This is a genomic window from Thermoflexus hugenholtzii JAD2 (assembly GCF_900187885.1).
GTDB classification, from domain to species: domain Bacteria; phylum Chloroflexota; class Anaerolineae; order Thermoflexales; family Thermoflexaceae; genus Thermoflexus; species Thermoflexus hugenholtzii.
Map to the genome: position 1 here is coordinate 87,630 of NZ_FYEK01000027.1, position 229,098 is coordinate 316,727.

Below are 229,098 nucleotides of genomic sequence, written 5' to 3' on the forward strand. Positions count from 1 at the left end.
CGGGATGGGCGGCTCGGCCATCGGGGCGTCCCTGGTTGCCGCCCTGACAGCCGGGGAATGCCCGATCCCTGTCACCGTGGTGCGGGATTACGCCCTGCCGGCCTTCGCCCGCGGCCCGCGGGTTCTGGTGATCGCCTCCAGCTATTCCGGGGAGACCGAGGAGACCCTGGAGGCCTTCGAGACCGCCCGGCGGCGAGGATGCGCCCTGGCGGCGGTGGCGACGGGAGGCCGGCTGGCAGAATGGGCCCGGGCGTGGGAGGTCCCGCTCTTCCGGTTCGAGCCGGTCGGGCAGCCTCGGGCGGCCTTAGGCTATTCTTTTTCCATCCTCCTCGGCCTGTTCCACCGGCTGGGCCTGATCCCGGATCAACAACCCGCCATCGATGAGGCAGTTGCCCTGATGCAGGAGGATGTCCAGAGGATGGCTCCCGAGGTCCCGGTCGTCCAGAACCCGGCCAAGCGGATGGCCGGGCAGCTGATCGGCCGCCTCCCTGTGATCTTCGGGGCCGGGCCCCTGGCGGAGGTCGCCCGCCGCTGGAAAACCCAGATCAACGAGAACGCGAAGGCGGCGGCGGTCTTTGAGGCTCTGCCGGAGGCGGATCATAACACCATCGTGGGGACTGAGTTCCCCGCCGAGCTGCTATCCCACGTGATGGCCCTGTTCCTGACCGCGCCTGCGGATCACCCGCGCAACGCCCTGCGGGCTCGCATCACCCGGGAGATTTTCATGAAGAAGGGGGTGAACACGGATCTCTTCGTGGGGCGAGGCTCCAGCCTCCTCGCCCAGGCCTTCTCCCTGATCCTGCTGGGGGATTTCATCAGCGTGTATCTGGCCCTGGCCTACGAGATCGATCCATCGCCGGTGCAGGTGATCGCCGAGCTGAAGGCCCGCCTGGCAGGAGGCTGAGCGCATGCCGCAAGGATGGCAGGAGGTTGTCCCCGGCATACGGATCCATATGGGCCGGCTGCGCCGGGCGGCGCGCGCCCTGGGGCTCCAGGTGATCTTCCTGTTCGGCTCCCGGGCCCAAGGCCGGCCTCACAGGGCCAGCGACGTGGATCTGGCGGTGCGCGCAGCTTCCCCGCGCTGGCGGGACTGGCGGTGGCAGCTCCGGTGCATCCGGGAGCTGGCAGAGGCTGTGGAGGGCGCGGAGGTGGACGTCGCCTTCCTGAACCAGGCTTCCCCGGAGCTGCTCTGGGAGGCGTGTCAGGGCATCCTCCTCTATGAGGACCAGCCCCTGCGGGGGGCTTCCCTTCATTCCTATACGTTGCGCCTCTATGAAGACCACGAGAAGCTGCGCCGCGCAGCCCTCCGCGCGCTGAGGCGAAGCCATGGCCGCGCGAAAGCCTCACGGCGTTCTGCTCGCTAAACTTCAGAACCTCGAGGCCTATCTCCAGGAGCTGGAATCCCTGGTGAGGATTCCGCTTGCTGAGTTCATGGAGCGCCCCTACTACCGACGGGCCGCGGAGCGCTTGATCCAGATCACCGTAGAGGACGCCATCGATTGTGGAGCGATCGTGTCGGATCTGCCGGGAAAGCCCATCCCCGTAGCTTCCCGTGAGGTGTTTGTTCGTCTGCATCAGGCCGGCGTTTTGGGGCGCTCGCCGGCCCATCGCTTCCAGGAATATGTGGGATTGCGCCATCGGATCGTCCACGACTATGACCGGATAGAGGCGCGGCTGGCTCATCGGGTCGGGCAGCGATTGGTGCGAGATGGCCGTTCCGATCTGGTGGCCTTATCGCGTTGGGTCCAGGGGCGGATCCGCTAATCCCTGTCATCGGCGTGAGGCCATCCATAGAGTGGATCGCCAAGACGCTTTCTCAGGAGGATCCCATGCCGCAGTATGATGTGGTGATCATCGGAGGCGGGCCGGGGGGGTATGTGGCGGCCATCCGGGCGGCCCAGCTGGGCCTGAAGACGGCCCTGGTCGAGCGGGAGCATCTGGGCGGCATCTGCCTGAACTGGGGCTGCATCCCCACCAAGGCCCTGCTGCGCAACGCCGAGGTCATCGAGCTCCTGCGCCGGGGGGACGAGTTCGGGTTCTCTTTTGAGAACCTGAAGGTCGACTATGAGGCGGCCTACCGCCGCAGCCGTCAGGTGGCGGACCGCCTGGTGCGGGGCGTCCAGTTCCTGATGCGCAAGAACCGCATCGATGTTTACGAAGGGGAGGGCCGTCTGCGCTCCGCCAACCAAGTGGAGGTCCGCCCCACCCAGGGGGCGGCGGTGGGCGGCCAGCGCTTCGAAGGCGTCCTGGAAGCGAAATACATCGTTCTGGCCACCGGGGCGCGGCCGCGGCTGCTGCCCGGCCTCTCCGTGGATCCGCCCCGAGTGATCACCTATCGCCAGGCCCTGGAGTTGAAGCAGGTCCCCCGTTCCATCGTCATCATCGGCGCGGGCCCGATCGGCCTGGAGTTCGCTTATCTCTTCCGGGTCTACGGGGCGGAGGTCACCCTGATCGAGATGCTGCCGCACCTCGCGCCCCTGGAGGACGAGGAGATCAGCGTCGAGCTGGAGAAGCAGTTCACCCGCATGGGGATCCGCTTCATGACGAACACGCGGGTGGAGGCGGTGCGAGCGGCGGGCGAGGGGGTGGCCGTAGAGGCCGGCGGCCAGACCCTCCAGGCGGAGACCGTGCTGGTGGCCATCGGCGTCCAGCCGAACACGGAGGAACTGGGCCTGGAGGCGGTGGGGGTCCAGGTGGAGCGCGGGGCGGTGGTAGTGAACGATTTCCTGCAGACCTCGGTGCCGAACATCTACGCCATCGGTGACCTCACCGGGAAGCTGGCCCTGGCCCATGTGGCCTCGGCCCAGGGGATCGTGGCCGTCGAGCACATCGCCGCCCGGGAGGGGAAGGGGCCCATGCCGCCGGCCCTGGATTACCTGGCCATGCCCCGCTGCACCTACTGCCGCCCACAGATCGCCTCCATGGGGTTGACGGAGAAGCAAGCCAAAGAACAGGGATACACCGTGAAGGTGGGGAAGTTCCCCTTCCAGGCCAACGGCAAGGCCCTGGCCTTCGGGGAGCACGCGGGGTTCGTCAAGCTGGTCGTGGACGCCAAATACGGGGAGATCCTGGGGGTCCACATGATCGGCCCGGAGGTCACCGAGCTGCTGCCGGAGCTGGTCCTGGCCCGCACCGCGGAGCTCACTCCCGAGGAGATCATCCGTGCCGTCCACGCCCATCCCACCCTCAGCGAGGTCCTGGCCGAGGCGGCCCACGCGGCCCTGGGGGCGGCCCTCCACATTTAGGGGGAGATCCCCTCAAGGGAAAGCGGGGGTGGGCGGCTCGCATCGCCCACCCCCTTTCGATTCAGAGGACGTCCACCACCACCTGCGCGCCCACCATCTCCGCGTAGGCCAGCAGGGCGCGCACCTCCTCATGCGTTTCGGGAAAGGCCATCCCGTCCGGCCCATGGATTCGCCCGCTGCGGCGGGCGATCCGGTCCGGAAGGCCCTGGCCGGCCGCGTGATGAAGCCGGATCTCCAAATCTGCCCAGATGAGCGGATGAGGGGGAGGCGGGAAGGCGAGAGCCCTTCTTCCAGCGTGCAATCCCGGAGCGGGGTTCCCGGCCCGAGCTGCTCTTCCAGGAACTCCAGGGCGGCCGGAGATAGGGGGACGGTCACCGAGCGTTCGCCCCACCCGTTCCAGCGGCGCATTGAAGGCTCCAGCGAAGAAGATCAGGCCCATCTCTCCGTTTCCCCCGCGCCGCTATGCGGCGCGGCTCTTCCCGTCCAGAGGCCAGTCACAGGAAAGCAGCAAAAAATCTCCGCAGCCGCTCGAGATCTTCCAGGCCGGATTGAAGGATTTCGTAAACGATCCGGCGATCCACCTCCATGTATTCATGGACCAGGATGTTGCGAAACCCAATCATGCGTATCCATTTCTCTTTCAGCTCAGGATCCAATCCAGCCCGTTCAGTCAGAATCGCTGGAATGTCGCTATACCATCGAACTTCCCCCAGGCTGAGATCAGCGATGATATGGTTGCCCATGTCCAGGAGGGCCTCGATGGCGAGCTGCAGAAAGCGCTCCGCGCTGCCATAGCGCTCGGGGTCCTGAATAAATTCCTCAAAGCGGTAGCGTCGCAGACGGCGCAGGATCTCCAGGTATTCATCCAGCTTGCGAAGTCGACGTTGAAGAACTTCCGGTCGAACCATGGAGGATCCTCCGTTTGTAAGCCTCCCGCTGCACCCGCAGGTAGGGGACGAAATCCAGATACTGGCGCACAACGCGGGAGAAGAAGGCCCCGGGATCGAAAGCATCGGTCCGGTAGATGATCCGATTGTGGCGGACCGCTTCGAACTTCAGGAGGATATCCTCGGTGTCCAGGAACACCACATCGACCCGGCAGAAGCCGTGGCGGGCGAGGTCGGCCAGCAGCGATAGAAGATCCGGCCGCGGGGACCCCTGGCGCACCAGGACGGCCAGATCCAGGTCGCTCTCCGCATGCAGGCGGCCCTCGGCAGCGGAGCCGAAGAGATAAACCGCTTCGATCTGGGGATATTTCCCGAAGATCTCCGCCAGGCGATCCAGATTTGGAAAGGGGGCGCTCTCCGGACGATCCGGCATGGGTTTTCCCTCCCCGGGATCCGACATGGCCATTATAGCGAATCGCTCCCTCGCCCCAAACGGGCAGGTCTGACCCTGGCCGTTCGAGGGAGGCGCAGGCCCGGAGCTCGCGGGATGCGGAAAGCGGCAGGACCTGCCGGCGGATATCCCAGAGGAGGAGGAAACGATGGGCCGGGAAGAACACGATCTGCTCGTGGCGCTCTTCGAGGCGATGGCGGTGCCGTTGCCTTCCGGGTGGACGGCCTCGGCCTTCGATGGGGTGGTGATCGCGGGGATGGGCAGCTCGGCCATCGGGGCGTCCCTGGTTGCCGCCCTGACGGCCGGGGAATGCCCGATCCCCATCACCGTATTTAGGGGGGATCCCCTTCGCGGGAAAGCGGGGGGTGGGCGCGGCGAACCGCCCACCCCCCTTTCGATTCAGGGGACGTCCACCACCACCCGCACATCGATGTCCACCGGCCCCGCTCCGTTGTTCCGGAGCGTGATGTAGCTGCAGCCGGCGAACACGTTTCCCTGCGGCCCTTTCCACATCCGTTCGACGCCTTGGGTGTTCACGGTCCATACGATCCCCTCGCCGTTCCCGGCGGTGACCTTCCAGGAGAGAGCGAGGCCGAAGCCGGCGCACGCTGGCCGCTCGGTGTAGCCGATCATCGCCGCGATCTCGTAGCCGTCATGGGTCCACTCCTCGCCGGCGTTTAGGTGGAGATGGAAGCATCCCTCGGCCGCCCGGCTCGTGAAGGGGGCGCTGGGCCCCGGGATCGGCGGGGCCGCGCATGAGGTGCCGAGGGCGGCCATCGGGGTCGGCGTCGGGATCAGGGACGGGGTGGGCGATGGAGCCGTCGTCGGCGTGGCCGGGGCCGGCGCCCGCGGGCCCGCCTCCTCTTCGATCCGGGGAGGCGTGGGGATAGGCTGCTGGCATGCCACGGCCAGCGCGGCGCTGAGCAACAGCAACCCGATCCTCCACTTTCCCATCGGCTCCTCCTTTCGCTTGAGGGTCTCAGGCCGGCCGGGGCCGCTCACTCCCACCGGAAGAACCGCGCGGCGAGCAGCCCGCCGGCCACACCGGTCACGATCAGGAAGGCGAGGTCCCCAAGGTGGCTCCCCAACGACCCTCCGGCCCACAGTCCGCGCATCAGGGTGACCACGTGGGTCAGAGGAAGCCATGCCGAGATCCGGCGGATGGACTCGGGCAGGATTTCCAGTGGCATCCAGGCGCCGCCCAGGGCCATCATGGGGAAGGCCAGGATCATCCCCACAGCCTGGGCGACCCGAGCGGTGGGCGCGAGGCTCCCCACAGCCAGCCCCAGCCCCAGGAAAGCGAGGGTGCCCAGGGTGAAGCCGACGAGGACCCCCAGGGGATCCCCCTCGAAGCGCATGCCGAATAACAGCCGCCCCACGAGGACCAGGGCGATCCCTCCGAGGAGGGTCACCACCAAGTAATCGCCAGCTGGGTGGTAAGGTAAACCGCGGGAGGCAACGGCGTCGCCTGGAATCGGCGCAGGACCTTCGCCTCCCGCCTGGCGGCCATGCCGATGGGGACGGAGATCAGCCCGACGCTGTAGATTTTACGCAGCTCCTGAACCTCGATCACCGCGCCCATCGTCATTCACCTCCCGCTGAAGAGAATGGGGACCAGCAGGTCCACCCAGATGTTGTTGAGAAAGTGCATCAGCATAGGCGGATAAATGGAGCGATAACGCAGATACAGCAGGGCGGGGAAGAAGGACCAGAAGAAGATATAGAGGACGAGGCCGGGCCCGATGGCGCCGTGATAAAGGGCGAAGAGAACGTTATGTAGGAGCAGCGCCCCGAGACGGCCGATGCGTCCTTCCAGGGCCGGGAGCACATATCCCCGGAACATGGTCTCCTCCGCCGGGGGGACCAGGATCAGGCCGGCCAGGGCCGCTGTTGCGAATTCCGGGATGGAGGCGGGCTGGATGAAGCCCCGTTGTGCGGGATCCCAGTAAAGGGGGATGCCGAGGGCTTGCCGCAGGACGTCGAAGGGCAGCCAGATCATCGCGGCCGCCCATGCCCCCAGAACGGCCAACCCGATGGCGTCCGGGGAGAGCCTCCCCCGCCATCCCAGATCCGCAAGGCCGATGCCTTCCCGACGGAGGATCCACACAAGGGCCCACGCGGTGGCAGCGGCCCACAACGCGTAGAGCAGCACGCGCAACAGGGCCGGATCGTGGATCCCAAGGGCCAGGGTCGCTCTCTCCGGAGGGAGACCCGCGGCGCGGAGGCCGGCGAGGGTCAAGGAGGTGGCGATGACGCTGAGGAAAGGGAAGAGAAGATAGCGACGCGGAAGATCGGTGCGCATCTTTGCACCTCCCGGTCTCAGGGTCGTTCAGCTCGCCGCAGCGCGGCGGAGCTCGCGAAGCCCCAGGGCGGCCATCGCCAGACCCATCAGGCCTTCCAGGGCGAAGGCGAGATCCGGCCGCCCGGCGAAGAGGGCGAGAAGGGGAACGCCGAAGGCACAGAGGATGCCCAGCGGGAAAAAGAGGGGGACCAGGACGCCGGAGAGGAAAAGGCCGATCCCGATGGCGTAGCCCCAGAGGGCGGTGGCCGCTCCAGCCGGGAGAGAGGCCGGGCTCAGGCCGGCGATCAGCACGGCCATCCCGCCCATGAGGATCCCCCACGCCCAGCCGATCTTGGGGGCGATGGCGACCCGCAGGGGAGGCATCCCCTCCAGCCGTCCCTGACGAGCGGCGACGGAGTAGACCGCCCCAATCCCCCCGGCCGCCGTCAGCAGGACGGTGCCCAGCGTCCAGTAAGGAGAGCGGGTGAGGGTCCAGATCACGGCGGCCAAGATCCCCGCGATGGCCCACACCAGGCCGGCCGGGAGGATCCCGGCGAGGGGCGCGGTAGCCCCCCAAAAAGCCACGTAGAGGGTAGGGGCCCAAAAGGAGCGGCCGAACAGCAGATCCGCGAAGATGTTGAAGGCGGAGTAAAGGCCGAAGGCGATCATGTAGTGGGCGAAGTGTCGGACTTCGGACCGTCCCTTCATCGCGATCAGCCGCAGGATGTCCACCGTGTCCAGCAGCTCCTGAATCGCCTGATCATCCGTTCGCATCCGGACCTCCTTTCCACTCCACAGGGTAGAGCAGTCAGCGCCGGGCGCGTGGGCCGGGCTTTTTCAGGGACCGCAGCAGGGCGGACAGGCGCTCCAGGTATTCCCACAGCCGGCGGCGGCCCTCCGGGGTGAGGGTGTAGGTGGTGCGGGGTCGTCGCCCCACGAAGGCCTTGTGCACCTCGATGAGCCCGTGCTCCTCCAGCACCCGGAGGTGCTGGGCCAGGTTGCCGTCCGTGACGCCCAGCTCCCGCTTCAGGGTCCCGAAGTCCAGCTCCCCCGCCTGAAGGAGCAGTGTCATGATCCCCAGGCGCACCCGCTCGTGGATGATGGGGTCCAGATCCAGGATCTCCATAGGCCGTTATCGCATTCCGGGGCTGTCCGAATATGCCGGCCGGGGAGGGGCTCCCTCCGCCCGCTTTCCGATCGCCTTCAGGCTCAGCAGGGCCACGACGCCGATCTCCTTTGCAGACCAGTTTACTTTGTTAATGAAAAGCACTTTGTGTAGCAAAGTGTAACGGACTTCCCCGATCCTGTCAAGAGGGACGTTTCGGGCCCGCGGCCGGGGATGATTCGCGGACGTGACCCTCCTGACGGGCCTTCTTCCTTCCCGCGCTTTGGCGCATGGGGCGGAGTGTGTTACGATAGCCATGGCATTTGCTTCCATACCCGAGGAACATGGAGGCGGTGCAGCGATGACGCGGTCCGATCCCTTCGGCGCGAAGGCGACGCTGGAAACCGCGGCCGGAACGGTCGTGTATTACCAGCTCAGCCGTCTGGCGGAGCAGGGCGTAAGCGATCCCTCCCGTCTGCCCTTCTCCATCCGGGTCCTTCTCGAGAACCTCCTTCGGCACTGCGACGGCAGCCTGGTGACCGAAGAGGATGTCCTGGCCCTCGCCCGCTGGGCCCCTCGGGATCTTCCGGATCGGGAGATCCCGTTCATGCCCGCCCGGGTGATCCTCCAGGATTTCACCGGCGTCCCTGCGGTGGTGGATCTGGCGGCGATGCGCTCCGCGGTGAAGCGCCTGGGCGGGGATCCCCGACGGATCAACCCCCTGGTCCCGGCGGATCTGGTGATCGATCACTCCGTCCAGGTGGATTTCTTCGGGACGGAGCTCGCTTTTTACCTGAACGTGGAGAAGGAGTTCGAGCGCAACCGGGAGCGCTACGCCCTGCTGCGCTGGGCCCAGAAAGCCTTCCGGAACTTCCGGGTGGTGCCCCCCGGCACCGGCATCGTCCACCAGGTGAACCTGGAATACCTGGCGAAGGTGGTTCAGACCCGAGGGGTGAACGGGGAGGTGGTGGCCTTCCCGGACACCTTGGTGGGCACGGATTCCCACACGACGATGATCAACGCCCTGGGCGTGCTGGGTTGGGGCGTGGGCGGCATCGAGGCCGAGGCGGTGATGCTGGGCCAGCCTTACTATATGCGCATCCCGGAGGTGATCGGCGTCCGCCTCACGGGCCACCTCCCCGAGGGCGCCACGGCCACCGACCTCGTCCTCACCATCACCCAGCTCCTCCGCAAGAAGGGGGTGGTGGATAAGTTCGTGGAGTTCTTCGGGCCCGGGCTCCGCGCCCTCAGCCTGCCGGATCGGGCGACCATCGCCAACATGGCGCCCGAATATGGTGCCACATGCGGGTTCTTCCCCGTGGATGAGGAGACGCTGGCGTATCTGCGGGGGACCGGGCGGGAGCCGGATTTGGTGGACCTGGTGGAGCGCTACACGAAGGCCCAGGGCCTCTTTTACGATGGCCAGGGGCCGGATCCCCTCTATACGGATGTGGTGGAGCTGGATCTGGGGGCCATCGAGCCCACCCTGGCCGGGCCGCGGCGCCCCCATGACCGGGTGCCCCTGCGGGAGGTGAAGCGCCAGTTCTGGGAGAGCATCGCCTCCATGTTGCCGCCCCTGAACCCGGCTCAGGCGCAGGCCGTCGGCCGGCTGGAAGGGGAGGGCGGGGTGGTCGCGCCCGCTCCCGCGGCGACGGCGGCCCCCTCTGCCCCCGCCATCTGGGTGAGCCTGGACGGCCAGACGGTGACCCTGGGGCACGGCGCTGTGGTCATCGCGGCCATCACCTCCTGCACCAACACCTCGAACCCCTCCGTGATGATCGGGGCTGGGTTGCTGGCCCGCAACGCGGTCAAGCGCGGGCTGATGGTGAAGCCCTACGTGAAGACCAGCCTGGCCCCCGGCTCGCCGGTGGTGGTGGATTACCTACGTCGGGCGGGTCTGTTGCCCTACCTGGAGGCCCTGCGCTTCCATCTGGTCGGGTTCGGCTGCACCACATGCATCGGCAACAGCGGCCCGCTGCCCGAGCCCATCGCCAAAGCCATCCGGGAGCACAATCTGGTGGCCGTCGCCGTCCTGAGCGGCAACCGCAATTTCGAGGCCCGCATCCATCCGCTGGTCCGCGCCAACTACCTGGCCTCCCCCATGTTGGTGGTGGCCTACGCCCTGGCCGGCCGCATCGACATCGACTTCGAGCGTGAGCCCATCGGGTTCGACCCCAACGGCCAGCCGGTCTTCCTGCGGGACATCTGGCCCTCCCCGGAGGAGATCCAGGGCGTGATCCGCGAGAGCCTGGACCCGGAGATGTTCCGGGCCCGCTATGCCCGCGTCTTCGAAGGGGATGAGCGGTGGCGGAGCCTCCCGGTCCCGGAGGGGGATCTCTATGAATGGGATCCGGATTCCACCTACATCCAGGAGCCGCCCTTCTTCCGGGAGTTCTCCCTGGAGCCTCCGCCGCTGCAGGACATCCGGGGAGCGCGGGTCTTGGCCGTGCTGGGCGACACCGTCACCACCGATCACATCTCGCCCGCCGGCAGCATCCCGGTCAACAGCCCTGCGGGGCAGTATCTGATCGCCCGGGGGGTTCCGCCGGCCGACTTCAACACCTACGGCGCCCGGCGCGGCAACCACGAGGTGATGATCCGCGGCACCTTCGCCAACATCCGCCTGAAGAACATGCTGGTGCCGGGGACCGAAGGGGGCTACACGGTCTATCATCCCACCGGAGAGCGGATGACCATCTATGAGGCGGCGATGCGCTATCAGGAGGTGGGGATCCCGCTGATCATCCTCGCCGGCAAGGAATACGGCAGCGGCTCCTCCCGGGACTGGGCGGCCAAGGGCACGGCGCTGCTGGGGGTCAAGGCCGTGCTGGCCGAGTCCTTCGAGCGGATCCACCGCAGCAACCTGGTGGGGATGGGCGTGCTCCCGCTGCAGTTCCGCCCCGGCGAGAACCGGGAGTCCCTGGGCCTCACCGGCTTCGAGATCTACGATATCGAGGGGATCGCTCAGGGCCTGCGGCCGCGCCAGGAGGTCATCGTGCGGGCCCGGCGGGCGGACGGGACGGAGATCGCCTTCCCGGCCATCGCCCGTCTGGACACGCCGGTGGAGGTGGAATATTACCGCCACGGTGGGATCCTCCCCGCGGTGCTGCGGCGGATCCTCCAGGAGGCGTCCTGAAGGGAAAGCCGAAGGGGCCAGGCTCCCACATCCTCGGATCTCAGGAGGTTGCCATGGATGAGAAGCTGGCGCAGCTCATCGAAGGTCTGAATCGGGATCTCAACGCCGAGCTCAACACGATCATCCGTTACATCCGCCATGCCAGCGTCCTCAAGGGCCTGGCCGGCCACGAGGTGCGGGAGCTCCTCCAGAAGGAGGTGATGGACGAGGTCAAGCACGCGATGTATCTGGCCGACAAGATCGTGGCCCTGGGCGGAATCCCTCGGGTCCAGCCCCAGGCGCCCACGGAGGTCTCCGACTGGCGGGGCGTGCTGGAGGATTCCCTCAAATTCGAGCTGGAGGCGATCGCCGGCTATCGGGAGCGGGCGGCCCAGGCCGAGGCGGTGGGGGATATCGGCCTGAAGGCCACCCTGGAGATGTTCGCCGAGGACGAAACCCGGCACAAGGAGGAGATCGAGCGGCTCCTGGGCGGGCCAGCCTTTTAGCGGTCGGTGAAAACCAGGCGGGCCCACAGGGACCGGGCTGCGAGCGCGGTCCGAAGGGTTGGTCCATTCCACGATCCCCATCGGGAGCAGCGGCAGGGGCGACCCACCGGGTCGCCCCTCCATCGCCTCAAATCGCGCATGATGATGTGGATCGAGAAAGCTGAAGGCGATTGGAGAACCAGTGCCCGGGAACTCCGGGCCCGCAGGCACCCGAATTACGATGCAGCCTGCTTCCATGCCCAACAAGCTGCGGAGAAATACTTGCAAGAAAACAGAATATTCTTTCCAAAAGCCAGGAACAGGCTGTTGGGGTCCTGGAGCGCCTGAGCGGATCGATTGAGGCGCAAATGGGGTTGGCTCGTTGGGTGGTCGGTCATCGGTCGGTCATCCGCCTGTTGGAGCGCCAGCGGGCGGAAGGGCGGATCGCCCACGCGTATCTGTTCACGGGTCCGCCCCATGTAGGCCGGCGGACCCTGGCCTGGGCGTGGGGGATGGCCCTGTTGTGCGCCGAGTCCGATCCTCCCTGCGGGTCCTGTCGCGCGTGCCGCCGGATGGAGGCCGGACATCATCCTGATGCCCTGTATGTGGCCCCGGAGGGCAACAGCCTGAAGATCGATCAGATCCGCGAGGTCCAGCGGCAGCTCGCCCTCACCCCGGTGGAGGGGCCTTATCGGGTGGTGCTCTTCGATGAGGCGGAGAAGATGACCACGGAGGCCGCGAACGCCCTGCTCAAGACCCTGGAGGAGCCGCCCTCTTACGCGGTGCTCATGCTCATCGCGCCCTCCCCTGAGTCCTTGTTGCCTACCGTAGTCTCCCGCTGTCAGGTCCTCTCTCTCGATCCTGTTCCGATCGCTGAGATCCGTCAGGCCCTGCAGGCTCGCTGGGGTGTCCCCGCCGAGCGGGCGGATCGCCTGGCGCGGCGCTCCGGAGGGCGCCTCGGATGGGCGGTCCAGGCGGCCCATGACCCGGAGGTAGCGGCCCGCTATGAGGAGCGGATCCGCCGGATCCATGAGCTGCTGACCCGGGGACGATGGGAGCGGTTCCGGTTCGCCGAGGCGCTGGCCGGAGAAGAGGAAGAGACCCGCCAGGCCTTTCTGGAGGCCGCCATGGCATGGTGGCGAGATGTCTTATACTGCGCGGCGGGAGCCGCGTTGCCCCTGATTCACGAGGAGGACCGCCAGCGCATCCAGCGGGTGGCGGAGCGGGTGGGCCTGGCGGGCGCCCGGACCGCGCTGGAGGCCACGCGGCGGACGTGGAACGCCCTGCAGCGCAACGCCAACGCCCGCCTCGCCCTGGAGGCGATGCTCCTGGACTGGCCCTTCCTTCCTGAGGAGGATTTTGAATCGGATCCCATGCCGGCTCCTGCGCTCTCGTCGGATGTGCCGGGAGGTCCGCCATGAGCCGTCGCAGAGCGCTCCCCGGCCTCCTCCTGTTGCTCCTGTTCGTTGGGTCCAGCCCCATGCGCCCGGATGGGATCCCTCCTGCGGACGTGGAGAACGCGCTCTGGTATGTATGGAGCCGCTACATCCCTGCCATCCCATTCCATGCCTCCCCTGCTTTCCCTTCGATCGGGGGAGAGGTCCAGGCCGGACCGTATCAGGTTTATCTCCCTCTGGTGATGCGCGCGCCTTCGGCCGCGCCGGAGTTTCGGGCCCTTTGGGTGACGCGGTTTGACTGGACGCGGGCGGATGGGACGTGGGCGCGGCCGGAGATGCTGGTGGCCATTGCGGATCAGGCGGCGGCGGCCCGTTTCAACGTTCTTCTTTTCCAGGTTCGTGGGGTGGGGGATGCGTATTACGCGCCGGGGTATGAGCCGTGGGCGGCTCGTTTGACGGGGACGGTGACGCGCACGCTGGGGGTTTCACCAGGGTTTGATCCGCTTCGGGTGCTTCTGGAGGCGGCCCATGCCCGGGGGCTTCAGGTTCACGCGTATGTCAATGTGTATCCGACCTGGCTCTGCGGGGTGGGGGCGCCTCCGGACGGCCTGAACCCGCCTCATCCTTTCTGGACTTTCTCCCGGACCAACGGGCGCTCGTGGAGCGCGTGGCGAGTGTATGATGCTTCGGGCATGCCAATGAATATGATGACCTGTGGCAGTTACCTCTGGGCCACGCCGGCGTGGTCGGGGGTGCGGGATCACTTGCGGCGGGTGGTGGGGGATCTGATGCGCCGATATGATCTGGACGGGGTGCATCTGGACCTGATCCGCTATCCGGGCCCGGATTATTCCTATGATCCGTTCACGCCCTCCTTCAGCAGCCCGGCGGAGCGGGCGGAGTGGCAGCGGGAGCAGGTGAACGCCATGGTCCGGGAGATCTCGGTGGTGGTGAAGGGGATACGTCCGCAGGCCTGGGTCACTGCGGCGGTGTGGGGGGTTTATCAGAACCGCTGGGGGTGGCCGGGGTTCCGCCAGGGCTATTCGGACTACTATCAGGATTCCAAGCGCTGGCTGCGGGAGGGGTGGGTGGACGCCATTATGCCGATGATTTACCCGGCGGGGCCCTCCGCGAACTGCCCGGACACCACGGTCTGGACCCTGGATCGTTTCCGCATCCTGGTGGCGGATTTCCTGGCGGACGCCGGCGGGCGCTATGTGTTTCCAGGCATCCACGGGGGCTATGCCTGCTTCCAGGACGTCCTGGACCGCATTCAGGCGGCCCGAGCGCTGGGAGCGCGGGGGATGGCGATCTTCGCCTACGGGCCTCTGAGCCAGCGGGGCTACTGGGATGAGCTGGCCACCCAGGCCTTCCCGCAGCCCGCTCCCGTCCCGCCGTTGCCCTAAGGGGGCCGAAAACGAATTTCGGCTTACCACAGGGCTTGCTCGAAGGCCGCCCCGCATCCGCGATTCCCGTTCCCGGTTGTGGACAGCCTCTCATCCGCCCTTCATGAACTCTTCGATGGCCGTGCGACTGATGCGATAAGTGGTCCCGATCTTGCGGGCCTTCAGCTGGCCGGACTCGATGAGCTGCACGATGTCTTCCGGGGAGACCTTCAGGTAGGCGGCGGCTTCTTCCACGGTCATGATCTCCGGGGCGGGGGTAGGGCCGGTCGGAGCGGCCGGGCGGGTCATCCCCTGGAAGAGCTGGGTGAAGAACTGGGCGAGCCCGAAGCCGGCCCCTGCGCCCACGCCGGCCGCGGCCAGCCCGCCCAGCTCCTGCTGGGCCGCCTCCCGCAGGGCGTCCGCCGCCTGCAGCTGGGCATAGGTCTGCACATCGAGCAGCCCCATGGCCCGCAGCTCCTCAACGGTCTTCGAGGAGGGACGCAGGGACTGCACGTAGAAGGCTTTGAGGTCCAGCCCCAAGGCCCCGAAGTCCTCCTGCGCTTTGGCTCGCACCGCCGCGCCGAGCTCTTCGAAGAACCCGGCCAGGTCCACCACCGGGCGGTTGAAGTTCCCCACCACATCGGCCAATTTGCTCACCAGGATGCTGCGCAGGTAGCCCACGATGCGTTCGGTCTCATACAGGCGTTGCACGCCCACGATCTTGTTGACGAAGAGCTGGGGATCCCGCACCTGAAGGGCGAAGGTCCCGTGGCCCTGAAGCAGCACCACCCCCAGGCCCATGCCAGGGTTGCGCACCACGATGGGGTCCGGGGTCCCCCATTTGAGGTCCACAAACTCCCGGGTGGAGACGAAGTAGACTTCGGCGGTGAAGGGGGAGCGGCCGCTGAAGAGCGGGCCCAGCAGGTTGATCAGCAGCGGGATGTTGGCTGTGGTCAGGGTGTGACGGCCCGGCCCGAACACATCCAGGGCCCTCCCGTCCCGGAAGAACACCGCGACCTGGCTCTCCCGCACGATCAGCTGGGAGCCCAATCGAAAATCCCCGGCCCCCTCCTCCGGGAAACGGCGGACGATCTCCCGTCCGGTGTCATCCGCCCACTCGATCACATCGAAGATGCGGGGCATCTTCCCCTCCTCACTGAGGTTTGAAACCGATCCGAAAGGAATTCCAGCTCGTGGATTTCCGCTCGAGGGCTCCGGCCTCATTTTACCGGAGGAAACGGTTTGGGGGAATCCATCAAAGAGGCAATCCTCCCGCAGGAGCCGAGACTATTGTGAGACCGAGGAGACCGAGGTTCAGACTGCAGGAGCGGCTTTCGCTACGACCCTTCGGGATCGAAGAAGGCGGGGATTGCGGGTGGAAGGTTCCTCCTGACCGAAATGCTCGCCGTTGCCATTGAGGCTCGGGTTCGGGGCGAAAGCCCCTCCTAAAAAAGATCGGGGCTCTTCCCCTTCGATGATGGGGATTGGATGTGGGGCAATGGCGGGCAGTGGCCCTGCTTGAACCCATGGCGCAACGAGAGGGGGAAGGTGGCCTCTGTCCCTCTCCGATCATTCCGGGACATGAGCCTCCATCGTTGGGTTTTCGGCTCCATGGCGCTCCGGCATCCGCGTCCTCCGGAGTAGGCAATGAGGGGCGAAAGGGATTACAATCCAGGTGATTTACTTCATTCGGTCCCCGGCCGGCCTCGCGTCAGGGGGGCGGCCGGAAATGAACCTGTTCCGGAGGTGTGCGATGGTCGAGCCGGCCCGGCGGGATGAGGAGCTCACCGTGCAGGTTCCGGTGGTGAGGCTGACGGAGGCGGCAGCCCGACGTCTGCGCGCGCTCATTCGCGAGAAGAACATCCCCGCCCGGTATCTGCGGGTGTTCGTCGCCGGCGGGGGATGCTGCGGGCTTCAGTATGGCATGGGGTTCGAAGACCAGCCCGCGGAGACGGATCACCAGCTGGAGAGCCAGGGGATCTCCCTCCTGGTGGACCCGATCAGCGCCTCGTATCTGTGGGGCTCGACCATCGACTACGTCGAGGATCCGGCCGGGGGATTCTTTCAGATCCACAATCCCAACGTCCTTCCCTCCTGCGGGTGCGATCATTCCTCCGGTTCCAGCTGTGGATGTGGCTCCCATTGAGAAACGAGGGGGCGGACGGTCCTTCCGTCCGCCCCCTCCCCGAGCGGTCACATCCCCTCCTCTTTCTGACGGACGACGGCGCCGAGCCGTTCGGCGGCCGCGCGGATGAGGCGTTCCCGCAACGCGGCCACCTCCCGGTCCGTGAGGGTGCGGTCCTCCGCTTGATAGAACACAGTGAAAGCCAGGCTGCGGTGCCCGGGCGGGATGGGCGGCCCCTGGTAGACGTCGAAGAGGCGCACTTCGCGGACCAGGGGGGCGCCGGCCTCGCGCAGCACGGCGGCCAGGGCGGCAGCCGGCACGCTCTCCGGCACGATGAAGGCTAAGTCCTCCACCACCGGGGGCACCCGAGGCACCGCCTCAAAGACATGCGCGATGGAAGCCAGCGCCTGCAGGGCTTCCAGATCCAGCTCGGCGATCAGGACGGGCTGATCCGGCAGCTCCCAGGCCCGGCGCACCAGCGGGTGCAGCTCCCCCAGGATCCCCAGGGAACGTCCACCGGCCTTCACCTCCGCTCCCCGGCCCGGGTGCAGGCTCGGATGTTCCGCCCGCTCGAAGGCCACCCCCGGGATGTGCAAGCGCTCCAGCAACGCCTCAACGACGCCCTTCAGATCGAAGAAGTCCATCCGCCCCCGATCCACGGGAAGCCACGAGGCGGGATCCCGCGGCCCGGTGAGGGCGATGCCGATCCGCCGCGGCTCCTCCGGAAGGGCCTCTCCGGGACGGGGGAGAAAGACCTTCCCAACTTCGAAGATCGCCACCCGTTCCCGGAACCGGAGGTTGGCGCGAAGGGTGCGCAGCAACCCGGGGAGCAGGGTGTGGCGGAGGACGGTGCGCTCCTCGCTGATGGGGTTGATCAGCCGGACGTAGTCCAGGGCCGTGTAGGGATTGGCGACGCCGGGAGGGGCCAGACGGGCTTCCTCGTCCGGATGGATCAGGGCGTAGGTGATCACTTCCTGGAGCCCGCAGGCCACCAGGATGTCCCGGACCCGCTCCTCGAAGGCCCAGGCGGGGTTGCCCCGCTGCGGGGGCAGGAGATCCCGGAGCCGGGTCTCCGGCATCCGGTCATAGCCCCAGATGCGGGCGACCTCCTCGATGAGATCCTCCGGGCGCTGGCAGTCCAGCCGATGATCGGGGACGGTGACCCGCCAGGCGGCCGGGGCGGAGCGGGAGCGGGCGGGAGGCCGGGCGGGCTCGACCCGGAACTCCAGGGCGCGCAGGATCCGCTCGATCTCGCGGGGCGGGATGGCGAAGCCCAGCACGCGCTCCACATCCTGCGCGGAGAGCGGGAGGGTCACCCGTCGGGCCTTGCGGGCGTAGGCGTCGACGATCCCGCGGGCCACGACCCCATCGGCCAGGCGCTGCATGAAGGCGGCGGCCCGTCGGGCGGCGGGGAGGGTGAGCGCCGGGTGGATCCCTCGTCCGAAGCGGGCGCTGGCCTCGCTGGGCAGCTTATGGCGGGCGGCCGTGCGACGGATGGAGATGAAGTCGAAGTTCGCGGACTCCAGGAGGACGGCGCGGGTGGCCTCCCCGACCTCCGTCTCCGCGCCCCCCATCACCCCGGCGATGGCGATGGGGCCGGCCTCGTCACAGATCAGGAGGTCCTCCGGATCCAGATCTCGCTCCATCCCATCCAGGGTGCGGATCCGCTCGCCGGGGCGGGCGCGGCGGACGATGATCGTGGGGGGGCGGCCGCCGGCCCGCTCCACCAGCCGGTCGTAGTCGAAGGCGTGGAGGGGCTGGCCCCATTCCAGCATCACATAGTTGGTGATATCCACGATGTTGTTGATGGGGCGCATCCCGCACAACCGCAGCCGCCACTGCATCCAGTAGGGGGAAGGACCGACCCGCACGTCCTGGATGACCATCGCAGCGTAGCGAGGGCAACCCTCCGGGTCTTCAATGCGGATCCCCACGAGGCGGCGGGCCGCCGGGCCGAGTGCCTTCACAACGGTGGGAGGGTAGCGCAGACGCTTGCCGGTGAGGGCGGCCACCTCTCGGGCCACCCCGATGATCGAGAAGGCGTGGGCCAGGTTGGGGGTGAGATCAATCTCCAGCACCACGTCCCCCATGTAGTCCGCCAGGGGCATCCCCACCGGCGCCTCCGGGTCCAGCAGGAGGATCCCCTCGTGGTCCTCGGAGATCCCCAGCTCCTTCTCCGAGCAGACCATCGCATCGGAGTAGACGCCGCGGATGGCCCGGCCCTGGAGGGTCATCTTCACCCAGCCCGGCTGGTGGCCGTCGTAGAGGGTGGCCCCTTCCAGGGCGAAGGCCACCTTGAGAGGGCGCTCCGGCGGGCGTTCCAGGAAGGGGAACAGGTTGGGCGCGCCGGTGACCACCACCTTCGGCTCCCCCCGGCCGTAGTCCACCGTGGCCAGGAGCAGGCGGTCGGCGTTGGGATGGCGCTCCACCCGGAGGACCTGCCCAACGACGATCCGCTCCCGGTCCCATTCCAGGGGGGCGCCGGGGACCCCGAACCGCTCGATGGCGGTCACCTCCAAGCCGGCCAGGGTCAGGCGCTCGGCCAGCTCCTCTGGCGACAGATCGATCCTCACGTATTCCTGCAGCCAGCGCAACGGAACCCGCATATCCCTCATCCTCCTCAATGGGATCTGGAAGCCCTGGGGCCCTTCGGCCTACTTTCCGGGGCGAAGCCCTGTCGCGACCCCGATGGCCTGGACGAAGTCCTCGATGTCCCGCATCGCCTGGGGGATTGCTTGGAAGACGAGGCGATCATCTACCTCCCAGTAGCGATGAACCAGCCGATGGCGCATACGAATCAAGTCGGAGAGGCGCTGCGCGAGGGCCTCGCGGATCACCCCATGCTCCCGGAGCACTTGAATCGCCTCACCATAGGTTTCCGGCGAGCGCCAGCGGTTCTGAGCGATCAGATGCTGGGCGATATCCACGATGGCTTCCGCCGACACCACCAGGTGATACCGGGCGCTGCCCCGTCGGTGCGGGTCGGCCAGGAAATCTGCTTCAGGCATCCGGGCAAGGGAGTCGAGAGCGCGCTGGCTTTCGAACAGCGCGGAGAGCAGGTTGCGCATGCGATCGCTTGGATAGCGGATCATCTGGAAGACACCTCGCAGGTAAGCTTCGTGCAGGCGGCGGACATCGAAGTGTTCCGACCAGGTCGAGGCCTCGAAGTCGGCGCGGCGGTCCTCGTCGCGGCAGAGGAGGATGTGGCGGGGCCGGATGGCGGCGAAGCGGAAGGCCGGTGGCGCGGCGTTCAGGGCCCGCACGTCCACCGGGAAGGGGAGGCCGGCCCGGCGCAGCGTCGCCTCCAGGCGAGCGGCCAGCTCCGCTTCCCGGGGCCAAGCCGGCGTGGGAAAAGGATCCAGGAACACCGCGACGTCGATGTCCCGGAAGACTTCCCCCTCGACGAAGGAGCCGTGCAGGTAGGCGAAGACCACATCAGGCTCCCCAGCCAAGGCCTCGGCCAAGCGCTCTTCGACACGGCCCTTTTCTTCCTCATAGACCCGCCAGGTCTTGATCGGCTCCATCTTCGCCCTCTAATCGAACTGCTCTAAGAAGCGTAGGTCGTTGGCCCAGAAATATCGAATATCGTCAATGCGATGTTTGAGCATAGTGATCCGTTGCGGCCCCATGCCGAAGGCGAAGCCGGTGAAGCGGCGGGGGTCGTAGCCGCCGTTCTGCAGGACCACGGGGTGCACCATCCCGGCGCCGGCGATCTCGAGCCAGCCGGTGTGCTTGCAGACCCGGCAGCCTCGCCCCTCGCAGAGGATGCAGTCGATGTCCACCTCCACGCTGGGCTCGGTGAAGGGGAAATACGAGGCGCGGAAGCGGACCTTGCGCTCGGGTCCGAACATCCGGCGGGCGAAGTCCGCCAGGGTGCCCTTGAGGTCGCTCATGGTCACCCCGGGGCCCACGGCCAGCCCCTCCACCTGATGGAACATGATCTCGGAGCGGGCGGTGATCTGCTCGTAACGATAACACATCCCGGGCAGGATCACCCGGATGGGCTCCGGGCAGAAGGCCCGCATGGCATGGATCTGTCCCGGGGAGGTGTGGGTGCGCAGGATCACTCCCTCCCGGTCGGTGTAGAATGTGCTCCACATATCCCGGGCGGGGTGATGGGGTGGGATGTTGAGCAGCTGGAAGTTGTATTCATCGGTCTCCACGTCCCGGCTGGTGAAGACCTGGAAGCCCATCTCGGCGAAGATGGCGACGATCTCCCGGAGAGTGCGCGTGGCCGGGTGAAGCCGGCCGGCGCGAACCGGACGGCCGGGCAAGGTGACGTCCAGGGGCGGGGCCTCCAGCTCGCGGCGCAGGGCGGCTTGGCGCAGGGCCTCCCGCCGCGCGGCGTAGGCTGCCTCGAGGGCCTCTTTGACCTCGTTGGCCTTGCGCCCGATGGCCGGCCGCAGCTCCCGGGGGAGGGTCCCCAGGATCGCAAAGGCTTCCATCAGCCGACTGCGCCGGCCCAGATAACCGGCATACCAGGCCTGGAGGGCCTCCTCGGTGTCCAGCCCCTCCAGCTCCCGCAACGCCTCCTCACGCAATCGTTCCAGCTCGTCCACGGTGACCATGCCGGCGTGCCTCCTGGTAGGGGTCAATGAGGATCCCGGGAAACAACCACGCCCTCATCCCGGTCAGGGACGAGGGCGTGGGGCTCCCCCGCGGTACCACCCTGCTTGGCCTGCGGCGCGCAGGCCCGCTCTTCGCCGGAGGCAAGGGTCTCCGGCGGCCCGGATAACGGTGGGCCCTCCGGGAACGGCTACTGGGGAGAGGGCTTCCGGAGGCCTCTCCGGTTCGCCGTTCCGGCTCCGGGGCGAACTTCAGCCGGCGGTCGCCGAGCGGGGCTCTCAGCCGCGGCCCCGCCGCTCTGGCGGCGCCGTCCCGGCCTACTCCTCCCCTTCTTCGCCGTTCGGAAAAAAGATCGGGCCATTCAAGGATCTTCGGAGTTCCCAGTCGCTTCCAGGGCCCAGGGTTGGGGGGCGACCAGCTCGCCCTGGGCTTGCAGCAGAAGGCCGATGCGGGCCTCTCGCGCGAGCTCCAACGCCCGACGATCCAGGACCACCCCGAAGATCAGGGGCAGCACAGGGCCTCGCACGCCATATGCGCGCAGAGCTTCCTGCACGGCGGCGTTGCGCAGCAGGTCCGCGAAATCGTGAACCGCACGGGGTCCGAGACGGGCCTTTACAGAGATGATGAACCAGGCCTCCTCGCCGTCCGGCCCGCGCACCCGGGCGATCCCATCCAGCTCCCCAATCCGGTCAATGGCCAGGGTGGCGATCGGCTCCAGGAGGACATAACCGCGCTCCGCCAGATAACGCTGCACGGCCTCCACCATCTGGCCTTCCACGGTCACGCCGACGATCTGGCCGAACCGGTCCAGGGTGCGCTGGAACTGTTCCTGACGCAGGAGGACATGCTGCAGGGTCTCCTCGGTGCGGCGCTGGGCTTGGGCGAGTTCGGCGAAGCGGCGGTCGGTTTCGGCTCGGTGGGCGGCCAGGGATTCTTCAGTGCGGCGCTGGGCCTCGGCGAGCTCGGCGAAACGCCGCTCGGTTTCGGCCCGGTGTTCCAGGAACTCCTGGCGGTGGGCGGTGAAGGCTTCGCTCAGGTTGCGGATGGCCTCGGCCATCTCGGCGAAGCGGCGGTCGGTTTCGGCCCCGTGTTCCAGGAACTCCTGGCGATGGGCGGCGAAGGCCTCTGTCAAGCGCTGGAGGTTTTCCTCGGTGCGGCGCTGGGCTTCGGCCAGGCTGTGTATGGTCCCGCTTAAGTCCTGAACCACTTCAGCCAGGTTGCCGACGGTGGCGTTGAGCTCTGCCAGACGGGCCTCCGTCTGGGCCTGGTAGGCCAGGAACTCCTGATGGTGGGTCACAAAGGCCTCGCTCAGGCGCTGGAGGTTTTCCTCGGTGCGGCGCTGGGCTTCGGCCAGGCCGTGCACGGTCTCGGCCAAGTGGCGCACGGTCTCGCCCAGCCGGTGGATGGCCTCGGCCATCTCCGCCAAGCGGGCGTCGGTCTCCCGAGCCTGCCGCCGCTGGGCGCGGTAGAGGGCGAGGATCAGACGGGCGGCTCGCCGGAAGCCCCGCTCCATCCGCTCGGGCATCCGGCGCACTTCTTCGGCGGCCAGCAGGGCCCACAGGGGCTCCCGCCACTCGGGATGCGCCCGCAACAGCTCCGCCAGATCCCGCAGATCCTCCACCGTGAACGCCATCAGGAGCCTCCTCTGAGGGAATATTGTAAAAGCAAAACGCGGGGCGAGCAAGGTCACGCACCCCGCGTTTTTCCAAAACACGCTAACTCCTCGGCAGCATTCCGCCTATGGCTCATCTCTTTCTGGATCGTTTAAAGGAAAGATCCTCCACCGGGCTTCGGCCCGCCTCGGACGTCCCGCACTTCATTCCTAACCTCGTCCGACAAATTTGGGACACACCCTGTGCTTCCAGGGCCCAGGGTTGAGGAGTGACCTGTTCCGCCTGGGCTTGCAGAGGATTTGACAGTCCATCCGTCAGGAGCAAGCGGCACAGCTCCTTCCGCCACTCCTCGTGTTGCTCCAGCAGTCGAACCAGATCGTGGAAAATCCGTGATGGTGAACGCCATCGGGCCCTCGCGGTGAATCCTCAACTGGATTTTATCACACGTGCGCTCCGCCTCAGAGGATCCGTCACCGGGGCCGGGCGGGGGGATTGCCTGGGGGATCCTCCAGCAGCCCGCCCAGGATGGCCTTGCGCACCGCGGCGGCGCGGGTGTGAACGCCCAGCTTGCTCAGGATGCTGTCGACCTGTTTCTTAACCGTGTTGGGGGAGACCACGAGCCGTTCGGCGATCTCCTTGTTGGTCAGCCCGTGGGCCATCCAACGCAGGACCTCCCGCTCCCGGGGGGTGAGGGAGGCCAGGGCGGCCTGGTCCTCCGGCGAGAGCGTCCCGGCGGGGCGGGCAGGGGCCGGCCGGGGGCGCCCGGCTAAGGCCTGCCGGACAAACTGCAGGAAGTTCTGCCGGTTAAAGGCGGCTTTGTCCAGGAAGGCCATGACCCCCAGGCTCTGGTAGGCCATCTCCACCTCATCGGCGGAAGCGGTGGCGCTGACAGCGATGGTGGGCAATCCTCGCCGCCGGGCCACCCGCAGCAGCCGCAACCCGTCCCGATTGCCGAAGGGATCCATAGAGCTGGCCAGCTGGAGGTCGACGATGAGCAGGGCGAAGGATCCCTGCTCCAGCCAAGCCAGGGCCTCGCCGTAGGAGGAGGCCGTCTCCACCGCCAGGCCGATCTCCCCCAGCAACTCCCGGTAAAGATCCTGCCAGCCCGGGTCGTCCTCCACCACCAGGGCCCGGGGGCCTGGGTGCGATGCCGACGGGGCCCCGGCGGGAGCAGACGGGGAAGGCGAAGGCGCGGAGGGGAGGAGCTCCCGATGAAGGAGGCGAGCGGCGACCTCCCGAAAGGCTCGACGTCGGAAGGTCTCCTTCCGCAGGAAATCGGCCGCCCGATGACGGGTCAGAGCCTCCACGGCCATCTCAACGGTGGCGTAGCCGGTCAGGGCGATGGCCGGGACCGACGGGCTTCGCTCGGCCAGGGCGTCCAGGACGCGGAACCCACCCCGATCCCGGTGATCCCCGGGGTCGAGGGAGATGTCCACCACGGCCAGCGCGTAGGGGCGCTCCCGCAACCAGGCCAGGGCGGTGGGGACGTCTGGGGCGGCGTCGACCTGCAGCCCCAGCTCCTCGAGCTCCTCGGCGAGCAGCTGCCGCCAGGCCGGGTCATCTTCTACGATCAGCGCGCGCATCGGCGTGCGCTCCGGGATCATCGGCTCGCTCCCTCCTTTCCCTCAAGGCGTGAAGGCATCCCGCCCGGATCCATCGGGGCGCGGGGCAGACGGATGTGAAAGGCTGTGCCCTGGCCCGGGGCGCTTTCCACCCGGATCTCCCCGCCGAACCGCTGGATGAGCAACTTCACCCACCACAGGCCGAAGCCCAGCTTTTTCGGCGCGCGCTTGGTGGAGAAATCCAGCTCGAAGATCCGCTCCTGGATCTCCGGGGGGATCCCCGGCCCGTTGTCCCGGACGGTGAGGATCACGTCCTGGGGGCCGGCGGCTCCCTCGATGCGGATCCAGCCGCTCTCCCCCAGGGCCTCCACCGCGTTCTCGATCAGGTTGAAGAAGACCAGGGCCAGCTGGGGCTCCCCGGCCATCACCGGTGGCAGATCCTCCAGCCCGACGACCTCCAGCCGGATCCCCTCCGGGATCCGCAGATCTCGCAGGGCCATCTCCAGACAGGGGAGGACCGGGATGGGGCGGGGGGCCATCGGCCGCAGGTAGACCATGGCCTCCCGCACCGCGTCCATCGCCGCCCGGGCCCGGCTTTCGATCTCCTGCAGGATCGCGTGGAGATAAGCGTCTTCGAGGAGGGCCGGCCGCTTCTCCCGCAGCCCCTCCAGGCGCGCCGGGATCAGGCCGATGTAGTTGTTGAGGCGGTGGAGGAGGTTGGCGGCGATGTCGCCGACGGCGGCGAAGGCCTCCATGATCGCCTGACGCTCCCGGGCCTCCTGAAGGGCCCGGACGTGTTCGGCCAGCTGGACAGCCAGGGCGGCGTGGTTGGCCAGGATGATCAGCAGACGCTGGTCGCGCTCGGTGAAGGTGCGCGGGCGGGAGGAATGGACGACGAACACTCCGCGGACGGCGCCGGTGGGGTCCAGCATCGGCACGGCCAGGGCCCATCCGCCGGTCTCGAAGGAGAGGGGGCGGCGGGCCCGGCACACCGCCTCGGCCAGCCCGGCGGTCCCGGCCATGGTGGGGTGGGTGGCGAAGGCGAGGGCCGGCGGGCCCTCGGGGTGGATCAGCCAGATGGCGCCGTCGGAGGCCTGCAGCAGCTCGCAGGCCAGGGCGACGGCGTGGGCGAAGAGGGCCTCGCGGCCGGCATGGAGGAGCTGCCCGGTGATCTCCTGCATACCCCGCAGCAGCCGCATCTCCTGGAGGGCGATCACCGCCCGGGCGGCCAGCATCTCCAGCAGCCGCTGGTCGGCCTCCGTGAAGGCCCCGGGCTCCGGGCTTTCCAGGTTCAGCACGCCCTCCGCCTCCCCGCCGGCTCCGATCAGCGGCACGGCGAGCTCCGCGCGGATCTCGTGACCGGCCAGCCAGGGCCGATAGATCGAGGCCCAGGGCGAGGTGTGCAGGTCATCGATGCGCAGCGAGCGGCCGTGGACGGCCACCCATCCGACGATGCTGGTCTCGTCCAGGTCCAGCTCGGGCGCTACATTGGGGAGCAGAGGGCGGCCGATCACCGCGCCCAGCACCAGGCGCCGGCGCCCGCGGTCCACCAGGCGCAGCGTGCCGAAACGGGCGCCGGTCAGCTCCAGGGCGATCCGCAGGATGGCCTCCAGCACCTCCTGGGGATCGGCCCGGGCGCTGAGGAGGTGATCCATGCGCCGCAGCTCTTCCAGCTCACGGGTGGCCCGGCCCAGCGCCTGCCGGAGGCGCTCCATGGCCCGCGCCCGCTGCAGGGCGAGGGTGGCCAGGCCGGTGAAGGCCTCGATGGCTTCGATCTCCTCTTCGGTGAAGGGGCGCTCCTCCCGGCATGAGAGGTAGAGCACTCCCACCGGCCCCTCGGCGGTCAGCAGAGGCCAGCACCCCACGCTGCGGGCGCCCGCCGCCTGTTTCGCGGGATGGATGGGGATGTCCGGCGCCTCCCAGGAGAGGACGCGCCGTCGATGGAGAAGCGCATGGGCGGCCATCCCGTCCGGCCGGGGCCAGTCCGGCCCGGTGAGCTCCCCGGTCTTCCCCACAGCCACGCGGGAGGCTGGATCCAGGCCGCCCTGTTCCGGATCGTAGCAGAACAGGATGGCGGCGGGCGCCTCCCGGCCCTCCAGCAGGCGGAGGGCCTCCTCCCCGATGCGGCGCATGCATTCGGGGAGCGGCGTTTCAGGGGGGAGGCCGGCCAGGCGCTCCCCCGCCGCCTTCAGGCGCTGGCACAGCTCGCGCATCGCCGGGGTCATCCGAAACCGCCGAGGCCCGGCAGGGCGATGGCGCCCATCCGCCCTGCCGGATTTTGAAGGGGAATTATACAAAGCGGAGCCCTCGCTGCAACTTCTCACCGCTCGCTCAGCCCCGGCGACGGGACTCCGGGCGAGGGAGCGGGGTGCGGTAGGGAGGGATCTCCAGGGTGATCACCGTCACCCGGGTCTCATCGCTTAATCGAGAAGCAATGCGTGGATCCAGCTTCTCCAGCTGATCCAGGGGGATGGCGGTGGTGATCACCGTGGGCAGCTTCGCCAGGTAGCGGAAGTTGAGCAGCTGATACAGCTTCTCCCGGGCCCAGGGGGTGGCGCTCTCCAGCCCCAGGTCGTCCAGGACTAGGAAGGGGACGAGCTTGGCCTCGTCGAAGCGTCGGTCGTAGGGCGCGTCGCTCCGGGGGTGGAAGGCGGCGCGCAGCCAGTCCAGGAGGTCGGGGACCGCCACGAAGAGGACGGGGGTCCCGCGGGCGGCTACGGCGTTGGCGATGGCCGCCGCCAGGTGCGTTTTGCCGGCGCCGTAGCGGCCGAACAGCACCAGCCAGCCGTGGGGGTGCTCCGCGTAGGCCCGGGCCATGCGGATCGCCTCCCGCAGGTTGTCGCGCTCGCGAGGCGAGAGCTCCGGCCGCTCCCGGAAGGTCTCGAAGGTCATCTCCTGGAGCAGGGGGAGGAGGTTCAGATCAGGCCCCGCGGTGGGACCGCCCCGCCGGAAATCGGGAGCCAGGATGTGCACGATCTCCACCAGCCGGGCGTCCTGGAGGCGGGAGCGCAGGCGGGGCTCGAAGGCCTCCAAAGAGAGATTGGTGGTGATCACCGTGGGCAGGCGGGCGTTGTATCGCCAGTCCAGGAGCTGGAACAGCTTCTCCTGAGCCCATGGCGTGCTCTGCTGCGCCCCCAGGTCGTCCAGGATCAGGACGGGAGCTTCCCGCAGCTGCCAGAACCGTTCCTCATAGGAGACCTCGGCCTCCGGATGGAAGGCTGCTCGCAGCTCGTCCAGCAAGTCGGGGACGGGGATGAAGAGGGCGGCGACCCCCCGCTCCAGCAAGCGATGGGCGATGGCGGCGGCCAGATGCGTCTTGCCGCACCCGGTCCCGCCCCGCAGCACCAGCCAGCCCTGCGGGTCCTCGGCGAAGGCCTTTGCCCGTTCGTAAGCGCGCCGCAGGCTCCGGGCATGATCCGGGGGGAGGCCCCGCCCGTCCGGCAGGAAGTTCTCGAAGCGCTTGTCCACAAGGGCCCGCAGGGGGCCGGCTGCCTGGATCCGCTGGCGGAACTCTGCGGCCTGGCGCTCCGTCTGGCAGGCGCAGGGGATCGCCCGGCCGAACAAAGGATGGCCGGGGGGCACGTCGTAAGAGATGTAGCCCAGCCCGCCGCAGATCGGGCAGGCCTCCGAGCCCTCCAGCGATGGAGCGCCCGGGAGCTCATCCCGGGTCTCATCGCCGGCGCTTTTTCCAGGTTTCGGCAGCACGTCGCCAATATGCTTCATCCAGGCCTCCGGTCTCCCGGCCTTCGGTTGCCCAGCGCTCCAGGATGCGGCGGACGTAAGACCAGCGGCGGACGTTGCGGGAGACGGCGATGCGGAGGGCCTCCTCGATCCACTCCGCCGGATAGGTCCGGGCGGCCTCCTCCAGCTCCTGGGCGATCAATGGGGTGAGGGGTCCGATGTTCTGCTCGTAAAGGGCGAAAAGGTTCGGCCGGTCGGCGACCAGGACGGCGGACTCGCCGAGCTCGAGGGAGGCCGGGCGCTCGCCCCGTCGGATGGCCTCGTAGGCCAGACGCCCTCGCGGCGTGTTCAGGAAGTAGAGGTCATCCGTCCGCCCATCCTCCTCGATCCGCACATGCAGCAGGGTGCCCCGGGCGACCGCTCGGTTCAGGCCCTCGCGGATCTCGTGAGCGGGGAGGGCGGCGGTCAGGGCGGGATCGGCCTCCAGCTCCGAGCGCCGGGCGTAGCGCAGGGGGCCGCTGCGGCGGGCCATGTGATAGAAGCAGACCAGGGTCACCCGCAGCTCCCCCGGGTGATCGATGCGAGGGAGCAGCTCGGTGAAGAAAGCCTCCGGGAGGGGCACCGTGCGGGTTTTGCCGCCCGGGAAGCCAGTGAAGGGCCTCGCCTCATTCCCCCTCGTCACAGCCGGATCTCCTGCTTGTGCAGATCGACGAACTGGGCCTGCTGCGGTCGGAAATACAGCTCGACGGTCCCGATCGGCCCGTTGCGGTGCTTGGCCACGATGATCTCCGCGATGTTCTTGCGATCCGTGTCCGGATTGTAGATCTCGTCCCGGTAGATGAAGATCACCACGTCCGAGTCCTGCTCGATGCTGCCGCTCTCGCGGAGATCGGCCAGGATGGGCCGTTTGTCGTGGCGCTGCTCCACAGCCCGGGAGAGCTGGGAGGCGGCGACCACGGGGATGTTGAGCTCCCGGGCCAGGCTCTTGAGGGCGCGGGAGATGTAGGAGATCTCCTGCACCCGGTTCTCCGCCCGGATATCCGCCGTCATCAGCTGGAGGTAATCCACGATCAGGAGATCGAGCCCGTGCTCGGCGTAGAGGCGCCGGGCCTTGGCCCGCAGCTGCAGGGCGGAGATGGCCGGGGTGTCGTCGATCCAGATGGGGAGCTCCGAGAGAGTGCTCACGGCGTGCACGAAGCGCGGCCACTCGTCCTCCCGCAGCTCTCCCAGCCGCAGGCGCTGGCCCTCGATCCCCGTCTCCTGGGTCACCAGCCGGTGCACCACCTGCTCCGCGGACATCTCCAGGGAGAAGATGGCCACCCGCTGGCGGTAGCGCTTGGCGGCGTTGAGGGCGAAGGAGAGCAGCAGCGACGTCTTCCCCACCCCGGGCCGGGCGGCCACGATCACCAGGTCGGAGCGCTGTAGCCCCCCCAGCAGTCGGTCCAGGTCCCGGAAGCCGGTGGGGATGCCCAGGGGCTCCCCCCGGTGCTCATAGAGATACTCGATGTGCTCGTAATAGGCCCGCAGGAGGTCGCGGATCGATTGAACGTCCCGGATCAGACGGCGCTGGGCCACGGCGAAGAGGGCCGCCTCCGCCCGGTCCAGCAGCTCGTCGACCTCGCCGGGTGGCTCCTCGTAGGCCATGCGGGCGATCTGGGTGGCGGCCTCCAGCAGGCGCCGCCGGATGGCGTCCCGCTCCACCAGGCGGGCGTAATCCAGGGCGTGCACCGTGGTGGGGACGCGGGCGGCCAGCCCGATGAGGAAGCCCCGTCCGCCCACTTCCTGGAGGCGTCCCTGGCGTTCCAGCTCGTCGGCCACCGTGACCGGATCGATGGCCTCCCGCCGGTCGTGGAGGGCCAGATAGGCCTCCCAGATCCAGCGGTGCTTCTCCAGGAAGAAGTCCTCCGGCCGCAGCATGGTCGCCAGCGTGTGGATGAGCTCGGGGTCCAGGAGGATCGCTCCCAGGACGGCCTCCTCGGCCTCCAGGTTGTGGGGAGCCAGGGGCACCCGCTCGGCCAGCTCCGGTGTGGTCATCCCTTCCTCCTGCCGGGTGGCAATGGCGCACGGGGGTGATTTTCAGCTCCCCCCAGCACCCTTTCACCGGGCTCGTCGGCGCGGCCCGGGGGGCTCCCGTTGCGGTGCTCCAGGCAGGGAGCCGGGCGCGCGCACGACGCGAGACGCCGGCGGTCAAGACGCAAACCGGCCGCCCGCTCTCCCCCCGGAATCCGGGTGTCTGGGATCCTGAGGGTCTGCGGACGCTCGGGAAAGCCGGGGGTTGCGGTTCCGCGCGGTCCGGCCTTCGGGTGCGGGGAAAGAGGCGGCGGCCTGGTCCCCAGGGGAGCGGCCCGGGCGATCTCCGGCGGGGCCCTCACTCCTCCCCGCCCTCGCCCAGGTCGTCCAGATCGAGGGATTCGATCAGATCGCGGAAGGGGGACTCCTCGAGCTTCGCCTCGGGGCTCTCCAGGCTCTCGCTCTCGATCTCCTCCTCCCGCGGGTTGACCCCCGCCCGCTCCATCACGTCCTCATCCACATAGATGGGCACGCGGGCCCGGACCGCGAGGGCGATGGCGTCGCTGGGACGGGAGTCGATCTCCAAGCGCCGGGAGTCCATCTGGATGATGATGCGAGCGTAGAAGGTGTCGTTGCGGAGATCGTTGACCACCACGTAGAGCACCGTCCCCCCCATCTCGGTGATCACGTTCTTGAGGAGGTCGTGGGTGAGGGGGCGGGCCACCTCGATCTGCTGCAACTCGATGTTGATGGCCTCCGCCTCATAGGGGCCGATCCAGATCGGAAGGTAACGGTCGCTCTCCCGCTCCCGCAGGATGATCACCCGATGCTGGGACATCAGGCTGGCGCGGATGCTGTCGATCACCACCTCAATCATCGCAGCCTCCCCCGGCTCGTTCCGCCGACGCCATCTCGTTCAGGGTTCTTAACTCGATTATACCACCAGGGTCAAGGAGGGAAGGGAACGCCGCGGGGCCGCGCCCCGACGGTCGAGATCCCGTTCCCTCTCTCCGAGGGGAAAGCCGGGCTACCATAGAGGGGCAGGGATCCCCGAAGGACAGGAGGCCGCGTCGATGACGGCGCTGGAGCTGGACGGCGAACATCTCACCCTGGAGGATGTGGTGGCGGTAGCCCGGGGACGGCGCCCGGTGGCCCTGGCCCCCGAGGCCTGGGCTCGGGTCCGACGAAGCCGGGAGGCGGTGGAGCGATTGCTCGCCCGGGGGGCGGTGATCTACGGGGTGACCACCGGGTTCGGACACCTGCGGAACATCCGCATCTCCCCGGAGCAGGCGTCGCTTCTGCAGCACAACCTGTTGCAGAGCCACGCGGTCGGGGTGGGGCCGGAGCTCTCGGAGGAGCAGGTGCGGGCGATGATGGTGGCCCGGCTGAACTCCCTGGCCCGGGGCCACTCCGGGGTCCGCCCGGAGGTCCTCCAGCTGCTCATCGAGATGCTCAACCGGGGGGTCCATCCCGTGGTCCCGGCCCAGGGCTCCCTGGGGGCCAGCGGGGACCTGGCGCCGCTGGCCCATATGGCGTTGCCGATGATCGGCCTGGGGGAGGCCATCGTCGGGGGCCGGCGGCTGCCCGGAGCCGCCGCCCTGGAGGCGGCGGGGCTGCGGCCGCTGCGGCTGGAGGCCAAGGAGGGCCTGGCCCTGATCAACGGGACGGCCTTCATGGCCGGGATCGGCGCCCTGGTCACTTACGACGCCGAGATCCTGGTGCAGACCGCGGATGTGGTGGGGGCGATGACCCTGGAGGCCCTGGAGGGATCCGTCGTCCCCTTCGACGAGCGCCTCCACCGGGTGCGGCCCCATCCCCGGCAGATGGACTGCGCGGCGTTCCTGCGGGCGCTGTTAGAGGGCAGCGAGCTGCTGAGCGATCCCCAGCGTCCCTCCCGGGTGCAGGATGCTTACTCCCTGCGCTGCATGCCCCAGGTGCACGGCGCGGTGCGGGACGTGGTGGCCTACGCCCGCTGGGCCCTGGAGATCGAGCTGAACAGCGCCACAGACAACCCGCTCATCTTCTGGGAAGAGGGGGAAGCGGAGCCCGCGGTGCTGTCGGGGGGGAATTTCCACGGCGAGCTGATCGCCCTGGCCATGGATTACCTGGCCATCGGCCTGGCGGAGCTGGCCAACATCTCGGAGCGCCGCCTCAACCGGCTGCTGGATCCGGCGGAGAACGAAGGGCGGTATCCCCCCTTCTTGGCCCTGGACCCAGGGCTGCATTCCGGCTTCATGCTGGTGCAGTATACGGCGGCGGCCCTGGCCTCGGAGAACAAGGTGCTGGCCCACCCGGCCAGCGTGGACACCATCCCCTCCTCGGCGAACACGGAGGATCACGTGAGCATGGGCGCCACGGCCGTGCGCCACGCGGAGATGGTGTTGCGCAACGCCCAGCGGGTGGTGGCTGCGGAGCTGTTCGCAGCGGGCCAGGCCATCGACCTGCGCCGGCGGCAGGCCGGGCGTCCGCTGCGGATGGGGAAGGGGACGGCGGCGGCCTACGCCCTCCTCCGCCAGCACGTGCCCTTCCTGGAGGCGGACACGGTGATGGCGCCGTGGATGGAACGGGCCTGCCGGCTGGTGGCGGAAGGACACCTCCTGCGCGCCGCCCGAGAGGGGATCGCCGGATTGCGCGCCGAATGAATTCGGCCTGGGGGGCCTGTGGCCAACGGTCGGCCTGCGCCGACCGGAAAGGCGTTCTTTGCGTCGGCGGAGGCCGGCGCTTGGCGCGAAAGCGCCTTTGGAGGCCGATTTCAATCGGCGGGGAGGCCTTTGGCCGGCGGTCGGCCTGCGCGCCGAATCAATTCGGCCTCGAGAGGCCTTCGGCCAACGGTCGGCCTGCGCCGACCGAAAAAAGCGTTGGTGGAGGCCGATGCGGATGTGCAGCGTGGGGAGGAGGTCCGTTTCAATCGGGGTGAAAGTCTTCGGCATGAGGGCCGACGGATCCCCTCGCGCATTTGCCCGGGTTCGTGACCAGGGGGCGTCCCGCCAGAGGCTCCGTGAAAGCCGAGTCCGATCTATGGATCGAGGAGAGATGGTTTGCGTATGAGAATCGCTCGAAAGCGCATCGCCCGGATGACCCGAATCGGGTGGTGGATAGGCTCGCGGGTGATGCTTCTGACCGCGCTGGGGGTCGTCCCTGCCGCAAGCGGCCTGCCCCGGCTCCGCCTGGATCCGCCCCGGGCGCCGGCGCCTTCCCCTTCCGTTGTGGGGATCCACACGCGGGTGACCGATGAGGTGGATCCCGCTCGGATCTACCGAACGTTTCAGATGGCCCGGGCCATGGGCGCGGACTGGGTGGTGGAGTTCTTCCCGTGGCCCTATCTGGAACGGGCCCCCGGCCGCTTCGATTGGTCCCACAGCGACCTGCGGATCTTCCTGGCCCGGCGGGAGGGGTTACGGGTCATCGCCCGGCTGGGGATGGTGCCGACCTGGGCCCGCCCCTGGCGCGCCCCGGCCACTTACCTGGGGCCGGAGGCGGTCCTCCCCTTCGCCCGGTTCGCCGCCGCCTTCGCCGCCCGCTACCGGGATCAGGTGGCCGCCCTGGTGATCTGGAACGAGCCCAATCTCTACATCGAGTGGGGCGATCGGCCGCCGGACCCTGCCTTCTTCGTCGCGGTAATGCGGGCGGTCTATCAGGAGGTGAAGGCGGCCGCGCCGGAGGTGCCGGTGCTGGCCGGCGGGCCGGCGCCCACCCTGGAGGACTCCCCGCGCGCGATGAACGACCTGCGGTTCCTGCGGGAGGTCTACGCCCAGGGCATCGCCGCGTACTTAGATGGCTGGGCGATGCATCCTTATGGGTTCGGGAACCCGCCGGAGGAGCCGCCGGACCCCGGGCGCCTGAACTTCCGACGGGTGGAGCTGATGCGGGCGATCATGCAGGGCTATGGGGACGATCGGCCGATCTACATCACCGAGACCGGCTGGAACGAATCGCCTGAATACGATCACGGCCTCCCGCCGGAGGTGCGGGCGGATTACACGGTGCGCGCCTATGAATACGCGCGGCGGAACTGGCCGTGGTGCCCGGTGGTGGCGATGTGGGCCCTGCGCTACCCATGGCGGGAAGATCCGGTCCTCGAAGGATACGCCTTCCTGGATCTGGATTTCCGGCCCCGCCCCGTCTACGAGGCTGTTCGGCGTTACACCCACGGCGAGCGATCCATCGATACAAATCGATGAATGATTCGAAGGGGATGGCCGGCTGTGGATGTGGTAAACTGGCCTCCACATTGCTCAGCATCGATGACGAGGAGGGGAAGATGACCCGTTCTCTGCAACGCGTAGCCCTCATCGGGTTCGGGGCGGTGGGGCGCGCCTTCGCCCGGCTGCTCCTGCGCAAGCGCGAGGAGATCCTCCAGCGCTACGCGCTGGACCTGCGGGTCACCGGGATCATCACCGCCCGCCGGGGGGCGGCCTGGGATCCCGAGGGGCTGGACCTGACCGCCGCCCTGGAGGCGGTGGAGCGGGGCGGGGATCTGAGCGCCCTCAGCCGGAGCCCGGCGCCCCGGGAGACCCTGGCCTTCATCGAGCGGTGCCCGGCGGATGTGGTCGTGGAGATCACCGTCCTGGATCCGCGCACCGGACAGCCGGCCACGGACCACGTTCGGGCGGCCCTGCGCTCGGGTCGGCATGTGGTGACCGCCAACAAGGGCCCCCTGGCCTTCGCCTACCGGGAGCTGCGGGACCTCGCCCGCTCCCGCGGCCGGGCCTTTCTCTATGAATCCACCGTGATGGACGGCGCCCCGCTCTTCAGCCTGGTCCGCGAGGGGCTGCCGGCCACCCACATCCTGGGCTTCCGGGCTATTCTCAACAGCACCACCAACTTCATCCTCACCCGGATGGAGGAGGGGATCCCCTTTGAGGAGGCCGTGCGGCAGGCCCAGGCCATCGGGATCGCCGAGGCCGATCCATCGAATGACATCGATGGATGGGACGCAGCGGTCAAGACGTGCGTGCTGGCCAATGTGTGGATGGAGGCGGATCTGCGGCCGGATGCGGTGGAGCGGACCGGCATCCGGGGGATCGGGCCGGAGGACCTGGCGGCGGCGCGGCGGGAGGGGCGCCGGATCCGGCTGGTGTGCACGGCGGAGCGCTCGGCGGACGGGACGGTGCGGGCCCGGGTGGCCCCGGAGGCCGTCCCCCTGGAGGACCTGCTGGCCCACGTGCGGGGGACCTCCTCCGTGATCACCCTGCGCACCGACACCCTGAAGCAGCTCACCCTAATCGAGCACGAGCCCGAGCCGGCCCAGACGGCCTTCGGCATCCTGGCGGACCTCATCAACGTCGCGCGGGGCCATTGGGGATAGGGACCGCTGATCGGAATCGGCCCTGGGAGGTGCTTGCGCGCCACGTGCCGGCCTCTTGTGCCGATGGAGATCGGCCTCGCGGGGCGCTTGGTGCCGGGCGTCGGTCTGCGCCGACGGGGAAAGCCTTTTTGGCCGGCGCAGGCCGGTCACTGGCCGAAGGCCCATGAGGTCGAATTCACTTGACGCCCGGAGGCCGGCCATCCGGGCGAGAGCCCGTGGGGTCGAATGCATCCAACCCCTCCCGAGGCCGGAGAGCTGCCTTAGCGGTTGCGTTGCTCGATCTCCTCCAGACACTCCTTCGCCGAGGGGAGGGGATCCTGCCACAGCCATTCCACTCGCAGAGCGAAGCCCCGCACCGCGACGCTGGACACCCATCCGGCGGTCACCCGCTCCGCCTGGTAGGTCTCTCCGGACTGCCGATACACCCAGAGCTCCCGATGCTCGGGATCCACCACCCAGTATTCCGGCACCCCTGCCTGGGCGTAATCCTGGGCCTTCTCCTCCCGATCGAGGGTGCGGGTGGAAGGGCTGGTCACTTCGATGATGAGCACAGGGCGCACCGTAAGCGGGACGCCCCGGGCATGGGGGATGTCTTCCGGGGCCAGCACGAACACATCGGGCTCCCGTACCACGTCCGGCAGGATCTGGAGGGCCGCCGGGCCGGTCAGGGCTTCGCCCCACCGGGTTCGCTCGCAGAACTCCTGGAGCAGCCGATACAGGAAGCCGACCAGGCGCTGGTGTTCGGCAGTAGCTGGCGAATGCACCAGAACCTCCCCGCGGGCGAATTCCCAGATCTGATCCTCCGGGGCCTCCGTTAGATAGCGCTCCAGGGTCCAGCCCCCGATTCGCGCGAGATAGGGAGCCTCGAAAGTGCGCGGCCGATCCGTCCACACCACCATTTTCACGCCCATGGATCCGCCCCCTGGGTTTGACGTCCTCTCGTGACCTCACAGCCGGCGGGTTCTCCCAGGCCCCTTATTCCTTACGTTCCCTTCCATCGTATGGTATGCCCAGGAGAGGGTCAAGGCCTTCCCGTGGGTTTTCCCGCGGGGCCGAATCGGTCTCCGGTGGGCCATCGGCCTTCTGAGGCGTTTACGTGAGAGGCGCGGGTCCTCGCTGATGGCTGGCGCCGGAGGCCTCTTGTGCCGATGGAAATCGGCCTCGCGGGGCGCTTGGCGCCGGGCGTCGGCCTTCGTCAACGCAAAACGCCTTTCGGCCGGCGGAGGCCCATGAGGTCGAATTCATTCGACACCCCCCTCGCCTCCCATTACTGCCTCTTTCGCCACACCTGGGCCCGCATCCCCTCGAACTCCTTCTCCCAGCGGGGATCCTCCTCCAGGGCCCGGGCCAGCTCCTCCTGGAGGACTTTGTCGATCAGCAGGCGGTCGACCCCGTAGCGCGCCAGCCGCTCGTGGTAGCGGGACGCCCGGGAGATCCAGACGTAGTCCAGCCACAGCTCGTAGGGGTAGAGCTCCACCCGGGGGTCCACGAAGACCTTCTGCTCCGGCAGGGCCCAGATCAGGTAGCTGCCGTAGCCCATCTCGTTGAACAGGCGCCCGCCGGGGCGCGCCCGCAGGTATTCCACCGCGTCCACCGGCGTCTCGACCCCGACCAGCGGCCCGACGGGGTGCCCCCGCCACACCTGCCGCCAGTAGGCCTCCGGCAGGGGGATCCGCTCTACCCACCAGGGCTGCACGGCGAGGACGGGCAGGAAGAGCAGGGCGGCGAGGAGGGCGTTGAGCGGGCGGGGCGGCGGGCTGGGCCAGGGCCACGGCGGCAGGGCCCCGGCCAGCAGCCGGGCCAGGATGGGAGCGGCCACCATCCCGAACCAGATCACGTAGCGCTGGCCGTTCCAGGCCAGCCAGAGGAAGGCGACGAGCAGCAGCGCCTCGGTGGGGGAGAGGCGGTGGCGGGAGTAGGCGAGGGCCAGCAGCAACACCAGGATGCTCCCGTAGAACGTGACGTTGGCGATCCCGTGCGGGGTGGGGGAAGCCCACTCCACCACCAGGGTCTGGCTGGGCCGGTCGGTGAGCAGGCGGTGGACGTAGCCCAGGATCCCGATCCCCTGGGGGTTGAGGAGCAGGGCCAGCAAGGTGAGAGCGGCGGTGCCTGCCAGGGGGCGCAGGGTGGAGAGCGGGCGCTGCCCGAGGAGCGCCTCCAGGGCCCCGCCCGTCAGGAAGAGGAGCAGCAACACCGGGCCCAGGATGAAGGCCCCGTGGGCGTTGACCCAGAAGGCCATCAGCGGGGGGAGGAGGAGGAGGGCCCTCGGGCGCAGGGCGCCCTCCCGGAAGCGGGCGAGGAGGAGGTAGAAGATCGCGAAGGGCACCCAGGACCAGATCTGGGGGCGCAGCACCAGGTTGTTGAGGGCCATGCCGGCGGCCAGCGTGAGGGCCAGGGCGGCCAGGCGCCCGGAGCCGCTGCGGCGCTTCGCCTCCCATCCGATCAGGGCGAAGGCCGCGAGGGCCAGGAGGTTGCGGGCGAAGGTGGGAAGCGGAAGCCCCCCGGCGCGGTAGAGCCAGGCGAGGAGGACCTCCCCCAGCCAGGCCCCGTAAGTGAAGGGGGCATCCGGCGGCAGGGTCCAGCCGAACATGTTCGTAGCAGGGATACGCCGCTCATCGAGGATGAGCGCCCCGATCTTCAGGTGCCACCAGAAATCGTTGGGGGGCAGTGGCACCAGCGAGACCAGGACCCCGAAGGCCGCAAGGACCACAGTGAACCAGAGGAGGTCGATGGAGGCCCTTATCCCGTGGGTCCGCATGGCATTTCTTTCTCCGGGAGATGGTTCGGCATCGCCGCGCCGCGCCGGGCCAGGAGGACCCAGCCCAGCAGCACCGAGCCTGCCCAGAAGTAGAAGATCTGAGGCATGGAGGTGAACAGGAGGATCCCGTTCAGGAGCCCATAAGCCAGGATCAGCCCGAGACGTCGGGGCGCAGGGGAATGCGAAATCAGATGGTAGAAGGCAGGGATCAGCCCGACGAGCGCCAGCGGCAGGTCGAAGGTCCAGCCGTATGCCGCTGTCGCCAGGGAGATCAGCGTCCACAAGGGGATCTCCGAGATGGAGGGGCGGTAGCGCAGCCAGAGCCCCAGGCCGATGAGGGGGGGAAGGAACTGGAGGGCTACATACGAGGGGCCGATCAGCAATCTCAGGAAGCCTCCCAGGGTCGCAGTGGCCCAATCGGCGGGCGGGTGGTGTTGCCAGGCGTGGAGATACTGTTCGAAGACCGCGGGTTGCAGAAGCCCGGAGAGGGCGGAGGCTCCGGCCACGGCGGCGAACAGCCCGAGGGCGAAGCCGGGTTTCCGTTGCCGGATGGATTCGGCCAGCAGGGTCAGGAGCACGAGATAGGCCAGGTGGGGCTTCACCAGCAGGAGGGCGGACCAGAGCCCGGCCCGGAAGGGATGGCGCGGGAACGCGCGCATTGCCTCGACCAGGGCGGGCAGCATCAGCGGCGTGATCTGACCGGCTTTGAGGGCGTGGAGCGCCGGCGCGAAGGTGAAGACCAGGGCCCAGACCCCCCACGGCCGCGCCGGCCGGACGTGGAGGGAGCGGCTCAATTGCGTCCCGCTCCAGGCGAGGGCGGCCAGCTGAAGGAGGAACCACAGGCTGCGAGCGAGGGGATAGGGCAGCGCACCGAAGGGGACGAGGAGCGCCAGGACCCATGGGGGGTTCCACAGCATGACGGCTTCCTCCAGTGGGCGCCCCGCTTCCCGTTCGAGGCGGAGCAACTGTTCTGGATCGTAAGGGTTGCCGCCGGTGAGGGTCAGGCGGCCGGCCGCCCAGTATTCAACGAAGTCATCCAGGCGGATGAAGGATGGAGAGGTCAGGATCCGCTCGGAGAGCGCAAAGAGCATGGCGCCCGCAGCGATCAGCAAGGGCCATCGCATGACCCGATAGACCGTCCCCCGCATGGTCCGTGCTCCTTCTCTGATCATGGCCATGATTTCAATTCGACCTTATAGCCCTGGGAGATAAGATGGCGGATGAAATCCTTCCTCCCAAAGGCAATGATCGTAATCCTGTTTCTCTGGATTTCGACGAGCTGATAGAAGTCTTGGAACATTCTGGAGGTCAGCAGGTTATACAAAACTTGTTGGTTGAACTGGAAATCCCTGAGGAACAGTTGCCATCCGTATCCGTCCGTATGATCGTAAGGCAGGAGGAGCTCCGGGGGATCTCGGAAGAGCACCTCCGGGTTGAATGCCACATGACCCGGCACGGAGCCCGGATGCCATCGACGGCTGTGCGCCATCTCGCGATGGTTCAGTCCCATAAGATCCAGCACAGGCCCCTCATAATCGAGGCGGAATCGACCGGCTGTGACGATGCCAACCCGTGGCGGTGCAGGGGCGAAGAGGAGATTCATCCGATGGGCCAGCAGGCTTTTCTCTCTTGGGAGGTAAAACTCGAATCTCATTTGCATCTTATCCCATTCAGGGAAAGAAAGAATGGGTGTAGATGGGGATATATCCCATTGAGAGAGGCACAAATTTAGCCAGTTGTCTGTATTGATGAGGGGGAGAAGCAAGCAGAGGCAAAGTGTGAGCACATGAAGCCTATAAGGGATGGGGAGCAGGTTTGCCCACAGATCCCCAAGGGCGATCAGGAGGAGACCCAGGATCGGCCATATCGGCTGATAGAAGCGTGCCATAGGAAAATAGTCGGCGCCGGTCGTCAGGGGGATGGAAACACCCAGCAGTGCCAACCCGGTCATGTGGAAAAGACGGATCAGGGCTCCGGGTGGCTCCTCTCTATCCGAGCCGCGAAGGGCGCTGATCAGGGTAGAAAGGCGGCGAAGGATGGTATGAACACCCCAGAGCAGGGCAGTGAGACCCATCCAGTAGGTAATCCCGAACTTCAGAAAGTAAATCACGCCGCTTCGCAGTGCCTGTGCGGGTGGAACACGCTTGGCGTAGAACGTGTTGGGCAGGAAATCTCCAAACAGACTAAGCCGCCATACGGTTAGAGCGATCAGGATGGCTCCACCGATCCCCAGCAGGGTGAGGGTCCGGCCCGTATTGATTTTGCGGCCTCGGGCGCGATGGTTGACGATGTCCAGCAGGATGAAGCCCAGCGCCCAGATCATCCCTTCTGGGCGGGACAGGATGAGAAAGGCAACCAATCCGCCTGCGATCCATGTTAGGAAGGCCACGCCACAGGGCGATCGCCACGCTGGTCACCCCCAGCGAGAGGAGCACCGTATCCATCAGGCTGATGGTGTTCCAGATCACAAAGCCGGGGATGCTCAGGATCCATATTCCGATAAAAAGGGTGGCGGGGGAAAGCCACCCCTTCTCGGTCCCTATGGTCCCAATCACCAACCCCAGCAAGATTGCCGTCAGGGTGCAGGCCACAAGGAGCACCCCGCTTTCCATCGGGATCCCGAACAGGTATGTTCCCAGCATGGGAAGCAGCCATAGGGGCGATGTAAATCCCTCCACCGGCTGCTCGCCTGGGTTGTAAACGAGGCCGTAGCCCTCCACCACATGCTTGGCGTAGACGGCGAAAATATAAGCATCGTCAATCCCAGGACCAGGGACATCCAGACATGCGAGGGCTGTCTTTGTCGCAATTCCGACCGCAATAGCGGAGGCGAGGAAAGCGAGGCTCCATGGAAGGATTGGCCCTGGTATGGCTGGCGTTTCTTTTAGCGATTGTGGGTTGCTCGGTGTCGATTGAAGATATGCCCTGTGGAGCATCCGGTGATCTCCTATCGGGATTGAGCGTTCAAGGTGTCTGGCTGGAGCTTCGTTTGATACCCGGCCGCGGTGAGGGCCGGCAGCGTCCATTGTATCCCCCAGCCGACGTGGCGGGCCATCCAGGCGGTGAGGGGTGCTCCGAGGAAGAAGGCGACCCAGACCAGGGCGAAGGCCGCGCGCAGGGCCGGGCGGGCGGCGGGAGCCTGTTCCCAGAGCAAAAGGGCTGGGAGCAGCAGGATGGCCCCGTCGTAGATCATCGCATGCGGGGTCAGATACAGGGTGAGGACCACCGCCGCCGCAAAGCGCAGGGGCTCCTCCCGGTGGCGGCGCCAGAAGCGGAGGACAGCCCCGGTGGCGATGAGCGCGGAAAGGAGCGCGAGGGCGTCGGCCAGGCGGGGCTGCCCCGGCAGCAGCAGCCGCCAAAACCCCCGCGGGCTGTGCAAATGCCACAGCGGGAACTCCTTCCAGGACGGAAGATCCGGGTAAATGTTCAGGGCGAAACGCCCATAGGCGGCTGTCGCTTCCGGCAACAGCGCCCCAGAGAGGGTCAGCAGTGTGGCCCCGGTCAGGCCCAGCCCGAACAGGGCCCGCCATCCGCGAGGGCCTTCCATCCCCCAGAGAAGCAGGAGCCCCAAGAGCAGATGGGGCTTATACAGCAGCAGCCCGGAGAGGGCGCCGGCGGCCATCGCGCGGTTCCGCCGCCACATGATCCAGACCCCGGTGAGGAGGGCTAGGCTGAGGAGCCCGTTCTGCCCGAAGCTCACCGAGGCGAAGACCGGGAGGAAGGTGAGGGCCCAGGCGGTGGTCTCGAGGAAACGGGCGGGTCGGAGGGCCCGCATGCTGAGGACAAGCAGCAGGAGCTGCAGGGCGCTCCAGAGGGCGAAGCTGATCAGATAAGGCGGGAGGGAGAACGGCACGAAGAGGAGGGCGAAGAAGGGTGGGTTGAGGAAGGCGTGGTAGGCTGGGAGGTGGGGCCCGATGATCGCCCGCTCGGCGGCCAGCTGCGCCTCCGGGTCGTAGAGGCGGGCCGCCTGCCCGTGGCGGATCATCCACCCGGCGGCATAAAATTGGAGGTAATCCGTCCCGATCACCTGGCCGGCGAGGTCCAGGTTCCCCGAGCCGCCGAGCAGGCTGAGGAGCCATCCGCTCCACAGGGCGATCCCGGCGATCCATGCGTAGCGGAGGCGGATTGGGGTTAGATAATCGAATTTTCTCATCATCAACGATCTTTTAATGAAAATAAGTAGTCATATATCATCAAGATTAGAGCAATTGGTGGAAAGAAGGCTAGAAGAGCAACTCGCAGTAATGCGCCAGCAAATAGGAGGAAAAAAGATCCTAAATAAACAAAAATTATTAAATACAATAATCGATAAGATGGTTTCCAGGCTGACCAAAATGAAAAAATTGGTATAATTATAACCAAATCATGAATTAGGACATATGGTGCGGCTATTAACGGATATAGAATCGCAAATATCCAAGCAGGGATTTGGTTTGGGAAGGGGAGGTTACGTAGCGAATGAGCGAGCCAGGCAAGCCCGATACCAAACAATAATAATTGTAATGTAGAAAAGATTGTTAAAATTGGCTTGGCGGATACCGGAAAAATGGTAGCCAGTAATCCGTAAGGTGTGATTAATGCGAATGAAGGGAAGCCCTGGATCCACGGCAACTCAAGCAGGAGAGATTGAAGTCTAATATAATCCCAATATATTGCTAAATTTCCGCTCAATATGTCAATGAAGATCCATAGAATTGCAGTAGCGGTGAAAGTTAACAATGCGGCCCATTCCTTCCAGATCATCCATAATATGAGGAAACCAAGTGTAAAATGAGGCTTATACAGGAGAAGGCTACACAAGAGACCAGCTAAACTGGGGTGGCCGGCACGTTGCCACCACAGAATGTTGGTAACCAGCCATAGAGTAAGTCCATGATTTTGACCTACTCGCCAGCCTAATGCAAAAGGAAAGAATGAAAGAACAAGAATAATCATTTGCCAAAATGTTAATCCAGACGATTTTGTTTTATCGTTAATAATCATATAAAGTTGATGTGTTGAATGAAAAACCAAAATCAGGGTAAGTATATTCCAGATGAGAAAAGCAACAGGCAAAGAGAAAACACTAAATATACTATAAAACATAGCTACATAGGGCGGACTAATAAATGGGTTGAGCCCTGGATAAGAGGTGGGTGCAATGAGTGATTCTTGAATATGGGCTTGTGCTTGGAAATCGTATAGATGAGTCGGATTATGACGATAAAGGAGTCCCGCTCCATAGAGTGTAATGAAATCGGTCCCCAAGATGAACCCCCAACCTCCCTGCCAGCCTTGTCGAAAAAGAAAATCAAAGCCTATTGCTGCCCAAAGGACAGCAAAAATTAATCTTGGATAATTGTGAAGTCGCTGAATCATTTTATAGTTCATTGGTTGTTTTCTATTTAACCTTGCTGATCTCAAAGATGTATATCGGTGGATGCAAGAAAGATGGGCTCCCGGATAGCGAACGGGGACCGCATGGCCGATCATCCCGGTAGTAAAGATGGGTCACGCGGTAGCGTTGAAGCAAGGCGCGTTCCTCCTCAGGGGGAAGGTCCCCCTGGAAGAAGGCGGCCACCTCCTCTCGTTTCCGGGCCACCTGGAATGTCGCTCCGGGGTGGCCCAGGACCACCCGGCCCCGGATGTAACCGGCCAGGAAGTTCCCATCCTCCTCGCAGGCGAGCACGACCACCTGCGCCCCCTGCTGGCGCAACCCCATGGCGGCCTCGAAGGCGGCAACCGGCTCGAACACTGCCCGAGGGAAAGGGCCTGTCCCCAGCATGGAGAGCGCATACACCGTGTAGAGAAACGCGTTCTGACTATACAGCGCGATCCCTATCGCGGCGCCCCCGAGAACACGACGACCGGGGGTGGTCCACCACGAGCGAAAGCGGGCGTATAAATCCGCCGCCACGGGAGCCGCGAGCGCGGATAGGAGCGGCCCGATGCCATATGCAAAGCGCCGAGCGTAGGGAAGCGGCAGGTAGGAGAGAAGGAACAGCGCGCCGGCGGATCCGGCGAGGAACCGCCAGCGGGTGACGTCTGGGCCCGCCGACGCGCCCCATCCCCGAAGGACGCCCGGGAGCGCGAGAAGCCCCATCAGGCCGAAGGCGGCCAGGACCAGCGGAGGCGGATAAGGCGGCTGGAGGTTCTGCTGACCATACGCGACGCTCCAGAACGGATCGCGCTGGAAGATGGCGACATGATAGCCCACCAGCGGGACCGTCAGGAGGACCGGGGGGGCGATGTGGCGGAGCCCCGGGATCATCTCCTGACGGTGGACGCTGAGCCACACGCAGAGGAAGGCCAGGAAGGAGATCAGGCTGAAGGGATTCAGCGCGGCCAGGAGGAGCGGCGTTGCGGAGAGGCGCAGCCTGGATCCCATCGAGGCGGAGGAGGGCGGGGCGCTCAGGTCGGAGAGCGCCGTCAGGAGCAGGGCCAGGGCGAGGGTGAGATGAGGCGGCGCCATCAGGGCCAGGAACGTGTTGTGTTCGATCCGCGTGGCCACATCCATGGCCGCCTGCCCCCATGGAGATGCGATGCGGAACAGGGAGAGGCCCAGCGGGATCATCCAGACCGGCCCGGTGGAAAGCGCCAGCCCAAGGGCGATGGGATGGTGTTCCCGGTCTGGAAGGAAAGCGCCGAAGAAGCTCAGCAGGCGATCCCAGAGGATCAGAAGGCCCGCCACGGCCACGACGGCGTAGAGGCTTTCCAGGGGGGCTCCGAGGATCCGAGCGAGATGCCCCAGCGCGACATAAAAGAGATACTGCAGGGCGGGCGGATGGGGCTCCGGGGAGAACCGATTCACGATCCGCCAGGCGCCGGCCATGCCCTGATCCATCGCCGAGAGATACTGGGAGAAATCCCCGCCGTAGACCCAGGGTCGGGCCAGCCGCCAGCCCGCCGGCGGAAACCCGAACGCGATCGCCACCGGCCCTCCCAGGAGCAGGAGAAGGACGAGGGCCCCGATCGGTTTCTGAAGAATCGGGAGACGGGCGTGCTTCTTCTCCATTGGGATCACGCTGTCCGGTTTTAGAAAGAGACAGGATACCGAAGGCCCATTTTCAAGCGCACGTTCTCACTTCGGCGGCCGCTGATAGCGGCGGCGCAGGGCCTCAAGGGGGGCGCCCCGCACCTCGATGCGAACCCCCTGGCCGATCCCGGCCCAGATCCCCCAGTGCAGGTGTTCGATCTCCTCTGGATCGAAGCCCATCAGCCGGGCGCCGATGACGTCGACGGCCAGGGGATCGGCCCCCACGAGCAGCACCCCGTGGGGCACCGGCGTCCCGAACAGCGGCCCATCCCCCTCCATCCCGATGACGCCGTCGATGACGCTGACGACGGGGGGCAGGCTCTGGCGCAGGCCCAGGATGCTGGGCGTGAGGCCGTTGACGTGCAGCATGTTCTTGGGCCACCCGTAACGGATCCCGGGGACCACCCCGAACAGGTTCTTGAGGCTCAGGGTGACGCCAGCCCAGTGATGGGTCTTGAGCTTGGCGGCGGAGACGATGAGATCGGCCTCGACGACGTGGCGGGGGAGCCACAGGCGCGGCTGCCCGGGGAACCAGCCGTCCCGCGCGGGGACCGGCCGGGGATCGTCGTAGTTGAGGTCGATGAAGGGGATCCCCCGGCGGGCCAGGACGGCGGCCAGGCCGCTGTGCTCGACCACCGGCCCGGCGTCCCGGCGGAACCCGGGGCCCTCGCCGACGACGATCTCCGCCGCCCCCCGGGCGCGCAGCACATCGAGGATCGCGCCCACCACCTCGGGGGCGGTGACCAGGGGGCGTCCTTCGATCCACTCGATCAGGTTCGGCTTCACCAGCACCCGCTTGCCGGCCACATCCGGCATGCCGGCCTGATCCCACAGCGCCATCAGGGCGTCCCGCAGCAGGGCCTCATCGTAGGAGAGGGAGGCGCCCAGGGCCACCGTCGCCGGGGGCTCCACCCGCCGCCGCCAGCCCCGCAGCAGCCAGGCCAGGAACCGCCGCACGCCCACCGGCTGCGTTCGGCGCTCGGCGAAGGCCAGCCCGCCCCCGATGCCGGCCAGGAGCAGCAGGCGCAGGAAGGCCCGTCGGGTCAGCCGCGGGGCGGCCATGGCCAGCCTCCGTTCAGGGCCAGCGCCGACAGGGCGGTGACGTAAGGGTTGCTTTCCCAGCTTCCATCCGGCGCTTGTTGCCTTTGCAGCCGCTCTCGGGCCTCCGGGTCCTCGATCCCTATGGCGGCCAGGGCGATCTGCCCCAGGGCCAGGGCCATGGCCCCGCCGTCCCGATGCATCTCCGCGCGCAGCGCCGCGACGTCCTCCGGGCGGATCGCCTGCGGGGAGAGGATCTGGAGGGCGAGGAGCGCCCAGGCGGTGGGGTGGGGGCGGGGGGGCAGGTTCGCCCCCAGCATGAAAGGGTTGCCGAAGTTCCAGCCGCCGCCGACGCACCGCCGGTCCACGAGATAGCCCACCGCCTCCGCGATCCGGTCCCGGTGCGTCTCCACGGCGGCGGCGGCGTGAAGGGCGAGCAGGGCCAGGGCGGTGGGTTCCACCCAGGAGGCCTCCCCGGGCCGCCAGGGCCAGCCCCGGAGGGACGGATCGATCCGCAGGGTCCGGCGCACCTCGGCGGTCAGCTCCGCGGCCTCGATCCGGATGACGGGTATCTCGATCAGCCAGCGCACGCCCCGGGCGACCTCAGGAGCTCGAGGGTCCAGACGGGCCAGCCCGAGGATCCCCCAGGCGGTCATCCAGTGGCTTTCGGGGTCCTCGGGATCCATGCCCCAACCCCCATCCGGCCGCTGCGCCGCTTCCAGCCATCGCCGGGCCCGTTCTACGGCCGGCGCGGCCTCGGGGTCCGGACCCAGGGCCACAAGGGCTGCCCCGGTGGGCTCCGTCGCCGAAGGGGATCCGGGTCGGTAGCCCCATCCCCCGTCCGGGTTCTGGGATCGGGCCAGGAAGGCCCGGGCGTTTCGGGCCGAAGGCTCTCCCGGCGTGCCCATCCGCTCCCCGTGAAGCGAAAGTCCTTCCTAAGGAACGACGTCCATGCTTCGTGAGGTGCCTTTGTCATTCTACCTGGGATCATGGACAGAAAGGCCGGGATCCCGTTCCGTTGGAAGAACAGGATCCCGGCCCTTGGGGAGGAGAAGGGGTGCTTTACGAACCCTGCAGGCCGCTGACGATGGAGGAGAACACGGTGCTGACCTGGGTGCCCAGGATGGTGAGGATGGCGATGACCACGACGGCGATCAGCACCAGGATCAGGGCATACTCCACCAGCCCCTGCCCCTTCTCCCGCAACCACAGCCACGCTTGAAGCAACCGGACCATCACGCACCTCCTTGGGTTTAAGGTTTCTGACCCATAGTGTAAGCCGTTCGCGCCCGGAGGCGAGTAGGACTTTGGTCATGGGGGGTTGAGAGCCTGTTGGCTCGCGGTGTGCCCATTTTTAGAATCCTGGCGATCGCGCCCTCCGTTGCCTGGAAAAGTGGGAGCGCTTCCGGGAGAGCGTCCCCACCCAAGCCGGGATCCCGTTCCGCCATGAGAACAGGATCCCGGCCCTTGGGGAGGAGAAGGGGTGCTTTACGAACCCTGCAGGCCGCTGACGATGGAGGAGAACACGGTGCTGACCTGGGTGCCCAGGATGGTGAGGATGGCGATGACCACGATGGCGATCAGCACCAGGATCAGGGCATACTCCACCAGCGCCTGGCCCCTTTCCCGCAACCCCAGCCACGCTTGAAGCAACCGGACCATCGCACACCTCCTGATTCAGAATTCTCACTTAAATATACGCTCAAAACACGCTCCGGAGAATAGGACTTTGGTCCTAATATGCCAGGTTAAGATGATTTAACCGAATGGAGTTTAAGAGAATCTATGAAGCTCTCTTAAAGGTGAAGGTGAGGCTTGCGGATGGACTCGGGGGAGATCGGAGGGGTGGAGGGGAAGTGGGGGCGAGGCGGGTGAGGGATCCGCCCCGCCCCGGCGGGGTCGCGTTCAGCGGGGGGTGGCGGCGGTGGGGACCCCTCGGTGCTCCAGCTCGGCCAGGAACTTCTCGGCCTCCATGGCGGCCATGGCCCCGAAGCCGGCCGAGGTGATGGCCTGCCGGAACCAGCGGTCGTGCACCTCGCCGGCGGCGAAGACCCCCGGGACGCTGGTGTGCAGCCGCTCGTTCACCCGGATGTAGCCGGCCTCGTCCAGCTCGAGCTGCCCCCGGAACAGGGCGGTGTTGGGCTCGTAGCCGATGAAGATGAAGACGCCATCAGTAGGGAACTCCCGCTCCTCCCCCGTCTTCACGTTCCGCAGGCGCACCGCCCGCACCCGGCCCTCGCCCAGGATGGCGGTGACGATGGTGTCGGTGATGAACCCGATCTTCGGGTTGCGGCGGGCGCGCTCCTGCAGGATGGGCTGCGCGCGGAACTGGTCGCGCCGGTGGATGATGGTCACCCGGCGGGCGTAGCGGGTGAGGAAGAGGCCTTCTTGGAAGGCGCTGTCGCCCCCGCCCACCACGACCACCTCTTTGTCCGTGAAGAAGAAGCCGTCGCAGGTGGCGCACACCGACACGCCGCGCCCCCAGAACTCCTGCTCCCCCGGGACGTTCAGGCGGCGCGGGGTGGCCCCGGTGGCGACGATCACCGCCTTCGCCTGGTATTCCCCTCCGTAGGTTCGGATCTGGAAGGGATGCCCTCGGAAGTCCACCTCGATGGCCTCGTCGAACTCAAAGCGGGCGCCGAAACGCTCGGCCTGTTGCTTCATGCGCTCCGCCAGCTCCGCCCCCCCGATGGGCTCCGGGAAGCCGGGGAAGTTCTCGACGAGGTCGGTGGTGGCGATCTGCCCGCCGACGCTGTTGCCGGTGATCACCAGCGGCGAGAGGTTCGCCCGCGCCGCGTAGAGGGCCGCCGTCAGCCCCGCCGGCCCCGCGCCCAGGATGATCAGGTTCTCCATCGTGACCCTCCGTCCTCATAGATCTCGGAACAAGTCCTCCAGGTCGACCTCCAGGCCCGGGATCAGGCCGCTGCGCACCCGACCCTTCCCCCGGGCGGTATCGGCCAGCACGAACCGCTCCCCCTCCAGCCGGTAGACCTCCACCCGCTGGGTGTCCGGATCGACCACCCAGTACTCCTGCACCCCGGCCTGGGCGTAGTCGTAGCGCTTCTCCAGCAGATCCAGATGGGCCGTCGAGGGGGACAGGATCTCCACGATGAGGTCCGGCGCCCCCTCGATATGGGTCTCCCGCAGGCGGTCCGCGTGCTCTTTCAGGACGACCAGGAGGTCGGGCTGGTAGACGGTGTCCTCCCGCAGCTTCACGTCCAGCGGCGCGTCGTAGACCCATCCGATGCCGGCTCGACGCACCGCCTCGACGAGCAGGAGCTCCAATCGCAGGGAGATTTCCTGATGCCTTCGGGATGGCGATGGGCTCGGCATGGGCACCCCCCGAACGAGGATCCAGTAGCCCGGTTGAGTCTCCGTCCACCGTCGGAAGTCCTCGTAGCGTTCGAACCGCAGGCCCTCGGCGATCGCGCGCGCCATCTTCTCCCCCTTTCGGTTTCAGGAAACCGGCTCCGGGACCGGCTGGGCGCGCCAGATTTTGGTGGGATCCTGGATGCGGTCCGGGAACAGGATGCCGTCCAGGTGGTCGATCTCGTGCTGGAAGACCCGGGCCACCAGCCCCTCGGCCCGGATGCGGACCCGCCGCCCCTCCGGGTTGAGGCCGCGCACGATGACCCACCGGGCGCGGGGGACCCAGCCGTACCATCCGGGGATGGAGAGGCAGCCCTCCACCCCTTCCGCGATCTCCGGGGAGGCCTCGACGATCTCCGGGTTGATCACCGTGTAGAGCACCCCGCTGCCCGGCACCTCCTCGTCCTCCGGGACCTCGACGACGATCACCCGCAGGGGCTCCCCCACCTGCGGGGCGGCCAGCCCGATCCCCTCCGCCGCCCGCATGGTCTCGACCATGTCGGCGATCAGGCGGCGCAGGGCCGGGGTGATCCGCGTCACCGGCTCGGCCTTCCGCCGCAGGATGGGCTGATCCGCCATCACGATCGGCCGCACCGCCATCGGTTCGTTCCCTCCTGGTCCCATGCGGATTAGATGCAGATCCCCGCGGCGCGTGACACCCCGGGAGCCCGGTCGTCCCGCCGCGCGTCTTCTCATTTTAAACGGAGTCCCCTCATTTTTGCGATCCCGCGGGGTCGAATGAATTCGGCCTGGGGAGGCCTTGGGCCGATGGTTGACCTGCGCGCCGAATGAATTCGGCCTTGGAAGGCCTTCGGCCGACGGTCGGCCTGCGCCGACCGGAAGAGTGTTCTTTACGTCGGCGGAGGCCGACGCTGGGCGCGCCAGCGCCTTGGAAGGCCGATTTCAATCGGCGCGAAGGCCTTCGGCCGACGGTCGACCTGCGCCGACCGGGAAGGCGTTCTTTACGTCGGCGGAGGCCGACGCGTGGCGCGCAGCGCCCCTGAAGGCCGATTTCAATCGGCGTGAAAAGGCCAACGCGGGGCGCGGAGCACGCCGAAGGAATTCGCCCTTGGTCGGAGGCATTCGTGTGTTCGTGTCTCTATTTGTGGACGGCCCGCCGCGACCGGTGAGGCCCTGGTAGGCTGCTGGCAGGCCGAAATGAATTTCGGCTTCCGTCTTTGACCGTTCGCCGCCCCCGCGGTATGCTCCTATTTCGAAACCCCTCGGTTCGGGACGCTACCGATGGATGGGGAGCGTGGGTATCCCTGGCATCTGCCGCCCGCCCTGGCCCTGCATCTCGAGATCCTCCGCTACCCGATCCTGGCCCGCCGGATCCGGGAGCGGATGCGCCAGGAGCTGTTCGCCCGCGGCATCATCACCCCCGAGGCCTTCGAAGCCGAGGTCCGGGAGAAGGCCCTGATCTCCCAGCGCCTGGAGGGGCTCACCGATCCCTTCGGCCAGGAGTCGGCGGAGGAATGGGAGGAGCGGCTGGCCCAGATCCGGGACCAGCTGACGGAGTTCTATTTCGCCTACAACCTCCCCCACAGCCTGTTCGTGGAGATCGTCCGCTCGGTGCTGGAGGAGCGGGCGCCGGGGCACCGCCCGGTGCTCACCTTCAACCCGGAGCTGGCCCCGGTGGAGGCCCTCTTCGCCCAGGCCGAGGCCTACGAGGCGGCGCCCCCCGAGCAGCGCAAGGCGGTGCTCCCCCACTTGAAGGAGATCCGCGTGGTGCTCATCAAGAGCATCATCAGCGATCAGCTGGCCTTCGTTGGCATCGCCCGGGAGCATTTCACGTCGGCGGACCTGCGGGCCATCTACGAGCGGCGCATCGGGCAGGGCAAGATCGGGGGCAAGGCGGCGGGGATGATGCTGGCCTGGCGGGTGCTCCAGGCCCCTGACCCGGAGGATCCCTTCCCCCTGGCCGAGCGGGTGGGCATCCCGGATTCCTGGTTCATCGGCGCGGACGTCTTCTACGAGTTCATGGAGCGCAACGGGCTGCTCCCTTACCTGAACCAGAAATACAAGCCCGAGGAGGAGATCCGAGCGGAGTTCCCCGAGGTGCAGCACGCCTTCTTGGCGGGACGCTTTCCGGGCTGGTTCGTCCAGCGGCTGCGGGACCTGCTCCGGGAGGTCGGACCGCATCCCCTGATCGTGCGGTCCTCCAGCCTCCTGGAGGACAACTTCGGCGCCTCCTTCGCCGGCAAATACGAGAGCCACTTCTGCCCCAACCAGGGCTCCCTGGAGGAGAACCTGGAGGCGTTGCTGACGGCCATCAAACGGGTTTACGCCAGCGTCTTCCACCCGGACCCTCTGATCTACCGGCGGCATGTCGGGCTGCTGGATTACGACGAGCGGATGGCCATCCTGCTCCAGAAGGTGGAGGGGACGCGCTACGGGCGCTACTTCTTCCCGCCCGTCGCGGGGGTCGCCTACTCCCGTAACCCCTTCCGCTGGAGCCCGCGCATCCGGCGGGAGGACGGCTTCATGCGGATGGTGGTGGGCCTGGGCACCCGGGCGGTGGAGCGGGTGGCCCACGATTACCCCCGCATGGTCGCCCTCAGCCACCCGGGCCTGCGCCCGGAGAAGGACCCCCAGGCCATCGCCCGCTACGCCCAGCACTTCATCGACGTCATCGACCTGGAGGAGAACGCCTTCCGCACCCTGCGGGTCCACGAGGTGCTGGAGGGGGATTACCCCGGCCTGGCTTACCTCGCCGCAGTCCATAAAGGGGACTACCTCCAGCCTCTCATCGGCCGCCACGTGGACCCCCGCGCCCTGGTCCTCACCTTCGACCGCCTGCTCCAGGAGACGGACTTCGCGCCGCTGATGCGGGCGGTGCTGCGCAAGCTGGAGCGCCACTACGGCCGCCCGGTGGACATCGAGTTCGCGGTCCTCCTGGAGGGCGGGCGGCCGCCCCGCCCGATGCTGCGGCTGCTCCAGTGCCGCCCGCAGACCGATCGGGAGCAAGCGGCCCGTCCCCGCATCCCTCGGGACGTCCCGGAAGAAGACATCCTGTTCGCTTCGTATCAGATGGTGCCCCACGGGGCGGTGTATAACATCCGCTACGTCATCTACGTGGATCCGATGGCCTACACCCGCATCCCGGAGCTGAGCGCCCGCCTGGAGATCGCCCGGGTGATCGGGCGGCTGAACCGCCGGCTGGCAGGGGAGCGGTTCATCCTCATCGGACCCGGGCGCTGGGGAAGCGTGAACCCGTATCTGGGGGTGAAGGTGGGCTACGCGGACATCTACAATGCCCGGGCGCTGGTGGAGATCGGGCTGCGGGGAGCCCAGGGGTCGCCTGAGCCCTCCTACGGCACACATTTCTTCCGCGACCTCATCGAGGCGCAGATCTATCCCCTGGCCCTGAGCCCGGACGACGAACGGGCGGCCTTCCGGGCCGATTTCTTCCTCCGGGCGCCCAACGTTCTCGCCGCGCTGCTGCCGGAGGAGGCCTCCCACGCGGAGGTGGTGAAGGTCATCGACATCCCCGCCGTGGCCGGCGGCCGGTATCTCCACCTGGTGATGGACGGCGATCAGGAGGAGGCCATGGCCTACCTGGGGCCGAAGGTGGAGGATCCGGGTGCTTGAGATCGGCCCAGCCGGAACCCTGGCAGAGCTCGGGGGACGAGACGATGCGCGCGGAGCCCATCCGATTCACCCTCCTCGCCCGGGACGGCCGGGCGCGGGCCGGTTTCCTGGACACCCCCCACGGCCGGATCCCGACGCCGTGCTTCGCCCCGGTGGGCACCCAGGGGGCGGTCAAGACCGTGCCGGCGTGGGACCTGGAGGCTCTGGGGGCGAAGCTCATCCTGGCCAACACCTATCACCTCTATCTGCGGCCCGGGGATGAGCGGATCGCCCGCCTGGGCGGCCTGCACCGCTTCATGGGCTGGGACGGCCCGATCCTCACCGACAGCGGGGGCTTCCAGATCTTCAGCCTCCAGGGGTTGCGGGAGGTGGACGACGACGGGGTGACCTTCCGCTCCCACCTGGACGGCTCCCTCCACCGCTTCACCCCGGAGAAGGCGATCCGCATCCAGGAGAACCTGGGGGCGGATCTGATCATGTGTCTGGACGAGTGCCCGCCTCCCCTGGATTACGATTACAATGTGCGAGCTCTGGAACGGACCCACCGGTGGGCGGAGCGCTGCCGGGCGGCCCACACCCGCCCGGATCAGGCCCTCTTCGGCATCGTGCAGGGCGGGGTCTTTGAGGACCTGCGGACCCGGAGCGCCCGCTTCCTGATCGGCCTGGATTTCCCGGGCTACGCCATCGGCGGGCTCTCGGTGGGCGAGCCCAAGGCCCTCACCTACCGGGTCCTGGAGCTCATGGACGCCCTGCTGCCGGAGGAGAAGCCCCGTTATCTGATGGGCGTGGGGACCCTTCTGGATTTCGTGGAGGCGGTGGCGCGGGGGGTGGATCTCTTCGATTGCGTGATGCCCACCCGGGTGGCCCGCCACGGGACGGCGATCACGCGGACGGGGCGCCTGAACCTGCGCAACGCCCTCTACGCGGAGGACCCCCGGCCCATCGATGAGACGTGCGGCTGCCCCACCTGCGGGCGCTTCTCCCGGGCCTACCTGCGCCACCTGTTCAACGTCGGGGAGCCCCTGGCGATGTATCTCACCACCCTGCACAACCTCTACACAATGTTCCGGTTCATGGAGGACATGCGGCAGGCCATCCTTGAGGGGCGCTTCGCGGAGTTCCGGGCCGCCGTCCTGGAGGCCCACGCCGCCCTGGCCCCGGAGGAGGCTGACCGATGAGCGCCGCGCCGCGGGCCCCGGAGATCGCGGCGGTCCTCCTCGATCTCGACGGCACCCTCTACACCGCAGAGGGACCGATCCCGGGCGCCGCCGAGGCGGTGCGGGCCCTCCGGGCGCATGGGGTGACGGTCCGCTTCGTCACCAACACCACCACCCGCAGCCGCCGGGCCCTGGCCGAGCGGCTGAACCGCATGGGCTTCCCGGCCGTCCCGGAGGAGATCTACAGTCCGCCCTGGGCGGCGGGCTGCTTCCTGCGGGCCCGGGGCGCCCGGGCCTTCCTGCTGGTGCCGGAGGGCGCGCGGGAGGACTTCGCCGGCGTCCCGGAGGATGACCAACGGCCCGATTACGTGGTGGTAGGGGATCTGGGGGAAGATTGGACCTTTGAACGCCTGAACCGGGCCTTCCGGCTGATCCTGGAGGAAGGCGCCGGCCTCATCGGCCTGGGGCGAACCCGTTACTGGCGGGCGGCGGACGGGCTCCGGCTGGATGTCGGTCCTTTCGTCGCCGCCCTGGAGGAGGCCACCGGGCGGAAGGCCCTCATCCTGGGGAAGCCGGATCCCGCCTTCTTCCGGTTGATCCTGGAGGATCTGAAGGTGCCGCCGGAGCGAGTGGCGATGGTGGGGGACGACATCGAGATCGACGTCGGCGGGGCGCAGGGGGTTGGGATGCGGGGCGTCCTGGTGCGGACCGGCAAGTTCCGCCCGGCGGACCTGGAGGGATCGATCCGCCCGGATGCCGTGTTGGGCTCCGTGGCCGAGCTGCCCGTGTGGCGGTTCGGGTAACCGAACCGGCGGGGGCGCCCGGTCAGCGCCCCCGCCGGCGTTTCGCGAGGCTCACTTGCCCTTCCCCTTCTCCTGGCCGGGCGGCGTCTCCGGCCGCTTCTCCTGCCCGGGCGGGGTCTCGGGCCGCTGCTCCTGGTGAGGCTTGTTCTCAGGCCGGTGCTCCAGCCCGGGCGGCATCTCCGGCCGCTTCTCCAGCCCAGGCGGGGTCTCCGGCCGCCCGCCGCCCTGCTTCGGCGGCATAGCCGGCCCGGCCTCCACGTTCTCACAGTGCGGGACGCCCATCCTCCCCTCATTGAAGGCCGCCAGGACCTCCGCCCAATGGATCAGGGTCTGGCCCTCCGGCGACGAGGCCGGGACGCCGGGGCTGTGGCTTCCGAACCAGGCCGTGGCGGCGTCGATCACCGCCGACACCTCCAGCGGCGGCGTCGCCCCGTTCGCCACGTTCAGGACCGCGGCGATGTATTGGTGGGCCAGGATGTAATACGCGTCCCCGCGAGGTGCTGTCCAGAGGACCTGCATCCAGGTCTTCCCGCTGGAGAAGAAGGTGGCGTCCGGGGAATAGCCCTCCGGCCAGGCATCCGGGTGGGTCTTCCAGAAGCCATAGGTGAGGACGCAGCCGACCGGGCACGGTGGGGCCGTCAGGTGCACCACCGCCTCCGCCGTGCGGGTTTCGTGGGTGTCCCCTTCGGTCAGGGTGGCGACGTTGTGGAGCTCCGCCATCACATCGCAGGCCGTCTCGTTGGTGATGGTCTTGTGGAAGGACACGGAGCCGGAATCGTGGAAGGTCCACGGCCCGGTCTCACTGGGCATGCAGGTGAAGCCAGCGGGGCAGTGCTCCTCATCGCTCACCGAGGCGGATTCGTCCACTTCGACCACCGTAGGCGAATCCGGCAGGGAGAAGCCCGCCTTCGGCTCCGGCCCGAAGGGCTCGCCGAGATGACCGGAGTGGTTGGTGATGGTGACGTGGGCGCGGTTGCGATACTGGGTGACGCCCTCAAGCGGCGTGAAGGGGATCTCGTAGTCATAACAATGGGACTCGCCCGGATCAAGGATCGGCTTTTCGGTGATGTCCACCGTCACCGTGAGGAAGGGGGTCCAATCGGTCACATCTGGAGGCTTCTTGTATTCCACGATGTCGGTGATCGCCAGGCCCTCGGTAGCCGCTTCCCCGGTGTTGGTGACGCAGATCGTGCCGCGCACGCCGGCGGATTCGCTCTCCCCGACCTTCTCCCGGGTTACCACGATGGTATACATCACCTCCCCGCTCTCCCCGCGGGCGAGGGTGAGGGCGTCCGGGGAGGCCGACTTGGTGAGGGACCAGTCGTAGGTGATGACGTGGGTCCAGAAGCCCTCCGCGGTTTTGTCTGCAGCAATCGAGGTGCCGGCCTCGCCCTGCTGGGGATCCGCGCGAGGTGGGGCGATCTCCCGGCCTCCGGTCCATCCGGAGACCACGGCGGCGAGGCCGGAGGGGCTTCCGGCCGCTGCCATGGCGGTGCCGAAGGCCACCAGGGCGATGGCCGCGATGGCGATCACGAGCCCCAGCCGCAACCATGTGCTCCGCATAGGTCACCTCCTCTCAACTTTAATGCGCTTTCTACCTGAAATACCGTTATTCGCTGCTCGAAGGATATGGTTATGGATTATATAACCTAAGTTATGAAATTTTTACTTTAGATACTTTAGAGGTGGAGGGATAAAGGATTCACGGCAGCCGCCCCTTTTGTTCTCATCGATTTCAGGGGCAGCGGGCGGCCCTGCAGCGGCGAAAACCAAGCCGCGCAGGCCGGAACTCGAACCCCGGCATGACCGGCTAGCCCCTGGCAAGGTCATGCGTGTGTAGAGGCGACCAGCCGGTCGCCCCTCCAGCTACTGGCATCCCGTCGATAAAGCAGGAAGCAGCCGGTCATGGATTTCATCCCAAGCGGGTGAGATCCAATGATGGGTTGCGGAACGGATCGGTTTCGGGGTTCCGGACGGAGAAGAGGTGAGCGCTTTCGGTTCCCGCCCGGAGGGCGGTCCTGTGGAGGCCGTCCTCCGGGCGGGTGTCGGTGGGGGATGGGGTGGTCTCAGGGATAAATCCCCCGGATGAGGGTGGCCTGGGCGACGCGCCAGATGGCCAGGGCCTGGGCCGCCGTGCGGTAGTCGCCGCGCTTCAGGCCGTAGGGGCGGAGCTCCTCCTCCTTGGCCAGCACCTCGTAGAAGGCGCGCTTCAGGATCCGCTCCATCCGGCTGTTGATCTCCTCCTCCGTCCAGAAGAACGACTGCAGATCCTGCACCCACTCGAAGTAGGAGGCGATCACCCCGCCCGCGTTGCACAGGATGTCCGGGACGATGAAAACCCCCTTCTCGATCAGGATCTCGTCGGCCTCGGGGGTGGTGGGGCCGTTGGCGCCCTCGGCCAGGATGCGGGCCTGGATGGAGGGGGCGTTCTCCGCCGTGATCTGGTTCTCCAGGGCGGCGGGGATGAGCACATCCACCTTCAGCGTCAGGAGCTCCGCGTTGGAGATGGGCTCCCCCTCGGGGAATCCCACTACGGTCCGGTGTCGACGGACGTGTTCGACGAGCTGGGGGATGTTCAGGCCTTTCGGGTGGTAGACGCCGCCGTGGACGTCGCTGACAGCCACCACCTTCGCCCCCATCTGGTGGGCGGTGAGGGCGGCATAGGAGCCCACGTTCCCGAAGCCCTGGATGGCGAGGGTGGCCTGCTCGATGGGGATGCGGTTCACCTTCAGGGCCTCGGCCACCACCATCATCACCCCGCGGCCGGTCGCCTCCACCCGCCCCATCGTCCCTCCGACTTCCAGAGGTTTCCCGGTGACCACGGCGGGCTGGGTGAAGCCGGTGTGCATGGAGTAGGTGTCCATGATCCAGGCCATGATCTGGGGGTTGGTCCCCACATCCGGTGCGGGGACGTCCCCACCCGGGTGCATCAGCAGGCTGATCTCGGTGGCGTAGCGGCGGGTGAGGCGTTCCAGCTCCCGGGGGGAGAGCGCGTTGGGGTCCACAGCCACGCCGCCTTTGGCGCCCCCGTAGGGGATGTTCACCAGGGCGCACTTCCAGGTCATCCACATGGCCAGGGCCCGCACCTCCTCCAGGGTGACATCCGGGTGGTAGCGGATGCCGCCCTTGGTGGGGCCGCGGACGGCGTTGTGGTGCACCCGGTAGCCGGTGAACATGCGGATGGAGCCGTCGTCCATCTGGACGGGGAAGTTGACGATCAGCTCCCGTTTGGGGCGGCGCAGGAACTCGATCAGCCCCCGCTTGAGGGGATGGCCCGAGGCTTCCAGGATATGGGCGGCCTTGTCGAACTGGGCCAGGGCGGCCTGCCAGGCCTGCAACCCTTTCCGGATGGCCTCCGGAGAAGAGTAGGATGGACTGTAGATCGGCGCTTCGATGCGATCGCCCTCCATAGTCCCTCCTTGCGCATGGATCTATCGCCCATAAATTCCGGAGGGCCAGCCGATGCTGGCCCTCCGGGAACCGTCGGGGCCGGGATGGAAGTTTACACCCAGCCCCGCAACCGCATGGCCTCCACCACCCGCTCGATGGCCACGATGTAGGCGCCCAGCCGGTTGTGCACCCGGTAGCGCCGGGCCGTCTCGTGCACGGCGTGGAAGGCCGCGGTCATCTTCTCGTCCAGGCGCTGGTGCACCTCCGCCTCGCTCCAGTAATACCCGTAGGCGTTCTGGACCATCTCGAAGTAGGAGACCGTCACCCCGCCGGCGTTGCAGAGGAAGTCCGGGATGACGTAGATCCCCTTGTCGTGGAGGATGTGGTCGGCCTCTGGGGTGGTCGGCCCGTTGGCCAGCTCGGCCACGATGCGGGCCCGGATGCGCGGCGCGTTCTCGGCGGTGATCTGGTTCTCCAGGGCTGCCGGGAAGAGCACCGTCACCGGCAGCTCCAGCAGCTCCTCGTTGGTGAGGGCCTCCGCCCCAGGGAAGCCCACCACGGTCCCGTGCTCCCGCTTCCAGGCCGACAGGGCGGCGAAGTCCAGCCCCTTCGGGTTGTAGACCCCGCCCTGGGAGTCACTGACCGCCACCACCTTCAGGCCCAGGAGCTCGGTCCCCAGGCGGTGGGCGTGCTGGCCGGCGTTCCCGTAGCCCTGGATGGCAGCGGTGGCCCCGTTCAGGTCCAGGCCCAGGACCTTCGCCGCCTCCCGGGTGGCGTAGATGCCACCGCGGGCGGTGGCGTCCTCCCGGCCCTTGCTCCCGCCCAGGGGCAGGGGCTTGCCGGTGATCACGCCGGGCGCGTTGTAGCCGACGATGGTGCTGTATTCATCCATCATCCAGGCCATGATCTGGGGGTTGGTGTAGACATCCGGCGCGGGCACGTCCCGCTCCGGCCCGATGAAGGGGGCGATGGCCCGGATGTAGGCGCGGCTGATGCGCTCCAGCTCCCCCTGGGAGAGATGCTTGGGATCGCACACCACGCCGCCTTTCCCACCGCCCAGGGGCAGGTCCATCACCGCGGTCTTCCAGGTCATCCACGCCGCCAGGGCCCGGACGGTGTCGAGGGTCTCCTGAGGGTGATAGCGGATGCCGCCCTTGGCCGGACCGCGGGCGTCGTTATACTGCACGCGGAAGCCCCGGAAGATGCGGATCGAGCCGTCGTCCATCCGGACGGGGAAGGTCACCTGGATCTCCAGCTTGGGCCAGCGGAGCATCTCGTGGATGTGGGGCTCCAGGCCGATCACCTGGGCGACCTCATCCAGCTGCTTCTGGACGATCTCGAAGGGGTTCAGGGTCTCCGGCTTGATCTGTTCCACCGCCATGGCGATCGCTCCTTTTGGGAGATAGAAGATGGGGTAGGGTCTCCGGGATCGCAGGGCCCGGAAAATAATACGGGGCCACCCCGGGCGAGGTGGCCCCGTATGCGATCCTCCGGTCCGCTTTCCGAACGATCTTCCCCAACCCCATGGGATCCGTGCGGGAACTCCAATCAGCCTGCTTTCATTCTACCCGGAAGAGGCCGCTCCGTCAACCCGGCGCGCCCGGCGAATCGCCTCGCCCCGGGTCTTCCCGTTCGGGAGACGGGGCGATCGCGGAATGCTTGACAGCCCCATCGGTAAGAATTACTATAACATCAGCGGCTTTGGAAGGGATGTGAGGAAGGGACCCCGATGGAAGGCGTGGCGCCGCGTAGCCGGATCCGCTCCGTTGAAGATCGATGGGCAGGCTTCTCGGATTCCCCGCTTCGGATCGTCCGGAGCGAAGGCCTCGTTCGCGGGATCGGATGTAGATCTATCCCCCCCGGGGGGGTAAATTGCCTTCCCTTCGTGCCCTCCGACGTCCTCGTCAGGTGTGGCGGTCCCCGCTTGCCCGGGCGAGCCCGGTGGGCTTCCCCGCGCTTTCCGAGCCCCTTCGGGAATGCAGCGGGCATCTTCCTTAATCCCCTGGCGGTATCTCAGAGGGAGCGGTGTGCAGCCCCCCGACGTCGGGGATCCGGGTGGAGGAGGGGCACCGAAGGGGCGATCCCGGAAACCTTAAGGGAGGGGGAGTGGTGATACAGGAGCCTTCTCCGGCGAGCGGGGGGGTTCAGCCGATGGAGATCCCTCCGACGATCCGGGATCCCCTGCTGGAGTGGGTGGATTGCCTCCTGCGATCAGCGGATCCCGAGGAGGTGCTCCGGGAGGCCGCGGCAGCGCTGGGATCCCCGGGGCATGCGGTCGCCCTGGGGCTGTGGCTCCCGGATTCGGAGGGGACCTGTCTCCGGTTGGTGATCGGGACGGGGGCGCTGGCGGCCGCCGCCGGGATCCTAGAGCGGCCGCTCTCCGGCGAGCCCTCCTGCGGGGCCGTTTGGTCTTATCATTCCGGTCGGCCCTCGATTGAAACGTTCGACGCGCCGGCTATGCCGGCCGTCCGCCTGAATCTCCCCCTGCGCGCCCGGGAGGACGGGGAGCCCATAGGCGTGCTCACCGCCGAGGGGTCCCCCGCCTTGCGGACGGCAGAGGCGCAGCAACGGTTGCTCCTGCTGGCCCGCTGGCTGGCCGGGCTCCTGTCTGTGGGCGCCTCTGGATCGGCCGGGCCGCTGATGGCCCGACTGAACCGTCTGGCCCTCATGGTCAACGAGGAGATGGCCCTGGAGCCCCTGCTGCATCACATCGTCCGGGAGCTGGTGGAGCTGCTCCGGGGCGATCGGGGGGCGATCGCCCTGATGGCGGAGGGAGGGGATCACCTGGTGGTGGTGGCCGAACACAACCCGGCCGGGACGCCCTCGGGGCTGGGCGTGAGGATCCCCATCGCGGGGAATCCCTCGATGGAATGGATCCTGCGGGAGCGCCGGCCCCTGGCCATCCCGGATGTCCGGGATGCGATCCTGGGGCCCGTTGGGCCGGCTCTGGAGGCCTTGGGGATCCGCTCGCTGTTGATCATCCCCCTGGTGGTGGGGGAGCGGGTCATCGGGACCATCGGGGTGGACAGCGTGGGGCGCCCTCGCGTCTTCACGGAGGCGGAGCAGCATTTGGCCCAGGTCGTCGCGGCCCAGGTGGCGGGCGCGGTGGAGCGCGCGCGGTTGCTCGCGGAGGCGCAGCGTCGGGCGGCCCATTTGGAGGTCCTGCACACGGTGCTTCGGGAGGCGACGGCCGCGCCGGATCTGAACGCGCTGATGGAGCGGGCCCTCACGCAGCTTCGCGCGGCCCTGAAGGCCCCGATGGGGGCGATCTGGCTGCCCGGGCACGCGGTGGTGCATGGGCTTTCGATGGAAACGAGGCGACAGATCACTGAGGCGGTTCGCACGGCGGGCCTGGTGTTTCAGGGGCCGATCGCCGTGAACGACTGGCATGCACTCCCAATGGATCATCCGATGCAGCCGCTGCAGCCAGTGATCGCGGGGGTAGGGATCCGGGCCTCGGTGACCGTGCCGATCGGGCGGGCGGAGGCGCCTCTCGGCGGCTTAAGCCTGGCCGTCCCGGAGCCCCGGGTGTGGGGGCCGGAGGAGATCGCGCTGATGGAGGCGGTGGGGCGGGAGCTCGGCGCCGTGATGGAACGGCTGCAGCTGCTGGAGCGGCTGCGGGCCCAGACGGAGCGGCTCCACATACTGTATCAAACCGCCCGGGCGCTGGCCCACGGGGAGGAGGTGTTCGAGCTGCTGGAACAGGCCCTGGGGGAGATCCGGGCTCATCTGGAGGCCGATGCGGTGAGCGTATATGGAAGGGATGCGGCGGGCTCCGGGCTCCGGCTGATGGTCACCCAGGGTTTCTCCCCGATACCTCGGGTGGAACTGGGGGAGGCAGCCAGGACGATCACCGGTCGTGTCGGGGCGACCGGAGAGGCCCTGTGGGTGGAGGACTGCACGGCGTATCCGTATCCGCCGGAGACCCGGGCCATCATCGAACGAGAGGGGTTCCGCACCCATGCCGCGCTGCCCTTGCGCCATCAGGGGGAGATCCTGGGGGTGCTCCATGTGCTCTGGCGCCGGCCCCGTGCGCTGGATCCGGAGATCCGGGATCTGCTGCAGAGCCTGGCGGACCTGCTGGCCACAGGGATCCATCGGGCCCAGCTGCTGGAGCGGGCGCGTCAGGAGGCGGCGGAGCGGGCGGCCCTCAACCGGGCGCTGGGGGAGGCACTGCGGTTGCGGGAGGAGATGATCCAGAACGTCTCCCACGAGCTGCGCACGCCACTTACGGTGGCCATGGGGTATCTGGAGCTGCTGGCCGAAGGGGTGCTGGGTCCCTTGAACGCGGCCCAGCGGGAGGCCGTGGAGGTCAGCCGCGGGCGCCTGCAGGAGCTGCACCGGTATGTGGAGCTGCTGCTGACCATGCAGATGGCACGGGCGGCGGGGGAAGGGCGTCGGCAGCCCCTGGACCTGGCGGATCTGGTCCGGGAGGCGGCGCGGCGCCTTCAGGCCCGGCTGGATCCGGCTCGCCACTCGCTTCAGGTGGAGGTCCCGAAGGAACCCGTGTGGATGGTGGGGGATCCCGAAGAGCTGGCCTGTGCCATCGGGGAGGTTCTGGATAACGCAGTGAAATTCTCACCCGCAGGGGGGCGGATTGGGATCGCCCTCGCAGTGGGAGAGGGGGAGATCCTCCTGCGGGTGTGGGATGAAGGGATCGGTATCCCGCCGGAGCATCTGCCGCGGGTGGGGGAGCCGTTCTATCAGGTGGAGGGAGGCACCACGCGCCGCTTCAGCGGGATGGGGATCGGCCTGGCGGCTGTCCGGGCGATCCTCGAGGCCCACGGCGGTGCCTTCCACATCCGACCCCGATCCCCTCGCGGCACCGAAGTCCTCCTGCGACTCCCCTTGCACCGGGATCCGGAGCCCCAGACGTCCCCGCCGGATCCCGATCCCCGGGGCTGAGGGGTCGGGCCGCTGTGAGCCGTTGCCTGACCAGCGCGAGGCCCAGGGCGCTTATTGAAGACCGGAAAGTTCCGCGCTCTCCCTCGGGCTCTCCTGCTCTTTCAGGGCGGGGGCCGTATCGGACCCATAGATCCAGAACTCATTCAGCGTCTGGATCCATCCCACGCCTGGCAAGGCCGGAAGGCCCAGCTCCCTCCGCCCCTCTTGACAAGCGATTGATTTTGAATACAATTGAAGCCAAAGAATTCGAAACCATTCGAAACCCCCATGCGGTATCCGTATGAGCGGCGGCAGGCGATCCTGCGGATTTTGGAGGCCGAGGGGCGGGTCTCGGTGGCGGATCTCAGCCGCCGGTTTGCCCTCTCGGAGGTGACGATTCGGAAGGACCTGGCGTGGCTGGAGGCGCAGGGGTTGTTGATTCGCACGCATGGGGGGGCCCTGCCGGCGGATCGCAACCCGGTCGAGCTGGCGTTTGAAGTGCGGGAACGCCTGAACCGGGAGGAGAAGATCCGCATTGGGCAGGCGGCGGCGTCCCTGGTTCAGGATGGAGACAGCATCGCCCTGGATGCCAGCACGACGGCCATGTATCTGGCGCGGTTCCTTCGGGATCGTCGGGAGCTCACCGTGCTCACCAACGGCATCCGGGTGGCGATGGAGTTCGCCGGGCGGCCGGGGATCACCGTGCTGATGCCCGGGGGCATGTTGCGCTGGGAAGCTTTCTCCCTGGTTGGAACATGGGGCGAGGACCTCCTGCGGCGGATGCACATCCACAAGGCCTTCGTCGGCGCCAAAGGCTTGACCCTGGAGGAAGGGCTGACCGATGTGAACCCGGAGGAGGTCCGCCTCAAGCAGGCGATTGTGGAGACGGCCAAGGAAGTGATCGCCATTTTGGACCACACCAAGTGGGGCCGGGTGGCTTTCGCAACGTTCTGTCCTCTGGAGCGGATCCGGCTGGTGATCACGGACGTGCAGGCCCCGCCCGAGCTGGTCGAAGCTGTTCGGCGGAGGGGGGTGGAGGTCTGGCAGGTCTGAGTCCAATGACCCTTGCGTGGGAGGGGCAGCGATGGCGTGGCGGCGCTCTCGTCCGAACCATGGGCGGAGGGTCTGGTATATCCCGGATGGCTATCTCCCCCCGCTGTCCTCCGGGCCATCTGAGCTGGTCAGTCATGAGTCCCTCTGTCTGCTGAACCCCTCCCCGCAAGAAGCCCATGTCACCCTTACGGTTTACTTTGAGGATCGCGATCCCCTTCGCGGGATCTCCCTGAAGGTGCCGCCCGAGCGCACCTGGCATGTCCGGCTGGATCGGCCGGAGCAGCTGGGCGGCCACGTGATCCCCCGGGGTGTTCCCTACGCGTTGAAGGTGGAGAGCGATGTGCCCATCGTGGTGCAGCTCTCGCGCATGGATGTGACACAGCCGAACCTCGCCCTGATGACCACGATGGGCTATCCGGCGGAATGAAGGAGTGGGAGATGGATACGCCTCTCCTCGCGCTTCGGAACATCTATAAGGCTTTCCCGGGGGTTCAGGCGCTGGCCGGGGTTTCCCTGGACCTCCACGCGGGGGAGGTGCACGCCCTGGTGGGGGAGAACGGGGCGGGGAAATCGACGCTGATCAAGATCGCCGCAGGGGTTCATGAGCCGGACGCCGGGGAGATCCTGATCGGGGGGCGGCCGGTGCGGCTTCAGGGGCCCCGCCATGCGACGACCCTGGGCATCGCGGTGATCCATCAGGAGCCCTATCTCTTCCCCACCCTCTCGGTGCTGGAGAACCTGTTCGTGGGTTTTCATCCGCGCAGGGGGCCGCTGGGCCTGGTGGATTGGCGGGCGATGGCCCAGCGAGCAGAGGGCGTGTTCCGGGAGCTGGGGATCTCGTTGCCGCTGGATCGCCCGGCCGGGGAGCTCAGCGCCGCCCAGCAGCAGCTGCTCCAGATCGCCCGTTCCCTCCTTCAGGACGCGCGGGTCCTGATCATGGACGAGCCCACCTCGTCCCTCTCCCAGAAAGAGGTGGAGATCCTTTTCGGGATCATCGGGCGCCTGCGCCAGCGTGGGGTAGGCGTTCTTTATATTTCCCACCGTCTGGAGGAGGTCTTCGCGCTGGCCGACCGGGTGACCGTGCTGCGGGATGGCCAGTGGGTGGGGACCTATCCGATCTCCGCGGTCACGCCGGAGGCCTTGATCGCCCGTATGGTGGGCCGGGAGCTCACCCAGATGTTCCCCCATACGCCCCATCCCCCCGGCGAGGTCCGGTTGCGGGTCCAGGGTTTGGGGCGCCCTGGCCTCTTCGAGGGGATCTCCTTTGAGTTGCGGGCAGGGGAGATCGTGGGGATGGCCGGTCTGGTGGGGGCCGGTCGCTCGGAGGTTGCCCAGGCCATCTTCGGCATCCTCCCGCTGGAGGAGGGCTGGATCGAAGTGGATGGACGCCGGATGGTCCCCCGGGCGCCCTGGGAGGCGATGGCCGCGGGGATTTTCTACATCCCGGAGGACCGTCACCGGCAGGGGATCGTGGCGCCGCTCTCAGTGCGGGCTAACCTGACCCTGGCGATCCTGCGCCGGCTGGCCCGTTTCGGCTGGATCGATCGCCGCGCGGAGGACGCGCTGGTGGACGCCTATCGGGAGCGCCTGCGGATCCGCGTGTCGGATCCGGAGCAGCCCGTGGGCACCCTCTCTGGTGGCAACCAGCAAAAGGTGGTGGTGGCTCGTGGGCTGGCCACCCAGCCTCGCGTTCTGATCCTGGACGAGCCTACCCGGGGCATCGATGTGGGGACCAAGGCGGAGATCCACCGGTTGATGGATGAGCTGGCGGGGCAGGGGATGGCGATCCTGATGATCTCCTCGGAGTTGCCGGAGATCCTGGGGATGTCGGATCGCATCCTGGTGATGCGGGCCGGCCGTCTGATGGGCGAGTTGCGGCGGGAGGAGGCCACGCCGGAGCAGGTGATGGCGCTGGCCATGGGCCTGACCTCCAATGGCGGGGTCCAGGCCCCGGAGGCGCGCTGAGGGGGGAGCCCGATGGGGTGGAAAGGACGGGAGCCGTTTCTGTTGATCGTTAACGCGCTGCTGATCGTGATCTTGGCGGCCACCACGCCCTTTATGATGCGGCCGGACGCGGCGGGCGGCCGCGTGCTGGACCTGAGCGCGTTGCGTCTGCTACTGGACAACTACGCAGCGACGTTCATCGGGGCGGTGGGGATGACGCTGGTCATCCTGGCCGGCCAAATCGACCTATCGGTGGGCTCCGCCCTGGCCTTGTGTGCGGTGGTCGCTGCCCAGGTCTCCCAGATGGGATGGCCGGTTCCCCTGGCTTTCCTGGCTCCGATCCTGGTGGGGACGCTCATCGGACTGATCAACGGCGCTATCGTCGCCTACGGGCGGATCCACGCCATCCTGGTGACGTTGGGGATGATGACTCTCCTGCGCGGCCTGGTGGTTCACCTGGTCCCGGCGGGCTGGGTGGCGACCAGCGATGCCTTCAAGGGGGTGGGCCTGGCCCGGCCGCTGGGGGTTTCCACCTCAATCTGGATCGCTGCAGCCTTCGCCCTGGTGGTGGCCCTGGCCGCCCGTTACACGCGCTGGGGACGGGAGATCTATGCCGTGGGGAGCAACCCGAACGCCGCGGCCATCGTGGGGATCCGCCCCCACCGCATCTGGTTCACCGTCCTTCTTTTCAACGGATTTGCCATCGGGCTGGCCAGCGCCGTCCATGCCTCCCGCTTCGGGGTGATCCAGAACAACATCGGGCAGGGATTTGAGCTGCTGCTCATCACCGCAGTGGTCATCGGAGGGACCAGCATCTTCGGCGGCTATGGGAGCGTGGGAGGGACTCTCCTGGGGGTCCTGTTCCTGGCGCTGGTTCGTTCGGCGCTGATTTACTTCCGTATCCCTGCGCTCTGGGAACAGGCCGTTTACGGCGCCTTTCTGCTCTTCGCGGTAGGTCTGGACATCGCCCGGTCGCGGGCGTGGGCGCGGGCGTGGCGAGGGGGGACGGCATGAGGGAGATCCGGCGGCCGGGAGCGATCGCCCGGGGATGGACCCGGGAAGGGATCCTGTTGGGGATCGTGGCGGGATTGCTGATCGCCATCGCCCTGCTGACGCCCAAGTTCCTGACGGCCACCAACTTGCAGATCACCTCCCGCTATCTGGTGGAGGTGGGCCTGGTGGCCATCCCGATGACGATGATCATCCTGATCCGCGGGATTGACATCTCCGTGGGCTCCATCGTCGCCCTCACCACAATCGTCCTGGGGTTCTCGTGGAGCGTGTATCGGATCCCCATGGTCGCCGCGATCGCCCTGGCCCTGACGGTGGCGACCCTTTGCGGCCTCCTGAACGGGTTGGCCATCACCCGGTTGCGGGTTCCGGATTTGGTGGTGACCCTTTCGACCCTGGCGATCTACCGGGGGATCGCCGAGGGCCTCGGGGGTGGGGGGCGGGTCTATCTGTATGAGGATCCGATCATGCGCTTTCTGGGGGAGGGGCAAATCCTGGGGATCCCGGTGGGGCTGTGGGTGTTCCTGCCAGCGGTGCTCATCGCTGGACTGGTGCTGGACCGGACCGCCTGGGGGAGGTCGCTATACGCCATCGGGCATAACGAGACGGCCGCGCGCTTCGCCGGGATAAGGGTGGACCGGATCCGCCTGCTGGTTTACACCCTTTCCGGGCTGGCCAGCGGGGTGAGTGCCCTCTTTATGGCCGGACGCCTGGGGACGGCGCGGGCGACGGCCGGCCTGGGCCTGGAGTTCGAGGTCATCACGGCGGTGGTCGTGGGGGGGACGGCGATCTCCGGCGGGGAAGGGAGCATCTGGGGCAGCTTCCTGGGCGTGGTGATGGTCACCGCCTTGCGAAACGGCCTCAACCTGATCGGGGTGCCCTCCCCGATTCAGGCCATGATCATCGGCGCGTTGCTGATCCTGACGGTGCTGGTGAACGAGAATCTGCGCGTGCGCATCCGGGGATGGGTGCGCCCGGCAACGCCGGTGCCCGCGCATGAGGCGGAGCCGGCGCCCGCGGCGAACCCGTCTCCCCATGAAAGGAGGTGAGACCGCAGCATCCGGAAGCCCAATTCTTTGTTGCGACGGTAGTTCAGAACCCCAAATCTCAGGAGGAGGGAGGTTGCCATGAAGCGTCGTCCGTTGCCCTTGCTGATCGTCGGTCTGGTCATGGCCCTGATCCTGGCCCAGTGCGCGCCGGCGCCGACGCCGGCGGCCCAGCCGCCCGCTGCGGCGCCTTCCCCCACCGCCGCTCCTTCTCCTACAGCGGCTCCTGCGAAGAAGTTCGTCATCTACCATGTGCCGAAGGCGGTGGGCATCGACTACTTCAAGTCGGCCCATCAGGGCATGGAGGAGGCGGCGAAGGAGTTCGGCGACGTGGAGCTCCACTATGAGGGCTCCATCAACGCCAGCGCCGAGGAGCAGATCAAGGTGCTGGAGGACATCATCACCAAGAAGCCCGATGCCCTCATCGTCTCCGCCAACGACCCCCAGGCCCTGGTGCCGGTGCTCAAGCGGGCCCGCGAGGCCGGCATCACGGTGGTCACGTACGACGCCGATGTGCTGCCCGAGGCCCGCATCTTCTTCATCAACCAGGCCACCTTTGAGGGCATCGGCAAGGCCCTGATCGATGAAGCAGCCAATCAGGTGGGGCCGGAGGCCAAGATCGCCATCATCTCCACCTTCCCCACGGCCCCCAACCAGAGCCGCTGGGTGGAGGAGATGCAAAAGTATATGTCCCAGGCCTACCCCAAGATGCAGCTGGTGGACATCCGCTACGGGGAGGACGATCAGGCCAAGAGCCGTCAGCAGGCCACGGACCTCATCGCCGCCCACCCCGAGGTGCAGTTCCTGATCGTCCCGACCTCGGTGGGCTGCCCCGGCGTGGCTGACGCCCTGGAGGCGGCCGGCAAGGTGGGCCAGATCAAGATGACCTGTCTGGCCACCCCCAACGGGATGCGGGCCTACGTCAAGCGGGGCACCCTGGAGGCCTTCTACCTGTGGAACGTGGTGGACCTGGGTTATCTGGCGATGTATGTGACCCACGGGCTGCTGACCGGCGAGATCAAGCCCACGGATAAGACGGTGAAGGCCGGCCGGCTGGGCGAGCGTGAGGTTGGCCCGGACAACGTGATCCTGCTCGGCCCGCCCTTCCGGTTCGACAAGAACAACATCGATCAATTCAACTTCTAAATGCGCGGGTATGGGGGAGGGCCTCTTCGGCCCTCCCCCGGCTCGACAGGGCTTTCCGTTCGCTCAGACGAGGGGGGAAGCCATGGCGGGGGTGCCTGGCTATGAGGCCCTGGCGGAAACCTTGGCCCGCCGGGGCGTGGATGTAGAGGCGGTGAAGGCTGCCCTGAAGCGGCAGCGGATCGAGACGCCCTCCTGGGGTTATGGCAACTCCGGCACTCGTTTTAAGGTGTTTCCATGGCCGGGGGCAGCCCGGAACATCTACGAGAAGCTGGCGGACGCGGCGGTGGTGCATCGATTCACCGGCGTGTGTCCCACGGTGGCCATCCACATCCCGTGGGATAAAGTGGAAGATTGGGAAGGCCTGCGGCAATACGCCGCCAGCCTGGGGCTTCAGATCGGGGCGGTGAACCCCAACCTGTTCCAGGACGACGATTACCGGCTGGGCAGCGTCTGCCATCCGGATCCCCGGGTGCGGCGTCGGGCGGTGGAGCACATGCTGGAGTGCATCGAGATCGCCGAAAAGGTCGGCTCCTCCATCCTGAGCCTCTGGTTCGCCGACGGCACCAACTACCCCGGTCAGGACGACTTCCGGGCGCGCAAACATCGCATGCTGGAGGCTCTCTCGGAGGTCTACCGCCGGATGCCGCCGGGGATGCGAATGCTGATCGAATATAAGTTCTTCGAGCCGGCCTTCTATCACACCGATCTGGCGGACTGGGGGATGGCCTATGTCATCGCAACCCACCTCGGGCCCCAGGCCCAGGTCCTGGTGGACACCGGTCACCATCCCCAGGGGACCAACATCGAGCACATCGTGGCCTTCTTGTTAGATGAGGGCCGGTTGGGGGGCTTTCATTTCAACAATCGGAAATACGCCGACGACGACCTGATCGTCGGGTCCATCAACCCCTTCGAACTCTTCCTGATCTTCAATGAGCTGGTCGCAGCGGAGCAGGACCCGCGGACGGCGGAGACGGCCCGGGCGGTGGCTTACATGATCGATCAGTCCCACAACATCGAGCCGAAGATCGAAGCGATGATCCAGTCGGTGGTGAACATCCAGACGGCCTACGCGAAGGCGCTTCTGGTGGATCGACAGCGGCTGCGGGAGGCGCAGGAGGCGGGCGACGTCCTGGAGGCCCACCGGGTTCTCCTGGAAGCCTACGAGACCGACGTGCGTCCGCTGCTGGCCCAGGTCCGTCTGGAGATGGGACTGGATCCAGATCCGGTGGCCGCTTTCCGACGGAGCGGATACGCAGAGAAGGTGGCCCGGGAACGGGGGATCGCCGTTGCGGCCAGCGGCTACCCCGGCGCATCTTAACCTTGGAATTCAGGGCCGCTCCCTGAGCTCTCGGTTTCATCCGGATTTGCCTCAGGAGGGATGGAGGATGCCGCGCAACCTCTGGAAGGAAGAGGAAGCGGCGGGCTTGAGCGAGCTGGAGCTTCTGGTCTACCGCTCCCGCCTGCTGGGGGCCGATCGAAGCGTGTGCAACATCTTCGGGGGCAACACATCGGCCAAGACGATAGAGCTGGACTTCCGGGGCCGCCCCGTTCGCACGCTGTGGGTGAAGGGCTCCGGGTCGGATCTGGCAACGATCACGCTGAAGGGCTTCGCGGCGCTGCGGTTGGACGACGTGTTGCCCCTCATGGAGCGGGAGAGCCTCTCCGATGAGGAGATGGTGGAGTATCTTTCCCACTGTTATCTGAAGCCAGGGATGCCTCGCCCCTCCATTGAGACGCTGCTGCACGCCTTTATCCCCGCCCCCCACGTGGATCACACCCACCCGGACGCTATCGTGAGTCTGGCCACGTCGGAGAACGGACCGGAGCATGTGCGGCGTCTCTTCGGCGACCGCGCGGTCTGGGTTCCCTATGTGCGGCCGGGGTTCACCCTGAGCAAATGGATCGCCGAGGCGGTGCGGGCCAACCCGCAGGCGGAGTGCGTGGTGATGGCCAAGCACGGCCTGGTGACCTGGGGGGAGGATGCCCGTTCCTGCTACGAGAACACCATCCGGATCATCCAGGAGGCGGAGGATTACATCGCCGAGCAGGCGATGGGCCGTCGGATCTTCGGCGGGGTGCGCGTCCCCGCGTTGCCGGAGGATCGGCGCCGGGAGATCGCAGCGAAGCTGCTGCCGATCCTGCGGGGCGCGGTAAGCCGGGAGCGCCGACATATCCTGCGCTACGACGACAGCCCGGAGGTTCTGGATTTCGTGGGCAGCGAGGGAGCCCGGGAGGTCGCTCGAGTGGGTTCCGCATGCCCGGATCATCTGGTGCACACCAAGCATTGGCCGTTGTTTGTGGAGTGGGATGGCTCTGACGTGGAGGGGCTAAAGGCCTCCCTGGTCCGGGAAGTTGAGCGCTATCGGGAAGAGTATGTCCGTTACTTTGAAGCGCACCGGGGCCCCCAGGACACGATGATGGATCCCTCCCCGCGCATCATTCTCATCCCAGGCCTCGGGCTGATCGCCACCGGGAAGGACGCGTTTATGGCCGGTGTGGCCCGGGATCTCTATCACCGGGCCATCGCGGTGATGCGTGGAGCCACCGCCCTGGATCGTTTTGTCTCCCTCACGCCGGCGGAAGCCTTCGCGGTGGAATACTGGCCGCTGGAGCTGTACAAGCTGACCCTCCGTCCTCCTGAGCGAGAGCTGGCGGGCCGGGTGGCGGTGATCACCGGAGGGGCTTCCGGCATTGGCCGTGCGACGGCGTATCGCCTGGCCCAGGAAGGGGCCCACGTGGTGATCCTGGACATCAACCGGGAGGGCGCGGAAGCGGTGGCCGCCGACCTCGTCTCCCGCTATGGGGAGGGACGGGGGATGGCCGTGCCCTGTGATGTCACCGATGAGGCTCAGGTCGCCGAAGCCTTCCGCCGCACGGTTCTGGCATATGGAGGGGTGGATATTGTGATCAACAACGCGGGCATCGCCCACTCAGCCCCGGTTACGGAGACCTCGACGGCGGATTGGGATCGCCTGTATCACGTGCTGGTGCGCGGCTATTTCCTTGTGGCCCGCGAGGCGTTCCGGATCTGGAAGGCGCAGGGGATCGGGGGGAGCATGGTCATCGTCGCTTCGAAAAACGCTTTGGTCGCCGGGAAGAACACCGCCGCCTATAGCTCCGCCAAGGCCGCAGAGGTGCATCTGGCCCGCTGTCTGGCCGAGGAGGGAGGCGAGATCGGGGTTCGTGTGAACGTGGTCTGTCCCGATGCCGTGATCCGGGGTTCCAGCATATGGGACACGCGCTGGCGGGAGGAGCGGGCGCGCACGTATGGGATCGCCCCGGAGCAGCTGGAGGAATATTACCGCCAGCGCACGACCCTCAAGGTCAACGTGTATCCGGAGGACGTGGCCGAGGCCATCCTCTTCTTCGCCTCCGATCGCTCGGCGAAGACCACCGGCGGGATCCTGACGGTGGATGGAGGGGTTCCCGCTGCCTACGTTCGCTGAGGGGGACATCTTCCAAACCAGAGATGGCCGGCGCTCAGGTTGCTCAGACCGACGGCACAGGGCACGGAGGGTTGGCGCATGCTTCGTCTGGCGGCCATCGACCTGGGGGCGGAGAGCGGACGGGTGTTCCTGGGGACGTTCGATGGGGAACGCCTGTCCGTCGAGGAGATCCATCGTTTCCCGAACGTCCCGGTTCGGGTTCAGGGCACCCTCTATTGGGACATCCTTCGCCTCTTCGAAGGAGTCCGGGAAGGTTTGCTCCGGGCCGCCCGGGTTTCCGGAGGGCGCATCGCTTCGGTGGGGGTCGACACCTGGGGGGTGGATTTCGCCCTGCTGGACCGCCAGGGCCGGCTGATCGGGAACCCGGTGCATTATCGGGATCGCCGCACCGAGGGGATGATGGAGCGGGTTTTCCAGCGCATCCCCCGCGAGGAGATCTACCGCCGCACCGGGATCCAGTTCATGCCGATCAACACCCTCTATCAGTTGTTCGCCATGGTGGCGCGGGAGGATCCCTGGCTGGAGATCGCCCACACCTTCCTGACGATCCCTGACCTTTTCCATTACTGGCTGAGCGGGGTGAAGGCCTGCGAGTTCACCAACGCCACGACCACGCAATGTTACGATCCCTTGGCTGGGGATTGGGCGCGGGATTTGCTGGGACGTCTGGGGATCCCCACCCACCTTTTCCCCGAGATCGTGCCCCCGGGGACCATCCTGGGGCCGCTCCAGCCGGAGCTGGCGCAGGAGCTGGGTCTTCCCGAGACTCAGGTGGTCGCGCCGGCCAGCCACGACACTGGCTCCGCGGTGGCCGCTGTCCCCTTCCAGCATCCCGATGCGGCTTATATCAGCTCGGGGACGTGGTCCTTGGTCGGCGTGGAGGTCAGGGCCCCGGTGATCCGGGAGGAGGCCCTGGCGGACAACTTCACCAACGAAGGGGGCGTGGGAGGGACCTTCCGGCTGCTGAAGAACGTGATGGGGCTGTGGCTGCTTCAGGAGTGCCGGCGCACATGGACCGCCCAGGGACAGCAATGGGATTATGAGGCTCTGGTTCGTCTGGCGGAAGCGGCCCCTCCGCTCCGATCGCTCATCGATCCGGATGATCCGCGATTCCTGCCTCCAGGAGAGATGCCCGCACGGATTCAGGCGTTCTGCCAGGAGACCGGCCAGCCCATCCCAGAGGAACCCGCGGAGATCGTCCGCTGTATCCTGGAGAGCCTCGCCCTGAAGTATCGATGGGTGATCGAGCGCCTAGAGGCCCTGCTCGCACGTCCCATCCCGCTGATCCACGTAGTCGGCGGCGGATCCCGCAATGCCCTCCTCTGTCAGTGGACGGCGGATGCCGCCGGACGCCCGGTGCTGGCCGGGCCTGCCGAAGCCACGGCGCTGGGCAACCTCATCGTGCAGGCGATGGCCCTGGGCCATCTCTCCAACCTCGAGGAGGCTCGCGCGGTGATCCGGCGCTCCTTCGCTCCGCTTCTCTATGAGCCCCGCGCTTCCTCCACCTGGGAGGAGGCTTACCAGCGCTTTGTCACCCAGATCCTTCCCGCTGGAAGGAAATGAGGATAGAGACGACCCAGCAGGTCGCCCCTGCCGGATCGAACGGCGATCGCCGCTTCCCGGTGCGCCCGATGGAGGCATGTCGCCTGAGGTAAACTGGGGAAGCGGCGGTGATCCACCAGCCTGATCCGCCCAGAGGAGGAGAGACGATGAGCGTCCCCAGCCCGGCCTTTCGCGCGCGCATCCGCCAGGGGCTCTCCGATACCGTCCTCCAGGAGGCGCTGCAGCGGGCCACCCGATCCTTCCAGATCAGCCGTGAGCAGGCGTTCGCGGACCTCCCGGACGCCGAGGCGGTCCGCGACCGCGCCCGCGCCATCCGCGCCCACACCATCGCCCACCTGGACCGCTACCTGGAGCAGTTCGCCCGGGCGGTGGAGCGACACGGCGGGAAGGTCTTCTGGGCCGCCACGGCGCAGGAGGCGTGCGATTACGTCTTGGGTCTAGCTCGGGCCCGGGGCATCTCCTTGGTCGCCAAGAGCAAGTCCATGGTCAGCGAGGAGATCGGCCTCAACGCCGCCCTGGAGGCCGCCGGGATCCGGGTGGTGGAAACAGACTTGGGGGAGTTCATCATCCAGCTGGCCGGGGAACGCCCCTCCCACATCATCACCCCGGCCATCCACAAGCGGCGGGAGGACGTCTCGCAGCTCTTCCAGAAGCATCTGGGGATGCCCCCTACCGACGAGATCCCCGCCATGACCGCCGCGGCCCGCCAGGCCCTGCGCCAGATTTTCCTGGACGCCCGCATGGGGATCAGCGGGGTCAACTTCGGGATCGCTGAGACGGGGACCCTGGTGCTGGTGACCAACGAGGGCAACGGCCGGATGGTGACCACCCTGCCGCCCATCCACGTGGCCCTGATGGGCATCGAGCGGGTGGTGCCCACGTGGGAGGACGCCGAGATCCTGTTGCGGGTGCTGGCCCGCAGCGCCACCGGACAGGCCCTCACCGCCTACACGTCGTTCCTCACCGGCCCCCGTCGACCCAAGGAGCCCGATGGACCCGAGGAGCTGCACGTGGTGCTGGTGGACAACGGCCGCTCCCGCTGGCTGGGCACCCCGTTGGAGGAAGCGCTGTACTGCATCCGTTGCGGGGCCTGCCTGAACGCCTGCCCGGTCTACCAGGCCATCGGGGGCCACGCGTACGGCAGCGTGTATCCCGGGCCCATTGGATCCATTGTCACGCCCATGCTGGGGGACGGAGCCGGCGCGGAGCTCGCTTACGCCAGCAGCCTGTGCGGGGCCTGTCAGGAGATCTGCCCAGTGCGCATCGCCATCCCCGATCTCCTGATCCGTTGGCGGCAGATGGAGGCCGGCCGCCTCCTGCCGGCCTGGGAGCGGGCCGCCCTCTGGGCTTACGCTCGAATCGCCCGCCACCCCGCGGCCTGGACGCGGCTCGGCCGCTGGGCGATGGCGCTCCTGCGTCGCCTGGGGCGAGGGGGATGGCTGCGATGGGGCCCCGGGCCCCTGCGGGCCTGGACGGCGGTCCGGGATCTCCCCGTCCCGCAACGTCCGGCTTTCCGGGAGTGGTGGGCCTCCCGGGGAGGAGGTGTCCCATGACCCATCCGGTGCTGGAACGCGTTCGTCGGCAGGTCACCCGGCGGCCGATGCCCTCCGGGCCGGTCCCGCGGTGGCCCCTGGACGCGCCGCGGGGGAGCGCGGCCGCCCTCGAGCGGCTTCAGGCGGCATGGACAGCGGTGGGCGTGGCCTTCGTCCACTGCCCCACCGAGGCCGCGGCCTTCCGGGAGATCGTCGCCCGGCTGCAGGAGCGGAAGGTCCGGCACGTGCTGATGGATGCGCGCACCCACCGCGCGTATCCCGGCCTGCGGGAGGCTCTGGAGGACGCCGGGCTGACGGTGATGAGCGGCGGCCTTCCCCGGGAGGAGGGGCCGCGCTACCTGGGGCTGGGGCGCTGGGCGACGGCCGAGGCCGGCATTACCGAGGTGGTGGCTGCCTTCGCGGACACCGGGACGCTGTGGGTGGCCGGGGGCGCGGGGAGGATGCGCTGCGCCTCGCTGTTGCCGCCGCTGCACATCGCCTTGGTCCGGCGGGCCCAGGTCTTTCCGTGTCTGGCCGCCTGGCTGGCGGAGGCCCGGGCCTCCGGGGCGCTGATGGAATGGGTGGAGGAAAGCAGCGCGCTGATCGCCATCACGGGGCCCAGCCGGACCTCGGACATTGAGAAGACGCTGACGCTGGGGGTGCATGGGCCGCGGGAGGTGATCGCCTTTCTGATCGAGGAGGCCGTATGAGCCCGACGGTCCAGCTCTTCGTCACATGCCTGGTGGACTGGCTGCGGCCGGAGATCGGGATCGCGACCGTGCAGTTGCTGGAAAGGATCGGCGTCGCGGTGCGCTTCCCGGAGGCCCAGACCTGTTGCGGACAGCCCGCCTTCAACGTGGGGCGCTGGGGGGAGGCCCGGGCCATGGCCGAACACTGGGTGCGGACCTTCGACCCCGAGCTCCCGGTGGTGGCCCCCTCCGGCTCGTGCGTGGCGATGATCCGCCACGGCTACCGGGCGCTCCTGGAGGGACATCCCCTTTACAGGCGCTGGGAGGCCCTGGCGGCCCGCACCTATGAGCTCAGCCAGTATCTGGTGGACGGGTTGGGGATCGAGGACCTGGGGATCCGGCGCGCGGGAACGGTGACTTATCATCCTTCGTGCCATCTCCTGCGGATGCTGGGGGTGCGGGAGGCACCGGAGCGGCTGATCCGGGCCACGGGGGCGGAATATCGCCTGCTCCCGGAGGCGACCGCCTGCTGCGGCTTCGGGGGGCTCTTCTCCCTGCACTTCGAGGAGGTCTCCGGCGCGATGCTCGCCCGCAAGATCCAGGCCATCCGCTCCACCGGCGCGGAGGTGGTCCTGGGGTGCGACTGGAGCTGCCTGATGCACATCGGCGGCGGGCTGCACCGCCAGGGCCTGCCGGTCCGCGCTCTGCACCTCGCCGAGTGGCTGGCGGGGGGGGAATGACCCGATGGACCTGCACGCCCTGCGGGAACGCCTGATCGCTTTCTTCGCTGACCAGCCGGACGTGGCGGCGGCGTATCTGTTCGGATCCGTGGCCCGCGGGAAGGCCACGCCGCGCTCGGATCTGGACGTGGCGGTCTTGCTGGCGCCCGCGCCCTCGTCCCCCCAGGAAGAATGGGAGCGCCGGGAGGCCCTGTCGAAGGCCCTCAGCCGGATCGTGGGCCGCCCGGTGGATGTGGTGATCCTGAACCGGGCTCCTCCGCTGCTCTGCCATCAGGTGCTGCGGGAAGGCCAGCGGATCTACGAGCGGGATCCGGAGACCCGGATCGAGTTCGAGGTGCGTGTGGGAAAGATCTACGCGGATCTCCGGCCGATGTGGGACTTCTTCGATCGGATCCTGGAACAGGAGCTGGAGGAGGGTCGCCTTGGGGAGCTCCGACGACATGATTCGGGAAAGGCTTCGCTGGCTGCGAAGCGAGGTCGCCTATCTAAAAAGCGAAAGGGATAAAATCCGCTCGTTCCAGGTATACGTCCAGGATGCTCGCCTGAAACGCGCGGTCGAACGCACGGCGAAGGGGACCCGGGGCGATGGGGGACTTTGACCCAACGCAACGTCTCGGGGGGGAGATCCGGGCATCCTCTCGTTGGATCTCCGGCCGGAGGCATCCCGCATGCGGACGCTGTATTTCATCACCGTGGGCTTGCATCTGCTGGCCGCGATCTTCTGGATCGGGGGACTGCTCTTCCTGGCTCTAACGGTGGTCCCGGTGGTCCGTCGGCCGGCGTTCCGCGCGCTCTCCTCCGCGCTTCTGGAGGCCATCGGCCTGCGGTTTCGAAGCCTGGGCTGGATCGCGATGGGAGTTCTGGTCCTCACCGGCCTGATCAACCTGCTCGCCCGGGGGGTGACGCCGGCGCTCCTGATGGATCCCGCCTTCTGGGGAGGCTCCTTCGGGCGGGCGCTGGCGGGGAAGCTGCTCACGGTGGCTCTGGTCATCGGCTTGAACGCGTTGCACGATTTCTGGGCCGGCCCCCGGGCGACCCGGGCCCTCGCGGTCGACCCCGAGGGGGCGGAGGGGGCGCGCTGGCGGCGCCTCGCCTCCTGGCTGGCCCGCCTGACGCTGCTGGCCAGCCTGGGGGCGTTGACCTTCGCCGTCTTCATGGTGCGGGGTTGGCCGTGAGGCGGGGAGGAGGCGAGGATGCCGCGGCTCACCCGATGGTTCATCCGCGCGGCGCTGGCGCATCTGATCGCCGCTCTGCTTCTGGGGGCGTTGTTGGGAGGGGGACGGGTGCTCTCCCTGCCGCCGATCCTGGCCGCGGCCACCCCGGTGTATTTCCATCTCCTGATGCTGGGCGGGGTCGCCCAGTTCATCATCGGGGTGGCCTGGTGGATGTTCCCGCCGCTTTCTAAGGAGCGTCCCCGGGGGAACGAGGCCCTGGCCTGGGCGGTCTTCTTCCTGCTGAACGGCGGGTTGATCCTGCGGGCGATTTGTGAACCATGGGTCGCGGTGGATCCGCAGCCGATCGCCCGCGGGGGGCTGTTCTTGAGCGCCCTGGCCCTGGTGGCGGCCGGATGGATCGTCGTGGGCCTGCTCTGGCCCCGGGTGAAGGGGAGGTGAGATGCCGCCCTTGAGCCGGTATATGGTCCGCCTGGCGCTGCTCCATCTGGCCCTCGGCTTCTTTTTCGGGGGCCTGATGCTCGCGCACAAAGCCTTCCCGATCGCGCCGTGGGCGATGCGGCTGCTCCCCTGGCACATCCACAGCCTGCTGATCGGCTGGACGATCCAGCTGGCCTTTGGGGTGGCTTACTGGATCTTCCCGCGGTTCGCCCTGGAGCGGCCGGGGGATCCGCGGGGGCGGGCGGGATGGGCCTGGGCTTCCCTGGTGCTGCTGAACGCTGGGGTCCTGTGCGCCGGCCCGGCGGGGGCGATGGGCTGGGGGCCCGGGCTCGCCCTCGGGTCAGCCATGGAGACCCTGGGGGTCCTCGCCTTCGTCGTCCATCTGTGGCCCCGGGTGCGCCCCGCCATTCTATGATCCAACCGGATGCCGTGGCGAGCCGGGATCCGATACAATAGGAGCCTTGAGCGCGGCGCGGATTCCGTTGTAACCCGGGAGGCGCTCGATGTGGGATGTGCCCATCGTCTGGATCGCGGCCTTTATCGCCGGGGCGATGAACGCCGTCGCCGGCGGGGGGACGCTGGTGTCCTTCCCCGCGCTGGTGTGGCTGGGCCGCCCGCCGATCCTGGCCAACGCCACCAACACCGTGGCCTTGCTGCCCGGCTCCATCGCCGGGGCCTTCGGCTTCCGGCGGGAGCTCCCGAAGCTCCGCCGCTGGCTCCTGATCCTGTTCTGGCCCTCCCTAATGGGCGGCTTCCTGGGCTCGTATGTCCTGCTCCACACCCCGGAGCGCCTCTTCCGTGACATCATCCCGTATCTGTTGCTGTTCGCCACCGTCCTCCTGATGGTCGGCCCCCGGTTGCAGCGTTGGATCCCCCGCCCCGCTGGACCGATCTCTCCGTGGCGGTGGGCGGCCCTGGCGTTCTTCCAGCTCCTGGTGGGCTTTTACGGCGGCTATTTCGGGGCAGGCATCGGCATCCTGATGCTGGCCGCGCTGGAGCTGATGGGCCTGGAGGACATCCATCAGATGAACGCCCTCAAAAACGTGCTGGCCTTCACCATCAACGGCATCGCCGCCCTGTATTTCATCCAATCCCATGCGGTGCTCTGGGGGGATGCGCTGTGGATGGCCGTGGGGGCGATGGCGGGCGGATATGCCTCCTCCACCATCGCGCAGCGCGTGGATCGAAGCTGGGTGCGCCGCACGGTGGTCGCCATCGGCTTCCTCGTGGCCTTCCGCTCGTTCTTCCGTTGAGCTCGCTCAGGGAGAGCTCTCCTCCGGAACGAGCACGAGGTCAAACTGCCCCCGCGTCTGGCCGGGCTGCGGGTAATACTGGGTCACCAGCACCCGATGCCCTTCCGCGGTAACCCGGATGTGGATGTGGGGCGGGCGGCCGCCGTAGGATGGCGGGAAGTGGCTTTCGAAGGCATAAGCGCCCCGCTCGTCGGCGAAGACCGTGGCCCGATACGCGTCAGCGTAGCGCCCGTCCGGCCCCGCCAGCCAGAACTCGATGCGCGCGCCCGGCAGCGGCCGGCAGCCCCGGCTGGAGCGCACCACGCCCACGAGCCGGAACCCCTCGCCGACTTTGGAGCGGACCGGTGCCCCCGGCCGATAGAACGGCCCCAGGGCGTCCGGTGGGGTAGGAGCGCAGGCCTCCGGCTCCGGGGTGGAAGGTGGTTCGGTGGGTGAGGGTGGCGGGGTTGTGGAGAGCGCCGGAGGCGGCGCCTCTGGGCGGATCGTCGCCGGTGTGAAGGCCGGGCGCGTCGGAGAGTCCTTCTTCCCCGGGATCGGCGCGCAAAGGCTGAGAAACCCGAGCATCGCCAGCAACCATCCGGCGCGATGCATGCATGCCTCCCTTCACCATCAGCGTCCGCCCTCGTCGGAGCCCTCACGGCCCGGGCACGAGGCGCAGGATCCGATCATCCTCCGGGCCCGGGCGCCCTCGGCCGTCGCGGTTGCTGGTCGTGAAGTAGAGATAACCGTCCGGCCCCATCTTCACCTCGCGGATGCGCCCGAAGACGCCCTGGAACAGCGCCTCGTGGAAGATCACCGTGATCCCATCCGGCCCCAGGATCACGTGGTGGAGATGCTGTCCTCGAAGGGCGCCGAAGAACAGGTGCCCGTTCCACGGAGCCAGCCGGTCCCCGGTCACGAAATCCATCCCGGCGGGCGCCCACGTGGTGCTTTCCCCGCTATACAGGATGGGATCCGTGAAGCGGGGGTCGCCGGCGATGCCGGTCACGATGGGCCAGCCGTAGTTCGCGCCGGGCCGGATGAGGTTGAGCTCATCGCGGCAGCACAGGCCCATCTCGCCGCTGGGGCCGTGCTCCGTGCTGTAGAGCTGTTGGGTCTCCGGGTGCCAGGCCAGGCCCTGGGGGTTGCGGTGGCCCAGCGAATAGACATACGAGCCCGGGAAGGGGTTATCCGCCGGCACCGAGCCGTCCGGGTTCAGGCGGAGGATCTTCCCCGCCAGGCTGTCCAGTCGCTGGGCTTGATCGCGCTGGGCTGCGTCCCCCGTGGTGGCATAGAGCTTGCCGTCCGGGCCGAAGGCCAGACGGCCGCCGTCGTGGATCCCGGCTCCCGGGATGCCGTCCAGGAGGACACGCTCCTCCCCGGCAACCTCCCCTCGCATGGTGAGCCGGGAGATCCGGTTGCGCAGGGCGCCCCCGGCCCGATAGGTATACATCACGTAGAGATAGCCGTTGCGGGGGAAATCCGGATCCAGGGCCAGGCCCATGAGCCCGCCCTCGCCGGTGGCGGCCACCGGGAGGACGGCCACCGGCTCCGGGCGCAGCCGGCCGTTCTCGATCACCCGGATCCGGCCGGGGCGCTCGGTGACGAAGATCCGACCGTCCGGCGCGAAGGCGAGGGCCCACGGCACCTCCAGGCCGGTCGCCACCACCTCCACCCGGGGCTGGAAGGCCGCCGACGGAGAGGGGGAGGCGCTGGGCGTGGAGGGGACAGGAGAAGGTCGGAGCGGGGTCGCCGTCGGTGATGGGCGGGGCGCAGAGGTGGAAATCTCGATCGGGGAAGCCCTCGGCGCGGGCGAGGCGGGCCCCCGACCGCACGCGCCCATCCAGAGCAGCGCAACTCCTATCAGCGGCAACGCTTTTCGCATGGGAAGCCTCCGACATCGAATGGCGCAAGCGGAAAGCCATTCTCGGACCCATGGCCGGATCTTTTCAGCATCTATGTTGTAGGAGCGACCCTTTTGTGTCATCGTAAGTTAAGGTTTCGGGCTGAAGTCTCTCTCGTCAGAGGTGGCCAGTAGCCTTATTGAGAGCAGCGGTTCGGGGCTGAAGCCCCTCCTACGAGAATTCGCCTTGTAGGAACGGCTTCAACCGCGACCCTTTGTGCCATCGAAGACGGAGGTTCAGGGCTGAAGTCCCTCCTATGTAAGCCGAAATCCATTTCAGCATCTGTATGGGTAGGAGCGGCTTTAGCCGCGACCCTTGCGTCATTGAAGACGGAGGTTCGGGCTGTAGGAGCGGCTTCAGCCGCGACTCTGCGTTATCGAAGATGCGATGCTCGGGGCTGAAGCCCCTTCTACAAAAAGATCAATTCTGTAGCAGCAGCTTTAGCCGCGATCTTGCTCTTACTTCCGCTTCCGCCACGACCCTTTGCGTCATCCAAGACGCGAAGTTCGGGGCTAAAGACCCTCCTATAAAAAGATCAATATTGCAGGAGCGGCTTTCGCTGCAACCCTTGCGTCCGGCGGATGAGAGCGTTCTTCGATCGTCACCTGAAGGCGCTGGGTGAGCGGGATGGAGTTTACTCCGCCTCCCGACGGGCCAGCTCACGGTCCATCATCACCAGCCCGGCCCCATTCTCCCCGATGCGCCGGAGCGCCTCCAGGATCTGCTCCACGGACTTCTCCTCCTCGACCTGCTCTTCCAGGAACCAGTGGAGCAGGGGCAGGCTGGAGGGATCGTTCTCCTGGACGGCGATCTGGTAGAGGTTCCGGATGAGGCCGGTGACCCGGCGCTCGTGCTGGAGGGCCTGGGCGAAGACCTCCTGCGGCGAGGGGAAGTCGGCGGGGGGCTGCTCGATGGCCTGCAGGACCACCCGCTCCCCCCGATCGCAGAGGTGATCGAAGAACTTCATGGCGTGGCCCACTTCCTCACGGGCCTGCACCCGCATCCAATGGGCGAACCCAGGCAGGTTGAGGGCCTCGAAGTAAGCGGCCATGGAAAGATACAGATAGGCGGAGTAAAGTTCATGCTTGATCTGGTCGTTCATTGCATCCCGGAGAGCTTTGCTCATCGCCATGGGAAGCCTCCTTCGCATCTGAAATGGACGGGGCCGGATTCAGGTCCAGTCTAAACCACAACTCCGGAGCTTGCCATCCTGAACGGAGGGAGGGACAGCGGCCGGGTCGGCCATCACGATAAGGCGACGTTTCCGTTAAATCATTTGGGAACATTGCGATGGGGGAATCTTCGGCGCGAGCCCATGCGATGGAGGCCCGCATCGCCTCCGGGGATGTGGAGGCGGAGGTCATCCAGCGGGCACAGGCGGGCGACCCGGAGGCGATCGGGTGGCTCTACGATCGCTATTACCTGCCCATCTACCGCTACCTGCGGGTCCGGGTGGAGGACCAGGAGGCCGCTGAGGATCTGGCTGCGGAGGTGTTCGTGCGCATGATCGAGCATCTGCCCCGCTACCAGGCCCGCGGGCGCCCCTTCCTCGCCTGGCTTTACACCATCGCCCGCAACCTGCTGACGGACTATTACCGCTCCCAGCGCGGGGCCCCACTGGACCTCCCGGATCCGGAGCGAGAGCGGGGGGACGAGGGGGTGATGGAGCGGATTGAAGCGCGGGCCCAGCAGGATTGCCTGTGGCGGGCCCTCCGGCAGCTGACCCCGGAGCAGCAGGAGGTGCTCTTCCACCGCTTCTTCGAGGGGCGCTCGGTGGAGGAGACCGCCCAGCTAATGGGCAAACAGCCCGGCGCGATCAAGGCCTTGCAGCATCGCGCCCTGGCCGCCCTGCGACGGCGAATGGAGGAGATGGGATGTCGCTGAAGCAACCGTCGTTTGAAGAAGCGCTGGCCCGCTGCCTGGAAGAGGTGGCAGCCGGCGCGGACGTAGAGCGCGTGGTGGCCCGCTATCCGGCCTACGCGGCGGCGCTCCGCCCCTTGCTGGAGACCGCCCTTCAACTTCGCGAGACTGAAGTCCCGCCCCCGCGCGAGGAAGCGATCCGGCGCGGTCGCATGCGCGCGGTGGGGGCCGCTCGGCGGATGCGCCCCGCGACCCGAAGCGGGCTCACGGTCCGCCGGTGGGTTTCCGCCCTCCTCACCGCCGGGCTGTTGCTGGCGCTGCTCTTCGGAGGAGGCGCCTTAGGGGTCCGAGTCGCCGAGGCCAGCTTGCCGGGCGACCCCCTTTATCCGCTCAAGTTGCTGAAGGAATCCGCGGAGCTGACCTGGGCGGAGTGGCAGGGGGATCCCACGCCGGCCCTGATCCGCCAGCTGGAGCGCCGTTCCGAGGAGATCGAGACTCTGCAGCGCCAGGGCCGCCCGGTGCATCCGGCAGCGTTGCAGCGCTCCACCCGTTTGCTGATCCGGTTGATCCTCCTGGCCGAGCAGCATCCGGATCATCCGCTCCTGCGGCAGCGCGCGCTGCAGGCCATTGAGAGGCATCGGATGGTCCTTCTGGCCCTGCGGGATCGGGTCCCGCTGGCCGCGCGGCCGGCCCTGGAGCGGGCCCTGGAGCGGGCGGAGCGGGCTCGGGAGGCGATCCGGAAGGCCCCCATCCCCCCAGGCCCCCCCGGACGCCGGCCAGAGCCCCCGGTTCCGGGGCCGAAACGATGAGGGTCACCGCAGCGGCCCCGATGGGCTCAGCGCCGCAGCAGGCGGGCGCTGTTCAGGAGGATGCCCACGTCCGGCACCACCTGGGCCGCCGCCGCGAGGATCGGCGGGAGAAACCCCAGGGCGGCCAGCAGCGCTCCGATGGCGTTATAGACCGTGGCGAGGGCGAAGTTCCACTGGATGACATTCATCGTGGACCGGGCGATCCGGACCGCCTCGGGCAGGAGCCGCCAGTCGTCCCGCAGCAGGACGATGTGTCCGGCCTCCAGGGCCACATCCGTCCCACTCCCCATGGCGATCCCCACGTCGGCCTGGGCCAGGGCCGGGGCGTCGTTGACGCCGTCCCCTACCATCACCACGACCCGCCCCTCGGTCTGGTAGGCCCGGACGGCCGCGATCTTGTCCTCCGGGAGGAGCCCGGCCCGGAAGGGGATACCGAGGGACCTCGCCACGGCCGCCGCCGCCTCCGGGCGATCCCCGGTCAGGAGTTCGACCCGCCGGAGCCCCAGCCGCTGGAGTTCCTGGAGGGCGTCGCGCGCCTCTGGACGGAGGGTATCCTGCACGGTGAGAAGCCCGATCGGCTGGCCGTCGAGCCGGACGGCGACCACGGTCTTCCCCTCGGCCGCCAGGCGGGCGGCGAGGGCCTGGAGGCGATCCGCTCCGTCCGGCGCGATCCGGCCCACCGTCACCGTGTGGCCACCGATCTGCGCCCGCACGCCGATCCCCGGCAGGGCCTCGAAGGTTTCGACCGCCGGAACCCGGACGCCCCGCTCTCGGGCGAGGGCGCGCACGGCCTCGGCGAGCGGGTGCTCGGAGTCCCGCTCGGCCGCGGCAGCGAAGGCCAGCACTTCCTCCTCCCGCCACCCGTCGAGGGGGATCACGTCGGCCACCTGCGGGCGGCCGAGGGTGACCGTTCCGGTCTTATCGACCAGCAGCACCTCCGCCCGGGCGAGGGCTTCGAGGAACCGCCCGCCCTTGATGAGGAGGCCCCGGCGGGCGGCGGCGCCGATGGCCGCGAGCATCGCCACCGGGGTGGCGAGGGCGAAGGCGCACGTGCAGGCCACCGCGAACACCGCGGCCATCGCCAGCGGATCGCGCCGCAACACCAGCACCAGGAGCCCGACCGTCGCCACGGCCGGCAGATACCACGTCGCCACTCGATCGGCAAGCCGCTGGACTTCGGGCCGGCTCCGCTCCGCCTCCTCCACGAGGCGCAGGATCCGACCGAAGGTGGTATCCGCCCCCACCGACGTCGCCCGGACGCGCAGGCTCCCGAGCTGACAGATCGAGGCGGCCCAGACCCGGCTCCCGGGCCCCACCTCCACGGGCATTGCCTCCCCGGTGAGGGCGCTTGGGTCCACCGTGGCGTGTCCCTCGATCACCTCACCGTCCACCGGGATCCGCTCGCCGGGCCGCACGACCACCACCTCGCCCGGCTGCACCGCCTCCACCGGGACCTCGCGTTCCTCCCCGGAGCGGAGCACCCGCGCCCGCTGGGGCCGAAGGGCGAGGAGGGATCGCATGGCGCGGCGAGCCTGCTCGACCGTGAGGCGCTCGACCTCCTCTCCGATCCGCATGAAGAGCGCCAGCACGAGGGCGCTCGACCATTCCCCCACGAGGGCGGTGGCGAGCACACCTGCCGTCATCAGGGTATGGGGAGTGACCCGTCCCCGGCGGGCTGCCCGCGCCACATCCCGGAACGCCGGGAGGCCGGCCAGGAGCGTCCCGCCGGCCCACAAGGGCCACGGGATCCGGGATTCCAGAAGATGGAACCATCCCAGTCGCTCTCCGACGACAATGAGGAGGACCAGCATCAGAAGGCCTGCGAAGGCCGCGGAGGCCCGGGCGCCCACCTCCGCGATCCCCGAGCCGGCTCCCGAGCGGCCCTCCCGTGCCTTTTCCGCCTCCTCCAGGACGTCCACGCCGCACCGCTCGCAGCCTTGCGACATCTCCTCCTCCCTTCCGCATCGACCCCTTTCCATTTTATGCCATAGGCCCTTGGGATCTCCTCGGCAACGCTCTCCCCCTTGACAACCCCTGTCAAGCCCATATAATAAATGTTACCTTATGTTCAACTTTGTGAATCCCCATGGATGACGAGCGGTTAGCCCAGGTTGCGTCCTGGTATTACGAGGAGGGGCTGGATCAGGGGGCGATCGCCCGGCGGCTGGGGTGCTCGCGTTCCATGGTCTCGCGTTACCTCAAGGAGGCGCGGGCCCGGGGCCTGGTGGAGATCCGGATCCGGCATCCCCTGAAGACCGATCCCCGGCTGGAGGAAGCGCTGCGCGCGGCCTTCTCCCTTCGGGAGGCCTGGGTGCTGGGCAACCCTCCGGCGGGTGACCGTCTGCGGTTGCGCCGGCTGGGGGAGCTGGGAGCGCAGGCGCTGCAACGGCGGCTGCGCCCGGGGATCCGCATCGGGTTGAGCTGGGGCACGGCCGTCTACGAGGTGGTGCGGGCGATGCCCGAGATCCCGCTGAAGGGCGCCCAGGTGATCCAGATCATCGGCGCCCTGGGCGCCGGCGACCCGATGATCGACGGGCCGGAGCTCGCCCGCTGGCTGGCGGAGAAGCTGGAGGCCCCGGTTCGCCATCTGCACGCCCCCCTGCTGGTGGAAAGCGAAGCGGTGGCCCAGGCCCTGCGGCATGAGCGGACCATCGCCGAGACCCTGGCCCTGGCCCGCAAGGTCCATGTAGCTCTGATTGGGATCGGCTCGGTGGACCCTCGACTCTCCAGCCTGCGGCGGGCAGGCTATTTGAGGGAATCTGAGCTGGAGGCGCTCCGGGCCGCCGGGGCGGTGGGGGATGTGCTGGCCCGGGCGCTGGACGCGGAGGGGAACCCCCTGGATCATCCTCTGAACCGGCGGGTGATCGGCCTGGAGCTCGAGGCGCTGCGCCGGATCCCCACGGTGATCGCCGTGGCCGGGGGCGCGGCCAAGGCCCCAGCGATCCGGGCTGCGCTGCGCGGCGGCTATGTCGATGTGCTGGTCACCGACGCAGAGGCGGCGGCGGCCGTCCTCGCCATGGAGGGAGCGCTGGCCTATGCGTGAAGCGCCGACGACGTCTCTTCTCGACGCGACGCTCGACCTCCCCCGGGAGCGCCTGATCGACTGGCTCTACCAGATGCTGCTCATCCGGGCCTTTGAGGAGACGGTGGAGCAGCTCTACGCGGCCGGCAAGATGCACGGCACCATGCATCTTTACATCGGCCAGGAGGCGGTGGCCGTGGGGGCCATCGCCGCCCTGCGCCCCGATGACTACATCACCTCGACCCATCGCGGCCACGGCCACGCCATCGCCAAAGGGCAGGACCTGCGGGCGATGCTGGCGGAGCTGTTGGGGAAGGAGACAGGGGTGTGCCGCGGCCGCGGCGGCTCGATGCACCTGGCTGATCTCGAGCGGGGCAATCTAGGGGCCAACGGCATCGTGGCCGGGGGGATCCCCATCGCCGTAGGGGCAGGGCTCAGCATCCGCATGCAAAGGCAGGATCGGGTGGTGCTGTGCTTCTTCGGCGATGGAGCGGCCAACCACGGCAACTTCCACGAGGGCCTGAACATGGCTGCCATCTGGCGGCTGCCGGTGGTCTTCCTCTGCGAGAACAACCAATACGCCATGTCCATGCCGGTCCAACGGGCCATGGCCGTGCACCGGGTGGCCGATCGCGCCGCTGCCTATGGGATCCCCGGGGAGACGGTGGATGGCATGGATGTGGTGGCGGTGTATCGGTCGGTCCAGGCGGCGGTGGAGCGGGCCCGGCGGGGGGAGGGCCCCACGCTGATCGAGGCGATCACGTATCGCTACAAAGGGCACTCTAAGAGCGACCGCCAGGTCTACCGCACCCGGGACGAGGTGCAGGCCTGGATGGCCCGCGACCCGATCGCCCGGCTCCGCGAGGCGCTGATCGCCCGGGGGTGGCTCTCGGAGGCGGAGGCGGCGACCCTGGAGGAGCGGGCCCGGGAGGCCGTGGCGGAGGCCCTCCGGGCCGCCGAAGGAGATCCGGAGCCCGAGGTGGCACAGTTGACCGAAGGCGTCTACGCCGAGGATCCGCTTTTCCCTCCTCGCTGGATCCGGCAGGCCTTCGGCTCCGAGGTCCCGGTGGAGCCGCCGGCGGGGACGCGGGCGCTTTCCTACGCGGAGGCCCTGCGGGAGGCGATGACCCAGGCCATGGCCGCCGACGAGCGGGTCTTCCTGATGGGCGAGGACATCGGGGTCTACGGCGGGGCCTTCGGGGTCACCCAGGGGCTGATCGAGCGGTTCGGGCCGGAGCGGGTGCGGGACACCCCGATCTCGGAGAACACCATCGTCGGGGCCGGTGTCGGGGCGGCCCTCACCGGGATGCGCCCCATCGTGGAGATGCAGTTCATGGACTTCGTGACCCTGGCCATGGAGCAGACCGTCCTCCAGGCCGCCAAGGTCCGCTACATGTTCGGGGGGAAGGCCCGGGTTCCGCTGGTGCTGCGGCTCCCCGGAGGCTCCGGCACGGGGGCGGCGGCCCAGCACTCGGAGAGCCTGGAGGCGTGGTTCGTGCACGTGCCGGGGTTGAAGGTGGCCGCACCCGCCACGCCCTATGATGCCAAGGGGCTGCTGCTGGCCGCCCTGGCCGATGACAACCCGGTGATCTTCGTGGAGCACAAGCTGCTCTATCGAACCCGCGGGCCGGTTCCGGAGGAGCCCTATCTCGTCCCCTTGGGGAAGGCGGCGGTGCGGCGGCCGGGGCGCCATCTCACCATCGTTGCTTACTCCATCGCGGTGTTGCGGGCCCTGGAAGCGGCGGAACGGCTGGCGACGGAGGGGATCGAGGCGGAGGTGATCGATCTGCGCACCCTGAAGCCCTACGACGCCGAGACGGTGATCGCCTCGGTGAAGAAGACGGGGAGGCTGCTGATCGTGCACGAGGCGCCGCTGCTGGGCGGGTTCGGCGGGGAGCTGGCGGCCGCGGTCGCCCAGAGCGAGGCCTTCGCCTATCTGGAGGCCCCCATCATCCGCCTGGGCGGCGTGGATGTCCCCATCCCCTATCATCCGCGCCTGGAGCGGGCGGCGGTTCCCCAGGTGGAAGATATCGTCGAGGCGGCCCGGCGGCTGGCGCGCCTGGAGATCTGATAGGGGAGGCTCGGAAACGCATGCCGGTCCCGGTGATCATGCCCAAATTCGAGATGGCCCAGGAGAGCGGGAGGATCCTCCGCTGGCTGAAGCAGGAAGGGGAAACGGTCACCAAAGGCGAGGCCCTCCTGGAGGTGGAGACCGACAAGGTGGCGATGGAGGTGGAGGCGCCGGCCAGCGGAACCCTGGTGGGGATCCGGGTTGGTCCCGGAGCGGTGGTGCCCATCGGCCAGCCCATCGCCTACATCCTCCTGCCCGGGGAGGTCTGGGAGGGCGCGCCGGGCGCATCGCCGGCTACCTCGCCGGCCGGCGCCCCGCGGGCGACGCCGGTGGCGGAGCGGATCGCCCAGGCCCACGGGGTGGATCTTTCGGTGGTGCCGGGCACCGGCCCGGGAGGACGGGTGACCAAAGCGGACGTGGAGGCGTTCCTGGCTCAGCGCGCGGCCGAGGGGAAGGTGAAGGCGGCCCCGGCGGCGCGGCGGCTGGCCCGGGAGCTGGGGGTGGATCTGCGGCAGGTGGAGGGGACCGGCCCGGGCGGGCGGATCCAATCCGAGGATGTGCGGCGGGCGGCGGAGGCGTTGCGCGGCGCCGTCGTCCCGGAGGCCCCGGCCCGCCCGGCGATCCGCCGTCGGGTGCCGCTGGCCGGGATGCGGCGGACCATCGCGGAGCGGATGAGCCGGAGCGTGCGGGAGGCGCCGCAATTCACGGTCAGCATCGATGTGGAGATGAGCCGGGCGATGGCCATCGTCGAGGATCTCGCGGCCTGGGCGGAGCGGGAGGGCGGGCCCCGAGTAACCCTCACGGCGCTGCTGGTGAAGGCCTGCGCCTGGGCCCTGCGGCGGCATCCCGCCCTCAACGCCACGCTGGAGGGGGAGGAGATCCTGGAGTGGGAGGACGTGAACATCGGGGTGGCAGTGGCCGTCCCCGAGGGCCTGGTGGTGCCGGTGATCCACGAGGCCGATCGGCGAGGGCTGATGGAGATCGCGCAGATCCTGGAGGAGAAAGCCCGGCGGGCGCGGGAGGGGGCGCTGCGTCTGGAGGATGTGCAGGGGGGAACTTTCACCTTATCGAATCTGGGGATGTATGGGGTGGATCGGTTCACGGCGATCCTCAACCCACCCCAAGCGGGCATCCTGGCGGTGGGCCGGGTGGCGAAGCGACCGGTGGTCGGGGGAGGAGATGAGGTCGTGGTGCGCCCGGTGGCGACCCTCACCCTGACGGCGGACCACCGGGTGATCGACGGCGCGCAGGCGGCTCAGTTCATGGAGACCCTCCGGGCAGTCCTGGAGCGGCCGGGGCTGTTGCTGGGGTGAAAGGGGACCTGCATGAGGCGATCCTCCATGCGAATGTGGCGCATGGGGTCGAGCCGGTTCTCACCATTGCAACTTTTGCCTGTCCGGCAGGTTTCCGCAGTACGGTGAATCTGGAGGAAGAGGAAATAGTCTTCCGAGCCGGAGCGGCGTTAAGTCGATGGGAACGGTGCATCGTCGGAAACCGGGGGCGTGGGACTGGGAGGGGGTCCCGGCGGTGCCCTATGAGGGGCCGAGGGGTGTCTGTGGCTCCCGACGGGTGCTGATCGGCCCCCGGGAGCGCGCGCCCTATTTCGTGATCCGCTACTTCGAGCTCCCGCCCGGTTGCCGGTCCTCCCTGGACCGCCATTCCCACGACCACGGGGTGGTGGTCCTGCGGGGCCGCGCCCAGGTGCAGCTGGGGGAAGAGCGCTTCGAGGTGGGGCCCGGGGACGTGATTTACATCGCCCCTCACGAGGCGCATCAATTCGTCAACATCGGCGAGGAGCCCTTCGGCTTCCTCTGTGTGATCCCGAACAAGGCGTTGTTGCGAGAACGGCGATCGGAGGAAGGAGAATGATCTCCCATGCCCGGGCCCTGATCTACCACAGCCGGGAGGACCTGCGGATCGCGGAGGTTCCGCTGCGGCCCCTAACGGAGGGGGAAGTATTGGTGCGCATCCGGGTCTGCGGGCTGTGCCCCGGGGAGATCATGGACTGGTATATGGCGAAGAAGGCTCCCTTCACCCCCGGCCACGAGCTGGTCGGCGAGGTGGTGGCCGTGGGCTCGGGGGTCACCGCCTTTCGGGGCGGGGAGCGCGTGGTGGTGCATCACCACGCCCCATGCGGCGCGTGCCGGTTCTGCCGGCGGGGCGATTCCGTGCACTGCCCCACCTGGCGCTCCACCCGCCTGATCCCCGGCGGCCTCAGCACCTACGCCATCGTCCCCCCGCCGGTGGTGGAACGGGATCTCCTTCCGATCCCCGACCATGTCCCGGATGAGGCCGCGGCCTTCACCGAGCCTTTGGCCACAGTGGTGAAAGCCTTGCGGCGGGCCGGGCTGCGGGAGGGGGACCGGGTGGCGGTGATCGGGCTGGGGGTGATGGGGTTGTTGCACGGGATGGTGGCCCTGCGGTGGGGGGCCGAACGCGTGTGGGGGATCGAGCGGCTTCCCGCCCGCCGGGAGATCGCCGTCCGGTTCGGGATCCTCCCCCTATCTCCCGAGGAGGCAGCGGAGCGGATCCGGGAGGAGAGCGAGGGATGGGGGGCGGACGTGGTCGTCGTCGGCCCGGGCTCCGTGGAGGCCATCGAGCTGGGATGGTCCCTCGCGGCCCCGGGAGGCACTCTTCTGCTGTTCACGCCCACACCTCCCGAAGCCCGCTGGCCGGTCGATGTCCACACGCTCTATTTCCGGGAGATCCGGGTGATCCCCAGCTACTCCGCGGGCCCTCCGGAAATGCGCGAAGCCCTCGCCCTCCTCTCGGAGGGCCTGCCGGTGGAATCCCTCATCACCCACCGCCTGTCCCTGGAGGAGGCCCCGCAGGGATATCAGGCCATGCGATCCTACGAGGCGTTGAAGGTCCTCGTGTATCCATTCCGGTGAAAGACAGGGCGGGTGTCGGGAGCCCTCGCCCTCTTCCCGGATGACTCTCCATCCTCAGAACACGTAGGGCGCGGTCCTCGGGTTCCGCTTGAGGGCCTTCCATTCTTCTTCATCGACCGGGCGCGGGGGATCACGCTCGGCGTCCACCGGGCAGAGGAACCCGAAGGGTTCATCGCCGTCGTTGATCCAGCGATGGGGGACCTCCGGGGGAACGTAAACGATGTCGAAGGGGGCCACCTCGAAGACCTCCGGCCCGACCAGAGCCTTCCCCCTCCCTCGGATGACGATGATGAGGTGGATGTGCTGGTGTTTCTCCAAGCTGGAGTAGGCACCGGGGGCCAGTTCGAAATAGCGCATCTGGAACCGGCATGGGATCTCCGGAGGCCCCCCCAGGGTGAAGCGGGTGATCCCCCGCCAGCCCATCCCGCGGGCATCCCCCAGGCTGAACTTGTAGGCCTCCGGTTCCACGCCTTCCCAGCGGAAGGTCCGGGCATCAAAGGAGATCCGCCGGCCGGATGGGAGGGTTGCTTTCTCTCGGATCTCTGCCATCTTGCGGCACCCCGTTCGGTGGGGAAAGATCGTAAAAGATCAGGGTTTATTGTGCCCCTGCTCGAAGGCTTTGCGCAAATCCTAAGGGGATGCGCGATGGGTCGCGGCGAAAGCCGCTCCTACAACAAACATAAGGATGCCGAAATGAATTTCGGCACCCCATCGGGTGGGCCCACCCGGATGGAGAGCTGCAGATGATCACCCGGGCTTCGTGAAGTTCCTCACTGCTCCTCTTGTAACCCTCACTTTAATGTAGAAAGCGATGATCCGAACGATCTCGAGCTGAGAAAAGGGCGGCTGTGGCGTCCTGTCATTCGGAGCCGACGGAGCGATTGGAGGATCTTCCCCAGCGTCCGGTGGTGCTGGTGGGGCCGCCGAACGTGGGCAAATCGGCGCTGTTCTTCCGGCTCACCGGCCGCTACGCCACCGTCTCCAACTACCCGGGCACCACGGTGGACCTGCTGATGGGGCGCCTCCCGGAGGGGGCCCCCTTGCTGGACACCCCGGGGATCCACAGCCTGTTTCCTCTTTCCGCTGAGGAGCAGGTGACGCAAGCGCTGATCCTGAGCGCCCAGCCCCAGGCGGTGATCCAGGTGGCGGACGCCCGGCATCTCCGCCAGGCCCTCCTGCTCACCCTCCAGCTGGCCGAGCTGGAGCTCCCCCTCGTCCTCGACCTCAACCTGATGGACGAGGCGCAGGCGGAGGGCATCGAGATCGACCTGGAGGGGCTGGCGGCCCGCTTGGGGATCCCGGTGGCCGCCACGGTGGCGGTCTCCGGGCACGGTCTGGACCGCCTGCGTGCCCTCATCCCGGAGGCCCGCATCCCTCGGGTCCGCCCCACGTATGAGGCGCCTCTGGAGGAGGCCCTGCGGCAGCTGGAAGAGCGCCTGCCTCCGGCCCCCGGCCGCCGGTATCGGGCCCTTGGGCTGCTGCTGGAGGATCCCTGGACCTGCCAGCACGTCCCCGATGAGGGGCTCCGTCAGGAGGCGGCGGCCCTGCGAGGGGCCCTGGAGGCCCATTACGGACGGCCCCTGCTCTATGTCCTGACCCGGCAGCGCTACCAGTGGGCGGAGCGGTTGCTGGACGGCCTGGTGCGCCGGACCCCTCGCGCGGCGGGCGTCCGGCAGGGGCTGCGGGAGCGGCTGGACGCACTGATGCTCCACCCCATCGGGGGCTGGCTGGTCATCGCGGTCGTCCTCTGGCTCACGTATCAGATCGTCGGCGTGTTCGGCGCCCAGGTGCTGGTGGGGCTCCTGGAGGAGACGGTGTTCGGCGCCTGGATCCTTCCCGCGCTGACGGCGCTGGCCCAGCGATGGATCCCGTGGGGACTGGTTCGGGATTTCCTCCTCGGGCCCTACGGTCAGATCTCTATGGCGCTGACCTACGGGCTGGCCATCGTGTTCCCCATCGTGGGGACGTTCTTCCTGATGTTCAGCCTGATGGAGGACTCCGGATATCTCCCCCGCCTGGCGGTGATGCTGAACCGTCCTTTCAAAGCCTTGGGGCTGAACGGCCGGGCGGTCCTCCCCATGGTGCTGGGCCTGGGGTGCGTGACCATGGCCACGATGACCACGCGGGTGCTGCAGACCCGGCGGGAGCGGGTGCTGGTCACCCTGTTGCTGGCCCTGGCCGTCCCCTGCTCGGCGCAGCTGGGAGTGATCTTCGGGATGATCGCCATGGCCGGCCCGGGGGCCCTGGGGGTCTGGCTCGCCGTGGTGGCGGCGGTGCTGGGCCTGGTGGGCGCCTTGGCCGCCCGGGTGGTCCCGGGGGAGCCCTCGGATTTCATCCTGGAGCTGCCCCCGCTGCGGGCGCCCCGCCTCGAGAACCTGGCCCTCAAGACCTTGGCCCGGATCGAATGGTATCTCAAAGAGGTGGTGCCCTTATTCATGCTCAGCACGGCCATCCTCTTCGCACTGGATCGCCTGGGCCTGCTCGAGGGGATCGAGCGGGCGATGGCGCCGCTGGTGACCGGATGGCTGGGGCTGCCGCCGCAGACCGCCGGGATGTTTCTCCTCGGCTTCCTGCGACGGGATTACGGCGCAACGGGGCTGTTCGATCTCGCCCGGGAGGGTGTGCTGACGCCCCATCAGATCTTGGTGAGCCTGGTGGTGATCACGCTGTTCATCCCGTGCATCGCCACAGTGATGATGATGATCAAGGAGCACGGCTGGCGCACGGCGGTGGCCATCTTCGCCTTCGTCTTCCCCTTCGCCTTCCTGGTGGGCGGGGCGACCCATCACATCCTGCGGTGGCTGGGATGGGGGTGAGCGGATGCAGACGCGTTGCCCAATGTGCGGCTATGTCTTCGATCCGGCCGAGCTGCAGTGCCACACCGCGTGTCCGATCGGCGCGCGATGCGCCCTGATGTGCTGCCCGCAGTGCGGCTACCAGATGCCGGACCTGGAGCGCTCAGTCGGCGTGCGGTGGTTGCGGGGGTTGCTGGGCTGGCTCCGCCCATCCCGGCCGGCCTCCGCCCCCACGCTAGCCGACCTCCCGCCTGGCCGCTCCGCCGTGGTGACGGACGTGGAGGAGATCCAGGGGGAACGGCTGGCCCGGCTGGCCCAGATGGGCTTGCTCCCCGGGGCGGAAGTTCGGGTTCTCCGGAGGCGCCCGACGCTGATCGTCGAGGTGGATGGCATGACCCTGGCCCTGGATCCCACCGTGGCCATGCGCATCCGGGTGGCCTCCTGAAGGCCCCGATATCCCCCCTCAGGATCCGGGGACGGTCCCCGGGGAAGGGAAAGACTGGATCCGCCAGTCGGCGCAGGTGTCCGTGTCCCGCCCCGCCGGGTAGCGCTCGAGGCTCTGCCCGCGAGACGGAGCCGAGCAGCGGGGCGCGCTCCCCCATTCCACCCGATCCACCTCTCCCTCCGGCCCGATCAGGACCACCTCATCCTGCGTGTTGTTGAGGTTCCAGGTTCCCCGCCCCCATGTCGGATCGGGGAGGAGGTCGGGAACCGCGGGATCGGTCCCAGCCAGCTCGAAGTCCGGCGGGATCCCGTAGCGCATGCGGAAGGCCTGGGCGGAGACGGCGATGATCCGGACCTGGCCGGGGGCGATGGAGGCACCGGGCGGGAAGCGATACATCCCCTCGTAGTCCCCCGGCGTCGCCGCGTCGCCGATGCGATACAGCGAGAGATCCAGGAGCTCCCCACCCGGGTTATAGATCTCCACCCACTCTTCGTTGGGGTCGATCCGGGGGGCGTTGACCAGCACCTCGCTGATCAACAGATGCGGGGGGCGGTGATCCCGGAAGACCAGGGGCAGGTAGATCTTCGGCCGGGCGAGCTCCCAGTCGAACCGGAACAGCTCCGTTAGGGCATGGAACCCTTCCTCCGACCGGAAGATCAGCATCAGCTCCCGGTTCAGCTTGTGGGAGGTCTCCGTCCCGTTGGTCGAGCCCAGGATCACGTAGGGCGCTCCGCCCTGGCGGAGGAGGAACATCTTGTTGTGCAGGCCGTTCCCGCCGGGGTTCCCCAGGCGCACCTGAAGGGTGGCGGAGAGGGTTGGGCTCATCGCTCGCAAAGCCTCCAGATATGCCGCAGTGGCGCTGTTCCCCCGCGGGGCGTTCGGATCATCGTAGAAGCGGTCCAGCATGATCTGCACCGAGGCCCCGCGCCCGGCGGCCTCAATGAGAGTGGCCAGGACCAGGTTCGGGGAGATCACCGGGGCGACGCCAGGATCCGCCGCGCTGGGGCCCCACCAGGGCGGCAGAGCCAGCTGCTGGACTTGGAGGACGTCCCCCGCGCCGGCCGAGCGCAGCGGGTGCCACATCGGGTTCTCGAAGTCCAGGATGCCCTCCGGTCCGACGATGAGGGCAACCTCGGTGGCGGTGATCGGGATCGGCTCCCGGAAGCGGACCGGGTAAGCGGTCCCGCCCAGGGAGAGGGGCGGGGTGTAGGTGAGGGGAGGGTCTTCCATCAGGGGGACGACGTCCCGGAAGACGGGGTCCGTGTCGAAGCGGAAGAGGTCGGTCAGGAAGCCTGCCATCTCGGCGGACTCGAAGGCCACCAGGACGCCGCGCTGGCCCTGGGTCCCATCATCCTTCGGATCATCGGGCATCGCCCGGGGGCTCAGGTTCTCCGTCCCGATCAGCACCCGCCGGTCGTCTGCCACCAGGAATTTGGCGTGGGCGTAGGCGTAGCGGCGCAGGGCCGGCGGGCTGGCCGCGGGCATGTTGCGCATGATCAGACACTGGCCGCCGGCCTCCCGCAAGAGCCGGCAGGCGTAACGGGCGTCGTCCGTGAGGCCGCCCGGAGGCGTGCCGTCCAGCAGCAGGGTGACCGAGACCCCGCGGCGGGCGGCGGCGGCGAGGCGCTCCGCCAACCGGGGATGCTCGAACGTGAAGAGCTCCCCCCGGATGGAGTGTTGCGCCGCATCGATCCAGGCCGAGACCGCCTCGAAGGCGTGATCCGGGGCGATGATCAGGGTCATGGGGAAGGTCCCGCTCAGACGGAACGGCGCCCCGAAGCGTTCCGGGGCCCAGCCCGGGAACCGCAGGCGGCGCCCGACCCACGGATCCTCCCGATCGCTGGCCCAGTCGGAGGCGGTGTCGGTATCCAGGGGATGTCCCGTGGCCGGATCCGCCCGTCGGACCAGGAGACGCCCTTCGGTGCGGGCACCCCGGATTCCATAGATCTGGAGGAGGCGTCCGTGCCAGCCCAGGGTCTCCGTGTAGCCGTCCCCATACAGCACCGCGTCCACCAAGTCGCCGGCGGCGTCCCGGAGGACCACCTCATCGCCGGCGTTGGCGAAGCCCGGCCACGTCCCGCTGACCGGCCGCACCCCTTCCAGCCCGTCTGGGAAGACCGCGGCGTCCGGAGGATGGCCGAAGGCGAGGGTGAACGAGAGGGCGTGGTGGGCGATCCAGAGGGAGGCGGGCGGGGTGATCAAGAAGCCCGCGGGGAAGCGCACCCCACCGGTCCCCGTGATGCGATCCCGCAGCGTCCACCCGCTGAGATCGATGGGTTCTGTTCCGAGGACGGTGAGCTGCACTGCTTCGTCGGGCTCGCCGGAGAAAACGCCGTCCGGGTGGACGGCGGTGATCCACACCGGAGGTCGGCCGGCCTGGAAGGCGCGGGGCGGGACAAGGAAGGCGATGAGGGCGCCGGTCAGGCCCAGCAGCAGAGAGAGGATCAGGCGGCGGACGCGGTGCATCCCCGGGTTCCTCTTTCCGGATGAGTGTCTGCTCTGTAAAGATGATAGACACTTGCCCCGGAGAAACCGTTTCCGAGCGGGGGGCGCCGCATCCGCCGGCTCCCGGGCTCCGTCTTTCATTATGGAGACGGAGGTTCGCGGTGGGCCCTCCGATCGCGGGTCACGGGCCGGGATCGGGTGGGGCGGGGCGAGCGGTCAGGGCTTCGGGGGCGAGGATCTCGGGCAGATCGTCGAGGGAACGGGTCATCCGGACCCATTTCCCCCAGCGGCCGTTCTCCCGGAAGCCGAGGTTCCGGTAGAGGGACCGAGCGCGCTCGTTGCGCTCCCCCACCCAGAGCTCGCACTCCCGGCAGCCCCGGGCGCGCAGGTAGGCCATCCCCCGCAGCAGCAGCGCGCGCCCCAGCCCCATGCCCTGATACTCGGGGTCCACCACCAGCTCATGGATCGCCCCCACCGCCCCGTGGTCCCAGCGGGAGTCGGTGGCGATGAAGCCGACCGGGCGCGGGCCATCGTAGGCGATGAAGGAGCCCGTGGGATCGCGGTGGCGGAGCCATTTCAGGTAGGCCTTCACTTCTGCGCGATGGCGGTAGAAGTAGTCCCCCAACGGCTGATAGGCGCGGAAATAGAGATCGATCAGGTCCGCGGAGCCGGAGAGGGGCTCCTGGACGATGCGGATGGCTTCGATGGAGCGCGGCAAAGAGGATCACCTCCTTCCAGGGCGCGTTTCATCCCGCAGCGATGTCCGTCCGGTCCCGAATGGAGCCTGGAGGTGCTGTGGCCACAGGTAGCCTGGGGTAACTGCGTGCCATTGTCCCAAAGCGCTCGCAGGCGGAGAACCGGAGGCGGGGGCTCTAAGCCACCGGTCCGGCCGGGGAAACCCAGGTGTTAGGCTTCGGGAAGGGCTCGCTGATCCTCCCGCGTTACCGGACGGATGCCGTTCCGGCATGGCCGCTCTCAACGATACGCATCGTTCCGCTTGCGGATGTCCTCGATCTGAATCGTATGCTCGTCCCAGGTCAGGTAGATCCGATACTCGCCCGCCCGATAGGACAACAACTCTCCCCGATCATGGCGGATCTTCGTCAGCGGGGGGCGCTGGGCCTGCTCCAGCTGACGGATCCGCCGCATGACCTGCTCCCGATGCTTGGGATGCAGCTCTTCCAGCGCGCGCCAGGCTCGCTCTGTGATCCGAAGCACCATTGGAACCTCACCACCCTCTCCCGCCATCCATCACCCGTTTTCTAACCTTATTTTACATCGGCCGGTTCCCCTCCGGCGAATTTGTGGCCCAGATCTCCGGAGGGGAGCCCTGGACCGAGAGATCATTGTCTGAGCGCTCTTAAGGATTTTAGGTCGCAAGCTTCACTTTTTCGGAGATCCGTTCCAGCTGGGTGCGGCAGGTTTCGATGAGCTGGGCGATCCGAACGGGGTCGCGGGGGGTCCTCCGGAGGGCCTGTTGGAGGGCCTCCAGTGTGCGGGTAAGGTCGCTCCAGGCCTGGAGGAGGGGATCCGGGCTGGGGGGTGGGGCGGGACGCGGGGCTGGGAAGATGGGGAGGGGTTGGGGAGCGGGGCCGAGGCCCAGGGCGCCGCGGACCTGATCCAGGATCTCCTGGAAGACCGTTTCGTCCTGGACGAAGTTGCGGGTGGCGTCAATGATCAGAAAGGGGCCGGGGTAGGTCGCAAAGAAGGCCTCGTAAGCGAGGCGCAGACGCTCGATGTAGCCGCGGTCCATCCCGCGCTCGTAGGGGCGATCCCGCAGGGCGATGCGGGCCATCAGCGTGTCGGTATCCGCCCGAAGATAGAGGACCAGGGTGGGCGTGGGGATCTTCTCCGCCAGGGCCTGATGGAGCTGCTCATAAAGGGCCAGCTCGTCCCCGGTCAGGTTCAGGCGCGCGAACAGGCGGTCCTTGGCGAACATGTAATCGCTGATCACCGGCCCATGCTCCAGATGGGCCGCAAGCTCCTGATGTTGCCGGTAGCGGCTGAGCAGGAAGAAGATCTGGGTGGGGAAGGCATAGCGGGCGCGGTCCTGATAGAAGTAGAGGAGGAACGGGTTCTCCTCGAACCGCTCCAGGAGGGGACGGGCCTGCAGGGCGGGGGCCAGCATGCGGGCCAGGGTGGTCTTGCCGACGCCGATCACGCCTTCGATGGCCAGAAACCAGTGGGGCATAAACGCCTCCGGCTCCCGGGATGATGACTAACTCGAGAGGAATCCGCCATCCACGGCGAGGACCGCTCCGTTGACATAGCTGGCCAGATCGCTGGCCAGGAAAAGGGCGGCCCGGGCCACCTCATCCGGATCCCCGAACCGGCCCATGGGAAGCCGGGCGTTGAAGTGGAAGGCGAGGACCATCCGCCGGATGTTCAGCCTTCGGAGGGTCTCCCGCTGGAGCCGGCGCACGCCTTCTGTGCGGATTCCTCCGGGGACCAGGACGTTGGCCCGGATCCCCCGGCGGCCGAACTCCCGGGCGATGGCGCGCGTCAGGGCCACCACGCCCAGTTTGGCGGCGTCGTAGTGAGCGAGCCCCTCCGCAAAGGGCAGGAAGGCCTCCACCGAGCTGATGTTCACAATGGCGCCTCCTCGCCCCCGGGGTAAAGCGCGGATGAACGCCTGGCACATCCAGAAGACGGCGTCCAGGTTCACGGCCATGGCGCCGTCGTAGAAAGCTTCATCGATCTCCTCAAAGGACCGGAACGTGTAAGCCCCTGCGTTGTTCACCAGGATCTCCACCGACCGGCCTTTGAGCCGCGCCCACAGGGCCTCGATCTCCTCCTTGCGGGAGAGATCCACCTGATGGCTGTGAACTTCCACTCGGCTTTCCCGAAGCGTTTCCTGAAGGTGCCGGAGGCCCTCTTCGTCCCGATCCACGAGCTCCAGGCTCGCCCCGGCCTCCGCGAACCGGAGGGTGATGGCCTTCCCGATCCCGGACGCCGCTCCGGTGATGAGCGCTCTCTTCCCTTTCAGGGAGAGAAGGTCTGGAAGCGCGGGATCCGCCATAGACGGTTCCCTCCTTCGAGAAGGTCTCGCTGTGTTCGGGTTCAAGGGACTACAGCACCCGGGCGCCGGTGCGGCGGGCGATGGCCTCCAGGGCGCGGAGGGCGAGATCGCGGGTCAGCGCGTCCACCCGGGGATCGAAGGCCACGGCCCGGATGGCGGCCAGGTCGTCGGCCTCCCCCATCCGAGCCAGGGTGAGCAACGCCGCCCGTTGCACCTCTGGTTCCCCTCGTTCCAGCGCCCGATACAGGCTTTGCCGGGCCGACCCGCCCCCGACTCCCTCTCCTTCCCGCACCGCCCACTCGATCAGCCACCCCAGCTGCTCGAGGACCACCGGGCGCAGGTCGGGTGGGGCGGGCTCCCGGCCGGCCGCCCAGCGCGCCAGGGCGTCCTGGGCAGCCGAGCGCACCAGCCACTCCCGATCCTCTCGAGCCAGGGCCTCCAGTCGGGCCTTCGCCCACTCCTCCCGAAAGCCAGCCAGGGCGAAGGCGGCCGCCCGCCGCACGCGCCAGTCCGCCTCCTCCGTCGCCTCCTGCAGCAGCTGAGGGCCCTCCGGGTAGTTCCGCAGCGCCTCCGCCGCCAGGATCCGGATTTCCTCTTCGGCCTCCAAGAGCAGAAGAACCAGCCGTTGCATGGCGGGTTCGGTGCCGTGCTCCCCCAGGGCGGTCACCGCGGCCCGGCGGACCTCGGGATCGGGATCCGACAGGGCCTGCTCCAGGAAGGGCAGGTCGCTCTCCTGCCCCAGCCATCCCAGCCCGCGGACCGCGGCCATGCGGATCTCGGGGTCCGGGTGGCGGAGGGCTTTGTGGAAGAGCACCGGCACCCCCCGGTCTCTGGTGCGGACCAGCGCCTCGGCGAGGCGCCGGCGCAGGGCGGGCGGCAGGCCGGGCTTCAGGAAGGCTCGGGCCAGGGCGGCCATCCCGTCCGCACGCCATGGCGCCTGGGGCGAGGCCACGGCGATCCACTCGGCTACCCGCAGCAGCCGCGTGTAGAAGGCGTCGTCGGGCTCCGACAAGGCGCGTTCGACGATCCCGATCATCGGTCCCAGGGCGGCGTAGAACGTGAAGACGGCTTCCCATCGCGGATCATCGAGATGGCGCGCAAGGGGCACCGGATCGCCGGCTTGGGCAATCGCCCACGCCGCCAGATACGCCTGGAGGAGGGGATGGCGGAAGTGTCCGTGCTCCTCATCGATGGGGACGATGGGCCGGCCGGGGGCGGTGAGGGCTTCGATGGCGGCGTCCATCTGACGTCGGGCGGCCGAGGCCGCCAGCTCCGGGAGGGTCTGACGGATCGTCTCTTCCAGATCCTCCAGGGTGATCTGAAAGCGTTCCTCCTCCAGGAGCCGCAAGGCCACCCGCCCGAGGACCAGCCGGGCGCCGGGCATGGTCAGCGCGGTCTTCCCGGTGATCCCCTGGAGCAGGCGTTCCAGGATGGCGTCGTAAAGCCCTGGATCCCCTGGGCGGGCGGATCCCAGGGCGAGGGCGGCGGCCACATCCGCGGGACGCCAGCGCCCAATCCGATCCCGGCGCCACGCGGCGGATCGCTCCCGGAGATCCAGGAGGGGGATCCCCGTCGCCTCCGCCCATCCCTCGAGGAATCGCTCAACCTGGGCTCTGGACCAGGGAGCCAGCGGGAGGGCGACGAAGCCCATCCCCTCCAGGGGCTGGGTGGGGAAGTGATCCCCCGCCACCACGATGCGAAGCTCGGGATAGGCCTCGACGAGCTGTCCCAGCCAGCGGATGACCTCCGGCTGGCGGGGAGGAGGGATCTCGTCCAGCTCGTCGAGGAGCAGGAGGGCGTTTCCATCCTTCAAAGCGGTCTGGATCATCCCCTCCAGACGGGGGCGGAGGATGAGGGGGACCATCCGGCCCAGGAACCTGAGGAGCAGGGCCTCGGGCGAGGCGGTGGGATCGGGTTCGATGAGCGGGAGGCGCACGTAGAGGGGAAGCGGCGCCTGTCCGTCCAGTCGCCCGGCCAGGGCCTCTTGGATCAGGTAGCAGAGGGCGCCGGTGCGGCCGCTGCCAGGAGGGCCGTAGATGAAGAGCCGTCGGGTCGCCCGCAGAACCGGCCGCAAGGGGACGGGATCCTCCGGCGGGAGGGTCTGGATCTGGGTAGAGGGGTAGGGAGGTGGCGGGAGCAAGACGGGCTCGATCAGGCAACGGGCGAGCCGGGGATCCAGGGCGGACCAGGCGATCCAGTGGGGGAGCTGTTCGGCCAGCCACTGGCGATACTGGGACTCGGCGGCGAGGCGCAGGCGCTGGCCGGCCTGCTCTAAGCGGCCTCTCAGCGCGGCGTAGCGGGCTTGCAGGGGACGCCGGATCGCATAGAGCAACCCGACGCCGAGCAGGGCCAGCAGGGCCCCGATCAGGGCGGAGAGCGGATCGAAGCGCCATGCGCCGGGGAATCCCACAGCCTTCCTCCTCTTATTATCCTATTATCCTACTCCACCGTCCCCAGCTCGTCCGGGCCGACGAGCCGGTAGCCAATCCCCCGCTCCGTCCGGATGAAGAGGGGGTGATTGGGGTCCGGCTCGATCTTCTGGCGGAGATACCAGATGTAGAGCTTGAGGTAGCCGCGGTCCTGGACGTGCTCCTCCCCCCATACCTCTCTGAGGAGGAAATCATGGGTGAGGGGGCGGCCGGCGAAGCGGGCGAGGGTGGAGAGGAGCCGGAATTCCGTAGGCGTCAGCTCCACCGGGCGTCCGTCGACCCGGACCTCCTGGGTGATCAGGTTGACGTAGAGGCGGCCGTTGTCGTAGACCCCGCGGGCGGTAGTGGACTCATAGCGCCGCAGGACAGCCTGGACGCGAGCCAGGAGCTGGCGGGGGCCGAAGGGCTTGGTCAGGTAATCATCCGCGCCGGCCTCCAGGCCGCGCACGATATCCGACTCCGCTCCCAGGGCGCTGATGATGATCACAGGGATCTCGGAGGTGGCGCGGATGGCCCGCAGGACCTCCCAGCCGTCCATGCCGGGCAGCATCAGATCCAGGAGGATCAGGTCGGGCCTCTGTGCCTGCAGGAGAGCGAGGCCTTCCGGGCCGCTGTGGGCGACGAGAGCCTGGTAGTTGTTCTGTTCCAGCTGCCATGCCAGGAAGCGGGCGAGCTCCACATCGTCTTCGATCAGCAGGATCTTTTTCACGTCCGACCCCCCATGGATTCAGCCTGAGCCTGCTCTTGGGTATCACCGGGGGTGGAAGCGCCGGGCTCCTGCTTTATGTTTTTACCACAAAACGCGGATCACCGCCTGCGCGTTGCGCCCGAAAGCGAGGGCGGTCGGGGCGGGCGATGAGAGACCGCCATCAGCATGAGCAATGGGAGTGGCTATCGGACCGGATTGGGCCTCTCGCCGGGACCCCACCTCAGTCAGGGCGTGAAAACGGGGAAGCGATCGGTCGCAGGGGGTGTGTCCCAAGATTGTAGGGCAAATGTTCGCAGTTGTCCTACAAGGCGGCCAGGCCCGACAAAATCAGGACACACCCGTCGCAGGCAAATGATGGACAAGGAGTGGAAATTGCAGGTAAACTTAAGTAAGCAACGGTCTCCTGGATCTCAGCAGCAGGCGGATTCCCGGGGGAGTCCGCGGGGAAGCGGGCTGAGAGGGCGCCTTCCGGAGGGGATTCCCCGAAGGCCCGGCGCCGACCCTTTGAACCTGATCCGGATCATGCCGGCGGAGGGAAGGGAACGATGCGTCTTCGGTTCGCCGTTCAGGGGGCACTCCGAAGTCCCTCCTGGGGAGTTTCTCTCTCCATTCTTTTGACTCTCCCGGCGCGTCTCCTGAGGCCATGTGCGCTGGATGCCCTCAGCCGGTTCTCTTCAGCCTACGGTGTAACGCCGGACAGAAGGAGCCGCGCCCCTTTCGTCGCCGCTCTCCAAACGCTTTCTCCGCGGAGGAGAGTCGAGAGACCCTGGCATTCTGAGTGGGAGGCATAAACCGATGATCGTGGTGGTGGCCGGCGGGGAGGTGGATCCTGAGGCGTTGCGCCGGGCGGTCTCCGGCGCGCGCTGGATCCTGGCCGCGGATGGGGGAGCGGCCCACCTGCGGGCCATCGGCGTCCTCCCCCATCGGGTGATCGGGGATCTGGATTCCATGGATCCGGAGACCCTCGCTTGGCTGGAAGTCCACGGGGTCCCGATCGAGCGCCACCCGGTGGATAAGGACGCCACGGACCTGGAGCTGGCTCTGGATCACGCCCGGACCCTGGGGACGACCATCCGGGTGTTCGGAGCGTGGGGCTCCCGGCTGGATCAGACCCTGGCCTCGCTGCTGCTTCTGGCCCACCCCCGATGGGCGGGCTGTGACATCCGGTTTGTGGGAGAAGGACGGGAGGCCTTCGTGATCCGGGAGGAGGACTGGATCGAGGGGGAGCCGGGGGATCGGGTCTCCCTGATCCCGCTGATCGGGGACACGGAGGGGGTGACGCTGGAGGGGCTGTTCTACCCCCTGACGGAGGGGACGCTGCCTTTCGCGGCCACCCTGGGGGTGAGCAACCGGCTGATCGCCCCCCGGGCCCGGGTGCGGGTCCGACGGGGCCTCCTCCTGGTGATCCACGAGCGGGGAGAGGGTTAAACCCGCAGCTGGGGATGGCTGCAGCCTGCAGACAGGATCATGGAGGACCGCCGGTTCGGGACGAAAGTGGCTTCCGCCGCGACCCACAAAGTAGGCCGAGATTCATTTCGGCCCGCATCCTGTCGGAGAGGTTCGGGGCGAAGGCCCATCCTAAGGCTGATGTTTGCAGGAGCGACTTCAGCCGCGAACTTTTGATCATCGAAGACGGGAGTTCGGGGCGAAAGCCCCTCCTACAAAAACCGTCTTTTCGTAGGAGCCGCGACCCTTGCTGTTTCGAGGATGGAGGGTTCGGGCTGTAGGAACAGCCTTCGACGCGGCCCCTCGCGAGATCGAAAACGAAGGTTTGGGGCGAAAGCCTCTCCTACAGAAGCCCATTTTTGTAGGAGCGGCTTCAGCCGCGACCTTCGCGTCATCGAGAACCGGAGGTTCGGGTCGAAGGATCGCGGCTCTTTCTCTACCGATGATCGGCGATGGGATGGAGGGCAACTTCCTGCAGTTGCTCTGCTTGGACCGCAAGGCGCAACGGGAGGGGAGAGGCTGGCCTCTGCTCCTATCCGATCGTTCAAGGACATGAGCCAAAGCGAAAGCCCCTCCTGCCGTTGTGAGGTGAAGTGGCCTTCAGACCTTCCTATCCGGAGGCAGGGACCATGAAGCGTCGAGCGATTCTCATCGGCGTGCTGATGGCGCTCACCGCAGCTTGCACCACGCCTGCGGTGACGCCGATGCCCTCGCCGGTCCCGGCGTCGCCGGCTCCCACGCCCTCCCCGAGCCCGGCGACGCCCACGGCCACGCCGGCGGGCCCGCGGGAGCTGGTGCTGATGACCCACGACAGCTTCGCCGTCAGCGAGGAGGTGCTGCGGGAGTTCGAGCAGCGCTACCACGCGCGGGTCCAGATCCTCAAGGCGGGCGATGCAGGGGCCGCCCTCAACAAGGCCATCCTGGCCAAGGGGGCACCCCTGGCCGACGTGTTCTTCGGGGTCGACAACACCTTCTTCAGCCGGGCCATCCGGGAGGACCTCTTCGAACCCTACCGGCCGAAGGGCCTGGAGGAGATCCCCGCGGAGTTCATCCTGGACCCCGAGCTCCGGCTGATCCCCATCGATTACGGCGACGTCTGCGTGAACTATGACAAGAAATACTTTCGGGAGAAGGGGCTGAAGCCGCCGGAGACCCTGGAGGACCTCGCGCGGCCGGAGTATCGGGGCTTGCTGGTGGTGGAGAACCCGGCCACCTCCTCCCCGGGCCTGGCGTTCATGCTGGCCACGATCGCCCACTTCGGGGAGGAGCGCTGGTTGGATTTCTGGCGGGCCCTGAAGGCCAACGACGTGAAGATCACCGAGGGCTGGGAGGACGCGTATTACAAAGAGTTCAGCGGGGCCACGGGGAGCCCGGGGACGCGCCCGCTGGTGGTGAGCTACGCCACCAGCCCGGCGGCGGAGGTGTATTTCAGCCAGGGCCAGCTCTCCGAGCCTCCCACCGGGAACGTCCTGGGGAAGGACGCCTGCTTCCGCCAGATCGAGTTCGCCGGCATCCTGAAAGGGGCGCGGAACCGGGACCTGGCGGAGCGCTGGATGGATTACATGATCAGCCTGCGCTTCCAGGAGGACATCCCCCTCCAGATGTTCGTCTTCCCGGTCCACCCGAAGGCGAAGCTCCCGGACTTCTTCCAGAAGTTCGCGGAGGTCCCGAAGGAGCCCGCCCGCCTGGATCCCGCCCGGATCGATGCCAACCGGGAGCGGTGGATCCAGGAGTGGACGGATTTGATGCTGCGGTGAGGGTCAAGCAAAATGAGGGGAGTGCGGTTCCGGCTCGCCCGAACCGGGGTGCGGGAGGTCCGGCGATGCGGGTTCGGTTGATGACGGAAAGCGGTGAGGAGATCATGGGCGCTTTTCTGCTCCGTCTGGGAGGATGGACCGAGGCCCGTTACTTTGAAGAGGCGCCGGAGGATCATCTCTGGGAGTTCGAGGACGGGGAGGTGATCGTGCACTCGCCGGCCACCCTCTCCCACCAGCGCCTGGTGGGATTTCTCTCCTTCCTGCTGCGGGGCTACGTTGAGGCCCATGGGCTGGGAGAGGTCTTCAACGCACCAGCGGTTCTTCGCCTGCGGCCGGGGGCGGTCAAAGAGCCGGACCTCTTTTTCGTGCATCGGGATCGTCTCCCGGGGAGCCGCTCTGACTGGGTGGAGGGCCCGGCGGACCTGGTGGTGGAGGTCGTCTCCCCTTCCACTCGGCGCTATGACCTCGAAGAGAAAGCCCGGATATACGAAGAGGGCGGGGTTCGGGAATACTGGGTGGTGGATCCAGAGCGCCAGGTGGTGACGATTCACCGGCTCGGTCACCCCGGCTACCGGGTGGGGGAGATCTCCCGGGGGCGGATCCCATCTACAGCGGTCCCCGGGTTCTGGATCGAAGCGGAATGGCTGTGGCGGGATCCGCTCCCCGCTGCCCTGGAATGTCTCCGGCAGATCCTGGAGGCGTCCGGGTAAGCCGGACGTCTGTCGAGGATCGGTCAGGGCTGCCTGCACAGGATGCGAACCCGCATGGGAAAAGTGGGCCGACGGGATCTCCTGCTGGCGCTGCCGCTTCTGTTCTTTTCCCTCTTTTATGCATATCCCATTATCTCGATCCTGCGCCTGAGCCTCATGCCCGCAGGCGTCCTGGAAGGGGAGGCGATCCTTCGGACCCTGGGAAGCCCGTCCTTCCGGAAGGTCCTGGGGTTCACGGTGGGGCAGGCGGCCCTTTCCACGGTGGTGACCCTTCTCCTCGGGCTCCCCCTGGCGGGCCTCTTCGCCCGTTATCAGCTGCCCGGCCGCCGCCTGTGGCAGGCGATGGCCACCGTCCCCTTTGTGCTCCCCACGGTGGTGGTGGCGGCGGCCTTCACGGCCCTCCTGGGCCCTCGGGGCTGGGTGAATCAGGCCCTGATGGCCCTGTTCGGCCTCCCGGAACCACCGATCCCCTTTGTGAACACCCTGACCGCCATCGTCGTCGCCCACGTGTTCTACAACCTCACGCTGGTGCTGCGCATCGTGGGGAACGCCTGGAGCCATCTGGATCCCATCCTGGAGATGGCGGCCCAGACCCTGGGGGCGGATCGCTGGCGGGTCCTCACGCGGGTGACCGGGCCGTTGTTGCTCCCGGCCATCCTGGCCGCCGCGGCCCTGGTGTTCCTGTTCGATTTCACCAGCTTCGGGGTGGTGTTGCTGCTGGGGGGTCCCCGGTATGCCACACTGGAGGTGGAGATCTACCGGCAGGCCGTTGGCCTCTTCAATTTGCCGGCGGCGGCCACCCTCTCGCTGGTCCAGCTGGCCTTCAACTTCGCGCTCCTGTATCTCTACACGCGGCTCCAGGCCCGTTGGGTTGTTCCCTTGGAATGGCGGCCGGAGGCCTCCACCGCCCGTCCGTTGCGGACGTGGGAGGAGCGCTTGCTGGCGGGCCTGGCGCTGGCGATCCTTTTCCTCTGGATCGGCCTGCCGTTGCTGGCCTTGGCCCTGCGCTCGGTGACCCCCATGACCCTGCGCAAGCCCGGCGAGCCGGCTTACTACACCGGATGGATCACCCTGGGCTACTACCGGGAGCTCTGGATCAACCGGCGCGGCGCCGTCACTTACGTGGCGCCCATCGAGGCGGTCCGTAATTCCCTGCTCTTCGCGGCCGCGACCATGGGCCTCTCATTGTTTCTGGGCGGGCTGGCCGCTTACGGGCTGGCGGGCCGGCGTCGCATCCGCTGGCTGGATCCGCTGCTCATGCTCCCTCTTTCCACTTCGGCGGTCACCCTGGGGTTCGGGTTCCTGGTCGGCTTCAGCCATCCGCCGGAGCCGTTGCGGGCGTGGCCGGGGCTGGTGGCGGCGGTGCAGGCCCTGCGCACCTCGCCGCTGCTGGTGGTGATCGCCCACACCCTGATCGCCTATCCGTTCGTGGTGCGCATCCTCCTGCCGGCCCTGGAGGGGATGAACCCGCGCTGGCGGGAGGCGGCGATGACCCTGGGGGCCTCGCCGGCGCAGGTCTGGTGGCGGGTGGAGCTGCCCCTGCTGGGCCGGGCGTGGCTGGCCGCCGCCGTCTTCGCCTTCTGCGTCTCCCTGGGGGAGTTCGGGGCCACCGCCCTCATCGCCCGGCCCACCATGCCCACCATGCCCCTGGCCATCGCCCGCTTCCTCAGCCAGCCCGGGGAGCTGAACCTGGGCCAAGCCATGGCGATGAGCACATTGTTGCTCCTCCTCACCTTCCTCGGTATCCTTCTCATCGAACGGTTCCGCTACCGGGGGATCGGGACGTTTTGAAGGAGGAGGGGATGCGGCAGCGGGTGGTTGCGGTGTTCGGCGGCCACGCCCCGGCGCCGGGATCCGCGGATTACGAGATGGCCCGGGAGCTGGGCCGCCGCCTGGCCGAGGCCGGCTTCATCGTGATGAGCGGCGGGTATGGAGGGACGATGGAAGCGGTCAGCCGCGGGGCGCGGGAAGCCGGCGGGCTCGCCATCGGGGTCACGGTGGACCTGTTCGACCGCTGGGGGTTGAAGGCCAACCCCTATCTCGATGTGGAGATCAAGTTCCCCACCCTCTTCCAGCGCCTGCATTACCTGGTGACCGCCGGCGACGCCCTGGTCGCCCTGCCCGGCGGCATCGGGACGTTGAGCGAGATGGCCATGGCCTGGAGCCTCCTCCAGACCCGGGAGCTGGCCCCCCGGCCCTTCCTCCTGATCGGGGCGCGCTGGCGCCGCCTGCTGGAGGCCTATCACGATCCCCTCTACATCCGGGAGGAGGACCTGGACCTGCTGCAGGTGGTGGAAAGCGTGGAGGAGGCGGTTCTTCGATTGCAGGCCATGATAGCGGAAGGGGCGCCGGTGGGATCAGGGCCGCGAGGTTGAGATCGTTTCGGAAGGGGAAGCGGCGATGAAGATCCTGTGCGTGGACATCGGAACCGGGACCCAGGACATCCTCCTCTACGACAGCGAGAAGGAGCTGGAGAACGCCTATCAGCTGGTCCTGCCCTCGCCGACCATGCGGGTGGCGCGAGCGGTGCGGCAGGCCACCCGGGAGCGTCGGCCGATCCTCTTGACCGGCGTCCTGATGGGCGGCGGGCCGTGCCAGTGGGCGGTGGAGGACCACCTGCGGGCCGGCCTCCCGGTGTATGCGACGCCGGAAGCGGCGCAGACGTTCAACGATGATCTGGACGCGGTGCAGGCGATGGGGGTGCGCCTCGTCAGCGAGGACGAGGCCGCTCGCATGGGGGATCGGGTGGTCCATCTGGTGTTGCGGGACTTCGACTGGGAGGCGTTGCGGCGAGCCTTCGAGGCCTTCGGGGTGCCCCTACGGCCGGACGGGGTCGCCGTGGCGGTCTTCGATCACGGGGCGGCGCCACCCGGTTACTCCGACCGCAGGTTCCGGTTCGATTACCTGGCTCAGCGTTTGGCCGAACATCGGGCGCTCACCGTCTTCGCCCATCGAGGGGAGGAGATCCCTGCCCCCCTCACCCGGTTGCAGGCGGTGGTGCGCACGGTGCGGGAGGCCTTCGACGGCCCGGTGGTGGGGATGGACACCGCCCCTGCGGCGGCCCTGGGCGCGACGCTGGACCCTCGGGTGGCTTCCTGGCGGCAATGCCTGGTGGTGAACATCGGGAACTTCCACACCCTGGCCTTTCGCCTGCGGGAAGGGCAGGTGGAGGGGCTCTTCGAGCATCACACGGGCTTCCTGGATGGGGAGAAGCTGGACCGTCTGCTGGGCCGGCTGGCGGAGGGCGCCCTGGGTTTCGAGGAGGTGTTCGACGACATGGGCCACGGGGCGCTGGTGTTCGAGGTCGCGCCGATGCGGCCGGAAGGGGTGGCCGTCGTCGGGCCCCGCCGCGGGTTGTTGCGGGGATCTCGCCATCCAGTTTACTTTGCGGTCCCCTATGGAGACATGATGCTGGCGGGCTGCTTCGGGTTGCTCTGCGGCTTCGCCGCGTGCTATCCCGAATTCGCCCCGCTCATCCGGGATTCCCTTCAAGGCGCCCCGCGGCCCGCCCCCTGGGAGGTGGAGCGATAACCGGGGGTTCCGCAGGGAGCGCCTCCCTATTTGCTCCGGCTTCGACCTGTTGCGGCGGGTCCATCCCATCCGCCCGCAGGTGCATCGCTTCCCTGAGCAGCAAGTCAGTGTTTATGGGAGAAAGCCAGAAAGCGCACAAGGACAAATGCGATGGTGAAACTGAGGGTACCGGCCAGCACCGGGAGGATCGCCTCCATCCATGTCCTTTGCTCAAAGCCCAACCACAGGGCTAGACCTGTGATCAGGAAGGCCGACGCCCCAACCACAGTGGGGAGCAGGATCTGGATCCAGAGATCGGCTTTTCGCTGCCCAGCGCCCATGACTTCCTCCTTTCGAGCAAAGATCTAGTAGAAACGTCCGCAACCGAAGTGGCATCCTCCTCCACACAGGCCGCCACACATCCCTCCGCAAATCAGGGTGCAGACCACGTTGGGTCCACAAATAATTACGCATGCTAATGCACATCTCACACCGCATAAACCACCACAAAGTGCATTACAGATCAAGCAATCCCAATCCACCTGATTGATCACGGGTGCTTCGAAGCGTTCGATTTCACCCCTTGAGCCGACCCTTAGAGCATATCGCTGCCCATTATTATGAGTATCTGCAGGTTCAACCAAAATTCCGGCGGGAGGTTTGGGGCTTGCAGGCTCATGCTCGGCCTTCACTGACTTGGGGCTTCCTAAGATGGAGAGGGTGATCTGCGCGATGAGCGCCCCTCCGGCCCGGCGCAGGAAATCGCGCCTTCCCCAATCCCCGCCGAGCACGGGGCCGATCCGGGCCACGGCCTGGGCCACCCGCAGGGCCCGCACCGGGCCCAGGACCTACCCCAGGCGCGCCCGCATCCCAAGGCCCGCCAAGACCCGCACGCGCTCCCCCTCGATCTCAACGAGCATCGGTTCCCACCGCCAGCCGGGACGGGCGCGGTCCAGCAGGGCCTGGACCGCGGGGTCTCGCAAATTCCGCACCCGTAGCCGCCCGCCGCTGAGCGTTTCCACCTCCCGCGCCAGGGCAGCGCATATGGAACACCCCGCATCGTAAAGCAGCCACCGCGTCCCCATCGCCGACCTCCCTTGCCTGGGTTTCCGCTTCTCAGCGCAGCCCGCTCCCCGCTTCTTGTCTGTCCCCCGCCTCAGGGGACAAGGCCTTCCGCGGGCGGTCCCCGTTTACCCAAAGCCCATCAGGGCCTCGATTAGCTGCCAGAAGTCCGGCAAGGGATCCTCTTCCAGCAGCGCCGCGCAACGGGGGTCCAGGAGGCCGCCCTGGGCCCGCCAGCGGGTCAGGTCCACCCGATCCACCCGCCCCAGCCGGGCCAGGGCCCGCGTTAGATGAGTGCGGGCGGTCTCCGGCGCGATGCCGAGCACGCGGGCGATCTCTTTGTTGCTCAGGCCGTGGGCCGCCGCCCAGGCCACCGCCCGCTGCTGCGGGCTGAGGCTGAGGGCCGCCCACGGATCGCCCCATCTCGCCCGCCAGCGCTGGGCTCGCCGCACCGCCCCCGGGGTCCACAGCGACATCCCGGCCAGGGCCTCTCGGACAGCGCCGGTGAGCCTTTCGCACGGTTGCCCCCGCCCCAGGCAGCCCCGGGCACCGGCCTTCCAGGCCAGGGCCTCGAGGGCGGGATGGGGAGTTTCCACCAGCAGTAGCCCAGATATTTCCGGTTGCGCCCGGATGGCAGCGGCCAGCAGCGCCGCGCCGCTGCCGTCGGGGAGCTCGAAGGCCACGAGCAGGGCGGAAGGGGGATGGCGCGCCCAGGCGGCCCGGGCCTCGGCGGCGGTGGCCACCTCCCAGGCGATGGGGAAGCCCAGGGCGCTCAGGCGCTCGGCCCAGGCGGCCCGGCGCATCGAATCCCCATCCACCAGCCCCACTGCCATCGCCACCTTTCAGAGGAGGATGCCCGATTACATTGTAGGAGGCCAACCGAGTTGAGGGCAAGGCATGTCGGCCTGCAGAGGACTCCCTATAGGGCCATCGTCTCCGAGCGATCAGGGGGGCAGGGATCTTCGGCCCCCTGCTCCGCCTGCACGGGAGGTTCCCCGCCATTTGGGGCTCAGCGCCCCCACCGCGCGGCCAGGGCCTGGGCGGCCTGGTTCAGGAGCTGTCGCGTGGCGACTTCCTGCGTCCCGTTCACGATCAGGAGGCTGAGGACCTCGCCGCGCACCTGCACCAGGATCCGGAGGGTACCCCCTTCGGAGTCCCGGCCCGAGACCTCCCAGCCTCCGACCTCCGGCCGCTCCTTCAGCCCCCAGTCGCGGATCAACGTTTCCGCCGCCCGGCGGGCCTGGGCGGCGTCGGCATAGCGATAGAGGAGAGGAAATGAAACACCAGGCGGGTTTGCTGACCGTCATAAACGGCGAGCCCCACCCCATAGCCTTCCCGGAACCGGAGGGGTTCCTCCTGGATCCCCATGCCGCCGAGGTTCTCTGAATTCAGCGGATGCTTGAGCGCCTGGGGAGAGAGAGGGCCCTCTTCCAGGCGATCACTTTGGAGGAAAGCCTCCGCAGGCAACGCTTGCGCCGCCAGCGGGGAGGGGGTGGAGGGCTGCGCCAGGGCCCGATGGAGGGCCGCCGCCATGCCCATGGCCAGCATCAGAACGCTCACACCCATTCCGATGCGCTTCATGGCCGCCTCCTCAATCGAACCATACCCGAGCTTGGTAATGGCTGGGTTGCCATTTCGGCCCCCACGGAGGCTCCGTTGCGAACCATTGTCCAGAAGGCCACCGCGATGTAAGAGGCGGTCACGTTTGCCCACCATTGCGGCTGAGGCGGAGTAGGGGAAACACTTTGCATCCGTTCACCGAATGCAGGGCTTCCGCCCCGGGAGAGCAATAGACAGCTGACCCATACGATCAGCCATCGACTTTCGCGAAAGCGTTGGGATCCCTGGGCCACTGGGACATCTGTTGCGCGATCCGTATTACGGGATAGCTCTCGCTTCTCCATTTCCATCTTCCTCTGTAAGGAATCTCTGTTCAGCGTGATAGTGGGTCTTCTCCGATTTGTCTGTCCCCTGCGTGGGGGGACAACGTTTTCGCCACTGTGGGAGGCGGATCCGCGGGGGGCAAAGCGCGCCCTTCGGCTAAAATATTCCTGGAGAACGTCTCCCTGGAGGCCTCCGCTTGATGGATCGGTCCGTTCGGGTGGATGTGGTCATCCCGGTCTACAACGAGGAGCGGGACCTGGAGCCCAGCGTTCAGAAGCTGCGCGCCTTCCTGCAGGCGAACTGCCCCTACCGCTGGCGCATCGTGATCGCCGACAACGCCTCGGTGGACCGCACGCCGGAGATCGGGCAGCGGCTGGCAGCCCAGTGGCCGGAGGAGGTGGCCTACATCCGGCTGAACCGGAAGGGACGGGGGCGGGCGCTGCGCAAGGCCTGGCTGGAGAGCGATGCCGATGTGATGGCCTACATGGACGTCGATCTATCCACCGACCTCAGCGCCTTCATGCCGCTGATCCAGCCCCTGGTGGAGGGCCGCTATCACGTGGCCACGGGCAGCCGGCTGCACCCGCAATCCCGCATCACCCGCTCCCTCAAGCGCGAGATCATCTCCCGGATCTACAACTTCATCGTCTGGCTGCTCTTCCCCCGCCGCCGCTTCCGGGATGCCCAGTGCGGGTTCAAAGCCATCACCCGCCAGGCGGCCCGGGAGCTCGTCCCCCGGGTGGCCAATCAATCCTGGTTCTTCGACACGGAGCTGCTCCTGCGCGCCGAGCAGCGCGGCTACGCTGTGTGGGAGGTCCCGGTGATCTGGCGGGAGGACCCCGACACCCGGGTGAAGATCCTGCGCACCGCCCTGGAGGACCTGCGGGGCCTATGGCGCGTCCGACGGACCCCTGATCCGCCCCCGATCTACACGGATCCGGAGGCCGATTACCCGGATTAGAGTCGGGAAGTCCTCCGGAAGCGGCATCCCATTCGGTCGGAGAGAGGGGGCGCTCGCCGCAAAGCCGCAAAATAAATTTTGCGTTACAGAAAGGACGGGAGGAAACCGATGACGCGTTTCGGTCGGCTGCTGAGGGTGGACCTCTCCTCGCAGCGGATCCAAGAGGAGGAGATCCCCTCGGGGTGGGTGGAGGATTTCATCGGGGGCAGCGCCCTGGCGGCGCGGATGCTGTGGGAGCGCCTCCATCCGAAGGTGGATCCCCTGGGCCCGGAGAACCCCTTGCTGTTCCTCACCGGCCCGCTGACCGGCACCGCCGGCCCGGCCGTCGGACGGTTTACGGTGTGCGCCTGCTCCCCCGCCACCGGGCTGTGGGGGGAGTCCAACTGCGGCGGGTTCTGGGGGCCGGAGCTGCGCTTCGCCGGCTACGATGCGTTATGGATTGAGGGACGCGCCCTGGAACCGGTCTACCTCTGGATCCACGACGGCCGGGTCGAGATCCGCCCGGCCGCTCATCTCTGGGGCCGCGATCCCTACGCTGTTCAGGCGGCCATCCGGCAGGAGGTGGGGGATCCCCTGGCCCGGGTGGCGGCCATCGGCGTCGCCGGGGAGAACCGGGTCCCCTTCGCCCTGATCCTGTGCGACCACGGCCGGGTGGCGGGCCGCACCGGGATGGGCGCGGTGATGGGGGCCAAGAACCTGAAGGCCATCGCGGTGCGGGGGAACCAGCCGTTGCCCCTGGCCCGCCCGGAGGAGTTCGGGGCGCTGCGGTCGCAGGCTAACCGGGCGCTGCGGGAGGACAACCTGACCCGGGTGTTCCGGGAGACGGGGACGGCCGGTGCGGCGGAGTATTTCGAGCTGCTGGGGAGCATGCCCAAACGGTATTACGGGCAGGGCACCTGGGAGGGCGCGTCGAAGGTGAGCGGGGCCGCTATGGCCGAGACGATCCTCTCGGGAGTTTCGGCCTGCCACGCCTGTGTGATCGCCTGCGGGCGGGTGGTGACCATCCCCGAAGGCCCCTACGCCCGGACGAAGGCGAAGGGCCCGGAATACGAGACCATCGCCGCCTTCGGCTCGAACCTTCTGAACGACGACCTCGCCCTCATCACGCATCTGGGGGATCTGTGCGATCGCTACGGGCTGGATTCCATCAGCATGGGGAACGTCCTTGGCCTGGCCTATCTGCTCTTCGAACGCGGGGTTCTCACAGAGCGGGACACCGGAGGGTTGGCCCTGCGCTGGGGGGATGCGCGGCCGGCGGAGATCCTCATCGCCCAGACGGCCCGGCGGGAGGGATTCGGGGCGCTGCTGGCCCAGGGGGCCCGTGGCCTGGCAAGGGCCTTCGGCGCGGAGGATCTGGCGGTGGAGGTGAAAGGCCTGGAGGTCCCCTATCACGATCCGCGCGGGGTGGCAGGGATGGCCCTGAGCTACGCCACGTCCCCCCGCGGCGCGTGCCACAACCAGAGCGACTTCTTCATGGTGGAGTTGGGTCAATCCGATGAGGAGCTGGGCATCCCCTATCTCGATCGCCATCAGTGCGAGGGCAAAGCCCGCTATGTGGCGATCCACCAGAACTGGCGGACGGTGTGCAACAGCCTGGTCCTCTGTTACTTCGCCCATGTGGCTCCCTCTACGGCCCTGGCCTTGCTCAACGCCGCGATGGGATGGGACTGGGATCTGGGGCGGATGCTGGAGGTGGGGGAACGGGCCTGGCAGCTGAAGCGGGCCCTCAACCATCGCCTGGGGGCGACCCGGGCGGACGACCGGCTTCCGAAACGGCTGCTGGAGCCGCTGGGGGAGGGTGGGGCGGCCGGCTTCGTCCCGGATCTGGAGACCATGCTGCGGGAGTATTATGAGGTCCGCGGGTGGGACCCGGAGACCGGGCGGCCGAGGCCGGAGACCCTGCGGCGCCTCGGGCTGGCGTTCGCGGCCGACGATCTCGAGCGCTCCGCGTGAGCCGGCCATGCGCATCCTGGTGACCGGTGCCACAGGCTTCCTGGGGCGGAACCTCTGCCCATATCTGGCGGAGCAGGGATATCGCGTGCGCGCCCTGGCCCGCCCGGCTTCGGACTGGAAGTTCCTGGCCGCGCATGGGATCGAGGTCGCCTTCGGGGATGTGCAGGACCCCGCCTCCGTGCGGGCGGCCGTGGAGGGCTGCGATGCGGTGATCCACGCAGCGGGTTACTTTCGGTTCTGGGGTCCGCGGGCGCGCTACTGGGAAGTCAACGTCGAGGGGACGCGGAACGTGGTGGAGGCGGCCCTGGCCGCGGGTGTGAGGCGGTTCGTCCACATCTCCACGGTGGCGGTGGTGGGGCGGCCGCGCCGGGGCGCGGTGATCGATGAAACCTATCCCTGCCAGCCGGTGGATGATTATCAGCGGACGAAGTGGGAGGGCGAGCGGCTGGTTCAGGAGGCGGTCGGGAGAGGGCTCCCGGCGGTCATCCTGCGCCCGGGAGCCTTCTACGGCCCCTGGGGGCGCTACGCCTTCAACCGGTTGTTCTTCGAGGACTTCCTGCGCGGGCTGCGCCTGCAGGTCCACGGCGGCCGCCGCTATACATTTCCCATCTTCGTGCCGGACCTCTGCCGGGTGATCGAGGCGGCGCTGCATCGGGGGCGGGTGGGGGAGGTCTACAACGTGGCCGATCAAAGCCGGACCCACGGGGAGATCTACGAGATCGTCGCTCGCATCGCCGGGGTTCCCGCGTGGCGGATCAACGTCCCGGCGGCCCCGATGTGGGCCCTGGCCTGGGCCTGGACGAAGCTGGCGGGCCTCACCGGGCGGGAGCCTTATTACCCGCTGACCCTGGCTACTTATGTGTTCTATGACTGGGTGGTCTCCTCGGAGAAAGCCCGGCGGGAGCTGGGATTCGAGCCCACGCCCTTCGAGGAGGGGGTCCGCCGCACCCTGGAGTGGTATTGGGCGCAGGGGATCCTGAGGCCGCCGCGGCGGACTCCGAGCAACTTGCTCTAAAGAGTGCGGAGCTGGTCAAGGACCTTCTTCATCACGACTTCGGCCAGCTCAAGGGCCACGCGGGCCTCTTGCTCTCCTGGAAGGCCATAGGGGAGAGGCCCCGGGAGAGCATCCGGATACCTAACTGGTATGTAGTAGTCGTCGAAAATCGCCAAGTTCTGCGAGAGGTCTGAAAACAAATTTGGAGGAGTGAGCCTCAGAAGCTCCGACACGGAATGCAGGCGGGGTGGTGGATGACCCAGAGCGACGAGCAGACCTTTGAGAGACTTTTCAACGCATTGTTGCACGTGGAAGCAGACAAGGTTATAGATTCCTTCTTCATAGAGCACTTTCGCGGCAAGGAGATCCTGATAGGCGAGATCGAGCCACGGCTTAGCCGCCTCGTGCATAGAGAAGCACCCCCTTGGCCAGGATTTCCTCCCGCACAAATGGCCGTTCCCGGGCGAGCTGCTCGAACTCCTCCGGCGTGTAGACCAGCAGATCGGTGGCCACGCGGGGCTGAAGGAGCCGCCGGATGGTGTGAAGGCGCTCGATGAACGGCTGGTCCGTCCGCATGACGATGACGAGATCAATATCCGACCATGGCCCGATCTCCCCGGTCGCCAGGGATCCGAAGAGGATGATCCGCTCCGGGTTGATCTCCCGACGCAGGATCTCTACAAAACGCTGAAGCTCTTCCTCCAGCACCCGGCGGCGCTCCTGGGGCGAGGGATTCCAGCTCATCGAAGAACCCCTTAAATAGACTTGAAAAGCCCAACGCTTTCTGCCAGACCTTCAGTTCACGCAGAATAGTTTCCTTCAGCGAAGGTCCTGGTCATGGGTTCCGTTCGCTAAGATCCCGCCCGTCCCATCCGCCAGGTGGTGCCGTCGGGCCGGTCCTCCAGGAGGATCCCCAGGGCCCGCAGGCGCTCGCGGATCTGATCGGCCCGGGCGAAGTCGCGCTGGCGGCGGGCCTCCGCCCGCAGCTCGATCAGCAACTGCACTAGCCCCGCCACCAGGTCCGAGGGGACGTCCGGCCGGATCTCATCGGGGATCAGGCCCAGGACCTGGCCGCCCAGCTCCCGGTAGACGGCGTCGATGGCCTCCAGGACGGGACGGCCCACCGTGGCCCCGCCGAACAGGAGGCCGTTGACGGCCTTGGAGAACTCGAAGAGGACCGACAGGGCCTCCGGCGTGCTGAAATCGTCGTCCATGGCCTCCAGGAAGGCGCGCCGCGCCCGCTGGATCTCCTCCATAAACGCCTCCGGCTCCGCCGACTCGGGGGCGTCCCCGCGGGCCAGCCGCTCCCGCACCTCGATCACCGTGTTCCAGAGGCGGTCCAGGCCCTTCTCAGCCCCCTCCATGGCCTCCTCGCTGTAATCGATGGGCGAGCGGTAGTGGCTGGAGAGGATGAAGAGGCGGATGGCCTGGGGGCGGTAGCGTTGGAGGGCGTCCTTGATGCGCACCACGTTCCCCAGGCTTTTGCTCATCTTGACCCCGTTCACCGTGAGCGAGCCGGTGAGCAGCCAGTAGCGGGCGAAGGGCACCCCGTTGGCGGCCTCGGCCTGGGCGATCTCGCTCTCGTTGTGGGGGAACAGGTTGTCGATGCCCCCGCCGTGGATGTCGAAAGGCTGGCCCAGGTATTTGGTGGCCATCACCGAGCACTCGATGTGCCACCCCGGGTAGCCCCAGCCCCAGGGGCTGGGCCAGCGCAGGATGTGCTCCGGCTCGGCGCGCTTCCAGAGGGCGAAGTCGGCGGGATGGCGCTTCTCCTCCCGCACCGGGACCCGCACGCCCTCCTCCTGCTCCTCCAGACGGCGGCCCGACAGCTTCCCGTATTCCGGCCAGGACTCCACCGAGAAGTAGACAGAGCCATTGACCTCGTAGGCATGGCCTTTCTGGATCAGGACTTTGATCATCTCGATCATCTCGGGGATGTGGCACGAGGCCCGCGGGGAGATGTCCGGCCGGACCACCCCCAGGGCGTCCATATCCTCGAAGTAGCTGCGCATGTATTTCTCCACCAACTCCATCGGCTCCAGGCGCTCCCGCGCCGCCCCCTTCAGGATGCGGTCCTCCCCCGTGTCCAGCAGGTGTCCCACGTCGGTGATGTTTTGGACGTAGCGGACCTTGTAGCCGCGGTAGCGGAAGTAGCGGACGATGACATCCATGGAGACGTAAAGCTTGGCGTGGCCGACGTGGGCGTGGTCATAGACCGTCGGCCCGCACACATACATGTGGACCCGTCCCTCATGCAGCGGGATGAAGGGCTCCTTGCGGCGGGTGAGGAAGTTATAGACGACCAGGCTCATCGGGCGATCTCCCTCCGCTGGATGTGCAGGATCCGAGGGTTTCCCTATGAAGCGCTGCGGGCCGGCTCCTCCGGGCGGGCGAAGATCATCCGCCCCGCCGCGGTCTGGAGCACCTTGGTGACCACCACCGGGATCTCCCGTCCGATGTAGCGCCGCCCCTCCTCCACCACCACCATCGTCCCATCCTCCAGATAGCCCACGCCCTGGCCGGGCTCCTTCCCCTCCTGGATGATGGAGAGGGTGAGAGATTCGCCGGGCAGAAGGATGGTGCGCACGGCGTTGGCCAGCTCGTTGATGTTCAGGACCCGGACGTTCTGCAGCTCCGCCACGCGGTTGAGGTTGTAATCGTTGGTCATGATCGGGCAGCGCAGCCGGCGGGCCAGGGCGATCAGCTTCTCATCGACCTCCCGCCCTTCCGCCTCCATATCCACGATGCGAATGGGGACGTGGCCCTCTTTCTGCATGCGGTTGAGGATCTCCAGGCCGCGCCGCCCCCGGTTCCGCCGCAGGGGGTCCTGGGAGTCAGCGATGTGTTGCAGCTCGTTCAGGACGAAGCGCGGCACCAGCAGGGTGGCTTGGATGAAGCCGGTGCGGACGACGTCGGCGATGCGCCCGTCGATGATCACGCTGGTGTCCAGGAGGATGGCGTGCTCGCCGTCCCGCTCCCGCAGGTGGCGGGGGAGCAGGGCCAGGAGGTCCTTATAGCGGGTCCCGGCCACGGTGAGGCCCAGGTAACCGAAGAACACCGCCCCCAGGGAGGGCAGGACCCGGCCCAGCGGGTCGGGCAGCAGGGAGAGGGGATAGGAGACCAGCCCGGCCATGATCAGGCCCAGGATGAGCCCGGCGGTGCCGGCGAGCAGCTGCTGCAGGGGGATGGGACGGATCACCTGCCGGATCATGGCCGCCGGGCGGATGGTCAGCCAGGGGGTAAGGACCAGGCCCAGGATGGCGCCGGCCAGGGCGAAGGCGAGGGCGAACTGCCACGCCGGCCGGGAGTCCAGCCCCATCCGGGCGGCGTCCATCCCCAGGCGCCACCCGGCGATCCCCAGCACCACCATGCCGATCAGGCGGAGAAAGCGCTCGAAATCCATGAATCCTCCATCGATGAAAACGATGCGCCTGCGGATAATTGCAGGATTCATCTTACACCCGGCGGCATGGGGAGAGCAAGGGGAGCCGGGGAGGGGCAGGACCTTCCGGTTTTTCCGGATGCAGGATGGATCAACGAAACGAGGGGCGGCCGGTCGGTTGCCCTTACCGGATCTTTTCCACCACCAGGAAGTGGGAGAGCCCCAACCGGTTCAGGGGGGTGTGCTCCAGACGGTCGGCCAGGCGGCGCAGCCAGCGACCAAGGCAGGGATGCCGGTCCGCGATCCGATCGAAGGCGGGGAAGATCCGGGTGTGGTGCACAATGCGCACCGGGAGGCCGGCGAAGAGGCGGCGCAAGGCCCGCCCGCTATAGGTCCGCACGTGGGGAGCTAGACGGTTGCGTAGAGGATCCGGCAGGTAGTTGATTAGGGGGGTGTTCCCGAAGTAATACCGCCCCCGCCAGTAGTGCCCATGGGTTTCAAAAGGGAACCAGCGGTTCGGGCAGAACAGGAGGATCCGCCCGCCGGGGCGCAGCACCCGCACCATCTCCGCGACCGCCCGACGGTCATCATCCACGTGCTCGATGACCTCATGGGAAAGGATCACATCGAAGCTCCCGTCGGGGTAGGGGAGGGCTTCGGCGGCGGCCTGCACCACGCATCCGATGCCGCGCCGGCGGGCCTCCCGCAGGTAGTCGGCGTCGATGTCCAGCCCATGCACCTCCCGGGAGAACGCCCGCAGGGCCTCCACATAGACCCCGATCCCGCAGCCATCCACCAGGATGCGGGCTCCCTCCAGGATGGCGTAACGCCGCATCAGCTCCAGACGTCGGGCCTGTCCCGGCCCCCAGATCAGGCTGGGCAACCCGCGTTGGGCGGCCTTCTCATAGAGCTCGACGGTCGTCATCCTACCCCCGCCTCCGGCGCGCGGGATCGGCTCCTCCGGCTCAATAGGCGTTGGGGCTTCGGAAGGTGAGGGTCTGAACCAGAGTGCGCAGCAGGATCTTGATGTCCAGCCAGAGGGACCAGTTCTCCACATACCAGAGATCGTATTTGGTGCGCTCCGTGATGGAGGTGTCTCCCCGCAGGCCGTTGATCTGCGCCCAGCCGGTGATCCCCGCCTTCTCCCGATGGCGCTCCATGTAGCGGGGGATCACGCGGCGGAACTGCTCCACGTAGACGGGGCGCTCCGGGCGCGGCCCCACCAGGCTCATGTCCCCCAGCAGCACGTTGATCAGCTGGGGCAGCTCGTCCAGGTTCAGCCGACGCAGGATCGCGCCCACCCGGGTCCGCCGCGGATCATCCGGCCGGGTCCAGCCCGGCCCCTCCTTCTCGGCGTCCGCCCGCATGGAGCGGAACTTGAGCATCAGGAAGGGACGCCCGTCCAGCCCCATGCGCTCCTGCACGTAGAAGACCGGCCCGGGGGAATCCAGCTTGATCAGGATGGCGATGAGCAGCATGAGAGGCGAGAGCAGGATCAATCCCACCGCGGCCCCTACGATGTCCATCGCCCGCTTGAGAGCCAGCTTCCAGCCCCGCTGGGCGACATCCCGCACGGTGAGCAGCGGCAACCCTCCCAGGTCATCCAGGGAGGGCTGGGTGGCGATCAGCTGGAAGATATCGGGGTAGATCTTGATGGAGAGGTTGCTGCGCTCGCACAGGGAGATCAGGCGCAGCACCTCGCTGTGGGGAGCCTCCGGGACGGCGATCAGCACCTCATCGACGTCCCGGGCGTAGACCAAATCCGGGAGATCCTCAGCGGTCCCGATCACCGGGACCCCCGCCACATGGGTGGCGCCGTTGCCCCGCAGGGCCACCACGCCGATGGGCTCGTAGCCGAACTCGGGCGCGTTCTGGATGCGGCGGATCACCGCCTCCGCCGCCTCGCCCGTCCCCACGATCAGCATGCGGCTGCGGTCCCAGCCCCGGGCCCGCAGGGCGCCCCACAGGCCCCGCACCAGCAGACGGCCGATCGCGACGAGGAGGATCCCCAGGCCCCAGGCATACAGCACCATAGCCCGCGGATAATCGAAACCGAACAGGGTGTCTTTGAACGCCAGGGAGACGGTGGCCACGGTGAAGATCACCGCGAGGGAGAAGGCCGCCGCGGCCCGGGACAGTTCATCCAGACGGGAGGTGGCCCGGCCGAGATGATAGAGCCGGTGGAGGAAGAACAGGCTGGCCACGTAAAGGAGCAGCACCCCCAGCATCGGGAGGTAAGCCGGGAAGCCCGGCAGGTTCTGGGGGGGATAGGGCCATGGGAGCCGGGCGCGGATCGCGTAAGCGGCGTAGAAGGCGAGAGCCGTCATCCCCAGATCGTTCAGCAACAGGAGGGCGCTGTGCAGCCACCGGGCACGCTTCCGGTTCATCCCGCACCTCCTTTTCCCATCACCGCTCTGAAGCGGAGAAGGCGGGGGCCTCGCGGCGCTCCCGCAGGTCCCGGCGCATCTCCCGCCACAGCCGCCAGCCTCCCTTCAGCACCAGCCCCACCCGCACCAGCAGATCCAGCCAGGCCGGCGTGGTGGCCTGATAGTGCTTCCGATAGAAGATCCACATCGCCCGGTTGAACTCATAGCGGGCCCGCGGGCTCATCCGGCTGGAGGCGCGCTTGACGTGCAGGACGACCACCTCCGGGTAGTAATAGATCTTCCAGCCGGCTTGCTTGATGCGATACGCCCAGTCCAGATCCTCCCCATACATGAAGAACGATTCGTCCAGCAGCCCTACCTGCAGAATGGCCTCGCGGCGCACCATCATGAACGCCCCGACGACGGAATCCACCTCATAGGTTTGATCCGGGTCCAGGAAGGTCAGATTGTAGCGGGCGAAGCGAGGGCTCTTCGGGAAGAGCCGGCTCAGGCCGGAGAAGCGGTAGAAGGCCACCTCCGGGGTGGGGAAGCTGCGCCGGCACGCCAGGTCCAGGGAGCCATCGGGACGAACGATCTTCGGGCCTGCCGCCCCGGCCTCCGGGTGGGCGTCCATGAAGGCCACCATCCGGGCCAGGGCGTCCGGCGGCACCTCGGTGTCCGGGTTGAGAAGCAGGGCGTAACGGATTCTGGGCGTCCGCCCCGGCTCCCCGAAGCCGAAAGCGCGCAGCCCCAGGTTGTTCCCATAGGCGTAGCCGCCGTTGACCGGGCTGCGGATCAACCGGACCTGCGGGAATTCCTGCTCCACCATCGCTGCGCTGCCGTCCTCCGAGGCGTTGTCCACCACGCACACTTCAAAGGTCACGCCCCGGCTGGCCTGCACCGTCTGCAGGCAGCGCCGCAACAGCTCCCGCGTGTTGTAGTTCACGATGACCACTCCAACGTCCAGCTCCGCCATCGCCTCCCTCATCGCAGCTCTCCCACCACCACCAGCCGGTGGGTGTCCACCCGATAAGGATAACACGTGATCAGGGTAACCACCGGATCGCGGGTGGGGGCCATCACCTCCACCTGGGTGGGGAGGACCACCTGTTTCTGGACCACGACGTAGCGATAGGCCCGGCTTCCGGCGTAGACCCAGATCTCATCGCCGATGCGGAGCTTCTCGAGGTCCCGGAACACTTCCCCGTAAATGTCGTTATGGCCGGCCAGCACCATGTTCCCGGGCTCCCCGGGGTTCGCCGTCCCCGGGTGATGTCCCACGCCTTTTTTCAAGGCTTCCCAATCCGTCCCTGGGACCACGGGGGCGTCCACCCCGATGGCGGGGATGACGATGCGGGTGGGGCTTCGCGGGCCCGGGGTGATGGGCACCGGAGTGGGGAGGGAGGCCACGAGGGCCCGCAGGTGTTCGGGGATCTCCTCCGGGTTCGGCGCGGGCTCCCCCGGGGCGGTGGGCGGTCGATGCCCGCCCGGTAGAACCAGGACAGGGATCAAGGGCGTGGGCGTGGGGGTCGCCCGGGGCCCTTCGCCGGAGGCGGCCGGACGCATGGCCTGCCAGGAAGAGAGCAGCAGGAAAATGGCTCCCAGCACGGCTGTGATCTCCACCCCCAGCAGGAGGTGGTCCCGCCAGGTTGCCCACGAGATGCGCGGGCGAGGCAGCCGGAACCGCCATCGGGGAGCTTCCCACTCCACCTCCGCGTGGAGGTGAGGATCCGGAGGGAGGGCCGGCGGCTCCGGGGGGGTGGGCTCCCCGGCGGGGGGCGACGCCTCCAGGGGAAGGCGTCCCTCCCGGATCCATCGTTTCAGGCGGACCTCACGGCGCTTCAGGGCCAGGGCCCGCTCCAGGTCCTCCAGGCTCGGCTCCTTGCCCATCCCTTAACGAACCTCCCTCATGGGCTTGCCGGCCCGCGATCCAAGATCCGATCCTCCAGGCGCATATACCCCCGGATGAGATGCCCGATGGCGAAGCGCAGCGGCTCCGGCGGCCACGGGATCACCCGCCGGTTGACGAAGAACAGCTCCGTGAGGGGGGTCCGGCGTTCCAGGATCAGATCGCGCACGATCTGGCCGTTCATGGTCGTCAGGGCCACGCCGTGGCCGATGCAACCCAGGGCGTAGACCGCCCGGCGGTCCCCCACATATCCAATGGCCGGGGCCATGTCGACGGTGACCGAGACCGGCCCGCCCCATCGATATTCGATCCGCACCCCTTTCAGGGAGGGGAAGACCTCCGGGATGTAGGCTTCCAGCTCCCGGAAGATCCGTTCGTTCTCGTCGAGATCCATCCGGTTTCCGAAGGGGACGCCGACATCCCCTCCGCCCATCAGCAGGCGGTTGTCGGGGGTCAGGCGGTAGTAATGCACCAGGTTGCGGGCATCCTCGATCCCCTGCCGGTTCCGCCAGCCGATGGGGGCCAACCGTTCCGGGGAGAGGGGCTCCGTCACCACGATGTAGGTGAAGGCGGGGACCTGCTTACGGCGGATGAAAGGGAGTCGGTGAGAGTAGGCGTTGGCCGCGAGCACCAGCTTCTCCGCCCGCAGGATCCCCTGCGGGGTGCGCAGGCGGAAGCCGCCCGGACCGCGCTCGATGGTCTGGACAGGGGTGTGCTCGTAGATGTGGACGCCGAGGCCCTCGGCGGCCCGCTTCAGCCCCCGCACATATCGGAGGGGGTGGAGGAGGGCGCAGCGGGGTTCCCACCAGGCTCCCAGGTAGCGGGGCGAGTTCACCTGTTCCCGCACAGCCTGGGCGTCCAGCCACTCGATCCCGGTCAGCCCCAGGCGATGGGCCAGCTCGATCTCCTCCCGGATCCGTCGGACGTAAGCTGGGGAGGTGGCCACACGCAGGAACCCCGGCCGCTCGTAATCGCAGGCGATGCCGTAGCGGGCGATGAGCTCTTCCACATAGTCGACGGCCCGCTCCATATAGCGATGGGCTTCCGCGGCGGCTTGGCGGCCGAAGCGAAGCGCCGTCAGGGAGAGGGTGAGCCCGAAGAGGGTCATGGCGAAGCCGGCGTTGCGCCCGCTGGCCCCGTAGCCGATGTAAGCCTGCTCCAAGACAGCGACCTGCAGCCCCGGCTCCGCTTCTTTCAAATGCAGGGCAGCGGAGAGGCCGGTGAACCCCCCGCCGAGGATCGCCACGTCCGCGTGTACCTCCCCCGTCAGGGGTGGGTTCGGCGTGTAGGGGTCCGCAGTCTGCAACCAGAAGCTCTTCGGTTCCATTCGAACGAACCTCCCAGAGCTTATGGCCGGATCGCCACGGCGAACACTTCCCGCTCGAAGAACCAGCGGAAGGGGATCCAGCGGAAGGCGATGTGGCGCAGCATGCGGAAGAAGGGCCCCTCCTGGCGGTTTTGCGGGGGAGTCGAGAGCCAGACCCGAACCGGGCGGAAGCCTGCCCGGCGCAGGGCCCACCACAGGCCGAGGGGACCCTGTTCGTTCACATGGACGGCCTCGTTGACCGGGACGTTGAGGGTGCGCGGGTTGGGCGGGTAGAGGTGGCCCAGGCCCTGAAGGGTGCGGACCAGGCGGACGAGGGGATAGGCATAGGCATCATACCAGCGGTTCGGAGCGGTGTGGATGACCAGCATCCCGCCGGGCTTCAGCACCCGGTGAGCCTCCCGCAGCGCCAGGCGGAGCTCCCATGGGAAGAGGTGCTCGACCACGTCGAACATCAGCACCCGGTCGAACACCCCTGCCGGGAAGGGAAGGTATTTGGCGTCGGCCTGGGCCAGGGCGGCCGGGGCCTGCAGGTCGACAGCCTCTCGGAGCAGGCGGGCCGAAAGCTGAACGGCAGCGGCGGCGTAATCGATGCCGATGGCCCATGCGCCCATGCGGGCGCAATGACGGACGATCTCTCCACGCCCGCAGCCGACGTCCAGCACCCGCATGCCGGGGCGGACCTCCGCCACGGCGAAGGCGGCCTGGAGGCGCCGGGAGAGATGTTCCCCGCGTGTGCGGAGGAACTCCTCATAGCCCTCGCAGGCGGAGAGAAAGTATTCCTCCCCGTAGAGATCGGGCGGCAGCGAGGGTTTCAAACGCGTCCTCGGTTTGCGGATCACGCGACCTGCGCTCCTGTTGAAGGTGCGCTTCCGGGCGGGCCTATCGGCCGGCCCCTTCCCATCTTAACCCGGGCGGAGCTCTTCCGGAAGGCGAGCGGGCGCGGGGGTTCCCCCGCTGATCCGCCAGCCGGCGACGGCCACCATCCCCCATCCGATCAGGTAAAGCCATGCGGGGAAGGCGGTGGGACGGGCTCGGGCGACCGCCTCGAGGCCGCCGGGGAGGGCGTGCAGGCCCGGGGCCAGCACGGTATACAGCGCCAGGAGGGATCCCAGCGCGCCGAGGAGCAACGCGGCCCGGTCGATGCGGAGAACGAACCCCTGCTCGCTGCGCCGGGCCATCCGGGCTCCTACCACCATCATCATCGCCGCGGCCAGGACAGGAGCCCAGACCGGCCCCCACCAGGGCAGGGGGATCAGGAAGAGGAGATCCCAGTCCAGCAGCGAGGTGGGCCAGCCGATGAAAACCCGAAGCCAGACGTAATACAGGATGTCCCAGAGCCCCCACGCGTAGAGGAAGAACCCCCAGCGCGCGGCGGGGGTTCGCCCGGTCAGGGCGCCCACCGTTCCCAACATCACCAGGGTGGCGATCTCCCGCCCCAGCTCGATGGGGGTGAGCGGATCCGGCTGCGTCGGCACGTCTCGAAGCAGATCCGTGATCCCATAGACGTGCCGCAGGTAGACCACCACCGCGCTCTCCACGTAGGCCATCGCGGCCGCGAAGAGGCTCAGCACCAGCAGACGTCCCATCCATCCGGACATCCAGCGCTCCTCCTTGAGAACTGCGTCGTGAAGGGTTCCACCGAGAACGAAGAGTCCGATAGTCTCCCTCGCTCATGATTTTCCCCTATCTCCCGCGCTGGGCGGGAGACCTTATCGAGGGCTTGTTATATTGTTATAGGACGCCCGGCCTTCCGGGAAATCCCGGCTTCCCGCTCCGGCGCATTGCAGGCAAAACGCCTCAAAGCGGGTAAGATCGTGCTTAGCCTGCATTCAGGAGGGGTGGGATCATGTGGAGCCTCCTGTTCAACATCCTGCTCATCCTTCTCAGCGTCCTGGTTTTGTGGGGAGGCGCGGTCTGGATCGTGGAATCCGCGGCGCGCATCGCCCGGCGTCTGGGGTTGTCCGACCTGGTCATCGGCCTGACAGTGGTGGCCATCGGCACCTCATCTCCGGAATTCGCCGTCACGGTAGGCGCTGCCCTGAAGGGCCAGGGAGATATCTCCGTCGGTAACGTGATCGGCTCGAACATTTTCAATCTTGGGTTCATTCTCGGAGGCGTGGCCATGGTGAGGGCCATCGCCACATCCCGCACCATGGTCATGCGGGACGGCGGGGTGCTCATTGCCATCACTCTGTTGCTGCTGCTTTTCTTTCTTGACCTGCACATCGCCCGATGGGAGGGGATGATTCTGCTGGCCTTGCTTGTCCTCTACATCGGATCCCTGTTGTATTTCCGAGAAGCGATTGAAGATGCTCCTCCTGGTGAGTTTCGCTGGTATGAGGTCCCTCGCCTGTTGATCGGACTGGCGCTGGTGATCGGAGGGGGACATTTCATGGTGGAAGCGGCGGTTGCCTTGGCCCGGATGGTCGGGATCTCCGAGTGGGCGATCGGCGTGACGATCGTGGCGGCAGGCACCTCAGCGCCGGAGTTCGCCACTTCTCTGGTGGCTGTCCTCCGCGGCCGGCATGGGATCTCCGCTGGCAACCTGATTGGCAGCGACATCTTCAACCTGCTGGGAGTCCTGGGCCTGGCCGCTACCATCCGTCCGATGACGGTGGACCCCAGCGTCTACAGCAGCTTATGGATGCTGGCCGGCATGGTGGCGCTGGTAGTCATCTTTCTGATGCGAACGGGCTGGTCGCTTTCCCGCTGGGAGGGCGCGCTCCTTGTGCTAATTAATTTGATCAGGTGGGTTCTGGATTTTCGCAGCTGAAAACCATTACCAACACATTGCGATGGATACGAGACAGGGGCGTTGAGCTCAGAGTGCGGGGACTTCAGGTTGAGTCCCGGAAAAGCGAGGCCGGGGCGGTGGGGGGGACCAGGATGCGCAGGGAGCGGGGGACGACTTCGAAGACCATAGGGGTGTGGCCGATGGGCTCCCCGTCCACCTGCACCGGGACCACCGGCCGGGTTTCGACCAGGACTTGGCGCCCGGTGAAGAACTTGACGGCCGGATCCTGGAGATGGCGTCCCCCGAACACGTTGATGAAGTGTCGCAGGGCCCACGGCAGCCCCATCCCCCGGAACACACAGATGTTGAGGTATCCGTCGTCCAACAGCGCCTGGGGGGCGATGCGGACCAGCCCGCCATACAGCTGGGCGTTGGCCACCAGCACCACCAGGGTGCGGCCCCGGATCCGGCGACGGCCGTCGATGAACACGGTGGCCCGCATGGCCGGGAAATCCCGGGCGATGAGGGCGGCGGCGATCAGGTAGGCCAGGGCCCCCAGGCGCTTGGTGCCCCGGTCCCGGGGCTCCATCTGTTGCGCCACCTGGGCATCCAGCCCGATGCCGGCCCAGAGCAGGAAGTAGCGCCCGTTCGCCCGTCCGACATCGATGAGGTGGATCCGCGCGGCCTCCAGGAGCTGGGCGGCCACCTGGACGCGTAATGGATGCACCAGGGGATAGGTGGGCAGGCCCAGCTGCCGGGCCCACACGTTCCCCGTTCCCACGGGCAGCACCCCCAGGGCGCTGGGCAACCCCACCAGGCCGTTGGCTACTTCGTTCACCGTGCCGTCTCCGCCGGCGGCCACCACCCAGTCGAACCCCTCCAGGGCGGCCTCATGGGCGAGCTCCGTGGCCATCCCGGGACGCTCGGTGATCCGTATGATCACGGACCATCCCCGGCCCTCCCATCTGCGCGCGACCGCCTGGATCTCCCGGGTCATCTCCCGGGGGCCTGCGGCCGGGTTGTAGATGATCATCACCCGTCGAGGCGGCTGCATCCGGGATCTCCCATCGAATTCGCCGAATGAATTCGGCCTTGGGAGGCCTTCGGCCAACGGTCGGCCTGCGCCGACCGAAAAACATCTTTTGCGTCGGCGGAGGCCGACGCTTAGCGCACAGCGCCTATAGAGGCCGATTTCAATCGGCGTGAAAGCCTTTGCGGCGGGGGCGGTTGCGCCGCCCCGGCGGCGCGGGCGCGACGGGGGTTTCGGAATCCGGCTCCTCCTCCGGCTGCTCCAGCTCCACCAGGTGCCGGATCCGCGCCTCCGGCGGGGTCTCCGCCAGCCCGATCACCCGCAATTGCTCCCGCAGCTCGAAGATCTGGTCTCGCAGGGCGGCGGCTTTTTCGAACTCCAGGGCCTGGGCAGCCCGCTTCATCTCCTTCTCCAGGGCGCGGATCAGCCGCTGCAGCTCCTCCTTCGGCATCGCCGGCGGCCGTCCGGCCGTCCCGGCCTCCTCTGCCACCATCTCCCGAACCCGATCCGTGAGGTCCCGCACCGCCTTCACGATGGAGCGGGGCTCGATGCCGTGGGCGCGATTGTAAGCCTCCTGGATCGCCCGCCGCCGGTTGGTCTCCTCGATGGCCCGGCGCATGGATTCGGTGATCCGGTCGGCGTAGAGGATGGCCGTCCCGTTCACATGGCGGGCCGCCCGCCCGATGGTCTGGATCAGCGCCGTCTCGCTGCGCAGGAAACCCTCCTGGTCCGCGTCCAGCACTGCCACCAGAGAGACCTCGGGGAGGTCCAGCCCCTCCCGCAGCAGGTTGATCCCCACCACCACATCGTAAACCCCCAGGCGGAGATCCCGGAGGATCTCCACGCGCTCCAGGGTGTCGATGTCCGCGTGCAGGTAGTGGGTGCGGATGCCCATCTCGTTGAGGTAATCCGAGAGCTCCTCGGCCAGGCGCTTGGTCAGGGTGGTGACCAAGGCTCGTTCCCCCCGGGCGACGCGCCGGCGGATCTCGCCGATGAGATCCTCGATCTGTCCTTTCGTCGGGCGCACCTCCACCACCGGGTCCAGGATGCCGGTGGGCCGGATCAGTTGCTCGACGACCTGCTCGGATTTCTCCAGCTCATATGGGCCCGGGGTAGCGGACATGAAGATCACCTGGCGGACCCGCCCTTCGAACTCCTCGAAGGTGAGGGGCCGGTTGTCCAGGGCTGAGGGGAGGCGGAAGCCGTATTCCACCAGCGTCTCCTTGCGGGAGCGATCCCCGTGATACATCCCCCGCAGCTGAGGGATGGTCATATGGGACTCGTCGATCACCACCAGGAAATCGTCGGGGAAGTAATCCAGCAGCGTCCACGGAGGCTCCCCCGGGGCCCGTCCGTCCAGGTGCCGGGAGTAGTTCTCGATGCCGTGGCAGTAGCCCACCTCCCGCAGCATCTCCAGGTCATAGAGGGTGCGCTGGCGGAGCCGCTCGGCCTCCAGGAGCTTGCCCTGGGCCCGCAGCTCCTCCAAGCGCTGGTGGAGCTCCTGTTCGATGGAAGCGATGGCCCGACGCAGCTTCTCCTCGGGGGTGACGAAGTGCTTGGCCGGGTAGATCTCCACCGTCTCGTGCAGGCGGAGCACCTCCCCGGTCAGGGGGTCGAACTCCACCAGGCGGTCGATCTCATCCCCCCAGAACTCGATGCGGATGGCCGTGTCCTGATAAGCGGGAAACACGTCCACCGTGTCCCCCCGCACCCGGAAGGTTCCCCGCCGGAAGTCGATGTCATTGCGCGTATACTGGATGTCCACCAGATGCCGCAGCAGGTTGTCCCGACGGCGGACCTGTCCGCGCTGCAGGCGGACGACTACCTGGCCCCAGTCATGGGGGTTGCCGATACCGTAGATGCAGGAGACGGAGGCCACGATGATCACGTCGCGTCGGGTGAAGAGGGCCTGGGTGGCCGCCAGGCGCAGCCGCTCGATCTCCTCGTTGATGCTGGTCTCCTTCTCGATGTAGGTGTCCGTCTGGGGGATGTAGGCCTCCGGCTGGTAGTAATCGTAGTAGCTGACGAAATACTCCACCGCGTTGCGGGGGAAGAACTCCCGGAACTCGGCGTAGAGCTGGGCGGCCAGGGTTTTGTTGTGGCTGATGACCAGGGTGGGCTTCTGAACCCGGGCGATGACGTGGGCGATGGTGAAGGTCTTGCCGGTGCCCGTGGCTCCCAACAACGTCTGGTAGCGATAGCCCCGGCGCAGGCCCTCCACCAGCTTCTCGATGGCCTGCGGCTGATCCCCTGTGGGCTCGAAAGGCGCCACCAGCTCAAAGCGTGTCATCCCCGCTCCTTTTCAATCTGTAGACCGAAATTCATTTCGACCACAAACTGCAGGAAGCCGTGACCCCGCGTCATCGAAGACAAAGGTTCGAGGCGAAAGCCTCTCCCACACAAAGCTCATCCTTCGCTCCCTAATTACGCCACCAAATCCGTCGCCCCTCATTGGGGCGGGCGCTTCTTTTATCGGGAAGCATAGCGGGCCGCCAGAACCGCGAGCACGAAGCGGGGCAAGGCGAGCATCCGCCGCCACCGCCACGGCTGGCGGATCAGCCGGTAGAGCCACTCCAGGCCGGCCTCCCGCATCCAGCGAGGGGCCCGGGGCACGACGCCGGCGATGAAATCAAAGGCCCCGCCGACCCCCATGGCGACCGGGATCCGGAGCGCCGGCTGGTGACGGGCGATCCAGAGATCCTGTTGTGGGGCCCCGTATGCGACGAAGAGGAGATCCGGTCGGGCCTCCTGCAGGCGCTCCCGGATCGCCGGGGCCTCCTCCGGCCGGGGGGAGCCCGCGAAGGTCCCGGCGAGGACCCAGCCCGGATAGCGGGCCTGCAGGACCTTCGCCGCGCGCTCCGCAACCCCTTCCGCGGCGCCCAGCAGGAACACCCGCCATCCCCGCTCCGCGGCCCGGGCGATCAGGGCCTCCATCAGATCCACTCCCGCCACCCGCTCCCGTAGGGGCTGTCCCAGCATCCTCCCGGCCCAGAGCAACCCGACGCCGTCCGGGACGTTCAGGCTGGATCCCTCCAGGACCCGGAAGAAGTCCGGGTTCCGACGGGCGTGCATGATGAACTCCGGGTTCACGGTGCAGACCTGATGTGACCCTCCCTCGGCGATGAAGGCCTCCACGAGCTCTAAGGCTTCGGCCAGGGTAACATCGTGCACCCGGACACTTAGGATGCGTCGGACCGGCGGCTGGATCATACCACGGATCCCGAGATGTGCCCTGGAAGTCCATCGGGTCCTGGCTTCGGATGATCTCCCCGAGATTATTATGACGCGGAGTCGCGGGGACGCGGCACGCCGCTCCGGCAGGGCCTTCGGGTCTCTCTGGATGCGGGGCAGATGAGGGCTTGGGGGATCCGTTCCCGGGCCATGTTCCGGATAAGCATCCTGAGGGCAATCCGGCGGGTCGCCCCCCTATCCGGCGATCCGCCAGGGGGCGGTGTAGACGTTCGCGCCCTCCGGGCGTAGGAAGCCGACCACCGTCATCCCGGCGGCGTGGGCCAGCTCCAGCGTCAGGCTGGAGGGGGCACCGAGGGCCGCCAGGATGGGGATGCCCGCCCGCAGCGTTTTCTGGGCGATCTCGAACCCGGCCCGTCCGCTCACCAGCATGATGGCGTGGGAGAGGGGGATCCGCCCGGCCCGCAGCGCCGCCCCGATGACCTTGTCCACCGCGTTGTGTCGCCCCACGTCCTCCCGCACCCAGAGCAGCTCGCCCGCCGGGTCGAAGATCGCCGCCGCATGCAGCCCACCGGTCCGATGGAAAAGGCGCTGGGCCTCGCGCATCCGCCGCGGCAGATCCACAAGGAGCGAGAGCGGGATCACCGGCTCATCCTCCGGCAGCGGGGGATAGCCCTGGACGAACACCGCTTCAACGGCCGCTTTCCCGCATACCCCGCAGCTGCTGGTCATATAGAAGTGACGGGTCAGCCGCTGCCGGTCAATCCCATGATCCGGAGGGAGCACAACCCGGACGGTGTGAGGGGCCGGGCGCTCCGAGGACAGCCCCGCGCGGATCCATCGAGGATCGTCGATCAGACCCTCCGTGTAGAGAAAGCCCAGGGCCAGGTCCTCATCGTCCCCCGGGGTCCGCATCGTGACCGCAACGGGGAGGACCTCCGCGCCTTCCGCATTGGGGAGGGCGATCTGGATCTCCAGGGGCTCCTCTGCGATCACGGCGTCTTCCTGTCGCTCCCGTCGCCCCGGGCGCAGGCCGGTGACCGGCCACGGCTTCCACATCCCGTTCCGCTCCATAGGTCCATCCTTTCCCGCGTCGCGGTCAGGAACTTGCATCCCCGTTCGCGCGCTCCACAAAGGCGAAGAGCCCTTTGTAAGCGGGGATGCCGGCCAGAGGCGAGCGGGCCTCGGGGGCCGCTAAGGCGTTCCCCTCGGGCCAGTGCACCTGAAGGGTGCCGGGCTTCACGTCGGCCAGGAAGACCCGGCCCCGCAGCTCCCCATGGGCGTTCCAGAGCCGGACGGGGTCCCCGGGCCGCAATCCCAATCGCGCTGCGTCGGCTGGATGCATCAGCACCGCGTCCCGCGGGAGGCCGTTGATGGGATCGATGTCCTCGTGGATCATGCTGTTGAACTGCTTCCCGCGCCGGGTGGCCACCCGGAACGCCCCCTCCGGGATGGATGTCCGCGGCAGCGGCACCGCCTTGAAGTGGGCCTTCCCATCCGGGGTGGGGAACTGCCAGCCGGCGCAAAGCAGCGGCCCACCATACTGGAACTGATCCCCTTTCTTCCGCAGATGCTGGATCCCGTCATACATCGGGATCACCCGGGCGATCTCCTCCCGGATGGCCTGGGTATCCGGGAAGCGAACCCGTTCGGCGAGCTCCGGCCGGACGCGGGCGGCCAGCTCTCCGAAGACCCACCATTCGGGACGGGCCTCGCCGATCCGCGGCCCCGGGATCTCCGGGCTGAAGATCACGCGGCGTTCGGTGGTGGTCTCGGTCACCCCACCCGGGCCTTCATAGCGGGTGGTCGCCGGGAGCAGGATCACCGCCTCCCCGGGTTCGAAGAACATCGGGGGCGAGAGCACGATGTCCATGTGCACCCGCAGGGGGATCCGCTCCAGGGCCTCGCGGACGAAATCGGGATCCGGCAGCACCTCATGGAAGTTGCCGCCCACGCTGAAGAGGAGGTCCAGCTCCCCGCGATGGGCCGCCTCGATCATCTCCGGAGCGGTGAGGCCGCGCGTGGCGGGGACCTCGAAGCCGTAGAGCGCGGAGAGGCGGCGGGCGTTCTCTTCGTTGATGGGGAGGCCGCCCGGGAAGGCAGTGGCGTAAGCGCCCATCTCCGCTCCGCCCTGGACCCCCGAGTGGCCCCGGATGGGCATCAGGCCGCATCCTTCCCGGCCGACGAAGCCCTTCATCAGGGCCAGGTTGATGATGGCGTGGACGTTGTCCTCGCCGTGGGTGTGCTGGGTGATCCCCATGCTCCAGACGAAAACCGCACGGTCCGCCTCCGCAACCATGCGGGCGAACTCCCTCATCTCCTCCCGGGAGAGCCCCGCACCCTCCTCCAGCTCCTCCCAAGAGAGACCCTGCAACATCGCCCGCAGCTCCTCGAAGCCTGCGGTGTGGTTGCGGATGAACGCCTCATCCATCCACCCCTGTTCGATCATGTGTTTGATCGCCCCGTGGATGAAGGCGATGTCGCCGCCCACCCGGACCTGGAAGAAGCGGTCGGTGATGCGGGTGCCGAAGAGGGCGCTCTCCAGGTCCGAGGGGACCCAGTAGCGCTCCATAGCCGGTTCCCGGTAGGGGTTGACCAGAGCCACACGGGTCCCGGCCTTGCGGGCGTAGTAGAGGTATTTCATCATCACCGGCTGGTTGTTGGCCACGTTGGAGCCGAAGAAGACGATGAGGTCGGTCCCGATGAGGTCGGTGTAGGAACACGTGGTGGCGGCCACGCCCAGGGCGGCCTTGAGGGCGAGGGTGCTCGGGGCATGGCAGATCCGGGCGGCGTTGTCGATGGAGTTGGTCCCCATGGCCCGCACGGCCTTCTGGGCCACGTAATAGGCCTCGTTGGGAAGGCCCCGACTCGTGAGGTAGAAGCCCAGGCGCTTCGGGGAGGTGCTGCGGATGAAGGCGGCCATGAGGTCCAGCGCCTCCTCCCAGGAGATCCGGCGGAAGCCCTGCTCGCCCCGGCGTCGGATCATCGGGTAGGGCAGCCGGCCCAGCGCCCGCAACGCCCGCGCGGATCGGGATCGCAGGGCCTCCACATCCGCCAGCAGCCGGACGTCCAGCGGAGGCATGGTGTTGAGGCGGAGCAGGCGGAGGCGGATGTTGCAGAGGTGGATCCCGGTGATGGTCCAGTCGCGCATCCCGATGGTGCCCAGGGCGCAGCCGTCGCACACCCCGTCATTCAAAACGCGCCAGGCGTAGCCCAGCCGGCCCCGGTTCTCCCAAATGGCCCGCAGGATCTCTAGGTAGTTGTTCGGGCGCTGCTCCCCGATCCCCAGCGGCTTCCAGCTGGCCCACAAGGATGGCATCGGCCGCCGGGCCGGCCATCGCACCGCTTTCCGCACCCCTCCCATCGCTGGCCCCTCCGGGGGTGAGCTTAGAGAGCCGGGGTGGAGCGGGGGAAACGCGCGAAGGCCCGGCCCCGCATTTCATTATACGTCGTGATCCAAAATGGGCCGCATTCGGATGAGGGGTGCGCCCGGCTACGGCGTTCGGACCCACGCCCGAGCGAGGGACTCCAGCGGGATGCCCAGCCAGGGGGCGGCGAGAAGCAGGAGCAGCTCAGCGGTCCACCAGGCGATCCCGAACCCGATGGCAGCGCGCGGCATAGGGCGCAGCGGACGGTCCGAAGGCTCCCGGGCCAGCAGGTTGCGCAACAGCGCCCATCCCAGCAGCCCGGGCAGGCCGATCAGCCCCAGGGCCAGGAGGGGATGGGCCGGCAGCAGCAGCCGGGTCATCGCCCATCGCGCCGCGAACCCCGGGAACGGCGGCGCGTCGAGCATCGCCAGGCCGCTGCCCAGCAACAGTCCGATCACCCACGGGCCCTGCGCCATCGAGACCCGGCCGGGCTCCGTGGTGCCGGCTATGCGCCGGTAAGCGGCCAGGGCGAAGGCCATGCCCAGCAGCGGCACCACCCGCACCCAGAGCGCCCAGGCGCTGAGCTGGATCCCGGGTTCCGTCCCCAGGCTGAGGGCCAGCCAAGCCAGCCCGCTGGACGCCAGCCAGCTATAGCCTCCGATGGCTCCCCAGCCCCGCTCCGCCAGGGCCAGGAGGGCGCTGCTGCCCATCATCAGCACCCCGAGGGCCTGCAGGACGATCCCCCACCCCGGAAGGCGGGGGAGCCAGGGGAACTCTTGGGCCCACGCCGCCAGCCAGAACCAGGTCCCGTAGTGGATCAGGAGGACGGTGAAAGCGGCGCCGATGGGAGCGCCCTCCGCGAACAGCATCGGTACCCAGCGATGCGCTGGCCACACGCCCAGCCAGAGGACCATGGCGGCTCCGATTAGCGTGAAGGCGATGGTGGGCCAGAGGGGCTGGCCGGGGTTGAGGACGGCCTGCTCCGCCGCCCAGGCCGCGGTGGTCCAGGCCAGGAAGCCCAGGCTGGCGGCGATGAGATACTGGGCGGCCCCCTCCATGCCGTGTCCTTCCCCCAGGAGCGTAAGCGTCAGCAGGAGGGCGGCGGCGCCGATGAAGAAGGCTCCCAGGCTGATGGGACGGGTGAGGAGGCCCAGGGCCCACAGCCCTCCGGCGGCCAGGCCGATGGGATACAGACGGCGCTCGAACCGGAAAGGCCACGCGCTCAGGAACAGCAATGCGGCGCTTCCCCACAGCGTGCTCAGGGCCCAGCGATCCGTCGCCGTCAGGCGCAGGGATCGCCCCAGGAGGACCACCGGGGGGCCCAGGGTGCTCGAATCCGCTGAAAGGGCCGCCGGGGGCCAGGGGACCGCCCAGAGAAGCGCCACGATGCCCAGGGCTGCGCCCGCCGCGAGCGGGGCGGCCAGGGGCGTCCGCCGGAGCGGATACACCAGCGGGGCGGCCAGGAAAGGGATCGCCAGCACGAGGAGCAACGGGATGTTCATGCAGAGGCCTCCTGGCGCACCAGGGTGAGGGCGGCGGTGAGGAAGGCGATCACCAGGTTCATCCCCGCCATCAGCCCGATGGCCAGCAGGCTGTCCTGAACGGAGAAATAGAAAAGCCCGTAGCCGCTGAACATCGTGAGGATCCCCAGGCCAACCTGCAGCGGAGAACGGCCCAGCGTGGCGATCAGCAATCCGATCCCGATGAGGGTATAGGTGGTGATCAGGATGGGAGCGGGCGCGATGGGGATCGGGAAGCGGGCAGCGAGGATCCGGGCCAGGTAATGGAAGAAAAGGGCCGCCAGAGCCCGGAAGCGCCAGTGGACCGGCGGACGGGAGGTCAGGGTCTTCGGAGCCGCCTTCCGGGCCTGCCAGCCGGTCAGATAGAGCAACAGGGCCAGCAGGGCGCTGGTGAGGACCTGGATGCTTGCCAGCTGGCCGGGCACCCCGGGGGTCTGTTGCAGCAGCCAGCCGCCCCCCGCGCCCATCAATGCCCAGGCCAGAAGCCAGCCCCGCCAATCCTCCAGCGTCAGCACGAGGGCGGCCAGCCCTGTGATGAGCAGGATCATGAGCTCGGAAAGGATCTCCTCACCGATCACGCTGTCCTCTCCGCACCGGGATGAACCAGGGAAATGGCCCCTTTCATTCAGGGCGCGTCGCCCGGCAGGGACCGAACGCCTATACTATAACCCAGGTTGGCCGCCGCATGCCGGCGGGCCTATCCCACTTCAGGAGCCACGCATGGCCCGTAAAGCGAACACGCAGAGCGCTCTCCGTTCGTCAGGACGTCGATGGGCGGTCCCGGGTCCGCACACCATCGCCCGGGAGGTGCTGCCCAATGGGATCGTCGTGCTGGCCTATGAGAACTTCAGCAGTCCTTCGGTGGTGGTCTCTGGCCTTCTTTGGGCCGGAGCTCTGGACGATCCTCCCGATCGGATCGGTCTGGCGTCGTTCACCGCGGAGGCGCTCACCCGGGGTACATCTCATCGCACCTTCCACGAGATCTATGAGGCCATCGAATCCGTCGGGGCCAGCCTGGAGATCGGGGCCGGCTATCACACCACCGGCTTCACCCTGAAGGCCCTGGCGGAGGATCTGCCCGCCATGCTGGAGATCCTGGCCGATGTCCTGCGGAACCCCACCTTCCCCGAGGAGGGGGTGGAGAAGGTGCGAGGGGAGATCCTCACGGATCTGCAGGAGCGGGAGCACGACACCCGGCGGATGGCCGGACTGCGCTTCCGGGAGACCTTGTTTCAGGGTCATCCTTACGGACGGAGCGTGGATGGATACCCGGAGACCGTGCAGGCGATCACGCGGGAGGATCTGCTCGCCTTCCATCGCACCTTTTACCATCCGGCCCGGATGATCGTGGCTGTGGTCGGGGCCATCCGGGCGGAGGAGGCGGTCCGGGCCGTGCAGGCGGTTCTGGGGGATTGGGAGGCCCGTCGGCCTGAGCCGCCCCCTCTGCCGCCGGCCGCCCCGCCGGCGCGTTGGATCTACGTGCATACCCCGATCCCCGGCAAGACCCAGGTGGATCTGGTGATGGGCACCGTGGGACTCGCCCGCAAGGATCCCGAGTATTACGCCGCTGCCCTGGCCAACTCCATCCTGGGGGTGTTCGGGATGATGGGGCGGCTGGGGGACCACGTGCGGGATCGGGATGGGCTGGCCTACTACGTCTACAGCCGGCTCGACGCCGGGCTGGCCCCCGGTCCGTGGAGCGTCATCGCCGGGGTGGCTCCGGAACATCTCCCCCGGGCGATCCAGGGGATCCGCACGGAGATCCGCCGGATGCAGGAGCGGCGCGTTCCGGCCCGGGAACTCGAGGAGAACAAGTCTTTCCTGATCGGCTCCTTGCCCCTCCGGCTGGAGACCAATGAGGGGATCGCCGGGGCGCTGGTAGATATGGAGCTGTTCGAGCTGGGCCTGGATTACCTGGAGCGTTTCCCGGAGATCATCCGCAGCATCACCGCCGCGGAGGTCCAGGCCGTCGTGCGCAAATACCTGGATCCGGACCGCATGGTCCTCTCCACCGCAGGCCCGGAGCCGGCCCCGCCGATGCCTCAGGAGGGCGCCCCTTAAACGTGCGCAGGAGGATTTCGGCCAAAAGACCGACAAGGAAGGAGAGGATGTTGGCTTTACGAACGGAGTCAGGAGGAAGCGATGCCGGCAGAGGTCTACATCGAAGTGGTGGCCCTGGCCGACGAGGCGGTCTGGCTGGTGCAAACCCCCTCCGGGGACTGGAGCCTGCCGGGAGGTCCGCTGGAGGAAGGGGAGGAGCCCGCCCACGGTGCCCGGCGGTGGATCGCCCGCATGGCCGGCGTAGCGGTCGAGGAGCCGGTGATCTTGGAGGCAACCTCCCGGCATGAGGGGGAACGCTGGCGACTGATCCTGCGCTACGCCTGCCGGCTGACCCAGGAGCCCCGCCCGGACCCCACGCTTCCCGGATCCGGGTTGTTCCACATCGAGCATCTCCCTCCGCTGGCCCCGGACCAGCGGGCCGCCATCTACCGCGCCCTGCAAGTCCTCTGAGTCCGGTCCCACACCGGGAGGATCCTGAGCAGTTGTCCTGCAAAGCGGCCGGGTCCGGCGAAATGGAGGCCCACCCCTGCCCCGATTTGACAGGGCCTTTCGCGTTGGGTAAAATTTCCATCGGTTTGGAAAATCATTTTCTCCAGAGAGCGTTTTCAAATGCGACGGAAGCGGGAGCGGCTGGAGGCGATGCTGGAGGGCCTGCGGGCGTCCGGGCTGCGGTTGACGCCCCAGCGGGTGGCTATCTGCGAGGTGCTGGCGACCAGCCGGAGCCATCCCACCGCCTATGAGATCCACCGCCGGTTGCGCCGGCGGTTCCCCACCATGAGCCTGGCTACGGTTTACAAAACCCTGGACGCCCTGGTTCGCCTGGGCCTGGTCAGCGCCCTGGGCGACGCCGGGGACGGGATGGTGCATTACGATGGGGACACGGAGCCCCACATCAATCTGGTCTGTCTCTCCTGCCATCGGGTGCAGGACCTCGAGGGCGTGGCGGTGCGAGCGCTGCATCGGACGGTGGCCGCCCGCTCCGGCTATGCCCTGAAGGGCGCCCGCCTGGTGTATTACGGCCTGTGCCCGGAGTGCCAGCGCAAAGCGCAGACTGTTGCATCCCCGGAGGCGTAAGCGATGGTGCAGAGGATCCGCCGCTGGGTGCTGGAGGAGCGCCGGCTTGAATTCCCCCTGGTCGGAGTGACCCTTGCCGCCCTCCTCGGAGGGCTGCTCTCCCGTTTCCTGGCTCCGTCCCTGGCGGGGGTTTTCTGGGCCATCGCCTATTTCGCCGGGGGCTTCTACGGCGTGATCGATGGGGCGGTGGCGTTGCGGAACCGGCGGCTCGATGTCAACCTGCTGATGCTTCTCTCCGCCCTGGGAGCGGCCTTCATCGACCACGCCGAGGAGGGCGCCACACTGCTTTTCCTCTTCTCCCTCTCCAACGCCCTGCAGACCATGGCCCTGGAGCGGACCCGCCAGGCCATCCGCGAGTTGCTGGACCTGCGCCCGGCGATGGCCCGCCGCCTGCGGGAAGGGCGGGAGGAGCAGATCCCCGTGGAGGAGATCCGGGTCGGGGACCGCCTGCTGGTCCGACCCGGGGAGCGGATCCCGGCGGATGGGCAGGTGGTGGCCGGGTTCTCCGCCATCGATGAATCCATGCTCACCGGCGAGTCCATCCCGGTCCCCAAAGGGCCCGGAGACCCGGTCTTCGAGGGCACGCTGAACGGCTATGGGGCCCTGGAGATCGAGGTGACATGCCCGGCTTCGGACACGATGCTCACACGTATCATCCGGCTGGTGGAGGAGGCCCAGGCCCAGCGGGCTCGCACCCAGCAGGCCATCGATCGGTTCGAGCAGCGCTACGCCTGGGCGGTGCTGGGCGGGGCGGCCCTCACCCTTCTCCTCTCCGGGCTGTTCGGGGAGCCCTTCGATCGATCCTTCTATCGCGCGATGACCTTGCTGGTGGTGGCCTCGCCTTGCGCGCTGGTGATCAGCACGCCGGCGGCTTTCCTCTCGGCCATCGCCGCCGGAGCCCGCCGGGGGTTGTTGTTCAAGGGCGGGATGGCCCTGGAGGCCCTGGCCCGCGTGCGGGTGGTGGCGATGGATAAAACCGGGACGCTGACGGAGAACCGGGTGGCCGTGCAGGCCATCCACGCCCTGGACGGGACGGGGCCGGACCAGGTGCTGGGGCTCGCGGCGGCGGTGGAGGCCCGCTCGGAGCATCCCATCGCCCGGGCGATTCTCGAGGAGGCCCGCGCCCGGGGTCTCTCCCTGCCTGAGATCCGGGAGGTGGAAGCCCGCCCGGGCCTGGGCGTGATCGGGCGGCGGAATGGGGATCGGATCTGGGTGGGCTCCCCGCGCCTGTTCCAGCAAGAGGGCATCGCCCTGCCCCCGGAGGTCCACGCACATCTCAAGGCGGCGGAGCAGGCCGGCCGCACCGCCCTGTTGGTCTACGATGGACGCTGGCGGGGGGTGATCGAGGTCGCGGATCGCGTGCGTCCGGAGGCGGTCGAGGCGGTGCGGGCGCTGCGACGGCTGGGGGTCGAAGTGGCGATGCTGACCGGGGATCATCCCGCTGTCGCTCGGGCTGTGGCCGGGACGGTGGGCATCGCCCGCTTCGAGGCCGGGCTCCTGCCGGAGGAGAAGCTGGAGCGGATCCGGGCCCTGGCCCGCGAGATCGGGCCGGTGGCGATGGTGGGCGATGGGGTCAACGATGCGCCCGCGCTGGCCGCCGCCTCCGTCGGGATCGCTATGGGGCGGATGGGCAGCGACGTGGCCATCGAGTCCGCCGATGTGGTCCTGCTGCAAGACGACCTGCGGCGGGTGGCGGAGGCCATCGCCCTGGCCCGCGCCGCCATGCGGACGGTGTGGCAGAACCTGGCCTTCGCCAGCGGGGTGATCGCCCTCCTGGTCCTGCTCACCTTCGGCGTCGGGCTTCCGTTGCCCTTAGCAGTGGTGGGACATGAGGGAAGCACCTTGGTAGTGGTTCTTAACGGCTTGCGGCTGCTGCGCTGGAAGGGGATGCCGGCTACGGACAGCGCCAGTCCTGCCGAAGGGAGCTTTCCCCAGGTGCCCAGCGGAGGATCCGCCATCCGCCTTCCCGGGCAGCCAGCCGATAGATCTCACCCGGGTAGGTGACGATCCGCTCCGCCCTCGCCGTCCGCCCCGGGGGACAGTTGAGCGTGGCCACATAGGTCCACGTCTCTTCGGTCCGCACCTCCAGAAGGTCGGGTCCGGGGCGGGCGGAGACGGTGCATGCGCCGATCTCCCATCGGACATCCGTGAGGGTGGCCCCGCTGGCCTGGGCGGCCTGTCGCAAGCGATCGGCTTGACGCCGAGCCTCAGGAGCGGCGTCTCCCCAGGCGGCGTTCAGCTGCTCCAGCGTCCCGCGGCCCAGCAGATAATCCTCCTGGGCATGGTTGGCCCGCTCGATGGTCTCCATCACCCCCGGGTCACACGCAAACGGTGAGGAGGTAGGGGAGGGCGATGGAGAAGGAGAAGGGACGGGCGATGGGGATGCCCGCGGGCTCGTCGGCGTAAGGGGCGCGGAGGGGATCCCGGTCGGCGAGGGGGATGGAGATGGAAACGGGACCGGCGTGGGATGGAAGGGGGCCGCGGGCGGTGCCGAGGCCGGGGTGGGGCTGATCAAATAGGGGTAAAGGAGGACCCCGTAGCCCACACTCAAAATGAGGAAGCTGAGGCCCAGGGGCAGCATCCGCCATCCCCATCCCGCAGGCGCAAAGGGGCTTCCGCGCCGTCCCCATGCGTAGAACAGCCCGAGGGTGAGAAGGCCCAGCGCGATCAGGCCGATGCCGATGATCCGTTCAGATCCCTGCATGGCCGGGGAGGATCCTCCGGCGATGATCCGTGCGCTTCGAAACCCGGTTCATCATGCATCCGGGTTCAGGGGATGGCAAGTCGTCTCCCTTCAACCCGAGGTCCGGCAGCGAGCGCGCTGCGGTTCCATGAGGCGGCGAATCCGGGAACTCTATATAATGAGACTGGAGAAACCCACGCGCTTCGGGCCGGCGGGGCACGGGCTGCGGAGACCGATGCGGGGTGGAATCCGGAGAAGGATCCTCTGCCATAAGGAAGGCTTCCGACGATGATGCGCTTCGATCATTTCACGGAACGGGCTCAGGACGCGGCCGCGCGGGCTTATGAGATCCTGCAGCGCTATGGCCACAACCAGGTGGACACGGAGCATCTCCTCCTGGCCCTACTGGAGCAGCCCGACGGCGTGGTCCCTCAGCTCCTCCAGCGCATGGGGATCAGCGTGGACTGGATGCGGGGGCGGCTGGACGAGGTGCTTCGGGCCAGCCCGCGGGCCTCGATCTACGGTTTCGGGGGGACCGGTCAGGTGTTCATCACGCCCCGCGTGAAGCGCATCCTGGATCTGGCCAACGAGGAGGCGCGCCGTCTGGGTGATGACTATATCTCCACGGAGCATCTGTTCCTGGCCATCGCCACCGAGCGGAACACCCCGGCGGCCCGCATCCTGATGGATGCCGGGGTGACGCGGGATCGGATCTACGAGGCCATCAAGGATCTGCGGGGCGGGGCTCGGGTGACGGACCCGGGGGCGGAGGGCCGTTACCGGATGCTGGAGCGCTACGGGCGGGATCTCACCCGGCTGGCTCGCCAGGGGAAGCTGGACCCGGTGATCAACCGGGAGGCGGAGATCCTGCGGGTGATCCAGGTGCTGTGCCGGCGGACCAAGAACAACCCGGTGCTGATCGGCGAGGCAGGGGTCGGGAAGACGGCCATCGTGGAGGGACTGGCCCAGCGCATCGTGACCAACGACGTCCCGGAGCTGTTGATGGGCAAGCGCATCGTGCAGCTGGACCTGGCGGCCATGGTGGCCGGAGCGCGGTTCCGGGGCGAGTTCGAAGAGCGCCTGAAAGCGGTCATCGAAGAGGTGCAACGGGCCGAGGGGGAGGTCATCCTCTTCATCGATGAGATCCACACGGTGGTGGGCGCGGGGGCGGCCTCGGGGGCCCTGGACGCGGCCTCTATGCTGAAGCCCGCCCTGGCCCGCGGGGAGCTGCGCTGCATCGGCGCCACCACCCTGGACGAATATCGGAAATACATTGAGAAGGATCCCGCTCTGGAACGGCGCTTCGCTCCCATCTTCGTGGAGGAGCCCTCGGTGGAGTCGGCCATCCAGATGCTCCAGGGCCTGCGGGAGCGCTATGAGGCCCACCATCAGGTCCGCATCAGCGACGCCGCCATCGTCGCCGCGGTCCGCCTCTCCCATCGCTACATCCCGGATCGGCGGCTTCCGGACAAGGCCATCGATCTGATCGATGAGGCGGCGGCCCGGTTGCGGGTGGCGTTGAACACCCTGCCGCCCGAGCTCAAGGCCATGAAGGGGGAGATCGAGCGGCTATTGCAGGAGGAGGAGCAGGCCGGGCTGAACCGGGATTACGAGCGGGCGGCCCAGATCCGCATGCGGCGTCTCCGGCTGCAGAAGGAGTTCGAGGCCCGGCGGGCCCAGTGGCAGCGGGAGCGCAACCTGGACGAGGTGGTTTCCGAGGAGGATGTGGCCCAGGTGGTGGCGGCGTGGACCGGCATCCCGGTGGCCCAGGTGATGGAGACGGAGGCGGAGAAGCTGCTTCATATGGAGGAGCGGCTGCGAGAGCGGGTGGTGGGGCAGGATGAGGCCATCGCGGTGGTGGCGGATGCCATCCGGCGGGCCCGGGCCGGCCTGAAGGACCCCCGGCGGCCCATCGGCTCCTTCCTGTTCCTGGGGCCTACCGGGGTGGGGAAGACGGAGCTGGCGAAGGCGCTGGCGGAGTATCTCTTCGGCGACGAGGACGCGCTGGTCCGGCTGGACATGAGCGAATACCGGGAATACCACACCGTCTCCCGCCTCTTCGGCGCGCCGCCCGGGTATGTGGGCTACGAGGAGGGCGGGCAGCTGACGGAGGCGGTGCGTCGCCGGCCTTACCGGGTGATCCTGTTCGATGAGATCGAGAAGGCCCATCCCGATGTCTGGAACGCGTTGCTCCAGATCCTGGACGACGGCCGCCTGACGGACGGCCAGGGCCACACGGTGGATTTCCGCAACACGATCATCATCATGACCTCCAACGTGGGCACCGAACACCTCCGCCGCAGCGCCACCATCGGCTTCCTCCCGGCGACCTCGGAGCGGGAGCGCATGGAGGAGCGGCAGCGGATCGAGCGGGCGCTCCGAGAGACCTTCCGGCCGGAGTTCCTGAACCGGATCGATGAGATCGTGGTCTTCAACCGGCTGACGATGGAGCACGTGATGCAGATCGTGGATATCCAGATGCGCCAGATCCAGGCGCGTCTGGCCGAGCACGGGCTGCAAGTGATCCTCACCGAGGCCGCGCGCCGCTGGCTGGCCGAGGAGGGCTACGATCCGTCCTTCGGCGCCCGTCCCCTGAAACGGGTCCTCCAGAAACAGGTGGAGAGCCCCCTGGCGGTCCGCCTGCTCCGCGGAGAGTTCCGGGCCGGCGATGTGATCGTGGTCGATGTGGGCGAGCAGGGGCTGATCTTCCAGCGTCAGGCTGCGGAGGCAATCCCCCTGATGGAGCGGGTGCCGCAGGCGTGAGGGGAAGCCGGATGCCGTTCCTGATCGATGGGCACAACCTGATCGGGGCTCTGCCGGATTTGGATCTCGACGATCTGGATGATGAGGCGCGCTTGGTGGAGCGGTTGCAGCGGCTGGCCTGGCGGACGGGGCGGCGGATCACGGTGGTGTTCGATCGAGGGGCTCCGGGCGGGATGGCCACGTCCTTCTCCCGGGGTGGGGTGACGGTGCGTTTCGCCCCTGCGGGCGTGAGCGCGGACGAGCTGATAATCCGGCAGATCCGGGCGGAGCGGAACCCTCGCGGGCTGATCGTGGTCTCCTCGGATCGGGCGGTGCAGGAGGCGGCCCGGCGACAGGGCGCTTCCGTGTGGTCCGCGGCCCAATTCCGGGCTTATATGGAGCGGGAGCTGGGTGAGGGGAAGAGGGCGACGGAGGAAGCGGAGGAGAAGCCGGGGGTGAACGAGGCGGAGCTGGAGCAATGGTTGCGGCTGTTTCAAGGGAAGGGAGGTGTCCGCGAATAGGAGCGTGGTGGGTTGCCCTGCGGATCCGGGGGCAAAGGATTCCTGCAACGGGGGAGGTGTCCATGTTCGAGGACATCCGTCAGCAGCTGTCCGAGGTCCCGGAGGGGGAGGTCATCGAGGAGAGCGTGGGGGAGCGTCCTGTCTTCCCCGGCCTGGCGTTCCTGCGCACGCTGACCCCCTCCCAGCGTCTGATCCTGTTCGGGATGCTGCTCCTGGACCTGTTCTTGTTGGGGTTCCTGCTCCTCCTCATCGCCGGCGTGCTTCGTCTGGGATAGGGTCTGCGGGGAGTGCATCCGGTTCTGGATTGTTTTGCCAGAGGATCGATTCGTCTGTTACAATGTAAATATCCAGAGCGCCTGGGTTCGATCCGGGAGCCCCTGTGTCGGTGGAGGGAGTGCTGCGATGGCCGAGATGGTAAAGCTGCTGATGGCCTGGGACATCAAACCCGGCCACGAACAGGAGTATTTCGAGTTCATCGTCCGGGAGTTCGCGCCGGGGATGATGCGCCTGGGGATGGAGCCGACGGACGCCTGGTATACGATGTATGGGGAGGGCCCCCAGATCCTCACCGGCGCCATCGCCCAAGACATGGAAACCCTGCAGCGCATCCTTGCCAGCCCGGAGTGGCAGGAGCTCAAGAAAAAGCTCTTCCGCCACGTCCGGAACTATAAAGAGAAGATCGTCAAGGCCACCGGCCGCTTCCAGGTCATCTGAACGTCCGGATCCTGTCCTCTTCCTCGTAATCCATCGATCCCTTGTCTATGGATCGGGAGATCCGTTTCTGTCTCGCAGGAGCGGTCTTCGTAGATTACTTTTGAAACCGTGCGCGGATAAAGCTGGATTCTCCGAAAGGCGATGAAGGGGAGGAGTAGGCGCAGGCGGCGACGTCAGCGAGGGGGGTCGGGTGCGAGCCCCTGTCGTCCGCAGCGCTGAAGGTCGCCCCGGAGCTGGTCGGGTGAACGCCGGGATCGCCGGCCTGAGCCTGACCCGGGCGCTGCCCGTTACCGCAGCCCGAGGGCAGGGGGATAAGCCCCACCCCCTGAAGCAAGGTGGTACCGCGGGAGGTCCGCCCCCTCTCGTCCTTGTGACGGGAGGGGGCGTTTTTCATTGAGCGCATGGAGGAGGTGACGGATGGCAATGGAGACGATGGCGCTTCCAAAGACTTTCAACCCCCAGGAGATCGAGGAGCCCATCTATCAGTGGTGGGAGCAGCGGGGCTTCTTCACGCCGCGCATCGACCCCGCCCGGCGCCCCTTCGTGATCTCCATGCCGCCCCCCAACGTCACCGGGGAGCTGCACATGGGCCACGCCATGTTCGTGACCCTGGAGGACCTGATGATCCGTTATCACCGCATGAAGGGCGAGCCCACCCTCTGGGTGCCGGGGACGGATCACGCGGGCATCGCCACCCAGGTGATGGTGGAGCGGGAGATCGCGAAGGAGGGGCTCACCCGCCATCAGCTGGGGCGGGAGCGCTTCCTCGAGCGGGTGTGGGCCTGGAAGGAGAAATACGGCGGCACCATCACCCGCCAGCTGCGCCGGCTCGGGGCCTCCTGCGACTGGACCCGGGAGCGGTTCACGATGGATCCGGTCTACTCCCGCGCTGTGCGCGAGGCTTTCGTCCGCCTCTACGAGCGGGGCCTGATCTACCGGGGGGAATACCTGATCAACTGGTGCCCCCGCTGTGAGACCGCCCTCTCCGACCTCGAAGTGGAGCGCGAGGAGGAAGAGGAAGGCCTCCTCTACTATGTTCGTTATCCTTTGATTGGAGAGGGCTGGGAAGGACCGACGGCCCCGTGGGGGAGCGGCCGCTGGGCCGAGGGCGCCCGGGACTTCATCACGGTGGCGACCACCCGGCCGGAGACCCTCCTCGGGGACACCGCCGTGGCTGTGCATCCGGAGGACGCGCGCTACGCCCAACAGGTGGGGCGGACCGCGGTGTTGCCGGCCCTGGGCCGCCGCATCCCTATCCTCGCCGACCCCGCCGTGGACCGGGACTTCGGGACCGGCGCGGTGAAGGTGACGCCGGGGCACGACCCGACGGACTATGAGATCGGGGAGCGGCACGGCCTGCCCCGCGTCAACGTGATGAACCCGGATGCCACCATCAACGAGAACGGCGGCCCCTACGCCGGGATGGACCGCTTCCGGGCGCGGGAGGCCATCGTGGCGGATCTACAAAAGGAGGGACTGCTGGAGAAAATCGAGCCCCACCGCTACGCCCCCGGCCGCTGCCAGCGCTGCGGCACCATCGTGGAGCCCATGCTCTCCCTCCAGTGGTTCGTGAACGTGAAGCCCCTGGCCGAGGAGGCCATTCGGGCAGTGAAGGAAGGTCGCATCCGTATCCTCCCCGAGCGCTTCGAGAGGGATTACTTCCGCTGGCTGGAGCACATCCGCCCGTGGTGTATCAGCCGCCAGCTGTGGTGGGGCCACCGCATCCCGGCCTGGTATTGCGACGACTGCGGACACATCACCGTGGCCCGGGAGGATCCCACCGCCTGCGCCCGCTGCGGAAGCGCGCGCATCCATCAGGATGAGGACGTCCTGGACACCTGGTTCTCCTCCGCTCTCTGGCCCTTTGCCACCCTGGGCTGGCCGGACGACACGGAGGATCTGCGATACTTTTACCCCACTACGGTGATGGAGACCGGCTACGACATCCTGTTCTTCTGGGTGGCCCGCATGGTGATGATGGGCCTGGCCATGACCGGGGAGGTGCCCTTCCGCATCGTTTACCTCCACGGCCTGGTACGGGATGAGAAGGGTGAGAAAATGAGCAAGACGAAGGGCAACGTCATCGATCCCCTGGTGGTCATCCGGGATTACGGGGCGGACGCGTTGCGGTTCACCCTGGCCACCGGCTCCACGCCGGGCAACGATATGCGCCTCTCCCTCCAGCGCGTGGAGGGGAACCGCAACTTCGCCAACAAGCTCTGGAACGCAGCCCGCTTCATCCTGGGGGCGCTCTCCGGGCCCCTGCGCCGCCCGTCCTGGGACGATCCCACGCTCACCCTCCCGGATCGCTGGATCCTCTCCCGTTACCATCGCACCGTGGCGGCGGTCACCCAAGCCCTGGACGCCTTCGACTTCGGGGAGGCCGGACGGCGGATCTATGAGTTCACTTGGGGTGAGTTCTGCGACTGGTATATTGAGATCGCGAAGGAGCCTCTCTACCGGGGATCGGAGGACGACGCGGCCCGGACCCGTGGGATCCTGGTTTACGTGCTGGATGGGATCTTGCGGTTGCTGCATCCCTTCATGCCCTTCATCACGGAGGCGCTGTGGGGCTATCTCAAGCGGGCGGGAGCGGTGGACGATGCGGAAGCCCTAATCGTGGCCGCATGGCCCATCTCCGGCCCGGTGGATGAGCGGGCGGAGGCCGAGATGCAGGCCCTTATCGAGACCGTCCGGACGATCCGGAACGCCCGGGAGGCGCATCGGGTGCCCTCGGAGCGTCGCATCCCGGCCTGGATCGCCGCAAAGGAGGCGCTGCCGGTCCTGGAAGGCCATCGGCATCTCCTGGCCACGCTGGCCCGCGTGGATCCGGACCGGCTGGTCCTGGCGGCGGAGTTCCCGGAACCGCCGCCCGAGGCGGTGATCTACCCAGCGGGCTCCATTCAGATTTACCTGCCGGTGGCTGGGCTGGTGGATCGGGCGGCGGAGCGGGCCCGGCTGGAGCGAGAGCTGGAGGACCTAGAGGCCCGGATCGCGAAGACGGAAGCCCTGCTCGCCTCCGAATTCTCCGTCCGGGCGCCGGCTGCTGTGGTGGAGAAAGAGCGCCGCAAGCTGGAGGAGCTCAAAGCCCGGCGGGAGCAGCTGCGGGCGGAGTGGGAACGCCTGCGGGAGTGAAAAAAGTCGGGGGGCGGAAGCTCCTGTCCGCCCCCCGAGGGCTTCGGCCCCTCAACGGGCCACCTGCACCTTGATCACCCGCGGCCGCACGGCCTCCGCCTTCGGGACCACCAGGTGCAGGACGCCGTTCTCCAGACGGGCGTCGATGTGCTCGGCGTCGATGGGATCGCCGAACTCAATGGTCCGGGCGAAGCGCCCACCGGTCCAGTCCCGGCGCAGAACGGCCACGTTCTTCTCGTTCTCGATCTCCGGCAGGGCCACCTCGCCCCGGATGGTCAGGGAGGAGCCCAGCGCCTGCACCTCCAGGGAATCCGGCCGCACGCCCGGCAGCAGGATGGCCACGTGATAGCGATCCGGCAGCTCATAGATGTTCACCGGCGCCGCCACGCCCAGCGTGGTGAACCCGTCGAAGGGCCGCACGAAGGCCTGGTCGAACAGCCGGTCGATGGCCTCACGCAGGGTCATGAACGCCGCATCGAAGGGATCCCGCAGCATCAGCTCGCGCGCCATAGGCCTCACCTCCTTTCGTGATCGGGTTTCGCTGCACCCCTGTGGGAGTTTCCAGCCCTCATCGTAGGCGGGAGGCCTTAGAGGAGCGTTAGCGCGGGATCAACGTTGCGCAAGCGGTGGGTTAACGTTTCATTAGAGCGGGGGCCGCTCCAGGGCCCCCGCCCCGAAGCCTCAGAGGAGGATCCAGTCCAACCCCAGCTCCGCCAGCTTCTCCCGGGTGGGCATCCCGGTGCGGGGGTCCCAGCCGGCCCGCTCATAGTAGCGGATGAGGGCGGCCTCCCACTCCGCGGCGTCCACGCACAGGCCCTCGCTCTTCCCCCCTTTCAGGGGCTCGAACAGCCGCTTGGGTAGGGTATCCCGATCCCGACCGGCGCCTTCGCGGGCGTTGAAGGCCCGCATCATGTTCAGCCGCCGTTCCCCGACGCGCATCAGCTCCTCCAGGGTGACCTCCCATCCGGTGACCGCGCGCATGAGCGCCACCAGCTCCTCCGGCCCGTAGAGCTGCCAGGAGGGCCCGAAAACGAACTGGCAGAGGTCCGCGGTGTCCAGGAAGCTGTAGAACTTCTGGGTCTCATAGGCGAAGCGGATCTTCTCCTCGTTGAGGGCGCGAGGGGGTTGTGGATCGGTCAGGCCGAGGGCGGCCAGCCGGTCCAGGAACAAGCGGGGGGACTTCGGCATATAGAGGGTATCGTGCTCGCTGGACTGGTGATCCGCACCGAAGGGATTGACGGCGTAGATCAGGGCCAGGGAGCGCTTGAGCTGGGGCATGTGAGCGGGGAGCTCCTGGCCCTTGACCGCCACCACACAGTCCTCCGCGCCACGCCCGAGGCGCTGGGCGGCCCGGGCGGAGCCCTCCGCCAGCAGGTCCCCGATTCCCTCCCGGCGCACGATCATCTCCAGCAGGCGGAGCATCGCCTCCGCGTCCCCGAAGCGCAGGGGGAAGCCCACCTCGGCCTCGGAGAGGATCCCCCGCTCGAAGCACTCCATGGCGAAGGCGATGGTCGCCCCGCATGAGATGGTGTCGACCCCATACTGGGCGCAGATCTGGTGCGCCAGGGCGATGGCCTCCAGATCGCTCACCCCGCAGTAGGAGCCGAAGGTGGAGAGGGTCTCGTATTCCGGCCCGCCGTAGCGGGGCTCCACCTTGCGGCCGTTCCACTCCGTCTCCACCACCCGCTTGCAGCGGACGATACAGGCGTAGCAGGTGTCGCGCTCCTTGAGGATGGTCTCAGCCATCCGCTCACCGGTGATGCGGTCGGCTTCTTCGAAGAAGCCGCTGGTGTAGTTGCGGGTGGGCTGGCCGCCCGCCGCGTTCTGGTAGGCCAGGATGTTGGCGGTGCCGTAGACGCCCAGGTTCTTCACGGCCGGGTTGGCCTCGTAGGCGGCCGGCCCCTGCCGATTCAGGCGCTGAAGGGCCTCCGGATCATAGACGGGCGGGCGCCAGCGGCCCCGGACGGCGATGGCTTTGAGGTTCTTGGAGCCCATCACCGCGCCCAACCCGGTGCGGCCGTGGGCGCGGCTGGCCATGTTGATGATGGCGGCGAAGCGGACGAGGCGTTCGCCGGCCGGTCCGATCTGGGCGATCTCGATCTGATCGTCCCCCAGCTCCTCGTAAAGGATATCCTCCACCTCGCCGGTGGTGCGCCCCCAGAGGTGGGAGGCATCCCGCAGCTCCGCCTCGCCGTCGTGGATCCAGAGGTAAACGGGCCTGGGCGCCCGTCCGTAGAGGACGATGCCGTCGAAGCGGGCGAACTTGAGCTCAGCGGGCCAGAAGCCGCCGGCCTGGGAGTCGCCGATCAGGCCGGTGAGAGGGGATTTGGCGTTGGCCGTGGCCCGGCTCTGGCCGGAGATCGGGACGCCGGTGGTGGCGCTGAGGAAGAAGGTGAGGGTGTTGCGGGGGTCGAAGGGATCGATGCCGGGCGGCGTGTGCTTCAGCACGTAATACAGCCCCATCGCGCTGCCGCCCCAGTAGGTCCGATAGAACGTCTCATCGGGCTCCTCCACCCAGAGGCGCCCTTCCGTGAGATCCACATGGAGGATGCGTCCGGCATATCCGAACATCCGGCCCCTCCCGGAACAGGATGATGGAACATCACTATTTTAGCCGGAGGGAACAGGATTCGAAGGGATATCCCCGCATGGGAGGACACGCGCTCTCCTCCGGGATCATCCTGCCCCCAGGGGATCCATAATCCATCCGTTTCTACCGGAACCGGCGGCGCCATTCTTCTTTGAGGGCGATCTGGGAAGGATCGGGCAGGGTGAGGAAGTCCTCGGCCAGGCGCTGGAACCGAGCGGGGTGCTCCAGCATGGGGAAATGCTCCCCCTCCTCCAGGATCATCAGGCGCGCCGAGGGATCCAGGGCCCCGTTCAGGAAGAGGGGCGGCGGGATCAACGGGTCCCGCCCGCCGTAAAGGAGCAGCAGCGGCCGGTCGATCCGCTGGAGCCACTCGATCAGCTCCTCCCGCCGGCGGATGGCCTCCTCCAGCCCCCACTCGACGGCCTGGGGATCCGCCCGGCCGTGATCCGGATGCACTTCGGCGTGGACCTGAGCCAGGCGCCCCAGCCGCTCCGCCAGCCACGCCCGCGCGTTCGGGGCGGGAAGACGGGGCGGATCCAGGGAGATCGGATAGCCGACCATGAGGATCCGGTCCACGCGGTCAGGGTCCATCAGCGCCAGCCGGACGGCCACCATGGCCCCCAGGGTATGGCCGATGAAGTGGGCCCGGGGGATGCCCATGACCTCCATCCATCCTCGGACGATCTCGGTCTGCTGCTCCAGACGATAGGCGGTCTCCGCCTCCCGGCGAGGCTTGGCCGAATCCCCGAAGCCCAGAAGGTCTAAGGCGTAGGTTCGGAAGCGATGGGAGAGCGTCCGCATGGTGGGCAGCCAGTAGCGCCATGAGCCGGCCCACCCGTGGAGGAAGATCACGGGCTCCCCCCGGCCCAGGGCCTCGTAATGGATCAGGCGCTCTCCTACCGTCGCGATGCTCACGGCCCGCTCCGTCGACTCTAGGATCCCTCAACGAGGGGTTGGCGTCCGGCGATCCAGGATGGCCCGGACCTGCTGGATCAGCTCATCGGGCGCGAAGGGCTTGAGGATATAGGCGTCGGCCCCTGCCTCCATCCCCTGGCGGATCTCCGCCTCCTGGCCCTTGGCGGAGAGAAAGACCACGGGGATGCTCCGCGTCTCCTCTTGAGATTTCAGGAGGCGGCATGCTTCGTAGCCGGTCATCTTCGGCATGCGGACATCCAGGATGATGAGATCCGGGCGGTGCTGACGTGCCAGCTCCACCGCCTCCTCGCCGTTCGTCGCCGAGAGCACCTGGAAGCCTCCGAACTCCAGGGTGAAGATGATGAGCTCCCGGATATCCCGTTCATCTTCCGCGATCAGGATCCTGGCCATCGTCGCATTCCCCTCCGGGTCTCGAGCTTTATTCGCTTTCCGGCTGGGCTGCCAGCAGCCGCCGGATGGCGGCGACGAACTCCTCCAGCGGGAAGGGTTTGAGGAAGAAATCCGCCGCCCCCATGGCCAGCGCCTGCCGGCGCTTGCCTATGGGATCCGTGGCGCTGGCGGTCATGATCACCACCGGGATGTCCGCGGTCTTCGGGTTGGCCTTCAGGCGGGCCAGGGCGTCCAGCCCGCTCAGCCCGGCAGGCTTGAGATCGAGCAGCACGAGATCCGGGTGATGATCCTCGATCCAGGCCAGGGCCTCCTGGGCGTTCCCGAAGGCGATCACTTCGAACCCATGGCCCCGCAGGGTGTCCTGAAGCAGTGTCCGCGTTCCCGCATCGTCGTCCACGATGACGATGCGGGCGTGGCGCCGTGCATACTGGGCGACGACCTCCAACAGCCGGTCCGCGTCCACCGGCTTGCCCAGCACGTCCACGGCCCCCAGGCGAACTCCCCGCTGGCGGTCGGCCAGGACGGAGACGATGATCACCGGGATCTCCGCGGTGGCCGGATCCGCCTTCAGGCGCTCCAGCACGGTGAAGCCGTCCACGTCCGGCAGGTAGATGTCCAGGGTGATCAGCTGAGGGCGCTCCTCCCGGGCCAGGCGGAGGGCGTCCTCGCCCCGGTGGGCGACCAGGGTGCGGTAGCCGGCCCGCTCCAGGTGCTGCACCAGCAGATCGGCGATGTGCCGGTCGTCCTCCACGATGAGGATGGGGGTGGCTCCATCGGTTTGGGCCTGGGGAGCGGGTCGGGTGCCCGGCTCCGGCTCCGGCATGGACACAGCCGGCCGGGCGATGGGCAACGTGAAGTAGAAGGTGGAGCCTTTGCCCATCTCGCTCTCCACGCCGATCTGCCCGCCATGCAACTCCACCAGGGCCTTCACGATGGAGAGGCCCAGGCCGGTCCCCGGCGTCTCCTGGACGCGGGGGTCGTCCACCCGATAGAAGCGCTCAAAGATGCGGGGGAGGGCCTCCGGCGGGATCCCGATGCCGGTGTCCTCGACCTCCACCCGGACCATCTCCCCCTGGGGCCGGGCGCGGATCCGGATCCGCCCTCCCTCCGGCGTGTATTTGTGGGCGTTGCTGACCAGGTTCATCAGGATCTGGATCAGGCGGTCCTTGTCGGCCATCACGGGCGGGAGGGCATCCGGAAGGTCGACCTCCAGCTGCTGACGCTTCTCATCCAATCGGGCTTTGAGGGAAGCCACCACGGCCTCCACAGCGGCCTCCAAGGGGACCGGCCGGAGGTCCAGCTGGAGGCGCCCGCTTTCGATGCGGGAGATGTCCAGCAGATCGTCGACCAACATCTTCAGGCGATCGGCGTTGGCGCGGACGATCTGGAGGAAGCGCCGCTGCATCTCGGAGAGCGGGCCTGCGGACCCCATCAGCAGCAGATCCACGTAGCCCTTGATGGAGGTCATGGGAGTGCGCAGCTCGTGGGAGACGGTGGAGATGAACTCGGCCTTGGCGCGGTCGGCCTCCACCTCAGCCGTGATGTCCCGGAAGACCGATACGATGCCCAGGAACTCGGTGCCCATCATCACCGGGGCGGCGTGGACGGTGATGAAGCGGCCCTCCGGCTCCAGCTCGTGGCGCATGAAGAGGGTGGGGGGCTGGCCACGGGGAGCGGAGAGCCAGCGCTGGAGGGAGCCCATCCATTCCTGCCAGGCCGGGCCGTAGAGGCCGGTGAAGTGACGGATGGGGCGGCCGAGGACCTCCTCCCGGCGCAGGCCCAGGATGCGCTCGGCGGCCGCGTTCATCATGATCACCTCGCCCCGGGCGTCGGCCACCATCACGCCCTCGGCGATGGACTCCAGGATCGCTTGGCGCTTAGAGGCCTCCTCCTGAGCGGCCCGCAGGGTGTTGCCCAGCTGCTCCGCTTGTTGGGTGATCAGCTGGTAGAGGGCCGCGTTGTGGATGGCTTGCGCCATCTGGGCCCCCACGGTCTCCAGCAACTGGATGCGCTCCGGGTGGAAGCGGCCGGGCTGAGGATGGGTCAGCACCAGAACGCCCAGCACATCGAGGCCCAGGACGAGGGGAATGGCCACGGCGGACTGCGGGCGCAGGTTCTGCCAGGCGGGAGGCAGGCGCTCCGGCGAGACCTCCTCCGGGCATTGCGTCCGCCGCTGGCGGATGGCGTCCCGCACCAGCCCGGGGTCCTCCCGAAGGGACCACGAGGCCCCGAGCAGATGGGCGCTCCCCGGACCGACCCCCGCACGCACCTGCAGGCGGCCGGACTCCGGATCCAGCAGGATCGCGGCGGCGGTCTCCCCTTCCTCAGTGAGCAGGGAAAGGGCCTGTCGGAGCGTCGCCTCCAGCTCCAGACTGGCCGTGAGGGCTAAGGTGGCCTGATAGAGCAACTCCAGCTGGCGATGGCGGGCGGAGAGGTCCGTTAGGGCTTTCTCCAGGGCTTCGGTGCGCTCACGAACCAGTTGCTCCAGCTCCTCGCTGAAGCGCCGGGTTTGCTCGTAAAGCCGGGCGTTTTCAAGGGCCACGGCCGCCTGTTCCGCCAGGGTCTGGAGCAGGATCTGCTCTGTCTCATCGAAGGCCCCTCGGTCCGGGTGGGCCACGGCGATCAGCCCGACCGTCCGTCCGGCGGTGCGCATCGGAAGGAGGAGCAGAGAGCGGATCCCCTCCCCTTTGGTTTCCAGGATCTCCGTCAGATCGCGCAGGTAGAGGGCCCGCCCCGAGTGCCACACCTGATCGACCCATGCCGGGTCCAAGAGGTCCTCCGGAGAGGGGCCTGTGGGCGCAGCCTCGGATGGAAAGCGGGCCTGGATCTGGGGGGCTCCGGTCGGTCCGAACCCCAGCACGGCGGCCCAGGCCGCCCGGCTCAGCGTCGCCGCGGCCTGGGCGATGGTCTCCAGAAGGGCACCCGGCTCCAGGCGCGCGGCGATCAGACGGCTGGCTTCGTTGAGGCGGGTGAGCCCCTCGATCCGCGCCGTCAGGCTCTCATACAGACGGGCGTTCTCGATGATGATGCCGGTCTGGCTGGCAAGGAGCTCCAGCATCTCCGCGATCTCGCGGGTCGGCGCCCGCCCGTCCCGGGGCTCACCCACCGAAATGATCCCCAGGAGGTGCCCACCCGTTCCGTAAATCGGCACGAAGAGGAGATCCTCCGGGTGCCAGCGGGTGGGATCCGGCCGTGGCTCCCGCGTCGGCGTAGCGGTCCAGGTGTCCAGCAGGTCGGTGAGGTTCTCGGGTTGCCGCTCGTAGGGGATGTAGTAACAGGTCCCCAGGCGGAACTCCTCCCGCAGGAGCTGCTGCATGTTGCGCCAGGGCTGGGTGATCCGGCGCATCCGCTCGAAAACGGGGAGGGGGAGCCCGGCCTGGGCCACTCGACGCAGAACGGGCGGCTCTCCTTCGATCAGGCTGATGAGCACGCGCTCGAAGCCCAGGGATTCTCGGATGGTGTGGGCGATGGCGTCCAGGGCGTTCTCCAGGGGGCGCTCGGCGCGCAGGGCCTGGCTGACCTCCAGCATCCCGCGCATCAATTCGACGCGCTGGCGGTAGCGCTCGCTCCGCTGGGCTTCTTCCTGCAGGCGCAGCGCGTTGCCGATGGCCACCGCGGCCTGGGCGGCCAGGGCCTCCAGGAAGGCGATCTGCTCCTCCCGGAAGCCGTCCACTTGGCGGCTCTGGAGATCCAGGACGCCCACCACCAGGGTGCCATACCAGATGGGGACGGCGATCTCGGACAGGGTGTCCGGCGTCGCCGGGAGATAGTGAGGATCCTGTCGGACATCCCGCACCAGCAGGACCCGGCCGGTCTGGAAGGCCTGGCCGATCAACCCCTCGCCGGGCCGCTGGCGGTCGAGGCCTCGGGCCTGCAGATGCTCCAGGGTGAGGTGGCGCAGGAGGCGGGGGCGCAGGAGATCATGCTGCGGGTCATGTAGCAGGATCATCCCGTAATCCGCCCCGGTGACCTGCATGGCGGAGTCCAGCACGAGGTTGAGGATGTGATCCAGATCCAGGTTCGCGTTCAGCTCCTGCCAGATGCGGTTGAGGGCCAGCAACTGCTGGATGCGGGCTTCCAGCCGTTCCCGCACCTCCCCATAAAGCCGGGCGTTCTCCACCGCAATGGCCGCATAGTGAGCGATGGCCTGCAGCAGCTCCAGGTCCTCTTCATCAAAGGCGTCCTCTTCCTCGTGCTGCACCGCGATCATGCCGATAACGCGGTCGCCCCGCCGCATGGGCACGCCCATCCAGAGCCGGGCAGGGGACCCAACGGGCTCGATGCCCAGGGCGCGGGCCTGCTCCATCACATCTCCCCGCAGCAGCAAGGGCCGGCCGGTTCGGAGCACATACTCGGTCAGGCCGCGGCCGCCGCGTCGCTTCGGCCGCTCGGTGAGCCGTTCCCCCCGATGCACGTAGAACACGAAGGAGATCTCATCGTTCTCCGGGTCGTAGAGGGCGGCGTAGAAATTCCGCGCGTCCAGGATCCGCCCGAGCTCCTCTTGGATGGTCTCGAACAGAGCGTCCAGGTCCAGGGCCGCGGTGATCCGTTGTCCGATCTCCATCAGCGTCCGCATGCGGGCGGCGCGGCGCTGGACCCGCTCGATCAGCTGGAGGTTATGCAAGGTGGTCCCCAGGATGGCCCCCATAGCCATCCCCAGCCGTTCGTCCTCCCGCGTGAAGCGGCCTTCCAGGCGGTTGATCAGATGGACCTCGCCGATGGGCTGCTCGCGGGCCATCAGGGGGATAGAGAGGACCGATCGGACCCCGAAGCGGGCGATGAGCTCCCGGTAAGGCAGGATCACCCGCCGATCCTCCGGCGCCCGGTTGGAGCGGAAGGGCTGCCCGCTGCGGAACACGCTCTGCGCGAACACGGGGTCGCCCACGGGCAGCCGGAAGCGCAGGTCCTCCGGCGACCACGGTCCGTAGACCCCTGCCGGATGGGGGGCCAGCTCCTGGCGCTTTGGATCGTAAAGCAACACCACCACCCGCTCCACTCGGAACCAGCGGGCGAGCTCGGCGACGGCCGGGCGGAGGAACTCCTCCAGGGAGCGGGAGGCGGCGCTCATGGCAGCGATGCGGAACAGCGTCTCCAGCCCCTCCGCATACTGGCGGGTCGCCTCATAGAGGCGGACATTGTGGATGGCGATGGCGGCCTGGGCGCCGATGGCCTCCAGCAGGCGCAGATGGTCTTCGGTGAACGCGCCCGGCCGATACGCGCTCAGCTCCAGGGTCCCCACCAGCTCCTCGCCCGCCTGCAGGGGGATCCCCAGGAAAGCCCGGAAGGGAAGGACAGCCAGCGGCGCCCGGGGACGGGCTTCGGTGAAGCGCTGGAGATCCTCGATCCGCAGGGGGCGTCGGTGGGCGAACAGCCAACCGGTGAGGCCCTCCTCCAGGCGATGGAGGTCGCTGCCCTGGGCCAGCTGGGCCACGACCTGGGGATCTCCATCCCGGGCTCGGGTGCGCAGGCGCCGCTCCCCCGGCTCCCACAGATGGATCTCCGCCAGGTCGTAGGGGATCACCTGCCGGATCGCGAACAGGATCGCGTCCAGGGTGGATTCCAGATCCAGGGAAGCGCGGAGCAGGCGGGCGATCCCGGTGACCAGGGCCAGTTCGCGGGACTGAGGGATGAGGGAGGAGGAAATAGGAGCCTCTGGGGAGACCTGCAGAACGATGAAGTGACCGGGATGTCCGTCCAGGGAGAGGGGGAGGACGTGGGCATGCACGCGCTGCCCGTTCACGAGGGCGGGTTCCGACGAGCCCCGCAGCCAGCGTTCCAGGATCCCGGAAGGCTGGAGGCGGGTTTCCAGATCCTGTCGGGAGGTCGGCGGAGGATCTCCCAGGTGCGCCCGGGCGGCGGCGTTCAGGAACACCCGACCGCCGCCGGCCTCTACCCACAGGACCGGCTCCGCCCAGCGATCCAGGAAAGAGGCCTCCGCGGCGGCCGCCGCGGGGCGAGGGGATCTTCCTCCCAGGAATCTCCGCAAGCGTGCCCACCCCATCGCCGCTCCCCTCCGGGATTCGGACTCAGGCGTCGGGTTAGCCAGGCAGGAGCATCTCCCGGCGCCGGGCCTCCGCGGCGATCTCCGTCAGCTCCCGGATGTCGTGGAAGACTGAGTCGCCCGCCCGCACGATGCCGATCGCCAGAGACATCAAAGGCACGCGCCGTTCGTTCCCCTCGGAATCCGTGAGCACTAGGTAGCCCCGCTCGCGATCCGGGAAGGCGTAGTGGGTGCCGACGCCTTCCGCGAAGCGCTGGCGCAGGGCCTGGGCGATGGCCTCCGCCCGGTCCGCCCGGGTGATCACCACGAAGTCGTCCCCGCCGACGTGGCCGATGAAATCCTCTGAGGTTCCGAGCTCATCGACCACCTCCCCGATGAGCATGGCCGTCCAGCGCAGCACCTCGTCGGCGGCCACGAATCCGTAGACTTCCCTGAAGGCCTCCAGGCCGTTGATCCCGATGTAGAGCAGCCCCCAGTCGGAGCGGCGCAGGAGCTCCCGCAGCTGGTCCTCGATCAGGCGCCCGCTGGGAAGGCCGGTGACGGGGCTGGTGAGGCTCTCCCGCTCCGCCCGCCGGAGGGCGTTCTGGACCCGCAGGCGCAGCTCCTCGATGTCGAAGGGCTTGGTGATGTAGTCGTCAGCGCCCAGCTCCAGCCCAGCGATGCGGTCGCTGCGCTCGTCCCGTTGGGTGAGGAACAGAATAGGGATGTGGCGAGTGCGCAGGTGGGTGCGCAGGCGGCGGCACACCTCGTAGCCGTCGATGTCTGGGAGGACGATGTCCAGGAGGATCAAGTGGGGGAGCTGTTGCCGCGTTCTCTCCAGCGCCTCCTGGCCCCGCGTGGCCGTCTGGACCTCGTAGTCCAGGGAGGTGAAGTAGGTCTTCAGCAGGTTGGCGATGTCGGGATCATCTTCCACGATCAGGATCCGCCCTTTGCTCATCGCGTCCTCCCTCACGCGCAGAAGCCTCATGGCTCGATCCCCCGCCGGCCTGCGCCAAGCCCCCTCCGAACCCAAGGGATGGGAACAGGCGCTTCCGATATTAAAAAACCGAAATGGAGAGGTCCCTGGATGCCGGCCGGGTTAGTTCTATTTTAACCTCAATGGGCCGCTTCCGGGAACCCGCAGGCTTTGGGGGTCCCCGGGAAGCCCTTCGAAAGGGGATGTGGGATCACAGCAGGCCTAGCCCGAGCCCGAGGGCCAAGCAGAGGAGGGCGGCCAGGCCGAAGCGCCAGGAGACCGCCATCCAGGGGGCGTAGCGGGCGCGTTGCTCGCGGAGGACATCCGGAAGGGGGCGTTGCTCCCGGAGGGCCTGCCACGGGGCGGCCATGTTCCCGCCCATCTCCGCCACCGCCGGGAAGGCGGCGATCAGCATGTAGAGCACGCCGACCCAGAACAGCCCGTCGGAGATCCCCCGGAAGGTGAGCGCTCCCTGCGCCCCGCTGAGGAGCGCCGCCAGCCCCACGGCGAGGATGAGCAGGCCGACGATCTCCAACCCACCTCGATAGAAACGAGTCATCAGTCCTCCTGGTGCTGTCGCTATGCGGGATCGGAGGTCTCCCCGGCGAGATCCCGCCATGCGGGGATCCCGGCCACCCCTTCGGCCGCCCGGATCGCCCGGACGATGGCCTCGGCCACCACCTCTGCCGCGAAGGCGCCGACGATGCTGACGTCGGCCTCTTTCTCGCCAGTGGCCAGGGCGAAGAGGGTGTCGCCATCCACCATGGTATGGGCCGGCCGGATGGCGCGGGCCAGGCCGTTGTGAGCCATCTGGGCCACCTTGTTGGCCTCCTCTTTGGTCAGCGCCGCGTTGGTGGCCACAACCCCGATGACGGTGCTCTCCGGGACCCGTCGGCGGAAGCTCAGGGAGATCTGGCCGGCCAGGGCCTCCAGGACCGCCATGGTGTCGGCGAACCCGGTGCCGTCCGGCCGTCGAGCGCCCGCCAGGATTTTCCCGGTGTGGGGGTCCACCACATCTCCCAGGGCGTTCACCGCCACCAGGGCGCCGATCCGGATGCCCCCGCCGATCTCCAGCGCCGCGGTCCCGATCCCTCCCTTCATCGCATACGCCATGCCCAGGATCTTCCCCACCGTGGCGCCGGTCCCGGCCCCTACGTTCCCCTCCGGCACCGGGCCGTCGGTGGCGGCCTGGCAGGCCGCGTAACCCATCGCGGCGTCCGGGCGGACCCGCGGATCGCCGATGGCCAGGTCATACAGGATGGCGGCCGGAACGATGGGCACGCGCCCGCCGGGGGTTTCAAAGCCCACCCCGCGCTCCTCCAGGTAGCGCATCACCCCGGAGGCGGCCTCCAGGCCGAAGGCGCTGCCGCCGGCCAGCACCACCGCGTGCACTTCCTGGACCAGGTGCATCGGCCGGAGGGCGTCCGTCTCCCGGGTCCCGGGTGCCCCTCCCCGCTGATCCATCCCCGCCACTGCGCCCTTCTCGCAGAGCACCACCGTCACTCCGGTCAGGGCCTCAAGATCCTGGGCGTGGCCCACCCGGATCCCGGGCACGTCCGTGATCCCATGTAGACGCCGGGCCATTTCCTCCCTCCGAATGCGCGCTTACGTCTCTCATCTTAGGGGCAAGACCGGGCGTGGACAAGCCGGGGTTGCCCGCCTCGGAGGATCCGGGTATACCTTGCGTCATCCAACCTCGATCCATGCCGTTCGCTCCCGAAAACGGATGGAGGATCCCTTGCGCAGGCGAGGAGATCGCGAGGCCCGCAGGCCCGGGCGCTCAAGGGGGTTTCTCCTTCTCTTCTTGCTGGTGCTGATCTCATGTCGGGGGGAGGGCGCCCGGCCGTCGTCCGCGCCGCCTGAACCGGAGAGGGCGCTCCCCGGATCCGGAGGCCCCGCCGCGCCGGTTCCCCGGACGCCCACGCCGGATCCCCCGCGTCCGGGGGTCTCGCCCCATCGGGAGCTGTATCTGGTGCAGCCCGGGGATACGCTGAGCGCCATCGCCGCACAATTCCGGACCACCGTCGAAGCGATCCAGGCGCTGAACCCCGGCGTGGACCCCCAGCGGCTGGCGGTGGGCCAGCCCCTCTGGATCCCCCTCGGCGTTCAGGAAAGGGGTCCATCGGAGAAATTGATCCCGGATTCGGAGCTGGTCTACGGGCCGGCGTATCTCCGCTTCTCCGTTGCGGGTGCGATCCGCCACTTCGGGGGGTATCTGAGCCGCTATCAGGAGACGGTGGGCGGGCGAACGCTGACCGGAGCCCAGATCGTAGAGGAGGTGGCGCGGAACCACAGCGTGGGGCCGCGGGTGTTGCTCACCCTGCTGGAGATGCAGAGCGGATGGGTCCGGGGGGAGCCGGCCGATGACCGGGCCCGCTTGTATCCGATGGGATGGGAGCGGCCGGGCGCGGAGGGCCTCTACCGGCAGCTGAACTGGGCCGCGGATCGCCTGAACGACGGCTACTACGGTTTTAAGGGACGCTGGATGTGGACCATCCGGTTCGCCGACGGGCGGCGGGTTCGGGTGGCGGAGGGGGTGAACGCCGGGACGGTGGCGGTGCAGGCCTTCCTGGCCGCCGTGCGGGCCCCGGAGGACTGGGCGCGGGCGGTGGGCCCCCAGGGGTTCCCGGCCGTCTATCGGGCCCTGTTCGGGGATCCGTTCCGGGAGGAGCCTCCCGTGTCCGTTCCTCCAGAGCCAGCGTGGCGGCTGCCGTGGGCGGATGGGGAGATGTGGTATTTCACAGGCGGGCCGCACGGGGGATGGGGGAACGGCGCAGCCTGGGGCGCGCTGGACTTCGCGCCGCCGGATGTGGAGGGCTGCGCCCCCTCCCGTTACTGGGCGCGGGCAGCCGCGGACGGCATCATCGCGCGCACCGGGGAAGGCGTGGTGGTCCTGGACACGGATGGCGATGGCCATGAGGAGACCGGATGGGTGATGGTGTATCTCCACATTGCCGCAGAGGGCCGGATCCCGCCGGGGACTCGCGTTCGGGCCGGGGATCCTCTGGGTCATCCTTCCTGCGAAGGCGGGTTCGCGGACGCCGCGCACGTGCATCTCGCCCGGCGATTGAACGGGGAGTGGGTGCCCATCGCCCCCGGGCAGCCGTTCCGGCTGGGGGGATGGGAGGCGCTTCCCAGCTTCGCCCTTTATGAGGGGGCCCTGGTGCGGGATGGGGAGCGCAAAACCGCCTGCGCCTGCAAGGACGACGCCCGCAACGGCATCCCGGCGCCATAGCCGGATTCCGCCCTTCCTCACTCACTGTGGAACGCTCCGAATCCGGGGCGGCTATAATGGGGGAAGCGGGGAAGGCTCCGCCTTCCCACGCTTGGTGCCGTGGAATCGAACCCAGAGGTCTGGCAGGCCGGAGGGGATGGGATGGGAGAGGGATGGCGCAGGCCGGGCGCGCTGCAGGCCTTCCTGAGGGAACCGGATCCTGAGGCCATGGCGGAGACGCTGGTGGCCTTCGCCAACACCGATGGCGGGGCCCTGCTCATCGGCGTGGATCCGGAAGGGAGAGCGGTGGGGGTGGATCCGCAGGAAGTGGAGGACGCCCTCCGCCGCGCCCTTGCCCAATGCCGGCCTCCGGTGAAGACGCGGTGGGAGCAGGGCGAGGTGGATGGCCGGACCGTGATCATCCTCCACGTCCCCCGCAGTCCGGAGCTCCACAGCCTGGCCGACGGGCGCGTGCTGATCCGTCGGGGCGCGGAGAACCGCCCCCTGGAAGGCCGGGAGATCCAGCAGCTGGCGGCCACCAAAGCCGTCGGCGATTACGAGGCGGAGGTAGTCCCCGGCGCAGGGCGCGAGGACCTGGATGAGGCGATGATCGAGGAATATGTGAGCAAGCGAGAGGCCCGCCAGCGCCGGCGGATCAGCGGAACGGTGGAGGACCTCCTGGTGGAGATCGGGGCGCTGACCCCGGATGGGCGGCCCACGGTGGCTGGGATCCTGCTGTTCGGCAAGCAACCGCAGCGGTTCCTCCCCCAGAGCGGCGTGGTCTTCGTGAAGTTTCCCGGGGTTGGGCTCCAGGGCGAGGGCGGGCTCCCGGGCTATGCCCGACGGGAGGAGATCGGAGGTCCCCTGGCGCGCGTCATCGAGCGGGCCTGGGAAGTCGTCTGGGAGGAGATGCAGCTGGGGGCCGTGGTGCGCGGCCTGGAACGAGAGGAGCGGCCGGAGTATCCGCCCTTTGCGGTGCGGGAGGCCATCGTGAACGCGGTGTGCCATCGGGATTACCGGCTGCGGGGCCGGCGCATCGAGATCCGCAAGTTCGCCGACCGCCTAGAGGTGATCAGCCCGGGCGGGCTGCCGGGTCACATTACCCTGGACAACATCGTGGAGGAGCATTACTCCCGCAACCCGCGCATCGTCTCCGGTCTGTTCTACTGGGGCTACATCGAGGAGCTGGGCCTGGGGATCGATCGGATGATCGAGGAGATGGTCCGGGCGGGCCACCCCCAGCCGAAGTTCCAGGAGACACCCTATTCCTTCACCGTCACCCTCTACAACCGGCAGGAACGTCCCCCGATCCCGGCGGGGGAGCCCCCGATGAACGAACGGCAGCTGAAGGCGCTGCAGTATGTCCGGGAGCACGGGCGCATCACCAACCGGGAATACCAGCAGCTCTGTCCGGGCGTCTCCCCCGAAACCCTGCGCCTGGACCTCGCGGACCTGGTCCGCCGGGGGATCCTGCTCAAGATCGGCGACAAGCGCGGGACCTACTACATCCTGAAGTAGGCTGTGGCGCATCTCGGCGGCGATTTCCCAAAGATTTCCCAAAAGGGGTTTGGGATAACAACATGGTGAACTGGACGCCCGGTTTTCCGGTCCTGAGTGGGGTGCAAATCGGGGTGATCTTGGCCCTGGGGTGGGCGGTCTGGCAAATGGGGCTCCTGGCCCGGATGGCCGGGGGAAGGGAAGAGGGGTTGCCGTGGGAGGCCTGGGTCTATAGCGGGCTGGGGATCCTGTGGCAGGGGCTATGGGCGGTCGCCATCTGGCAGGGGGTTCCCCCTCTTATCCGGTTCACCGCCTGGAACCTCGCGGGCTGGGCGCTCTCCCTCTTGCCGATGGGGCTCCTCCTATGGATCGGATGGTTTCTCGAGCGCCCGCTTCCCCGCTGGGCGATCCTGCTGATGGGTCTGGGGGCGGGGGTCACGCTGATCGCGGCAACCTTGCCCTATCGGCCGGAGACCGGCCCGGCGCTTTCCGCGTGGTGGAACGCCAGGCGCATCCCCGGCGACCTGGTCCTGTGGTCCTGGGGGATCCGGGAGGGGATCTGGGGGATCGGGACGGCCCTGGGGCTGGGATGGCTGGGATGGGCCTACCTTCACATCCCCCGACCTCTCCATCGGAACCGGGTCGCCTATGAGTTTCTGGGGACGGGGCTGGTGGCCCTGGGCGAAGGCCTGGCCTGGACCCCTCGGAGCGACTGGATCGCGCTGGGGTGGGGGGTCCGGGGGATCGGGGTCACGATCCTGGCGCTCCCGATGGGATGGCTGGAGCTGCCCTCCTTGCGGCAGGTCGGGCGATCCCTGCTGGCATGGGGGCTCAGCGCGATCCTGCAGATCGGCCTAATCTTGGGGATCCTGGCGGGGGCAGCAGCTCTGCGGACCTCCTTGCCCGGGGTGGTCCCGGTGGGGCTGGAGTGGGGAGGGATCGCGCTGGCCATCGTCCTGGCGCAATGGTGGATCGGATGGCCGTTGCACAGGTGGCTCCGGCGTCGGCTGTTGCCCGCCGTGGACGAGCCCGCTGCTGCGGTCCGGCGATATGGTCAGACGATCAGCAACCTGCTGGATGTGGAGGCGCTGGCGCAGGCCGCCTTCACGGTGCTGCAGGAGACCTTCGGGCTCCGGCAGGGGGTCCTCCTGCTGTTCGAAGAGCAGCCGGACGCGTCGCTGCAGGCCCGAGTGATCCGGGGCCTGGGGGAAGCGCCGGATGACCCGGGTCGCTTCGCCCCTGATAGCCCAATCCTGCGGGCGTGGCAGGAGGGCCGTTCCCTCACCCAGTATGAGATCGACTTCGGAAAGGCGTTCCAACGGGCAGATCCCGCGGAGCGGCGGTGGCTGCAACGCCTGGGCGTCGAGCTCTTCGTCCCCATCCGCGCGCAGGCGGTGCTCCTGGGGTGTTTGGCCCTGGGGGCTCGCAGCGGGGCAGAGGCCTATAGCTCAGCGGATCGGGATCTGCTGGCCTCCATGGCGGAGCAGACAGCCGCGGTGCTGCAGAACATCCGCCTGGTGGAAGATCTACGGCGCCTGAACGCGCGCATGGCCGAGCTGAACGAGGACCTGGCCCGGGCGGCCCGACGGCTGGAGAAGCTGGATCGGGTCAAGACCCACTTCATCGAGATCGCCTCCCACGAGCTCCGGACCCCCCTCACCCACATCCGGGGGTATGCGGATCTGCTGGCCGAAACCCTGAGCGGGCAGGACGAGCCCAATGGCTCCCTGGAGCGCATCCTGCAGGGCCTCCGCCGTGCCGCCCTGCGCCTGGAGGAGATCATCAGCGCCATGCTGGACGTCTCTCAGATCGACGCGGAGGCCCTCTCTATCTACCCCATCTCCATCCAGATCCCCACGCTGGTCCGCATGGCGGTGGAGCCGCTGGAGGGGGCGATCGCGGAGCGACGGCAGAAGCTAGTCGTGGAGCCGATGGAAGACCTGCCGGTGATCTACGGAGATCTGACCCGGCTGGTGCAGGCCCTGCGTCACGTGGTGCAGAACGCCATCAAGTTCACCCCGGACGGGGGGACGATCACCCTGCGCGCCCGCCGGGTCCCGGCGGAGGAGGCCGGCAGCTCCACGGACTATGTGGAGATCGCAGTGCAGGACACGGGGATCGGCATCGATCCGGAGGATCAAGCCCTGATCTTCGAGAAGTTCTACCGGGTGGGGCCAATTGAGCGGCATTCCACTGGCGCGATCAAGTTCAAGGGCGCGGGCCCCGGGCTGGGGTTGCCCCTGGCGCGGGGGATCATCGAGGCCCACGGAGGGCGGATCTGGGTGGAGAGCCCGGGCTACGACGAGGTTCGCTGCCCGGGGAGCACCTTTTACATCTGGCTGCCGGTGGTCTCGCGCTCCGAGGATTAGACCCGGCTTTTCAGCCAGCCCAGGGCGGCCCCAGCGAGCACCAGATAGGTCGCGTTGACAGGGGTTCGAATCAGGAGAAGGAAGCTGAGGACGCTGATCGCTACCGCAAGGGGGTCCACCAGGGAGGCCGAGGCCAGCTGGATTAGCACGCCGGCCATCAGCCCGAGGGAGGCTCCGTTCACGCCATCCGGGAAGGCTGCCAGGATCGGGGAGCGCCGCATCTGAGGGATCCACGGGCCGGTCAGGGCGACCAAGACGAAGGCGGGGAGGAAGATCCCCAAGGTGGCCAGCAGCGCCCCCGGGATGCCTGCGAGCAGGTAGCCGATGAAGGTGGCCGTCGTGAGCACCGGCCCCGGGGTCACCTGACCAATGGCCACGGCGTCCAGCAGCTGGGGCTCCGTCAGCCACCCCAAGCGGGCGACGAAATCCGCCCGCAGGAAGGCCACCAGCACATAGCCGCTCCCATACAGGGTCGCCCCGATCTTGAGGAAGAGCAGGAACATCCATAGGAGGTGGAACGGGACAGGCGAGGTGGAGAGTGAGGTGAGGGCCAGTCCGGCGGCCCCGATCAGGGGAAGTCCGGGTCGGCGGACCTGCCGGAGGGTGAGCATGGCCAGCCCGGCGCCCAGCAGCAGCAGGAGCTCGTGGACCCCGCGCAGATACAGCGCCCCGACAGCTAGGCTGATGAGGATGACGCGGGGGTCCCGCGCCGTCCGCCGTCCTAGGTCGATGATCGCCTGAGCGATCAGGGCCAGGACCACTGGCTTGACCCCGTAAAGGATGCCGGCGAGGTCCGGCGTAGCTCGGAAGTGGACATAGAGGGCGGCCAAGGCCATCACCATCAGCATGGCCGGGGTGATGAAAGCAGCCCCTGCGGCGACGAGGCCCGGCCAGCCGGCCCGGACGAACCCCAGGTGGATGGCCATCTCGGTGGAGTTCGGGCCAGGGATGAGATAGGTGGCGCTGAGAAGGTCGAGGAACTGGGCTTCCGTGACCCATCGCCGGCGACGGACCAGCTCGTGATGCATGAGGGCGATGTGGGCCGCGGGGCCTCCGAAGGCGGTGCAGCCCAGCCGGAGGGAGAAGGCCAGCACTTCCTCCACCCGGCCCGGGTAGGCCTTTCCTAAGGCCTGGGGAGCAGAGGGGCTCTGTTTGATGGCCTGCTCGTCCGAGGGGTCTGGGATCATTTTCGAGGGCTCCGGCGTGCTCTGCACAGCGTTGAATTACGTTCAGTATATCACAGGGTGACTGGAAAGCCCTTGGGGATGCGCACCGCCCTGGCCTTCCTGTGGGGCTTTTGTTATAATTGGATGTGATCTGCACCTCTGGGGGCAGGGCAGATGGCGCTCTTCCTGTTGAGGGAACGTTGGCGGGCCTGGCGTCAGGCGTTCCAGGAGTTCTTCTACGGCTTCGCCGCCTACGATGTGGTCCAGCATCTCCTGGAGATGCGGGCCGCCACGGAGAACCTGTTCATCGCCGCCCTCTTCGGCGATCTCATCGGCCTTCCCATCATGCCGCCCTATTACAGCCTGCGCCTGCTGCCCTATGTCGTCCCGGTCCTCAGCACCTGGAAGCGACGGGTCTTGCGGGAGCGCGAGTTCACCGACGAGCACGATTTCCATTTGCACGGCCTGTGAGGGACGGCTTGCGGCATCGATCCCGATGCCGGATCGTTGCCGTGAGGGATCTCTGAGGAGGTGTGAAGACATGACGGAGCAGAAGACACGGGAGGGGTTGCTGCGTCGGGTGGTGAATTTCGTGCAGGAGCTGACCTACGGCATGGCGGCCCACGACATGGCTCGCTACGCCCTCCGCACCCGGGCCAGCATGGAGCATCTGTTCATCCTGATCACCATGGGCGACCTCATCGGCGTCCCCATCCTGCCGCCTTATTACAGCCTGCGCATCCTGCCCTACGTGGTGCCCCAGATCAGCACCTGGAAGCGCCGCATGCTCCGGGAGCGGGATGTGGCGGACGCGATGTTCTGAACGTCAAGTGAATCCCCTCATGAGGTGAGCTGGAATGGCCACTGCGTTGGCAAAATTGCTCCGGGAGAACTCTGAGCGCCGTTACATCATGTTCGGCGGCAAGGGCGGGCTGGGGAAGACCACCTTCTCGGCGGCCACGGCTTATTGGCTCGCCAAGCAGGGCTATAAGGTGCTGGTTTTTTCCGTCGATCCCCAGGCCAGCCTCTCGGACATCTTCCAGCGGGATATCTTCGGCAAGGGCCCGGTGGAGATCATGCCCAACCTCTGGGCCCAGGAGATCGACGCCGATCGCCGGATCAAGGAGTATCAGGAGGAGATCCGGCGCAAGATCTTGGACATGTATGGCCTGGATCAGGTGCCCCAGGAGATCGAGGACTACATCCAGGCGGCCTCCGCCGAGCCGGCCATGGAGGAGAGCGCCATCTTCGACGCGGTGGTGGACATCGTGGTTGAGGGCCGCTACGACTACTACATTTACGACCTGGTCCCTCTGGGGCACGCCCTGTATTACCTGAGTATGGCCAAGGTCTACGACGAGTGGATCACCAAGATCACGAAGCTGCGGGAGGAGATGCGGGAGTATGAAGAGATGGTGGCCCGCATCCGCCGCCAGCAGACCGAGGAGGACCGCATCCTGGAGGAGCTGCAGTATATCCGGCAGCGGATCAACATGTCCTCCAGCATCCTCACCGACAGCCGCCGCACGGCTTTCTTCTTCGTGTTGATCCCGGAGGAGCTGGTGATCCTGGACACGTTGAAGGCGGCCGAGCTGTTCCGTCGGTTCGACGTGCCCATCTCCGGCTACGTGGTCAACCGGGTCCTTCCGACGGAGCTGCTGGGCCAGAACATCCCCGAATATCTGCGCAACCGCATCGAGATGCAGCGCCGGCACCTGGAGGAGATCCGCGCCCGCTTCGGCGACCAGGTCCTGGCCTATGTGCCCGAGCTGGAGCGGGATGTCACCGGACTGGACATGATCGCCCGGGTGGCGGATCTGCTCTTCGGAAACGGGAAGGCGTGAGATCGATCCGGGAGGGGAGAGGGATGATCCGCATCGAGAAGACGATGGTGGATTTCCTGCGGGAGCATCCTCGCCTGAAGTATGTGTTCTTCGGCGGGAAGGGCGGGGTCGGGAAGACGGTGATGGCAGGGGCCACAGCCCTCTGGTTCGCCCGGCAGGGCCGCCGCACCCTCCTGGCCTCTACCAACCCGGTCCACAGCCTCTCCGGGCTGTTGGACCAGAACGTCTTCGGCAAGCCGACGCCGGTGGCCGGGGTGCCGAACCTGTGGGCTTATGAGATCGACACCAAGGACACCATCGAGCGCTCCAAGCGGGAGATCCGGGAGAAGATCCAGTGGTTTCTCAAGTTCGCCGAGATCTCCACGCGGGCCGACGAGTTCGTGGAATCGGCCACCATGAACCCGGCCTTCGAGGAGTCGGCGATGTTCGAGAACATGATCGACCTCATGTTCCGAGACGAATACGAGGTCTATGTGTTCGACACTGCCCCCACAGCCAACGCCCGCCGGCTCCTCGGGATGTCCAAAGTCTACGCCCTCTGGGTGAACAAGATGATCAAGTCCCGCCAGGAGGCCCAGGCCCTCCGCAAGTTGCTCTCCTTCACCAAGAAGGAGGAGCCGGACCCCCTGATGGATTACCTGATCAGCTTCCGCGATCGGATGGAGCGGGCCCGGAAGCTGATCACCGATCCGGAGCTCACCGCTTTCTTCTTCGTGACCCTGCCGGAGGCGCTGCCCATCGCGGTGATCCGCCGTTTCATCCACTGGTTCCACGACTTCGGCATCCCGGTGGGCGGCGTGATCGTCAACGGCCTCATCGATCGGTCCTTCCTGGGGGAGAACACCCCCGACTTCGTCCGCAACCGCATCGAGATGCAGGCACGCTATCTCCAGGAGATCGAGGCGCTCTTCGACGGCTTGGTGCGGGGGATGACCCCCCTCCTGGAGAACGAGGTGCGTGGCGTCCCCATGCTGGAGCGCTTCGCCGGCTATCTGTTTGCCAGCTCCTCGTGAGAAACCCGGGGATTTCAGAGAGATGGGCCGGGCGGCTTGATCGCCGCCCGGCCCGTTGTTTTCGGAAGCGCTCAGGCAGGCCGTTGCTGGAGGGAGGGGGATGGTTCCCCGGAGGGGGAAGGGCGAGGGGCGATGGTTGCGGGTTGGGGTGGCCGGAGGAGATGGACCACAAACAGGACCTGAGCCAGGGCGAAGAGCACCCCAAACAGCAGCATGGCGACCCCAAACCCCGGGCCATCCCCCGGCCAGGGATAAGCCCGGCGGGGGATCCCCGCCGCTCCGGCCCGCAGCAAGGTGTAGAACATCCCCAGCGCGCCCAGGAAGGTGAGCCCGGCGTGGAGGAATCCCCGGCGCGCCTCCAGGGGCCACCCTCGCAGCCCGGGGTGATGGTGATACAACATCCCCAGCCAGATCATCCCAACGGCGATCAGGATGGTCATCGTATGGGCGGTCACGTAAAGGGTGCCGTGAAGGCGCAGGTTCCAGGCCCGGGTGGCCAACTGGAGGGCCACGAAGCCATCGATGAGGTAGAGAAGGAACCCGCCCAGCACGAACAGCGGGGCCGGGTGAAGCCGCAGGCCATCCCGCCAGAGGGTGGCCCCGATGTTGAAGGCGGTGAAGGCGGCGGCGAAGCCCGTCAGCCACGAGGCCGCCTGGGCCAGCGCGGTGAACCCCGGTGGGGAGGTTGAGATCATCGTGTAAAGATGGTGCCCGAAGGCGGGGATTGCGGAGAGGGTATACAGGCCGACGGCCAACACCCCCATGCCCGGGCTATACAAGCGAGGTGTTGGGGCTCGCGTGTAGAGCGGGACCAGGGCGTAGACCGCTGCCAGGGCCATGATCCCCATCGCCTCCATCAGGTTGTGGGCGAACAGCCAGAACGCCACGTTGAAAGGCCACGGATCCACCTCCGGACGGATCTGCGGGAGAAGAGGGCCCAGAGGGATCCGGCACCAGGAGGGGAGCTGTTCCGGTCGAAGGAGGCCCAGGACGACCGCGAAGACCACTGCCGCCAGCAGGAACACCGGGAGCCCGAGGATCGGCATCATCCCGACGTAGGCGGCCATCCCCAGCATCCCCGGATCCCTGCGCATGCGCTCCCACTGCCTCCGGGAAGGATAAAGCCGCCCCCACATCGTCCGGGCCAGCGCGGCGGGGTAGAGGTAGAGGACCGCGAGCAAGACCAGCGCGATCCCCACGAGGGCGAGGATCAGCGGACCACGCCCCCACATCCCCCGGGCAGGTCCTACGGTCGGCAGCGGATACATCAGGGTATAGGAGGGGGCGAATCCCTGCAGGTTGGCTAGGGTGAGGAGGATCAATCCGCCGTTCAGGAGCCCATACAGCCAGCGGGGCAGGAGACGAGGCGGAGAGGATCCTGTCTCCTCCATGCAGGAGCGGGCTTGAAGCAGGCTCAGGCCGACCATCAGCTGGAACAGGCCGCCGAAAACGAAGGCCACCCCGTGCCCGGTCAGGGCGATGGCATACAGGCGAGCGGCGCCTCCCTGGGGGAGGAACGCCTGCAAGGCGGGCAGAAACAGCCCCAGGATCCCGCCCGCCGCGAACCAGACCAGGGCGGTGAGGATCAGCCACCCGGAGAGCCGTTCCGGGCGTGCCATCTCACTTCCTCCTTTCCACCAGGAATTCGGTCACCATCCGACCGTGGCCGACCCCGCAATATTCCAGACAGCGCACGGTATATCGTCCGGGATCGGTGAAACGAAAACGCAGGCGCTCTTCATGGCCCGGCATGGCCATCACCGTGAACAGGAGACGGTTGTGGGGATCGTAAACCCCGAAGGAGTGCAGGGTGTCCAGGCTGGACACCCGGAAGACCACCGGAGTGTCCGCAGGCACTGAGCGGGGGACGATCCGATAGTTCCAGGTCCAGGCCACCACCTCAACGGTAGATGCTTCCTCCGCCTGAGGGCGCTCGGCCTGGGCCCAGCGCAGGCTGCTCAGGTTGAGGCCTAACCCGAGCAGCGCAAACAATCCGAGCCAGAGCCCCCGGGCAACCCATGGCCGTGGAAGATCCCCACGGGCTCCTCGCAGCGCCCGCCAGAGGAGCCCGAACGCGGCTCCCAAGAGCAACAGGGAGATCCCCAGCGCGCTGATCCACGCTCCATCGGGTCCTTCCAGCCGCATCGCTTCTCCTCCTTTGAATGGGAATTAAAAAACCTCCCCCGGCCGATTTCGGGCCGGGGGAGGAGCTGGGACAGAATTTCTCGGTCGCTTCTCAGGCGATATGGGGAAGGTCTGTTGGAGGCAAGAATAAACGGCTGCCCCCCGCCGGCCCGAACAGTCGACCGGGACAACACGCCGTGTCCGGCCCGCCCTGGAGGCAGCCGTTCATCAGAGACCGGAGACTCCGATCCTGCTCTGCCATCCAACGCGTCCTTTTCATCGGCTTTTTCAGCATCGTATGCATGGGGCCTGGATCTGTCAAATTCCGAGGTCCAATTTTCGATGATTCAATTCAGCGAAATGAGAAGCCCATAGGCTCCGGGAGCCGGACGGAGAAGCCCTGCAGATCGAGGGGCGTGGGGATGGCGAGCTCCGCCGCGGGCAGCGCGTCCGGCGGAGGGAGGAAAATCCGGGCCAGGCCCCGAGGCTGCACCCGCCGGAAGCGGGCCAGGGGCTCCGGCCAGCGGGCGAGCAGCTCCTGTGCCCGCGGGCTCCCGGTGAGCCGGGCATGCCGCTCCAGGATCGCCTGCAGGAACGCGATCTCCTGTGGATCCTCCACCGGCTCGATGCGGACGAGCTGGGGGTTGTAGCGCCGCTCCAGTTCCTCCCGCTCGTCCAGGACATAGGCCACGCCTCCGGTCATCCCCGCCCCAAAGTTGTCCCCCACCGGACCCAGGATCACGGCGCCGCCGCCGGTCATATACTCACAGCCGTGATCCCCCACGCCTTCCACGACGGCCCACGCCCCGCTGTTGCGCACCGCGAAGCGATCGCCGGCCCGCCCGGCGACGAAGAGCCACCCGCCGGTAGCCCCATACAGGGCGGCGTTGCCGATCAGCACCGGGTTCGGATCCCGCAGATCGTGGGGCGGGCGGATGATGAGCTCCCCACCCCCCAGCCCTTTGCCTACGCCGTCGTTGGCGGCCCCGATCAGGATCAGCCGCATGCCCCGATGGGCGAAGGCCCCGAAGCTCTGGCCAGCTTCCCCGATGAACAACAAGGTGACGGTGCCTTCCGGCAGCCCGGCCTCCCGATACCGCCGGGCGATCTCCCCGGCCAGCCGCGCCCCCACCGCGCGATCCACGTTGCGGATCCGGTAAATCCCCCGCACCGGCCGGCCCTCCATCCGCGCGTGGACCGCGTCGCGCACGATCTGATCGTTGAGGGCGAAAGACCAGACCCGGGGGGCGGCGGGAACGGCCGGGGGCGGCGTCGCCGGGCGGAGCACCGCCTCCCAGTCCACCGAATCATCCACCGCCTTCAGCAGATCCGTCCGTCCGATCACTTCCCCCAGGCGGGTGTAGCCCATGGAGGCCAGGATCTCCCGCACCTCATGCGCCACCATCCGGAAGTAGACCATCACGTGCTCCGGGCGCCCGGCGAACTTCGCCCGGCGCTCCGGATCCTGGGTGGCCACCCCGGTCGGACAGGTGTTCTGATGGCAGACCCGGGCCATCACGCATCCCAGGGCGATGAGGGGAACGGTGCCGAAGGAGAACTCATCCGCCCCCAGGAGGGCGGCGATCACCACATCCCGTCCGGTGCGCAGGCCCCCGTCCACGCGCAGCCGCACGCGGTCCCGGAGCCCGCAGGCCACCAGCATCCGGTGGGCCTCCGCCAGCCCGACCTCCCACGGTATCCCCGCGTTCTTGATCGAGGACCAGGGCGAGGCCCCGGTCCCGCCGGCGTGGCCGCTGATCAGGATGATGTCCGCCCCGGCCTTGGCCACGCCGGCCGCGATCACCCCCACTCCGATGGTGGAGACCAGCTTCACGGAGACCTGAGCCCGCGGGTGGATGGCCTTGAGGTCGTAGATCAGCTGGGCCAGATCCTCAATGCTGTAGATGTCGTGATGTGGAGGCGGCGAGATCAGGTCGATGCCGGGCTGGGCGAAGCGCAGCCGGGCGATCTCGGCCGTCACCTTGGTGGCCGGCAGGTGCCCGCCCTCACCGGGCTTGGAGCCCTGGGCCATCTTGATCTGGAGCTCCTCGGCGGAGATCAGGTAATACGGCGTGACGCCGAAGCGGGCGGAGGCCACCTGCTTGGCCCGGCTGTTCCGCTCGGTCTCGTAGCGGTCGGGATCCTCGCCGCCCTCCCCGCTGTTGGAGCGCAGCCCCAGGCGGTTCATGGCGATGGCCAGGGCCTCGTGGGCCTCTGGGGAGAGGGCGCCGTGGGACATCGCCGCCGTGGAGAAGCGGCGGAGGATCGCCTCCTCCGGCTCCACCCGGTCCAGCGGGATCGGCGGGCGGTCGCTCTCCCAGCGCAGCCGATCCCGCAGATCCACCGACTCCCGATGGACATGGGCGGCGAAGGCTCGGTAGCGGCGATAGGCCTCGGGGAAACCTTCCCCCAGGGCCTCAGGGGTCCGAACGGCCTCCTGGAGCGCTCGAATGGCCTCCGGGTTCAGGGCGTGGAACTCCCCGCGCGTCCGGTGTTTGTAGAACCCCGGGGAGGGGAGCTCCGGGCGTTCCGAGGCGAAGGCCGCCCGATGCCAGATCGCCACACGCCGGGCGATCTCCTCCAGGCCGACCGGGCCGAAGACCGCGGGGGTGCCGGCGAAGGCCCATTCCACCAGCTCCCGTTGCAGGCCGATGATCTCGAAGATCTGGGCCCCTGTGTAGGCGTCCAGGGTGGAGATCCCCATGCGGGCCATCACTTTGAGCAGGCCCTTCTCGACCGCCTGGATGTAACGCCGGATCGCCTCCTCCGGGCTTCCGGCGCGCCCGCCTTCGCCTTCGCGCATCGCCAGGGCGGCGACGGTCTCGAGGGCCAGATAGGGGCAGATCGCCGAGGCGCCATACCCGATCAAGCAGGCGAAATGGTGGACCTCCCGGGGCTCCCCGGAGACCACGATCAGGCTCGCCTGGGTCCGCTGGCCGGTCCGGATCAGGTGGTGGTGCACCGCGCCGACGGCCAGCAGGGCTGGGATGGGGGCGTGGGCTGTGTCGACCGTTTCATCGCTGAGGATCAGCAGGGCGCATCCCTCCCGAACGGCCTGCTCGGCGGCCCGACACAGCTCCGCCAGGGCCTGTCGCAATCCATCCGGCCCGGCCGCCATCGGCCACACCATGGGGAGCGTGGCGGAGCGGAAGCGGGGATCCGGCAAGGCCCGCAGGGCGGCGACCTGGGCCGGGGTGAGGATCGGCCCCGGGAGCTCGATGAGGCGAGCGGCCTCCTCATCCGGGTTCAGCAGGTTGCCACGGGCGCCCAGCAGCACGGTCAGGGACATCACCCGGGTCTCCCGCAGGGGATCGATGGGCGGGTTCGTCACCTGGGCGAAGCGCTGCTTAAAAAAGTTGTAAAGGGGGCGGGGCCACCCGGAGAGCATCGCCAGCGGCGTGTCATCGCCCATGGAGCCGATGGGCTCTTGGCCGGTCCAGGCCATCGGGCGGAGCAGGAGGGCCAGCTCCTCCGCCGTGTAGCCGAACGCGATCTGCCGCCGGAGGAGCGCCTCCGGTTCGGAGGGCGGGATATGGGCGGGCGCCTCCGGAAGACGCACCCGATGGCGGCGCACCCACTCCGCGTAGGGACGCTGGGCGCTGAGCTCGGCCCGCAGGGCGGTGGGATCCTGCACCCGGCCGGTGCGGAGATCCACTGCCAGCATCTGGCCCGGCCCCAGGCGGTCCAGCCGCAGGATCCGTTCGGGGGGGATCTCCAGGGCCCCGATCTCGGAGCCGCAGTAGAGCAGGCCGTCCACCGTTCGCAGCACCCGCAACGGGCGCAGGCCGTTGCGGTCCAGCAGCGCGCCCACCACGCGCCCATCGGTGAACAGCACCGCGGCCGGGCCATCCCACGGCTCGATCAGGCCCTGATGGTAAGCGTAGAAGCCCCATGCTGCCTCATCCAGCTCGGGGGATTTCTCCCAGGCCTCCGGGATCAGCATGCGCAGGGCGTGGCGGATGTCGTAGCCGGAGTGGACCAGGAACTCCACCACGTTGTCCAGCATGGCGGAGTCCGAGCCCTCGGGGTCGATGATCGGCCGCAGGTCCTCGATGGAGTCTCCCCAGAGCGGGGAAGCCAGCCTGGCCTCCCGGGCGCGCATCCCATGGATGTTCCCCTGGAGGGTGTTGATCTCCCCGTTGTGGCAGAGGGTGCGGAAGGGCTGAGCCCGGGTCCAGGCGGGCAGGGTATTGGTGCTGAAACGCTGGTGGAAGATCACGAAGTCCGTCTCGAAGGCCGGGTCCTCCAGATCCGGATAGAAACGCGGCAGATCTCGGGAGAGGACCAGGGCTTTATAAACGATGGTTCGGGAGGAGGCGGAGGCAACATAGAGGGAGAGCCCTTCGGCGGCCGCCTCCCGCTCGCTCCGGCGGCGGGCCCGATACAGCCGGCGGTCAATTCCCTCCGGGTTGTCGCTTCGCTCATCCGCCAGCAGGGCCTGAACGATGGCCGGGCATGTGGCCCGGGCCCGGGGGCCGAGGACCTCCGTCCGGATCGGCACGGGGCGCCAGGCCAGGAGAGCGAATCCCTGCTCCCCGAAGGAAGCCTTCAAGAGGGCGCGGGCCTTTTCCTGAGCGGAGGGATCCGGAGGCAGGAACAGCATGGCGGCAGCCAAACGTTCAGGAGCGACGCCCAGGCCCTGGGCCTCCAGGAAACGCAGGAGCAACCGGCGGGGGAGGGCGGTCAGCACCCCCGCCCCATCGCCGGTCCGCCCATCATCTGCGGTGGCCCCGCGATGGGCCATGCGGTCCAGGGCCTGAAGGGCCATCCAGAGCAATTCGTGATCCGCTGGGCCTCCGGGACGGGCGAGCAGCCCGATCCCGCATGCGTCGCGCTCCCGTCGGTGGATTCCCTCCATCGGATTCCTCCTGGCTGCGCCCCTATGGCGTTCCCGCGAGGGATCCTTCCGCGTCCGGGTGGCCCCCGGGGTTAACGAACATTTTCACAAGGGGTGGGGGGAGTTGTCATCCCCCGTTTGGGCCATTTTGGTCCCCCTGAACTGGCCATTCGCCTCCAGGCCCGGCGCGCGGAGCTCGAGGAGGCGCGCCCGCTGCTGTTGCGCAGCATCGTCCATGAGTTCGGCCGGCTGATCGGCGCCCTGCAAGCGGCGCTGCACGCCCTTCAGGCCGGCGCGGCCGAGGACCCTCGCTTGCGGGGGGAGCTGCTCCAGGGGATGTCCCAGGTCGCCGGGGATCTGACCCGGTTGCTGGACGATCTGGCGCAGACCTATCGGCAGACACGGGAGCCGCTTTCTCTTCGCGCCCAGCCGCTGGATCCGGGGAGCTGGCTGCGGGCGCGGATCCCCCTCTGGGCCGGGATGGCCCGGGAGCAGGGATTGCGCTGGGAGGATGCGGTTCCGTCCGAACTCCCCTCGATCGTGGCGGATCCCGACCGGCTGGCCCAGGCGCTGGACAACTTGGTGGACAACGCCGTGAAGTTCACGCCGCCTGGGGATGCGTGCGGATGGAGGCCGGGAGTGGGGATGGGAGGGTATGGATCCGGGTTCAGGACACCGGGCCGGGGATCCCGCCGGAGGAACTGCCCCGGCTGTTCGAGCCCTTTTATCGGGGGCGTCAGGGAGGGCGGCCCGGCTTGGGGCTGGGCCTGTTCCTGGCCCGGACCATCGTGGAAGCCCATGGAGGGCATCTGGAGATAACCAGTGAGCCGGGGGCGGGGAGCGCTTTCACCCTGATCCTGCCGGCAGCCCATCCGGATCGAAGGGGGAGCGCATGCTGAGCCTGGGGATTCCTGCAGCTCCATCCGCGTGATCCCGACCAGCGGGACCATCTCTCGCATCCCGCCGTCCGATCAAGATAGGACTTACGCAGTTGGCGGAAAGGGACCCCCACATATGGTGGGCAATCGGCCAGAATATTATATGGCAGTGGGATGTTCCCAATCGGGCCTCAACTGCGTAACTCCTATGCGTAACTCCTACAAGATTTATTCCGGTCTCAACCCGATCACCCAGATTGGGCATGGGAGGACACTTCGATAGATTTCCAGATCCCGTCGAACCTTACTCAAACGAGGGAGATTCGTCCCCTTTACACTATCATCATACACGATTTCTACTGCAACATCAATAACCTCAAGATTATAGGCAAGCAAAAATTTCAAAAAATCGTTGTAACAATCAGAAGGATCTGAAAGTTGTATTTCTATCGCAACCTTGTCCTTTTTAAGATCAAACTTTAGGCGCTTATGTTGAGGAGTAACGGGTTGCTGGCGTTGCCAGCCTTTCCGAGCGAGCAACTCTTCCAAAATTTGTGCGGGAGTTGGACGTGTTCCTCTTCCCAATTTTGTCTTACCTAAGAATAGCATATGTTGTAGCTGTTTGATTGAATCTTCTATCTCATCCATAAATCCAGGAAAGTGTTGTTTCAGTATAGTTTTTGCGAATTTAAAATCGTAGTCTGAATATCCCATTTTTCCTACCTTAGGCATAAGAGTTTAGGCTGTTATTTCAGGATACCAGCACTTAAAGACCAGTGGCTCCCGCATCGGCTCCTCCGCTCCTCCGCGTCTCTGGCCCTGCTTCAAATTATAGCCGGTCGGATCCGGAAAAGCAGCCCACGTCTTTAAGGTCTTCTTAAGCTTGGCTTGAGCTGCTCTTCAGGCAGCGGGCCTGCCTGCGGGGTAAGTTCTTTTCAGGAAATCCGGCTGAAAGGAGGAGAGGCCCATGGCGCATTATGGGATCCGACGGTTCGGCTTTGCCGCGGTCATGCTGGCTCTGGCGGCTTGTGCCCCGGCCACGCCCACATTGGCTCCGACTGCAACGCCTGCGCCTGCGGCGACACCAGCTCCCTCACCGACCCCCCAGCCGGCTATGGTGAAGGTGGGTGAGAGTAAGGAGCTGGGGCAGTTCCTGACGGATGGGGAGGGGCGCACCCTCTATGTGTTCTTGAAGGATCCGGAGAATGCGAGCGTGTATGAGGGGGAGTGTGCGCAGAAGTGGCCGCCTTTGCTGACCACTCAAAAAGCACACTCATTAAGAGGGGTGGTGGCGAGCCCACCACCCCCTGCTTCTTGTGTGGCGGGCGATCTCTGAACCCCGATGAAAAGGAGCTCCTGCCGAAAGATCCCAACCCGGGGGTCTGGTGACTGGCAGATGGGATCCTCCTGAGAGGTCCCTCGTCGCTCCCTGGGTGGATCCCTCGGGGAAGGCGCCCGGCGGCTTGAGTTTTTGACGCTTTCCCGCCTTGTGCATACACTCAATGCGTCCACGGGATGGGCTCCATCCATTCGCGTCGGAGGAGTTTGCTATGGCCGACCATGAGACCACGTGGGGAGATCATCCGCGGACGACGGTGCGTCTCCGGCCCGGCGAGCGGGTCACCCTGTGCCGGTGCTTTCAGTCGAAGAACTTCCCGTTCTGCGATGGGTCCCATCGGGAGGTCGCGGGACGGGGCCCGGTGACGGTAGTCGTGCTGCAGGAAGAGCCCTCCGAGTCGAGGGGCGTCATCTGAGGCGCGGCGCAGGCCCGCAGGCCTGCGCATCCGAGAAAACCCCAAGGGAGGGGAACGACCGATGGGTGAGCATGAGGTGACCATCACGGCACAGAATTTCGAGCAGGAAGTCCTGAAGTCCGACAAGCCGGTGCTGGTGGATTTCTGGGCGGAGTGGTGCGGGCCGTGCAAGGCCCTGGAACCCATCGTGGCCCAGATCGCTCGGGAATACGTTCAGGTCCTGAAGGTGGGCAAGTTAAATGTGGACGATTACCCCGAGCTGGCCATGCGCTATGGGGTGATGGGGATCCCCACCCTCATCCTGTTCAAGGACGGGCGGGAGGTGGCGCGGATCGTCGGCTACCAGCCCCGGGAGCGCCTGCTCCGGCAGATCCTCCCGCATCTCCAGCCAGCCCCACAACGGTAAGCGGAGCCGGACCAGGGGTCGGGGGGAGCCGGAGATCCCCGACCCCCGGTTTTCTTCACCTCATTCATTCATAGCGCAGGGCGACGATGGGGTCGAGCCGGGCGGCGCGCCAGGCCGGGTAAAGACCGGCGGCTAGGCCCACCGCGGAGCTGATCCCCACCGCCAGTAGGATCGCCTCCGGGGTCACGATAGCCCGGAACGCCCCTCCAGCCAGCGTGGAGATCAGGAAAGCCACCCCGATCCCCAGCAATACCCCCAGGAACCCCCCGATGAGGGCCAGGAGAACCGTCTCGATCAGGAACTGGAGCATGATGTCCCGTCGCCGCGCTCCCACGGCCTTGCGCAGGCCGATCTCCCGTGTCCGCTCCCGCACGGAAACCAGAGTGATGTTCATGATACCGATTCCCCCTACCAGCAGGGAGATCCCGGCGATGGCGGAGAGGAAGGCCGTCAGGATCAGAGTGAGGTTGCCGAAGAGGTTCAGAATCTCCTCCTGGGAGACCACGGTGAAATCCTCGTCCTCCCGGAAGCGGATGCCGTGGCGCTCCCGCAAGACGGCGGTGGCCTGCTCCTGCGCCGCCCGGATGCGGTCCGGGGAGCGGGCGACCAGCACGATGGCCGAGAGGCCGGGTTCCCCGCCGCGCCCCCGCACCGAGTAGAGATACTGATGCATGGCGCTTAAGGGGATGAGGATCACCTCATCGTCGTTCCCGAAGGAGGTGCCCCCTTTGCGGCTCAGGATCCCGATGACCCGGAAGGGGACATCCCGGATGCGGATCAGCTGCCCGACGGGATCGGCTTCCCCGAACAGCCTTCGGGCGGCCTCCACGCCCAGGAGCGCCACCCGGGCCGCGGTCCGCTCGTCCTCCGGGGTGAGGAAGCGGCCCCGCGTCACCGCCCAGTTCCGGGCGATCTGATATTCCGGCGTCACCCCGCGCACGGTGATGACCATCCGCTCCTTGGTGGAGGCCACCGGGAGCGTCTGGGCCACCACCGGGGCCACCATGACAATGTCTGGCGCCCGGGTGGGATCCTGCAACGCCCGGGCATCCCCCAGGGTCAGGGCGGGTCGCATCAGGCCGGACTGCTGGGCGGCGGCCCGGGTGATCCCGCTCTGGGAGAATCCTCCCGGGAAGACGAACAGCACGTTGGGCCCGATGGCCTCCACCTGACGTTGGATGTAGTCCCGGACGCCCTGGCCAGCGGCGAGCAGGGCCACGACGGCGCCGACCCCGATCAGGATGCCCAGCAGGCTGAGGGCGGTGCGCAGTTTGTTGGCCAACAGGCTCTGAAGGGCTGTCTGCAGGTTCTCTTGAAATTGCGCAATCATGGCTTCCGGTCCTCTCAAGCGATGCGGTCGCTCCCCCGGTCATTCGTAGCGGAGGGCGACGATGGGGTCGAGCCGGGCGGCGCGCCAGGCCGGGTAGAGGCCGAAGAAGAGCCCGACGGCGGCGCTCACCCCCACGGCCAGGAGCACGGTATCCAGGCCCACCGCCGCCCGCACCTCTCCGCCGCTCAGGGCGTTGATCGTCGAGGCCAGGGCGATCCCGGCCCCGGTCCCCAGGATGCCGCCGAGCATCGTGATTAGGATGGCCTCGGTAAGGAACTGGAGCAGGATGTCTCGCTGACGGGCTCCCACGGCCTTGCGCAGGCCGATCTCCCGCGTCCGCTCGGTCACCGACACCAGCATGATGTTCATGATCCCGATGCCCCCCACGATCAGGGAGATGGCGCCCAGCGCCCCCAGGAACACGGTAAGCACGCTGGAGATCTGCCCGAAGATCGAGATCAGCTCGAACTGGGTCAGGATGGCGAAGTCGTCTTCATCCCAGAAGCGAATGCGGTGTCGCTCCCGCAGGAGCTCCGTGATCCGCCGGACGATTTCGTCCGTGTATTCCGATCGGGCGGCTTGGAGCATGATCCCGGTCACCAGCAGCTCCCCGGTTCGCGGATCCCGGGCGTCGTAGAGCATCTCCTGGGCCACCGTGATCGGGATGAAGGCCAGGTCGTTGTAGTCCCCGAAGGCGTTGCCGCCCTTATCCGACATCACCCCGATCACCCGGAAGGGGACCCCGTTGATGCGCACCGTCCGCCCCACCGGGTTGGGGACGTCCGGGAAGAGGCGGCGGGCTGGGGTGAGGCCCAGCACGATCACCCGGGAGCGGTTGAGGAGATGGGCCTCCTCGAGGAATGTGCCGTGCTGGGGAGGCCAGTTGCGGGCGGGAGCGTAGCCCGGGGTGGTCCCCAGGATCACCGTCACCGCCTCCCGGCCCTCGCTCTCCAGAGGCCCGAAACGCTGGATCACCGGGACGACGACGGTGACCCGGCCGCGCACCTCTTGTTCGATGGCGCGCACATCCCGCATGGTGAGGGAGGAGATATCCTGCAGCGCGGCCCCTGCGGATGGGCCCTCCGCCGCCGCCCGTGGGATCACGAAGATCAAGTTGGTGCCGAGGGCGGCGAACTGGTCCTGGATGTAATTCTGCACCCCGCGGCCGATGGCCACCATGGCGATGACGGCAGCCACCCCGATCAGGATGCCCAGGAGGGTGAGGACCGCCCGCAGGCGGTTGGCGGCCAGAGTCTCGAAGGCCTGCTGGATGTTCTCCCTCCACAGCGCCGTCCGCATTCAAAGCTCCTTTCCGAAGGATGGCACAGGTAGGATCAGCGCCCGAAGAAGATCCGGAAGGAGGAGGCCGGTTGCACCTCGCTCAGGGCCACTCGGTCGCCCTCCTGCAGCCCTTCCAGGACCTCGCTCTCCGTCTCCCCCTGGGCGCCCAGGCGGATCTCGACTTCCTCCACCCGGTCGCCGATCACCCGATACACGAAAGCCCGGCCGGTCTCCCGATCCCGCCGGACGGCGGCGTTGGGCACCAGGAGCACGTTCTCCCGGCGCTCCACCTCGATCTCCACAGTGGCGCTCATGCCGGCGCGCAGAACGGGATCCCGCTCATCCAGCACCACGCGGACCCGGTAGGTGGCGGCGCCGCCGGTCTCCGTGGCGGCGGGGGCGATGGCGTCGATGTGCCCGCGGAAGGACCGGCCCGGCAGGGCGTCCAGGGTGATCTCCACCGGCATCCCTTCCTTCAAGCGCACGACATCGACTTCATCGACGGTCAGGTCCAGATAGAGATCGCTCAAATCAGCCAGGATGATGGCCCCGCCGGGGATGCCGGCCCCGACCACCTGGCCGATTTCGATGTTCACCGCGATGACGGTGCCATCGAAGGGAGCCAGCAGCGTCGCCTGCTCTAGGCGGCGGCGGGCCTGCTCCAGCTGCAGGCGGGCCTGCTCCAGCTGCAGCCGCGTCCGCTCCACGGTGAGGGCGTCCGGCTGAAGCCGGGCCAGGCTGGCCTGAGCCTGCGCCAGCTGGGCTCGAGCGGCCTCCAGCTGCTCCGGCCGCGCCCCGGCCTTCATCTTCTCGTATTGCAGGCGGGCGATCTCCGCCTGGAGCTCCGCCTGTCCCACCCGGGCCCGGGCCAGGTCGACGTCGATGGGGGCGGAGAGGGGAGAGCCGGCGGTTTTATCCCGGGTCAGCTGGGCCTGCCAGATGGCGTTCTTGGCCACCTCGTAGTTCAGCCGGGCGATCTCCAGATCCATGGGATCCGGGCCCTGCTCCAGGGCCCGGAGGGCGGCTTGCGCGCTGCGCACCGCCGCACGGGCCGCGGCCAGCTCTTCCGGCTTCGGCCCCTGAACGGTCTGGCTGTAGACCACCTGCTGGGTGAGATAAGCGACCTCCGCCTGGCGCACCGCCAGCTCCAGATCCGTGGTGTCCAGGCGGGCCAGGGGTTGCCCTTCGCGCACCGCCTCGCCTTCCCGAACGAAGATCTCGGCCACCGTGCCGGCGGTGGCGAAGTTCAGCACAGCCTGGGCGCGGGGACGGATCTTCCCCGCCGCGCTCAGGGTGACCCGGAGGGTCCCCCGCCGGATCGTTGCGGTCTCCGGCAGGGCGGGGGAACGCCCCCGGGCTTGCGCTAAGAAGGCCCCGGCCCCGATGAGGGCGAGGAAGAGCAATCCGCTGAGGAGCCATCGAACGCGGCCTTTCATGAAGCGTCCTCCTAAAGTTTAGGTTCGAGAGGGATCCTCGATGCCTCGGAGCACGAGGGTGGCCAGCTGGTTGGCGATCTGTTCCGGGGGGAGGGCCGCCAGCTCGGGATCCAGCTCCATGCCGAAGACGGTCACGCCGTGCAGGGCGCCCCAGATGGCCCACATCACCAAGGCGGGGTGCAGCGGACGATAGCGTCCCTGACCCAGCTCCGCCACCAGCATGCGGCGCACTTCCTCCAGAAGCGGCCGCGCGATCTGATCCAGGAAGGCCCGGCGCACGGCTTCGTCGGTGCGGATCTCCTGATACAGGGCCTGCATGAGCGGCAGTTGCGCGCGCATCGCGACCAGGCGCTCCCGGAGGAACTCCTCCAGCCAGCGCTGCGGCTCCATGGCCGGTAGCGCCTGCAGGTGGCGCTGAATCGGCTGGACGGTCAGGGCCTCAAACATCGCCAGCAGGAGATGCCGTTTGGTTGGGAAGTAGCGGAACAGCGTGCCCTCCGCCACCCCGGCCTCCCGGGCGATCTGCCGGGTGGTTGCTCCCCGAAACCCGTGCTGGGCGAAGACCCGGGCCGCCGCCTCTAAGATCTGCGTCCGCCGGATCTCCGGAGCCTTCCGCGGCCCCATCCGCGCCTCCATGGAGTGAGTGCTCACTCACTATAAAGCGGAGCGGAGGAGGCCTGCAACTTTCGGGCGGGCCGGTCGCTCCGCCCCGGGTATAATGGACCCGCGATGGGATCCTGCGTGGGAGGGCGGATGAGAGGATGCGACGAGGGATGAGGTGGCTCTCCCGTCTGGGGCCGATGGGGATCTTCGCTCTGCTGCCGGTGTTGCTGCTGGGTCCCACGTTGACTGGGTCGCGGACCATCCTCCCGGCGGATAATCTTTACGAGTGGCAGCCCTGGCGGGCAGCGGCCACCGCTTTCGGGATCGGGGTTCCTCACAACGCGCTGCTCTCCGACCTGGTGCTGGAGAATTACGCGTGGAAGCGCTTTCTCCTCGGGGCCTTGCGGCGGGGAGAGCTCCCTCTATGGAACCCGTATCTGTTCGCCGGCGCGCCCTTCCTGGCCAACGGGCAGCACTCCGCCCTCTATCCGTTCACCGTCCTTTTCCTAATTTTCCCCCTCCCTCAGGCCTACGGGCTGTTTAATGCCCTGCAGCTTTTCTTAGCCGGCCTGGGGATGTATGCCTTGGCGCGGGCCTGGGGCCTGAGTCGGGCTGCAGCGACCTTCGCCGGGGTTGCCTATGAGCTGAGCGCCTTCATGGTGGTCAGCATGGTGTTCCCCATGATCATCGCCGGCGCGGCCTGGCTCCCCTATCTTCTCGCCGCCCTTCACGGGATGATCGAGCGGCGTCCGTTGCTCGGCCGCCCGGCGGCCCTTCCCTGGACGTTGCTGGCGGCCCTCGCCCTGGGCATGAACATCCTGGCCGGGCACGTGGAGATCACCTACTACACCGTCCTGATCGGCCTGGGCTACGGCCTGTGGGGGGCGTGGCGCGCCCGGGCCCGGATCCGCGCCGCGCTGGAGACTCTGGGATGGACCGGCCTGGCGGTGGGCTTGGGGTTCGCTCTGGGGGCGGCCCAGTGGATGCCGCTCTATGAGGTGGTGCGGGAGAATTTCCGCGAGGGGACGGCGACCCTGGAGCAGGTGCTGGGCTGGGCCTATCCCTGGCGCCACCTCCTGGTCTTCCTGATCCCGGATTTCTACGGCAACCCCAGCCACCATGGGGTGCGAGATGTGTTCAGCGGGGCCTGGGTGCCCTTCACGGTGAACGCCTACGGCCAGCCCAACCCGAACGGGGCCTTCACCAGCCACTGGGGGATCAAGAACTATGTGGAAGGAGGGGCATATCTGGGATTGTTGCCGTGGAGCTTCGCTCTCCTCGCGCTGCTCCGCTGGCGATCCCTCGCCCGCTCCCGCGTTCCCATCCTCTTCCTGGTCCTCCTCGCGGCGCTCTCGTTCTCGTTCGCCTTCGGGATGCCCACGTATGCGTTGCTGTATTACGGCCTGCCGGGCATCAACCAGCTCCACTCGCCCTTCCGCTGGATCTGGCCCTTCACCCTGGCGATGGCGGGTCTGGCGGGAGCGGGATTTGAGGTGGCGCTGCGGGAGGAGGGGAAGGCGGTGCGGTGGATGGCCCTGGGATGGATGGGAGTGGGGGCGCTCACCCTAGCCGCCCTGGTCCTGGCCCGCTGGGGGATGCCGGAAACCGCCCTGTCCCTCGCCGAGCGGGCCCTCCATGCCTTGGCCAAGGCGCCGGAGGCCTTCCCGGACGGACGCACGTTTTTCTCTTATCAGTTCTGGAACCTGCTTCGTTTCGGCGGGGTGGCCCTGGGGAGCGGCCTGGCCCTCCGGCTGTTTCAACCCCGTCCGGTTCGCCGTGTCCTGCCCATCGGGATGCTGGCCCTGGACCTGCTCCAGGCGGGGGCGGGGTTCTATCCGGCCGCCGATCCCCGCTGGCTGGACTTCGTCCCGCCGGTCGTTCGGTTCCTGCGCCAGGATCCCGGTCCGTGGCGGCTGACGACCTTCGATCCGCACGGGCGCAAGACCTTCAATGCCAACGGCCCCTGGTTGTATGATCTGCAAGACGTGCGGGGCTACGACTCCATCATCCTCAAGCGTTACGTGGCCTATATGTCGGCCATCCAGTCCCAGCACGAGCTGCCCTTCAATCGCATCGCCCCCCTCACCGATCCGGCCGCCCTGGATTCCCCGCTGCTGGACGCCCTGAATGTGAAATACGTGGTCACGGAGGAGGAGATTCCCTCGCCCCGTTACACGAAGGTTTACGAAGGGGAAGTGCGGGTCTACCGCAACGAGGGCGCCATGCCCCGGGCGTGGACGCTGCCTCTGACGGCCACGGTCTTCCACCGGGACCCCTTCGCGGCGCTGCGGCAGTTCGATCCGCGCTTCCATGCGGTGGTGGATCGCCCACTCCCGGAGCTGGAGCGGTTCGGGGAGCGGGGGACGCCGCGCCCGGCGGCGGTCACCGTTTACGGGATCAACGAGGTGTGGGTGGACGCGGCGGTGGAGGAGCCCTCCTGGCTGGTGCTGGCGGACACCTTCTTCCCGGGGTGGGTGGCGTATCGGCGGCCCATCGGGGGGAGCGAGCAGGAGGAACGGTCGCTGGAGATCTACGCCGTTAACGGCCTGTTCCGGGCAGTGATCCTGCCGCCGGGCCGCTGGACGGTGCGGTTCCGCTACAGCCCGCTTTCGGTGAAGCTGGGATTCTTCACCACCTTCATCGGCGGGATGGGGATGATTTTCCTGGCGGCCCTCTGGCTCTGGGGGCGCCTGTATCGGGAGGAGCTGGAGCACTCCACCGCCCGCCGCGTCCTCAAGAACAGCCTCACCGCCATGGCCCTCAACCTCTTCACCCGCTCCATCGATTTCGCCTTCGCCGCCCTGATGCTGCGCATCCTGGGCCCGGAGGCGGCGGGGAAGTATTACTTCGCCATCGTCCTGGTGGGCTGGTATGAGATCCTCTCGAACTTCGGCTTGAACGTCTGGCTCACGCGGGAAGGGGCGAAGCGCCGCGATCAGGTCAATCGCTATTTCGTCAATAGCTCAGCCCTGCGTCTGATCCTGCTTGCCGCCTGGCTGCCGCTCCTGCTCCTGGTCACCGGGCTCTGGATGGGGCTGTTCCGCCTGAGCGGCGACACTGCCCTGGCCATCCTGTTGCTGGCCCTGGCCCAGGTTCCCGCCAGCCTCTCCACCGGCATCACCGCTCTCTTCTACGTGTATGAGAAGGCGGAGATCCCCGCCGCCCTCACCGTGGTGACCGTCCTACTGAAGGTCGGCTTCGGCGTGCCCATCCTCCTGATGGGCGGGGGGTTCGTCGGGCTGGCGGCCTCCTCGGTGGTCGTCAATGGGATCACCCTGGCCCTGCTCAGCGGCATTGCCTTCCGGACCTTCTTCCGCCCGCGCTGGGAGGACGATCCGGCCCTGCGGCGGGAGATGATCCGCGAATCCGCCCCTCTGATGCTGAACCATCTCCTGGCCACCCTGTTCTTCAAGATCGATGTCCCCATCCTCCAGGCGTTGAAAGGGGATGTGCAGGTGGGGTGGTATAGCACCGCTTACAAGTGGCTGGACGCGCTGAACATCATCCCCGCCTACACGACCTTCGCGGTGTTCCCGGTGATCTCCCGGCAGGCGGCCGGCTCGACAGAGGCCATGCGGCGTTCAGTGATCCTCACCCTCAAAGGTCTGGCAGCGATCGCCGTCTTCATCGCGGTGCTCTTCACCTTCCTGGCCGAGCCCCTCTCGTATCTCCTGGGGGGCGCCCAGTATCTCCCTCACGCGGCCATCGCCCTGCGCATCATGATCTGGTCCATCCCCATCGGGTGGATGAACAGCCTGATCAACTATGTGCTGGTGGCCCTGGGCCGACAGCGTTACCAGACCAAAGCCTTCCTCATCGCCCTGGGGTTTAACGCCCTGTCGAACCTGCTGGCGATCCCGCTCTTCGGGTATATAGCGGCGGCGGTGATCACCATCCTGTCCGAGATCGTCGAGGGGCTCGCTTTCTATTACGACCTGCGGCGGAGGATAGGGCCGTTGCCTTGGGGGGAGATCCTGGGGCGGCCGCTTCTGGCGGGCGTCGTCATGGGTAGCCTCATAGCCGCCCTCTGGAGGACGACGCCGATCCTCGCCCTGCCCTTAGGCGCCCTCGGTTACGGGCTCGCCTGGTGGGCGCTGCGGCCCTTCAACGCGGAGGAGTCGGCCCGGATCCGCGAGATGCTCCCACTGCGCCGCTCCCCCCCGGCTTAGTCTGCGCGCTCCTTAAGGGGGCGCTCATGCCTCCTCAAAGGGATCCCACGCCGGGTTCGTGTAAGCCCAGCGGCAATGGATGTGATCGTTGGCGTTGCAGATCAGGTCGTGGGAACAGCGACGGGCGAGGACCCGATAAGCCATGTCGGAGAGATGATCGCTCCGCGGGTAGATCCGCTGCTCCAGCAACGCCACCTCGGTCTTCAGGATCGGACAGTAGCGGGTTTCCACCAGATACCATGCCATGGATGCCCCCTCTCAAAAAGGATCACCCACTTTGATCCTATTCGGAAGTGCTCAGGGGGATGAAGTGCTTTTCTTCAGGTGTGGAGGGTGAGGATCGTCCGGTTCCGGGGGACGAAGTGGGATTCGGCCCTCAGCGCCTTCGTTTTCCTGCGACTCCAAGGACCAGACCCATCAGCCCGCCTATCATGGCCATGCCCAGGCCGATCCGCAGGCTCCCCGGTCGGAACCGCAACGTCACCCGGTGACGTCCCGGGGGTACCTCCACGCCCCGGAAGACAGCGTTGGTCCGGTAAATGGGGACGCGGAGGCTATCCACTGTGGCCTGCCAACCAGGGTAAAAGGTGTCTGAGAGGATTAGCAGGGCGGGAGCGTCCGTCTCCACATCCAGGATGACCTCATTCGGGCTGTAGCGAGCGACCCCGATCCGTCCTCGACCTTCCCCGTTGAGCCGCGGCCCGTTCTGGACAACGGCGATCTCCTCCGGACGGAAGTGTTCGTCCAGCACCCGTTTCAGCGCCTCGCCGTAGTGGCCCACAACCTCCGTCCGGTAAACCAGCCAGACCCGGGGGAGGGCCCGGGTGTGGAGGTGGATGTCGATGGCCGGATCGTCCACGAAAACGGGCCAGATCCCCTCGCCGCCGGGAGGAGCCCCTTTGGGGACCACAATGTATTTGACCCCCAGCATCCGGTAAGCAGGATGGGTTGCGGAGGGGATCCACCAGCGCAGGATGTTGAACTCCCGGAGCTCCATCGGGTTGCCTGTTCCCTGGGGGACCTCGAAGCCGGCCATCTGCAAGGCGATGGGGGGCCAGAGGTCGCGCGCCGCCGGATCCACATCCACCCGGAACCAGCCGGGATCCGCGCGCAGGAAGCGCAGGGCCTGCGGATGAGGATCCCGGTGAGGCGGGGAGGGTTCCGCTTCGGCGGTGGCTCCCAGGGCCACCAGCTCGGCGGTCAAAAGCAGCGGCAGGGCGGGGCGAAGCCATGTCCTCCCCTGTGAGATCGCCCAGCTGGACAGAGCGGTTCCCCACGCCAGGAAGGCGGCGAAACGCAGCCCGGTTACGGCGCGCGCCCGGGCGGGTCCTTCCGGGGCTTCCGCAGCCCAGCGCGGGGCGATCCCCCAGAGCACCAGCCCGCCCATCGACAACGCCATGGCCCAGAGGATCACTGTTCGCGGACGCAAGCGACGGAGCTGTTCAACCCCCATGGCACCGGCGATGGCCAGCGCGAAGGAAACCAGATAGATCGCCCGGGCGGTTTTCCAAGTCTCCGAGAACAGGGGGAGCCGAGCCAGGGCAGGGTAGAGCGGCCCCTGGTAGCCAAGGGAGAACAGCAAGGCCAGCGTGCCCAGGCCGATCAGCCCCCACGTCCAACGAAAACGCAAGGTCCCGAATACCCCCAGCAGGGCCAGATACAGGGTCACCGATCCTGCGTAGCCGCTCTCCACACGATTTGCCGGAAGCCAGAACTGATCCGCTCCCCGCCCGTGGAAGAGCGGGCTGAGGAAATCGATGAGCATCGCGGGTGGAAATTCATACCCCCGCCGCTGCTCGAGGGGAACGCCGGCGCGATCCGTCATGGGGAGCCGCTCCAGACCGGGGAGGAGGGAGGGGGCGGCCAGGGCGATGCCCAGCAGCCCGGCTAAGGCCAGCCGTCCGATTCGGTAGAAGCCCCGGGGCCATCCCCCTTCCACCGCTTGCCCGAAGGCGTAAAGCCCCACCGCGATCATCCCATACAGCGCTGCCTGTCCGTGCCCGGAAAGGAGGAGTAGGGCGATGGGAAGGGCACCGAGGGGGATCCTGTGGGTTCGCCGCGCGGCTTGGTCCACACCGGCCAGCGCCCACGGGAGCCAGGCCATTGCGTCGTTGAACTGGGGGTGGCCCAGGTGGACCACAAATGGGTCCGAGAACATATAGGCGAGGGCGCCGGTGAGGGCGGCGGAGCGTCCCAGCCTCCAGATCGGCGAACGACGCAGATACACATACATCCCGACTCCGGCCAACCACAGGCTGAATGCGCCGCGCAGCAGCACCCATCCCGGCGGGATCGGGGAAGCCAGGAAGAGGGGCCAGTTGAGGGGGTTGAACAGGCCGTATTGCCCCTCGGAGAAGATCGGGTCCCCTCCCAGCATCCGGGGGTTCCACAGCGGAAGGACGCCGCGTCTCAGCTCTTCGGCCACGAAGGACCAGACCGGATACAGTTGCCCCCACAGATCGCCGCCTCCCTTGGGGAAACGGTATCCGGCGATCCAGAGGGGCCAGAAAAAGAGGGCTGTCGCGCCGATCAGGAACAACGCCGGCGTCCCGTCCCGGCGGACGGCCCGGAGGATTCCCTTCCAGCGGGCGAGCGTGGGCGTTTCATCGGCGATGATCATCAAGGCTCTCGCCCCATCCGGCGGCTTGGGGGCTCTCCCTCACGTGGGATCCAGGGGATCGGCATCCGGCTGCCGCGCGGGACGAGGATCCGCGAGGCCTATGCCCTCGCGCGCTTCCCTGGTCCCCAAACAGAAGTTTACTGCTTTCGGCGCGCGGCCGTTTCAACCAGGTATAGCATCGGACCGGCCCGGGAGGCGTCCGGCTTCCCCGGTCCAGAGCCTGCTAAGGAAGGCGGGCCAGGGCCTGTTCCAGGTCGGCCAGCAAATCGTCCGGGTCCTCGATGCCCAGCGAGAGACGGACCAGGTTGTCCGTGATGCCGATGGCGGACCGCTCCTCGGGGTCCATCTCATAGTAGGACATCAGGGCGGGTTGTTCGATCAGGCTCTCCACCCCGCCCAGGCTGGGCGCGATATACGGGATGTGCAGGGCGTCGATGAAGCGGGAGGTGCCCTCGCGATCCGCCGCGACTTCGAAGGTGACCACCCCCCCGAACCCGCGCATCAGGCGGCGGGCGACGGCGTGATCCGGATGGGAAGGCAGCCCCGGATACCAGACCCGGCGGATGCGGGGATGGGCGCTGAGGAACTCGGCCACCCGCATGCCGTTCTCGTTCTGCCGATGCACCCGCAGGGCCAGGGTCTTCAGGCCCCGCAGGACCAGATAAGCCGCGTGGGGATCCAGGATGCCGCCGATCATCGCCTGCATCTCCCGCAGCCCGGCGATCAGGTCGGCGGATCCTGCCACCACCCCGGCCATCACATCGTTGTGGCCGGAGAGATACTTGGTGGCGCTGTGGATCACGAGGTCGATCCCATAATCCAGGGGGCGCAGGTTGATGGGGGTGGCGAAGGTGGCGTCCACCACCGTGCGGATGCGGCGCCGACGGGCGATCTCCGCCAGCCGCTCCAGGTCCATCACCCGCAGATACGGGTTGGTTGGGGTCTCCGTGAAGATGAGCCGGGTGTTGGGCCGGATCGCGGCCTCGAGGGCTTCGAAATCCCCGATGGGCACCACCGTGGCCTCCACGCCGAAGCGGCGCAAGAACTGGAGCACGAACTGGCGGGTGCGCCGGTAGGCGTCTTCCGTGACGATCAGGTGGGCTCCGCTGCGCAGGGAGGCGAAGAGGATGGCGGTGACCGCGGCCATGCCGGAGGAGAAGGCTGCCGCGGCCTCCGCCCCTTCCAGGGCAGCCACCCGGGCCTCCAGGGCGGCGACGGTGGGGTTCCCGTAGCGCCCGTAATCCACGCGGCCGCCGGCCGCGCCCCACTGCCGGGCCTCCTGGAAGGCGATCAGGTCCGCCGTGTCCCGGAACGCATAGGTGGCGGTCTGGACGATGGGTGGGACCACCGCGTGGTAGGGGTTATGGCGCTCCGCACCGCCGTGCACCGCCCGCGTGGATGGGCCGCGGATCTCCAGCGAGGTGGCGCATCCGGTTTCCGTCTGCAGCTCCATCGCCGGCACCTCCTTTATCCGTTGCGGAAGAAGATGATGCGATCCTTCGACCACCTCTGAGACGGATGGGAGGAGCAAGGCGAGGCCTGTAGGGATAACAAAAAGGCCCCTTCTGGGAAAAGGGGCCTCGCGTCAGGCCACCCTTATCTCCCAGAAGCGCGGCGAACGCTTCTGCCGGACTTGGCACCTTACCCGCGCGGCCGTTCGCCGGTCGGCCGCCCGCTACGGCGGGCAGGTTGCCGGGGCTTCATCGGGCCGGGTCCCTCCACCCACTCTGGATAAGAGCGGCACCCATATTCGGTTGTTTGGGATGATTATAGCGAGGACCCTTCGCGAATGCAAATCTCGTCCCTCTGGCCTCAGCGCCTTCCGGGCTCCGGAGAGGAAGCCGCGGCGCATAGAGGCCTGTGTGGTTGCTGCTACCGTTCAGCCTCGATATAATCTTGTAGGATATCGGCGCTTCGACTTGCAAATCACGGGGCGTCGCCCCCGGAGGAGCGCCGCATCGCAGGCTTCAAGGCGGATCTGTGAGGAGCAAGCGGTGGCGATGGCATGGCCCGGCCCGATGGATTGGGAGCACATGGAGATCACGGAAGCGGATCTGGAGGCGTTGCTGAACCGCTTCCTGGAGGATCCGCTTCCCCGCACCGATGAGGAGCTGGCTCGTATCCTGATCCGGCAGCGCCTGCAGGAGATTGAGGAGCGCCGGCGTGCTGCCCTCGCCGGCACCCGTCCCTTCCGCCCCCGGGATCGCTATGAGGTGGGGGAGCGCCTCTTCTTCCCACACATGGGTTTCGCAGTGGGAACGGTAGTGGGGATCCGCGAGGGTCATAACCCCGAGATCGGCCCCTTCAAGGTGATCCAGGTGCGCTTTGAAGAGGATGGGACCGTTCGGGAGTTCGCAGCGGAGTATCCGCTTCCACATCGCCTCAACGATCTGGATGGGTGGCGGGGACCTGATGAGAAGGAGCTGCGCCCGGAGGAGATCTGGGACCGGTGGGGGCCGCGCATCCGGGAGCAGCTGCGGGCGCGGCTGGAGGCCAGCCCGGATTTCGTCCGGGTAGGGGATCACTGGTTCCCTCGGGCCTTGCTGGTGGAGCTCCATGAGGGCCACCTGAATCTGGTGGAGGCGGTCCTCGATGTCCACAACGGAGGGCCTCTCTCGCCGGAGGAGCTCCTGCCGCATCTGGAGCTCCCGGCGGATGTTCCCCTGCCCCTGCGGGTCTTCTCCCTGAACGCGGCCCTCTACCGGGATCCTCGCTTCGATGAGGTGGGTCCAGCAGGTCAGTTCCTGTGGTTCCTGCGGCGGATGGAACCCCTGGAGGTGCAGGAGACGCCACCCCGCCTGCAGGGTCGACCCTATGGGGGGGACCGCGCGCGCCTCGATGAGGCCCTGCGGCGCATCGCGGCGGAGATCGATGACGAGCTCAGCGACCCGGAGGAGATCCGCCCGGGCCTGGGGGAGGCCGATGAGGTGATCTGGGTCGCTTCCTATCCTCATTTGCGAAGTGGGACAGCGCCCCTCACCCGGCGCACCGGCCAGGTCTTCCCCCTGGGCCGAACCCATCGCATCCGTTTTGAGTTTGAGGATCCGGTTAGCGGCCGACGCTGGCCCGGATGGGTGGTGCGGGAGCGGAAATACGTTTTCGGCCTCAAGGAATGGTATGAGGCCTATCAGGTCCAGCCGGGCTGCCTGGTGGCCTTCCGACGCTCCCCGGAGCCCGGCGTGATCCGGGTGACATTGCGGGGCCGCAGCCGGCGCGACTGGGTGCGGGTGGTTCGGGCGGAGGAGGGCCAGCTGGCCTTTGAGATGCTTCGTCGGCAGATCCCGGGCGAGTTCGATGACCAAAGCCTGATCGTTGTGGATGATCCGGCGGCCCTGGAGGAGCTGTGGACCCGCTGGCGGAACCGTCCGGCCCGGGCTCTGGCTCAGCAGTTGCTTCCATCGCTGGCCCGGCTCACCCCTCAGGGCACCGTCCACGCCCGCACGCTCTACCAGGCTGTGAACCTGCTGATCCGGACGCCGCCGGAGCCGCTCTTCGAGGAGATGATGAGCCTGCCCGGGTGCCTCTACCTGGGCGATGGATACTGGCGGTGGCGGGAGGAAGAGGCATGAGCAGCCGTCCGGGTCCATCGCTGCAGCGCCTGATCAAACCTACCCTCGATACTCCTTTCCACATCGACCTGGACTGGTGGAAGCGCAAGGGCCAGGATCTGCGGGTGTATTTGATGAGCCATCTCTGCCCGGAGCATCGGGAGCGCTTCCTCGCTCACCCGGAGGAGACGGAGATCGACTGGGTGGATCCAGAGACCGCCGAGGTGCGGCGGGTGGATGGGCTGTGGCATATCCTCCTGCAGCATTGCAGCCGCCAGCCGGATTTCATCACGCCTCAAACCCCGCTCACCGATGCGGTGTTCCGGCTGTTGTTGGTGAACGGCAACCAGCCCATGACCCCGCGACAGATCGCCCAGGCCCTCCAGAAGCGCACCGGCCGGTGGGAGGACCCTCAGAAGATCCTCCAGACCATCGGCGGGCGCGTGGTGCATCAGGGGATCCGACCGGTCCTGGAGTGAGCCCCGATGCAGGTGACGGCGAAGCTGCATGCGATCCTGCGCCGCTACCGCCCCACCGGGATCCGGGATGAAGGGATCCCGGTGGAGATCCCGGAGGGAGGCACCCCTCGCGATGTCGCGGCGGCGCTGGGGATCCCTCTGGAGCTGATCCACGCGGTCTTCGTCAACGAAGTCCAGGCCACGCTGGATACGCCTCTTCAACCCGGGGATGTGGTTCGTCTCTTCCCACCGGTGGTGGGGGGCGCCGAATAATCCCCGGCGACACCCTGAAACAAGGCCATGGCCGAGCCCATCCGGCTCTTTGTGAGCAGCAGTCCGGACCTGGAGGCGGAGCGGGAAGTGGTCGGGCAGGTGGTGGCCGGCCTCCCGATCCGGCTGGGGTGGGAGATCCGGCACACCCCGAAGCCGGGGGAGGCCCTCGCCCCCGCCCTGGAGGCCGTGGAGGCCGCGCATCTGTATGTCTTCATCCTGGGCATGGATTACGCCGCCCCCATGGGGCTGGAGTGGGGACGGGCGGTCCGGGCACGGAAGCGAACCCTGGTCTTCGTGAAAGAGGTCCCACACAGCCCGGCGGCGGCCCTGTGGTTGAGCGAGCACGGGGCGAAGGTCGAGCGCATCGCTTTCGATTCGCTGGCTGCCTTCCGCCATGCCTTTGAACGTCACCTGATCCAGGCCTTGCTGGATCTGGCGGAGACGTTGCGGCTCCATCTCGATGAGATCGAAGGGCTGGCCGCACGGATGAAGGCGCTGGAGGAGGCAGCCCTTCAAGCCCCTGCCGTGGCCCGGGGCGCGGACCGCAGCGCTATCATCCTGGGGGAGCGCTGATGGGCCCCCGTTGCTGGATCGGGACGTCCGGGTGGGTTTACCCCCACTGGCGCGGCGTGTTCTACCCCGAAGATCTCCCGCAGCGCCGCTGGTTCTCCTATTACGCGGCTCATTTCGACACGGTGGAGATCAACAACACCTTCTATCGTCTGCCCTCCGAGGCGACCTTCGATCGCTGGCGCGACCAAGCCCCGGAAGGCTTCCGCTACGCCGTGAAGGCCAACCGGTATCTCACCCATGTCCGCCGGCTGAAAGATTGCGCGGACCCCCTCGTGCGCTTTCTGGAGCGCGCTCGGCGCTTGGGCGATCGCCTGGGGCCGATCCTCTATCAGCTTCCTCCCGGGTGGCCACCGGATCCCGGCCGCCTGGCGGCGTTCGCGGCCCTCCTCCCCCCGGATATGCTTCACGTGTTTGAGCTTCGGGATCCCCGCTGGTGGATTGAGCCGGTGCGGGAGGTGCTGGCCCGAGGCGCGCTCTCCTTCTGTCTGTTCGATATGCCGGAGCTCTCCCCTCCGCTCTGGGTGACCGGGCCGGTGGTGTATATCCGGTTTCATGGATCGACGGCCCTCTATGCGGGGCGTTACGCTCGCGAAGCGCTGGCGGCCTGGGCGGAGCGCATCCGGGGGTTCCTGCATGCTGGCTATGAGGTCTACGTGTATTTCAATAACGACGCCTTCGGCCACGCCGTGATCAACGCCATGGAGTTGCGGGAGATGCTGGGGTGAGCGGTCATCCGGGGAACGCCACGGCGATCGCCTCGGCGAGGGTGCGCGCGGGCAGCAGGGTGAGCTCGGGCGGGATCTCCCGCAGGCGTCGGGCGGTTCGGGGGAGGAGACAGCGCCGGAAGCCCAGCTGGGCCGCCTCCGCCAGGCGCAGCTCCATATGTCCCACGGCCCGCAGCTCCCCGGATAGCCCGACCTCCCCGATGAACACCATGTCCGGCGGAAGGGGGCGGTCCCGGGCGGAGGAGACGATGGCCATGGCGATGGCCAGGTCGGCGGCTGGCTCGTCCACCCGCAGCCCCCCCACCACGTTCACGAAAAGGTCGTGATCGTGCAAGCGCAGGCCCACCCGTTTGGTGAGCACGGCGACCAGGAGCAGGAGGCGGTAAGGATCCACCCCGTTGGCGGTGCGCCGGGCGGCCCCGGGAGGGGCGGGGCTGACCAGGGCCTGGATCTCCACCAGCAGCGGGCGGGTGCCCTCCATGGTCACGGCCACGGCGGAGCCGGAGGCCTGGATGAGGCGTTCGGCCAGGAAGAGCTCGGAGGGGTTGGGCACCTCGGCCATGCCATCCCCGCGCATCTCGAAGACCCCCACCTCCGAGGTGGCCCCGAACCGGTTCTTCACGCTGCGCAGCAGGCGGAAGGCGTGATACCGATCCCCCTCCAGGTAAAGGACGGTGTCCACAATGTGCTCCAGCAGCTTGGGCCCGGCGATCAGCCCCGCTTTGGTGACGTGGCCGATCAGGAAGATGGTGATCCCCAGGTTCTTGGCCATGGCCTGAAACCGGACGGCGCACTCGCGCACCTGGCTGACGCTCCCCGGAGGGGAAGGGATCTCCTCCACGTAGACGGTCTGGATGGAGTCCACGATCACCAGGCGGGGGCGCATCCCCTGGATGTGATCCGCCAGGGCGTCCATCCGGGTTTCGTTTAGGAGATACAGATGGGGATTGTGTAAGCCCAGGCGGTCGGCGCGCATCTTCAGCTGGCCGAGGGATTCCTCCCCGGAGATATAGAGGACGGGGAAATCGGGGCCGGCCATGCGATCGGCCAGCTGCATCAGGAGGGTGGATTTCCCAATCCCCGGATCGCCGGCCACCAGGACCAGGGAGCCGGGCACCACGCCGCCGCCCAGCACCCGGGCGAACTCCCCGATGGGCAGCGGCCAGCGCGTCACCTCAGCGGCTGCCACCGCCGGAAGCGGCACCGGCTGGGCCCCCGGTTTCCCGGCGAGGCCCACCGCCCGCACGGTGGGAGCGGGGGACATCTCCACCAGGGTGTTCCACTCCCCGCAGTCCGGGCAGCGCCCCATCCACTTCGGGTGCACCGCCCCGCACTTCTGACACACATATTGCGTTCGCGGTCGCGCCACGTCAGATCTCCAGATCGATGGGAGGCCAGGCCTGTTCTGCGCAGCTTCCGACGATGAGGTCCGCGAATGGAGCATGCTTGCTCGCCATCATTTTAACATAGCGAGAGGGGATCCCTCCCGTGCACGGATTTGCTGCTTCCCGTCGTCTGTGGGATGATCCTTTGAGGGAGCAGGGAACCGGGGCGCGCTGGGGGAGTGGGGATCTTTCACAAAGGGGATGGCTTCCATGGAGGCCGATCGCGCGCACCGGGTTCTCCTGGACGGATCCCGTTTGATCGTTGAGGCCTGCGTGCAGGCCGGAGCGGACGTTTATGTAGGTTATCCGATCACCCCTGCGAATCTGATCTTCTCATATGCCAGCCAGCGCTTCCCCATCGCCCTGCCGGCTCCCGATGAGATCACCGCGCTTCAATGGATGGCGGGCCTCTCCGCCGCCGGCTTTTTACCGGTGACCGCCACTTCCTTCCCGGGCTTCGCGTTGATGGTGGAGTCCATCAACATGGCCTATATGATGGAGCTCCCCATGCTGATCATACTGGTCCAGCGGCTGGGACCCTCCACGGGGACGGCTACGGTCGGCGCGCAGGGGGACGTGCTGCTTCTGGACGGCCTGATCTCCGGGGGTTATCCGCTCCCGGTTTTTTGCCCCGCGGATCTTGAGGATTGCTGGCGGCTGCCGCCGATCGCTTTGCAAACCGCTGTAGATCTGCGCACACCTGTGGTTCTGCTCAGCTCGAAAGAGATGGTGATGACGCAGCACAGCTTCGACCTGAGCCGCCTCTCACCGATTGAGCCCATCCGCCGCTCTTTCTATCAGGGATCCGCCCCATATCGGGCCTATGATCCAGGGGATGGTCTGGTCCCTCCCTTCCTCCCGGTGGGCAACGAGCGCCATCCGGTGCGGTTGAACGCCTCCACGCACGATCGCTCCGGGATCCTGCGGTCAGCCGACGAGGAGGCGATCGCCAACACACGCCGTTTGGGGGAGAAAATCGAGGCGCTCACGCCAGTCCTTTATGAGCTGGACGAGCAGGAGGGGGCGCGTGCGCTGATCGTCAGCTATGACATTACCAGCGGGGCGGCCCGGGAGGCCGCGGCGATCCTGCGGGCCCAGGGCGTGCCGGTTTCCCTGCTTCTCATCCGCACGTTGCTGCCGATCCCCGCGATCTACTATGAAGTGCTGGCCCGATATCCCCGGGTGGTGATCGCAGAGGAAAACACCCAGGGCCAGCTGGCCCGTCTGCTCTTCGGGTGGCGGACCCCTGACCATGTCCGCCGGGTGGGCGCGGTCGGGCGCATGGTGCGTCCGGAGGAGATCGTTCGGGAGGTCCTGGCTCCATGAGCGCCTTCCTGACCCGTCCGGATCTGCCTTTCTGTAAGGGTTGCGGGCACCACTTTGTGGTGCGCAGCACGGTGAAAGCGCTGGAGATCCTGGGGGTGGATCCCCTGGATGTAATCCTGGTCACGGACATCGGCTGCCACGGCATCGTTGATGGCCACTTCGCCACCCATACCGTGCATGGACTTCATGGGCGGGCGGTAGCCCTGGCGGCAGGGATTGCCATGGGGCTTCCACCGGGTAAGAAGGTCATTGTTTACGTCGGAGATGGAGGGGCCACCATCGGCTTGCAACACATCCTGGAAGCGGCGCGGATGAATGTGGATCTCACCGTGGTGGTGCACAACAACATGCTTTACGGGATGACCGGTGGCCAGCCCAGCGGGTTGACCCCCCGGGGCTTCCGCACGGCGATCACCCCGCAAGGTGTGAAGTTGCCTCCCCATGATCTCTGCCAGCTGGCGTTCGACGCCGGGGCCTCCTTCGTGGCCCGTGTCCTCGGGCAAGGGGATTTCTCCGAAGTCCTCCACCGGGCGATGAGGACGGAGGGGTTCGCGCTGGTGGAGGTCCTGGAGCTCTGTGTGGAATATGGGGTGAAGTGGAATCCGGGCCTGCGGCTGAAGGCCCTGGTCGAAGAGGCCGGCCTGGCCCTCGGGACCTGGGCGCGCCCCCCCCGGCCTGTGTTCCGCCTGCCTGAGGCGGCAGACGGATCTCCGGGCCCGCGCGGCCCGGGGTTGCTGGACCTCCCTCCGGTGGAGACGAAATTCCACTCTACCCTGAGGGGACGCTGGGCCCTGGTCCTGAGCGGCTCCGCCGGGGAGGGGGTGCAGCAGGCGGCGATGATCCTGGCCCGCGCGGCGATGGCAGCCGGGCTCCATGTGGCCCGCCGGGGCAGCTATCCGGTGACAGTGGGGGTAGGCTTCTCCACAGCGGAGCTCATCCTCTCCGCGGATCCCATCCTGTATCCGGGGGTTCAGGAGCCGGATGCGGTGGTGATCACCTCTGAGGATGGCCTCTCCCATCAGCAGGATCGGATTCGAGGGATGCGTCGGGGGATCCTCTGGCTGGAGGCCTCCCTGTCGGTCCCGGAGACCGGAGCGGAGGTGCGGCTCCGGCGTTTCCGGGAACCCGCAGGAGCTCGCTACGCCGCCCTGTATGCGCTGGGGGTGGTCCTTCAGGAAACCGGGATCCTCCCCCTGGAGGCCCTTCAGGAGGCCATCCGGGAGAGCCCCCTGGGTTCGCAGTTCCCCTTCCATCTGCTCCCGCGTGAGAACGGCGGGAGCGGCGGCTGATGGAATGCCTTTGTTCCTCTAATGATCTTCTAATGGAAGCGGCCTAAAATGGGGGCCGTGGAGAACAGGGGGGATCCGTGGCGTGGGTCTGCCGGAACTGCGGGATTGAGTTCGACTGGCAGCCGGTCCGGGTGGGCCGGCACGCTTACTGTTGCCTGGGATGCGCCCAGGGAGGGCCGTGCCAGTGTGATTACGCCCGGTTGCCATCGCCCACAGCGCCGACGGCGCTGGCTCAGCGTGGGCCCTTCCCGTCGGCGCAGATGCGGATCCGGCGACCCGCCCCCCTGGCGGGCGTTTCCCATTCGGAAGGAGGGGAACCGATGAATCCTGCGGAGGAGGTCTCCGATGGCCAAGAAGGGGCGGATCGTCGGCATTGATCTGGGGACGACCAACTCGGTGATTGCTGTGATGGAGGGCGGGGAGCCCAAGGTGATCCCCATCGCCGAGGGCGGCAACCTCTGCCCTTCGGTGGTCGCCTTCACCAAGACCGGGGAGCGCCTGGTGGGCCTGCCGGCCAAGCGCCAGGCCATCATCAATCCGGAGAACACCGTGTTCTCCATCAAGCGCTTCATGGGCCGGCGCTACCACGAGGTCCTGGAGGAGATCCGGCGGGTTCCCTATAAGGTGGTGGAGGGGCCCAACGGAGACGCCCGGGTGTTCATCCCGGCGGTGAGCAAGGAGTTCACGCCCCAGGAGATCTCGGCGATGATCCTGCGCAAGCTGAAGCAGGACGCTGAGGCCTACCTGGGCGAGCCGGTCACCCAAGCGGTGATCACCGTGCCGGCCTATTTCAACGACAGCCAGCGCCAGGCCACTAAGGACGCAGGGAAGATCGCCGGGCTGGAGGTGCTGCGCATCATCAACGAGCCCACGGCCGCGGCCCTGGCTTACGGGCTGGACAAGAAGAAGAACGAGATCATCCTGGTGTGGGACCTGGGCGGCGGGACCTTCGATGTGTCGATCCTGGAGGTCGGCGACGGCGTGATCGAGGTGAAGGCCACGGCGGGCGACACGCACCTGGGCGGTGATGATTGGGACCAGGTGATCATCGACTATGTAGCCGAAGAGTTCATGAAGGAGCACGGGATCGACCTGCGCAAGGACCGCCAGGCCCTGCAGCGCCTGAAGGAGGCGGCCGAGAAGGCCAAAATCGAGCTCTCCACCCTGATGGAGACGGAGATCAACTTGCCCTTCATCACGGCCACGGCCGATGGGCCCAAGCACCTTCAGATGCGCCTGACCCGGGCCAAGTTCGAGCAGCTCTCCCGCCATCTGGTGGAGCGGCTGAAGGGTCCCTTCGAGCAGGCGTTGCGGGACGCCAAGCTGCGCCCGGAGCAGATCGACGAGGTGATCCTGGTCGGCGGTGCCACCCGCATGCCCATGGTGCAGCAGTTGGTCCGGGAGCTGACCGGCAAGGAGCCGCACAAGGGTGTCAACCCGGACGAGGTGGTGGCCGTCGGCGCGGCGATCCAGGCCGGCGTGCTGGCCGGCGAGGTCCGGGATGTGCTGCTCCTGGACGTGACGCCGCTCTCCCTGGGGGTGGAGACCCTGGGCGGGGTGATGACAGTGATCATCCCGCGCAACACGACCATCCCGGTGCGCAAGACCGAGGTCTTCACCACCGCCGAGGACTTCCAGACGGCGGTGGACATCAAGGTCTACCAGGGCGAGCGGCCGATGGCGGCGGACAATATCCTGCTGGGCCAATTCCGCCTGGAGGGCATCCCGCCGGCGCCGCGGGGTGTGCCGCAGATCGAGGTGACCTTCGACATCGATGCCAACGGCATCCTCAACGTCTCGGCCCGGGATCGGGCGACCGGCAAGGAGGCCAAGATCACCATCACCGCCTCCACCAACCTGTCCAAGGAGGAGGTGGAGCGGCTCCTCAAGGAGGCCGAGCGCTACGCCGAGGAGGACCGGCGCCGGCGTGAGCTGGCCGAGGCCCGCAACGAGGCGGACAACATGATCTACAGCGTGGAGCGCTCGCTGCGGGAGCTGGGCGATCAGGTGAGCCCGGCGGACCGCGAGCGCCTGGAGGGCCTGATCCGGCAGCTGAAGGAGGCGATGGGCACGGACAACACGGCCCGCATCCGGCAGCTCACCCAGGAGCTGCGCCAGGCGGCCCTGGCCATCGGCCAGGCGGTCTATCAGCGGGCTGCGGCGACCGGCGGCTCGGGCAGCTCCCGGCCCTCGGGCGAGGGCGAGGTCGTGGAGGGCGAATACCGCCAGGTCTGAGGCCGATCGAGCTCCTCCCCGGTCTCCGTTCAGAAGAACGGAGGCCGGGGAGGACGAACCGGCGCGCATCCTGCGTTCATCATTCCAGACCTTCTCCTCACTCCCAGCCGGAGCGGAACCCATGGATCTGGATGTGATGGACGACGCGACCCTGCAGGCGAAGGTGGAAGAGCGCCTCTACCGTTATGATCCCCTTCGCGTGAATTTCCATCTGATCCGGATCTGCGCGCGGGACGGACGGGTGATCCTGGAGGGGGTGGTGCCTTCCACTTCCATGAAGCGTATGGCGGAGACCCTCGCCCGGGCGGTGCCGGGAGTGCGGGAAGTGCAGAACGATCTGATCTCGGATCCCGAGATCGAGGCCGAGCTGGGCCTGCGCCTGGCGGCGGATCCAGACCTCAGCCCGCCGCGCGCCCGGGTGCTGGTCACCAGCGTCCAGGGTGATGTCACGCTGGCTGGCTGGGTGCCCGATGAGGCCGCGCGCCAGCGCGCGGAGGAGATCGCCCGCTCCGTCCGCGGCGTTCGTAATGTGGTGAACAACCTGCGCGTGAAGGCGCTGGCCCGGCGGGCAGCCTGAGGCTCTTACGAAACTCTTATGCGGCTCTTGCGCGGCTCTAACACAGCCGAATTACGATAGGGGGATGGAACGCCCCGATCCCAGGAACGGCACGAGGAGGCCTGCGATGGCTGGCGAGATCCGCCGGTGGGATCCCTTCCAGGAGGTCCTCTCCCTTCGGCGGGCCATTGACCGCATCCTGGACGAGGCCTTCGCCCGTCCCTCCCTCTTCTTTGGCTCCGCCGATTGGCCGGCGGTGGATATTTACGAAACCAAGGACGAGGTGGTGGTGAAAGCCGCCGTCCCCGGGGTCCGGCCGGAGGATCTGGAAGTGACGGTGAGCGGGAACACCGTCACCCTCCGTGGGGAGCTCCGGGAGGAGCAGGAGGCCCGGGAGGGATCCTGGGTGCGTCAGGAGCGTCGCTTCGGCGCCTTCACCCGCTCCTTTGTGCTCCCGGTTGAGGTGGTCGCAGACAGGGCCACGGCGGAATACGAGCATGGGGTCCTGACCCTGCGGCTGCCCAAAGCCGAGGCGGTGAAGGCGCGGACGATTAAAGTCAAGGTGAAGTAAGCAGTCTCTCAACCCCCTAATCTGAGTTCCCCGAGGAGGGCAGAGATGGCGGAGCTCAAACTTCGACCGCTTGCGGATCGGGTGGTGGTGGAGCCCATCGAGCGGGAGGAGATGACCCCGAGCGGCATCATCCTCCCGGAGACGGCGAAGGAGCGCCCTCAGGAAGGCCGCGTGATCGCCGTGGGCCCGGGGCGCGTGGATGAGAGCGGCAAGCGGGTTCCGATGGAGGTCAAGGTCGGCGATCGCGTCCTCTTCGCCAAATACGCCGGCACCGAGTTTAAGGTGGATACCACCAAGAAGCTCCTCATCCTCAAGGAGAGCGATATCCTGGCGATCATTGAGGAGTAGGGGCGAAAAACCTCTCCCCCTCAACCTTTAATCCCAGAGAAGGAGGTGATCGGAGATGGCGCCCAAGCAGCTGGTTTTCGGTGAGGAGGCTCGCCGCCGCCTGAAGCGCGGCATCGACATCCTGGCCAACGCGGTGGGGACCACGCTGGGGCCCAAGGGCCGCAATGTGGCGCTGGACAAGAAGTGGGGGGCCCCCACGATCACCCACGATGGGGTGACGGTGGCCAAGGAGATCGAGCTGCCCGATCCCTATGAGAACATGGGCGTGCAGCTCCTCAAGGAGGCGGCCACCAAGACCAACGACGTGGCCGGCGATGGGACGACTACGGCGACGGTCCTGGCTCACGTGATGGTCACGGAGGGGATGAAGAACGTGGCCGCGGGGGCCAACCCGATGCTCCTGAAGAAGGGCATCGAGATGGCCGTCAAGGCCGTGGTCGAGGAGATCAAGCGGATGGCCAAGCCGGTCCAGAGCAAGGACGACATCGCCCACGTGGCCGCCATCTCCTCGGCGGACCCGGAGATCGGGAACCTGATCGCCGAGGTGATGGACAAGGTGGGCAAGGACGGCGTGATCACAGTGGAGGAGTCCAAGACCGGCCTGCCCTTTGAGACCGAGTATGTGGAGGGGATGCAGTTCGATCGGGGCTACATCTCGCCCTACTTCGTGACCAACCCCGAGACCATGGAGGCCGTGCTCGAGAACCCCTACATCCTGATCCACGACAAGAAGATCTCCGCCGCGGCGGATATCATCCCGGTCCTGGAGCGCCTCCTCCAGGAGGGCGAGACCCGCTCCCTGCTGGTCATCGCTGAGGATGTGGACGGTGAGGCCCTGGCGACCCTGGTGCTCAACAAGCTGCGGGGCATCATCAACGCCGTGGCGGTGAAGGCTCCTGGCTTCGGCGAGCGCCGCAAGGCCATGCTCCAGGACATCGCCATCCTCACCGGCGGGCAGGTGATCAGCGAGGAGCTGGGCCGCAAGCTGGAGAACGTGCGCATCTCCGACCTCGGCCGGGCCGACAAGGTGGTGGTGACCAAGGATGACACCACCATCATCGGCGGGCGCGGCGATCCGAAGGCCATCAAGGGCCGCATTGAACAGATCAAGGCGGAGATGGAGAAGACCACCAGCGACTACGACCGCGAGAAGCTCCAGGAGCGGCTGGCCAAGCTGGCCGGCGGGGTGGCCATCATCCGCGTCGGCGCGGCCACCGAGGTTGAGCTCAAGGAGAAGAAGCACCGCGTGGAGGACGCCCTGTCGGCGACCCGCGCCGCGGTGGAGGAGGGCATCGTCCCCGGCGGCGGCGTGGCCCTGCTGAACGCCGCTAAGGCCCTGGATAACCTGAAGGCCGATGGCGACGTCCAGACGGGCATCAACATCGTGCGCCGCGCCCTGGAGGAGCCGCTCCGCCGCATTGCCGAGAACGCCGGCGAGGACGGCGCAGTGGTGGTGGAGATGGTGCGCCGCCTCCAGAAGGAGAAGAACAACTCGAACATCGGTTACAACGTGCTCACCGGCGAATACGTGGACATGGTGGAGGCGGGCATCATCGACCCGGCCAAGGTGACCCGGACCGCCCTGGAGAACGCCGCCAGCGTCGCGGCCATGATCCTCACCACCGAGGCCCTGGTCACCGAGGTGCCGGAGAAGAAGAAGGAGACCACGCCGACGCCGTCCGAGGAGTTCTGATCCCGGGTCGAAGCCCGGATCCGACAGGGGCGGGTCCTCGGCCCGCCCCTGTCCCTTTCCCGGATCGCCTGACAGCCTGCTGACGCAGGAGGTGATGGCCGATGCCCATCTATGAATACGAGTGCCCGGTCTGCGGCATCCGCTTCGAGCAACAGCAACGCTTCACCGATCCTCCTCTGGAGCGTTGCCCGGAGGGCCACCCGGGCGTGCGTCGGGTGCTCTCCCCCGCCGGGATCATCTTCAAAGGCGACGGCTGGTACATCACCGAGAGCCGCAAGTCCACGAACAAGGGAAAGGAGAAGTCCGAAAGCGGTTCGTCCTCCTCGTCCTCCGAATGAACGGCCGCCCTCCCACAGGGGCCTGGGGGCCAGGTCGGCGCGGCGGACGCCGGCCGGGCCCCCAGCGTTTTGTTTGTGGGAAAGATCTCCCACCGCGCGCTGCGACAGGCCGGTCTCGCCCGGTTTATACTTCAAACAGGAGAGATCCTTTAGGAGGAGGAGATATGGGATTCAGGATGCGGCCGCCTCGATGGCTCATGATCCTCGGGGTAATGGGACTCAGCGCCTGCGCCTTCCGCACGACGGCGGGGGAGGTTCGGCTTCCGACGCCGACCATGCCGCCTCCCCTCGTCGCGGTGGATTCTCCACCCCAGCCCTCACCCACCCCTTCTCCTGCTCCTTCGCCGACCCCCACCCCGCCGGTATGGTCGAGCGAGCTCCCGCCCGATGTGAACCCCCTCACCGGCCTGCGCGTGCCGGATCCCGCTGTGCTGAACCGACGGCCCCTGGCCATCAAAATCTCGAACTACCCTCCGGTGGTCCGACCCCAGTCCGGGGTGGATCTGGCCGATTTGGTCTTTGAACACTATGCGGAGGGCGGGGTGACGCGTTTCACCGCAGTTTTCCTGAGCCAGGACGCCGAGCCGGTGGGCTCCGTGCGCAGCGCCCGGCTCATCGATCTGGAGATCCCTGCGATGTTCCAGGCTATCCTCGCCTACTCCGGGGCCAGCGCCGGCGTCAACGCCCGCATCCGGAACTCGGACTTCTTCGAGCGGGCCCTGAGCCCGGATTTCGGGGTCGGAGCCCCGATCTTCTGGCGCATCCCTCGCGAAGGCGTGGCCCTGGAGCATACCCTCTTCACCAGCACCCGGCGGCTTTGGGAGGAAGCCACCCGTCGCGGGATCAACACCCGTCCGAACCTGCGGGGGATGATGTTCTCAGAACAGCCCCCACCCGGCGGCCGGCCGGTCTCCACGCTGATCATCCCCTATCGCGTGGAGCCGGTCACCTGGCGCTACGACTCCGGGTCCGGACGCTGGCTTCGCTGGACGGCTGGTCAGCCCCATATGGATGCCCTCACAGGCCGCCAGCTCTCCGCCGCGAACGTGGTCGTGGTTTACGCCCATCACCAGACTACGGACATCCTGGAGGACCGGTTGGGCAACTACTCCATTGAGATCCAGATCTGGGGAAGCGGGCCGGTCCAGATCTTCCGGGATGGGCGGATGTTCGAAGGGCAGTGGCAACGCTTTCGGCGGGAGGACATGCTCCGCTTCGTGGACGCCCAGGGGCAGCCCATCCCCTTGAAGCCGGGCAACACCTGGTTCCAGATGGTCCCGCTGGATATGCGGATCCAGATACCCTAACGGAGCGAAGGGAAACCTTGTCCGCGCGGCAAGCATGGATCCTCGAACTCGGATTCGGAAAACCTTAATCCGGATGGCCCTTCGGCGCGCCCGGCCGGGGGCCGGGAGCCGGTGGGAGCTCCTCGCCCGGAGGTCGCCTGTGTCCGGCCTTCCTGACCTGCGCGCGGTTCTCGATCCCATCCCGTGGGCGGTCGTTGGCGCCATGGCGGCCCGCTATTATATGCCGGAGCGGGCAACCCAGGCTCTGGACATTGCCATCCGGGCCGCGGATGGGCCGGAGGCCCAACGGCGGTTGCAGGCGGCCCGCTTCTGGTATGAAGGGGAGCTGGCGATCCCGGGATCCTCCTGGGTTTCCCCGGAAGGATGGCGCCTCGATGTGCTGGAGCTGCACGATCCCTGGGCTGAAGAAGCCCTGGAGGCGGCCCAGGGGAATCGGGACGAGGCCGGGCTTCCGATCATGCCGCTGCCCTACCTGATCCTGATGAAATTCGAGGCAGGCCGGCTGCAGGACCTGGCGGACATCGCCCGCATGCTGGGCCAGGCGACCCCGGAGCAGTTCCGGGACGTCCGGGCGCTGTTCCGTCGGCATCGCCCGGCGGATCTGGAGGACCTGGAGAGCCTGCGGCTCCTGGGACGCATGGAGCGAATGGGCCCGGAGGAGAGCGCCTCCTGACCGAGGGAGGTGAGGGAGATGGTAATCACCGAGCGCCTGACGGTGCGAACGCATGGGAACAACCACATCGTGGATTTGACGGAGCGGGTGGCGGAGGCCGTCGCTCGCTCCGGCCTCCAGGCGGGCATCGTCGCCCTGTTCGTCCCCGGCTCCACCGCCGGGCTGACCACCATGGAGTTCGAACCGGGAGCGGTGGAGGATCTGCAGCGCTGGTTCGAGGAGGCCGTCCCGGCAGATCGGGAATACCGCCACAATCTGCGCTGGGGGGACCGCAACGGACATTCCCATCTGCGAGCCTCCCTGATCGGGCCCTCCCTCACGGTTCCCTTCCGGGAGCGCCGTCTGTTGCTGGGGACCTGGCAGCAGATCGTGCTGATCGATTTCGACGTCCGCCCCCGCCAGCGTGAGATCGTGGTGCAGATCCTGGGGGAGTGAGCGGGATGCGATCCTGGAAGATCATCGAGCGAGATGGGGTGCCGGATCCGCAGCGGATCCGGGAGTGGGTGGATGAGCGGATGCGCATCGACCCCGAGCTGGTGCGCGGGGTGCTGGTGCGGTTCATCCGGGATGAGATCGGCAAGTTCGGCCTGCGGCGGGCGGTGATCGGCCTTTCGGGAGGGGTCGACTCGTCGCTGACGTGCTTCCTGGCCGCGGAGGCCCTGGGCCCTGAGAACGTGCTGGCGGTGCGCATGCCCTATCGCACCTCCTCGCCGGACAGCCTGCTGCACGCCCATCTGGTCATCGAGCAGCTGGGCGTCCCCTCGGAGACCGTGGAGATCACGCCCATGGTGGAGCCGCTCTTCGAGCGGTTCCCGGACATGGATGCCCGGCGGCGAGGCAACGTCATGGCCCGCATGCGGATGATCATCCTCTACGACCTCTCGGCGGCGTGGGGCGGGATGGTGGTGGGCACCAGCAACAAGACGGAGATCCTGCTGGGCTATTTCACCCTCTACGGCGACGGCGCCTACGCCCTGGCCCCCCTGGGGGATCTTTACAAGAACCAGGTCCGCCAGCTGGCCCGCGCCGTCGGCGTGCCTGAGGAGATCATCCGCAAGCCTCCCACAGCGGATCTCTGGGTGGGCCAGACCGATGAGGGCGAGCTGGGGGTGACCTACGATGAGGCGGACCGCATCCTCTACCTGCTGGTGGAGGAGCGGATGACGCCGGAGCAGGTGATCCGCCTGGGCTTCGATGCGGAGACCGTCCGCCGCCTGTGGCGGATGGTCCGCGACACCCAGTTCAAGCGGAGGACGCCGATCATCGCCAAGCTGACCTCCCGCACGGTGGGCATCGACTTCCGATATCTGCGAGACTGGGGGCACTGATGCGGGTGATCTCGGGCTCGGCCCGGGGCCGCCGGTTGAAGAGCCTGCCGGGCTCCGCCACCCGGCCGATCACCGATCGAGTGAAGACCGCCCTCTTCGACATCCTGGGCCCCCGCATCGTCGGGGCGCGGGTCCTTGATCTCTTCGCGGGCACCGGAAGCGTGGGCATCGAGGCCCTGAGCCGCGGGGCGGCGGAGGCCGTGTTCGTGGAGAAGGACCCTCGGGCGATCCGGGTGCTGCGGGAAAACCTCCGGGAGACCGGCTTGGCGGACCGGGCCCGGGTGGTGCGAGCGGATGTTTTCACGTTCCTGCGTTCCGCCCGCGCGGAGGCCTTTGATTTCATCTACATCGCGCCCCCGCAGTATCGAGGCTGGTGGCGCCGCACCCTGGAGCAGTTAGACGCCCGGCCGGAGTGGATCGCCCCGGAGGGACGGGTCGTGGTCCAGATCCACCCGCGCGAGTTCGAAACGCTGACCCTCCATCACCTGGATCTGGTCGACCGCCGGGATTACGGGAGCACTCATCTCCTGTTTTACAGTCGTGGAGAAGGGCATAGGGAGCGAAGGACTTCGTAAGGACATTGATCATGCCGCGCACCGGGTTCGCGGATCTTCCGCTCCATACAGGCCGGGCGCCTCGCTGGCTCTTCGTCCGCATGACCGCCCTGGCCCGGGAGATCATCACCGTTCTGGTCGATGAGTTCGGGACGGCGGAGGTGCTCCGTCGCCTGAGCGACCCTTACTGGTTCCAGGCCTTCGGCTGCGTCTTGGGCTATGACTGGCACTCCAGCGGCCTCACCACGGTGGTCTGCGGGGCTTTGAAGGAAGCCCTGAAGGACGCCGGGCGGGAGCTGGGCCTGTTCGTGGCCGGAGGGAAGGGGAGGGCCTCGCGGCGCACGCCGGAGGAGATCGCGGCGGCCGCCGCGTACCTCCGAAGTGGCCCCGAAATCCTGATCCAGGCCAGCCGCATGGCGGCGAAGGTCGACAACCACGCTCTCCAGGATGGCTATCAGATTTACCATCACGTGATGGTCTTCGATCGAGAGGGACGGTGGGCGGTGATCCAGCAGGGGATGAACCTGGAGAACCGCTATGCGCGCCGGTATCACTGGCTGAGCGAGACAGTCGTGGATTTCGTGAACGAACCCCACGCCGCGGTCTGCTGTGATGAGCGGACCCGTCCCCTCAACATGGTTGCAGCGGAGGCGGAGGCGGCCCGACATGCGGTGGCCGAGCTCTCCCGCGAGAAGCCCTGGCGGTTGCTTCAGGAGCTCCGGCGCCTGCAGCGCCTGCGTCTCCCGCCGCACCACGAGATCCTGCTCCGGGACATCCACCCGGATCATCTGGCCTCGATCTTCGTGAAGACCTATGAGGCGCAACCGGCTTCGTTCGCGGAGCTGCTCGGCCTCCCTCAGGTTGGCGCCAAGACCATCCGGGCCCTCGCTCTCCTGGCGGAGCTGCTCTACGGCACCCCCCTGTCGTTCCGGGACCCAGCCCGCTTCGCCTTCGCTCACGGGGGGAAGGATCGCCATCCATTCCCGGTAGACCGGGCCCTCTATGACCGTTCGATCCGGATCCTGCACGAGGCGGTGGCCCGGGCCCGGGTAGGGGATCGGGAACGCCTTGAAGCGTTGCGGCGCCTGGCCGAGTGGCAGCGTGCCCTCCTCCGGTCAGAACACCCGTCCCCATGACCCGAGGCGTGAAAAACCTCCCCGCCCCCTCAACCCGGCGAAGGATGAACCGATCCATTCGGACGAGGTGCGCGATGTCCGGCCTGCTCCATTCGGTGCGGATCCCCTTGCTCGTCTTGCTTTACCAGGTCCTGGTCGTGGTGGCCAACATCGGATTCAAGCGCTCCGCGGGGAGCACGACAGCGACCGCTTTCCTGGCCTGGCAGGCCCTGGGCAACTTGGCGGGTTTCCTGAGCGTCCTGACCTACACTGCGCTCCTTCGCTGGCTCCCGGTCCACGTCGCGGTGGGTCTCACAATGGGGCTGGGCTTCGCCAGCGTCCAGGTGTTCACCGCCTGGCTGATCTTTCACGAGCCCATCGGGTGGTCGAAATGGCTGGGGACCGTGCTGGTGGTGCTGGGAATCACCTTGATCGCCGGGGGGCGCTGAACCATGCAGACCGTGATGGAGGCCTTCGTCCACCAGCTGGATCCTCTTCTGCGGCGCGCGCATGGCGTTCGGGAGTTCACCGATGACCCTCGGTGTCTGCTCCGGGTGGCCATCGGCGCATGTCCGCGTGACCTCGTGCTTTGCGATGGCACCCGGCTTCGCCGAGGAGAGCCTATCCTTGAGCTCCATCTGTGGAACGAGAGGATCCCCCGCATGCCCCCGGAGGGTCCGGATCTGGCTTGGGGTCTGCAGTTCTACCGGCAGGCCATCGCCTCCCTCCGGTTGATCGCGCGGTGGATGGAGAGCCATCCGGAGGCCCGGAAGGCCCGGGCGCTCCGAGGGGAGACCTCGCTGATCAATCCCATGCGAGGGCTGATCCGCGACCTGGGCTTTGAGGTGTTTCGGGTGGAACGGGGGGCGAGCGGCTGGCGATGGCTCCGCTATCGGATGGATGATCTTTACGTGTGGATGCTGATGCAGGCTTACAACCCCGCCAGCCTGCGCGGCAAGTGCCTGTATCAGCTGGAACGGGTGGAGTTCTGGATCTCCCGTGAGCGCTTCCTGGAGCGCTACGGGAATGCGCATTCTTTGAGAGGAGAAGCCCGCATCTCTCCTCCTCCGCCTGAGGGGACGCAGGCTGCGTCCTGAGCGTTGAACCGGAAGTGGGAGCGGGGCCCTTGCCGCTATGGCGCCGCAGGCCCATGAATGCGCACGGGCAGAAGGATGTGGTCGCTTCCGTCCTCCGCCCGCAAGCGCTGCATGGTCTCGGGGTCATACATCACGATGATGAGGCGGCCCTCCCCGCGCAGGGGCTCCCGGAAGGTCACCGGATGCGGATCCTCGATGAACTCCCCGAAGACCCATGAGGTGGTGGGGGAGCGTCCGTCCGCCGGCGGCCGGTCGTCCTGGCCGATCAGGCGTCCCTCGGCGTTCAGGGCCTGCACCGAGACCACGTAGGGACGCTCGATGGGCGTTTCGTTCAGCGCCCGCCAGACCAGCTTCACGGTGAGGCTTTCCCCCTCCTGTGGGGTGGTCCGATCCAGGGTGACCCCCACCAGCTCCGCGACGCCGGGGAACCGACGGCCCACCGGGATGTCGAAGGGCGGGGCCTCGAACCGGCGCGGGCGCCCGGCGATCTCCACCGTGCCCAGCGAGAAGGAGGCCCCCTCTCCCCAGCGCAAGCGCACTTCGGCTTTCCCCGCCGTCGCCTCGGGGGAGACCCAGAGCGTGCGACGGTCCAGCACAGGCAGGCCCGGGATCCACCGGGAGACCGGATAGCGGCCGTAGCCTGGATCTCCTTGCTGTCGCCCAAGGATCTCCCCTCCTCGTAGGAGCTCCAGGGTCAGCGGTCGATCCGGCAGGCCGGGGTGTGTGGCTCGGAGCAGAAGCGATGCATGGAGGGGCTCCCCCGGCGCCACGGCGGAGGTGGAAAGCCGGAAGCCCAGCAGCTCCAGGCCGTCCCCCAGGGGAACTGGGGCGGGGAGCTGAGGGATCCCCGACATGGTGCCGTAGGGGTCCACCTGCATCCGGGGCGGATCCACCTGGATGGCGCCCAGGACGAGGCTCCGCCCTCCCGGATTGCGGGCCTCGTCTAGGATGTCCAGCCCTTTGAGATCCGGCTCTCGATATAGGGTGACAGTGAGGGTGTAGGGCCCGGGCGGCGCGCCCAGCGGGATCGGGACCACGAAATACGTGGTGGTCTCCTCGCCGGGGGTCCAGCGCGCGGTGTAGCGGTGGAGGTCATTCATCAGCATCCAGTCCATCCCGCTGACGCGTTGCCGGCCGGCGTCCAGGAGGCTGACCGCCGCCTTCAGGTTCTCGGAGATCGGAGCCGGCATGCGCCAGCGGAGGGCGACGGCGATCCCCTCGCCGGCATGTCCCTCTGTTTCGTAGAAGACGCCGGACAGAAGCAAGCGATCCCCGAAGTTCACCGCCGCCGGCTGCAGCGGCGGCATCGCCACCGGGCGCTCCAGCTCATACACCCAGAGGGTGTATCCCGGGAACTCCCGGTGATCGATCAGCCGCCCGGCTCGTTCCAGAAGGAAGGGGATGAAGCGCTTGTCGTCGGTCACCGAGCGGAACCAATGCAGGAGGAAGACGCGCCGTTTGCCGGCGGTGATCGCCTGGAGCTCCGCCAGCCCCTCCGCCTCCCGCCCCCGCATCTTGATCCCCTGGATGGGGGAAGGCCCTGCGTAATATTGTTGCAGCGTATATTCCTCTGAGTCCACCACGATGGCGTCATCCGGGGTTGTCACCCCGGTGAGATAAGCGGCCACCCCCCGCACGTCCTCCCGGAAGAAGGCGGGGTCATAGTAGACGATCCACAGCCCCTGGAGGAAGGTGGCGCCGATGGCCACGGCGAGGGCCAGCGCGAGGAGACGAGTGGGCCCACGTCGGAGGCCCTGCGCCCGCCAGAGATCCACCATCAGGAAGGCGTCGGTGAGCAGCAGCGCCGGTGTGAGCATTAGGATGTAGCGAGGGTGGACGATGGGCTTCCAGCGGGTGATGCCGAAGACCAGCAGGAGCGGCACCGCAAAGGCGGCCAGCCACAGCGCCGGGGCGGCGGGGACGCGGCGGAGGTCCCGCCGCCGGCTCCAGAGGGCCAGCGCCAGGGCCCCGGCGAAGGCGAGCCCATAAGCTGCGGAGGCCCCGACGAAGCCGGGGCGGGGGGGCGGCTCACCGGTCTTCCCGAGCACCTCCCGGATGCCGATGTTGAAGAAGTGCCAGGTGAGGGAGAGGAACTCGGGCAGCGTGGGGAACGTGGCCCGCTCATCGCTGTGCTGGCCGGTCTGGCGGTAGGCGGGCGGGAGCCAGGGGGCGTAAGCCAGCACCACCAGCGCCTGGGCCAGCGCCCAGCGTCGGAGATTCCATCGACGATCTTCGATGGGTTGGCGCAGGAGCAGGAGAAGGGCGGTCAGGTTCAGGAAGGCCACCGCGACCACCGAGAAGTAGTGGGTATACATCATGGCGGCCTCTGCCACCCCGATGGCGGCGAGGGTCGAAGCCGGCCAGCGCCGGGTCTTCATCAGGCGGGCCAGCAGGAGGAGGGCGATGAGATATTCCAGGGCGAAGAGGGTATACATCCGGGTTTCCTGGGAGTAATACACATAAGCGGGGGCCAGGACGGCCAGGCCGGCGGCGAGCAACCCCACGGCGCGCCCGGCTCCCTCCCGGCCCGCCCGGTAGAGCAGGGGAAGGATCAGGATGCCGAAGATCGTGGAAAGAAAGCGGGTGGTGAACTCGGTGTATCCCGTGAAAGATCCCCATAGGGAAAGCAACAAGTAATAAAGCGGGGGATGGATATCCACCGCGGTCATGCGGATGGCGGTGAGGAAGCCGTGGCGGGCCAGATAGGTGCTATAGCCCTCGTCCCACCACCAGCTCTGGACGGCGATGCGGTGCAGCCGCAAGGCGAAGGCCATCAGGATCAACCCCAGCAGAAGGATCCAAACCCCTATCCGGCGGCTTAAGGACATCCCGACGCTCCTCCCAGGGTCCATCGGAGTCCGAAGCCCGAGCAGGCCCCTGCCGGCCCGGGCTCCGGCCAGGGATCCCATGGTAAGCGGGATCGCCCCCTCCGGCGAACCGACCAGGGGGGACGAAAGTCCTATATCCAGAGTGGCGATCCTCCTCTATACTCAACTCAAAATAATTGGCGCTCGGGGTGAGCCATGAAGGGATCCGGATGGTTCTTATCTTCAATGCCCGATATGCAGACCGCAAAGAGAGGGGATCTCCCGATGTCTCCTACTTTGTTGGTAATCGATGACGATCGGGAATTCATCGATCTGCTCCGCAAGCGCCTGGAAGGGGCCGGATATCGGATTCTGGCGGCCCTGGATGGAGAGACAGGGCTGCGGATGCTGGAGTCGGAACGACCGGATTTGGTGATCCTGGACATCATGATGCCGGGGATGGACGGCTATGAGGTCTGCCGGCGGATCCGCCAGGTCTCCGAGGTCCCGATCCTCATGCTGACGGCCAAGGGGATGACCCCGGATGTGGTCCGAGGCCTGGAGGTGGGAGCGGACGATTATGTGACCAAACCCTATGAAACAGATGTGCTACTGGCCCGCATCCGGGCCCTCCTGAGAAGAGCCCAGCGCCAGCCGCCGCCGGAGCAGGGGGTTTACCGGTGCGGGGAGATCGTGCTGGACCTGGATCAACATACCGTGACGGTGGCCGGGCGCCCCGTATCGCTCACCCCCCTGGAGTTCCGGTTGTTGAGCGTGATGATGCGCAACCCCGGGCGTCTGCTCCCCCACCGTTATCTCCTCACCCAGGTTTGGGGCCCTGAATACGCGGAGGATGTGGACAACCTCAAACTGTATATTCACTATCTCCGTCAGAAAATCGAGCCAGATCCTCGTCACCCTCGTTACATCCTCACAGAGTGGGGGATCGGTTACCGGTTTCAATGTGAAGGATGAGCGCTTCATGATCTAAAATCCCGCTCCTCCTTCGAGGGCCTGGGAGAGACCTCCGGCGGCCTCCCCGGTCTTCTATTCCTCTCCAAAGTTCGGCAGCATATCCCGCAACGTCGATCCGTCCAGCTTGCCCCCTCGCCGATGCCGCCTTCCAAATGAATTCAAACGAAAATCTCCACCTTTTCCAACTTCTGTTGGGTAAAGTGTGAGAGGAAGAGGAAGAGACGGGGCGGTCCTGGGGGTGGGACATGGTCCGGTTCTCCCTGGGTTCCCAAGATAGAAGGGGAGGGATAGGCGATGGTGAATGGGACGCGAAAGGAGCCGGCGAGAGGGGGTTTCAACGGCGATGCGGCGCTGCGGGTTCTGGTGGTGGACCCCAGTCCGGAGATGCGGCAGCTGCTTCAGCAGGCGTTGAGTGCGGAACCGATGCAGGTGTATGTGGCTTCCGGGCCTACGGAGGCCCTGGCCATGCTCCCAGTGGTGACCCCCCATCTCATCCTCACCGAGCTCGTCTTTCCAGATCATGACGGCTTCCGTTTCTGTCAGCAGCTGCGAGCAGCCACCTCCAGCCCCATCCTCGTGATCTCCGCAGCCCGCTCGAATCAGGACATTGTGCGGGCCTTCGATATGGGAGCGGACGATTTCATCCCCAAGCCCTTCGCCCTGATCGAGCTGCAGGCCCGCATGCAAGCCCATCTGCGCCGTCAGGCCTGGCAGGGGCATCAGCGGGCGCTGACCTACTATGCGGACGATCATCTGGTTATCGATCTCAACCTGCAGGAGGTGAGGGTTCGGGGGCAGCGGGTTCGTCTCTCCCGTATTGAATACCGGTTGCTGGCCTGCCTGCTTCAGCACGCCGGTCGCGTGGTCCGCCATGAGACTCTGCTCCAGGCGGGCTGGGAAGATCAGGGATGGGATCCTCATTATCTAAAGCTGTATATCCGTCATCTGCGGAACAAGATCGAGCCGGATCCCTCCCGCCCCCGATACATTGTGACGGTGTGGGGCGTGGGCTACCGCTTCTGCCCGCATCCCTCAAAGGCTTCCTCACAACCCCAGGACTTCCAGGAGGTTGAGCCATGAAATGTCTGGTCACGGGCGGGGCGGGCTTCATCGGCTCCCATGTGGTGGACGCGCTGATCGCCGATGGGCATGAAGTCGTGGTGGTGGACAATCTGAGCACGGGCCGGCGGGAGAACTTGAATCCGCGGGCGCGCTTCTATGAGATCGACATCCGCAGCCCGTCCCTGGCGGAGGTGTTCGAGCGCGAGCGCCCGGAAGTGGTCAATCATCACGCGGCCCAGATGAGCGTGCGGATCTCCATGGCGGATCCCATGTATGACGCGGACGTGAACGTGCTGGGCTCGCTCAACCTGATCCGCCTCTCCCTGCAGTATGGGGTGAAAAAGTTCATCTACATCTCCAGCGGGGGTGCGGTCTACGGGGAGCCGGTCTACCTACCCTGCGACGAGGATCACCCGATCCGTCCGCTCTGCCCGTATGGGGTCACCAAATTCATCGTGGAGCAATACCTGGCGCTGTTCCATCACCATTATGGGCTGCGCTATACCGTCCTGCGCTACCCGAACGTGTATGGCCCCCGACAGGATCCGGAGGGGGAGGCCGGGGTGGTGGCCATCTTCATCGGGAGGATGTTGCGGGACGAGCCGGTGGTGATCAACGGCACGGGCGAGCAGATGCGGGATTTCGTGTATGTGGAGGATGTGGTGGAAGCGAACCGGATGGCCCTGGAGAACGGGGATGCGGAGGTTTTCAACCTGGGGAGCGGGCGGGGGACCACGGTGAACGAGATCTTCCAGATGTTGGCGGCCATCACCGGCTACCGCCGGGAGCCGATCTATGGCCCGCCGAAACCCGGGGAGACCTTCCGCATCTATCTGAGCGCGGAGCGGGTAAAGCGGGCTTGGAGCTGGCGCCCGCGGGTGGACTTGGAGGAGGGGCTGGAGCGGACCGTAGCCTTCTTCCGGGCTCGGCGGTGAGGGGAGCCTCCCATGGAGCGTTTGCAACCCTATCTGGATGCCCTCCGCCGCTGGTGGTGGTTCCCGGTGCTGTGCGCCCTCTTGGCCGGGCTGGGCGGCTATTTCTACACCCGGCAGCAGCGACCGGTCTACGCCGCGCGGGTCACCCTGATGGTGGGCTCCAGCCTGATGAATCCCAGTCCGGACCCCCAGGAGATCGGCCTCAGCCGGACCCTGGCCCAGATCTATGGGGAGATGGCCCGGCGCCGGCCGGTGCTGGAGCAGACCATCCGGCGGCTCAACCTGACCCTCTCGCCGGATGCCCTGGCCCGGGCGGTGGAGACCCGCGTGGTGTTCAACGCCTCGCTCCTGGAGATCTACATCTACGACTTCGACCCCGAACGGGCGGCAGCGCTGGCCAACGCCCTGGCGCAAACCTTGATGGAGCAGGCGCCGGGGGCGCGGACGGCGGCGGATGAGCAGTTCCTGCAGGCGCAGCTGAACGACATTCAGAAGAAAATCGAGGACACTGATCGGAAGATCCAGGAGCTGCGCCAGCAGATGGCCCGGATGACTTCGGCGGCGGAGCTCCGGGAGGCCCAGGATCAGCTCCAGGCCCTGGAGCAGCTGAAGCGCGACTACCAACAGACCTACGCCCAGCTGATCGGGGTGATGAACCAGGGTCGGGTGAACACCCTGCGGGTGCTGGAGCCCGCGCTTCCGCCCTCCCGACCGGTCTCCCCCAGCCTGTTGCGGAACCTGATGCTTTCCAGTGGGGTGGGGTTGGTCCTCAGCCTTAGCGTGTTGATGACCCTGGAGCTGTTGATGGGCCGGGCAGTGCAGTGGGATGGGGGCCTGACCATGTTCAACCTCCCCGTCCTGGGTGCCATCCCCCACTGGCGCAATCGGAAGGACCCGCTCGTCGTCCGCAGCGCCCCGGATTCCCCGGACGCCGAGAGTATCCGCTCCCTGCGCCTCCGGGTCCTCCAGCTGCTGGGGCGGGAGGGACCCCGGACGGTGCTGGTCACCAGCCCGACGCCGGAGGACGGCAAGTCTTTCGTGGCCAGCAACCTGGCGGCGGCCCTGGCCGAGGCCGGTGTGCGCACAGTCCTGGTGGAGGCGGATCTCCGCGGGGGAACGGTGGCTCATCTCTCCCCTCAGGAGATCTCCCACGGGCTGGTGGATTATCTGGAGGCCGAAGGGGAGGGGCTTCGCCTGGAGGATCTCCTGATCCCCATCGATGGCGGCCTCACGATCCTCCCGATGGGACGGATCCCGCGGGATCCCGGGTGGTTGCTGAGCTCGCCCCGCTGGCGGGCGATGCTGAGGCAACTGCAAGAACGTTATGAGATGGTGGTCCTGGATGGGCCGCCGACGCTGTTCACAGCCGAGCTGGAGCTCCTGGCCCGGGCGGCGGATGGGATCCTCTTGGTGGTTCGGGATGGGGAAACCCCGCGCCGGATGGTTGGGCAGGCCCGTTACGTCCTCCGCGGCCAGCGGATCCTGGGCCTGGTCGTCAACGATGTCCCCCGGCGGAAGCTCGGCCAGCGCTATGGTTACGCATATGGTTACGGGTATGGCTATGGCCGCTATCGGAAGCGCGCAGAAGCCCGAGGGCTCGCCTATGGGATCCGGGGCTGGTGGGCGCGGCGGCAGGCTCGCCCGGCCAAGACGGCAGCCTGGGAGAAGCCGGCCCCATCGCCGGCATCGCCCGAGCCGCCGGCCGGTTCTCTCGAGACGCCTTCCAGGCCGCTCTTTCCGCCTCCTGTCTTGATGCCCGGCCCGGCGTCAGAGCCGCCGGCTCCATCTGCTGCGGAGGAGGTCCTTCCGATGGAACGTGAGGAAGCGCGCGGGCCCTTCCTGGGCCTCCGGCCGGAGGAGCTGGAAGGAGTTTTCCTGGAGGAGGAGACCGCCCCGGCAGCGGAGGTAGAGCCTGTGAAGGCAAAGGCCGCCGCCATGCCTTTCGTCGATGTGGATCCGGAGCTGTTGCAGGAGCTCCTCGACGGACCGGCGGAGGAAACATCCGTGGCGCTTGCGACGTCGCAGGAGCCGGAAGAGGAGGGAAAAGAGGGTGAGGCCGGATGACCGGGATGGCACGGGTGGTGCTCCGCAACACGCTGTTCTCCCTGCTCGGGCGCCTGACGGTGAAGGCCCTCGCCTTCGCCTTCTCGGTGTGGGTGGTGCGGCGCCTGGGGCAGGAGGCTTTCGGCCAGTATGCTACGGCCCTGGCTTATGTGACGGCCTTCGCGATCTTCTCCGACTGGGGGCTGGCCCCTTATCTGGTGCGGGAGATCGCTCGGGATCGGGGCCGCGTGGGGGTGCTGGTAGGGAACGCGGTGGCCCTCCGCTTCCTGCTCTCCATCGGGACCATCGGGTTGATCCTGGGCGTGGCCCGCTGGAACGGGCAGCCTCCGGTGTTGCTCGGGGGGATCGCCCTGGCGGCCCTCTCGCTGGTGCTGTATGCCTTCCAGGGTCCTCTGGAGGCAGCGCTCCAGGGGATCCGCCGGCTGGATATCGTCTCGGCCGCAGGGGTGTTGCAGCAGCTGATCTTCGTCGGGCTGGGGACGCTGGCTTTGTGGAAGGGATGGGGGTTTTACGGCCTGATCGGGGCCTCCCTGATCGGGACCATGGGAGCGTTGCTGCTCTCTTGGGGAATGAGCCGTTCCCTGGGCCTTCTCGCCCTGGAGCGTCCGGAGTGGCGATGGTGGCCCGCTCTGTTGCGGGCGGGGTTGCCTTTCGGCCTCATCGGCCTGGCGGTCAATCTCTCTTACAAAGTGGATACGATCCTGCTCAGCCTGTGGTGGCCAGCGGGGGTGGTCGGCTGGTATAACGCAGCGTATAACCTAATCTTCTCCATCGCGATCCTCTCCAACGCGGCGAACCTGGCCCTCTATCCCTCCATGGCCGCCCTTCGGGATCATGAGGCCCTGGCCATGGTGGTACGACGCTCCCTGGGTTACCTGTGGATGATCTCCATTCCCTTCGCCGTGGGGGGCTGGGTACTGGGGGATCGGCTGATCCCAGGTCTCTACGGGCCCTCTTTTGTCCCCTCGGTCCCGGCCTTTCGCGTTCTGATCGGCGTTGTCCCGCTGATGTTCCTTTCGGAGTATCTGGGCTACGTGATCCTGGTGCGGGATCGCGAGTGGATGGTGGCCCGCTCTCTGATCCTAAGCACGTCATTCAACATCCTGACGAACTTCCTGCTCATCCCGCGCTACGGGTTGATGGCCGCCGCGTGGGTCACGCTGCTCACGGAGGCCCTCCTGGTGGGCCAGTATGGATTCCTCCTCCGGCTGTGGCGGGGGGTGATGGCGGATTGGAGGCTCTTCGTCAAACCGGCCCTGGCCGCGGCGGGGATGAGCTTGGCCCTGGAGGTCGCACGGGGGCTCCCCCTGGGGGCGCTGTTGCCTCTTGGCGCCCTGGTGTATGGCCTGGCCCTGTGGGGCCTGGGCGCCCTCGGCCCTGCGGAATGGCATCTGCTGCGTCAGATGATCCATCGAACTCCTGTGGCCGGCGAGGTGGGATAAGCCATGTTCATCGTCCTGGCCGCGCCGCACTATCCTCCACGCAACATCGGCGGGGTGGAGTTCTTCGTCCAGGCCCTCGCCCGCGGGCTCCACCGACAGGGGCACCGGGTGGAGGTGGTCAGCGTGGAGCGCATCGAGCACGGCCCTTTCCCCCGGGTCACCGCCCAGGTGGATCGGGAGGAGGGGTTCCCGGTGTATCGCCTGACGGTGCGCTGGCGGAAGGGCCCGGCGGGCCTGCGGGATCGTTACGACAACCCGGCGATGGAGCTGTGGTTCCGGGCGTATTTCCACAGCCGTAGCCCGGATGTCTTCCACTTGAACAGCGGCTATCTGCTGACGGTTGCGCCGTTGCGGGCGGCGGCCCGGGCCGGGATCCCTACTGTGGTCTCGTTGCACGATTTCTGGTTCCTTTGCGCCCATCACACTCTGTTGCGGCCCAGCGGGCAGGTCTGCCCGGGGCCGGAGGATCCGGCCGGTTGCGCCTACTGCTGGCTCAGTCAGGGCCGGCGCTACCGGTGGATGGAAAAGGCCCTGGCCGCGCTGGGCGTGGAGCGCCCCCATCGGAAGGCCGGGTGCCTTCTGCGCCCATGGCCGTTCTTCCGTTCATGGGCCCAGGAGATGGCGGCGCGCCTGCGCGCCACGATGTCTGCGCTGAATCAGGCGACCGTGATCCACAGTCCCTCCCGGTTTCTGGTTCAGACCTATCGGACCTTTGGGATGCGTGCGGAGAGGGTTTCCGTCATCCTGAATTTTGTCCCCCCCGATCTGAGCTTGGGTGTTCCTTGCCGGGAGCGAGAAGACGCGCATGAGGTGCACGTGGTGTATATCGGACAGATCGCCCCGCACAAGGGAATCCATGTTCTGATCGAGGGGGTGCGGCGGGCGAAAGCCCGGCTGGGGGTGGCGGGCGATCGCGCGTTGCGGCTGACGATCTATGGGAACCCTCATGCGTTCCCTGCGTATTCGAGGCTTTTGGAGCAACGGATCGCGGGGGATCCGGCCATCCGGCTGGCGGGGGTCCTCCCTCGGGAGCGGCTGGGGGAGGCCCTGGCGGAGGCGGACTGGTTGGCCCTGCCCTCCATCTGGCCGGAGATCACCGGCATCGTTGCCCTGGAAGCCCTGGCCGCTGGGGTCCCTGTCTTGGCCAGCGCGGTAGGGGGCATCCCCGAGGTGGTCCATCACGGGGTCAACGGATGGCTGATCCCTCCTGGCGATCCAGAGGCGATCGCGCAGGCGCTGATCCGATCCGTCCGGGAACCGGAGTGGCTGGAGCAGCTGCGCGCGCATACGGGACCCGTTTTCTCCTTTGAACAGGCGATGTCTGCCTGGATCTCGCTATATGCGGAGATCGCAGGGAGAGCCCAGACGCCTGAGGTGCTCCAGGAAGCCGCCCTCCATGAATCCACTTGAGGCAGATGCGGTGGGAGGCATCCTCGTTGCCGTTCTGACCTATAACCGCCTGCATGACACCTTGGCCTGTTTGGAATCCGTGCGGCGGCTGGAGGGCCCGGTGGAGGCCATCGTGGCTCTGGACAACGGCTCGACGGATGGGACGCCGGAGGCCATCCGCCGGGCGTTCCCCGAGGTCGAGGTATGGGAGCTGGGCGGCAACCTGGGCTACGCGGCTGGGAACAACCTGGCCCTCCGCGTTGCACAACAGCAGGGGATGGAAGGTGTGTTCCTGTTGAACAACGACACGCTGGTAGATCCCATGTGCCTGGTCGCGCTGCTGGAGGCCGCGCGCGCATTGCCCCGGGTGGGAGCAGTGGGGCCCTTGGTGTGGGCGTGGCCGCCCTCCCAGGGGATCTGGGCCCTGGGTGGGGAGATCCACTGGCGGCGGGCCTACACCACGCATCGAGAGGCAGGGCGCGCGGCACCCTCGCAGTGGGAACCTCATCCGGTGGATTTTGTCCCTGGATGCGGGATCCTATTGCTGCGGGAAGCCCTGGAAACGGTGGGCGGGTTCGATGAACGTTACTTTATGTATTGGGAGGAAACGGACTGGTGTCAGCGGGCCCGGCGCGCAGGCTTCTCGATCTGGGTGGATCCCCGGGCGCAGATGTGGCACAAGGCCCCGATGGATCCTGATGACCTTTCCGCGGGCGCGCTCTATTACATGACCCGCAATCGCATGCTCTTCTTCCGGGAGCACACCCAGGGCGTGCGGCGGTGGCTGGCCCTCGCCCACGCTTTCCACGGTGCGATCCGGCTGGCGCGGCGCTACGAACGGGGGGATCAGCCGGAGCGGGCGCAGGCGATCTGGGAAGGGCTACATGATTTCCTCCATGGGAGGTGGGGACCCCGGGAGGCTGAGGCTCCGGTGGGAAGGATGGGAAAG

At 67.5% G+C, this 229,098-nt stretch carries 196 protein-coding genes, 1 pseudogene and 2 riboswitches (1 of these 199 cut by a window edge); of the genes and pseudogenes, 103 read left to right on the forward strand and 94 right to left on the reverse strand.

What is annotated here, in order from left to right:
• The 4 genes from CFB18_RS06645 to lpdA all read left to right on the forward strand — a co-directional run.
• Positions 1-904: bifunctional phosphoglucose/phosphomannose isomerase (locus CFB18_RS06645; protein ID WP_159461644.1), on the forward strand; the 904-nt coding region annotated here is incomplete at its 5' end.
• A gap of 4 nt (positions 905-908) precedes the next feature.
• Positions 909-1,364 (forward strand): type VII toxin-antitoxin system MntA family adenylyltransferase antitoxin, encoded by a 456-nt coding sequence (gene mntA / locus CFB18_RS06650; RefSeq protein ID WP_088571016.1) that lies wholly within the window; start codon positions 909-911, stop codon positions 1,362-1,364.
• Complete coding sequence (gene hepT, locus CFB18_RS06655) at positions 1,327-1,764, forward strand: type VII toxin-antitoxin system HepT family RNase toxin (protein ID WP_088571017.1); 438 nt, start codon at positions 1,327-1,329, stop codon at positions 1,762-1,764. Before mntA (CFB18_RS06650) ends, hepT (CFB18_RS06655) begins: the two co-directional genes overlap by 38 nt.
• Positions 1,765-1,829: 65 nt before the next feature.
• The gene (gene lpdA / locus CFB18_RS06660) at positions 1,830-3,245 is read left to right on the forward strand and encodes a dihydrolipoyl dehydrogenase (RefSeq protein ID WP_088571018.1); all 1,416 of its coding nucleotides are present in this window, start codon (positions 1,830-1,832) and stop codon (positions 3,243-3,245) included.
• Between the two features lie 494 nt (positions 3,246-3,739).
• Here the strand turns inward: lpdA and hepT (CFB18_RS06670) are convergent, their stop codons facing one another.
• Both hepT (CFB18_RS06670) and mntA (CFB18_RS06675) read right to left on the reverse strand, forming a co-directional pair.
• Positions 3,740-4,153 carry a type VII toxin-antitoxin system HepT family RNase toxin gene (gene hepT / locus CFB18_RS06670; protein ID WP_088571020.1) on the reverse strand — a complete coding sequence of 138 codons (414 nt, stop codon included), beginning with the start codon at positions 4,151-4,153 and terminating at the stop codon, positions 3,740-3,742.
• Complete coding sequence (gene mntA / locus CFB18_RS06675; RefSeq protein WP_088571021.1) at positions 4,107-4,565, reverse strand: type VII toxin-antitoxin system MntA family adenylyltransferase antitoxin; 459 nt, start codon at positions 4,563-4,565, stop codon at positions 4,107-4,109. Before mntA (CFB18_RS06675) ends, hepT (CFB18_RS06670) begins: the two co-directional genes overlap by 47 nt.
• A gap of 166 nt (positions 4,566-4,731) precedes the next feature.
• On the opposite strand from mntA (CFB18_RS06675), the gene CFB18_RS15010 reads away from it, so the two are divergent.
• On the forward strand, positions 4,732-5,055 hold the full coding sequence (locus CFB18_RS15010) for a hypothetical protein (protein WP_143597542.1): 324 nt from the start codon (positions 4,732-4,734) through the stop codon (positions 5,053-5,055).
• Here CFB18_RS15010 and CFB18_RS06680 read toward each other — a convergent pair.
• The 6 genes from CFB18_RS06680 to CFB18_RS06705 are packed head-to-tail and all read right to left on the reverse strand — an operon-like array spanning position 4,983 to position 7,990.
• Positions 4,983-5,537 (reverse strand): hypothetical protein, encoded by a 555-nt coding sequence (locus CFB18_RS06680; RefSeq protein ID WP_088571022.1) that lies wholly within the window; start codon positions 5,535-5,537, stop codon positions 4,983-4,985. The two genes, CFB18_RS15010 and CFB18_RS06680, sit on opposite strands and share 73 nt — an antisense overlap.
• Positions 5,538-5,581: 44 nt before the next feature.
• Positions 5,582-5,998, reverse strand: a complete 417-nt coding sequence (locus CFB18_RS06685) for an ABC transporter permease (protein ID WP_159461614.1) — start codon at positions 5,996-5,998, stop codon at positions 5,582-5,584.
• Positions 5,992-6,165 carry a hypothetical protein gene (locus tag CFB18_RS15280; RefSeq protein ID WP_159461615.1) on the reverse strand — a complete coding sequence of 58 codons (174 nt, stop codon included), beginning with the start codon at positions 6,163-6,165 and terminating at the stop codon, positions 5,992-5,994. Before CFB18_RS15280 ends, CFB18_RS06685 begins: the two co-directional genes overlap by 7 nt.
• 6 nt (positions 6,166-6,171) lie before the next feature.
• A complete protein-coding gene (locus tag CFB18_RS06695; protein WP_088571025.1) occupies positions 6,172-6,885 on the reverse strand; it encodes a CPBP family intramembrane glutamic endopeptidase in 714 nt (237 codons plus the stop codon).
• Between the two features lie 27 nt (positions 6,886-6,912).
• Positions 6,913-7,638, reverse strand: coding sequence for a hypothetical protein (locus CFB18_RS06700; protein ID WP_088571026.1), 726 nt, complete (start codon positions 7,636-7,638; stop codon positions 6,913-6,915).
• A gap of 34 nt (positions 7,639-7,672) precedes the next feature.
• The gene (locus CFB18_RS06705; protein WP_088571027.1) at positions 7,673-7,990 is read right to left on the reverse strand and encodes a winged helix-turn-helix domain-containing protein; all 318 of its coding nucleotides are present in this window, start codon (positions 7,988-7,990) and stop codon (positions 7,673-7,675) included.
• A gap of 340 nt (positions 7,991-8,330) precedes the next feature.
• Between CFB18_RS06705 and acnA the strand changes: the two genes are divergently transcribed.
• The 5 genes from acnA (at position 8,331) to CFB18_RS06730 (ending at position 14,372) form a co-directional block, all read left to right on the forward strand.
• On the forward strand, positions 8,331-11,105 hold the full coding sequence (gene acnA / locus CFB18_RS06710) for an aconitate hydratase AcnA (RefSeq protein ID WP_088571028.1): 2,775 nt from the start codon (positions 8,331-8,333) through the stop codon (positions 11,103-11,105).
• A 53-nt stretch (positions 11,106-11,158) separates the two neighbouring features.
• Positions 11,159-11,590 (forward strand): ferritin-like domain-containing protein, encoded by a 432-nt coding sequence (locus CFB18_RS06715; RefSeq protein WP_088571029.1) that lies wholly within the window; start codon positions 11,159-11,161, stop codon positions 11,588-11,590.
• A 144-nt stretch (positions 11,591-11,734) separates the two neighbouring features.
• Positions 11,735-11,917, forward strand: coding sequence for a HEPN domain-containing protein (locus CFB18_RS16510; protein WP_088571030.1), 183 nt, complete (start codon positions 11,735-11,737; stop codon positions 11,915-11,917).
• Positions 11,918-11,937: 20 nt separating this feature from the next.
• Complete coding sequence (holB, locus tag CFB18_RS06725; RefSeq protein ID WP_088571031.1) at positions 11,938-12,990, forward strand: DNA polymerase III subunit delta'; 1,053 nt, start codon at positions 11,938-11,940, stop codon at positions 12,988-12,990.
• The gene (locus CFB18_RS06730) at positions 12,987-14,372 is read left to right on the forward strand and encodes a glycoside hydrolase family 10-like protein (RefSeq protein WP_088571032.1); all 1,386 of its coding nucleotides are present in this window, start codon (positions 12,987-12,989) and stop codon (positions 14,370-14,372) included. The genes holB and CFB18_RS06730 overlap by 4 nt, the downstream gene beginning before the upstream one ends.
• A 90-nt stretch (positions 14,373-14,462) precedes the next feature.
• Here CFB18_RS06730 and CFB18_RS06735 read toward each other — a convergent pair whose 3' ends face one another.
• Entirely contained in the window at positions 14,463-15,494 is a 1,032-nt protein-coding gene (locus CFB18_RS06735; protein WP_159461616.1) for an SPFH domain-containing protein, read from the reverse strand.
• Between the two features lie 610 nt (positions 15,495-16,104).
• On the opposite strand from CFB18_RS06735, the gene CFB18_RS06740 reads away from it, so the two are divergent.
• Complete coding sequence (locus CFB18_RS06740; protein WP_088571034.1) at positions 16,105-16,497, forward strand: HesB/IscA family protein; 393 nt, start codon at positions 16,105-16,107, stop codon at positions 16,495-16,497.
• Between the two features lie 47 nt (positions 16,498-16,544).
• Here the strand turns inward: CFB18_RS06740 and pheT are convergent, their stop codons facing one another.
• From pheT to CFB18_RS06790, 10 genes are all read right to left on the reverse strand, one after another.
• Complete coding sequence (pheT, locus tag CFB18_RS06745; RefSeq protein ID WP_088571035.1) at positions 16,545-19,082, reverse strand: phenylalanine--tRNA ligase subunit beta; 2,538 nt, start codon at positions 19,080-19,082, stop codon at positions 16,545-16,547.
• Positions 19,083-19,130: 48 nt separating this feature from the next.
• Positions 19,131-20,000 carry a type VII toxin-antitoxin system HepT family RNase toxin gene (gene hepT, locus CFB18_RS06750; protein WP_088571036.1) on the reverse strand — a complete coding sequence of 290 codons (870 nt, stop codon included), beginning with the start codon at positions 19,998-20,000 and terminating at the stop codon, positions 19,131-19,133.
• A gap of 9 nt (positions 20,001-20,009) precedes the next feature.
• The gene (gene pheS / locus CFB18_RS06755; protein ID WP_088571037.1) at positions 20,010-21,044 is read right to left on the reverse strand and encodes a phenylalanine--tRNA ligase subunit alpha; all 1,035 of its coding nucleotides are present in this window, start codon (positions 21,042-21,044) and stop codon (positions 20,010-20,012) included.
• A gap of 359 nt (positions 21,045-21,403) precedes the next feature.
• Positions 21,404-22,675 carry a coiled-coil domain-containing protein gene (locus CFB18_RS06760; protein WP_088571038.1) on the reverse strand — a complete coding sequence of 424 codons (1,272 nt, stop codon included), beginning with the start codon at positions 22,673-22,675 and terminating at the stop codon, positions 21,404-21,406.
• A 450-nt stretch (positions 22,676-23,125) separates the two neighbouring features.
• Positions 23,126-24,259 (reverse strand): response regulator, encoded by a 1,134-nt coding sequence (locus tag CFB18_RS15920; protein WP_088571039.1) that lies wholly within the window; start codon positions 24,257-24,259, stop codon positions 23,126-23,128.
• Complete coding sequence (locus CFB18_RS06770; RefSeq protein WP_159461617.1) at positions 24,256-26,430, reverse strand: GAF domain-containing protein; 2,175 nt, start codon at positions 26,428-26,430, stop codon at positions 24,256-24,258. Before CFB18_RS06770 ends, CFB18_RS15920 begins: the two co-directional genes overlap by 4 nt.
• Positions 26,431-26,548: 118 nt before the next feature.
• Positions 26,549-27,940: an ATP-binding protein gene (locus tag CFB18_RS06775; protein WP_088571041.1), complete on the reverse strand. Its 1,392-nt coding sequence runs from the start codon at positions 27,938-27,940 to the stop codon at positions 26,549-26,551.
• Complete coding sequence (locus CFB18_RS06780) at positions 27,888-28,580, reverse strand: DnaD domain-containing protein (protein WP_088571042.1); 693 nt, start codon at positions 28,578-28,580, stop codon at positions 27,888-27,890. The genes CFB18_RS06775 and CFB18_RS06780 overlap by 53 nt, the downstream gene beginning before the upstream one ends.
• A complete protein-coding gene (dnaB, locus tag CFB18_RS06785; protein WP_088571043.1) occupies positions 28,577-29,932 on the reverse strand; it encodes a replicative DNA helicase in 1,356 nt (451 codons plus the stop codon). The genes CFB18_RS06780 and dnaB overlap by 4 nt, the downstream gene beginning before the upstream one ends.
• Before the next feature lie 334 nt (positions 29,933-30,266).
• Positions 30,267-30,785, reverse strand: a complete 519-nt coding sequence (locus CFB18_RS06790; protein WP_088571044.1) for a bifunctional nuclease family protein — start codon at positions 30,783-30,785, stop codon at positions 30,267-30,269.
• Between the two features lie 196 nt (positions 30,786-30,981).
• Here CFB18_RS06790 and hutH point away from each other — a divergent pair, with 196 nt between their 5' ends.
• The 3 genes from hutH (at position 30,982) to CFB18_RS06805 (ending at position 35,216) form a co-directional block, all read left to right on the forward strand.
• Complete coding sequence (gene hutH / locus CFB18_RS06795) at positions 30,982-32,550, forward strand: histidine ammonia-lyase (RefSeq protein ID WP_088571045.1); 1,569 nt, start codon at positions 30,982-30,984, stop codon at positions 32,548-32,550.
• A 402-nt stretch (positions 32,551-32,952) separates the two neighbouring features.
• A complete protein-coding gene (locus tag CFB18_RS06800; RefSeq protein WP_088571046.1) occupies positions 32,953-34,089 on the forward strand; it encodes a hypothetical protein in 1,137 nt (378 codons plus the stop codon).
• Between the two features lie 80 nt (positions 34,090-34,169).
• Positions 34,170-35,216, forward strand: coding sequence for a homoserine dehydrogenase (locus CFB18_RS06805; protein WP_088571047.1), 1,047 nt, complete (start codon positions 34,170-34,172; stop codon positions 35,214-35,216).
• Positions 35,217-35,476: 260 nt separating this feature from the next.
• On the opposite strand, the gene CFB18_RS06810 is transcribed toward CFB18_RS06805, so the two are convergent.
• From CFB18_RS06810 to def, 14 genes are all read right to left on the reverse strand, one after another.
• The gene (locus CFB18_RS06810; protein ID WP_088571048.1) at positions 35,477-36,127 is read right to left on the reverse strand and encodes a Uma2 family endonuclease; all 651 of its coding nucleotides are present in this window, start codon (positions 36,125-36,127) and stop codon (positions 35,477-35,479) included.
• Positions 36,128-36,483: 356 nt separating this feature from the next.
• Complete coding sequence (locus tag CFB18_RS06815; protein ID WP_088571049.1) at positions 36,484-37,974, reverse strand: hypothetical protein; 1,491 nt, start codon at positions 37,972-37,974, stop codon at positions 36,484-36,486.
• Positions 37,956-39,122, reverse strand: coding sequence for a glycosyltransferase family 87 protein (locus CFB18_RS06820; protein WP_159461618.1), 1,167 nt, complete (start codon positions 39,120-39,122; stop codon positions 37,956-37,958). The genes CFB18_RS06815 and CFB18_RS06820 overlap by 19 nt, the downstream gene beginning before the upstream one ends.
• 20 nt (positions 39,123-39,142) lie before the next feature.
• Positions 39,143-40,297, reverse strand: a complete 1,155-nt coding sequence (locus CFB18_RS06825) for a hypothetical protein (protein ID WP_088571051.1) — start codon at positions 40,295-40,297, stop codon at positions 39,143-39,145.
• 624 nt (positions 40,298-40,921) lie between these two features.
• Complete coding sequence (locus CFB18_RS06835; RefSeq protein WP_088571053.1) at positions 40,922-42,127, reverse strand: glycosyltransferase family 87 protein; 1,206 nt, start codon at positions 42,125-42,127, stop codon at positions 40,922-40,924.
• A gap of 2 nt (positions 42,128-42,129) precedes the next feature.
• Entirely contained in the window at positions 42,130-43,344 is a 1,215-nt protein-coding gene (locus tag CFB18_RS06840; RefSeq protein WP_159461619.1) for a glycosyltransferase 87 family protein, read from the reverse strand.
• A gap of 10 nt (positions 43,345-43,354) precedes the next feature.
• Entirely contained in the window at positions 43,355-44,887 is a 1,533-nt protein-coding gene (locus CFB18_RS06845; RefSeq protein ID WP_143597543.1) for a hypothetical protein, read from the reverse strand.
• A 147-nt stretch (positions 44,888-45,034) separates the two neighbouring features.
• Complete coding sequence (locus CFB18_RS06850; protein ID WP_088571056.1) at positions 45,035-46,051, reverse strand: DUF362 domain-containing protein; 1,017 nt, start codon at positions 46,049-46,051, stop codon at positions 45,035-45,037.
• Positions 46,033-46,935 carry a prenyltransferase/squalene oxidase repeat-containing protein gene (locus tag CFB18_RS16260; protein ID WP_088571057.1) on the reverse strand — a complete coding sequence of 301 codons (903 nt, stop codon included), beginning with the start codon at positions 46,933-46,935 and terminating at the stop codon, positions 46,033-46,035. Before CFB18_RS16260 ends, CFB18_RS06850 begins: the two co-directional genes overlap by 19 nt.
• 154 nt (positions 46,936-47,089) lie before the next feature.
• Entirely contained in the window at positions 47,090-47,263 is a 174-nt protein-coding gene (locus tag CFB18_RS06860) for a Flp family type IVb pilin (protein ID WP_088571058.1), read from the reverse strand.
• Positions 47,264-47,515: 252 nt separating this feature from the next.
• Positions 47,516-47,689, reverse strand: coding sequence for a Flp family type IVb pilin (locus tag CFB18_RS06865; RefSeq protein ID WP_088571059.1), 174 nt, complete (start codon positions 47,687-47,689; stop codon positions 47,516-47,518).
• Between the two features lie 243 nt (positions 47,690-47,932).
• Positions 47,933-48,880 (reverse strand): thioredoxin-disulfide reductase, encoded by a 948-nt coding sequence (gene trxB / locus CFB18_RS06870; RefSeq protein WP_088571060.1) that lies wholly within the window; start codon positions 48,878-48,880, stop codon positions 47,933-47,935.
• A 15-nt stretch (positions 48,881-48,895) separates the two neighbouring features.
• Positions 48,896-49,465, reverse strand: a complete 570-nt coding sequence (locus CFB18_RS06875; protein ID WP_088571061.1) for a Uma2 family endonuclease — start codon at positions 49,463-49,465, stop codon at positions 48,896-48,898.
• 18 nt (positions 49,466-49,483) lie between these two features.
• The gene (gene def / locus CFB18_RS06880) at positions 49,484-49,996 is read right to left on the reverse strand and encodes a peptide deformylase (protein WP_088571062.1); all 513 of its coding nucleotides are present in this window, start codon (positions 49,994-49,996) and stop codon (positions 49,484-49,486) included.
• 642 nt (positions 49,997-50,638) lie between these two features.
• Between def and CFB18_RS06885 the strand changes: the two genes are divergently transcribed.
• From CFB18_RS06885 to CFB18_RS06895, 3 genes are read left to right on the forward strand one after another with little or no spacing between them, the layout of a single operon-like run.
• The gene (locus tag CFB18_RS06885; protein ID WP_088571063.1) at positions 50,639-52,987 is read left to right on the forward strand and encodes a PEP/pyruvate-binding domain-containing protein; all 2,349 of its coding nucleotides are present in this window, start codon (positions 50,639-50,641) and stop codon (positions 52,985-52,987) included.
• A gap of 44 nt (positions 52,988-53,031) precedes the next feature.
• The gene (gene tgt / locus CFB18_RS06890; RefSeq protein ID WP_088571253.1) at positions 53,032-54,165 is read left to right on the forward strand and encodes a tRNA guanosine(34) transglycosylase Tgt; all 1,134 of its coding nucleotides are present in this window, start codon (positions 53,032-53,034) and stop codon (positions 54,163-54,165) included.
• Positions 54,162-54,947, forward strand: a complete 786-nt coding sequence (locus CFB18_RS06895; protein WP_088571064.1) for a TIGR01458 family HAD-type hydrolase — start codon at positions 54,162-54,164, stop codon at positions 54,945-54,947. The genes tgt and CFB18_RS06895 overlap by 4 nt, the downstream gene beginning before the upstream one ends.
• Positions 54,948-54,998: 51 nt before the next feature.
• On the opposite strand, the gene CFB18_RS06900 is transcribed toward CFB18_RS06895, so the two are convergent.
• The 3 genes from CFB18_RS06900 to CFB18_RS06910 all read right to left on the reverse strand — a co-directional run bounded on the left by CFB18_RS06900 (position 54,999) and on the right by CFB18_RS06910 (position 59,718).
• Complete coding sequence (locus CFB18_RS06900) at positions 54,999-56,510, reverse strand: proline-rich domain-containing protein (protein ID WP_088571065.1); 1,512 nt, start codon at positions 56,508-56,510, stop codon at positions 54,999-55,001.
• A gap of 503 nt (positions 56,511-57,013) precedes the next feature.
• Positions 57,014-58,357, reverse strand: a complete 1,344-nt coding sequence (locus CFB18_RS06905; protein WP_088571066.1) for a Glu/Leu/Phe/Val family dehydrogenase — start codon at positions 58,355-58,357, stop codon at positions 57,014-57,016.
• A 92-nt stretch (positions 58,358-58,449) separates the two neighbouring features.
• The gene (locus CFB18_RS06910) at positions 58,450-59,718 is read right to left on the reverse strand and encodes a Glu/Leu/Phe/Val family dehydrogenase (protein WP_088571067.1); all 1,269 of its coding nucleotides are present in this window, start codon (positions 59,716-59,718) and stop codon (positions 58,450-58,452) included.
• A gap of 770 nt (positions 59,719-60,488) precedes the next feature.
• On the opposite strand from CFB18_RS06910, the gene CFB18_RS16265 reads away from it, so the two are divergent.
• From CFB18_RS16265 to CFB18_RS07000, 18 genes are all read left to right on the forward strand, one after another.
• Positions 60,489-63,242: a sensor histidine kinase gene (locus CFB18_RS16265; RefSeq protein ID WP_088571068.1), complete on the forward strand. Its 2,754-nt coding sequence runs from the start codon at positions 60,489-60,491 to the stop codon at positions 63,240-63,242.
• A 267-nt stretch (positions 63,243-63,509) separates the two neighbouring features.
• Positions 63,510-64,274 carry a DeoR/GlpR family DNA-binding transcription regulator gene (locus CFB18_RS06920; protein WP_088571069.1) on the forward strand — a complete coding sequence of 255 codons (765 nt, stop codon included), beginning with the start codon at positions 63,510-63,512 and terminating at the stop codon, positions 64,272-64,274.
• 31 nt (positions 64,275-64,305) lie between these two features.
• Positions 64,306-64,701 (forward strand): sensory rhodopsin transducer, encoded by a 396-nt coding sequence (locus tag CFB18_RS06925; RefSeq protein WP_088571070.1) that lies wholly within the window; start codon positions 64,306-64,308, stop codon positions 64,699-64,701.
• 11 nt (positions 64,702-64,712) lie between these two features.
• Complete coding sequence (locus tag CFB18_RS06930; protein WP_200808116.1) at positions 64,713-66,239, forward strand: sugar ABC transporter ATP-binding protein; 1,527 nt, start codon at positions 64,713-64,715, stop codon at positions 66,237-66,239.
• Positions 66,240-66,251: 12 nt separating this feature from the next.
• Positions 66,252-67,232: an ABC transporter permease gene (locus tag CFB18_RS06935; RefSeq protein ID WP_088571072.1), complete on the forward strand. Its 981-nt coding sequence runs from the start codon at positions 66,252-66,254 to the stop codon at positions 67,230-67,232.
• Positions 67,229-68,278 carry an ABC transporter permease gene (locus CFB18_RS06940; RefSeq protein WP_088571073.1) on the forward strand — a complete coding sequence of 350 codons (1,050 nt, stop codon included), beginning with the start codon at positions 67,229-67,231 and terminating at the stop codon, positions 68,276-68,278. Before CFB18_RS06935 ends, CFB18_RS06940 begins: the two co-directional genes overlap by 4 nt.
• Before the next feature lie 78 nt (positions 68,279-68,356).
• Positions 68,357-69,421, forward strand: coding sequence for an autoinducer 2 ABC transporter substrate-binding protein (locus CFB18_RS06945; RefSeq protein WP_088571074.1), 1,065 nt, complete (start codon positions 68,357-68,359; stop codon positions 69,419-69,421).
• Between the two features lie 82 nt (positions 69,422-69,503).
• Positions 69,504-70,742, forward strand: a complete 1,239-nt coding sequence (rhaI, locus tag CFB18_RS06950; protein WP_088571075.1) for an L-rhamnose isomerase — start codon at positions 69,504-69,506, stop codon at positions 70,740-70,742.
• 67 nt (positions 70,743-70,809) lie between these two features.
• The gene (locus CFB18_RS06955) at positions 70,810-72,870 is read left to right on the forward strand and encodes a bifunctional aldolase/short-chain dehydrogenase (RefSeq protein ID WP_088571076.1); all 2,061 of its coding nucleotides are present in this window, start codon (positions 70,810-70,812) and stop codon (positions 72,868-72,870) included.
• Positions 72,871-72,948: 78 nt separating this feature from the next.
• The gene (gene rhaB / locus CFB18_RS06960) at positions 72,949-74,433 is read left to right on the forward strand and encodes a rhamnulokinase (protein ID WP_088571077.1); all 1,485 of its coding nucleotides are present in this window, start codon (positions 72,949-72,951) and stop codon (positions 74,431-74,433) included.
• A 146-nt stretch (positions 74,434-74,579) separates the two neighbouring features.
• A complete protein-coding gene (locus CFB18_RS06965) occupies positions 74,580-75,986 on the forward strand; it encodes a LutB/LldF family L-lactate oxidation iron-sulfur protein (RefSeq protein WP_088571078.1) in 1,407 nt (468 codons plus the stop codon).
• Complete coding sequence (locus tag CFB18_RS06970) at positions 75,983-76,675, forward strand: LutC/YkgG family protein (RefSeq protein WP_159461620.1); 693 nt, start codon at positions 75,983-75,985, stop codon at positions 76,673-76,675. Before CFB18_RS06965 ends, CFB18_RS06970 begins: the two co-directional genes overlap by 4 nt.
• Positions 76,672-77,394: a (Fe-S)-binding protein gene (locus tag CFB18_RS06975; protein WP_088571080.1), complete on the forward strand. Its 723-nt coding sequence runs from the start codon at positions 76,672-76,674 to the stop codon at positions 77,392-77,394. Before CFB18_RS06970 ends, CFB18_RS06975 begins: the two co-directional genes overlap by 4 nt.
• 4 nt (positions 77,395-77,398) lie before the next feature.
• Positions 77,399-77,899: a type VII toxin-antitoxin system MntA family adenylyltransferase antitoxin gene (gene mntA / locus CFB18_RS06980; RefSeq protein WP_088571081.1), complete on the forward strand. Its 501-nt coding sequence runs from the start codon at positions 77,399-77,401 to the stop codon at positions 77,897-77,899.
• Between the two features lie 163 nt (positions 77,900-78,062).
• Positions 78,063-78,569 carry a DUF4149 domain-containing protein gene (locus tag CFB18_RS06985; RefSeq protein WP_088571082.1) on the forward strand — a complete coding sequence of 169 codons (507 nt, stop codon included), beginning with the start codon at positions 78,063-78,065 and terminating at the stop codon, positions 78,567-78,569.
• An 18-nt stretch (positions 78,570-78,587) separates the two neighbouring features.
• On the forward strand, positions 78,588-79,007 hold the full coding sequence (locus tag CFB18_RS06990) for a hypothetical protein (RefSeq protein ID WP_088571083.1): 420 nt from the start codon (positions 78,588-78,590) through the stop codon (positions 79,005-79,007).
• A gap of 1 nt (position 79,008) precedes the next feature.
• The gene (locus tag CFB18_RS06995) at positions 79,009-79,422 is read left to right on the forward strand and encodes a hypothetical protein (RefSeq protein WP_088571084.1); all 414 of its coding nucleotides are present in this window, start codon (positions 79,009-79,011) and stop codon (positions 79,420-79,422) included.
• An 88-nt stretch (positions 79,423-79,510) separates the two neighbouring features.
• The gene (locus CFB18_RS07000) at positions 79,511-80,260 is read left to right on the forward strand and encodes a sulfite exporter TauE/SafE family protein (RefSeq protein WP_088571085.1); all 750 of its coding nucleotides are present in this window, start codon (positions 79,511-79,513) and stop codon (positions 80,258-80,260) included.
• Between the two features lie 6 nt (positions 80,261-80,266).
• Here the strand turns inward: CFB18_RS07000 and CFB18_RS07005 are convergent, their stop codons facing one another.
• From CFB18_RS07005 to CFB18_RS07015, 3 genes are all read right to left on the reverse strand, one after another.
• Positions 80,267-80,851 (reverse strand): dioxygenase family protein, encoded by a 585-nt coding sequence (locus tag CFB18_RS07005; RefSeq protein WP_088571086.1) that lies wholly within the window; start codon positions 80,849-80,851, stop codon positions 80,267-80,269.
• Between the two features lie 43 nt (positions 80,852-80,894).
• Positions 80,895-82,124: a PQQ-dependent sugar dehydrogenase gene (locus tag CFB18_RS07010; protein ID WP_088571087.1), complete on the reverse strand. Its 1,230-nt coding sequence runs from the start codon at positions 82,122-82,124 to the stop codon at positions 80,895-80,897.
• 653 nt (positions 82,125-82,777) lie between these two features.
• Positions 82,778-83,269: a ferritin gene (locus tag CFB18_RS07015; RefSeq protein WP_200808117.1), complete on the reverse strand. Its 492-nt coding sequence runs from the start codon at positions 83,267-83,269 to the stop codon at positions 82,778-82,780.
• Between the two features lie 164 nt (positions 83,270-83,433).
• On the opposite strand from CFB18_RS07015, the gene CFB18_RS07020 reads away from it, so the two are divergent.
• Entirely contained in the window at positions 83,434-84,027 is a 594-nt protein-coding gene (locus CFB18_RS07020) for a sigma-70 family RNA polymerase sigma factor (protein ID WP_088571089.1), read from the forward strand.
• Complete coding sequence (locus CFB18_RS07025) at positions 84,018-84,812, forward strand: hypothetical protein (RefSeq protein ID WP_088571090.1); 795 nt, start codon at positions 84,018-84,020, stop codon at positions 84,810-84,812. Before CFB18_RS07020 ends, CFB18_RS07025 begins: the two co-directional genes overlap by 10 nt.
• Before the next feature lie 26 nt (positions 84,813-84,838).
• Here the strand turns inward: CFB18_RS07025 and CFB18_RS07030 are convergent, their stop codons facing one another.
• Positions 84,839-86,758, reverse strand: a complete 1,920-nt coding sequence (locus CFB18_RS07030) for a heavy metal translocating P-type ATPase (protein ID WP_088571091.1) — start codon at positions 86,756-86,758, stop codon at positions 84,839-84,841.
• A gap of 140 nt (positions 86,759-86,898) precedes the next feature.
• Here CFB18_RS07030 and CFB18_RS07035 point away from each other — a divergent pair, with 140 nt between their 5' ends.
• The 5 genes from CFB18_RS07035 (at position 86,899) to CFB18_RS16270 (ending at position 92,796) form a co-directional block, all read left to right on the forward strand.
• Positions 86,899-87,855, forward strand: coding sequence for a sugar-binding transcriptional regulator (locus CFB18_RS07035; RefSeq protein WP_088571092.1), 957 nt, complete (start codon positions 86,899-86,901; stop codon positions 87,853-87,855).
• Entirely contained in the window at positions 87,848-89,905 is a 2,058-nt protein-coding gene (gene pdhA, locus CFB18_RS15945) for a pyruvate dehydrogenase (acetyl-transferring) E1 component subunit alpha (protein ID WP_088571093.1), read from the forward strand. Before CFB18_RS07035 ends, pdhA begins: the two co-directional genes overlap by 8 nt.
• A 20-nt stretch (positions 89,906-89,925) precedes the next feature.
• A complete protein-coding gene (locus CFB18_RS07045; RefSeq protein ID WP_088571094.1) occupies positions 89,926-91,218 on the forward strand; it encodes a dihydrolipoamide acetyltransferase family protein in 1,293 nt (430 codons plus the stop codon).
• A 157-nt stretch (positions 91,219-91,375) separates the two neighbouring features.
• On the forward strand, positions 91,376-91,774 hold the full coding sequence (locus CFB18_RS07050) for a cupin domain-containing protein (RefSeq protein WP_088571095.1): 399 nt from the start codon (positions 91,376-91,378) through the stop codon (positions 91,772-91,774).
• Positions 91,771-92,796 (forward strand): alcohol dehydrogenase catalytic domain-containing protein, encoded by a 1,026-nt coding sequence (locus tag CFB18_RS16270; protein ID WP_088571096.1) that lies wholly within the window; start codon positions 91,771-91,773, stop codon positions 92,794-92,796. The genes CFB18_RS07050 and CFB18_RS16270 overlap by 4 nt, the downstream gene beginning before the upstream one ends.
• A gap of 54 nt (positions 92,797-92,850) precedes the next feature.
• On the opposite strand, the gene CFB18_RS07060 is transcribed toward CFB18_RS16270, so the two are convergent.
• The gene (locus tag CFB18_RS07060; protein ID WP_088571097.1) at positions 92,851-93,345 is read right to left on the reverse strand and encodes a cupin domain-containing protein; all 495 of its coding nucleotides are present in this window, start codon (positions 93,343-93,345) and stop codon (positions 92,851-92,853) included.
• A 299-nt stretch (positions 93,346-93,644) separates the two neighbouring features.
• Here CFB18_RS07060 and feoB point away from each other — a divergent pair, with 299 nt between their 5' ends.
• Positions 93,645-95,612 (forward strand): ferrous iron transport protein B, encoded by a 1,968-nt coding sequence (feoB, locus tag CFB18_RS07065; protein ID WP_200808118.1) that lies wholly within the window; start codon positions 93,645-93,647, stop codon positions 95,610-95,612.
• A gap of 4 nt (positions 95,613-95,616) precedes the next feature.
• Complete coding sequence (locus CFB18_RS07070) at positions 95,617-96,036, forward strand: FeoA domain-containing protein (RefSeq protein WP_088571099.1); 420 nt, start codon at positions 95,617-95,619, stop codon at positions 96,034-96,036.
• A gap of 18 nt (positions 96,037-96,054) precedes the next feature.
• Here CFB18_RS07070 and CFB18_RS07075 read toward each other — a convergent pair whose 3' ends face one another.
• The 7 genes from CFB18_RS07075 to CFB18_RS07105 all read right to left on the reverse strand — a co-directional run bounded on the left by CFB18_RS07075 (position 96,055) and on the right by CFB18_RS07105 (position 104,638).
• Positions 96,055-98,502 carry a phospholipase D-like domain-containing protein gene (locus tag CFB18_RS07075; RefSeq protein ID WP_159461621.1) on the reverse strand — a complete coding sequence of 816 codons (2,448 nt, stop codon included), beginning with the start codon at positions 98,500-98,502 and terminating at the stop codon, positions 96,055-96,057.
• Between the two features lie 160 nt (positions 98,503-98,662).
• On the reverse strand, positions 98,663-99,199 hold the full coding sequence (locus CFB18_RS07080; RefSeq protein WP_200808119.1) for a GNAT family N-acetyltransferase: 537 nt from the start codon (positions 99,197-99,199) through the stop codon (positions 98,663-98,665).
• Between the two features lie 257 nt (positions 99,200-99,456).
• Positions 99,457-99,702, reverse strand: coding sequence for a type II toxin-antitoxin system RelE family toxin (locus CFB18_RS07085; RefSeq protein ID WP_088571101.1), 246 nt, complete (start codon positions 99,700-99,702; stop codon positions 99,457-99,459).
• Between the two features lie 148 nt (positions 99,703-99,850).
• Entirely contained in the window at positions 99,851-100,672 is an 822-nt protein-coding gene (locus CFB18_RS07090; RefSeq protein ID WP_088571102.1) for a deoxynucleoside kinase, read from the reverse strand.
• Between the two features lie 27 nt (positions 100,673-100,699).
• Positions 100,700-101,500, reverse strand: a complete 801-nt coding sequence (locus CFB18_RS07095) for an SDR family NAD(P)-dependent oxidoreductase (protein WP_088571103.1) — start codon at positions 101,498-101,500, stop codon at positions 100,700-100,702.
• A gap of 49 nt (positions 101,501-101,549) precedes the next feature.
• A complete protein-coding gene (locus CFB18_RS07100) occupies positions 101,550-103,910 on the reverse strand; it encodes an NACHT domain-containing protein (RefSeq protein WP_088571104.1) in 2,361 nt (786 codons plus the stop codon).
• 29 nt (positions 103,911-103,939) lie between these two features.
• Positions 103,940-104,638 (reverse strand): response regulator transcription factor, encoded by a 699-nt coding sequence (locus CFB18_RS07105; RefSeq protein WP_088571105.1) that lies wholly within the window; start codon positions 104,636-104,638, stop codon positions 103,940-103,942.
• Positions 104,639-105,058: 420 nt separating this feature from the next.
• Positions 105,059-105,193, forward strand: a riboswitch (TPP riboswitch).
• A 240-nt stretch (positions 105,194-105,433) separates the two neighbouring features.
• Here CFB18_RS07105 and CFB18_RS07110 point away from each other — a divergent pair.
• The 6 genes from CFB18_RS07110 (at position 105,434) to CFB18_RS07135 (ending at position 112,082) form a co-directional block, all read left to right on the forward strand.
• Positions 105,434-106,066 carry a thiamine diphosphokinase gene (locus CFB18_RS07110; RefSeq protein WP_088571106.1) on the forward strand — a complete coding sequence of 211 codons (633 nt, stop codon included), beginning with the start codon at positions 105,434-105,436 and terminating at the stop codon, positions 106,064-106,066.
• Positions 106,067-106,713: 647 nt separating this feature from the next.
• Positions 106,714-107,841 (forward strand): thiamine ABC transporter substrate-binding protein, encoded by a 1,128-nt coding sequence (locus CFB18_RS07115; protein ID WP_088571107.1) that lies wholly within the window; start codon positions 106,714-106,716, stop codon positions 107,839-107,841.
• 65 nt (positions 107,842-107,906) lie between these two features.
• Positions 107,907-108,551 (forward strand): Uma2 family endonuclease, encoded by a 645-nt coding sequence (locus CFB18_RS07120; protein ID WP_088571108.1) that lies wholly within the window; start codon positions 107,907-107,909, stop codon positions 108,549-108,551.
• Positions 108,552-108,605: 54 nt separating this feature from the next.
• Entirely contained in the window at positions 108,606-110,342 is a 1,737-nt protein-coding gene (locus CFB18_RS07125; RefSeq protein ID WP_088571109.1) for an ABC transporter permease, read from the forward strand.
• Positions 110,343-110,353: 11 nt separating this feature from the next.
• Entirely contained in the window at positions 110,354-110,926 is a 573-nt protein-coding gene (locus CFB18_RS07130; protein ID WP_088571110.1) for an LOG family protein, read from the forward strand.
• 25 nt (positions 110,927-110,951) lie between these two features.
• Positions 110,952-112,082, forward strand: a complete 1,131-nt coding sequence (locus CFB18_RS07135) for a DUF1786 domain-containing protein (RefSeq protein WP_088571111.1) — start codon at positions 110,952-110,954, stop codon at positions 112,080-112,082.
• 104 nt (positions 112,083-112,186) lie between these two features.
• Here the strand turns inward: CFB18_RS07135 and CFB18_RS07140 are convergent, their stop codons facing one another.
• The 5 genes from CFB18_RS07140 to CFB18_RS07160 all read right to left on the reverse strand — a co-directional run bounded on the left by CFB18_RS07140 (position 112,187) and on the right by CFB18_RS07160 (position 114,704).
• Positions 112,187-112,402 carry a hypothetical protein gene (locus CFB18_RS07140; protein WP_088571112.1) on the reverse strand — a complete coding sequence of 72 codons (216 nt, stop codon included), beginning with the start codon at positions 112,400-112,402 and terminating at the stop codon, positions 112,187-112,189.
• A 507-nt stretch (positions 112,403-112,909) separates the two neighbouring features.
• Complete coding sequence (locus tag CFB18_RS07145; protein ID WP_088571113.1) at positions 112,910-113,146, reverse strand: hypothetical protein; 237 nt, start codon at positions 113,144-113,146, stop codon at positions 112,910-112,912.
• 105 nt (positions 113,147-113,251) lie between these two features.
• Positions 113,252-113,956, reverse strand: coding sequence for a LuxR C-terminal-related transcriptional regulator (locus CFB18_RS07150; protein ID WP_088571114.1), 705 nt, complete (start codon positions 113,954-113,956; stop codon positions 113,252-113,254).
• Between the two features lie 176 nt (positions 113,957-114,132).
• On the reverse strand, positions 114,133-114,342 hold the full coding sequence (locus tag CFB18_RS07155) for a hypothetical protein (protein ID WP_088571115.1): 210 nt from the start codon (positions 114,340-114,342) through the stop codon (positions 114,133-114,135).
• Complete coding sequence (locus tag CFB18_RS07160) at positions 114,339-114,704, reverse strand: hypothetical protein (protein WP_088571116.1); 366 nt, start codon at positions 114,702-114,704, stop codon at positions 114,339-114,341. The genes CFB18_RS07155 and CFB18_RS07160 overlap by 4 nt, the downstream gene beginning before the upstream one ends.
• Positions 114,705-115,206: 502 nt before the next feature.
• Between CFB18_RS07160 and CFB18_RS07165 the strand changes: the two genes are divergently transcribed.
• From CFB18_RS07165 to CFB18_RS07175, 3 genes are all read left to right on the forward strand, one after another.
• Positions 115,207-115,968, forward strand: coding sequence for a dolichyl-phosphate beta-glucosyltransferase (locus CFB18_RS07165; RefSeq protein ID WP_088571117.1), 762 nt, complete (start codon positions 115,207-115,209; stop codon positions 115,966-115,968).
• Between the two features lie 108 nt (positions 115,969-116,076).
• A complete protein-coding gene (locus CFB18_RS07170) occupies positions 116,077-117,921 on the forward strand; it encodes an aldehyde ferredoxin oxidoreductase family protein (protein WP_088571118.1) in 1,845 nt (614 codons plus the stop codon).
• A 7-nt stretch (positions 117,922-117,928) separates the two neighbouring features.
• Positions 117,929-118,936, forward strand: a complete 1,008-nt coding sequence (locus CFB18_RS07175; RefSeq protein ID WP_159461622.1) for an NAD-dependent epimerase/dehydratase family protein — start codon at positions 117,929-117,931, stop codon at positions 118,934-118,936.
• On the opposite strand, the gene CFB18_RS07180 is transcribed toward CFB18_RS07175, so the two are convergent.
• The 11 genes from CFB18_RS07180 to CFB18_RS07230 form a co-directional block, all read right to left on the reverse strand.
• Positions 118,933-119,325: a HEPN domain-containing protein gene (locus tag CFB18_RS07180; protein WP_088571120.1), complete on the reverse strand. Its 393-nt coding sequence runs from the start codon at positions 119,323-119,325 to the stop codon at positions 118,933-118,935. The genes CFB18_RS07175 and CFB18_RS07180 overlap by 4 nt on opposite strands.
• Entirely contained in the window at positions 119,309-119,659 is a 351-nt protein-coding gene (locus CFB18_RS07185) for a nucleotidyltransferase domain-containing protein (protein WP_088571121.1), read from the reverse strand. The genes CFB18_RS07180 and CFB18_RS07185 overlap by 17 nt, the downstream gene beginning before the upstream one ends.
• A gap of 107 nt (positions 119,660-119,766) precedes the next feature.
• Positions 119,767-121,227, reverse strand: a complete 1,461-nt coding sequence (cysS, locus tag CFB18_RS07190; RefSeq protein ID WP_088571122.1) for a cysteine--tRNA ligase — start codon at positions 121,225-121,227, stop codon at positions 119,767-119,769.
• 44 nt (positions 121,228-121,271) lie between these two features.
• Complete coding sequence (locus CFB18_RS07195) at positions 121,272-122,318, reverse strand: PIN/TRAM domain-containing protein (RefSeq protein WP_088571123.1); 1,047 nt, start codon at positions 122,316-122,318, stop codon at positions 121,272-121,274.
• A gap of 163 nt (positions 122,319-122,481) precedes the next feature.
• Positions 122,482-123,222 carry a class I SAM-dependent methyltransferase gene (locus CFB18_RS07200; protein ID WP_088571124.1) on the reverse strand — a complete coding sequence of 247 codons (741 nt, stop codon included), beginning with the start codon at positions 123,220-123,222 and terminating at the stop codon, positions 122,482-122,484.
• Between the two features lie 40 nt (positions 123,223-123,262).
• Positions 123,263-124,684 carry an undecaprenyl-phosphate glucose phosphotransferase gene (locus tag CFB18_RS07205; protein ID WP_088571125.1) on the reverse strand — a complete coding sequence of 474 codons (1,422 nt, stop codon included), beginning with the start codon at positions 124,682-124,684 and terminating at the stop codon, positions 123,263-123,265.
• A 19-nt stretch (positions 124,685-124,703) separates the two neighbouring features.
• On the reverse strand, positions 124,704-125,651 hold the full coding sequence (locus tag CFB18_RS07210; protein WP_200808120.1) for a glycosyltransferase family 2 protein: 948 nt from the start codon (positions 125,649-125,651) through the stop codon (positions 124,704-124,706).
• Positions 125,648-126,553 (reverse strand): sortase, encoded by a 906-nt coding sequence (locus CFB18_RS07215; protein WP_088571126.1) that lies wholly within the window; start codon positions 126,551-126,553, stop codon positions 125,648-125,650. Before CFB18_RS07215 ends, CFB18_RS07210 begins: the two co-directional genes overlap by 4 nt.
• A gap of 17 nt (positions 126,554-126,570) precedes the next feature.
• Positions 126,571-127,899: an NAD(P)/FAD-dependent oxidoreductase gene (locus tag CFB18_RS07220; RefSeq protein ID WP_088571127.1), complete on the reverse strand. Its 1,329-nt coding sequence runs from the start codon at positions 127,897-127,899 to the stop codon at positions 126,571-126,573.
• A gap of 20 nt (positions 127,900-127,919) precedes the next feature.
• Positions 127,920-128,738: a class I SAM-dependent methyltransferase gene (locus CFB18_RS07225; protein WP_088571128.1), complete on the reverse strand. Its 819-nt coding sequence runs from the start codon at positions 128,736-128,738 to the stop codon at positions 127,920-127,922.
• A 63-nt stretch (positions 128,739-128,801) separates the two neighbouring features.
• Positions 128,802-129,497 carry a hypothetical protein gene (locus CFB18_RS07230; protein ID WP_088571129.1) on the reverse strand — a complete coding sequence of 232 codons (696 nt, stop codon included), beginning with the start codon at positions 129,495-129,497 and terminating at the stop codon, positions 128,802-128,804.
• A 248-nt stretch (positions 129,498-129,745) separates the two neighbouring features.
• Between CFB18_RS07230 and CFB18_RS07235 the strand changes: the two genes are divergently transcribed.
• On the forward strand, positions 129,746-130,672 hold the full coding sequence (locus tag CFB18_RS07235) for a sodium:calcium antiporter (RefSeq protein ID WP_200808121.1): 927 nt from the start codon (positions 129,746-129,748) through the stop codon (positions 130,670-130,672).
• A gap of 64 nt (positions 130,673-130,736) precedes the next feature.
• Here the strand turns inward: CFB18_RS07235 and CFB18_RS07240 are convergent, their stop codons facing one another.
• The 7 genes and pseudogenes from CFB18_RS07240 to CFB18_RS07270 all read right to left on the reverse strand — a co-directional run bounded on the left by CFB18_RS07240 (position 130,737) and on the right by CFB18_RS07270 (position 140,318).
• Positions 130,737-131,687: a diacylglycerol/lipid kinase family protein gene (locus CFB18_RS07240; protein ID WP_088571131.1), complete on the reverse strand. Its 951-nt coding sequence runs from the start codon at positions 131,685-131,687 to the stop codon at positions 130,737-130,739.
• Positions 131,688-131,988: 301 nt separating this feature from the next.
• A pseudogene (gene uvrB / locus CFB18_RS07245) lies at positions 131,989-133,953 on the reverse strand (excinuclease ABC subunit UvrB); the annotation flags it as partial.
• A 179-nt stretch (positions 133,954-134,132) separates the two neighbouring features.
• Complete coding sequence (locus CFB18_RS07250) at positions 134,133-134,873, reverse strand: WecB/TagA/CpsF family glycosyltransferase (protein ID WP_088571133.1); 741 nt, start codon at positions 134,871-134,873, stop codon at positions 134,133-134,135.
• 216 nt (positions 134,874-135,089) lie between these two features.
• A complete protein-coding gene (gene fdhD / locus CFB18_RS07255; RefSeq protein ID WP_234977023.1) occupies positions 135,090-135,926 on the reverse strand; it encodes a formate dehydrogenase accessory sulfurtransferase FdhD in 837 nt (278 codons plus the stop codon).
• Positions 135,927-135,951: 25 nt separating this feature from the next.
• Positions 135,952-138,216: an FdhF/YdeP family oxidoreductase gene (locus tag CFB18_RS07260; RefSeq protein ID WP_088571134.1), complete on the reverse strand. Its 2,265-nt coding sequence runs from the start codon at positions 138,214-138,216 to the stop codon at positions 135,952-135,954.
• 129 nt (positions 138,217-138,345) lie between these two features.
• On the reverse strand, positions 138,346-139,722 hold the full coding sequence (locus CFB18_RS07265; protein WP_088571135.1) for a hypothetical protein: 1,377 nt from the start codon (positions 139,720-139,722) through the stop codon (positions 138,346-138,348).
• Positions 139,719-140,318: a hypothetical protein gene (locus tag CFB18_RS07270; protein WP_159461623.1), complete on the reverse strand. Its 600-nt coding sequence runs from the start codon at positions 140,316-140,318 to the stop codon at positions 139,719-139,721. The genes CFB18_RS07265 and CFB18_RS07270 overlap by 4 nt, the downstream gene beginning before the upstream one ends.
• A gap of 142 nt (positions 140,319-140,460) precedes the next feature.
• Here CFB18_RS07270 and CFB18_RS07275 point away from each other — a divergent pair, with 142 nt between their 5' ends.
• The 4 genes from CFB18_RS07275 (at position 140,461) to CFB18_RS07290 (ending at position 144,879) form a co-directional block, all read left to right on the forward strand.
• Complete coding sequence (locus CFB18_RS07275; RefSeq protein WP_159461624.1) at positions 140,461-141,801, forward strand: M16 family metallopeptidase; 1,341 nt, start codon at positions 140,461-140,463, stop codon at positions 141,799-141,801.
• 81 nt (positions 141,802-141,882) lie between these two features.
• On the forward strand, positions 141,883-142,251 hold the full coding sequence (locus CFB18_RS07280) for an NUDIX hydrolase (RefSeq protein ID WP_088571138.1): 369 nt from the start codon (positions 141,883-141,885) through the stop codon (positions 142,249-142,251).
• A gap of 159 nt (positions 142,252-142,410) precedes the next feature.
• Positions 142,411-142,875 (forward strand): Fur family transcriptional regulator, encoded by a 465-nt coding sequence (locus CFB18_RS07285; protein ID WP_088571139.1) that lies wholly within the window; start codon positions 142,411-142,413, stop codon positions 142,873-142,875.
• A 3-nt stretch (positions 142,876-142,878) separates the two neighbouring features.
• Complete coding sequence (locus CFB18_RS07290) at positions 142,879-144,879, forward strand: heavy metal translocating P-type ATPase (RefSeq protein ID WP_088571140.1); 2,001 nt, start codon at positions 142,879-142,881, stop codon at positions 144,877-144,879.
• On the opposite strand, the gene CFB18_RS07295 is transcribed toward CFB18_RS07290, so the two are convergent.
• On the reverse strand, positions 144,770-145,579 hold the full coding sequence (locus CFB18_RS07295) for a hypothetical protein (RefSeq protein ID WP_088571141.1): 810 nt from the start codon (positions 145,577-145,579) through the stop codon (positions 144,770-144,772). The two genes, CFB18_RS07290 and CFB18_RS07295, sit on opposite strands and share 110 nt — an antisense overlap.
• 270 nt (positions 145,580-145,849) lie before the next feature.
• On the opposite strand from CFB18_RS07295, the gene CFB18_RS07300 reads away from it, so the two are divergent.
• From CFB18_RS07300 to CFB18_RS07320, 5 genes are all read left to right on the forward strand, one after another.
• The gene (locus tag CFB18_RS07300) at positions 145,850-148,321 is read left to right on the forward strand and encodes an ATP-dependent Clp protease ATP-binding subunit (RefSeq protein ID WP_088571257.1); all 2,472 of its coding nucleotides are present in this window, start codon (positions 145,850-145,852) and stop codon (positions 148,319-148,321) included.
• A gap of 11 nt (positions 148,322-148,332) precedes the next feature.
• Positions 148,333-148,821 (forward strand): NYN domain-containing protein, encoded by a 489-nt coding sequence (locus tag CFB18_RS07305; protein ID WP_088571142.1) that lies wholly within the window; start codon positions 148,333-148,335, stop codon positions 148,819-148,821.
• 62 nt (positions 148,822-148,883) lie between these two features.
• A complete protein-coding gene (locus CFB18_RS07310; protein ID WP_088571143.1) occupies positions 148,884-149,096 on the forward strand; it encodes a hypothetical protein in 213 nt (70 codons plus the stop codon).
• 127 nt (positions 149,097-149,223) lie between these two features.
• Positions 149,224-149,535 (forward strand): NIPSNAP family protein, encoded by a 312-nt coding sequence (locus tag CFB18_RS07315; protein WP_088571144.1) that lies wholly within the window; start codon positions 149,224-149,226, stop codon positions 149,533-149,535.
• A gap of 417 nt (positions 149,536-149,952) precedes the next feature.
• Positions 149,953-152,670 (forward strand): valine--tRNA ligase, encoded by a 2,718-nt coding sequence (locus CFB18_RS07320; protein ID WP_200808122.1) that lies wholly within the window; start codon positions 149,953-149,955, stop codon positions 152,668-152,670.
• A gap of 51 nt (positions 152,671-152,721) precedes the next feature.
• On the opposite strand, the gene CFB18_RS07325 is transcribed toward CFB18_RS07320, so the two are convergent.
• The 8 genes from CFB18_RS07325 to CFB18_RS07360 all read right to left on the reverse strand — a co-directional run bounded on the left by CFB18_RS07325 (position 152,722) and on the right by CFB18_RS07360 (position 165,126).
• Positions 152,722-153,180: an Hsp20/alpha crystallin family protein gene (locus CFB18_RS07325; RefSeq protein ID WP_088571145.1), complete on the reverse strand. Its 459-nt coding sequence runs from the start codon at positions 153,178-153,180 to the stop codon at positions 152,722-152,724.
• Positions 153,181-153,351: 171 nt separating this feature from the next.
• Positions 153,352-155,241, reverse strand: coding sequence for an aldehyde ferredoxin oxidoreductase family protein (locus CFB18_RS07330; RefSeq protein ID WP_088571146.1), 1,890 nt, complete (start codon positions 155,239-155,241; stop codon positions 153,352-153,354).
• A 142-nt stretch (positions 155,242-155,383) separates the two neighbouring features.
• Positions 155,384-156,175, reverse strand: coding sequence for an alpha/beta fold hydrolase (locus CFB18_RS07335; RefSeq protein WP_159461625.1), 792 nt, complete (start codon positions 156,173-156,175; stop codon positions 155,384-155,386).
• Positions 156,176-156,202: 27 nt separating this feature from the next.
• Complete coding sequence (locus tag CFB18_RS07340) at positions 156,203-156,586, reverse strand: response regulator transcription factor (RefSeq protein ID WP_088571148.1); 384 nt, start codon at positions 156,584-156,586, stop codon at positions 156,203-156,205.
• A gap of 28 nt (positions 156,587-156,614) precedes the next feature.
• Entirely contained in the window at positions 156,615-162,587 is a 5,973-nt protein-coding gene (locus CFB18_RS07345) for a GAF domain-containing protein (RefSeq protein WP_088571149.1), read from the reverse strand.
• A 37-nt stretch (positions 162,588-162,624) separates the two neighbouring features.
• On the reverse strand, positions 162,625-163,524 hold the full coding sequence (locus CFB18_RS07350) for a GGDEF domain-containing response regulator (RefSeq protein WP_088571150.1): 900 nt from the start codon (positions 163,522-163,524) through the stop codon (positions 162,625-162,627).
• 229 nt (positions 163,525-163,753) lie between these two features.
• Entirely contained in the window at positions 163,754-164,101 is a 348-nt protein-coding gene (locus CFB18_RS07355; RefSeq protein ID WP_088571151.1) for a hypothetical protein, read from the reverse strand.
• Between the two features lie 20 nt (positions 164,102-164,121).
• Positions 164,122-165,126, reverse strand: a complete 1,005-nt coding sequence (locus tag CFB18_RS07360) for a P1 family peptidase (protein ID WP_088571152.1) — start codon at positions 165,124-165,126, stop codon at positions 164,122-164,124.
• A 154-nt stretch (positions 165,127-165,280) separates the two neighbouring features.
• Between CFB18_RS07360 and CFB18_RS15605 the strand changes: the two genes are divergently transcribed.
• The 3 genes from CFB18_RS15605 (at position 165,281) to CFB18_RS07375 (ending at position 170,622) form a co-directional block, all read left to right on the forward strand.
• Complete coding sequence (locus tag CFB18_RS15605; protein WP_200808123.1) at positions 165,281-166,777, forward strand: LasA N-terminal domain-containing protein; 1,497 nt, start codon at positions 165,281-165,283, stop codon at positions 166,775-166,777.
• A 141-nt stretch (positions 166,778-166,918) separates the two neighbouring features.
• Positions 166,919-168,274: an ATP-binding protein gene (locus CFB18_RS16275; RefSeq protein ID WP_088571153.1), complete on the forward strand. Its 1,356-nt coding sequence runs from the start codon at positions 166,919-166,921 to the stop codon at positions 168,272-168,274.
• Between the two features lie 62 nt (positions 168,275-168,336).
• A complete protein-coding gene (locus CFB18_RS07375) occupies positions 168,337-170,622 on the forward strand; it encodes a sensor histidine kinase (protein WP_088571154.1) in 2,286 nt (761 codons plus the stop codon).
• Here the strand turns inward: CFB18_RS07375 and chrA are convergent.
• Positions 170,619-171,809 (reverse strand): chromate efflux transporter, encoded by a 1,191-nt coding sequence (gene chrA / locus CFB18_RS07380; protein WP_088571155.1) that lies wholly within the window; start codon positions 171,807-171,809, stop codon positions 170,619-170,621. The genes CFB18_RS07375 and chrA overlap by 4 nt on opposite strands.
• 153 nt (positions 171,810-171,962) lie before the next feature.
• Between chrA and CFB18_RS07385 the strand changes: the two genes are divergently transcribed.
• From CFB18_RS07385 to CFB18_RS07400, 4 genes are all read left to right on the forward strand, one after another.
• Positions 171,963-172,259 (forward strand): DUF7990 family protein, encoded by a 297-nt coding sequence (locus CFB18_RS07385; protein ID WP_088571156.1) that lies wholly within the window; start codon positions 171,963-171,965, stop codon positions 172,257-172,259.
• 70 nt (positions 172,260-172,329) lie between these two features.
• Entirely contained in the window at positions 172,330-172,611 is a 282-nt protein-coding gene (locus CFB18_RS07390; RefSeq protein ID WP_088571157.1) for a DUF7990 family protein, read from the forward strand.
• Between the two features lie 34 nt (positions 172,612-172,645).
• Positions 172,646-173,632 carry an ArsA family ATPase gene (locus tag CFB18_RS07395; protein WP_088571158.1) on the forward strand — a complete coding sequence of 329 codons (987 nt, stop codon included), beginning with the start codon at positions 172,646-172,648 and terminating at the stop codon, positions 173,630-173,632.
• A 23-nt stretch (positions 173,633-173,655) separates the two neighbouring features.
• Positions 173,656-174,645, forward strand: coding sequence for an ArsA family ATPase (locus CFB18_RS07400; RefSeq protein ID WP_200808124.1), 990 nt, complete (start codon positions 173,656-173,658; stop codon positions 174,643-174,645).
• Positions 174,646-174,716: 71 nt separating this feature from the next.
• Here the strand turns inward: CFB18_RS07400 and CFB18_RS07405 are convergent, their stop codons facing one another.
• The 3 genes from CFB18_RS07405 to gltB all read right to left on the reverse strand — a co-directional run bounded on the left by CFB18_RS07405 (position 174,717) and on the right by gltB (position 181,627).
• Positions 174,717-176,264, reverse strand: coding sequence for a cbb3-type cytochrome c oxidase subunit I (locus tag CFB18_RS07405; protein ID WP_088571159.1), 1,548 nt, complete (start codon positions 176,262-176,264; stop codon positions 174,717-174,719).
• A 1-nt stretch (position 176,265) separates the two neighbouring features.
• Positions 176,266-176,790, reverse strand: a complete 525-nt coding sequence (locus tag CFB18_RS07410; protein WP_088571160.1) for a cupredoxin domain-containing protein — start codon at positions 176,788-176,790, stop codon at positions 176,266-176,268.
• A gap of 331 nt (positions 176,791-177,121) precedes the next feature.
• Complete coding sequence (gene gltB / locus CFB18_RS07415; RefSeq protein ID WP_088571161.1) at positions 177,122-181,627, reverse strand: glutamate synthase large subunit; 4,506 nt, start codon at positions 181,625-181,627, stop codon at positions 177,122-177,124.
• A gap of 605 nt (positions 181,628-182,232) precedes the next feature.
• Here gltB and CFB18_RS16515 point away from each other — a divergent pair.
• Positions 182,233-182,505 carry an ATP-binding protein gene (locus CFB18_RS16515; RefSeq protein WP_088571162.1) on the forward strand — a complete coding sequence of 91 codons (273 nt, stop codon included), beginning with the start codon at positions 182,233-182,235 and terminating at the stop codon, positions 182,503-182,505.
• 207 nt (positions 182,506-182,712) lie between these two features.
• On the opposite strand, the gene CFB18_RS07425 is transcribed toward CFB18_RS16515, so the two are convergent.
• Positions 182,713-183,216, reverse strand: coding sequence for a BglII/BstYI family type II restriction endonuclease (locus tag CFB18_RS07425; RefSeq protein WP_088571163.1), 504 nt, complete (start codon positions 183,214-183,216; stop codon positions 182,713-182,715).
• Between the two features lie 382 nt (positions 183,217-183,598).
• Between CFB18_RS07425 and CFB18_RS16520 the strand changes: the two genes are divergently transcribed.
• The 3 genes from CFB18_RS16520 (at position 183,599) to trxA (ending at position 184,644) form a co-directional block, all read left to right on the forward strand.
• On the forward strand, positions 183,599-183,820 hold the full coding sequence (locus CFB18_RS16520; RefSeq protein ID WP_407084005.1) for a COG4315 family predicted lipoprotein: 222 nt from the start codon (positions 183,599-183,601) through the stop codon (positions 183,818-183,820).
• Between the two features lie 214 nt (positions 183,821-184,034).
• Positions 184,035-184,238, forward strand: a complete 204-nt coding sequence (locus CFB18_RS07435) for a CDGSH iron-sulfur domain-containing protein (protein WP_159461627.1) — start codon at positions 184,035-184,037, stop codon at positions 184,236-184,238.
• Between the two features lie 61 nt (positions 184,239-184,299).
• Entirely contained in the window at positions 184,300-184,644 is a 345-nt protein-coding gene (trxA, locus tag CFB18_RS07440; protein WP_088571166.1) for a thioredoxin, read from the forward strand.
• Between the two features lie 64 nt (positions 184,645-184,708).
• Here trxA and CFB18_RS07445 read toward each other — a convergent pair whose 3' ends face one another.
• The 4 genes from CFB18_RS07445 to CFB18_RS07460 are packed head-to-tail and all read right to left on the reverse strand — an operon-like array spanning position 184,709 to position 189,315.
• Positions 184,709-185,974: an ABC transporter permease gene (locus CFB18_RS07445; RefSeq protein WP_088571167.1), complete on the reverse strand. Its 1,266-nt coding sequence runs from the start codon at positions 185,972-185,974 to the stop codon at positions 184,709-184,711.
• Between the two features lie 39 nt (positions 185,975-186,013).
• A complete protein-coding gene (locus CFB18_RS07450; RefSeq protein WP_088571168.1) occupies positions 186,014-187,273 on the reverse strand; it encodes an ABC transporter permease in 1,260 nt (419 codons plus the stop codon).
• A 35-nt stretch (positions 187,274-187,308) separates the two neighbouring features.
• The gene (locus CFB18_RS07455; protein ID WP_088571169.1) at positions 187,309-188,691 is read right to left on the reverse strand and encodes an efflux RND transporter periplasmic adaptor subunit; all 1,383 of its coding nucleotides are present in this window, start codon (positions 188,689-188,691) and stop codon (positions 187,309-187,311) included.
• Between the two features lie 18 nt (positions 188,692-188,709).
• Complete coding sequence (locus CFB18_RS07460) at positions 188,710-189,315, reverse strand: TetR/AcrR family transcriptional regulator (protein WP_159461628.1); 606 nt, start codon at positions 189,313-189,315, stop codon at positions 188,710-188,712.
• 137 nt (positions 189,316-189,452) lie between these two features.
• Here CFB18_RS07460 and CFB18_RS07465 point away from each other — a divergent pair, with 137 nt between their 5' ends.
• On the forward strand, positions 189,453-193,463 hold the full coding sequence (locus CFB18_RS07465) for a flippase (protein ID WP_143597545.1): 4,011 nt from the start codon (positions 189,453-189,455) through the stop codon (positions 193,461-193,463).
• A 24-nt stretch (positions 193,464-193,487) separates the two neighbouring features.
• Here CFB18_RS07465 and CFB18_RS07470 read toward each other — a convergent pair whose 3' ends face one another.
• From CFB18_RS07470 to CFB18_RS07480, 3 genes are all read right to left on the reverse strand, one after another.
• Entirely contained in the window at positions 193,488-193,709 is a 222-nt protein-coding gene (locus CFB18_RS07470) for a hypothetical protein (RefSeq protein WP_088571172.1), read from the reverse strand.
• A 130-nt stretch (positions 193,710-193,839) separates the two neighbouring features.
• Complete coding sequence (locus CFB18_RS07475) at positions 193,840-196,083, reverse strand: YfhO family protein (protein WP_088571173.1); 2,244 nt, start codon at positions 196,081-196,083, stop codon at positions 193,840-193,842.
• Positions 196,084-196,306: 223 nt separating this feature from the next.
• Complete coding sequence (locus CFB18_RS07480; RefSeq protein WP_088571174.1) at positions 196,307-197,536, reverse strand: trans-sulfuration enzyme family protein; 1,230 nt, start codon at positions 197,534-197,536, stop codon at positions 196,307-196,309.
• Positions 197,537-197,676: 140 nt separating this feature from the next.
• Positions 197,677-197,821: riboswitch (SAM riboswitch) on the reverse strand.
• Between the two features lie 256 nt (positions 197,822-198,077).
• On the opposite strand from CFB18_RS07480, the gene CFB18_RS07485 reads away from it, so the two are divergent.
• From CFB18_RS07485 to CFB18_RS07505, 5 genes are read left to right on the forward strand one after another with little or no spacing between them, the layout of a single operon-like run.
• Entirely contained in the window at positions 198,078-199,652 is a 1,575-nt protein-coding gene (locus CFB18_RS07485) for a hypothetical protein (protein ID WP_143597546.1), read from the forward strand.
• Complete coding sequence (locus tag CFB18_RS07490) at positions 199,649-200,110, forward strand: hypothetical protein (RefSeq protein ID WP_088571176.1); 462 nt, start codon at positions 199,649-199,651, stop codon at positions 200,108-200,110. The genes CFB18_RS07485 and CFB18_RS07490 overlap by 4 nt, the downstream gene beginning before the upstream one ends.
• A gap of 6 nt (positions 200,111-200,116) precedes the next feature.
• Positions 200,117-200,362: a MoaD/ThiS family protein gene (locus tag CFB18_RS07495; protein ID WP_088571177.1), complete on the forward strand. Its 246-nt coding sequence runs from the start codon at positions 200,117-200,119 to the stop codon at positions 200,360-200,362.
• Between the two features lie 27 nt (positions 200,363-200,389).
• Positions 200,390-200,935, forward strand: a complete 546-nt coding sequence (locus CFB18_RS07500) for a hypothetical protein (protein WP_088571178.1) — start codon at positions 200,390-200,392, stop codon at positions 200,933-200,935.
• Positions 200,935-201,660, forward strand: a complete 726-nt coding sequence (locus CFB18_RS07505) for a DUF72 domain-containing protein (protein WP_088571179.1) — start codon at positions 200,935-200,937, stop codon at positions 201,658-201,660. The genes CFB18_RS07500 and CFB18_RS07505 overlap by 1 nt, the downstream gene beginning before the upstream one ends.
• Positions 201,661-201,664: 4 nt before the next feature.
• Here the strand turns inward: CFB18_RS07505 and radA are convergent, their stop codons facing one another.
• Positions 201,665-203,029, reverse strand: coding sequence for a DNA repair protein RadA (radA, locus tag CFB18_RS07510; RefSeq protein ID WP_234977026.1), 1,365 nt, complete (start codon positions 203,027-203,029; stop codon positions 201,665-201,667).
• A 226-nt stretch (positions 203,030-203,255) separates the two neighbouring features.
• On the opposite strand from radA, the gene CFB18_RS07515 reads away from it, so the two are divergent.
• The 16 genes from CFB18_RS07515 to CFB18_RS07590 all read left to right on the forward strand — a co-directional run bounded on the left by CFB18_RS07515 (position 203,256) and on the right by CFB18_RS07590 (position 217,475).
• Positions 203,256-204,371 carry a hypothetical protein gene (locus CFB18_RS07515; protein WP_159461629.1) on the forward strand — a complete coding sequence of 372 codons (1,116 nt, stop codon included), beginning with the start codon at positions 203,256-203,258 and terminating at the stop codon, positions 204,369-204,371.
• Positions 204,368-205,660: a thiamine pyrophosphate-dependent enzyme gene (locus tag CFB18_RS07520; protein ID WP_088571182.1), complete on the forward strand. Its 1,293-nt coding sequence runs from the start codon at positions 204,368-204,370 to the stop codon at positions 205,658-205,660. Before CFB18_RS07515 ends, CFB18_RS07520 begins: the two co-directional genes overlap by 4 nt.
• Positions 205,661-206,005: 345 nt before the next feature.
• Positions 206,006-207,895: a molecular chaperone DnaK gene (gene dnaK / locus CFB18_RS07525; RefSeq protein WP_088571183.1), complete on the forward strand. Its 1,890-nt coding sequence runs from the start codon at positions 206,006-206,008 to the stop codon at positions 207,893-207,895.
• 121 nt (positions 207,896-208,016) lie between these two features.
• Positions 208,017-208,472 (forward strand): BON domain-containing protein, encoded by a 456-nt coding sequence (locus tag CFB18_RS07530; RefSeq protein WP_088571184.1) that lies wholly within the window; start codon positions 208,017-208,019, stop codon positions 208,470-208,472.
• Between the two features lie 106 nt (positions 208,473-208,578).
• Complete coding sequence (locus CFB18_RS07535; RefSeq protein WP_088571185.1) at positions 208,579-209,022, forward strand: Hsp20/alpha crystallin family protein; 444 nt, start codon at positions 208,579-208,581, stop codon at positions 209,020-209,022.
• 45 nt (positions 209,023-209,067) lie between these two features.
• Positions 209,068-209,370, forward strand: a complete 303-nt coding sequence (gene groES / locus CFB18_RS07540; protein ID WP_088571186.1) for a co-chaperone GroES — start codon at positions 209,068-209,070, stop codon at positions 209,368-209,370.
• A gap of 55 nt (positions 209,371-209,425) precedes the next feature.
• On the forward strand, positions 209,426-211,063 hold the full coding sequence (gene groL / locus CFB18_RS07545) for a chaperonin GroEL (RefSeq protein WP_088571187.1): 1,638 nt from the start codon (positions 209,426-209,428) through the stop codon (positions 211,061-211,063).
• A gap of 101 nt (positions 211,064-211,164) precedes the next feature.
• Positions 211,165-211,401 carry an FmdB family zinc ribbon protein gene (locus CFB18_RS07550; protein ID WP_088571188.1) on the forward strand — a complete coding sequence of 79 codons (237 nt, stop codon included), beginning with the start codon at positions 211,165-211,167 and terminating at the stop codon, positions 211,399-211,401.
• A gap of 164 nt (positions 211,402-211,565) precedes the next feature.
• Positions 211,566-212,708: a DUF3048 domain-containing protein gene (locus tag CFB18_RS07555; RefSeq protein ID WP_159461630.1), complete on the forward strand. Its 1,143-nt coding sequence runs from the start codon at positions 211,566-211,568 to the stop codon at positions 212,706-212,708.
• A 139-nt stretch (positions 212,709-212,847) separates the two neighbouring features.
• The gene (locus CFB18_RS07560; protein WP_088571190.1) at positions 212,848-213,381 is read left to right on the forward strand and encodes a phage terminase small subunit; all 534 of its coding nucleotides are present in this window, start codon (positions 212,848-212,850) and stop codon (positions 213,379-213,381) included.
• Positions 213,382-213,399: 18 nt separating this feature from the next.
• The gene (locus CFB18_RS07565; RefSeq protein ID WP_088571191.1) at positions 213,400-213,816 is read left to right on the forward strand and encodes a secondary thiamine-phosphate synthase enzyme YjbQ; all 417 of its coding nucleotides are present in this window, start codon (positions 213,400-213,402) and stop codon (positions 213,814-213,816) included.
• Between the two features lie 80 nt (positions 213,817-213,896).
• The gene (locus CFB18_RS07570; RefSeq protein WP_088571260.1) at positions 213,897-214,709 is read left to right on the forward strand and encodes an NAD+ synthase; all 813 of its coding nucleotides are present in this window, start codon (positions 213,897-213,899) and stop codon (positions 214,707-214,709) included.
• Positions 214,709-215,284 carry a 16S rRNA (guanine(966)-N(2))-methyltransferase RsmD gene (gene rsmD, locus CFB18_RS07575; protein WP_088571192.1) on the forward strand — a complete coding sequence of 192 codons (576 nt, stop codon included), beginning with the start codon at positions 214,709-214,711 and terminating at the stop codon, positions 215,282-215,284. The genes CFB18_RS07570 and rsmD overlap by 1 nt, the downstream gene beginning before the upstream one ends.
• A gap of 11 nt (positions 215,285-215,295) precedes the next feature.
• Positions 215,296-216,399 carry a DUF763 domain-containing protein gene (locus CFB18_RS07580; RefSeq protein WP_088571193.1) on the forward strand — a complete coding sequence of 368 codons (1,104 nt, stop codon included), beginning with the start codon at positions 215,296-215,298 and terminating at the stop codon, positions 216,397-216,399.
• A gap of 74 nt (positions 216,400-216,473) precedes the next feature.
• Entirely contained in the window at positions 216,474-216,827 is a 354-nt protein-coding gene (locus CFB18_RS07585; RefSeq protein WP_088571194.1) for a DMT family transporter, read from the forward strand.
• Between the two features lie 3 nt (positions 216,828-216,830).
• Positions 216,831-217,475, forward strand: a complete 645-nt coding sequence (locus CFB18_RS07590) for a YkoP family protein (protein WP_088571195.1) — start codon at positions 216,831-216,833, stop codon at positions 217,473-217,475.
• A 35-nt stretch (positions 217,476-217,510) separates the two neighbouring features.
• On the opposite strand, the gene CFB18_RS07595 is transcribed toward CFB18_RS07590, so the two are convergent.
• Positions 217,511-220,303: a glycosyltransferase family 39 protein gene (locus CFB18_RS07595; protein WP_159461631.1), complete on the reverse strand. Its 2,793-nt coding sequence runs from the start codon at positions 220,301-220,303 to the stop codon at positions 217,511-217,513.
• Positions 220,304-220,567: 264 nt separating this feature from the next.
• Between CFB18_RS07595 and CFB18_RS07600 the strand changes: the two genes are divergently transcribed.
• From CFB18_RS07600 to CFB18_RS07630, 7 genes are all read left to right on the forward strand, one after another.
• On the forward strand, positions 220,568-221,257 hold the full coding sequence (locus tag CFB18_RS07600; RefSeq protein ID WP_088571197.1) for a response regulator transcription factor: 690 nt from the start codon (positions 220,568-220,570) through the stop codon (positions 221,255-221,257).
• A gap of 294 nt (positions 221,258-221,551) precedes the next feature.
• Positions 221,552-222,337 (forward strand): response regulator transcription factor, encoded by a 786-nt coding sequence (locus CFB18_RS07605; protein ID WP_088571198.1) that lies wholly within the window; start codon positions 221,552-221,554, stop codon positions 222,335-222,337.
• Positions 222,334-223,254, forward strand: coding sequence for an SDR family oxidoreductase (locus tag CFB18_RS07610; RefSeq protein ID WP_088571199.1), 921 nt, complete (start codon positions 222,334-222,336; stop codon positions 223,252-223,254). The genes CFB18_RS07605 and CFB18_RS07610 overlap by 4 nt, the downstream gene beginning before the upstream one ends.
• 12 nt (positions 223,255-223,266) lie before the next feature.
• Positions 223,267-225,318: a tyrosine-protein kinase domain-containing protein gene (locus CFB18_RS07615; protein ID WP_088571200.1), complete on the forward strand. Its 2,052-nt coding sequence runs from the start codon at positions 223,267-223,269 to the stop codon at positions 225,316-225,318.
• A gap of 5 nt (positions 225,319-225,323) precedes the next feature.
• The gene (locus tag CFB18_RS07620) at positions 225,324-226,760 is read left to right on the forward strand and encodes a flippase (RefSeq protein WP_159461632.1); all 1,437 of its coding nucleotides are present in this window, start codon (positions 225,324-225,326) and stop codon (positions 226,758-226,760) included.
• Positions 226,761-226,763: 3 nt separating this feature from the next.
• Positions 226,764-228,170, forward strand: a complete 1,407-nt coding sequence (locus tag CFB18_RS07625) for a glycosyltransferase family 4 protein (RefSeq protein ID WP_088571202.1) — start codon at positions 226,764-226,766, stop codon at positions 228,168-228,170.
• On the forward strand, positions 228,157-229,098 hold the 5' portion of the coding sequence (locus tag CFB18_RS07630) for a glycosyltransferase family 2 protein (protein WP_159461633.1). 30 nt of this gene lie beyond the right edge of the window; only the first 942 of its 972 coding nucleotides appear in the window; its start codon is at positions 228,157-228,159; its stop codon lies beyond the right edge, outside the window. Before CFB18_RS07625 ends, CFB18_RS07630 begins: the two co-directional genes overlap by 14 nt.

Coding starts and splice junctions, on each gene's coding strand:
- mntA (WP_088571016.1), top strand. CDS start 909: ATGCCGCAAGGATGGCAGGAGGTTGTCCCCGGCATACGGATCCATATG.
- hepT (WP_088571017.1), top strand. CDS start 1,327: ATGGCCGCGCGAAAGCCTCACGGCGTTCTGCTCGCTAAACTTCAGAAC.
- lpdA (WP_088571018.1), top strand. CDS start 1,830: ATGCCGCAGTATGATGTGGTGATCATCGGAGGCGGGCCGGGGGGGTAT.
- hepT (WP_088571020.1), bottom strand. CDS start 4,153: ATGGTTCGACCGGAAGTTCTTCAACGTCGACTTCGCAAGCTGGATGAA.
- mntA (WP_088571021.1), bottom strand. CDS start 4,565: ATGCCGGATCGTCCGGAGAGCGCCCCCTTTCCAAATCTGGATCGCCTG.
- CFB18_RS15010 (WP_143597542.1), top strand. CDS start 4,732: ATGGGCCGGGAAGAACACGATCTGCTCGTGGCGCTCTTCGAGGCGATG.
- CFB18_RS06680 (WP_088571022.1), bottom strand. CDS start 5,537: ATGGGAAAGTGGAGGATCGGGTTGCTGTTGCTCAGCGCCGCGCTGGCC.
- CFB18_RS15280 (WP_159461615.1), bottom strand. CDS start 6,165: ATGGGCGCGGTGATCGAGGTTCAGGAGCTGCGTAAAATCTACAGCGTC.
- CFB18_RS06695 (WP_088571025.1), bottom strand. CDS start 6,885: ATGCGCACCGATCTTCCGCGTCGCTATCTTCTCTTCCCTTTCCTCAGC.
- CFB18_RS06700 (WP_088571026.1), bottom strand. CDS start 7,638: ATGCGAACGGATGATCAGGCGATTCAGGAGCTGCTGGACACGGTGGAC.
- CFB18_RS06705 (WP_088571027.1), bottom strand. CDS start 7,990: ATGGAGATCCTGGATCTGGACCCCATCATCCACGAGCGGGTGCGCCTG.
- acnA (WP_088571028.1), top strand. CDS start 8,331: ATGACGCGGTCCGATCCCTTCGGCGCGAAGGCGACGCTGGAAACCGCG.
- CFB18_RS06715 (WP_088571029.1), top strand. CDS start 11,159: ATGGATGAGAAGCTGGCGCAGCTCATCGAAGGTCTGAATCGGGATCTC.
- CFB18_RS16510 (WP_088571030.1), top strand. CDS start 11,735: ATGTGGATCGAGAAAGCTGAAGGCGATTGGAGAACCAGTGCCCGGGAA.
- holB (WP_088571031.1), top strand. CDS start 11,938: ATGGGGTTGGCTCGTTGGGTGGTCGGTCATCGGTCGGTCATCCGCCTG.
- CFB18_RS06730 (WP_088571032.1), top strand. CDS start 12,987: ATGAGCCGTCGCAGAGCGCTCCCCGGCCTCCTCCTGTTGCTCCTGTTC.
- CFB18_RS06735 (WP_159461616.1), bottom strand. CDS start 15,494: ATGCCCCGCATCTTCGATGTGATCGAGTGGGCGGATGACACCGGACGG.
- CFB18_RS06740 (WP_088571034.1), top strand. CDS start 16,105: ATGGTCGAGCCGGCCCGGCGGGATGAGGAGCTCACCGTGCAGGTTCCG.
- pheT (WP_088571035.1), bottom strand. CDS start 19,082: ATGCGGGTTCCGTTGCGCTGGCTGCAGGAATACGTGAGGATCGATCTG.
- hepT (WP_088571036.1), bottom strand. CDS start 20,000: ATGGAGCCGATCAAGACCTGGCGGGTCTATGAGGAAGAAAAGGGCCGT.
- pheS (WP_088571037.1), bottom strand. CDS start 21,044: ATGGTCACCGTGGACGAGCTGGAACGATTGCGTGAGGAGGCGTTGCGG.
- CFB18_RS06760 (WP_088571038.1), bottom strand. CDS start 22,675: ATGGCGTTCACGGTGGAGGATCTGCGGGATCTGGCGGAGCTGTTGCGG.
- CFB18_RS15920 (WP_088571039.1), bottom strand. CDS start 24,259: ATGATCCCGGAGCGCACGCCGATGCGCGCGCTGATCGTAGAAGATGAC.
- CFB18_RS06770 (WP_159461617.1), bottom strand. CDS start 26,430: ATGCGCGAGCTGTGCCAGCGCCTGAAGGCGGCGGGGGAGCGCCTGGCC.
- CFB18_RS06775 (WP_088571041.1), bottom strand. CDS start 27,940: ATGAAGCATATTGGCGACGTGCTGCCGAAACCTGGAAAAAGCGCCGGC.
- dnaB (WP_088571043.1), bottom strand. CDS start 29,932: ATGACCACACCGGAGCTGGCCGAGCGGGTGCCCCTGGCTCCCCACAAC.
- CFB18_RS06790 (WP_088571044.1), bottom strand. CDS start 30,785: ATGATTGAGGTGGTGATCGACAGCATCCGCGCCAGCCTGATGTCCCAG.
- hutH (WP_088571045.1), top strand. CDS start 30,982: ATGACGGCGCTGGAGCTGGACGGCGAACATCTCACCCTGGAGGATGTG.
- CFB18_RS06800 (WP_088571046.1), top strand. CDS start 32,953: ATGAGAATCGCTCGAAAGCGCATCGCCCGGATGACCCGAATCGGGTGG.
- CFB18_RS06805 (WP_088571047.1), top strand. CDS start 34,170: ATGACCCGTTCTCTGCAACGCGTAGCCCTCATCGGGTTCGGGGCGGTG.
- CFB18_RS06810 (WP_088571048.1), bottom strand. CDS start 36,127: ATGGGCGTGAAAATGGTGGTGTGGACGGATCGGCCGCGCACTTTCGAG.
- CFB18_RS06815 (WP_088571049.1), bottom strand. CDS start 37,974: ATGCGGACCCACGGGATAAGGGCCTCCATCGACCTCCTCTGGTTCACT.
- CFB18_RS06820 (WP_159461618.1), bottom strand. CDS start 39,122: ATGCGGGGGACGGTCTATCGGGTCATGCGATGGCCCTTGCTGATCGCT.
- CFB18_RS06825 (WP_088571051.1), bottom strand. CDS start 40,297: ATGATCTGGGCGCTGGGCTTCATCCTGCTGGACATCGTCAACCATCGC.
- CFB18_RS06835 (WP_088571053.1), bottom strand. CDS start 42,127: ATGAGAAAATTCGATTATCTAACCCCAATCCGCCTCCGCTACGCATGG.
- CFB18_RS06840 (WP_159461619.1), bottom strand. CDS start 43,344: ATGAACTATAAAATGATTCAGCGACTTCACAATTATCCAAGATTAATT.
- CFB18_RS06850 (WP_088571056.1), bottom strand. CDS start 46,051: ATGGCCGCCCCGCGGCTGACCCGACGGGCCTTCCTGCGCCTGCTGCTC.
- CFB18_RS16260 (WP_088571057.1), bottom strand. CDS start 46,935: ATGGGCACGCCGGGAGAGCCTTCGGCCCGAAACGCCCGGGCCTTCCTG.
- CFB18_RS06860 (WP_088571058.1), bottom strand. CDS start 47,263: ATGGTCCGGTTGCTTCAAGCGTGGCTGTGGTTGCGGGAGAAGGGGCAG.
- CFB18_RS06865 (WP_088571059.1), bottom strand. CDS start 47,689: ATGGTCCGGTTGCTTCAAGCGTGGCTGGGGTTGCGGGAAAGGGGCCAG.
- trxB (WP_088571060.1), bottom strand. CDS start 48,880: ATGGAGAACCTGATCATCCTGGGCGCGGGGCCGGCGGGGCTGACGGCG.
- CFB18_RS06875 (WP_088571061.1), bottom strand. CDS start 49,465: ATGGCGCGCGCGATCGCCGAGGGCCTGCGGTTCGAACGCTACGAGGAC.
- def (WP_088571062.1), bottom strand. CDS start 49,996: ATGGCGGTGCGGCCGATCGTGATGGCGGATCAGCCCATCCTGCGGCGG.
- CFB18_RS06885 (WP_088571063.1), top strand. CDS start 50,639: ATGGATGGGGAGCGTGGGTATCCCTGGCATCTGCCGCCCGCCCTGGCC.
- tgt (WP_088571253.1), top strand. CDS start 53,032: ATGCGCGCGGAGCCCATCCGATTCACCCTCCTCGCCCGGGACGGCCGG.
- CFB18_RS06895 (WP_088571064.1), top strand. CDS start 54,162: ATGAGCGCCGCGCCGCGGGCCCCGGAGATCGCGGCGGTCCTCCTCGAT.
- CFB18_RS06900 (WP_088571065.1), bottom strand. CDS start 56,510: ATGCGGAGCACATGGTTGCGGCTGGGGCTCGTGATCGCCATCGCGGCC.
- CFB18_RS06905 (WP_088571066.1), bottom strand. CDS start 58,357: ATGGAGGGCGATCGCATCGAAGCGCCGATCTACAGTCCATCCTACTCT.
- CFB18_RS06910 (WP_088571067.1), bottom strand. CDS start 59,718: ATGGCGGTGGAACAGATCAAGCCGGAGACCCTGAACCCCTTCGAGATC.
- CFB18_RS16265 (WP_088571068.1), top strand. CDS start 60,489: ATGGAGATCCCTCCGACGATCCGGGATCCCCTGCTGGAGTGGGTGGAT.
- CFB18_RS06920 (WP_088571069.1), top strand. CDS start 63,510: ATGCGGTATCCGTATGAGCGGCGGCAGGCGATCCTGCGGATTTTGGAG.
- CFB18_RS06925 (WP_088571070.1), top strand. CDS start 64,306: ATGGCGTGGCGGCGCTCTCGTCCGAACCATGGGCGGAGGGTCTGGTAT.
- CFB18_RS06930 (WP_200808116.1), top strand. CDS start 64,713: ATGGATACGCCTCTCCTCGCGCTTCGGAACATCTATAAGGCTTTCCCG.
- CFB18_RS06935 (WP_088571072.1), top strand. CDS start 66,252: ATGGGGTGGAAAGGACGGGAGCCGTTTCTGTTGATCGTTAACGCGCTG.
- CFB18_RS06940 (WP_088571073.1), top strand. CDS start 67,229: ATGAGGGAGATCCGGCGGCCGGGAGCGATCGCCCGGGGATGGACCCGG.
- CFB18_RS06945 (WP_088571074.1), top strand. CDS start 68,357: ATGAAGCGTCGTCCGTTGCCCTTGCTGATCGTCGGTCTGGTCATGGCC.
- rhaI (WP_088571075.1), top strand. CDS start 69,504: ATGGCGGGGGTGCCTGGCTATGAGGCCCTGGCGGAAACCTTGGCCCGC.
- CFB18_RS06955 (WP_088571076.1), top strand. CDS start 70,810: ATGCCGCGCAACCTCTGGAAGGAAGAGGAAGCGGCGGGCTTGAGCGAG.
- rhaB (WP_088571077.1), top strand. CDS start 72,949: ATGCTTCGTCTGGCGGCCATCGACCTGGGGGCGGAGAGCGGACGGGTG.
- CFB18_RS06965 (WP_088571078.1), top strand. CDS start 74,580: ATGAGCGTCCCCAGCCCGGCCTTTCGCGCGCGCATCCGCCAGGGGCTC.
- CFB18_RS06970 (WP_159461620.1), top strand. CDS start 75,983: ATGACCCATCCGGTGCTGGAACGCGTTCGTCGGCAGGTCACCCGGCGG.
- CFB18_RS06975 (WP_088571080.1), top strand. CDS start 76,672: ATGAGCCCGACGGTCCAGCTCTTCGTCACATGCCTGGTGGACTGGCTG.
- mntA (WP_088571081.1), top strand. CDS start 77,399: ATGGACCTGCACGCCCTGCGGGAACGCCTGATCGCTTTCTTCGCTGAC.
- CFB18_RS06985 (WP_088571082.1), top strand. CDS start 78,063: ATGCGGACGCTGTATTTCATCACCGTGGGCTTGCATCTGCTGGCCGCG.
- CFB18_RS06990 (WP_088571083.1), top strand. CDS start 78,588: ATGCCGCGGCTCACCCGATGGTTCATCCGCGCGGCGCTGGCGCATCTG.
- CFB18_RS06995 (WP_088571084.1), top strand. CDS start 79,009: ATGCCGCCCTTGAGCCGGTATATGGTCCGCCTGGCGCTGCTCCATCTG.
- CFB18_RS07000 (WP_088571085.1), top strand. CDS start 79,511: ATGTGGGATGTGCCCATCGTCTGGATCGCGGCCTTTATCGCCGGGGCG.
- CFB18_RS07005 (WP_088571086.1), bottom strand. CDS start 80,851: ATGCATCGCGCCGGATGGTTGCTGGCGATGCTCGGGTTTCTCAGCCTT.
- CFB18_RS07010 (WP_088571087.1), bottom strand. CDS start 82,124: ATGCGAAAAGCGTTGCCGCTGATAGGAGTTGCGCTGCTCTGGATGGGC.
- CFB18_RS07015 (WP_200808117.1), bottom strand. CDS start 83,269: ATGAGCAAAGCTCTCCGGGATGCAATGAACGACCAGATCAAGCATGAA.
- CFB18_RS07020 (WP_088571089.1), top strand. CDS start 83,434: ATGGGGGAATCTTCGGCGCGAGCCCATGCGATGGAGGCCCGCATCGCC.
- CFB18_RS07025 (WP_088571090.1), top strand. CDS start 84,018: ATGTCGCTGAAGCAACCGTCGTTTGAAGAAGCGCTGGCCCGCTGCCTG.
- CFB18_RS07030 (WP_088571091.1), bottom strand. CDS start 86,758: ATGTCGCAAGGCTGCGAGCGGTGCGGCGTGGACGTCCTGGAGGAGGCG.
- CFB18_RS07035 (WP_088571092.1), top strand. CDS start 86,899: ATGGATGACGAGCGGTTAGCCCAGGTTGCGTCCTGGTATTACGAGGAG.
- pdhA (WP_088571093.1), top strand. CDS start 87,848: ATGCGTGAAGCGCCGACGACGTCTCTTCTCGACGCGACGCTCGACCTC.
- CFB18_RS07045 (WP_088571094.1), top strand. CDS start 89,926: ATGCCGGTCCCGGTGATCATGCCCAAATTCGAGATGGCCCAGGAGAGC.
- CFB18_RS07050 (WP_088571095.1), top strand. CDS start 91,376: ATGGGAACGGTGCATCGTCGGAAACCGGGGGCGTGGGACTGGGAGGGG.
- CFB18_RS16270 (WP_088571096.1), top strand. CDS start 91,771: ATGATCTCCCATGCCCGGGCCCTGATCTACCACAGCCGGGAGGACCTG.
- CFB18_RS07060 (WP_088571097.1), bottom strand. CDS start 93,345: ATGGCAGAGATCCGAGAGAAAGCAACCCTCCCATCCGGCCGGCGGATC.
- CFB18_RS07070 (WP_088571099.1), top strand. CDS start 95,617: ATGCAGACGCGTTGCCCAATGTGCGGCTATGTCTTCGATCCGGCCGAG.
- CFB18_RS07075 (WP_159461621.1), bottom strand. CDS start 98,502: ATGCACCGCGTCCGCCGCCTGATCCTCTCTCTGCTGCTGGGCCTGACC.
- CFB18_RS07085 (WP_088571101.1), bottom strand. CDS start 99,702: ATGGTGCTTCGGATCACAGAGCGAGCCTGGCGCGCGCTGGAAGAGCTG.
- CFB18_RS07090 (WP_088571102.1), bottom strand. CDS start 100,672: ATGCCCCACTGGTTTCTGGCCATCGAAGGCGTGATCGGCGTCGGCAAG.
- CFB18_RS07095 (WP_088571103.1), bottom strand. CDS start 101,500: ATGGCGGATCCCGCGCTTCCAGACCTTCTCTCCCTGAAAGGGAAGAGA.
- CFB18_RS07110 (WP_088571106.1), top strand. CDS start 105,434: ATGATCGTGGTGGTGGCCGGCGGGGAGGTGGATCCTGAGGCGTTGCGC.
- CFB18_RS07115 (WP_088571107.1), top strand. CDS start 106,714: ATGAAGCGTCGAGCGATTCTCATCGGCGTGCTGATGGCGCTCACCGCA.
- CFB18_RS07120 (WP_088571108.1), top strand. CDS start 107,907: ATGCGGGTTCGGTTGATGACGGAAAGCGGTGAGGAGATCATGGGCGCT.
- CFB18_RS07125 (WP_088571109.1), top strand. CDS start 108,606: ATGGGAAAAGTGGGCCGACGGGATCTCCTGCTGGCGCTGCCGCTTCTG.
- CFB18_RS07130 (WP_088571110.1), top strand. CDS start 110,354: ATGCGGCAGCGGGTGGTTGCGGTGTTCGGCGGCCACGCCCCGGCGCCG.
- CFB18_RS07135 (WP_088571111.1), top strand. CDS start 110,952: ATGAAGATCCTGTGCGTGGACATCGGAACCGGGACCCAGGACATCCTC.
- CFB18_RS07140 (WP_088571112.1), bottom strand. CDS start 112,402: ATGGGCGCTGGGCAGCGAAAAGCCGATCTCTGGATCCAGATCCTGCTC.
- CFB18_RS07145 (WP_088571113.1), bottom strand. CDS start 113,146: ATGGGGACGCGGTGGCTGCTTTACGATGCGGGGTGTTCCATATGCGCT.
- CFB18_RS07150 (WP_088571114.1), bottom strand. CDS start 113,956: ATGGCAGTGGGGCTGGTGGATGGGGATTCGATGCGCCGGGCCGCCTGG.
- CFB18_RS07160 (WP_088571116.1), bottom strand. CDS start 114,704: ATGAAGCGCATCGGAATGGGTGTGAGCGTTCTGATGCTGGCCATGGGC.
- CFB18_RS07165 (WP_088571117.1), top strand. CDS start 115,207: ATGGATCGGTCCGTTCGGGTGGATGTGGTCATCCCGGTCTACAACGAG.
- CFB18_RS07170 (WP_088571118.1), top strand. CDS start 116,077: ATGACGCGTTTCGGTCGGCTGCTGAGGGTGGACCTCTCCTCGCAGCGG.
- CFB18_RS07175 (WP_159461622.1), top strand. CDS start 117,929: ATGCGCATCCTGGTGACCGGTGCCACAGGCTTCCTGGGGCGGAACCTC.
- CFB18_RS07180 (WP_088571120.1), bottom strand. CDS start 119,325: ATGCACGAGGCGGCTAAGCCGTGGCTCGATCTCGCCTATCAGGATCTC.
- CFB18_RS07185 (WP_088571121.1), bottom strand. CDS start 119,659: ATGAGCTGGAATCCCTCGCCCCAGGAGCGCCGCCGGGTGCTGGAGGAA.
- cysS (WP_088571122.1), bottom strand. CDS start 121,227: ATGAGCCTGGTCGTCTATAACTTCCTCACCCGCCGCAAGGAGCCCTTC.
- CFB18_RS07195 (WP_088571123.1), bottom strand. CDS start 122,318: ATGGATTTCGAGCGCTTTCTCCGCCTGATCGGCATGGTGGTGCTGGGG.
- CFB18_RS07200 (WP_088571124.1), bottom strand. CDS start 123,222: ATGACGACCGTCGAGCTCTATGAGAAGGCCGCCCAACGCGGGTTGCCC.
- CFB18_RS07205 (WP_088571125.1), bottom strand. CDS start 124,684: ATGAACCGGAAGCGTGCCCGGTGGCTGCACAGCGCCCTCCTGTTGCTG.
- CFB18_RS07210 (WP_200808120.1), bottom strand. CDS start 125,651: ATGAGGGAGGCGATGGCGGAGCTGGACGTTGGAGTGGTCATCGTGAAC.
- CFB18_RS07215 (WP_088571126.1), bottom strand. CDS start 126,553: ATGGGCAAGGAGCCGAGCCTGGAGGACCTGGAGCGGGCCCTGGCCCTG.
- CFB18_RS07220 (WP_088571127.1), bottom strand. CDS start 127,899: ATGGAACCGAAGAGCTTCTGGTTGCAGACTGCGGACCCCTACACGCCG.
- CFB18_RS07230 (WP_088571129.1), bottom strand. CDS start 129,497: ATGTCCGGATGGATGGGACGTCTGCTGGTGCTGAGCCTCTTCGCGGCC.
- CFB18_RS07235 (WP_200808121.1), top strand. CDS start 129,746: ATGTGGAGCCTCCTGTTCAACATCCTGCTCATCCTTCTCAGCGTCCTG.
- CFB18_RS07240 (WP_088571131.1), bottom strand. CDS start 131,687: ATGCAGCCGCCTCGACGGGTGATGATCATCTACAACCCGGCCGCAGGC.
- CFB18_RS07250 (WP_088571133.1), bottom strand. CDS start 134,873: ATGATCCAGCCGCCGGTCCGACGCATCCTAAGTGTCCGGGTGCACGAT.
- fdhD (WP_234977023.1), bottom strand. CDS start 135,926: ATGGAGCGGAACGGGATGTGGAAGCCGTGGCCGGTCACCGGCCTGCGC.
- CFB18_RS07260 (WP_088571134.1), bottom strand. CDS start 138,216: ATGGGAGGGGTGCGGAAAGCGGTGCGATGGCCGGCCCGGCGGCCGATG.
- CFB18_RS07265 (WP_088571135.1), bottom strand. CDS start 139,722: ATGAACATCCCGTTGCTCCTCGTGCTGGCGATCCCTTTCCTGGCCGCC.
- CFB18_RS07275 (WP_159461624.1), top strand. CDS start 140,461: ATGGCCCGTAAAGCGAACACGCAGAGCGCTCTCCGTTCGTCAGGACGT.
- CFB18_RS07280 (WP_088571138.1), top strand. CDS start 141,883: ATGCCGGCAGAGGTCTACATCGAAGTGGTGGCCCTGGCCGACGAGGCG.
- CFB18_RS07285 (WP_088571139.1), top strand. CDS start 142,411: ATGCGACGGAAGCGGGAGCGGCTGGAGGCGATGCTGGAGGGCCTGCGG.
- CFB18_RS07290 (WP_088571140.1), top strand. CDS start 142,879: ATGGTGCAGAGGATCCGCCGCTGGGTGCTGGAGGAGCGCCGGCTTGAA.
- CFB18_RS07295 (WP_088571141.1), bottom strand. CDS start 145,579: ATGCAGGGATCTGAACGGATCATCGGCATCGGCCTGATCGCGCTGGGC.
- CFB18_RS07300 (WP_088571257.1), top strand. CDS start 145,850: ATGCGCTTCGATCATTTCACGGAACGGGCTCAGGACGCGGCCGCGCGG.
- CFB18_RS07305 (WP_088571142.1), top strand. CDS start 148,333: ATGCCGTTCCTGATCGATGGGCACAACCTGATCGGGGCTCTGCCGGAT.
- CFB18_RS07310 (WP_088571143.1), top strand. CDS start 148,884: ATGTTCGAGGACATCCGTCAGCAGCTGTCCGAGGTCCCGGAGGGGGAG.
- CFB18_RS07315 (WP_088571144.1), top strand. CDS start 149,224: ATGGCCGAGATGGTAAAGCTGCTGATGGCCTGGGACATCAAACCCGGC.
- CFB18_RS07320 (WP_200808122.1), top strand. CDS start 149,953: ATGGCAATGGAGACGATGGCGCTTCCAAAGACTTTCAACCCCCAGGAG.
- CFB18_RS07325 (WP_088571145.1), bottom strand. CDS start 153,180: ATGGCGCGCGAGCTGATGCTGCGGGATCCCTTCGATGCGGCGTTCATG.
- CFB18_RS07330 (WP_088571146.1), bottom strand. CDS start 155,241: ATGTTCGGATATGCCGGACGCATCCTCCATGTGGATCTCACGGAAGGG.
- CFB18_RS07340 (WP_088571148.1), bottom strand. CDS start 156,586: ATGGCCAGGATCCTGATCGCGGAAGATGAACGGGATATCCGGGAGCTC.
- CFB18_RS07345 (WP_088571149.1), bottom strand. CDS start 162,587: ATGGGGTGGGCACGCTTGCGGAGATTCCTGGGAGGAAGATCCCCTCGC.
- CFB18_RS07350 (WP_088571150.1), bottom strand. CDS start 163,524: ATGAGCAAAGGGCGGATCCTGATCGTGGAAGATGATCCCGACATCGCC.
- CFB18_RS07355 (WP_088571151.1), bottom strand. CDS start 164,101: ATGACTCGTTTCTATCGAGGTGGGTTGGAGATCGTCGGCCTGCTCATC.
- CFB18_RS07360 (WP_088571152.1), bottom strand. CDS start 165,126: ATGGCCCGGCGTCTACATGGGATCACGGACGTGCCCGGGATCCGGGTG.
- CFB18_RS16275 (WP_088571153.1), top strand. CDS start 166,919: ATGGGAGAGGGATGGCGCAGGCCGGGCGCGCTGCAGGCCTTCCTGAGG.
- CFB18_RS07375 (WP_088571154.1), top strand. CDS start 168,337: ATGGTGAACTGGACGCCCGGTTTTCCGGTCCTGAGTGGGGTGCAAATC.
- chrA (WP_088571155.1), bottom strand. CDS start 171,809: ATGATCCCAGACCCCTCGGACGAGCAGGCCATCAAACAGAGCCCCTCT.
- CFB18_RS07385 (WP_088571156.1), top strand. CDS start 171,963: ATGGCGCTCTTCCTGTTGAGGGAACGTTGGCGGGCCTGGCGTCAGGCG.
- CFB18_RS07390 (WP_088571157.1), top strand. CDS start 172,330: ATGACGGAGCAGAAGACACGGGAGGGGTTGCTGCGTCGGGTGGTGAAT.
- CFB18_RS07395 (WP_088571158.1), top strand. CDS start 172,646: ATGGCCACTGCGTTGGCAAAATTGCTCCGGGAGAACTCTGAGCGCCGT.
- CFB18_RS07400 (WP_200808124.1), top strand. CDS start 173,656: ATGATCCGCATCGAGAAGACGATGGTGGATTTCCTGCGGGAGCATCCT.
- CFB18_RS07405 (WP_088571159.1), bottom strand. CDS start 176,264: ATGGCACGCCCGGAACGGCTCTCCGGGTGGCTGATCCTCACCGCCCTG.
- CFB18_RS07410 (WP_088571160.1), bottom strand. CDS start 176,790: ATGCGGCTGGAAGGACCCGATGGAGCGTGGATCAGCGCGCTGGGGATC.
- gltB (WP_088571161.1), bottom strand. CDS start 181,627: ATGGAGGGAATCCACCGACGGGAGCGCGACGCATGCGGGATCGGGCTG.
- CFB18_RS16515 (WP_088571162.1), top strand. CDS start 182,233: ATGGAGGCCGGGAGTGGGGATGGGAGGGTATGGATCCGGGTTCAGGAC.
- CFB18_RS07425 (WP_088571163.1), bottom strand. CDS start 183,216: ATGCCTAAGGTAGGAAAAATGGGATATTCAGACTACGATTTTAAATTC.
- CFB18_RS16520 (WP_407084005.1), top strand. CDS start 183,599: ATGGTGAAGGTGGGTGAGAGTAAGGAGCTGGGGCAGTTCCTGACGGAT.
- CFB18_RS07435 (WP_159461627.1), top strand. CDS start 184,035: ATGGCCGACCATGAGACCACGTGGGGAGATCATCCGCGGACGACGGTG.
- trxA (WP_088571166.1), top strand. CDS start 184,300: ATGGGTGAGCATGAGGTGACCATCACGGCACAGAATTTCGAGCAGGAA.
- CFB18_RS07445 (WP_088571167.1), bottom strand. CDS start 185,974: ATGATTGCGCAATTTCAAGAGAACCTGCAGACAGCCCTTCAGAGCCTG.
- CFB18_RS07450 (WP_088571168.1), bottom strand. CDS start 187,273: ATGCGGACGGCGCTGTGGAGGGAGAACATCCAGCAGGCCTTCGAGACT.
- CFB18_RS07455 (WP_088571169.1), bottom strand. CDS start 188,691: ATGAAAGGCCGCGTTCGATGGCTCCTCAGCGGATTGCTCTTCCTCGCC.
- CFB18_RS07460 (WP_159461628.1), bottom strand. CDS start 189,315: ATGGGGCCGCGGAAGGCTCCGGAGATCCGGCGGACGCAGATCTTAGAG.
- CFB18_RS07465 (WP_143597545.1), top strand. CDS start 189,453: ATGCGACGAGGGATGAGGTGGCTCTCCCGTCTGGGGCCGATGGGGATC.
- CFB18_RS07470 (WP_088571172.1), bottom strand. CDS start 193,709: ATGGCATGGTATCTGGTGGAAACCCGCTACTGTCCGATCCTGAAGACC.
- CFB18_RS07475 (WP_088571173.1), bottom strand. CDS start 196,083: ATGATCATCGCCGATGAAACGCCCACGCTCGCCCGCTGGAAGGGAATC.
- CFB18_RS07480 (WP_088571174.1), bottom strand. CDS start 197,536: ATGGAGCTGCAGACGGAAACCGGATGCGCCACCTCGCTGGAGATCCGC.
- CFB18_RS07490 (WP_088571176.1), top strand. CDS start 199,649: ATGAGCAGCCGTCCGGGTCCATCGCTGCAGCGCCTGATCAAACCTACC.
- CFB18_RS07495 (WP_088571177.1), top strand. CDS start 200,117: ATGCAGGTGACGGCGAAGCTGCATGCGATCCTGCGCCGCTACCGCCCC.
- CFB18_RS07500 (WP_088571178.1), top strand. CDS start 200,390: ATGGCCGAGCCCATCCGGCTCTTTGTGAGCAGCAGTCCGGACCTGGAG.
- CFB18_RS07505 (WP_088571179.1), top strand. CDS start 200,935: ATGGGCCCCCGTTGCTGGATCGGGACGTCCGGGTGGGTTTACCCCCAC.
- CFB18_RS07515 (WP_159461629.1), top strand. CDS start 203,256: ATGGAGGCCGATCGCGCGCACCGGGTTCTCCTGGACGGATCCCGTTTG.
- CFB18_RS07520 (WP_088571182.1), top strand. CDS start 204,368: ATGAGCGCCTTCCTGACCCGTCCGGATCTGCCTTTCTGTAAGGGTTGC.
- dnaK (WP_088571183.1), top strand. CDS start 206,006: ATGGCCAAGAAGGGGCGGATCGTCGGCATTGATCTGGGGACGACCAAC.
- CFB18_RS07530 (WP_088571184.1), top strand. CDS start 208,017: ATGGATCTGGATGTGATGGACGACGCGACCCTGCAGGCGAAGGTGGAA.
- CFB18_RS07535 (WP_088571185.1), top strand. CDS start 208,579: ATGGCTGGCGAGATCCGCCGGTGGGATCCCTTCCAGGAGGTCCTCTCC.
- groES (WP_088571186.1), top strand. CDS start 209,068: ATGGCGGAGCTCAAACTTCGACCGCTTGCGGATCGGGTGGTGGTGGAG.
- groL (WP_088571187.1), top strand. CDS start 209,426: ATGGCGCCCAAGCAGCTGGTTTTCGGTGAGGAGGCTCGCCGCCGCCTG.
- CFB18_RS07550 (WP_088571188.1), top strand. CDS start 211,165: ATGCCCATCTATGAATACGAGTGCCCGGTCTGCGGCATCCGCTTCGAG.
- CFB18_RS07555 (WP_159461630.1), top strand. CDS start 211,566: ATGGGATTCAGGATGCGGCCGCCTCGATGGCTCATGATCCTCGGGGTA.
- CFB18_RS07565 (WP_088571191.1), top strand. CDS start 213,400: ATGGTAATCACCGAGCGCCTGACGGTGCGAACGCATGGGAACAACCAC.
- CFB18_RS07570 (WP_088571260.1), top strand. CDS start 213,897: ATGCGCATCGACCCCGAGCTGGTGCGCGGGGTGCTGGTGCGGTTCATC.
- rsmD (WP_088571192.1), top strand. CDS start 214,709: ATGCGGGTGATCTCGGGCTCGGCCCGGGGCCGCCGGTTGAAGAGCCTG.
- CFB18_RS07580 (WP_088571193.1), top strand. CDS start 215,296: ATGCCGCGCACCGGGTTCGCGGATCTTCCGCTCCATACAGGCCGGGCG.
- CFB18_RS07585 (WP_088571194.1), top strand. CDS start 216,474: ATGTCCGGCCTGCTCCATTCGGTGCGGATCCCCTTGCTCGTCTTGCTT.
- CFB18_RS07590 (WP_088571195.1), top strand. CDS start 216,831: ATGCAGACCGTGATGGAGGCCTTCGTCCACCAGCTGGATCCTCTTCTG.
- CFB18_RS07595 (WP_159461631.1), bottom strand. CDS start 220,303: ATGTCCTTAAGCCGCCGGATAGGGGTTTGGATCCTTCTGCTGGGGTTG.
- CFB18_RS07600 (WP_088571197.1), top strand. CDS start 220,568: ATGTCTCCTACTTTGTTGGTAATCGATGACGATCGGGAATTCATCGAT.
- CFB18_RS07605 (WP_088571198.1), top strand. CDS start 221,552: ATGGTGAATGGGACGCGAAAGGAGCCGGCGAGAGGGGGTTTCAACGGC.
- CFB18_RS07610 (WP_088571199.1), top strand. CDS start 222,334: ATGAAATGTCTGGTCACGGGCGGGGCGGGCTTCATCGGCTCCCATGTG.
- CFB18_RS07615 (WP_088571200.1), top strand. CDS start 223,267: ATGGAGCGTTTGCAACCCTATCTGGATGCCCTCCGCCGCTGGTGGTGG.
- CFB18_RS07620 (WP_159461632.1), top strand. CDS start 225,324: ATGGCACGGGTGGTGCTCCGCAACACGCTGTTCTCCCTGCTCGGGCGC.
- CFB18_RS07625 (WP_088571202.1), top strand. CDS start 226,764: ATGTTCATCGTCCTGGCCGCGCCGCACTATCCTCCACGCAACATCGGC.